At 57.5% G+C, this 225471-nt stretch carries 219 protein-coding genes, 3 tRNA genes, 1 other RNA gene, 2 pseudogenes and 1 riboswitch (2 of these 226 running past the window's edge); of the genes and pseudogenes, 104 read left to right on the top strand and 121 right to left on the bottom strand.

Annotated features, from left to right (window positions below; genetic code table 11):
- From ACZ5SR_RS11670 to ACZ5SR_RS11650, 5 genes are all read right to left on the bottom strand, one after another.
- A protein-coding gene (locus tag ACZ5SR_RS11670; protein WP_464448837.1) for an NUDIX hydrolase crosses the window boundary here: on the bottom strand, positions 1-4 show its beginning. Its footprint begins 545 nt before the window's first position; 4 of the gene's 549 nt are visible here — the first part of the coding sequence; its start codon is at positions 2-4; its stop codon lies beyond the left edge, outside the window.
- Positions 5-6: 2 nt separating this feature from the next.
- Complete coding sequence (locus ACZ5SR_RS11665) at positions 7-1323, bottom strand: TRAP transporter large permease (protein ID WP_464448836.1); 1317 nt, start codon at positions 1321-1323, stop codon at positions 7-9.
- Complete coding sequence (locus tag ACZ5SR_RS11660; protein ID WP_464448835.1) at positions 1320-1841, bottom strand: TRAP transporter small permease; 522 nt, start codon at positions 1839-1841, stop codon at positions 1320-1322. Before ACZ5SR_RS11660 ends, ACZ5SR_RS11665 begins: the two co-directional genes overlap by 4 nt.
- A 75-nt stretch (positions 1842-1916) precedes the next feature.
- Entirely contained in the window at positions 1917-2951 is a 1035-nt protein-coding gene (locus tag ACZ5SR_RS11655; protein WP_464448834.1) for a TRAP transporter substrate-binding protein, read from the bottom strand.
- 256 nt (positions 2952-3207) lie between these two features.
- On the bottom strand, positions 3208-3903 hold the full coding sequence (locus ACZ5SR_RS11650) for a fumarylacetoacetate hydrolase family protein (RefSeq protein WP_464448833.1): 696 nt from the start codon (positions 3901-3903) through the stop codon (positions 3208-3210).
- Between the two features lie 131 nt (positions 3904-4034).
- Here ACZ5SR_RS11650 and ACZ5SR_RS11645 point away from each other — a divergent pair, with 131 nt between their 5' ends.
- The gene (locus ACZ5SR_RS11645; protein WP_464448832.1) at positions 4035-4472 is read left to right on the top strand and encodes a MarR family winged helix-turn-helix transcriptional regulator; all 438 of its coding nucleotides are present in this window, start codon (positions 4035-4037) and stop codon (positions 4470-4472) included.
- A gap of 28 nt (positions 4473-4500) precedes the next feature.
- Here ACZ5SR_RS11645 and ACZ5SR_RS11640 read toward each other — a convergent pair whose 3' ends face one another.
- The 6 genes from ACZ5SR_RS11640 to trxA form a co-directional block, all read right to left on the bottom strand.
- Positions 4501-4803, bottom strand: coding sequence for an antibiotic biosynthesis monooxygenase family protein (locus tag ACZ5SR_RS11640; protein ID WP_464448831.1), 303 nt, complete (start codon positions 4801-4803; stop codon positions 4501-4503).
- 36 nt (positions 4804-4839) lie between these two features.
- Positions 4840-6201, bottom strand: coding sequence for an MATE family efflux transporter (locus ACZ5SR_RS11635; protein ID WP_464448830.1), 1362 nt, complete (start codon positions 6199-6201; stop codon positions 4840-4842).
- 3 nt (positions 6202-6204) lie between these two features.
- The gene (locus ACZ5SR_RS11630; RefSeq protein ID WP_464448829.1) at positions 6205-7938 is read right to left on the bottom strand and encodes a hypothetical protein; all 1734 of its coding nucleotides are present in this window, start codon (positions 7936-7938) and stop codon (positions 6205-6207) included.
- A 117-nt stretch (positions 7939-8055) separates the two neighbouring features.
- Positions 8056-8319: a type B 50S ribosomal protein L31 gene (locus ACZ5SR_RS11625; RefSeq protein ID WP_062405888.1), complete on the bottom strand. Its 264-nt coding sequence runs from the start codon at positions 8317-8319 to the stop codon at positions 8056-8058.
- Between the two features lie 85 nt (positions 8320-8404).
- Positions 8405-9667, bottom strand: coding sequence for a transcription termination factor Rho (gene rho / locus ACZ5SR_RS11620; RefSeq protein ID WP_062405887.1), 1263 nt, complete (start codon positions 9665-9667; stop codon positions 8405-8407).
- Between the two features lie 246 nt (positions 9668-9913).
- Positions 9914-10246, bottom strand: coding sequence for a thioredoxin TrxA (gene trxA / locus ACZ5SR_RS11615; RefSeq protein WP_464448828.1), 333 nt, complete (start codon positions 10244-10246; stop codon positions 9914-9916).
- A gap of 104 nt (positions 10247-10350) precedes the next feature.
- On the opposite strand from trxA, the gene ACZ5SR_RS11610 reads away from it, so the two are divergent.
- Both ACZ5SR_RS11610 and ACZ5SR_RS11605 read left to right on the top strand, forming a co-directional pair.
- The gene (locus ACZ5SR_RS11610) at positions 10351-11667 is read left to right on the top strand and encodes a BaiN/RdsA family NAD(P)/FAD-dependent oxidoreductase (protein ID WP_464448827.1); all 1317 of its coding nucleotides are present in this window, start codon (positions 10351-10353) and stop codon (positions 11665-11667) included.
- Positions 11668-11750: 83 nt separating this feature from the next.
- Positions 11751-12044, top strand: coding sequence for a hypothetical protein (locus ACZ5SR_RS11605; RefSeq protein ID WP_464448826.1), 294 nt, complete (start codon positions 11751-11753; stop codon positions 12042-12044).
- A 96-nt stretch (positions 12045-12140) separates the two neighbouring features.
- Here ACZ5SR_RS11605 and ACZ5SR_RS11600 read toward each other — a convergent pair whose 3' ends face one another.
- Positions 12141-13838 carry an AMP-binding protein gene (locus ACZ5SR_RS11600; protein ID WP_464448825.1) on the bottom strand — a complete coding sequence of 566 codons (1698 nt, stop codon included), beginning with the start codon at positions 13836-13838 and terminating at the stop codon, positions 12141-12143.
- A gap of 362 nt (positions 13839-14200) precedes the next feature.
- Positions 14201-14297, bottom strand: an RNA gene (gene ffs, locus ACZ5SR_RS11595) — signal recognition particle sRNA small type.
- A 105-nt stretch (positions 14298-14402) separates the two neighbouring features.
- Between ffs and dnaX the strand changes: the two genes are divergently transcribed.
- From dnaX to ACZ5SR_RS11575, 4 genes are all read left to right on the top strand, one after another.
- The gene (gene dnaX / locus ACZ5SR_RS11590) at positions 14403-16412 is read left to right on the top strand and encodes a DNA polymerase III subunit gamma/tau (RefSeq protein WP_464448824.1); all 2010 of its coding nucleotides are present in this window, start codon (positions 14403-14405) and stop codon (positions 16410-16412) included.
- 40 nt (positions 16413-16452) lie between these two features.
- On the top strand, positions 16453-16776 hold the full coding sequence (locus ACZ5SR_RS11585) for a YbaB/EbfC family nucleoid-associated protein (RefSeq protein ID WP_100117600.1): 324 nt from the start codon (positions 16453-16455) through the stop codon (positions 16774-16776).
- A gap of 10 nt (positions 16777-16786) precedes the next feature.
- Complete coding sequence (recR, locus tag ACZ5SR_RS11580) at positions 16787-17377, top strand: recombination mediator RecR (protein ID WP_464448823.1); 591 nt, start codon at positions 16787-16789, stop codon at positions 17375-17377.
- Between the two features lie 186 nt (positions 17378-17563).
- On the top strand, positions 17564-18595 hold the full coding sequence (locus ACZ5SR_RS11575; RefSeq protein ID WP_464448822.1) for an ABC transporter substrate-binding protein: 1032 nt from the start codon (positions 17564-17566) through the stop codon (positions 18593-18595).
- Positions 18596-18636: 41 nt separating this feature from the next.
- Here the strand turns inward: ACZ5SR_RS11575 and ACZ5SR_RS11570 are convergent, their stop codons facing one another.
- Together ACZ5SR_RS11570 and gloB are read right to left on the bottom strand one after the other, a co-directional pair.
- Positions 18637-19968, bottom strand: coding sequence for a transglycosylase SLT domain-containing protein (locus ACZ5SR_RS11570; protein ID WP_464448821.1), 1332 nt, complete (start codon positions 19966-19968; stop codon positions 18637-18639).
- Between the two features lie 239 nt (positions 19969-20207).
- Positions 20208-20978, bottom strand: a complete 771-nt coding sequence (gene gloB, locus ACZ5SR_RS11565; RefSeq protein ID WP_464448820.1) for a hydroxyacylglutathione hydrolase — start codon at positions 20976-20978, stop codon at positions 20208-20210.
- Here gloB and ACZ5SR_RS11560 point away from each other — a divergent pair.
- From ACZ5SR_RS11560 to ACZ5SR_RS11545, 4 genes are all read left to right on the top strand, one after another.
- Positions 20977-21807: a class I SAM-dependent methyltransferase gene (locus tag ACZ5SR_RS11560; RefSeq protein ID WP_464448819.1), complete on the top strand. Its 831-nt coding sequence runs from the start codon at positions 20977-20979 to the stop codon at positions 21805-21807. The genes gloB and ACZ5SR_RS11560 overlap by 2 nt on opposite strands.
- On the top strand, positions 21794-22240 hold the full coding sequence (gene rnhA / locus ACZ5SR_RS11555) for a ribonuclease HI (protein WP_464448818.1): 447 nt from the start codon (positions 21794-21796) through the stop codon (positions 22238-22240). Before ACZ5SR_RS11560 ends, rnhA begins: the two co-directional genes overlap by 14 nt.
- Positions 22241-22379: 139 nt before the next feature.
- Positions 22380-23726, top strand: coding sequence for an efflux RND transporter periplasmic adaptor subunit (locus tag ACZ5SR_RS11550; RefSeq protein ID WP_464448817.1), 1347 nt, complete (start codon positions 22380-22382; stop codon positions 23724-23726).
- Positions 23713-26805 carry an efflux RND transporter permease subunit gene (locus ACZ5SR_RS11545; RefSeq protein ID WP_464448816.1) on the top strand — a complete coding sequence of 1031 codons (3093 nt, stop codon included), beginning with the start codon at positions 23713-23715 and terminating at the stop codon, positions 26803-26805. Before ACZ5SR_RS11550 ends, ACZ5SR_RS11545 begins: the two co-directional genes overlap by 14 nt.
- Before the next feature lie 136 nt (positions 26806-26941).
- Here ACZ5SR_RS11545 and moeA read toward each other — a convergent pair whose 3' ends face one another.
- The 3 genes from moeA to moaA are packed head-to-tail and all read right to left on the bottom strand — an operon-like array spanning position 26942 to position 30043.
- Positions 26942-28231, bottom strand: coding sequence for a molybdopterin molybdotransferase MoeA (gene moeA, locus ACZ5SR_RS11540; RefSeq protein WP_464448815.1), 1290 nt, complete (start codon positions 28229-28231; stop codon positions 26942-26944).
- Positions 28232-28271: 40 nt separating this feature from the next.
- Positions 28272-28895 carry a molybdenum cofactor guanylyltransferase MobA gene (gene mobA, locus ACZ5SR_RS11535; RefSeq protein WP_464448814.1) on the bottom strand — a complete coding sequence of 208 codons (624 nt, stop codon included), beginning with the start codon at positions 28893-28895 and terminating at the stop codon, positions 28272-28274.
- 5 nt (positions 28896-28900) lie between these two features.
- Positions 28901-30043, bottom strand: coding sequence for a GTP 3',8-cyclase MoaA (moaA, locus tag ACZ5SR_RS11530; protein WP_464448813.1), 1143 nt, complete (start codon positions 30041-30043; stop codon positions 28901-28903).
- 158 nt (positions 30044-30201) lie between these two features.
- Here moaA and ppa point away from each other — a divergent pair, with 158 nt between their 5' ends.
- Complete coding sequence (ppa, locus tag ACZ5SR_RS11525) at positions 30202-30732, top strand: inorganic diphosphatase (RefSeq protein ID WP_322991823.1); 531 nt, start codon at positions 30202-30204, stop codon at positions 30730-30732.
- A gap of 76 nt (positions 30733-30808) precedes the next feature.
- Here the strand turns inward: ppa and ACZ5SR_RS11520 are convergent.
- Positions 30809-31997: pseudogene (locus tag ACZ5SR_RS11520) on the bottom strand (GNAT family N-acetyltransferase).
- A gap of 4 nt (positions 31998-32001) precedes the next feature.
- Here ACZ5SR_RS11520 and ACZ5SR_RS11515 point away from each other — a divergent pair.
- Complete coding sequence (locus ACZ5SR_RS11515) at positions 32002-33675, top strand: NAD+ synthase (protein ID WP_464448811.1); 1674 nt, start codon at positions 32002-32004, stop codon at positions 33673-33675.
- A 35-nt stretch (positions 33676-33710) separates the two neighbouring features.
- The gene (locus ACZ5SR_RS11510; protein ID WP_464448810.1) at positions 33711-34049 is read left to right on the top strand and encodes a P-II family nitrogen regulator; all 339 of its coding nucleotides are present in this window, start codon (positions 33711-33713) and stop codon (positions 34047-34049) included.
- Between the two features lie 114 nt (positions 34050-34163).
- On the opposite strand, the gene ACZ5SR_RS11505 is transcribed toward ACZ5SR_RS11510, so the two are convergent.
- From ACZ5SR_RS11505 to ACZ5SR_RS11480, 6 genes are all read right to left on the bottom strand, one after another.
- Positions 34164-34763 carry an LOG family protein gene (locus ACZ5SR_RS11505; RefSeq protein WP_464448809.1) on the bottom strand — a complete coding sequence of 200 codons (600 nt, stop codon included), beginning with the start codon at positions 34761-34763 and terminating at the stop codon, positions 34164-34166.
- A 13-nt stretch (positions 34764-34776) separates the two neighbouring features.
- Positions 34777-35178, bottom strand: coding sequence for a diacylglycerol kinase (locus tag ACZ5SR_RS11500; RefSeq protein ID WP_464448808.1), 402 nt, complete (start codon positions 35176-35178; stop codon positions 34777-34779).
- Between the two features lie 14 nt (positions 35179-35192).
- Entirely contained in the window at positions 35193-35669 is a 477-nt protein-coding gene (locus ACZ5SR_RS11495; protein ID WP_464448807.1) for an RDD family protein, read from the bottom strand.
- Positions 35670-35731: 62 nt separating this feature from the next.
- Complete coding sequence (locus ACZ5SR_RS11490) at positions 35732-36460, bottom strand: DUF3106 domain-containing protein (protein WP_464448806.1); 729 nt, start codon at positions 36458-36460, stop codon at positions 35732-35734.
- A complete protein-coding gene (locus tag ACZ5SR_RS11485; RefSeq protein ID WP_464448805.1) occupies positions 36453-36899 on the bottom strand; it encodes a DUF3619 family protein in 447 nt (148 codons plus the stop codon). Before ACZ5SR_RS11485 ends, ACZ5SR_RS11490 begins: the two co-directional genes overlap by 8 nt.
- The gene (locus tag ACZ5SR_RS11480; protein ID WP_464448804.1) at positions 36896-37462 is read right to left on the bottom strand and encodes an RNA polymerase sigma factor; all 567 of its coding nucleotides are present in this window, start codon (positions 37460-37462) and stop codon (positions 36896-36898) included. Before ACZ5SR_RS11480 ends, ACZ5SR_RS11485 begins: the two co-directional genes overlap by 4 nt.
- A 313-nt stretch (positions 37463-37775) precedes the next feature.
- Between ACZ5SR_RS11480 and ACZ5SR_RS11475 the strand changes: the two genes are divergently transcribed.
- From ACZ5SR_RS11475 to ACZ5SR_RS11450, 6 genes are all read left to right on the top strand, one after another.
- A complete protein-coding gene (locus tag ACZ5SR_RS11475) occupies positions 37776-39539 on the top strand; it encodes an acetolactate synthase 3 catalytic subunit (protein WP_464448803.1) in 1764 nt (587 codons plus the stop codon).
- A gap of 2 nt (positions 39540-39541) precedes the next feature.
- On the top strand, positions 39542-40033 hold the full coding sequence (gene ilvN, locus ACZ5SR_RS11470) for an acetolactate synthase small subunit (RefSeq protein ID WP_089953931.1): 492 nt from the start codon (positions 39542-39544) through the stop codon (positions 40031-40033).
- 40 nt (positions 40034-40073) lie between these two features.
- A complete protein-coding gene (gene ilvC / locus ACZ5SR_RS11465; protein WP_100117581.1) occupies positions 40074-41090 on the top strand; it encodes a ketol-acid reductoisomerase in 1017 nt (338 codons plus the stop codon).
- A 116-nt stretch (positions 41091-41206) separates the two neighbouring features.
- The gene (pssA, locus tag ACZ5SR_RS11460) at positions 41207-42022 is read left to right on the top strand and encodes a CDP-diacylglycerol--serine O-phosphatidyltransferase (protein WP_464448802.1); all 816 of its coding nucleotides are present in this window, start codon (positions 41207-41209) and stop codon (positions 42020-42022) included.
- A gap of 196 nt (positions 42023-42218) precedes the next feature.
- Positions 42219-43757 (top strand): 2-isopropylmalate synthase, encoded by a 1539-nt coding sequence (locus ACZ5SR_RS11455; RefSeq protein ID WP_464448801.1) that lies wholly within the window; start codon positions 42219-42221, stop codon positions 43755-43757.
- Between the two features lie 125 nt (positions 43758-43882).
- Positions 43883-44968 carry a serine hydrolase gene (locus ACZ5SR_RS11450; protein ID WP_464448800.1) on the top strand — a complete coding sequence of 362 codons (1086 nt, stop codon included), beginning with the start codon at positions 43883-43885 and terminating at the stop codon, positions 44966-44968.
- A 58-nt stretch (positions 44969-45026) separates the two neighbouring features.
- Here the strand turns inward: ACZ5SR_RS11450 and ACZ5SR_RS11445 are convergent, their stop codons facing one another.
- The 3 genes from ACZ5SR_RS11445 to aat are packed head-to-tail and all read right to left on the bottom strand — an operon-like array spanning position 45027 to position 47356.
- Positions 45027-45806 (bottom strand): IclR family transcriptional regulator, encoded by a 780-nt coding sequence (locus ACZ5SR_RS11445; RefSeq protein WP_464448799.1) that lies wholly within the window; start codon positions 45804-45806, stop codon positions 45027-45029.
- A 48-nt stretch (positions 45807-45854) separates the two neighbouring features.
- Positions 45855-46592 carry an arginyltransferase gene (locus tag ACZ5SR_RS11440; protein ID WP_464448798.1) on the bottom strand — a complete coding sequence of 246 codons (738 nt, stop codon included), beginning with the start codon at positions 46590-46592 and terminating at the stop codon, positions 45855-45857.
- Positions 46589-47356, bottom strand: a complete 768-nt coding sequence (gene aat / locus ACZ5SR_RS11435; RefSeq protein ID WP_464448797.1) for a leucyl/phenylalanyl-tRNA--protein transferase — start codon at positions 47354-47356, stop codon at positions 46589-46591. The genes ACZ5SR_RS11440 and aat overlap by 4 nt, the downstream gene beginning before the upstream one ends.
- Before the next feature lie 122 nt (positions 47357-47478).
- On the opposite strand from aat, the gene pgeF reads away from it, so the two are divergent.
- The 4 genes from pgeF to phbB all read left to right on the top strand — a co-directional run bounded on the left by pgeF (position 47479) and on the right by phbB (position 52287).
- On the top strand, positions 47479-48267 hold the full coding sequence (pgeF, locus tag ACZ5SR_RS11430) for a peptidoglycan editing factor PgeF (RefSeq protein WP_464448796.1): 789 nt from the start codon (positions 47479-47481) through the stop codon (positions 48265-48267).
- A 312-nt stretch (positions 48268-48579) separates the two neighbouring features.
- On the top strand, positions 48580-50298 hold the full coding sequence (locus ACZ5SR_RS11425; RefSeq protein WP_464448795.1) for a PHA/PHB synthase family protein: 1719 nt from the start codon (positions 48580-48582) through the stop codon (positions 50296-50298).
- A 22-nt stretch (positions 50299-50320) separates the two neighbouring features.
- Complete coding sequence (locus tag ACZ5SR_RS11420; protein ID WP_464448794.1) at positions 50321-51502, top strand: acetyl-CoA C-acetyltransferase; 1182 nt, start codon at positions 50321-50323, stop codon at positions 51500-51502.
- A 47-nt stretch (positions 51503-51549) separates the two neighbouring features.
- A complete protein-coding gene (gene phbB / locus ACZ5SR_RS11415) occupies positions 51550-52287 on the top strand; it encodes an acetoacetyl-CoA reductase (protein WP_464448793.1) in 738 nt (245 codons plus the stop codon).
- Between the two features lie 108 nt (positions 52288-52395).
- Here phbB and ACZ5SR_RS11410 read toward each other — a convergent pair whose 3' ends face one another.
- Together ACZ5SR_RS11410 and ACZ5SR_RS11405 are read right to left on the bottom strand one after the other, a co-directional pair.
- Positions 52396-53313 (bottom strand): SPFH domain-containing protein, encoded by a 918-nt coding sequence (locus ACZ5SR_RS11410; protein WP_464448792.1) that lies wholly within the window; start codon positions 53311-53313, stop codon positions 52396-52398.
- Between the two features lie 36 nt (positions 53314-53349).
- A complete protein-coding gene (locus ACZ5SR_RS11405) occupies positions 53350-53769 on the bottom strand; it encodes an NfeD family protein (protein ID WP_464448791.1) in 420 nt (139 codons plus the stop codon).
- A gap of 124 nt (positions 53770-53893) precedes the next feature.
- Here ACZ5SR_RS11405 and dusA point away from each other — a divergent pair, with 124 nt between their 5' ends.
- Positions 53894-54895 carry a tRNA dihydrouridine(20/20a) synthase DusA gene (dusA, locus tag ACZ5SR_RS11400; protein WP_464448790.1) on the top strand — a complete coding sequence of 334 codons (1002 nt, stop codon included), beginning with the start codon at positions 53894-53896 and terminating at the stop codon, positions 54893-54895.
- Between the two features lie 57 nt (positions 54896-54952).
- Here dusA and ACZ5SR_RS11395 read toward each other — a convergent pair whose 3' ends face one another.
- Together ACZ5SR_RS11395 and ACZ5SR_RS11390 are read right to left on the bottom strand one after the other, a co-directional pair.
- Positions 54953-55441 (bottom strand): hypothetical protein, encoded by a 489-nt coding sequence (locus tag ACZ5SR_RS11395; RefSeq protein WP_464448789.1) that lies wholly within the window; start codon positions 55439-55441, stop codon positions 54953-54955.
- Positions 55442-55451: 10 nt separating this feature from the next.
- Positions 55452-56249 carry an SDR family NAD(P)-dependent oxidoreductase gene (locus tag ACZ5SR_RS11390; protein WP_464448788.1) on the bottom strand — a complete coding sequence of 266 codons (798 nt, stop codon included), beginning with the start codon at positions 56247-56249 and terminating at the stop codon, positions 55452-55454.
- A 139-nt stretch (positions 56250-56388) separates the two neighbouring features.
- On the opposite strand from ACZ5SR_RS11390, the gene ACZ5SR_RS11385 reads away from it, so the two are divergent.
- The gene (locus tag ACZ5SR_RS11385; RefSeq protein ID WP_464448787.1) at positions 56389-56853 is read left to right on the top strand and encodes a MerR family transcriptional regulator; all 465 of its coding nucleotides are present in this window, start codon (positions 56389-56391) and stop codon (positions 56851-56853) included.
- A 13-nt stretch (positions 56854-56866) separates the two neighbouring features.
- Here the strand turns inward: ACZ5SR_RS11385 and ACZ5SR_RS11380 are convergent, their stop codons facing one another.
- Positions 56867-57502 (bottom strand): GntR family transcriptional regulator, encoded by a 636-nt coding sequence (locus tag ACZ5SR_RS11380; protein WP_464448786.1) that lies wholly within the window; start codon positions 57500-57502, stop codon positions 56867-56869.
- Between the two features lie 184 nt (positions 57503-57686).
- On the opposite strand from ACZ5SR_RS11380, the gene scpA reads away from it, so the two are divergent.
- The 5 genes from scpA to ACZ5SR_RS11355 are packed head-to-tail and all read left to right on the top strand — an operon-like array spanning position 57687 to position 65001.
- On the top strand, positions 57687-59864 hold the full coding sequence (gene scpA / locus ACZ5SR_RS11375; protein WP_464448785.1) for a methylmalonyl-CoA mutase: 2178 nt from the start codon (positions 57687-57689) through the stop codon (positions 59862-59864).
- On the top strand, positions 59861-60892 hold the full coding sequence (meaB, locus tag ACZ5SR_RS11370) for a methylmalonyl Co-A mutase-associated GTPase MeaB (RefSeq protein WP_464448784.1): 1032 nt from the start codon (positions 59861-59863) through the stop codon (positions 60890-60892). The genes scpA and meaB overlap by 4 nt, the downstream gene beginning before the upstream one ends.
- Before the next feature lie 27 nt (positions 60893-60919).
- Complete coding sequence (locus ACZ5SR_RS11365; protein ID WP_464448783.1) at positions 60920-62452, top strand: acyl-CoA carboxylase subunit beta; 1533 nt, start codon at positions 60920-60922, stop codon at positions 62450-62452.
- 20 nt (positions 62453-62472) lie between these two features.
- Positions 62473-64521 (top strand): acetyl-CoA carboxylase biotin carboxylase subunit, encoded by a 2049-nt coding sequence (locus ACZ5SR_RS11360; protein WP_464448782.1) that lies wholly within the window; start codon positions 62473-62475, stop codon positions 64519-64521.
- Positions 64522-65001 carry a VOC family protein gene (locus tag ACZ5SR_RS11355; protein WP_464448781.1) on the top strand — a complete coding sequence of 160 codons (480 nt, stop codon included), beginning with the start codon at positions 64522-64524 and terminating at the stop codon, positions 64999-65001. It abuts the gene before it with no gap.
- Between the two features lie 25 nt (positions 65002-65026).
- Here ACZ5SR_RS11355 and rsxB read toward each other — a convergent pair whose 3' ends face one another.
- From rsxB to ACZ5SR_RS11340, 3 genes are all read right to left on the bottom strand, one after another.
- Positions 65027-65716 carry an electron transport complex subunit RsxB gene (gene rsxB / locus ACZ5SR_RS11350; RefSeq protein ID WP_464448780.1) on the bottom strand — a complete coding sequence of 230 codons (690 nt, stop codon included), beginning with the start codon at positions 65714-65716 and terminating at the stop codon, positions 65027-65029.
- 5 nt (positions 65717-65721) lie between these two features.
- The gene (locus ACZ5SR_RS11345; RefSeq protein ID WP_464448779.1) at positions 65722-67188 is read right to left on the bottom strand and encodes a polyhydroxyalkanoate depolymerase; all 1467 of its coding nucleotides are present in this window, start codon (positions 67186-67188) and stop codon (positions 65722-65724) included.
- A 158-nt stretch (positions 67189-67346) separates the two neighbouring features.
- The gene (locus tag ACZ5SR_RS11340) at positions 67347-68543 is read right to left on the bottom strand and encodes an amino acid aminotransferase (RefSeq protein WP_464448778.1); all 1197 of its coding nucleotides are present in this window, start codon (positions 68541-68543) and stop codon (positions 67347-67349) included.
- A 119-nt stretch (positions 68544-68662) separates the two neighbouring features.
- On the opposite strand from ACZ5SR_RS11340, the gene uvrB reads away from it, so the two are divergent.
- The 11 genes from uvrB to ACZ5SR_RS11285 all read left to right on the top strand — a co-directional run bounded on the left by uvrB (position 68663) and on the right by ACZ5SR_RS11285 (position 78296).
- Positions 68663-70789, top strand: coding sequence for an excinuclease ABC subunit UvrB (uvrB, locus tag ACZ5SR_RS11335; protein WP_464451044.1), 2127 nt, complete (start codon positions 68663-68665; stop codon positions 70787-70789).
- A 114-nt stretch (positions 70790-70903) separates the two neighbouring features.
- The gene (iscR, locus tag ACZ5SR_RS11330) at positions 70904-71440 is read left to right on the top strand and encodes a Fe-S cluster assembly transcriptional regulator IscR (protein ID WP_464448777.1); all 537 of its coding nucleotides are present in this window, start codon (positions 70904-70906) and stop codon (positions 71438-71440) included.
- Between the two features lie 19 nt (positions 71441-71459).
- Positions 71460-72677, top strand: coding sequence for an IscS subfamily cysteine desulfurase (locus ACZ5SR_RS11325; RefSeq protein ID WP_464448776.1), 1218 nt, complete (start codon positions 71460-71462; stop codon positions 72675-72677).
- 122 nt (positions 72678-72799) lie between these two features.
- Positions 72800-73186, top strand: coding sequence for a Fe-S cluster assembly scaffold IscU (iscU, locus tag ACZ5SR_RS11320; RefSeq protein WP_300707671.1), 387 nt, complete (start codon positions 72800-72802; stop codon positions 73184-73186).
- 1 nt (position 73187) lies between these two features.
- The gene (iscA, locus tag ACZ5SR_RS11315) at positions 73188-73511 is read left to right on the top strand and encodes an iron-sulfur cluster assembly protein IscA (RefSeq protein ID WP_019425275.1); all 324 of its coding nucleotides are present in this window, start codon (positions 73188-73190) and stop codon (positions 73509-73511) included.
- 14 nt (positions 73512-73525) lie between these two features.
- Positions 73526-74041, top strand: coding sequence for a Fe-S protein assembly co-chaperone HscB (gene hscB, locus ACZ5SR_RS11310; RefSeq protein WP_464451043.1), 516 nt, complete (start codon positions 73526-73528; stop codon positions 74039-74041).
- Positions 74042-74057: 16 nt separating this feature from the next.
- A complete protein-coding gene (gene hscA, locus ACZ5SR_RS11305; protein WP_464448775.1) occupies positions 74058-75923 on the top strand; it encodes a Fe-S protein assembly chaperone HscA in 1866 nt (621 codons plus the stop codon).
- Positions 75924-75954: 31 nt separating this feature from the next.
- A complete protein-coding gene (fdx, locus tag ACZ5SR_RS11300; RefSeq protein WP_464448774.1) occupies positions 75955-76293 on the top strand; it encodes an ISC system 2Fe-2S type ferredoxin in 339 nt (112 codons plus the stop codon).
- Between the two features lie 20 nt (positions 76294-76313).
- Entirely contained in the window at positions 76314-77027 is a 714-nt protein-coding gene (dnaQ, locus tag ACZ5SR_RS11295) for a DNA polymerase III subunit epsilon (RefSeq protein WP_464448773.1), read from the top strand.
- Between the two features lie 105 nt (positions 77028-77132).
- Positions 77133-77207 (top strand) — tRNA-Val (locus tag ACZ5SR_RS11290).
- Positions 77208-77297: 90 nt separating this feature from the next.
- Entirely contained in the window at positions 77298-78296 is a 999-nt protein-coding gene (locus ACZ5SR_RS11285) for a tyrosine-type recombinase/integrase (protein ID WP_464448772.1), read from the top strand.
- Positions 78297-78497: 201 nt separating this feature from the next.
- On the opposite strand, the gene merR is transcribed toward ACZ5SR_RS11285, so the two are convergent.
- Positions 78498-78905: an Hg(II)-responsive transcriptional regulator gene (merR, locus tag ACZ5SR_RS11280; RefSeq protein WP_464448771.1), complete on the bottom strand. Its 408-nt coding sequence runs from the start codon at positions 78903-78905 to the stop codon at positions 78498-78500.
- A gap of 42 nt (positions 78906-78947) precedes the next feature.
- Between merR and merT the strand changes: the two genes are divergently transcribed.
- The 3 genes from merT to ACZ5SR_RS11265 are packed head-to-tail and all read left to right on the top strand — an operon-like array spanning position 78948 to position 79843.
- Positions 78948-79328, top strand: coding sequence for a mercuric ion transporter MerT (merT, locus tag ACZ5SR_RS11275; RefSeq protein WP_464448770.1), 381 nt, complete (start codon positions 78948-78950; stop codon positions 79326-79328).
- A 12-nt stretch (positions 79329-79340) separates the two neighbouring features.
- Positions 79341-79625: a mercury resistance system periplasmic binding protein MerP gene (gene merP, locus ACZ5SR_RS11270; protein WP_464448769.1), complete on the top strand. Its 285-nt coding sequence runs from the start codon at positions 79341-79343 to the stop codon at positions 79623-79625.
- Positions 79622-79843, top strand: a complete 222-nt coding sequence (locus ACZ5SR_RS11265; protein ID WP_464448768.1) for a GDCCVxC domain-containing (seleno)protein — start codon at positions 79622-79624, stop codon at positions 79841-79843. Before merP ends, ACZ5SR_RS11265 begins: the two co-directional genes overlap by 4 nt.
- Before the next feature lie 27 nt (positions 79844-79870).
- Here ACZ5SR_RS11265 and ACZ5SR_RS11260 read toward each other — a convergent pair whose 3' ends face one another.
- Positions 79871-79999, bottom strand: coding sequence for a hypothetical protein (locus ACZ5SR_RS11260; protein WP_464448767.1), 129 nt, complete (start codon positions 79997-79999; stop codon positions 79871-79873).
- A 1363-nt stretch (positions 80000-81362) separates the two neighbouring features.
- On the opposite strand from ACZ5SR_RS11260, the gene ACZ5SR_RS11255 reads away from it, so the two are divergent.
- The 4 genes from ACZ5SR_RS11255 (at position 81363) to ACZ5SR_RS11240 (ending at position 83329) form a co-directional block, all read left to right on the top strand.
- Entirely contained in the window at positions 81363-81812 is a 450-nt protein-coding gene (locus tag ACZ5SR_RS11255; protein ID WP_464448766.1) for a MerR family transcriptional regulator, read from the top strand.
- 33 nt (positions 81813-81845) lie between these two features.
- A tRNA-Pro gene (locus ACZ5SR_RS11250) sits at positions 81846-81922 on the top strand.
- A gap of 538 nt (positions 81923-82460) precedes the next feature.
- Positions 82461-83090 carry a response regulator transcription factor gene (locus tag ACZ5SR_RS11245; protein ID WP_464448765.1) on the top strand — a complete coding sequence of 210 codons (630 nt, stop codon included), beginning with the start codon at positions 82461-82463 and terminating at the stop codon, positions 83088-83090.
- Positions 83087-83329 carry a hypothetical protein gene (locus tag ACZ5SR_RS11240; protein WP_464448764.1) on the top strand — a complete coding sequence of 81 codons (243 nt, stop codon included), beginning with the start codon at positions 83087-83089 and terminating at the stop codon, positions 83327-83329. The genes ACZ5SR_RS11245 and ACZ5SR_RS11240 overlap by 4 nt, the downstream gene beginning before the upstream one ends.
- A gap of 459 nt (positions 83330-83788) precedes the next feature.
- Here the strand turns inward: ACZ5SR_RS11240 and ACZ5SR_RS11235 are convergent, their stop codons facing one another.
- Positions 83789-84817: a tyrosine-type recombinase/integrase gene (locus tag ACZ5SR_RS11235; RefSeq protein WP_464448763.1), complete on the bottom strand. Its 1029-nt coding sequence runs from the start codon at positions 84815-84817 to the stop codon at positions 83789-83791.
- Between the two features lie 161 nt (positions 84818-84978).
- Here ACZ5SR_RS11235 and ACZ5SR_RS11230 point away from each other — a divergent pair, with 161 nt between their 5' ends.
- The 34 genes from ACZ5SR_RS11230 to ACZ5SR_RS11065 all read left to right on the top strand — a co-directional run bounded on the left by ACZ5SR_RS11230 (position 84979) and on the right by ACZ5SR_RS11065 (position 120402).
- A complete protein-coding gene (locus ACZ5SR_RS11230) occupies positions 84979-85344 on the top strand; it encodes a DUF6876 family protein (protein WP_464448762.1) in 366 nt (121 codons plus the stop codon).
- Between the two features lie 200 nt (positions 85345-85544).
- Positions 85545-86495, top strand: a complete 951-nt coding sequence (locus ACZ5SR_RS11225) for an IS30 family transposase (RefSeq protein WP_464448415.1) — start codon at positions 85545-85547, stop codon at positions 86493-86495.
- Between the two features lie 140 nt (positions 86496-86635).
- The gene (locus ACZ5SR_RS11220) at positions 86636-87001 is read left to right on the top strand and encodes a MarR family EPS-associated transcriptional regulator (protein WP_464448761.1); all 366 of its coding nucleotides are present in this window, start codon (positions 86636-86638) and stop codon (positions 86999-87001) included.
- Entirely contained in the window at positions 86998-87990 is a 993-nt protein-coding gene (locus ACZ5SR_RS11215; protein ID WP_464448760.1) for an NAD-dependent 4,6-dehydratase LegB, read from the top strand. The genes ACZ5SR_RS11220 and ACZ5SR_RS11215 overlap by 4 nt, the downstream gene beginning before the upstream one ends.
- Positions 87991-87997: 7 nt before the next feature.
- Positions 87998-89152: a LegC family aminotransferase gene (locus ACZ5SR_RS11210; RefSeq protein ID WP_464448759.1), complete on the top strand. Its 1155-nt coding sequence runs from the start codon at positions 87998-88000 to the stop codon at positions 89150-89152.
- Complete coding sequence (locus ACZ5SR_RS11205; RefSeq protein WP_464448758.1) at positions 89149-89784, top strand: PglD-related sugar-binding protein; 636 nt, start codon at positions 89149-89151, stop codon at positions 89782-89784. The genes ACZ5SR_RS11210 and ACZ5SR_RS11205 overlap by 4 nt, the downstream gene beginning before the upstream one ends.
- Positions 89781-90785, top strand: coding sequence for an N-acetylneuraminate synthase (neuB, locus tag ACZ5SR_RS11200; RefSeq protein WP_464448757.1), 1005 nt, complete (start codon positions 89781-89783; stop codon positions 90783-90785). The genes ACZ5SR_RS11205 and neuB overlap by 4 nt, the downstream gene beginning before the upstream one ends.
- Complete coding sequence (gene neuC, locus ACZ5SR_RS11195) at positions 90782-91948, top strand: UDP-N-acetylglucosamine 2-epimerase (protein ID WP_464448756.1); 1167 nt, start codon at positions 90782-90784, stop codon at positions 91946-91948. Before neuB ends, neuC begins: the two co-directional genes overlap by 4 nt.
- A 73-nt stretch (positions 91949-92021) precedes the next feature.
- A complete protein-coding gene (locus tag ACZ5SR_RS11190) occupies positions 92022-93317 on the top strand; it encodes a nucleotide sugar dehydrogenase (protein WP_464448755.1) in 1296 nt (431 codons plus the stop codon).
- A gap of 1 nt (position 93318) precedes the next feature.
- Entirely contained in the window at positions 93319-94368 is a 1050-nt protein-coding gene (locus ACZ5SR_RS11185) for a nucleotidyltransferase family protein (RefSeq protein WP_464448754.1), read from the top strand.
- Entirely contained in the window at positions 94365-95096 is a 732-nt protein-coding gene (locus ACZ5SR_RS11180; protein WP_464448753.1) for an acylneuraminate cytidylyltransferase family protein, read from the top strand. Before ACZ5SR_RS11185 ends, ACZ5SR_RS11180 begins: the two co-directional genes overlap by 4 nt.
- Before the next feature lie 10 nt (positions 95097-95106).
- Positions 95107-96276, top strand: a complete 1170-nt coding sequence (locus ACZ5SR_RS11175) for an N-acetyl sugar amidotransferase (protein ID WP_464448752.1) — start codon at positions 95107-95109, stop codon at positions 96274-96276.
- A gap of 4 nt (positions 96277-96280) precedes the next feature.
- Positions 96281-97042 (top strand): imidazole glycerol phosphate synthase subunit HisF, encoded by a 762-nt coding sequence (hisF, locus tag ACZ5SR_RS11170; RefSeq protein ID WP_464448751.1) that lies wholly within the window; start codon positions 96281-96283, stop codon positions 97040-97042.
- A complete protein-coding gene (gene hisH / locus ACZ5SR_RS11165) occupies positions 97039-97683 on the top strand; it encodes an imidazole glycerol phosphate synthase subunit HisH (protein WP_464448750.1) in 645 nt (214 codons plus the stop codon). Before hisF ends, hisH (ACZ5SR_RS11165) begins: the two co-directional genes overlap by 4 nt.
- Positions 97684-97718: 35 nt before the next feature.
- Positions 97719-99761, top strand: coding sequence for an acyltransferase family protein (locus ACZ5SR_RS11160; RefSeq protein WP_464448749.1), 2043 nt, complete (start codon positions 97719-97721; stop codon positions 99759-99761).
- Positions 99758-101071, top strand: coding sequence for a lipopolysaccharide biosynthesis protein (locus tag ACZ5SR_RS11155; RefSeq protein WP_464448748.1), 1314 nt, complete (start codon positions 99758-99760; stop codon positions 101069-101071). Before ACZ5SR_RS11160 ends, ACZ5SR_RS11155 begins: the two co-directional genes overlap by 4 nt.
- An 11-nt stretch (positions 101072-101082) precedes the next feature.
- On the top strand, positions 101083-102132 hold the full coding sequence (locus tag ACZ5SR_RS11150; protein ID WP_464448747.1) for a Gfo/Idh/MocA family protein: 1050 nt from the start codon (positions 101083-101085) through the stop codon (positions 102130-102132).
- Between the two features lie 27 nt (positions 102133-102159).
- Positions 102160-103104, top strand: coding sequence for a Gfo/Idh/MocA family protein (locus tag ACZ5SR_RS11145; RefSeq protein ID WP_464448746.1), 945 nt, complete (start codon positions 102160-102162; stop codon positions 103102-103104).
- A 97-nt stretch (positions 103105-103201) separates the two neighbouring features.
- Positions 103202-104041, top strand: coding sequence for a class I SAM-dependent methyltransferase (locus ACZ5SR_RS11140; protein WP_464448745.1), 840 nt, complete (start codon positions 103202-103204; stop codon positions 104039-104041).
- Positions 104042-104461: 420 nt separating this feature from the next.
- Entirely contained in the window at positions 104462-105730 is a 1269-nt protein-coding gene (locus tag ACZ5SR_RS11135) for a hypothetical protein (protein WP_464448744.1), read from the top strand.
- A 26-nt stretch (positions 105731-105756) separates the two neighbouring features.
- Positions 105757-106413 carry an acyltransferase gene (locus ACZ5SR_RS11130; RefSeq protein ID WP_464448743.1) on the top strand — a complete coding sequence of 219 codons (657 nt, stop codon included), beginning with the start codon at positions 105757-105759 and terminating at the stop codon, positions 106411-106413.
- Entirely contained in the window at positions 106410-107690 is a 1281-nt protein-coding gene (locus ACZ5SR_RS11125; protein WP_464448742.1) for an O-antigen ligase family protein, read from the top strand. The genes ACZ5SR_RS11130 and ACZ5SR_RS11125 overlap by 4 nt, the downstream gene beginning before the upstream one ends.
- Positions 107691-108914, top strand: coding sequence for a glycosyltransferase family 4 protein (locus ACZ5SR_RS11120; RefSeq protein WP_464448741.1), 1224 nt, complete (start codon positions 107691-107693; stop codon positions 108912-108914).
- A 24-nt stretch (positions 108915-108938) separates the two neighbouring features.
- A complete protein-coding gene (locus ACZ5SR_RS11115) occupies positions 108939-110099 on the top strand; it encodes an N-acetyl sugar amidotransferase (protein WP_464448740.1) in 1161 nt (386 codons plus the stop codon).
- Positions 110096-110713: an imidazole glycerol phosphate synthase subunit HisH gene (gene hisH, locus ACZ5SR_RS11110; RefSeq protein ID WP_464448739.1), complete on the top strand. Its 618-nt coding sequence runs from the start codon at positions 110096-110098 to the stop codon at positions 110711-110713. Before ACZ5SR_RS11115 ends, hisH (ACZ5SR_RS11110) begins: the two co-directional genes overlap by 4 nt.
- A 3-nt stretch (positions 110714-110716) precedes the next feature.
- Positions 110717-111505, top strand: a complete 789-nt coding sequence (locus ACZ5SR_RS11105; RefSeq protein WP_464448738.1) for an AglZ/HisF2 family acetamidino modification protein — start codon at positions 110717-110719, stop codon at positions 111503-111505.
- 7 nt (positions 111506-111512) lie between these two features.
- Positions 111513-112556, top strand: a complete 1044-nt coding sequence (locus ACZ5SR_RS11100; RefSeq protein WP_464448737.1) for a polysaccharide biosynthesis protein — start codon at positions 111513-111515, stop codon at positions 112554-112556.
- A 4-nt stretch (positions 112557-112560) separates the two neighbouring features.
- Complete coding sequence (gene wbjC / locus ACZ5SR_RS11095; RefSeq protein ID WP_464448736.1) at positions 112561-113688, top strand: UDP-2-acetamido-2,6-beta-L-arabino-hexul-4-ose reductase; 1128 nt, start codon at positions 112561-112563, stop codon at positions 113686-113688.
- Positions 113689-113696: 8 nt separating this feature from the next.
- On the top strand, positions 113697-114860 hold the full coding sequence (wecB, locus tag ACZ5SR_RS11090; protein WP_464448735.1) for a non-hydrolyzing UDP-N-acetylglucosamine 2-epimerase: 1164 nt from the start codon (positions 113697-113699) through the stop codon (positions 114858-114860).
- 28 nt (positions 114861-114888) lie between these two features.
- On the top strand, positions 114889-116076 hold the full coding sequence (locus ACZ5SR_RS11085; protein WP_464448734.1) for a glycosyltransferase family 4 protein: 1188 nt from the start codon (positions 114889-114891) through the stop codon (positions 116074-116076).
- Positions 116077-116087: 11 nt separating this feature from the next.
- Positions 116088-117038: a UDP-glucose 4-epimerase family protein gene (locus ACZ5SR_RS11080; protein WP_464448733.1), complete on the top strand. Its 951-nt coding sequence runs from the start codon at positions 116088-116090 to the stop codon at positions 117036-117038.
- Entirely contained in the window at positions 117035-117595 is a 561-nt protein-coding gene (locus tag ACZ5SR_RS11075) for a sugar transferase (RefSeq protein ID WP_464448732.1), read from the top strand. Before ACZ5SR_RS11080 ends, ACZ5SR_RS11075 begins: the two co-directional genes overlap by 4 nt.
- Positions 117595-118197, top strand: coding sequence for an acetyltransferase (locus tag ACZ5SR_RS11070; RefSeq protein ID WP_464448731.1), 603 nt, complete (start codon positions 117595-117597; stop codon positions 118195-118197). The genes ACZ5SR_RS11075 and ACZ5SR_RS11070 overlap by 1 nt, the downstream gene beginning before the upstream one ends.
- 141 nt (positions 118198-118338) lie before the next feature.
- On the top strand, positions 118339-120402 hold the full coding sequence (locus ACZ5SR_RS11065) for a polysaccharide biosynthesis protein (RefSeq protein ID WP_464448730.1): 2064 nt from the start codon (positions 118339-118341) through the stop codon (positions 120400-120402).
- A gap of 24 nt (positions 120403-120426) precedes the next feature.
- Here the strand turns inward: ACZ5SR_RS11065 and ACZ5SR_RS11060 are convergent, their stop codons facing one another.
- On the bottom strand, positions 120427-120999 hold the full coding sequence (locus tag ACZ5SR_RS11060) for a tyrosine-type recombinase/integrase (protein ID WP_464448729.1): 573 nt from the start codon (positions 120997-120999) through the stop codon (positions 120427-120429).
- A gap of 245 nt (positions 121000-121244) precedes the next feature.
- On the bottom strand, positions 121245-121694 hold the full coding sequence (locus ACZ5SR_RS11055) for a hypothetical protein (protein WP_464448728.1): 450 nt from the start codon (positions 121692-121694) through the stop codon (positions 121245-121247).
- Positions 121695-121714: 20 nt separating this feature from the next.
- On the opposite strand from ACZ5SR_RS11055, the gene ACZ5SR_RS11050 reads away from it, so the two are divergent.
- Complete coding sequence (locus ACZ5SR_RS11050; protein WP_464448727.1) at positions 121715-123298, top strand: hypothetical protein; 1584 nt, start codon at positions 121715-121717, stop codon at positions 123296-123298.
- Here the strand turns inward: ACZ5SR_RS11050 and ACZ5SR_RS11045 are convergent.
- Together ACZ5SR_RS11045 and ACZ5SR_RS11040 are read right to left on the bottom strand one after the other, a co-directional pair.
- On the bottom strand, positions 123271-123447 hold the full coding sequence (locus ACZ5SR_RS11045) for a hypothetical protein (protein ID WP_464448726.1): 177 nt from the start codon (positions 123445-123447) through the stop codon (positions 123271-123273). The genes ACZ5SR_RS11050 and ACZ5SR_RS11045 overlap by 28 nt on opposite strands.
- Before the next feature lie 186 nt (positions 123448-123633).
- On the bottom strand, positions 123634-124620 hold the full coding sequence (locus tag ACZ5SR_RS11040) for a hypothetical protein (protein ID WP_464448725.1): 987 nt from the start codon (positions 124618-124620) through the stop codon (positions 123634-123636).
- 136 nt (positions 124621-124756) lie between these two features.
- On the opposite strand from ACZ5SR_RS11040, the gene ACZ5SR_RS11035 reads away from it, so the two are divergent.
- Complete coding sequence (locus ACZ5SR_RS11035; RefSeq protein WP_464448724.1) at positions 124757-125791, top strand: hypothetical protein; 1035 nt, start codon at positions 124757-124759, stop codon at positions 125789-125791.
- Between the two features lie 83 nt (positions 125792-125874).
- The gene (locus tag ACZ5SR_RS11030) at positions 125875-126366 is read left to right on the top strand and encodes a hypothetical protein (RefSeq protein WP_464448723.1); all 492 of its coding nucleotides are present in this window, start codon (positions 125875-125877) and stop codon (positions 126364-126366) included.
- A gap of 13 nt (positions 126367-126379) precedes the next feature.
- Here the strand turns inward: ACZ5SR_RS11030 and ACZ5SR_RS11025 are convergent, their stop codons facing one another.
- The 3 genes from ACZ5SR_RS11025 to ACZ5SR_RS11015 all read right to left on the bottom strand — a co-directional run bounded on the left by ACZ5SR_RS11025 (position 126380) and on the right by ACZ5SR_RS11015 (position 128505).
- Positions 126380-126859: a hypothetical protein gene (locus ACZ5SR_RS11025; RefSeq protein ID WP_464448722.1), complete on the bottom strand. Its 480-nt coding sequence runs from the start codon at positions 126857-126859 to the stop codon at positions 126380-126382.
- Positions 126860-126919: 60 nt separating this feature from the next.
- Positions 126920-128302 (bottom strand): tyrosine-type recombinase/integrase, encoded by a 1383-nt coding sequence (locus tag ACZ5SR_RS11020; RefSeq protein ID WP_464448721.1) that lies wholly within the window; start codon positions 128300-128302, stop codon positions 126920-126922.
- 127 nt (positions 128303-128429) lie between these two features.
- Positions 128430-128505, bottom strand: a tRNA-Asn gene (locus tag ACZ5SR_RS11015).
- Positions 128506-129103: 598 nt separating this feature from the next.
- On the opposite strand from ACZ5SR_RS11015, the gene ACZ5SR_RS11010 reads away from it, so the two are divergent.
- Positions 129104-129970 carry a Wzz/FepE/Etk N-terminal domain-containing protein gene (locus ACZ5SR_RS11010; protein WP_464448720.1) on the top strand — a complete coding sequence of 289 codons (867 nt, stop codon included), beginning with the start codon at positions 129104-129106 and terminating at the stop codon, positions 129968-129970.
- Between the two features lie 52 nt (positions 129971-130022).
- Positions 130023-130796 carry a YdcF family protein gene (locus ACZ5SR_RS11005; RefSeq protein ID WP_464448719.1) on the top strand — a complete coding sequence of 258 codons (774 nt, stop codon included), beginning with the start codon at positions 130023-130025 and terminating at the stop codon, positions 130794-130796.
- 31 nt (positions 130797-130827) lie between these two features.
- Here the strand turns inward: ACZ5SR_RS11005 and ACZ5SR_RS11000 are convergent, their stop codons facing one another.
- The 13 genes from ACZ5SR_RS11000 to ACZ5SR_RS10940 form a co-directional block, all read right to left on the bottom strand.
- Complete coding sequence (locus tag ACZ5SR_RS11000; protein WP_464448718.1) at positions 130828-131877, bottom strand: plasmid partitioning protein RepB C-terminal domain-containing protein; 1050 nt, start codon at positions 131875-131877, stop codon at positions 130828-130830.
- Positions 131874-132803 carry a ParB/RepB/Spo0J family partition protein gene (locus tag ACZ5SR_RS10995; RefSeq protein ID WP_464448717.1) on the bottom strand — a complete coding sequence of 310 codons (930 nt, stop codon included), beginning with the start codon at positions 132801-132803 and terminating at the stop codon, positions 131874-131876. Before ACZ5SR_RS10995 ends, ACZ5SR_RS11000 begins: the two co-directional genes overlap by 4 nt.
- A 113-nt stretch (positions 132804-132916) precedes the next feature.
- The gene (locus ACZ5SR_RS10990) at positions 132917-134500 is read right to left on the bottom strand and encodes a recombinase family protein (protein ID WP_464448716.1); all 1584 of its coding nucleotides are present in this window, start codon (positions 134498-134500) and stop codon (positions 132917-132919) included.
- A complete protein-coding gene (gene rfaH / locus ACZ5SR_RS10985) occupies positions 134497-135471 on the bottom strand; it encodes a transcription/translation regulatory transformer protein RfaH (RefSeq protein WP_464448715.1) in 975 nt (324 codons plus the stop codon). Before rfaH ends, ACZ5SR_RS10990 begins: the two co-directional genes overlap by 4 nt.
- Before the next feature lie 1367 nt (positions 135472-136838).
- Positions 136839-139094 carry a TonB-dependent siderophore receptor gene (locus tag ACZ5SR_RS10980; protein ID WP_464448714.1) on the bottom strand — a complete coding sequence of 752 codons (2256 nt, stop codon included), beginning with the start codon at positions 139092-139094 and terminating at the stop codon, positions 136839-136841.
- Between the two features lie 67 nt (positions 139095-139161).
- Positions 139162-139264, bottom strand: a riboswitch (TPP riboswitch).
- A 27-nt stretch (positions 139265-139291) separates the two neighbouring features.
- A complete protein-coding gene (locus tag ACZ5SR_RS10975; protein ID WP_464448713.1) occupies positions 139292-140329 on the bottom strand; it encodes an NAD(P)/FAD-dependent oxidoreductase in 1038 nt (345 codons plus the stop codon).
- A gap of 49 nt (positions 140330-140378) precedes the next feature.
- Positions 140379-140708, bottom strand: a complete 330-nt coding sequence (fdxA, locus tag ACZ5SR_RS10970) for a ferredoxin FdxA (protein ID WP_464448712.1) — start codon at positions 140706-140708, stop codon at positions 140379-140381.
- 159 nt (positions 140709-140867) lie between these two features.
- A complete protein-coding gene (locus ACZ5SR_RS10965; RefSeq protein WP_464448711.1) occupies positions 140868-142265 on the bottom strand; it encodes a sulfate adenylyltransferase subunit 1 in 1398 nt (465 codons plus the stop codon).
- A 20-nt stretch (positions 142266-142285) separates the two neighbouring features.
- Entirely contained in the window at positions 142286-143215 is a 930-nt protein-coding gene (cysD, locus tag ACZ5SR_RS10960; protein ID WP_464448710.1) for a sulfate adenylyltransferase subunit CysD, read from the bottom strand.
- A 145-nt stretch (positions 143216-143360) separates the two neighbouring features.
- Positions 143361-144116: a phosphoadenylyl-sulfate reductase gene (locus ACZ5SR_RS10955; RefSeq protein ID WP_464448709.1), complete on the bottom strand. Its 756-nt coding sequence runs from the start codon at positions 144114-144116 to the stop codon at positions 143361-143363.
- A 133-nt stretch (positions 144117-144249) separates the two neighbouring features.
- On the bottom strand, positions 144250-144627 hold the full coding sequence (locus ACZ5SR_RS10950) for a DUF934 domain-containing protein (RefSeq protein WP_464448708.1): 378 nt from the start codon (positions 144625-144627) through the stop codon (positions 144250-144252).
- 52 nt (positions 144628-144679) lie between these two features.
- A complete protein-coding gene (locus ACZ5SR_RS10945; RefSeq protein WP_464448707.1) occupies positions 144680-146485 on the bottom strand; it encodes a nitrite/sulfite reductase in 1806 nt (601 codons plus the stop codon).
- Between the two features lie 9 nt (positions 146486-146494).
- The gene (locus tag ACZ5SR_RS10940) at positions 146495-147286 is read right to left on the bottom strand and encodes a sulfite exporter TauE/SafE family protein (RefSeq protein WP_464448706.1); all 792 of its coding nucleotides are present in this window, start codon (positions 147284-147286) and stop codon (positions 146495-146497) included.
- A 235-nt stretch (positions 147287-147521) separates the two neighbouring features.
- On the opposite strand from ACZ5SR_RS10940, the gene ACZ5SR_RS10935 reads away from it, so the two are divergent.
- Together ACZ5SR_RS10935 and ACZ5SR_RS10930 are read left to right on the top strand one after the other, a co-directional pair.
- Positions 147522-148721 (top strand): ABC transporter substrate-binding protein, encoded by a 1200-nt coding sequence (locus tag ACZ5SR_RS10935; protein ID WP_464448705.1) that lies wholly within the window; start codon positions 147522-147524, stop codon positions 148719-148721.
- 62 nt (positions 148722-148783) lie between these two features.
- A complete protein-coding gene (locus ACZ5SR_RS10930; RefSeq protein WP_464448704.1) occupies positions 148784-149764 on the top strand; it encodes an HD-GYP domain-containing protein in 981 nt (326 codons plus the stop codon).
- Here the strand turns inward: ACZ5SR_RS10930 and ACZ5SR_RS10925 are convergent, their stop codons facing one another.
- The 3 genes from ACZ5SR_RS10925 to ACZ5SR_RS10915 all read right to left on the bottom strand — a co-directional run bounded on the left by ACZ5SR_RS10925 (position 149765) and on the right by ACZ5SR_RS10915 (position 152914).
- Positions 149765-151360, bottom strand: coding sequence for an FMN-binding glutamate synthase family protein (locus ACZ5SR_RS10925; RefSeq protein ID WP_464448703.1), 1596 nt, complete (start codon positions 151358-151360; stop codon positions 149765-149767). It lies immediately after the preceding gene.
- Between the two features lie 90 nt (positions 151361-151450).
- A complete protein-coding gene (gene mnmC1, locus ACZ5SR_RS10920) occupies positions 151451-152602 on the bottom strand; it encodes an FAD-dependent 5-carboxymethylaminomethyl-2-thiouridine(34) oxidoreductase MnmC1 (protein ID WP_464448702.1) in 1152 nt (383 codons plus the stop codon).
- A gap of 36 nt (positions 152603-152638) precedes the next feature.
- On the bottom strand, positions 152639-152914 hold the full coding sequence (locus tag ACZ5SR_RS10915; protein WP_062405287.1) for an oxidative damage protection protein: 276 nt from the start codon (positions 152912-152914) through the stop codon (positions 152639-152641).
- A gap of 199 nt (positions 152915-153113) precedes the next feature.
- Between ACZ5SR_RS10915 and ACZ5SR_RS10910 the strand changes: the two genes are divergently transcribed.
- Both ACZ5SR_RS10910 and ACZ5SR_RS10905 read left to right on the top strand, forming a co-directional pair.
- Entirely contained in the window at positions 153114-153890 is a 777-nt protein-coding gene (locus tag ACZ5SR_RS10910) for a ferredoxin--NADP reductase (protein ID WP_464448701.1), read from the top strand.
- A gap of 84 nt (positions 153891-153974) precedes the next feature.
- Positions 153975-154487 (top strand): disulfide bond formation protein B, encoded by a 513-nt coding sequence (locus ACZ5SR_RS10905; protein ID WP_464448700.1) that lies wholly within the window; start codon positions 153975-153977, stop codon positions 154485-154487.
- Here ACZ5SR_RS10905 and argA read toward each other — a convergent pair.
- Complete coding sequence (argA, locus tag ACZ5SR_RS10900; protein WP_464448699.1) at positions 154474-155820, bottom strand: amino-acid N-acetyltransferase; 1347 nt, start codon at positions 155818-155820, stop codon at positions 154474-154476. The genes ACZ5SR_RS10905 and argA overlap by 14 nt on opposite strands.
- A gap of 91 nt (positions 155821-155911) precedes the next feature.
- Here argA and hrpA point away from each other — a divergent pair, with 91 nt between their 5' ends.
- Both hrpA and ACZ5SR_RS10890 read left to right on the top strand, forming a co-directional pair.
- On the top strand, positions 155912-159793 hold the full coding sequence (hrpA, locus tag ACZ5SR_RS10895) for an ATP-dependent RNA helicase HrpA (RefSeq protein WP_464448698.1): 3882 nt from the start codon (positions 155912-155914) through the stop codon (positions 159791-159793).
- 450 nt (positions 159794-160243) lie between these two features.
- A pseudogene (locus tag ACZ5SR_RS10890) lies at positions 160244-160453 on the top strand (DUF3418 domain-containing protein); the annotation flags it as partial.
- Here ACZ5SR_RS10890 and ACZ5SR_RS10885 read toward each other — a convergent pair.
- Positions 160419-161354 carry a substrate binding domain-containing protein gene (locus tag ACZ5SR_RS10885; protein WP_464448697.1) on the bottom strand — a complete coding sequence of 312 codons (936 nt, stop codon included), beginning with the start codon at positions 161352-161354 and terminating at the stop codon, positions 160419-160421. The pseudogene ACZ5SR_RS10890 and the gene ACZ5SR_RS10885 overlap by 35 nt on opposite strands.
- A 115-nt stretch (positions 161355-161469) precedes the next feature.
- Between ACZ5SR_RS10885 and ACZ5SR_RS10880 the strand changes: the two genes are divergently transcribed.
- Entirely contained in the window at positions 161470-161862 is a 393-nt protein-coding gene (locus ACZ5SR_RS10880; RefSeq protein ID WP_464448696.1) for a tautomerase family protein, read from the top strand.
- Positions 161863-162239: 377 nt separating this feature from the next.
- Positions 162240-164450, top strand: coding sequence for an OsmC domain/YcaO domain-containing protein (locus tag ACZ5SR_RS10875; protein WP_464448695.1), 2211 nt, complete (start codon positions 162240-162242; stop codon positions 164448-164450).
- Positions 164451-164528: 78 nt separating this feature from the next.
- Here ACZ5SR_RS10875 and ACZ5SR_RS10870 read toward each other — a convergent pair whose 3' ends face one another.
- From ACZ5SR_RS10870 to pobA, 3 genes are all read right to left on the bottom strand, one after another.
- Positions 164529-165080 carry a hypothetical protein gene (locus tag ACZ5SR_RS10870; protein ID WP_464448694.1) on the bottom strand — a complete coding sequence of 184 codons (552 nt, stop codon included), beginning with the start codon at positions 165078-165080 and terminating at the stop codon, positions 164529-164531.
- Between the two features lie 231 nt (positions 165081-165311).
- The gene (locus tag ACZ5SR_RS10865; RefSeq protein WP_464448693.1) at positions 165312-166181 is read right to left on the bottom strand and encodes a CoA transferase; all 870 of its coding nucleotides are present in this window, start codon (positions 166179-166181) and stop codon (positions 165312-165314) included.
- Between the two features lie 34 nt (positions 166182-166215).
- The gene (gene pobA / locus ACZ5SR_RS10860; RefSeq protein WP_464448692.1) at positions 166216-167409 is read right to left on the bottom strand and encodes a 4-hydroxybenzoate 3-monooxygenase; all 1194 of its coding nucleotides are present in this window, start codon (positions 167407-167409) and stop codon (positions 166216-166218) included.
- Between the two features lie 181 nt (positions 167410-167590).
- On the opposite strand from pobA, the gene ACZ5SR_RS10855 reads away from it, so the two are divergent.
- Positions 167591-168361 (top strand): IclR family transcriptional regulator domain-containing protein, encoded by a 771-nt coding sequence (locus ACZ5SR_RS10855; RefSeq protein ID WP_464448691.1) that lies wholly within the window; start codon positions 167591-167593, stop codon positions 168359-168361.
- Between the two features lie 5 nt (positions 168362-168366).
- Here ACZ5SR_RS10855 and ACZ5SR_RS10850 read toward each other — a convergent pair whose 3' ends face one another.
- From ACZ5SR_RS10850 to ACZ5SR_RS10735, 24 genes are all read right to left on the bottom strand, one after another.
- Positions 168367-169080: an ABC transporter ATP-binding protein gene (locus ACZ5SR_RS10850; RefSeq protein ID WP_464448690.1), complete on the bottom strand. Its 714-nt coding sequence runs from the start codon at positions 169078-169080 to the stop codon at positions 168367-168369.
- 1 nt (position 169081) lies between these two features.
- Positions 169082-169861 (bottom strand): ABC transporter ATP-binding protein, encoded by a 780-nt coding sequence (locus tag ACZ5SR_RS10845; RefSeq protein WP_464448689.1) that lies wholly within the window; start codon positions 169859-169861, stop codon positions 169082-169084.
- Positions 169854-170861 (bottom strand): branched-chain amino acid ABC transporter permease, encoded by a 1008-nt coding sequence (locus tag ACZ5SR_RS10840; RefSeq protein WP_464448688.1) that lies wholly within the window; start codon positions 170859-170861, stop codon positions 169854-169856. The genes ACZ5SR_RS10845 and ACZ5SR_RS10840 overlap by 8 nt, the downstream gene beginning before the upstream one ends.
- Before the next feature lie 16 nt (positions 170862-170877).
- A complete protein-coding gene (locus ACZ5SR_RS10835) occupies positions 170878-171741 on the bottom strand; it encodes a branched-chain amino acid ABC transporter permease (protein ID WP_464448687.1) in 864 nt (287 codons plus the stop codon).
- A gap of 139 nt (positions 171742-171880) precedes the next feature.
- Positions 171881-173065, bottom strand: coding sequence for an ABC transporter substrate-binding protein (locus tag ACZ5SR_RS10830; RefSeq protein WP_464448686.1), 1185 nt, complete (start codon positions 173063-173065; stop codon positions 171881-171883).
- A gap of 155 nt (positions 173066-173220) precedes the next feature.
- On the bottom strand, positions 173221-173670 hold the full coding sequence (locus ACZ5SR_RS10825) for a flagellar export protein FliJ (RefSeq protein ID WP_422169749.1): 450 nt from the start codon (positions 173668-173670) through the stop codon (positions 173221-173223).
- Between the two features lie 16 nt (positions 173671-173686).
- A complete protein-coding gene (locus ACZ5SR_RS10820) occupies positions 173687-175009 on the bottom strand; it encodes a FliI/YscN family ATPase (RefSeq protein ID WP_291924062.1) in 1323 nt (440 codons plus the stop codon).
- Complete coding sequence (locus ACZ5SR_RS10815; RefSeq protein ID WP_464448685.1) at positions 175006-175926, bottom strand: FliH/SctL family protein; 921 nt, start codon at positions 175924-175926, stop codon at positions 175006-175008. Before ACZ5SR_RS10815 ends, ACZ5SR_RS10820 begins: the two co-directional genes overlap by 4 nt.
- Positions 175913-177031, bottom strand: a complete 1119-nt coding sequence (fliG, locus tag ACZ5SR_RS10810) for a flagellar motor switch protein FliG (protein WP_291924065.1) — start codon at positions 177029-177031, stop codon at positions 175913-175915. Before fliG ends, ACZ5SR_RS10815 begins: the two co-directional genes overlap by 14 nt.
- A gap of 21 nt (positions 177032-177052) precedes the next feature.
- Complete coding sequence (gene fliF, locus ACZ5SR_RS10805; protein WP_291924068.1) at positions 177053-178924, bottom strand: flagellar basal-body MS-ring/collar protein FliF; 1872 nt, start codon at positions 178922-178924, stop codon at positions 177053-177055.
- A 25-nt stretch (positions 178925-178949) separates the two neighbouring features.
- Positions 178950-179309 (bottom strand): flagellar hook-basal body complex protein FliE, encoded by a 360-nt coding sequence (gene fliE, locus ACZ5SR_RS10800; RefSeq protein WP_464448684.1) that lies wholly within the window; start codon positions 179307-179309, stop codon positions 178950-178952.
- A gap of 11 nt (positions 179310-179320) precedes the next feature.
- Positions 179321-180820, bottom strand: coding sequence for a sigma-54 interaction domain-containing protein (locus ACZ5SR_RS10795; RefSeq protein WP_464448683.1), 1500 nt, complete (start codon positions 180818-180820; stop codon positions 179321-179323).
- 169 nt (positions 180821-180989) lie between these two features.
- Positions 180990-181190 carry a hypothetical protein gene (locus ACZ5SR_RS10790; RefSeq protein ID WP_464448682.1) on the bottom strand — a complete coding sequence of 67 codons (201 nt, stop codon included), beginning with the start codon at positions 181188-181190 and terminating at the stop codon, positions 180990-180992.
- A gap of 36 nt (positions 181191-181226) precedes the next feature.
- On the bottom strand, positions 181227-181400 hold the full coding sequence (locus tag ACZ5SR_RS10785; protein WP_464448681.1) for a hypothetical protein: 174 nt from the start codon (positions 181398-181400) through the stop codon (positions 181227-181229).
- 169 nt (positions 181401-181569) lie between these two features.
- Positions 181570-182718 carry a flagellin N-terminal helical domain-containing protein gene (locus ACZ5SR_RS10780; RefSeq protein WP_464448680.1) on the bottom strand — a complete coding sequence of 383 codons (1149 nt, stop codon included), beginning with the start codon at positions 182716-182718 and terminating at the stop codon, positions 181570-181572.
- 61 nt (positions 182719-182779) lie between these two features.
- A complete protein-coding gene (locus ACZ5SR_RS10775) occupies positions 182780-183256 on the bottom strand; it encodes a tetratricopeptide repeat protein (protein WP_464448679.1) in 477 nt (158 codons plus the stop codon).
- 430 nt (positions 183257-183686) lie between these two features.
- Positions 183687-184145: a hypothetical protein gene (locus tag ACZ5SR_RS10770; RefSeq protein ID WP_464448678.1), complete on the bottom strand. Its 459-nt coding sequence runs from the start codon at positions 184143-184145 to the stop codon at positions 183687-183689.
- 217 nt (positions 184146-184362) lie between these two features.
- Entirely contained in the window at positions 184363-185703 is a 1341-nt protein-coding gene (locus tag ACZ5SR_RS10765; RefSeq protein WP_464448677.1) for a methyltransferase, read from the bottom strand.
- A gap of 15 nt (positions 185704-185718) precedes the next feature.
- A complete protein-coding gene (locus ACZ5SR_RS10760; protein ID WP_464448676.1) occupies positions 185719-187188 on the bottom strand; it encodes a methyltransferase domain-containing protein in 1470 nt (489 codons plus the stop codon).
- Between the two features lie 44 nt (positions 187189-187232).
- Positions 187233-189641, bottom strand: coding sequence for a tetratricopeptide repeat protein (locus ACZ5SR_RS10755; RefSeq protein WP_464448675.1), 2409 nt, complete (start codon positions 189639-189641; stop codon positions 187233-187235).
- Between the two features lie 52 nt (positions 189642-189693).
- A complete protein-coding gene (locus ACZ5SR_RS10750) occupies positions 189694-190509 on the bottom strand; it encodes a flagellin N-terminal helical domain-containing protein (protein ID WP_464448674.1) in 816 nt (271 codons plus the stop codon).
- Between the two features lie 149 nt (positions 190510-190658).
- A complete protein-coding gene (locus tag ACZ5SR_RS10745; RefSeq protein ID WP_464448673.1) occupies positions 190659-191486 on the bottom strand; it encodes a flagellin N-terminal helical domain-containing protein in 828 nt (275 codons plus the stop codon).
- 122 nt (positions 191487-191608) lie between these two features.
- Positions 191609-192436, bottom strand: a complete 828-nt coding sequence (locus ACZ5SR_RS10740; protein ID WP_464448672.1) for a flagellin N-terminal helical domain-containing protein — start codon at positions 192434-192436, stop codon at positions 191609-191611.
- Positions 192437-192592: 156 nt separating this feature from the next.
- On the bottom strand, positions 192593-192961 hold the full coding sequence (locus tag ACZ5SR_RS10735; protein WP_464448671.1) for a flagellar protein FlaG: 369 nt from the start codon (positions 192959-192961) through the stop codon (positions 192593-192595).
- A 212-nt stretch (positions 192962-193173) separates the two neighbouring features.
- Between ACZ5SR_RS10735 and ACZ5SR_RS10730 the strand changes: the two genes are divergently transcribed.
- Entirely contained in the window at positions 193174-193455 is a 282-nt protein-coding gene (locus tag ACZ5SR_RS10730) for a hypothetical protein (RefSeq protein WP_464448670.1), read from the top strand.
- Here the strand turns inward: ACZ5SR_RS10730 and ACZ5SR_RS10725 are convergent, their stop codons facing one another.
- The 13 genes from ACZ5SR_RS10725 to flgB all read right to left on the bottom strand — a co-directional run bounded on the left by ACZ5SR_RS10725 (position 193456) and on the right by flgB (position 207521).
- The gene (locus ACZ5SR_RS10725) at positions 193456-194517 is read right to left on the bottom strand and encodes an STAS-like domain-containing protein (protein ID WP_464448669.1); all 1062 of its coding nucleotides are present in this window, start codon (positions 194515-194517) and stop codon (positions 193456-193458) included. It lies immediately after the preceding gene.
- Positions 194518-194707: 190 nt separating this feature from the next.
- Positions 194708-196132, bottom strand: coding sequence for a flagellar filament capping protein FliD (fliD, locus tag ACZ5SR_RS10720; RefSeq protein WP_464448668.1), 1425 nt, complete (start codon positions 196130-196132; stop codon positions 194708-194710).
- 89 nt (positions 196133-196221) lie between these two features.
- Positions 196222-197136 carry a flagellar hook-associated protein FlgL gene (gene flgL / locus ACZ5SR_RS10715; protein WP_464448667.1) on the bottom strand — a complete coding sequence of 305 codons (915 nt, stop codon included), beginning with the start codon at positions 197134-197136 and terminating at the stop codon, positions 196222-196224.
- Positions 197137-197147: 11 nt separating this feature from the next.
- Entirely contained in the window at positions 197148-199631 is a 2484-nt protein-coding gene (gene flgK / locus ACZ5SR_RS10710) for a flagellar hook-associated protein FlgK (protein ID WP_464448666.1), read from the bottom strand.
- Positions 199628-200107 carry a rod-binding protein gene (locus ACZ5SR_RS10705; protein WP_291924107.1) on the bottom strand — a complete coding sequence of 160 codons (480 nt, stop codon included), beginning with the start codon at positions 200105-200107 and terminating at the stop codon, positions 199628-199630. Before ACZ5SR_RS10705 ends, flgK begins: the two co-directional genes overlap by 4 nt.
- An 11-nt stretch (positions 200108-200118) precedes the next feature.
- Complete coding sequence (locus tag ACZ5SR_RS10700; RefSeq protein WP_464448665.1) at positions 200119-201243, bottom strand: flagellar basal body P-ring protein FlgI; 1125 nt, start codon at positions 201241-201243, stop codon at positions 200119-200121.
- A gap of 23 nt (positions 201244-201266) precedes the next feature.
- Positions 201267-202007, bottom strand: coding sequence for a flagellar basal body L-ring protein FlgH (locus tag ACZ5SR_RS10695; protein WP_108426071.1), 741 nt, complete (start codon positions 202005-202007; stop codon positions 201267-201269).
- Positions 202008-202017: 10 nt separating this feature from the next.
- Positions 202018-202803: a flagellar basal-body rod protein FlgG gene (gene flgG / locus ACZ5SR_RS10690; RefSeq protein WP_291924114.1), complete on the bottom strand. Its 786-nt coding sequence runs from the start codon at positions 202801-202803 to the stop codon at positions 202018-202020.
- A 19-nt stretch (positions 202804-202822) separates the two neighbouring features.
- Positions 202823-203584 (bottom strand): flagellar basal body rod protein FlgF, encoded by a 762-nt coding sequence (locus tag ACZ5SR_RS10685; protein ID WP_464448664.1) that lies wholly within the window; start codon positions 203582-203584, stop codon positions 202823-202825.
- A gap of 41 nt (positions 203585-203625) precedes the next feature.
- A complete protein-coding gene (locus tag ACZ5SR_RS10680) occupies positions 203626-205956 on the bottom strand; it encodes a flagellar hook-basal body complex protein (protein ID WP_464448663.1) in 2331 nt (776 codons plus the stop codon).
- A 40-nt stretch (positions 205957-205996) separates the two neighbouring features.
- Positions 205997-206689, bottom strand: coding sequence for a flagellar hook assembly protein FlgD (locus ACZ5SR_RS10675; protein ID WP_464448661.1), 693 nt, complete (start codon positions 206687-206689; stop codon positions 205997-205999).
- Between the two features lie 14 nt (positions 206690-206703).
- Positions 206704-207129, bottom strand: coding sequence for a flagellar basal body rod protein FlgC (gene flgC / locus ACZ5SR_RS10670; RefSeq protein WP_464448660.1), 426 nt, complete (start codon positions 207127-207129; stop codon positions 206704-206706).
- A 2-nt stretch (positions 207130-207131) separates the two neighbouring features.
- Complete coding sequence (gene flgB / locus ACZ5SR_RS10665; protein ID WP_464448659.1) at positions 207132-207521, bottom strand: flagellar basal body rod protein FlgB; 390 nt, start codon at positions 207519-207521, stop codon at positions 207132-207134.
- 296 nt (positions 207522-207817) lie between these two features.
- Here flgB and flgA point away from each other — a divergent pair, with 296 nt between their 5' ends.
- From flgA to ACZ5SR_RS10650, 3 genes are all read left to right on the top strand, one after another.
- Entirely contained in the window at positions 207818-208615 is a 798-nt protein-coding gene (gene flgA / locus ACZ5SR_RS10660; protein ID WP_464448658.1) for a flagellar basal body P-ring formation chaperone FlgA, read from the top strand.
- A 136-nt stretch (positions 208616-208751) separates the two neighbouring features.
- Complete coding sequence (gene flgM / locus ACZ5SR_RS10655) at positions 208752-209054, top strand: flagellar biosynthesis anti-sigma factor FlgM (protein WP_464448657.1); 303 nt, start codon at positions 208752-208754, stop codon at positions 209052-209054.
- A 7-nt stretch (positions 209055-209061) separates the two neighbouring features.
- Positions 209062-209493 carry a flagellar protein FlgN gene (locus tag ACZ5SR_RS10650; protein WP_464448656.1) on the top strand — a complete coding sequence of 144 codons (432 nt, stop codon included), beginning with the start codon at positions 209062-209064 and terminating at the stop codon, positions 209491-209493.
- 86 nt (positions 209494-209579) lie between these two features.
- Here the strand turns inward: ACZ5SR_RS10650 and ACZ5SR_RS10645 are convergent, their stop codons facing one another.
- Genes ACZ5SR_RS10645 through ACZ5SR_RS10625 form a run of 5 tightly spaced genes read right to left on the bottom strand, consistent with a single transcriptional unit; the run spans position 209580 to position 213366 of the window.
- Entirely contained in the window at positions 209580-209861 is a 282-nt protein-coding gene (locus ACZ5SR_RS10645; protein ID WP_464448655.1) for an EscU/YscU/HrcU family type III secretion system export apparatus switch protein, read from the bottom strand.
- The gene (gene fliK, locus ACZ5SR_RS10640; protein WP_464448654.1) at positions 209858-210976 is read right to left on the bottom strand and encodes a flagellar hook-length control protein FliK; all 1119 of its coding nucleotides are present in this window, start codon (positions 210974-210976) and stop codon (positions 209858-209860) included. The genes ACZ5SR_RS10645 and fliK overlap by 4 nt, the downstream gene beginning before the upstream one ends.
- A gap of 21 nt (positions 210977-210997) precedes the next feature.
- On the bottom strand, positions 210998-211561 hold the full coding sequence (locus ACZ5SR_RS10635) for a hypothetical protein (protein ID WP_464448653.1): 564 nt from the start codon (positions 211559-211561) through the stop codon (positions 210998-211000).
- Positions 211562-211598: 37 nt separating this feature from the next.
- Positions 211599-212843, bottom strand: a complete 1245-nt coding sequence (locus tag ACZ5SR_RS10630) for a hypothetical protein (protein ID WP_464448652.1) — start codon at positions 212841-212843, stop codon at positions 211599-211601.
- A gap of 34 nt (positions 212844-212877) precedes the next feature.
- Positions 212878-213366, bottom strand: coding sequence for an LPP20 family lipoprotein (locus ACZ5SR_RS10625; protein ID WP_464448651.1), 489 nt, complete (start codon positions 213364-213366; stop codon positions 212878-212880).
- 332 nt (positions 213367-213698) lie between these two features.
- Between ACZ5SR_RS10625 and ACZ5SR_RS10620 the strand changes: the two genes are divergently transcribed.
- Positions 213699-214940 carry a sigma-54 interaction domain-containing protein gene (locus ACZ5SR_RS10620; protein WP_464448650.1) on the top strand — a complete coding sequence of 414 codons (1242 nt, stop codon included), beginning with the start codon at positions 213699-213701 and terminating at the stop codon, positions 214938-214940.
- A gap of 53 nt (positions 214941-214993) precedes the next feature.
- Here ACZ5SR_RS10620 and ACZ5SR_RS10615 read toward each other — a convergent pair whose 3' ends face one another.
- The 3 genes from ACZ5SR_RS10615 to motA all read right to left on the bottom strand — a co-directional run bounded on the left by ACZ5SR_RS10615 (position 214994) and on the right by motA (position 217421).
- Positions 214994-215491: a hypothetical protein gene (locus tag ACZ5SR_RS10615; RefSeq protein ID WP_464448649.1), complete on the bottom strand. Its 498-nt coding sequence runs from the start codon at positions 215489-215491 to the stop codon at positions 214994-214996.
- A gap of 83 nt (positions 215492-215574) precedes the next feature.
- Positions 215575-216558, bottom strand: coding sequence for a flagellar motor protein MotB (locus ACZ5SR_RS10610; protein WP_464448648.1), 984 nt, complete (start codon positions 216556-216558; stop codon positions 215575-215577).
- Positions 216558-217421: a flagellar motor stator protein MotA gene (gene motA, locus ACZ5SR_RS10605; protein ID WP_464448647.1), complete on the bottom strand. Its 864-nt coding sequence runs from the start codon at positions 217419-217421 to the stop codon at positions 216558-216560. The genes ACZ5SR_RS10610 and motA overlap by 1 nt, the downstream gene beginning before the upstream one ends.
- A 290-nt stretch (positions 217422-217711) precedes the next feature.
- Between motA and ACZ5SR_RS10600 the strand changes: the two genes are divergently transcribed.
- A complete protein-coding gene (locus ACZ5SR_RS10600) occupies positions 217712-218632 on the top strand; it encodes a lipid II:glycine glycyltransferase FemX (protein WP_464448646.1) in 921 nt (306 codons plus the stop codon).
- A gap of 29 nt (positions 218633-218661) precedes the next feature.
- The gene (locus ACZ5SR_RS10595) at positions 218662-219051 is read left to right on the top strand and encodes a surface-adhesin E family protein (protein ID WP_464448645.1); all 390 of its coding nucleotides are present in this window, start codon (positions 218662-218664) and stop codon (positions 219049-219051) included.
- Positions 219052-219085: 34 nt separating this feature from the next.
- Here ACZ5SR_RS10595 and ACZ5SR_RS10590 read toward each other — a convergent pair whose 3' ends face one another.
- The 9 genes in view from ACZ5SR_RS10590 to fliN are tightly spaced (at most 17 nt apart) and all read right to left on the bottom strand, a layout consistent with a single transcriptional unit that may run on beyond the window.
- Complete coding sequence (locus ACZ5SR_RS10590) at positions 219086-220087, bottom strand: hypothetical protein (protein WP_464448644.1); 1002 nt, start codon at positions 220085-220087, stop codon at positions 219086-219088.
- On the bottom strand, positions 220084-220536 hold the full coding sequence (locus tag ACZ5SR_RS10585) for a hypothetical protein (RefSeq protein WP_464448643.1): 453 nt from the start codon (positions 220534-220536) through the stop codon (positions 220084-220086). The genes ACZ5SR_RS10590 and ACZ5SR_RS10585 overlap by 4 nt, the downstream gene beginning before the upstream one ends.
- Before the next feature lie 17 nt (positions 220537-220553).
- On the bottom strand, positions 220554-221894 hold the full coding sequence (locus ACZ5SR_RS10580; RefSeq protein ID WP_464448642.1) for a hypothetical protein: 1341 nt from the start codon (positions 221892-221894) through the stop codon (positions 220554-220556).
- Positions 221891-223054, bottom strand: a complete 1164-nt coding sequence (flhB, locus tag ACZ5SR_RS10575; RefSeq protein WP_464448641.1) for a flagellar biosynthesis protein FlhB — start codon at positions 223052-223054, stop codon at positions 221891-221893. Before flhB ends, ACZ5SR_RS10580 begins: the two co-directional genes overlap by 4 nt.
- Complete coding sequence (gene fliR, locus ACZ5SR_RS10570; RefSeq protein ID WP_464448640.1) at positions 223047-223823, bottom strand: flagellar biosynthetic protein FliR; 777 nt, start codon at positions 223821-223823, stop codon at positions 223047-223049. The genes flhB and fliR overlap by 8 nt, the downstream gene beginning before the upstream one ends.
- A gap of 17 nt (positions 223824-223840) precedes the next feature.
- Positions 223841-224110, bottom strand: a complete 270-nt coding sequence (gene fliQ / locus ACZ5SR_RS10565; protein WP_464448639.1) for a flagellar biosynthesis protein FliQ — start codon at positions 224108-224110, stop codon at positions 223841-223843.
- An 11-nt stretch (positions 224111-224121) separates the two neighbouring features.
- Complete coding sequence (fliP, locus tag ACZ5SR_RS10560) at positions 224122-224874, bottom strand: flagellar type III secretion system pore protein FliP (protein WP_464448638.1); 753 nt, start codon at positions 224872-224874, stop codon at positions 224122-224124.
- Positions 224871-225182: a flagellar biosynthetic protein FliO gene (gene fliO, locus ACZ5SR_RS10555; protein ID WP_464448637.1), complete on the bottom strand. Its 312-nt coding sequence runs from the start codon at positions 225180-225182 to the stop codon at positions 224871-224873. Before fliO ends, fliP begins: the two co-directional genes overlap by 4 nt.
- 16 nt (positions 225183-225198) lie before the next feature.
- Positions 225199-225471, bottom strand: the 3' portion of a protein-coding gene (gene fliN / locus ACZ5SR_RS10550; protein ID WP_464448636.1) for a flagellar motor switch protein FliN. Its footprint extends 39 nt past the window's final position; the window shows 273 of its 312 coding nt (coding positions 40-312); its start codon lies beyond the right edge, outside the window; it ends in the stop codon at positions 225199-225201.

Below are 225471 nucleotides of genomic sequence, written 5' to 3'. Positions count from 1 at the left end.
ACATGGTCAGAGTTTCAGGACAAATAAGACGACGGATGGGACAAACACGATCAGCAAGATTCGCAGCAAGTCCGAGGCCAAAAAGGGCATGACGTAGCGGAAGATGTCCTTCATAGGCACATCTTTCGTCATGCTGCTGATGATAAACACGTTCATGCCCACCGGTGGCGTGATCAGGCCAATCTCCACGACCATCAGTGCCAATATGCCAAACCAAATGGCCTTGGACTCGGGGTCCATGCCCCACAGGTCAATGCCCATGATGATGGGAAAGAAAATCGGGATGGTCAGCAGCAGCATGGACAGGCTGTCCATCACGCAGCCCAGCACCAGGTAAATGGCGATGATGGTGAACAACACGGCCAGTGGTGACAGGTCCATGCCGACCACCCATTTCGCCAGTTCGGTGTTGACCTGAGTCAGCGCCAAAAACACGTTCAGCACGTCAGCGCCCAGCAAGATCAAAAAGATCATGCCAGTGCCCACGGCCGCACCGTACAAGCATTGCAGCAGGCCTTCACCCCGCAAACCGCCCGATTTCCAGGCTACAAACCCAGTGGCTACAGTACCCACCGAAGCTGCTTCGGTGGGGGTGAAAAAGCCGCCATAAATGCCGCCAATGACCACTGTGAAAATCAGCAATACTGGCCATGTTTCCGCCAGAGCTTGCAAGCGTTGGGGCCAAGTGAAGCGATCACCTCGGGGCGCATCTTGCGGGCTGACGCGTGCGATGATGCCAATCACCACCATGTAGCCAATGGCCGCGATGATCCCCGGCACGAAGGCGGCCATGAACAATTTGGCGATGTTTTGCTCGGTGATGATGGCGTAAATGACCAGGGGCACCGAAGGTGGGATCAGGATGCCCAGCGTGCCGCCCGCCGCGATCACGGCCGCCGACAGTCGCTCAGAGTAGTTGTGCGCCTTGAGTTCAGGCAAAGCCACTTGGCCCATGGTCGCTGCTGTGGCCAGTGATGAGCCGCAAATGGCCCCAAACCCGGCGCACGAGGTGACGGCGGCCATGGCCATGCCGCCACGCCAGTGGCCAATCATGGCGTTGCCGGCTTTGAACAAGGCCTTGGACAAGCCGCCGTTGGTGGCGAACTGACCCATCAACAAGAACAGCGGCACGACCGACAAGTCATAGGTCGAGTAGCGTGCAAAGGCGACGTTCTTGTAATAGTTCATCAACGGGTCCCAGCCCGACATGAAGATATAGCCCACGCTACCCGTCAGCAGCATGGCAACGCCAATGTGGATCCTGAGTGCCAACAGCAGCAGCAGGACCGCGAACATCAAGGAACCCCATTCAATGCCGGTCATGGTGTGATTTCTTTCAATTTTTCAAGGGCGCGGTACAGGGCTGTGGCGGTCAACAATGCAAATGCGGGCACCAGCGGGACATAGGCCCACCAAGTGGGGATTTCCAGCAGCATCGAGGCGTCGAAGTTGCCTTGCAAGTCGCGTAAGCCCACCCAAATGCGCCAAGTGAGAAGGGCTGAAAACATAGCCAAAATCAGATGCGCCAGCATGTCGAGCAAGGCATTGAGTCGTGCAGGTGCCTTTGCTGTGAAAAAGTCCACGATCACATGGCCAGAAATCCAGTGGGTGTAAGGCAGTGACATGGCCACAGCACCAGCGCACAAAAACTGCACCAGCTCGTAGTCACCCAGCAAAGGCGAGTTAAAAAAAGCACGCCCCACGATGCTGCGCAAGGACATGAAGGCCATGGCCAACAAGGTCAGACCAGACAATATGGCCAACAACTTGCATAAACGGTCCAGCACCCAGCCTAGGCCTTGGTATTGGCGTGTTGAAACGACATGGACGGCTTCAGCCACAGGACAACTCCTTGAAAATAAAAAAATGGGGTGGGCCGGAGCTCACCCCATGGTGCAACCAGAAAAGAACAGGCTTTACTTGGTGTATTGCTTGATCAGGTCCTGCGCATCTTTGAGCAAGGCTGCGCCGTTTTGGCCGCGCTTGTTCATGGCATCGACCCACTCGTTGTCTTGCTCGTCTGTGGCTGCTTTCCAGCGGGCCAGTTCAGCTGGGGGGATCACCGAGATGGTCTGGGTTTTGGTGTCGGCAAACACCTTGCGACCAGGGACGTCGTTGCCGGCTTGGGTGGCACCCATGAAAGCCGAGAACTCACGACCTGAGTTCTTGTCGATGACCGCTTTCAGGTCAGCTGGCAGCGACTCGTACTTGGCCTTGTTCATGGGCACCACGAACACGGTGGTGTAGAGAGCCGGGTAGCTCTTGTCGGTCTCGGCGCTGAACTTGGTCAGCTCGTGCACCTTCAGGCCTGGTGCCACTTCGTAGGGGATCACCGCGCCATCGATCACGCCTTTGGACAAAGCCTCGGAGACAGCAGGAACAGGCATGCCCACGGGCGTAGCGCCCATTTTGGCCAGCATCTTGGTGACGTTGGCAGTGGGCGCGCGCATCTTCATGCCCTTGAAGTCTTCCATCTTGGTGATGGGCTTGTCACGCGTGAAGATCACGCCTGGGCCGTGCACGTGCACCGCCAGCAGTTTCACGTCTTTGTGTTCGTCCATGGCGTGCTTTTGCACGAAGTCCCAAGCGGCACGGCTGGTGGCCGCAGCGTTGGTCATGGTGAAGGGCAGCTCAAACACTTGGGTTTTGGCAAAGCGACCAGCCGAGTAACCGGCCACTGTCCAGACCACATCGGCCACGCCGTCTTTGGCTTGGTCATAAAGCTGGGGTGGGGTGCCACCCAGTTGCATGGCGGGGTAGATCTCGCACTTCAGGCGGTCTTTGGAGTCGCGTGCAATGTTCTTGCACCAGTCGCCGAGCATGGTGGTGTGCTGAATGGACTGTGGGCCCAAAAAGTGGTGCACCTTCAGGGTGATGGTCTGGGCGTGAGCGCCAAAACCAACGGCCATCAGACCTGCGGCCAAGGCCGTTTGTTGTAAGAACTTCTTCATCGACTTGTCTCCATCTTGGGTTGAAAAACGAAATGATAAACCAACCGAGCGGTCGGTTAATGAAAAGAAAAGCTTCAATGGCACTCAGCTTGGGGCACCATCAAATCCCTTGAATTGCAATGTATATGAATTATGTTGCAACTCGGGTGGCTATTTTTAGGGGTTAACCCTTCGTTTTGCGGGGTGTGTGCACTTTTGTTCAATGAACAAAAGTGCTTTTATGGCGGGGCAAATTGCGTTCTGATCCACCTGCGGGTCAGGAAATTTTAATTTGCAAGCTGCCCAACCCAGCCACTTGGCCCACCAAGGTGTCACCCGCCACCACGGCGGCCACGCCTTCAGGGGTGCCGGTATAGATCAGGTCGCCGGGCTGAAGTTCCCAGGCGGCGGACAGGTGTTCGATGGTTTCGGCCACGCTCCAGATGAGTTTGGCCACGTTGCTGCGTTGACGGTCTGCACCGTTGACTTGCAAGCTGATCTCGGCCTGATTCACGTCACCCGCTTGCGCGATGGGCGTGATCGGGCCGATAGGAGCTGAGTGGTCGAAGCCCTTGCCGATGCACCAAGGGCGGCCTTGTTTTTTCATCTCGTTTTGCAGGTCGCGTCGTGTCATGTCCAGACCCACGGCGTAGCCGTAGATGTGCTTGGCCGCATCGGCCGCTTGGATGTTGCGGCCGCCTTGGCCAATGGCCACCACGAGCTCGATCTCATGGTGCAGGTTTTTCGTCAGGCTCGGATAAGGCATGGTGCCGGTTTGGCCAGCTTCGACCACCACCAGGCTGTCTGCGGGTTTGAGGAAAAAGAAAGGCGGCTCACGCCCAGTGAAGCCCATTTCTTTGGCGTGTTCTTCGTAGTTGCGGCCCACGCAGTAAATGCGGTGCACCGGAAAGCGGCTGGCGTGGCCAAGGACAGGCACAGAAACGGTGGGGGTTGGGGGGAACAGAAAACTCATGCGTGACTTTCAAAAGTGAGATGTGGCGGTGCCACTGCAAAGGCAGAAAAGTTGCTAAGCGCGCTTACTATAGGAGTCTGAGCCAGGTCAGTGACTGGTGATAACCCTGCTTTTAATGGAGAGACCCGCAAATGACCCACAGCTTTGATTTGGCCGCCGCTCCGGGGCACTTGATCAGGCGGGCACACCAAATTTCCGTGGCGGTTTTCAATGAACACCTGAGCGCGGCCGATGTCACCCCGGTTCAGTTCGCAATCTTGAATGCCTTGCTCGACACACCGGGCGTGGATCAAATCACCTTGGCCAAGCATGTTGCTTTTGATCCGGCCACGTCGGGCTCGGTGATTGGCCGTCTGGAAAGCAAGGGTTGGGTCGTGCGACGGGCCGACGAGGTCGATCGTCGGCGCAAGTTGCTGGTGCTGACCCCTGAGGGGTTGGATGCCTTGGCAGGCATGCGGTCGGCGGTCGCGGCTGTCCAGTCGGCCATTTTGCTGCCGCTCACACCGCCAGAGCAGGCTCAGTTCATGCACTTGCTCAGCCGCTTGGTCGCAGGGCATGAGGCCTCTTGAGAGCAGAGGATGTCCTGGCCGTTTGGCTTCAGGCCGATTTGACCGTCAACTCGAAGTGTTCCACGTGCGGAGGTGCCGCAAAAAACGGACCCACGATGGCACGCCATTCCGTGAAAAGGGGTGATTGACGGAAGCCCACGGTGTGGTCTTCCAAGGTGTCCCAGAAAATTTGCAGCACATAGCGTTCCGGGCTTTCGATGCCGCGGTTGACCTTGGCGCCTTGAAAGCCCTTGGCTTTGCAAGCCACGGTGTTCAAGCCGAGATCAATGGCTTTTTCAAATGCAGCTTGCTGGCCGGGATGGATGCGGATGTCGGCGAGTTCGAGGATCATGGTGCGGTGGTGTTCAGAGTCTGCGAGGCCTCTACCTTAATGCATCTGGCCACCTTGGGGTGTCAACCTTGAGGCACGCCAGACCATGGCCGTGAAGAGGACCGATACCAAAGCCAGGGCGGCGGTGCTCGTCATCCAGAAGGTGTCCACGCTGGCACGCATGGGCCAAGCAGCCCCATCCATGCCTTGGTAAGCCAGCACATAGCCACCATACAAACCCACGCCCCACAGCAGGGCGGTGTAAATGAGCAATGGCATCAGGGTGATGCGGTAGCAGCGCAGCAGGTAAGCGCAGACCGCTTGCACCGCATCGGCCAGGTGATAGAGCGCGACCCAGCCCAACCAAACCGTGGCCGCTTGCACCACGCTGGGGTCGGTGCTGAACGCCTTGGCCACCACTTCGCGGCCCAAAAACAAGACGCCCGCCCCCAGCAAGGCGGCGCCGATGGCCAGGCCAATGCCCAGACCTGCCGCACGTCGGGCCTGGCGTGCTTGCCCGGCACCGAGCCAGTAGCCTGTGCGTGCGCTGCTCGCAATGCCAATGGCCAGCGGCACCATGTACAAGACGGCAGCCAGACTGGCCGCAATCTGGTGGCTGGCCAAGGCCACGGCACCCAGCCGCGCAATGAACAGGGCCATCAAAGTGAACGAAGTCACCTCCACCATGATGGATAAACCAGCAGGGACACCCAAGGCCAGAAAGCGACCGATCACAGGCCAATCGGGTTTTTCGGGACGACGCCACAAGTGGTAAGGCCGGTAGATGTCCTGGGTGCGCAAGAGCCACAGGCCCGCCAGCAACATCAGTGTGTTGACCACCAAGGTGGCCCAGGCGCATCCCACCACGCCCATGCCGGACAAACCTGCGATGCCAAAAGTTAGGGCATACGACAGCGGCACTTTGACCAGCAAGGCCCCCGCCTGCAACCAAGTCACCAAGCGGGGATGTCCCAAACTCTGGTTGAGCGTGCTGAACATGCGAAACAGCAAAGATGGGAACAAAGCCAGCGCCAGAATGCGCAAATAAGCACGCACATCGGGCCAGAGTTCTTCGGGCACCTCGGTGGCCGACAGCCACAGATCCGGAAACCACAAACCGCAGATGCCCAGCACGGCGGCTGCACCAGCGATGTAGAGCGCTTGCCTGACCGACTGACCTATTTCAGTTTGACGCCCGCCGCCATGCAGCTCGGCCCAAACCGGCAGCAAGGCCTGCAGCAAACCATTGAGCGCCACATAAATGCTGATGTAAATGGAGGAGGCCAAAGCCAAAACGGCCAGCGCCTGTGGGCTGTAACGGCCCGCAATCAATGTGTCCGCAATCCCGAAGGACATGACGGCCAGCTGCCCCACCAGCACAGTGCCTGCATGGCGGGCGATGGTGCGCAACTCTGACATGCTTCAGCGCTGTGGCAAGCCGACGGGGGCAGCGATGGCTCTGGCGGGGCGGAAAATGACCAAGGTCTCGTCTTTGTCAGTGGGCCGTTTGATGGCTGTTTCTTGCGCCCAACCCAAGGACTGGATTTTGGCTGACAGCAAGGAGCTGTTGACGTTGTCCATGATCAGCCAGGGGCAGTCGCTTTGCGGGGACTGCATGGGAATGAGTCTGGCTTGCGCGTGGTGCATCAAGGCTGCGCCTTGTGCCTTGCTGATGCCGGCGTATTGCAGGCATCCGCCAGTGCCTGTGATGCGACTGACCTTTTGTATCAATGGGGCATAGCTTCGGGCGTAGTCGAGCAGGGGTAACCACAGGCTGGTCAGCAGCAGCCAGCAAAGCGCGGCACCGCTGGCGGGCAGCACCAGACTCTTCCAGATGGCGGCGCGGTGGTAACCGGTGCGCCAGCGCACCAGTGCGGCCCAAGCCACGGTGGCGACCAATGCCAAGGCGAATGCCCCGATGGAAAATTCGGGCACGAATTCTGGGGCCAGGCGCGCCACGTTGGCCGCCGGTTTGGCCGGTGTGCCGGTTTGCATGGCCACCCAAACCACCCAGATGATGAGTGCACAGACACTGAAAAACAGCAGCGTGAACCAGTCGATCAGGGCGCCCAGACTGCGGCGCAGCGTGGGCAGCGCTAACGCGGCCAAGGTGGCAATGGCAGGCAGGGAGGTCAAAAGTGCGCGGTCGGATAAGCCCGTGAACCAAGTGGCCCCAACCGTCACGATCACAAACCACAGTGGCAAACCCAGATGCGGGTAGCGCCAGCCGTGCGCGAGTTGTCCTCGCCAGCGCCACAGCGCCCACAGGGCCAGAGGCCATGCAGGCCAAGTGAACCAGACCATCAATTTGGCCAGCACATGGACGTCGACCATGGTGTGAGGCACCACGCGCCAGCGCCACAGATCGAGGGCACCCGCAGTGGTTATGCACAGAAGGGTAATGAGCGCCATCAGGCCTACATCGAGCATGGTCAAGCGGCGTTGCGCTGGATCGGTCTGCGCGGTGGCGCAAATGACCGAGCCACCGATGCCCAGCCACAAGGCGAGGCTGGGAGCCCCCGACAGCGTCAAGCCCAGCATTCCGGCAGCGACCGCCGCAGCGCTTTGAATCCGATGGCGGGTCCAGGTAGACAGGCCAAAAAACAGCAAGGCCGCAAAACACAGCTGACTCAGGGCGGGCGTGGTTTCGTGCGACAGCCGAGCCAAGCCCAGGCATGCCAGCAGCGCCAGCAAGCCACCGTCGGCCATGGCTCTGGCGTAGTCCGCTGGTTTGGCTTCGCCACCAAAGGCAAAGGCCACAGGTTGTGCAGCGGGGTGACGGGTCAGCGCGTAAACCGCATACCAGGTGGACGCCAAAGTGACGCTCAACATCCCGATGAAGGGCAAACGGGCGAATGCGGCTTCAAGTCCTGCGGGCGCCCATTGGATCAAAACAGCGCCCAGCCAATAAGGCAGCAAGGCCAGTTGGGCATCGGGGCTGCCCAATAAAGTGGGTTGAAGCCATGACACGGCGCTGCCGGCACCTGTTTGAGCCAACTGCAGCATGTAGCCAAAGGCTTCGATGTCTTGGGCTTTCCAGTGCGTGCGTCCCCAAAAACCAGGCAAAACATAAGCCGCGCACAACAAAAGCAAGGCCAGACGCGGCAGTCTGCGCACGGCGTTTTGAGCAACGATGGCGGGCGTGGGGTGGTTCACAGAATCAGAAGATAACAGTTCGGGGCGTGGGAGGGTGTCGCCGAGCAAGGCCTACCACCATGGAAAAAGGGCAGGCCGGTTGCCCGGGCTGCCCTTTGGGGTTCACCGATTCGCGAATTACTTGGCGATGGTGGTGGTCTTGCCGAAACGGTTGCGGAATTTCTCCACGCGGCCGCCCATGTTGTCGACCGACTTTTGTGTGCCGGTGTAGAAGGGGTGCGACTCGCTGGTCGTGTCCAGCTTGTACCAAGGCAGCTCGCGGCCGTCTTCCATGGTGATCATCTCTTTGGTGTTAGCGCATGAACGGGTCACGAACTTGAAACCATTGGACATGTCTTGGAAGCAAACTTCACGGTAGTTGGGGTGAATGCCGTCTTTCATGGGAAAATCCTTTTACTTTCGCTACGGTAGCCACTCCTCAGCCTATCTGAGAGCACTTTCCGCAAAACTTGTCGATTATAGGGTATCAGCCGCCGCGACGCATCATGTCGAAGAACTCGGAGTTGTTCTTGGTGGCTTTCATGCTCTTCAAGACCATCTCCATCGCCTCGATTTCGTCCATGTTGTACATGAATTGACGCAGGATGCGGGTTTTTTGCAGCACTTCGGGCTGGAGCAGCAACTCTTCGCGGCGGGTGCCGCTGCGGTTCAAGTTGATGGCGGGGAACACGCGCTTTTCGTAAAGGCGACGCTCCAGGTGAATCTCGCAGTTGCCCGTGCCCTTGAATTCTTCAAAGATCACCTCGTCCATGCGGCTACCGGTGTCGACCAAGGCCGTGGCGATGATGGTGAGCGAGCCGCCTTCTTCCACATTGCGCGCCGCACCAAAGAAACGCTTGGGGCGCTGCAGGGCGTTGGCGTCCACACCACCCGACAGCACTTTGCCAGAGGACGGCACCACGTTGTTGTAAGCACGGGCCAGGCGGGTGATCGAGTCCAGCAAGATGACCACGTCTTTTTTCAGCTCGACCAAGCGCTTGGCACGTTCAATCACCATCTCGGCCACGTGCACGTGGCGCGAGGCGGGTTCGTCGAAAGTGGAGGAGATCACTTCGCCGCGCACGCTGCGCTGCATTTCGGTCACTTCTTCGGGACGCTCGTCGACCAGCAACACCATCAGGTGCACATCGGGGTAGTTGGCGGTGATGGCGTGGGCGATCTGCTGCATCATCACCGTCTTGCCCGACTTGGGCTGCGCCACGATCAGGGCACGCTGGCCGCGGCCAAGCGGGGCAATGATGTCGATCACACGGGCGGTGATGTTTTCTTCGCCCTTGATGTCGCGCTCCAGACGCATCTGCTCTTTGGGGAACAGGGGCGTCAAGTTCTCGAACATGACTTTGTGTTTGTTGTTCTCTGGCAGGTCGTCGTTGACCTTGTCGAGCTTGGTCAGGGCAAAGTAGCGCTCACCGTCTTTGGGGATGCGCACTTCACCTTCGATCATGTCGCCGGTGTGCAGGTTAAAGCGGCGCACCTGGCTGGGGCTGATGTAGATGTCGTCGGTGCTGGCCGTGTAGCTCGAGTCGGGGCTGCGCAAAAAGCCAAAGCCGTCCGGCAAGATTTCAAGCACGCCGTCGGCAAACACCTGTTCGCCCGCTTTGGCGCGCTTTTTGATGATGGCAAACATCAGCTCTTGTTTGCGCATGCGGCCGGTGTTCTCGATTTCAAGCGTGTCGGCTTGCTTCAGGAGTTCGGACACATGAAGTGCCTTGAGTTCGTTCAAATGCATGGGAATGGGCCTGTGTCGAAGCGGACCGCTGTGTGTCCGTTGTCAGATAACCGGGTGGAAATGTTCAGAACCGGATGCCGCCCGGGGTTGGGGGCAGGTGCTTCCGGCAATCAAGGCGTTGGTCCCTGTTCGGGTTGCCTTGTGGAAATTATGACAGGTTTTGAAGAGGGGCTGAAAACAAAAAAACCGGGCCATTCCTGCCCGGTTTCGAATGAGGTGACCGAAGCCTTCGGTCGCCCGTTGGCATCACGCCAGTTGTTGGTCGATGAAAGCCGTCAGTTGTGACTTGCTCATGGCGCCCACTTTGGTGGCAGCGAGCTGGCCGCCTTTGAAAATCATCAAAGTGGGGATGCCGCGGATACCGAACTTGGCGGGGATGTCGCGGTTGTCATCGACGTTCATCTTGGTGATTTGCAGCTTGCCCTCGTAGGCGCTGGCCACTTCGTCGAGGATGGGGGCGATCATTTTGCAAGGACCGCACCATTCAGCCCAGAAGTCCACCACCACGGGTTGACTGGACTGGAGCACGTCGGCTTCGAAAGTGGCGTCGGTAATGTGTTTGATCAGATCGCTGGCCATGGCCTATTCCTTATAAACATTGAAGATGCGGCTAAAGTTATGTCTATTTTGACAGAATCCCAAGGCGCTCACCTGTCGCACAGGCGTTGCCAACACATCATTTCATGACTTATTTCCCCGCATCTGCTGTTTCATCTTCGGGTTCTGCGTTGGCGGTCGATGTGGCGATTGTCGGCGGGGGCCCTGCTGGCTTGATGGCAGCGGAGGTGTTGTCGCAAGCGGGGGTATCGGTTCATTTGTTTGATGCCATGCCCTCCGTGGGGCGCAAATTTTTGCTCGCGGGCAAAGGCGGTTTGAACCTAACCCATGCAGAGCCTTTGGCCCAATTTCGCAGCCGATATGGCCCCCATCAAACGCAAGTGGGGCGCTGGCTGGACCTGATGAATGCCCAATCGGTCAGGGATTGGGCCAAGGGCCTCGGTGTGGAGACTTTCGTGGGCAGTTCGGGGCGGGTATTTCCTCTTGAAATGAAGGCGGCGCCCTTGCTGCGCGCTTGGTTGCATCGATTGAGGCATCCAGCTTCTGGTGTGCCTGTGCAGTTTCACATGCGCCATCGCTGGCGGGGCTGGGACGGGGAGAACTTGGTTTTTCAGCCCACCGGCACATCGGGCGTGAGCCGCGTGCAGGCCCGTGCCACTTTGTTGGCTTTGGGTGGGGCCAGTTGGCCTCGCTTGGGATCAGATGGCGCATGGGTGCCCTTGTTGACCGATCAGGGGGTGGCGGTCGCACCGCTTCAACCTGCCAATTGCGGCTTTGACGTCTTGGGGCGCGAGGGCATGGGTTGGACGGACCATTTCCGACACCGCTTCGCGGGCCACCCACTCAAGTCGGTGGTGCTCCGGGTGGAAGCCGCTTCAAGCATGGGACACGGGGCGAACGCAACCCCCAGGTTCGAGCGCCAAGGTGAATTTGTGATCACCGACACGGGTCTGGAAGGCAGTCTGATTTATGCCGCATCGGCCCTGTTGCGCGACGATCTGGCGCGGGGTGCCTCCCAATTGACGCTGGATTTGTTGCCCGATAAAAGCTTGGATCAGGTGCGTGCCGAGGTGCGTTGGCCGCGTGGCAGTCGCAGTCTGTCCAGCCACCTCAAAAGTCGTTTGGGCATCGATGGCGTCAAGATGGGATTGCTTTTCGAGCTGTGCACCCCGGCCTGTTTGGCGCAGCCCGATGCGTTGGCGCTCAGCCTGAAAAGTTTGTCTGTGCCCCTCAAAAACCCCAGACCCGTGGAGGAAGCGATCAGCACTGCTGGTGGCGTGGCATGGTCGGGTATGTCCTCGGGGGGCATGCTGACGCGCCGACCAGGGGTGTATTGCGCAGGAGAAATGATCGATTGGGAAGCGCCCACAGGGGGGTATTTGCTCACGGCGTGTTTGGCCAGTGGATGGTGTGCGGGGCACACTATTTTGACGAATTTGTAACAAATCTACACAAGTTGTGTATGCCCGCAGGCCATATGCTGCGTTGTTAGCTGGTGAATAACTTCATCAACAACGAGGTAGACATGACGCCAGAAGCTTCCCAGGAATACCAACGTGCCGTAGAAGAGGCCGCCAACGCTTTCATGAAAGTGATGGCCTTGCGTGGTTTCAATGTCCGTGACTACCCACAAAACTTTGTGGCTCAGATGTCTCAGCAAACCAGGTTGGCTTTTGAAACCAACCGAGCCGGTGCCCATCAAAATGCCGACAGATTGGTTTCTGAATTGCTCCGCGCAGCCCCCGCTGCCCCCCAACTGGTGAGCACTTCCAAGGTCAAAACCATGCGATTTTCAGCGTTGCGCCATCGCATGGCCTGAGTGTTTCTAAGACGCATTGGCCTGCCACTTTCCTGAGTGCGCAGGGGCTACTGGAGGCCCAAGAGCCTCAACCCAAGGTGTCGCATCCACCCTTCCTTAAGGGTTTTCTTCCCTGAATTCGCCTGCGTAACGGCTGCTTTGGGATGCACGCGCATTTTCCTGGGCGCGTAAATCCACTCGGCGGATCTTGCCCGAAATAGTCTTGGGCAGGTCGCTGAACTCGATGCGGCGCACCAATTTGTAGCCCGAAACCCGCTCCCGCATGAACGTGAAAATCGCGCCCGCCGTGGCCGCATCGGGGGCATGGCCCGGAGCCAGAATCACATAGGCCTTGGGCACCAAGCCGCGCACGGGGTCGGGCGCGGGCACCACCGCCGCTTCGGCCACCGCCGGGTGTTCGATCAGCGCGCTTTCCAGTTCGAAAGGGCTGATTCGGTAGCCCGAGGACTTGAACACATCGTCGGCCCGGCCCACATAGGTGATGTAACCCTGCTCGTCGCGCTGACCCACGTCGCCCGTGTGGTAGTGGCCATCGCGCATGGCCTCGGCGGTTTTGTCCGTGTCGTCGGCATAACCGTTCATCAACGCGGTGGGGCGGTGCGCCAGGTCAATGCAAATTTCACCCTCGTCGGCGGGTTCTCCATCGGCGTTCAGCAGCACCATCCTGTAACCCGGCAAAGGCCGCCCCATCGAGCCTGCCTTGAGCGGTGCACCCGGCGGGTTGCCAATTTGAGCCGTGGTCTCGGTCTGGCCATAACCGTCGCGGATGGTGATTTGCCAAGCGGCCCGCACCTGATCGATGACCTCGGGGTTGAGCGGCTCGCCCGCTGAAATCAGCTCACGCAACTGCACGGGCCAGGCTTTCAGGTCCTCTTGAATAAGCATGCGCCACACCGTGGGCGGTGCGCACAGGGTGTTGACCTGGTGCTGCACCAGCGTGCCCAGAATGTCTGGCCCGTTGAAGCGTGCGTAGTTGTAAATGAACACGCAGGCCTGCGCGTTGAGCGGCGCAAAAAAGCAGCTCCAGGCGTGCTTGGCCCAGCCCGGCGAGCTGATGGTCCAATGCACATCGCCTTTTTGCAGGCCCAGCCAATACAAGGTGGACAAATGCCCCACCGGGTAGCTTTGCTGGGTGTGTTGCACCAGCTTGGGTTTGGCCGTGGTGCCCGAGGTGAAGTACTCGAGCAAAGGATCGGTCACACGGGTCGGCTCGGGTTGGGTGAAGGCGGTGCTGGCTTGGTGCGACAGCGCGTAATCTTGCCAACCCGCAGGCAAGCCCGCGCCGCCTGACACGCTCACCAAAGTCAGCCCCTTCGTCACGGCGCTGGGCAAATCCAGCACCTTGGCCATGCCCCCCGCGTTGGTGATGATGCACTTGACCCGCCCACGCTCCAGGCGGTCTTGCAAATCGTCGCCCGAGAGCAGGGTGGTGGCGGGAATCAACACCACGCCCAGCTTGATCGCGGCCAGCATGGTCTCCCACAGCGGCACTTCGTTGCCCATCATCAGCAAAATCCGGTCGCCTTTGCGCGCACCCAGAGCCACCAGCCAGTTGGCCACTTGGTTGGAGCGCTGCGACAACTCGGCATAGCTCAGACGAAACTGATCGCCCGATGCCTCCACGATGTGCAAAGCCGGGGCAGGGTTGTCCCGCGCGATGCTGTCAAAGTAGTCCAGCCCCCAATTGAAATGCGTCAAAACAGGCCAGCGAAACGCCGCCACGGCGGCTTCGTAATCGGTGCGATGGGTCAGCAAAGCGTCGCGGCTGGCTAAAAATTGTGCAAGTTCGCTCATGGGCTCCTCGGCGGGCGTTGGGTGCAGGTCAGGATCGTTAAAACAGTTTAGCGCCTGCACATGGGCCTGTGCATGGGGACTTGCCTAGGGAGATCAAGGGTAATACAGGCCTCCGGAGGCCACAGACTCGGCAAGCCAGCCCGCGGCAGTTCAACCGCGCCAAACGACGCTGGGTATGGAATCGGGCAGGGAGATGGTTCAGACATCGGTCAATGAACAGCCCACCGGTCGACAAGATGTTCGGCCTTATCAAAGGCGTAGAGCATCGGGGATGGGGGGCTCAAGGGCCTGGGCAGGGGCACCGACTGAAACCAGGTCTTTAGGCCAACTTGCTTGGCCCAATGGCGCAACTGCCCGAAAAAGGTGACGAGCCTTGACCCCGGCACTGGATTCACAGTTAGGGCTGCTTGGTTCCCCACCTGACCCGGTTGGCCGCTTCACCATGCGGGAAGGCCCGTCGGTGTCCATTGTAGGCGAGCGGGCGGCAGCTTTGTCCGGGGTGCTGTAATTTTGTCGGAACCCTCTGCTCAGAACCACCCCCCTGGCCCGATAGAATCGACCTCCATGTCTTACCTTGTCCTCGCGCGCAAATACCGCCCCCGCAATTTCACCGAAATGGTGGGGCAAGAGCACGTGGTGCAAGCCCTGACCAATGCGCTGGTGCAGCAACGCTTGCATCACGCCTATTTGTTCACCGGCACCCGGGGCGTGGGCAAAACGACGGTCTCGCGCATTTTGGCCAAGTCGCTCAACTGCCAGGGCGCAGACGGGCAGGGCGGCATCACCGCCGAGCCCTGTGGCGTGTGCCAAGCGTGCCGTGACATCGACGCCGGGCGCTTTGTGGACTACACCGAACTCGATGCCGCCTCGAACCGTGGCGTGGACGAGGTGCAAAGCTTGCTGGAGCAGGCGGTTTACAAACCGGTGCAGGGGCGTTTCAAGGTCTTCATGATCGACGAGGTGCACATGCTGACCAACACCGCGTTCAACGCGATGTTGAAGACCCTGGAAGAGCCGCCAGAATATTTGAAGTTCGTGCTGGCCACGACCGACCCGCAAAAAGTGCCCGTGACGGTGCTCTCGCGCTGCCTGCAGTTCAACCTGCGCCCCATGGCCCCCGAGACGGTTTTTGAGCACCTGACCCAGGTGCTGGCGGCCGAGCAGCTGAGCGCCGAGCCCCTGGCACTGCGCCTGCTGGCCCGCGCCGCACGCGGCTCGATGCGCGATGCGCTCAGCCTGACCGACCAGGCCATTGCTTTTGGCAACGGCCAGCTGCAAGAAGCCGGCGTGCGTCAGATGCTGGGCAGCGTGGACCGCAGCCATGTCATGCACATGATCCGCGCCCTGACCGAGGGCGATGGCGCAGCGGTGGTGAACCAGGTCAACGCTTTGCGCCTGCAAGGCGTGTCGGCTGCGGCCACGCTTGAAGACATGGCCATGCTGCTGCAGCGCATGGCCGTGATGCAGATGGTGCCCAGCATGGCGCATGACGGCGAAGACCCCGACACGCAGGGTTTGGCTGATCTGGCCCAGACCATGCCTGCCGAAGAAACCCAATTGCTTTACAGCCTGTGCCTGCATGGGCGCACCGAGTTGGGCTTGGCCCCGGACGAATACGCAGCGCTGACCATGGTCTTGCTGCGCTTGCTGGCCTTCAAGCCCCAAGCGGGATCAGCGGAAAAAAAAAGCCCGCTGACCAGCCCTAAAGCCACTCCTCAGGCCATTCCTCAGGCCTCTCTTGAGCCCGCCCAAGCTGTAGCCCCAGCAGTTCCCGCTCCATCGATCGCCGCTGTCGCGCCCGTCGTGGCACCTGCCGCTCCTGACGAACCTGCTGTGCCAGTCGCCGCCGACCCTCAGCCCAAGCCAGCCCCGCAAGCCGCCCGGCCCAGTGAGGTGCCGCCACCCATGGCTTCACAGATGGCCAAACCGCAGGCTTCAGCGCCCCCCGCCGAGCCAGTCATCAGCCATGCGCAAGCCGAGCCAACCTTGTCTGAGCCGCCCCCTTGGGAGGACTGGCCCGACACCACCGACTACGCCGATGTCCAGTCCATCCACACGCCCGTGGAACACGCGGCCATGCCCGAGCAGCTTCAGGCTGCCCCTGCTTTGCGGTCTTTGCCGGTGCGTGAGGCCACCTCAGGGCGCGCTGATCTGCCTACGCTGTCCGCACCGCCGGCCGTGCAGGCCACACCCGAAGGCGATGTCTGGCTGGAGGTGGTGCAAGGCCTGATGGCGCAAGATGCCATCACAGCTCTGGTGCGCGAGTTGGCTCTGCAGTCGCAGCTGTTGGCCCGCGACGCGAACCAGTGGCAGCTGCGCGTGGAGCGCGAAACGCTCAACCACCTGGCCAGCCGCGAACGCTTACAAACGGCTTTGCAGGCCGCAGGCCATGGCGATGTCAAGCTCGCCATCGAATTGGGCCCTGTGACCGACAGCCCTGCAAGGCGTCTGGCCGTGAAGGCCGCTGAAAAGATGGTGGCCGCACAAGAACTCATTCAAAACGACCCGCTGGTGCAGGCCATGGTGCGCGATTTCGGGGCCAAAATTGTGCCCGGCAGCATCCAGGTCATCTGATTTTTATTCCTCCATACCCACTCTCAATCAAGGAAACCCCATGTTCAACAAAGGACAACTCGCTGGCCTGATGAAACAAGCCCAGGCCATGCAAGACAACCTGAAAAAAGCCCAAGACGAATTGGCATTTGTGGAGGTCGAAGGCCAAGCTGGCTCCGGCATGGTCAAGGTGCTGATGACCTGCAAACACAGCGTGCGCCGCGTGACCATCGACCCCAGCTTGCTGGCGGACGACAAGGACATGCTGGAAGACTTGGTGGCCGCCGCCTTCAACGATGCCGTGCGCATGGCCGAAGAAGTCTCGCAGCAAAAAATGGGCAAGCTCACCGCCGGTTTGCCACCGGGCATGAAGTTGCCTTTCTGATCGCTTGAGCATGGCCGACACCCACGCCCTTGCCACACTGGTGCAGGCCCTCAAGGGCTTGCCGGGGGTGGGCATCAAGTCGGCCCAGCGCATGGCTTTTCAGCTGCTGCAAAACGACCGGGCCACGGCCCGGCAATTGGCGGCAGCCCTAGACAATGCCGTGCAAAAAATCCGCCACTGCGCCTGTTGCCACACCTTCACCGAGGCCGAGCTGTGCGACACCTGCCTGGACGACACCCGTGACCGCACGGTCTTGTGCGTGATCGAAACCCCGGCTGACCAGTCGGCCATTGAGCGCACAGGCACTTACCGGGGGTTGTATTTCGTGTTGATGGGCAAGCTCAGCCCGCTCGACGGCATCGGCCCGCACGACATTGGTCTGGCCAAGCTCAAACAACGCGTGGGCGATGGCGTGCTGACCGAAGTGATCTTGGCCACCAACTTCACCGCCGAGGGCGAAGCCACCGCCCATGTGATCTCTGAAATGATCCGACAGCAAGGCCTGCGCGTGACCCGCTTGGCCCGGGGTGTGCCCGCAGGCAGCGAGCTGGAATACGTGGACCTGGGCACCATCGCCCACGCACTGGTCGACCGGCGCTGATCCTGCACCAGCCGTTGCCAAGAGGTCATTCAATCGCCTCAGTGCCGCAATCCGGTGGTGCGTTTGCTTGTCAACTACCCGAAATCCATTACGTGAAAACCCGCTCGGGAACAATCCCGATGCGCCGCCCAGCACTTGTCCCTATCCTTGGGTCATCGAATGTTCGATGTTCACAGGAGTCGGTTTGTGTCTGGCCTCAATGGGCAACGGCGACAACTTTTGCTGTCAGCGATGGGCGCTTGGGCAGGCACTTCCCTGTCCCCAGCGTCTGCGGAGCCGCTGCGCAAGGTCTCCATCGCGTTGCCAGCCCGGCTAAGCCTCTACCATTTACCGCTCACCTTGGCCGATCAGCTGGGGTATTTCCGTCACGCGGGGGTTGCGGTCGAGTGGTTGGCTCATGAATCCGGCGCTAAGGCGCTGAACAGTGCTTTGCAGGGTCAAGCCGATGTGGTGGCTGGAGCCTTTGACCATGTGTTTGGTTTGCAGGTCAAAGGCTTGAATTACCAGGCCTTTGTGCAGATCGGGCGAACGCCCCAGGTCAGTCTGGGTGTGACTTCAAGGCTGGAGCTGCGTTCGATGATGGCGCTCAAAGGTGCCCGTTTTGGCGTGACTTCACTGGACTCCAGCACCTATTGGATGACTTGTCAGTGGCTCTTGCAAAACGGCTTGTTGCCAGAAGACGTGGTTTTTGTCGAAGTGGGTTCGTCTGCAGGCGCAGCCGATGCCTTGCGCGGTGGTGTCATCGACGCCTTGTGTAACCCCGATCCACTCATGTACGGACTGGAGCAAAAAAACGACATCCGTTTGCTGGCCGAAGCGCGTACCTTGATGTCCACGCGCAAACTGATGGGCGGCCCAGTTCCAGGTGCATGTTTGTTTGCAAAGACTGACTTTTTACAGCGCCAGCCCGAGCTGGCCCAAGCCTTGAGCGACGCGGTGGTGCATGCCCTCAAATGGCTGCAAACAGCAGGTTTGACCGATATCCTGAAGACGGTCCCACCCTGGCACTGGGCAGGAGATCGGGCCATTTATCTGGGTGCTTTCGAAAAATTACGCGAGTCCTACGCGTTGGACGGCTTGTTTGCTGCGGACGCTGTGGCCAATGCATGGCGTGTGCACTCCCGTTTGCCCGGGCGTTTGAACAGCGCCCGGCTGCCTTTGGCGTCAAGCTACACCAATGGTTTTGCGCAGAAGTCCAAAAATCGTTTCGCAGCCTGAGCGGTATCTCAGGCGTGGGCCATTTTCAGCCTATGCCCCCATCAGCGTTTGGGCTTGGTGGATTTCTTCTGGCGTGTCGCAGATACCTTGGGCTTGGTGGCGTTGCCCGGGTTGTTGCGGGCGACGCGCCTAGACGCTTGTGAAGGCACAAGAATGGTCAGGTTTTGGCCTGCGCTCAACCGTGCATTGACCTTCAGTTTGTTCCAGGCGGCCATGTTCGCTTCAGAAACACCATGCCGTGCGGCCAGACTGGCCAGAGAGTCGCCTTGACGTGCCTTGACGGCAATCCTTTTGAGTACCACTTCGGGGGCCAGACCCAGCTGGCCGTTGTCAGCCAGGTGTTCCGTGACATCGTTGTCCAGTCGACCTTTGCGGTGGACCAACAAAGTGGAGCCCGCGGTGACCATCATCCGGGGGGGGATGCCGTTGACCGATCGCAGTTGCTCCACAGGCATATCCAGCTGCTGGGCCACGTCTTCGGGTTTCATGGTGCGAGGGGCTTGCCAAGCTGTCCAGGTGGCCAGGGGCCGGTTGGCATGGGCTTGCAGGTTGCGCTCAAAAACCGTGGCGTTGTCCCAAGGCAGCAAGATCTGGGGGGTACCTGCCGCCAAAATGACCGGACGGTTCATTGAGGGGTTGAGTGCTTTGAAGTCCTCCATGCTCACGGCTGCGAGCTTGACGGCAATGGCCACGTCAATGTCCCGCTCAATGGGGACACTCTTGAAGTAAGGGTGGTTCTGAATCAGGGGCAGCTGGGTGTTGAATACCTCGGGTTGGGCGATGATGTTTTTGACCGCCTGCAGCTTGGGCACGTAGTAACGGGTTTCGTTGGGCATGCTCAAGTCGCTGTAGGTCAGCGGTTTGCCTTGTGCTTTGTTGCGAGCGAGCGCACGGCCCACACTGCCTTCGCCCCAGTTGTAGGCCGCCAATGCCAAATGCCAATCGCCGAACATGTTGTAGAGCTTTTGCAGGTAATCCAGCGCAGCGCGTGTCGATTCCAGCACATCCCTGCGGTCGTCCCTGAACAGGTTTTGCTTCAGGTCGAAGTACTTGCCCGTAGCCGGCATGAACTGCCACATGCCCGCTGCTTTGGCGCTGGACACCGCCTGTGGGTTGAAGGCCGACTCGATGAAGGGCAGAAGGGCCAGCTCAGTGGGCATTTTGCGGCGCTCGAGCTCTTCCACCACATGGAACAGGTAGGGGCGCGAGCGCTCAGTCATGCGCAGCATATAGTCGGGTCGGCTGGAATACCACTGCTCCCGGTTGCGGACCAGGTCGTTTTCCAGATCGGGCATGGCAAAGCCGCGCCGAATGCGTTCCCACACATCGGTTGGCGGGGTCAGCCCCAAAACCCCTTGGGGCTTGAGCGCCACTGAAGTTTCGACAGTGAGGGGCGAGACTTTTTCGGAGGCGGATACAGCTTTCCCCTGAGGTTGGGGACCGGCAGGCACCGGTGTCGAGGCAGGAGGGGGCAGTCCCGATGTGGACGTTGGTGCGGTGGCACAAGCGCCCAACAGCAGACTCAGGCCCAAGCAGACAACAGGGAGCAAGCGCTGGGCTGCAGCCCTTTGAACATGTGCCGCTATCGGGCCGTGGCAGGCAAGTGAGGTCGTCAAAATTCGTTCTTCCATGAGCGCAGTGAGGCAAAGGTCGTGACATCGTCCCGTGCGTGGGCATCGCGCTGACGCACGGCGCTGGCGACAGCACTGCTGCGGCTGCGTAAAAAAGGATTGATCGCGCGCTCGATTGACAGCGGCACGGGCAGGGTGGCCAGGTTTTGCTGGCGCAGGGCGTTGCAAGTTTGGGCGTATTCGCGCAGAACCTGGTTGTCCGGGTCGACCACCAAGGCAAATTTCAGGTTGGACAGGGTGTACTCGTGGGCACAGCAAACGCGTGTGTTGCCAGGCAGGGCGGCCAGACGGTCGAGCGAATCGAGCATTTGGGCGGGCGTGCCTTCAAACAGACGACCGCAGCCGCCCGAAAACAGGGTGTCGCCACAAAAAAGGAGCGGGGCTTGATCGGCAGGCTGCGCCCAAAAAGCGATGTGTCCCAAGGTGTGCCCAGGAACCTCGTGGATATCAAAACTCAAGCCGTGCCAGTCGATGCGTTCGCCCTGTTGCAGCCCGCGAGCTTCAACGGGCATTTTTTCCAGGGCCGGACCGACCACTTGCGCCCCCGTGCGTTCCACCAGATCGGCGAGTCCCCCTGTGTGGTCTGCATGGTGGTGGGTGACTAGAATCAGGTCCAGCCGCACGCCCGGGTGTTGCTCCAACCAGGCCAGCACAGGCGCACTGTCCCCGGGGTCCACCACCAAAGCGTGGTGGTCATCGTGCAACAACCAGATGTAGTTGTCTGAGAATGCGGGCAGTGCAATGAGTTTCATGGAGAGTCAGATTATAGAAAGCCAGTATGCAGCTGACGCATGGTTGGCCCGTTTGGGTCAGCCGGTGGCGTCGCGCCTGCTCGATTGGGAGCAGCAGCAGGCCGATGCCTTGCTGGCCGATGTGTTCGGTTACCACGCGTTGCAACTGGGCTGGCCCCAGCTACAGGCCCTGCGCAGCAACCGCATGCCCCACCGCTGGATGGCCCGGGCGGAATTTGAGCCTGTCTTGACGCTGCCAGCCGAAGCGTCGCCAGACGCGCCACATGTCTGTCTGGACAGTCGGGCTTGGCCCTGGCCGCCCGACAGCCTGGACCTGGTGGTCTTGCCCCATGCGTTAGAGCGCTCGGCTGATCCGCATGCTTGTCTGCGTGAAGTCGAGCGTGTCTTGATCCCCGAGGGGCAGGTCTTGATCACTGGGCTCAATCCTTGGAGCTTGTGGGGTTGGCAGCAAGCACGCGGGAGCCGGGGCGAGGGGCTGTGCGGTGCACATTCGGGCGATTTGATCGGTTACCGGCGTTTGCGGGACTGGTTGCGTTTGTTGGGTTTTGAGGTTCAGATCAGCCGGTTTGGCGGATGGTCCCCCGCCTTGGGCAGCGAACGCTGGATGCAGCGCTTGCAATGGATGGACAAGGTGGGCGAACGCTGGTGGCCGATTTTGGGCGGTGTTTACCTGATCATGGCCACCAAGAGGGTGCCCGGTGGTCGCTTGATCGAGGGCCGCCGCTGGCGCACGGTACGATCGCCCGCTTCGGCAACCGCTCCTGTGGCCCGTTCAGACACCACCATGGGCCAAGCCACGGCCCCGAAAGACTTTGTTGACTCACGTTGAAATTCACACCGATGGCGCCTGCAAAGGCAATCCCGGACCCGGCGGGTGGGGTGTTCGCCTGCAGTCGGGCCAACATGTTCAAGAGCTGTTTGGCGGTGAGCTGAACACGACCAACAACCGCATGGAGATGACCGCCGTCATCGAAGGCCTGCTGGCACTCAAGCGACCCTGCCAAGTCACGCTTTACCTAGACAGCGAATACGTGCGCAAAGGCATTACCGAGTGGATCCATGGCTGGAAAGCACGGGGCTGGCGTACTGCCGCCAAGCAGCCCGTCAAAAACGCCGATTTGTGGCAAAAACTGGACGCGGTGGTGTCCACTTCGGGACACCAGATCGACTGGCGCTGGGTCAAGGGTCACAACGGGGATCCGGGCAACGAGCGGGCCGATGCGCTGGCCAATCAAGGCGTGGACAAAGCTTTGGGCCGCTGAACGCGCTGGTTTTACCAAGGTGACCCGATCAAGCCCGCCATCGCTCGGGTCCAAACGGCCGAGCTGAGCCCATTGGGTAAATGGGTTGGCGCTGTTACATTCTGTCAGTCTTGGTGAATTCAACCTGAGAGAGATCTGAATGGCTTACAAGAAGAAATACGCCGTGCTGGCGTTGGTGGGTGTGGGTGTGGCGTCCGGTGCGGCCTGGTGGCTTCAAAACAAAGGCAGTGCCTCGGACGAGGCGGCCAAACCTGCCACCACGGCAGCCGCTCCAGCAGGCCCCGCTCGAGCCCCCGCAGTGGAGGTGGCCAAGGTGGACACCATCACCTTGGTCGACGAAACTCAAGCGGTGGGCAGTTTGCGCTCTCGCCAAGGGGTGATGCTGCGTCCTGAGGTGGGTGGGCGAGTCAAGCAGATTTTCTTCAACGATGGCCAGCGGGTGCGCAAAGGCCAATTGCTGGTTCAATTTGAAGACCAGCTGCAGCAGGCCCAGTTGTCACAGGCCAAGGCCGAGCTGTCGATTGCCGAGGCCAACCACAAGCGCAACCAGGAACTGGTGACGCAAAATTTCATCAGCAAGCGATCCCTTGATGAAAGCGGTGCCGCGTTGGAAGTCTCACGGGCCAAGCTGGCCTTGGCCGATGCCACTTTGCAGCGCCTTAAAGTGCTGGCACCATTTGACGGTATCACCGGTCTCAAGCAAATCAACGTGGGTGATTACCTCAAGGACGGCGCTGACATGGTCAACATCGAAGACATCGATGCTGTGTTGGTTGACTTCCGTCTGCCTGAGCGCTTTCAGGCCAAGATCCGTGCAGGTCAAAAGGCCCAGCTGACAGTGGACGCCCTGCCAGGTCGCCCCTTCTCGGCCATTGTGCAGGCGGTGGACCCCTTGATCGAGGTCAATGGCCGCTCGGTGGGTGTTCGTGGGTGCATCGACAACCGCCAGCAGCAATTGCGTCCAGGCATGTTTGCCCGGGTCAATGCGGTGTTCGGTGTGCGTGACAACGCGCTGGTGATCCCCGAGGAGGCCATCATTCCGCAGGGCGGCCGCACCTTTGTGGTCAAGGTCGTGGCCGGAGACAAGCCCGAAGTCCTGATTTCTGAACGTGTGTCGGTCAAGGTGGGTCTGCGCCAGCCCGGTAAGGTCGAGATTCTGGAAGGCTTGGCCGCAGGCGACACCGTGGTGACCGCAGGTCACCAACGCTTGCAAAAAGATGGCACCGCAGTGCGCGTGGTCGATTTGTCCCAGCCTGGCGGCGGTCGACCTGCCGGGGCAGCCGGACCAGCTGGCGCTCCTGCGGCTGGTGCATCCGCTGCGCCCGCCGCATCGGCCTCAGCCGCGGCTGGCCCCGCCTCCGGTGGCCCAGCGACTGCGGGTGCTGGCGCACCCGGTGCGACGGCCAAGCCAGCACAGCCGCCAGCCAAGCCTGTGGCCCTGTCGGGCCCCAACCCTTGCCTGAGGGGCGCCGATGCAGCTCGCTGAAGTTTCCATCCGACGGCCTGTCCTGGCCGTGGTCATGTCCTTGCTGATCTTGCTGATCGGTGCGGTCAGTTTCAAAAGCCTCTCGCTGCGCGAGTACCCCAAGATCGACGAGCCCACCGTCACGGTCACCACCCGCTATGTGGGCGCATCGGCCGAGGTGGTGGAGTCGCAGGTCACCAAACCGCTGGAGGACTCGATTGCGGGCATCGACGCGGTGGACGTCATCACCTCCATCAGCCGAGCTGAGCAGTCGCAGATCACCGTGCGTTTCCGTTTGGAAAAAGACGCCGACACGGCGGCTGCTGAAGTGCGTGACCGCACGTCTCGGGTGCGCAACCGCTTACCGCAAACCATCGAAGAACCGGTGATCGCCAAGGTCGAAGCCGATGCCTTCCCTGTGATTTGGCTGGCTTTTTCCAGCGACACACTGAACCCTTTGCAAATCAACGATCTGGTCAACCGGGTTGTCAAGCCGCGTCTGCAAACCGTGACGGGTGTGGCCGATGTGCGCATCTTTGGTGAGCGCAAATACGCCATGCTGGTGTCGCTGGACCATGCACGCTTGTCGTCCTACAAGCTCACGCCGCAAGACGTGGAAGACGCCATCCGCCGCAGCAATCTGGAGTTGCCAGCGGGGCGGATCGAGTCGACCACCCGCGAGTTTAGCGTGTCCTCACAGACCGACCTGAACCGACCCGGACAGTTTGGCGAGATCGTGATCCGCAGCGTCAACGGCTTTCCCGTCAAGTTGCGTGATGTGGCACAAATCCGCGAAGGCGCAGCCAATGATCGCAGCCTGGTGCGCCTGAATGGCCAATCGGCTATTTCAGCCGGAGTGATCCGCCAAGCCACGGCCAACCCGCTGGACTTGTCTGCAGGGGTGCGCGAGATGATTCCCCGTCTGAAGGCCGATTTGCCTGAGGACATCACTATCGACATCGCCAACGACAACTCCGTGTTCATTGACCGCTCCATCAAGAACGTGTTCAGTACGATTGTTGAAGCTGTGGTGTTGGTGGCCTTGGTGATCTTTGTCTTTTTGCGCACCGTGCGTGCTTCCATCATCCCGATTATCACCATCCCGGTTAGCCTGATTGGCGCGTTTGCCATGATGGCTTTGGCGGGTTTCACCATCAACACCCTGACCTTGCTGGCGCTGGTGCTGGCCATTGGCCTGGTGGTGGACGATGCGATCGTGGTGCTGGAAAACATTTACCGGCACATCGAAGAAGGGCTGGACCCGTTTTCAGCCGCCATCAAAGGCGTGCGTGAGATCAGCTTTGCTGTGATCGCCATGACGCTCACGCTGGCGGCGGTGTTTGCGCCTTTGGCCTTCACACCTGGGCGAACGGGCAAGCTCTTTGGCGAATTTGCGCTGGCACTGGCCGGAGCGGTGATCATCTCGGGTTTTGTGGCGCTCACTTTGGCGCCCATGCTCAGCTCAAAATTGTTGCGCCATAACCCCAACCCCGGCTGGTTTGACCGCAGCATGGAGCGCTGGCTCACGGCACTGTCAACGGGCTATGAAAACCTCTTGCGCCTGATCCTGACCCGTGCCCGATGGGCTGTGGTGTTGGTCATGATCGGCTCGGGTGTAGGCATCGCTTGGATATACCCCACCATGAAGCAAGAACTCGCTCCCCTGGAGGACCGGGGCACGATTTTGGCCACCATCAACGCACCCGATGGTTCGACCTTGGAGTTCACCGACCGCTATGCACGTGCGCTGGAAAAAATTGGTCAAAGCTATCCTGAATTTGACCGTATTTTTGCCAGCATGGGCAACCCCACGGTGGGCCAGGGCTCAGTGATTTACCGGGCCAAGGACTGGGACGAGCGCGAACGCAGCACGCTGCAAATTGCCCGAGAAATGGGGCCAAAATTCGGCGGATTGTCCGGTGTCAATGCCTTCCCGATCACCCCACCATCGCTGGGGCAGGGTTTCCGTGAGCGGCCGTTGAACTTCGTCATCCAGACTTCGGACAGCTACCAAAACCTGAGCGCGGTGGCCAGGCAAATGATGGACGAAGTGGCCAAAAAACCGGGCATTTTGCAGCCCGATGTGGACCTGCGCCTGAACAAGCCCGAACTGCGCGTGGAGGTGGACCGCGTCAAGGCCGCTGAGTTGGGTGTGAGCATCGAAGTGGTGGCCAAAACCATTGAGACCATGTTGGGTGGCCGCGTAGTGACGCGTTACAAGCGCGATGCCGAGCAGTACGACGTGATCGTGCAAACCTTGGCTTCAGCTCGCAACACGCCCGACGACATCGACGTGATCCAGGTGCGGGGCCGCAACGACACCATGATTCCCTTGTCGAGTCTGGTGAAGGTGCGCGAAAGCGTCTCGCCCCGCGAGTTGAACCATTTTGGGCAGCGCCGTTCTGTGTCGATCACGGCCAACCTCGCACCTGACTACTCGCTGGGTGAAGCCTTGAAGTTCATGGACGAAACCGCTGCCAAGGTGCTCAAACCTGGCTACACCACGGAACTCAACGGCACTTCTCGCGAATTCAAGAACTCACAAGGCGCTTTGGTGATCGTGTTTGTGCTGGCGCTGTTCTTCATCTTTTTGGTGTTGGCGGCGCAGTTCGAAAGCTTCATCGACCCCTTTGTGATCATGTTGTCGGTGCCGCTGTCGATGATCGGTGCGCTGTTGGCGCTCAAGTTCACGGGCGGTTCGCTCAACGTCTATTCGCAGATTGGTCTGATCACGCTGGTGGGCCTGATCACCAAGCATGGCATTTTGATCGTGGAGTTCACCAACCAGCTGCGCGAGCAAGGCTTGGCCACGCAAGAGGCGTTGATCAAGGCTTCGGCCCAGCGCCTTCGCCCCATTTTGATGACCACAGGGGCCATGGTGCTGGGCGCGGTGCCGCTGGCGCTGGCCACAGGTGCAGGCGCTGAGAGCCGCACGCAAATCGGCTGGGTCATTGTGGGCGGCATGAGCTTGGGCACCTTGTTGGCCATCTTTGTGGTGCCGACCATGTACTCGCTTCTGGCTCGCAAAGCCGTGCCGGGGCCCAATAAGTCGGTGGCGCATGACGAGCCTGCAGCGCAGGGCTATTCCGCCGGACATTGACCATCGGTGGGGCGAGCCTTCGCGAGCAGGGGCTCGCTCCCACCAGGGGCTGGTGCAATGGCTTTTCTTGTGGGAGGCTGCCCCTGCAGCCGAATGCTTGAAGTGCCTCAGCCCACATTCGTGAGCCGGGGCTGGTTCAAAGGTGCCCGTCAAACATCATCACATCGACCGCATCGCCCACCGCCACGTTGCCTTGGGCATGGCCCAGCACAATCAGGCCGTTGGCTTGCACCATGGAGCTGAGCACGCCCGAGCCCTGGTTGCCGGTGATGCTGACTTGCAATTCGCCCGCCGCGTTGGTGCTGACGATGCCGCGCTGGTATTCGGTGCGGCCAGGTTTTTTGCGCAGCGCCTCGGTGCTTTTGGCTTTGAGCAGGGGCAAAGCGGGCGCTTGCCACCCCATCAGCTGCTGCAGGGCAGGGCGCACAAAAGCAGCAAAGGTCACCATCACCGCCACCGGGTTGCCGGGCAGGCCAAACAGCACAGCCGAGCGCTCACCCTGCGTGATACGGCCCACTGCCATGGGGCGGCCAGGTCGCATGGCGATGCGCCAAAACGCCACATCGCCCAGCTTCTTCATCATCGCCTTGGTGTGGTCGGCTTCGCCCACGCTCACACCACCGCTGGTGATGATGGCGTCGGCTTGCTTGGCGGCATCCAAAAAGGCTTGCTCCAAGGCAGCTGGGTCGTCGCGCACCACGCCCATGTCGATCAGCTCGCAGCCCAGCGCCTGCACCAGGCCCGCTACGGTGTAGCGGTTGCTGTCGTACACCGCGCCTTCGCGGGGCGCTTCGCCCAAGCTCAGGATTTCGTCGCCGGTTGAAAAGTAAGCCACCTTGGGCCTGCGCCAAACGGTGGCGGTGGGCAGCCCCAGGCTGGCCAGCAGGCCGCAGGCGGCGGGTGTCAGTCGCGCACCCGCTGACAAGGCGGCTTGGCCTGCCATCAGGTCTTCGCCCAGCAAACGGCGGTTGTCACCGGCTTGCAGCAGTCCAGAGGGGATCTGCACCATGTCGCCCTCGGCTTTCACCAGTTCTTGCGGCGCCACGGTGTCCAGCCCGGCGGGCATGATGGCCCCGGTCATGATGCGCACGCATTCCCCGGCACTCACGGTGCCTTGCCAAGCCGCACCAGCGAAGGCGGTGCCTACCACTTTGACGTGCGTGACTTGTCCGGCTTGCAGTTCAGCCCCGCGCAGGGCGAAGCCGTCCATGGCCGAGTTGTCGTGAGGCGGCACACTGATGGGCGAGACCACGTCTTGCGCCAGGATGCGGCCGTGTGCCTGCATCAGAGGCACGGTTTCTTGTTCGCGCACCGGCTGCACCAGTTGGGCCAAAAACGCGTTCACCTGACTGGCCGACAAGGCCTGCGGGTCGTAGCCTTGCAGGCGTTCGGCGATCTGATCAAGGGACAGGGCAGGGGTGGTCATGGCAATGGCGATGGGGCACGGCGCTGCCGTGCCGCGCGGTTCAAAGTGATTCGAGTTCTTGCAATTCGGCCAGCGTGTTGGCGTTGGCAAAAGCGTGGGCGCTGTCGCCGCTCTGGTCAAACGGCACGATGATGCAGCGGTGCTGGCCCGTCCACGCGTCAATCTTGCGTCCACCGCTTTGCGTGAACTTGACCAAGCTTTCGAGCAGATCGGTTTTGAGCAGGCAAAACACCGGTTGCGAGCGCACCGTGCCATCCGCCTCGGGCGCGGCGGCCATGGCCAGGTCGGCGTCTTGCTCATCAAGGGCTTTGTAAAGGCGCTCCACGAGATCCAGCGGCAAGAGCGGCGAGTCGCAAGGCACGGTGAGCAAGAGCGGCGTTTCGCAGCGCTCCAGACCCGTGAGAAAGCCCGCCAAAGGTCCGGCAAAACCGTCGATGCTGTCTGGCCAAACCGGCACGCCCAGTGATTCGTAAGCGGCCAGGTTGCGGTTGGCGTTGATGAGGACTTCCTGGGGCGGCAGACTTTGCAGCTGCAGACGCATCAGGGTTTGCAGGGCCAGCGGCAGGCCGCGAAAGTTCTGCATGCCCTTGTCGACGCCGCCCATGCGCGAGCCGCGTCCGCCTGCGAGGATGAGGCCGGTGATGCCCGGTGCAATGTGGTTCATGGCGTTCAGCCTCCGATGTAGCTCATTTCCACCCGGCGGCCTGGGCCGCTGGTGGTGTCGGGGCCGCGCAGGCTGCGCAGCACCGAATATTGGTCAGTCCGTCCACGCCAGATGGCGTCCACCGTGGTGGCCAAGGTGGTGTCGCTTTGCGCCGGGTCGCGCAAAAGCTGGCGCAGGTCATAGCCCTGGCTGGCAAACAGGCACAGGTACAAACGGCCTTCGGTGGACAAGCGGGCGCGGTTGCAGTCGCCGCAAAAGGCCTGCGTCACGCTGCTGATCACACCGATCTCGCCCAAACTTGGGTCGTGTTCGCCCTGGGCGTTGGCATAACCCCAGCGCTCGGCGGTCTCGCCCGGGGCGGCTGGGTCCAGCTGCACCAGCGGCAGCTCAGCATGCAGGCGGCGCACCACCTCGGCGCTGGGCAGCACCTCGTCCATGCACCAGCCGTTGGTGGCACCCACGTCCATGTATTCGATGAAGCGCAGCACGATGCCCGTGCCCCGGAAATGCCGGGCCATGGGCAAGATTTCGTGTTCGTTGGTGCCGCGCTTGACCACCATGTTGACCTTGATTGGCCCCAGGCCTGCGGCCCGCGCTGCTTCGATCCCGGCCAGCACATCGGCCACCGGAAAGTCCACATCGTTCATTTGCCGAAAGACGGCATCGTCCAGCCCGTCCAGGCTCACGGTGACGCGTTGCAGGCCAGCGTCTTTCAGGCTTTGGGCCTTGCGGGCCAAGAGCGATCCGTTGGTGGTCAGCGTCAAATCCAGCGGCTGGCCGTCGGGCGTGCGCAGGGCGGCCAATTGTTCGATCAGGATCTCGATGTTTTTGCGCAGCAAAGGCTCACCGCCCGTGAGGCGGATTTTGCGCACACCCCGGCCCACAAACACGGTGGCGATGCGGGTGATTTCTTCAAAGCTCAAAAGGTGGCTGTGCGGCAGGTAGGCATAGTCTTTGTCAAAGACTTCTTTGGGCATGCAGTAACTGCAGCGGAAGTTGCAACGGTCGGTCACGCTGATGCGCAAATCGGTCAGGGGACGACGCAGACTGTCCAAGGGCAGCTCGCGCAAATCTTGCCCTGCCATCAACGTGGGCAAAGGCAAGCTGGGATGGCGCTGGTCAACCAGCGGAATGACGCGTTCAGACATAGGGGCTCGATTGTGCCCGAGTGGGCGAGTCCCGGGCGGCTGCCAAGCGGGCAGGCGCACGCCCTTTGGGGAGATCCGTGTCGCAAGCCCGGTGAAAGTAAAATCGGGGTTAATCCCTAGGATTTTTCGTTTCTTCTTAACTTTCAAAAGCAGACACCATGTCCCTGAACAAAGTCACCCCCGGCAGCAAAGTACCCGATGCATTCAACGTCATCATCGAAATCCCGATGAACTCCGACCCTGTGAAGTACGAAGTGGATAAAGAGTCCGGCGCTTTGTTTGTGGACCGCTTCATGGGCACCGCCATGCACTACCCCACCAACTACGGCTATGTGCCCCAAACCATCGCCGGTGACGGTGACCCGGTTGACGTGTTGGTGATGACCCCCTTCCCACTGCCCCCAGGCGTGGTGGTGTCCTGCCGCGCCATTGGCATCTTGCTGATGGAAGACGAAGGCGGCATGGACGGCAAGATCTTGGCCGTACCTACCGAAAAAATCCTGCCGATCTACGCCAACATCAAGGCGCTGGCCGATGTGCACGAGCTGCAGCTCAAGCAAATCGCCCACTTCTTTGAGCACTACAAAGACCTCGAAAAAGGCAAGTGGGTCAAGGTCAAGGGCTGGGAAGGCGTCGAATCTGCTGCCAAAGAACTGATGGACGGCATCGCCAATTACAACAAGGCCTGAGAGCCTTGCTCAATGGCTTTTGACGGAAGCCCTTGAACCCAAAACGCCTGCCCGGTTTTCGCCGAGCAGGCGTTTTTTATGGGCCCTTCTTCAAGGGCGAGTGCTGGTTGAGCGCTTCGAGGTAGTTCTCCACCCCCGCTTTTTCCCGTTCCAAAAACCGGGCCACCGCCTCAGAAAACGCCGGGTGCGTCAGCCAGTGGGCGCTGTGCGTAGGGGTGGGCAGCAGGGCGCGGGCCATTTTGTGTTCACCTTGTGCGCCGCCTTCAAAGCGCTTGAGACCGTGCTGGATGCACCAGTCGATGGGCTGGTAGTAGCAGGCTTCAAAGTGCAGGCAGTCCACCCGAGCCAGCGCCCCCCAATAGCGGCCATAGGCTACTTCGGGCTGGCCTTGGGTGTCCAGGTGCAGGCCGATCAGGCTGATGCCAATGGGTTGCGCCTCGTGTTCGGCCACAAACAGCAGCCAGTTGGCGGCCATGTCGGTGCGCATGGACTCAAAAAACGCCGGGGTTAGATAGGGCGGGTTGCCGTGTTCCCAATAGGTTTGCTGGTAGCAGCGCAGCAGCAGGGCCCAGTCGCCTTCCGTCATGTCGGGGCCGCGCACGGCGCGAAAGGTCACGCCCGCCTCCTGCACTTTGCGGCGTTCTTGCCGGATTTTTTTTGCGCTTTTCTTGCGTCAGGCTGGCCAAAAAGTCATCGAAGTCGCGCCAGCCCTGGTTTTGCCAATGAAACTGCACTTGGTCGCGCTGCAGCAGCCCGGCTTGTTCGCAGGCCTGCAGGTCACGCGGGCTGCCAAACAAAATGTGCAGGGAGGGGATGTTGTTGGTTTGGCAAATGTCCAGCAAGGCGGCCAGCAGGGCTTGTCGGGCGTCGTCAGATTCGGCCAGCAAGCGGCTGCCGGGCACGGGGGTGAAGGGTGGGGCGACCAAGGCTTTGGGGTAGTAGTCGAGGCCGTGGCGCTGGTAGGCGTCGGCCCAGGCGTGATCGAACACGTATTCGCCGCGTGAATGGGTCTTGATGTAGAGCGGGCATGCGGCGGCCAACACATCGCCTTGCGGGGTGCTGCGCCACAGGCTGATGACTTGTAACGTCCAGCCGGTTTCGGGCGCGGCCGATTGGCTGGTCTGCATGGCCGACAAATAGGCATGCTGCATGAAGGGGGATGGGGCGTCTTGCCGGGCGAGCAAATCGTTCCAGGCTTCAGGCGCGATGGCGCTCAGGTCATCCTGCACCCGGGTGACATAATTCAAGCTCACATTTTCCAGCACCTGTATGACTCTCCAAATTCGTGTGGCCCAGCTCAACTTTGTCGTCGGTGACATGCCGGGCAATGCCCGCAAGATCATCGACTTCGCCACCCAGGCGCATGCCGAGGGTGCGCGCCTGGTGCTGACGCCCGAGCTGTCGATTTGCGGTTATGCAGCCGAAGACTTGCTGCTGCGCCCCGCCTTCATTGACGCCTGTGATGATGCCCTGAAAACAGTGGCCCGCGAACTGGCTGGGTTAAAAGGTTTGCATGTGGTGGTGGGTCACCCCGAAGGCGGCGGCCTGCGCACCCGCAGCGTGGCGGTGACGCGCCGCCACAACCGCGCGAGCGTCTTGTGCGAGGGGCAGGTGGTCTGCGCCTACGACAAGCGCGAGTTGCCCAACTACCAGGTGTTTGACGAGCGCCGTTACTTCACGCCCGGCAACGGGGTGGGGGTGTTCGAAGTCGAAGGCGTGCGCGTGGGCTTGCTCATTTGCGAAGACGCCTGGTTTGACGAGCCTGCCCGGTTGGCCCGTGACGCGGGAGCGCAAATGCTGGCGGTGCTGAACGCCTCGCCTTTCCATGCTGGCAAGGGCCCTGAGCGTGAGCAGCGCATGCGCGAGCGCGTGGCCGACAGCGGTTTGCCCTTGATTTACGCGCATTTGGTGGGTGGCCAAGACGAGGTGATTTTTGAAGGGCGCTCGTTTGCGCTCAATGCCCAAGGCGAAACCGTGGCGCGAGCCGAGGGCTTTCGCGAGGCCGATTTGGCGGTGCAGGCTGCGGTGGGGCCAAATGGCGTGGTACTGAACGCAGCAGCCGATGCTCTGTTGCCTTTGGCCAGCGCTGATGCCGAGTTGTGGGATGCCTTGGTGCTGGGCGTGCGCGACTACCTGGGCAAAAACGGTTTCAAGGGCGCGATTTTGGGCCTGTCGGGCGGCATCGATTCGGCGCTGGTGCTGGCGATTGCAGTGGACGCGATTGGGGCCGACAAGATCCACGCGGTGATGATGCCCTCGCCTTACACGGCCGACATCAGCTGGATCGATTCGCGTGACATGGTCAAGCGCTTGAATGTGCGTTACGACGAAATTTCGATTGCGCCGCTGTTTGACGGCTTCAAACACGCGCTGTCGGCCCAGTTTGAAGGCCTGAAAGAAGACACGACCGAAGAGAACATCCAGGCCCGCATTCGCGGCACCTTACTCATGGCCTTGTCCAACAAGACTGGGGCGATTGTGCTGACCACGGGTAACAAGAGCGAGATGGCCACGGGTTACTGCACGCTGTATGGTGACATGGCGGGCGGTTTTGCGGTCATCAAGGACGTGGTCAAGACCCGCGTGTTTGACTTGGCGCGCTGGCGCAACCTGAACGACCCTTACGGCACGGGCAGCCAGCCCATCCCCGAGCGCATCATCACCCGCCCGCCGAGCGCCGAGCTGCGCCCCGACCAAAAAGACCAGGACAGCTTGCCCGCTTACGAGGTGCTGGACGCGATCATTCAGCGTTACATGGAAAACGACGAGGGCGTCGAGGCGCTGATAGCCGATGGCTTTGAGCGCGCCGATGTGGAGAAAGTCACGCGGCTCATCAAGCTCAACGAGTACAAGCGCCGCCAGTCGCCGGTGGGCATTCGCGTGACGCACCGCAGTTTTGGCAAGGATTGGCGTTATCCTATGACCAACCAATTTCGCGCCTGATGGTGCGGTTTGAACATCTTTAAAGGACTTTCCCCATGAAACAGATCACCGCCGTCATCAAACCTTTCAAACTCGAAGAAGTGCGTGAGGCCTTGGCCGAATGTGGCGTGACAGGCCTGACAGTGACCGAAGTCAAGGGTTTTGGCCGTCAAAAAGGCCATACCGAGTTGTACCGTGGTGCCGAGTACGTGGTCGACTTTTTGCCCAAGGTCAAGGTCGAGGTGGTGGTCAAGGACCAAGACGTGGACAGCTGTGTAGACGCCATCATCAAGGCAGCACGCACCGGCAAGATCGGTGACGGCAAGATTTTTGTGACCTCGGTTGAGCGCGTGGTGCGCATCCGCACCGGCGAACAAGACGAAACCGCGATTTAAGATGATGTTGCGCAGCGCCGCCTTGCCGGGTGGGGGCTGCGCTGAAGTGTGAAGGCGGGGCAGCGCCAACCCGCCAGCCAAGTTGGTTAGAGCATCACGATCAAATCAGTTCGATCAGATCAGCTCAACTTTGGCGCGGGGAGAAAACCCCGCTTTTTGCACCAAGCTTTGCAGCAGCGCTTCGGGCTCGGTGCCCAGTTTCACCAGTTCAGTTTGCCATTGGCCCATGAAGCCTTGTTCTACTACCTGGCCAATGAAGGCCATCAGGTTGTCGTAATAGCCCAAGCTGTTCAAGATGCCCACGGGTTTGTCGTGGTAGCCCAGCTGGCGCCAGGTCCAGACCTCAAACAATTCTTCAAATGTGCCGATGCCACCGGGCAGTGCCAAAAAGGCGTCGGCTTTCTCGGCCATCAGGCGTTTGCGTTCGTGCATGGTGTCGACCACATGCAGTTCGGTGCAGCCGTGGTGTGCCCATTCTTTTTCGACCAAAGCAGTGGGGATGATGCCGATCACGGTGCCGCCCGCCGCCATGGTGGCTTCGGCCACCAAGCCCATCAGGCCGTTGCGTCCGCCGCCGTAGACCAACTGACCGCCATGCGCGCCGATCCAGGTGCCCACTTGCACGGCAATCTGGGCAAATTCAGGGGAGTTGCCGGGTTTGGAGCCGCAGTAGACGCAGACCGAAAAGGCGGGTGTGGTTTTAGACGTGTTCATGGCGGGACAGATGTCAAGTCAACCGATGCCAAACTGCGGCCAGCCAAACACCGGCGCACAGCAGCAAGCTCAGCAACACCGCAGCGCTGCCCATGTCTTTGGCGCGTTTGGACAGGTCATGCCACTCCGGCCCGATGCGGTCGATGGCTGATTCCACGCAGGTGTTGAGCAATTCCACGATCAAAACCAACACGACCGATCCGGTGAGCAAGGCAGTCTCGATCCAGCTTTGACCCAGCCAGAAAGCCAGCGGCACCATGACCATGGCCAGAATGGCTTCTTGGCGAAATGCGGTTTCTCCCCAGCCCGCAAGAAGGCCTTGAAGGGAGTAACCGCCCGCATGAAGAATGCGGTTGAGACCTTGGCGGGTTTTTTGAGGGTTAACTTCTGAGTGGGGGAGGGATGGGTCTTGCATGGTGCCACTCGGGCTCAGGTTGGGCGTGCGGTGATCAGACGCGTTCCCGCGAGCGCATCATGCCAGAACTGGCGCTGCGGATGAAAGCGGCTGAGGATGGCCCAGATGGCCACCCAACCCAGTGTCAAAACCGTTATTTCGATGACGGACAGATGAAAGGGTGAAGCCGCAGCCAAGGGCGGAATGAACCAGAGCCAGCTGGCCACATAGCGTTTCAAGGCCAATTTACGGCTCACCCGGCGGCCCTGCAGATCGACCATTTCAATCCGCCAGGTTTTCATGGCCAAGGTTTGGCCCCGGTGCCACATCCAAATGAAATACACGCCCAGCACAAGGAAGCTCATGGCTTGAAGACCGGATTTCAGTTGAGGGTGCAGGTTCATGTCGCCAGGGGCCAATCCGGTTAGCCAATAGGCGGCGATGAAATAAACAAGACCAGAAGACACCATGACACCAAAAAGCAGCATGCCTTCGTAGAGCCAGCAGGCCATACGGCGCGTGATGGAGGGTGGTGAGAGATCAGTGGCCTGCGGGAGCGGGGAGCCGTTTTGCGTCATGAGGGAGCTGTTTCTGTGGCTTGCCGAACGCCGTCTGGCGTTTCGGTCGAGGCTGGCGACGGCACATTCGGCGTGGGCACGGCCATGGCCGCTGGCCGCGGCAGCAGTGTTTTGCGATCGATGGCAATGTTGGAGGCAGGCGGGTTGCCTGCAGCTGATTTCACGGGCGTTTGAACCTGGCGGTGGGGTTCCAGCGGTTTGGCCGTGGGGGCGGCATTCTTGGGCAAGGCCTTGGCGCCTGCAGCAAGCAGGCGTTTTTCTTCTGCAGAAAGCGCTTGGTAGGCCTCCCATTTGGCTTTTTTGTCTTCTTTGGGCAGATTTTGAAGCTTGTTGAAGTTCAGGCGGGCCAAATTGCGTTGCTGTGGGCTCAGCGCCACCCAGTCGGCCATTCGCTCGTGCATGGTGACCTGATCAGCCACGGACAGTTGCGTGAAATTGATCGATAGGACCAGCCATTTATTTTGCTGTTGTGCAGTCAACGCTCCCCATTGCGCGCCCAAAGGCGCCAAGGCTTGCTTTTGCTTGGGGGTGAGTTGTTGCCATGCTTTTGAGGCAGAGGGCTGTGTCATTTGAGGCGTGCTGGTTGCGCCCGGAACAGCAACCGACGTCTGAAGCTCTGGGGATTGAGCCGCCACGGTGCTCAAACAAGCCGACAAAAGCCAAGCCCCGCCCAGTTTCATGGCGATACGCAGGTCCATTGGTCGGCAGGCAAACAGATCAGTCATGGGTCTTGATGGTGCCAAGGCCTTGCTTCAAAAACTGGGCAAAACCGGCGTCTGTATAGGCATCAGGTGGCAATTCGTCGGTGAGCAAGGCCGCGTCGGTTGCCGCGATTTCCGATGTGATGTGGTCCTGTTGAATCGATTGGAAGGCCATCAAACCGATCACCAAAGCCAGCAGGGGCACGGCAGAAGCCAAGATGCTCCAGACGTTCAGGCCTTCATCGGAAGGGGCGGTCAATGAGCCGTTGTTGTTGATGTGCGCGCTTGTCGCTGTCCGTGACAGCACCAGCGGCTTGCGCTTTGCCAAGGCCAAGTTTCGGGCGATGCGCAGCCGTTCGCTGATGTCATGGGGCAAGTCCGGGGTGGCCAAGGTCAGTTGGCTTGAAAAATACTGTCCCCAGCGGTCCATGGTCTCTTCGTTCGGTGTGTTGGGGTGTTTCATGGTCTGATTCCTTGATTTCCCAATGTTTTGCTCAGGGCTTGGATGGCCCGAGAACAATGGGTTTTGACGCTGCCTTCTGAGCAGCCCATCACAGCGGCTGTCTCTGCAACATCGAGCTCCTCCCAGTAACGCAGCAAGAAGGCTTCTCGTTGACGTGCCGGAAGGGCCATGACGGCTGTTTCAATGTGCTCAAGGGTCTGAATACGGCCGACCCACGCCTCAGCGCTTTCGTGAGCAGCATTGCCTGAGCTGTCAGTGGTCACTTCCAGCAGGTCGAAGTCGCCCTCTGGATCAGCTCCGCTGAAATCCCCTATGTTGGTGAAAACGGCGTTGCGGGTCTTTTGCCTGCGAAACCAGTCCAGCATGGTGTTGGACAGGATGCGCTGAAACAGCAAGGGCAACTCGTTGACGGGTTTGTCCGCGTAGTTGGTGCACAGCTTGATCATGCTGTCTTGCAGGATATCCAGTGCTGCATCTTCGTTCCGAACGTGGTAGCAGGCGCGTTTGAACGCCTTCTTTTCCATGTTTTTCAGAAATTCTGAGAGTTCGGAGTCGGAAGCCAACTTTTTTCAGTACCCATGTCAGCGGTACTTTTGCCAGTTTGTGGGAAAGGATGTAGACCGGGTGCCCGAAATGGGCCGCAGTCTGAAGGTTTGAATTATGGCATTCGATGACGGCACATCCCGAAATTTGGGATGTGCGTTCGACAAATGCGATAATGCGCGATTGCAATTGAAAAAAAGCAAACGGATCACCGTCCGGCACTTTTACAGTTTGGTGCCCATGTCTGTGGTCTTAAGTCCTAAAGCCACTTCACAAGAGTCGAGCCCAGGGGCACCCAAGGTTTTTCGTTAGAGAAATTCACAAAGGTTGAATATGGAAATGAACAAGGCCGATACGGCCAACATCCCTGCGGGCGCTCAAGAGTTGCGCGGTGCAGAAATCCTCGTCAAAGCGCTTCAAGCTGAAAATGTGCAGTACGTCTGGGGCTACCCCGGCGGCGCCGTTCTTCACATCTACGACGCTTTCTACAAGCAAGACACCATTCAGCATGTTCTGGTGCGTCACGAGCAAGCCGCTGTGCACGCGGCAGACGGCTTTGCCCGTGCCACGGGCGAGGTCGGCGTAGCGCTGGTCACTTCGGGCCCTGGCCTGACCAATGCCGTCACCGGCATCGCGACCGCCTACATGGACAGCATTCCCATGGTCATCATCAGCGGGCAGGTGCCCACTGCGGCCATTGGTCTGGATGCTTTCCAAGAGTGCGACACCGTGGGCATCACCCGCCCGATCGTCAAGCACAACTTCTTGGTCAAAGACGCCAAGGACATGGCCGAGGTCATGAAAAAGGCCTTCCACATTGCGCGCAGCGGCCGTCCTGGCCCTGTGGTGGTGGACGTGCCCAAAGACGTCTCTTTCAACAAAACGATGTACGCCGGCTATCCCGAGACGGTGGAAATGCGTTCTTACAACCCGGTGCGTAAGGGCCACGGCGGCCAGATTCGCAAGGCTTTGCAGCTGCTGATGTCGGCCAAGCGCCCTTACATCTACACAGGCGGCGGCGTCTTGCTGAGCAACGCCAGCGCAGAGTTGCGTGCACTGGTGGACATGCTCAATGTGCCAGTGACCAACACCTTGATGGGTTTGGGCGCTTTCCCTGCTACCGATCGCCGGTTCTTGGGCATGCTGGGCATGCACGGCACGCTCGAAGCGAACAACGCCATGCAAAACTGCGACGTCTTGTTGGCTGTGGGTGCCCGTTTCGACGACCGCGTCATCGGTAACCCCAAGCACTTTGCTTCGGTGGACCGCAAGATCATCCACATCGACATCGATCCGTCCAGCATTTCCAAGCGCGTCAAGGTGGATGTGCCGATCGTGGGCGACGTGAAAGACGTGTTGACCGAGCTGATGGGCATGATCCGCGAATCTGGCCTCAAGCCCGACCCACAGGCTTTGGCCCAGTGGTGGGAAACCGTCGAAGGCTGGCGCAAACGCGATTGCATGAAGTATGACAACAGCAACACCCAAGTCATCAAACCTCAAAAGGTCATCGAGACCTTGTGGGACATGACCAAGGATGCTGATGCGTACATCACATCCGACGTGGGTCAGCACCAGATGTGGGCCGCCCAGTACTACAAGTTCAACGAGCCACGCCGCTGGATCAACTCCGGCGGTCTGGGCACCATGGGCGTCGGCATTCCATACGCCATGGGCATCAAACTGGCCAAACCAGACAGCGAAGTGTTTTGTGTGACGGGCGAAGGTTCGGTGCAGATGTGCATCCAAGAACTCTCGACCTGCCTTCAGTACAACACGCCCATCAAAGTGGTGGCTCTGAATAACGGTTTCTTGGGCATGGTGCGCCAGTGGCAGGAGATTGATTACTCCGGTCGTTACAGCCACAGCTACATGGATGCTTTGCCCAACTTCGTGAAGTTGGCGGAGGCCTATGGCCATGTCGGCATCTTGGTGGAAAAACCTGAGGATGTGGAGCCCGCCTTGCGCGAGGCCCGCAGGCTCAAGGACCGCACGGTTTTCCTGGACATCCGCACGGACCCGACTGAAAACGTGTTCCCGATGGTTCAGGCTGGCAAGGGTATCACCGAGATGCTCATGGGTGTGGAGGACCTGTAATCATGAAACACATCATTGCTGTACTGATTGAAAACGAAGCGGGCGCTTTGTCCCGCGTGGTGGGACTGTTTTCGGCCCGTGGCTACAACATCGAGTCCTTGACCGTGGCCCCGACCGAAGACCCCAGCCTCTCGCGCATGACCATCCAGACCACCGGTTCGGATGACGTGATTGAGCAGATCACCAAACACTTGAACCGCCTGATCGAGGTGGTCAAGGTGGTGGACCTGACCGAAGGTGCTTACACCGAACGCGAGCTGATGCTGGTGAAGGTGCGCGCCGTGGGCAAGGAACGCGAAGAAATGAAACGCATGGCCGACATCTTCCGTGGCCGTGTGATTGATGTCACCGACAAGAGCTACACGATTGAGCTCACCGGTGACCAATCGAAGAACGACGCCTTTTTGGAGGCGATCGACCGCAGTGCCATCTTGGAGACCGTGCGCACCGGTGCATGCGGTATCGGGCGCGGCGAGCGCATCCTGCGCGTCTAAACTCAACCCTTGAACCTGTTTTATTCCTAAGGAGAACCCTGTGAAAGTTTTTTACGACAAAGATTGTGATCTGAGCGTTATCAAGGGCAAGACCGTTGCCATTCTTGGTTATGGCTCGCAAGGCCACGCACACGCCCAGAACCTGAACGACAGCGGCGTCAAAGTGGTCGTCGGTCTGCGCAAAGGCGGCGCATCGTGGGACAAAGTCGGCAAAGCCGGTTTGACCGTGATGGAAGTCAACGACGCTGTCAAAGCCGCTGACGTGGTCATGATCTTGTTGCCCGACGAAATGATCGCCGAGGTCTACAACAACAACGTGGCCCCCCACATCAAGCAAGGCGCTTCTTTGGCCTTCGCCCACGGTTTCAACGTGCACTACAACCAAGTCGTTCCTCGCGAAGACCTGGACGTGTGGATGGTCGCCCCTAAGGCCCCAGGCCACACTGTGCGCAACACCTACACCCAAGGTGGCGGCGTTCCCCACTTGGTGGCGATTCACCAGGACAAGAGCGGCAAGGCCCGCGCTTTGGCCCTGAGCTACGCCATGGCCAATGGTGGCGGCAAAGCCGGCATCATCGAAACCAACTTCAAAGAAGAGACCGAAACCGACTTGTTCGGCGAGCAGGCTGTTCTGTGCGGTGGCGCGGTTGAGCTGATCAAGATGGGTTACGAGACCTTAGTGGAAGCCGGTTACGCCCCTGAAATGGCTTACTTCGAGTGCTTGCACGAATTGAAGCTGATCGTGGACTTGATCTACGAAGGCGGCATCGGCAACATGAACTACTCGATCTCGAACAACGCCGAGTACGGCGAGTACGTGACAGGTCCTGAAGTCATCAACGAAGAGTCTCGCGTTGCCATGCGCAATGCCTTGAAGCGCATCCAGACGGGTGAGTACGCCAAGATGTTCATCTTGGAAGGCAAGACCAACTACCCAAGCATGACGGCCCGCCGTCGCTTGACTTCTGAGCACTCCATCGAAGTCGTGGGCGCACAATTGCGCGCCATGATGCCTTGGATCGCCAAGAACAAGTTGGTTGACAAGTCCCGCAACTGATCGCTTGTCTGCGATTGAAAAAGGCCACTTCGGTGGCCTTTTTCTTGGGCGCTCTGACTGCCTTAAACTTCGCTGACGCGGGATGGATTGAGAAAAAGCCCCAACAGGAACGGACGATGAACAAAACCAACGACAAAGTCGAAGACGCCGAGGCCGCTGCACCGGTGCGCAAACCCTCCAAGGGCATCTACATGCTGCCCAACATGATCACCTTGGCCGCATTGTTTGCTGGTTTTTATGCCATCGTCATGGCCATCAATGGCCGCTTTGACCTGGCCACGGTGGGCATTTTCAGTGCCATGGTGCTCGACAGCTTGGACGGCCGGGTGGCCCGCATGACGAACACCCAAAGCGCCTTTGGTGAACAAATGGACTCGCTCTCCGACATGGTGTCCTTTGGCGCAGCGCCTGCTTTGATCGCCTATGTCTGGACTCTCAAAGAGCTGGGCCGCTGGGGCTGGATTGCTGCTTTTGTGTATTGCGCCTGTGCGGCGCTGCGTCTGGCGCGCTTCAACGTCAACACGGGCGTGGTCGACAAACGTTATTTCCAAGGATTGCCCTCGCCAGCTGCAGCAGCTTTGGTGATGGGTTTTGTCTGGATCATGTTTGAAAACGCCGTGCCCGCCAAAGCCGTTTCCTGGGGCATGTTTGCTGTGTGCCTGTTCGCTGGCTTGACCATGGTGACCAATGTGCCGTTTTACAGTTTCAAGGACATGCACATGAAAAAGAGCGTGCCTTTTGCCACACTCGTGCTGGTTGCTCTGGGCATTGCGGTGGTCAACATCGATCCCCCCACCGTGTTGTTTGGCGTTTTTGTGGCGTATGGCTTGAGCGGGTATGTGATTTATGTTTGGCGCAAGGCCAAAGGTCAACCGACCAGCATGATCAGCACCTCGACCGATGAGCCAGAAGAGCGCGGCTTGCACCAGTGAGTCATGTGCACGACAAAGCCCTTTTTGAACTGTGCTACAGTATTTGTATGAAATTTTCTTTGTTTGCTCTACTGCTAGCGCCCCTCGGGCGGGATGTGTAGCGCACGCAAACATTTTCCCAAAAGGCCCGAATGCCATCCGCATCGGGCCTTTTGCATTTTTGCTTGGATTTGCGGGTTTTTGACCAGGAGTGAACATGACTGACAAATTGATTATTTTCGACACCACCTTGCGTGACGGCGAGCAATCGCCCGGCGCCTCTATGACCCGCGACGAGAAGCTGCGCATTGCCCGTCAGCTGGAGCGTCTGCGCGTGGACGTGATCGAAGCCGGTTTTGCCGCCAGCTCCAATGGCGATTTTGAGGCGGTCAAAAGCATCGCTGACGCCATCAAGGATTCCACCATTTGTTCTTTGTCCCGTGCCAATGACCGCGACATCGCGCGTGCGGCTGAGGCCCTCAAAGGCGCCAACAGCGGGCGCATCCACACCTTCATTGCCACTTCGCCTTTGCACATGGAGAAGAAGCTGCGCATGACACCCGACCAGGTGTTCGAGCAAGCTAAGCAATCGGTGCGCTTTGCGCGCAATTTGGTGGGCGATGTCGAGTTCAGCCCCGAAGACGGCTACCGCAGCGACATGGACTTCTTGTGCCGTGTGCTCGAAGCCGTGATTGCCGAGGGCGCCACCACCATCAACGTGCCCGATACCGTGGGCTATGCCGTGCCCGAGCTGTACGGCGAGTTCATCCGCACCTTGCGCGAGCGCATTCCCAACTCCGACAAAGCGATTTGGTCTGTGCATTGCCACAACGACCTGGGCATGGCGGTGGCCAACTCCTTGGCGGGTGTGAAGATCGGCGGCGCACGTCAGGTCGAATGCACCATCAACGGCTTGGGCGAGCGTGCGGGCAATTGCTCGCTCGAAGAGGTGGTCATGGCCGTCAAGACGCGCCGTGATTATTTCGGTCTCGATATCGGTATCGATACCAGCCACATCGTGGCCGCCAGCCGCATGGTCAGCCAGACCACCGGTTTTGTGGTGCAGCCCAACAAGGCCGTGGTCGGCGCCAACGCCTTTGCCCATGCCTCAGGCATTCACCAAGATGGCGTGCTCAAGGCGCGTGACACTTACGAAATCATGCGTGCCGAAGACGTGGGTTGGACCACCAATAAGATCGTGTTGGGCAAGCTCAGCGGGCGCAATGCGTTCAAACAGCGCTTGCAGGACCTGGGCGTGACGCTCGACAGCGAGACCGAAATCAACAGCGCCTTTGCCAAGTTCAAGGAGCTGGCCGATCGCAAAAGCGAAATTTTTGACGAAGACATCTTGGCCTTGGTGGGCGACGAGAGCGTGACCGCCGAAAAAGAGCAATATGGCTTTGTCTCGATGTCACAGCACAGCGAAACCGGTGAGCGACCTCATGCGGCCGTGGTTTTCACGGTCGAGGGCAAGGAAGTGCGCACCGAATCGGATGGCAATGGTCCGGTCGATGCGTCTTTGAAGGCCATCGAGTCCCACATCAAGAGCGGTGCCGAAATGGTGCTCTATTCGGTCAATGCCATCAGCGGTTCGACCGAGAGTCAGGGCGAAGTGACGGTGCGTTTGCAAAACAGTGGTCGTGTGGTCAATGGCGTGGGTTCAGACCCAGACATCGTCGTCGCTTCTGCCAAGGCCTATCTGAGCGCACTCAATAAATTGCAAAGCAAGGCGGACAGGGTGGCTGCTCAAGGCTGATAATTAAGCTTTTTGGAGTACTCTCTGGCTTCAATAAAGTCACGCAAGTCATTGTTCTTGCGTGACTTTTTTTATTTGGGTACACTTGCGTGAATTAATCAAACAACGTCATGATGAAGCCCTCGATGCGATTCTTTGCCCTTTTCAGCCCGTTGGCGTCTGGTCGGTGGTCTCAAAGCCTGCTTGCCGCTTTGACCGCAGGGGCGCTGCTGGCCGTATCCGCATGGCCCACCACGGTGCTGGCGCAAAACAAAACAGCCAACGCTAAAAAACGCCCGGTTGCAACTGCTCCCAAAACCGTTCAGAAAAAAAAGCAGACGGTTGCCAAAAAAACCAAGGGCCAGCGCCCTGTGGCAGCCAATCGCAAAGCAGTGCCCATGCGTGCGTCTTACGGGCAAATGGCGGGTCTTCACAATGCCAACGATCCCCTGGATTTGCGCTCGAGCGTGGCATTGGTCATTGACCAAGACACCCGGGAAGTTTTGTTCCGCAAAAATGACCATGCCGTTTTGCCCATTGCCTCTTTGACCAAGTTGATGACCGGCTTGGTCATTTCAGAGGCCCAACTGCCCATGTCCGATATGATCACGATCACCCAGGCCGATGTGGACACTGAAAAAGGCAGCTCTTCACGTTTGGCTGTTGGCACAGTGCTCAGCCGAGGGGACTTGTTGCATCTGGCTTTGATGTCCAGCGAGAACCGTGCGGCACACGCTTTGGGCAGAAGTTTCCCGGGCGGGCTGGATGTTTTTGTTTCGCGCATGAATGCACGCGCACAAAATTTGGGCATGTCCGATACCCGCTACGTGGAGCCTACGGGCTTGTCCAGCAAAAACCAGTCCAGTGCCAGCGATTTGGCTGTTTTGGTCGGGGCAGCTTACAAGGAGCCTGTATTGCGTGAACTGTCCACTTCACATGGGCGCGAGATCGAGGTGGGACGCCGTACCCTGCAGTACAACAACACCAATCGCTTGGTCAAAAGTGCTGAATGGGACATCGGCTTGCAAAAAACAGGTTACATCTCTGAGGCGGGGCAGTGCTTGGTGATGCAGGCGCAAGTAGCGGGTCGCAAACTGATCATGGTTTTCCTGGACTCCGCAGGCAAACTCAGCCGTACCGCTGATGCTGAGCGCGTGCGCCGCTGGTTGGAAAAGTCATCGAGCCCCTCTGGGGTCAGGCACTCGGCTTTGGCCGAGCAGCAGCCCGGTTAACCCGTCAGTCCCATGAAAAAAGGCCTCTTAGAGGTCTTTTTTCATGGGGGCAAGCGCCTCAATCGTCACCGTGATAACCCAGTGTTCTGCTGATTTCATGGGACGTGGCTTGCAGCTTGGGCAACCATCCTTCGTCCAGCCGATCAGCTGGCGCAGAAATTGACAAGCCTGCCAGCAGTTTGCCTTGGTCGTCGTAGATGCCCGCTGCAATGCAGCGAACTCCTAACTCCAGCTCTTCGTTGTCACGTGCAATTCCGTGCTGCTTGACACGTGTCAGCTCTCGTTCAAGAACTTGCAGTTGCGTGATGCTGTTGCGTGTTTGGCCCAGCAGGCCCGTGCGCGTGGCGTAAGAGCGAACCCGCAGAGGGTCATCTGCTGCCAGGAAAAGTTTGCCCACTGAGGTCAGGTGTAAAGGGGCACGCCCACCAATGGCCCGAACCACCTGCATGCCAGAGCGTTCGCTGTAGGCCCGTTCGATGTAAACGATTTCATCACCTTGGCGCATGCTGAGGTTCACAGGCTGTTGAATGAGTTTGTGCAATTCACGCATGGGTGCCAGCGCCGCATCGCGCACATTCAGTCGTCCTTTGACCAAATTACCCAGCTCCAGAAGGCGCATGCCCAGGCGGTAGTTGCCTGCTTCTGGGCGATCGACAAATCGGCCGGTGGCCAAGTCGTTCAAGATGCGGTGTGCAGTGGAGGGGTGCAAGCCTGTTTTTTCGCTGATCTCTTTCAGTGAAATGGCTTCTTCCCGAGAGGCGAGAACGTCAATCAGCGAAAACATCCGCTCAATGACTTGGATGGTCGGAGATGGCGTGAAGGCAGGATCTTTTTTCATGGTGTCGTCGGGCGGTGCTTAAATTTTACACTGTGAAAACTCGACCGATCATGTCTGCGCTAACCATTCACCCTGCACACGTATTTCGCAGGGTTCAAAGCGCGATTTGTAATTCATTTTTTCGCTGTCTTGGATCCAATAGCCTAGATACACGTAGGGCAGCTGCAGTTGCGCTGCCTGCTGAATTTGCCAAAGCACACCGAAGGTCCCATAGCTGGCTGGCTCTTCGGGCTCATAGAAGGTGTAAACCGCTGACAGTCCGTGATTGAGCACATCCACAATGCTGACCATTTTGAGATCCCCTAGGCCTCCTTCGCTTGCTGGCTCGCGAAATTCCACAATGCGCGAATTGACCCGACTTTGCAGCAAAAATTGGTTGTATTGGTCCACGCTGTCCTGGTCCATGCCCCCACCCGGGTGCCGGCTGGTCTGGTAGCGCAAATACAAGGCGTAGTGGTCAGGATCAAATTGCAGGTCGAGCACCCGAACCTGCATGTGTTGGTGTTTGCGCCATGCACGCCGCTGGCTGCGGTCCGGCTTGAAAGCTTCGACCTTGACTCGCAAGGGTTGGCAGGCTTGGCAGCCGTCGCAGTAGGGGCGGTAAGTGAACATCCCGCTGCGGCGAAAGCCTTGCTCCACCAAGTCAGAGTAAACCTCGTTCTGGATCAAGTGGCTGGGCGTTGCAACCTGTGAGCGCGCCAAGCGTTCGGGCAAGTAGCTGCACGCATAAGGCGCTGTGGCATAAAACTGCAAGGCCTGAATGGGGAGATCTTTGAGATGGGTCACAACGGGATGTCCAAAGCCGTCAACGTGGTCCAGTATAAAGTTTGCTGTTCCCAATCGATGGGGGGCCTCTGGCGGCCTTGTTGGACTGCAGCCACAAAATCGGTGCGGGGTATTTCTTGGGCCCCCAGGGATGCCAGATGCCGGGTGTTTTGTTGGCAGTCGATGACGGGGACGCCATGCGCCAAGCACACACTGACCAGAGTGGCCAAAGCCATTTTGGAGCCATCGCTGATGGTCGTGAACATCGATTCACCAAAGACGGCATGGCCCAGCGCCACAAAATACAACCCAGCCACCAGCTCGCCATCCAGCCAGACTTCGGCGCTGTGGGCATAGCCTGCACGGTGCAAGTCTTCGTAGGCCTGCACCATGGTCGGAACAATCCATGTACCGTTTTGACCGGGTCGGGCTGTGGCGCTGCAACGGCGGATGACTTGACCAAAATCGCGGTCAAATGTGAGCATAAATCCTGGTTGGCGCAGCCAGCGCTTGAGTGACTGGCGCAGTGAACGGTGAAAGCGAAAATCGACCGGACGCAAGACCATTCGGGGATCGGGGCTCCACCACAGAACGGGCTGGCCTTCACTGAACCAAGGAAATACGCCTTGGCTGTAGGACTCTAGCAACCGTGCTGCCGACAGGTCCTGACCGGCTGCCAGCAAGCCCGGAGCGGGCGACTGCAGTCCCCAAGCCAGGTGAACGGGAGGGAGAGCTTGGTCCGCTTCAATCCAGCTCAGTTCGGGCATGAGGATATTGCTTGGCATGGGTGCATTACACCTGAAGGGTACGTGTTTCTTGTCCCTTTTTCATGTGCGCGTGATTTTTTTGGGTTTATCCTCAACACACAAGCGCTGCCACTGTTGTATTTTTTATTTTTGGAAGTGTGATGACACCTTTACCAGCCCATTGGTTACGGCCCGACTGGCCAGCGCCAGACCGTGTTCAGGCTTTGATGACCGATCGGCACGGAGGCGTCTCCCGGCCTCCTTGGGACAGCATGAATCTGGGTGATCACGTGGGGGATCTGCCGCAGGACATTCAACTCAATCGCCAGCGCCTGCAAGAGGTTACCGGTCATCGTCCAGTTTTCCTCAAACAGGTGCATGGCCATCGCTCAGTGGTGCTCGATGCCAACACCCTGGACGGCACCGAGGCGGATGCTTGCCTTGCAGTGAATTCGGGGGTGGCTTGCACCATCATGGTGGCCGATTGTTTGCCTGTGTTGATGTGTGACACGTCGGGTCATTGGGTCGCTGCCGCGCATGCGGGCTGGAGAGGCCTGGCGGGTGAGGGCGGTACGGGTGTGCTGGAGTCGTTGCTCGATCAGCCCGCTTTGCGTAACACGCCTCCTGACAACATTCTGGTCTGGCTGGGTCCTTGTATCGGTCCTCAAGCATTTGAAGTCGGCGAAGAGGTTCGAGAGGCGTTTTGCATCAACAACCCCGATGCCGCAGCCTATTTCAAACCTGGGGGGGCGGGCAAATGGTTGGCCGATTTGGCAGGCCTTGCCCGGCGGCGATTGCGACGCCGAGGCCTGAGCCGAGTCTTTGGCAACGACAGCCAATCCGCTTGGTGCACCGTGACCCAGGCCTCAAGGTTCTTTTCTCACCGGCGTGACAGCCGTGTCCTCGGACACACTGGGCGCATGGCGGCCTGCATCTGGCTCTCCCGTTGACTGGGGTGGCTCGGTCTCAAGCTGTACGCGCTCCCTTTCCTCCATCTGCTTTCGAGCTTTGCGGCGCAAAGGCGTGCCCATCAGGTAGACCACCAATGACATTGGGAAAACCCCGTACAGAAGGAAAGTGATGATGGCCCCCAATACAGTGCCTTGGGTACTAAATGCTTCAGCCAACCCCATCAGCAAAGTCACGTAGAGCCAGGCGATAACGATCAAATACATTTTTTTGCGCTTTGTAATTTAGGTGACAACAAATTGACAGATACTGAAGGTGGCCGATATCAAAAAAACCATTTACCGGAGGCAAGCATGAGCGCATCCACGCCAGATTACTGGTCCAGCATGAGCGAAGGTTTTCAGCAAAACCTGTCCAAAAGCTGGGGTCAGGCGATGCAGCATTTCCAGACCATCGACCTCGGTGGGCTGAAAGCCGGTGCAGAAGCAGCCTCGCCGCAAATCAAATTCTCGCCTGAAAAGCTCCAGGCCTTGCAAGGGCAGTATTTCAAAGACGCTTCTGATTTGTGGAATCAGAGCTTGAGCAACAGTTTGCAAGTCAAAGACCGTCGTTTTTCGGGAGATGCATGGGCCTCCAACCCGATGGCGGCTTTTAATGCTGCCACTTACTTGCTCAACGCTCGCATTTTGATGGGTTTGGCCGATGCCGTGGAGTCGGATGAAAAAACCCGTACCCGCATCCGTTTTGCTGTCGAGCAATGGGTGGCGGCTGCAGCGCCCAGTAATTTCCTGGCCTTCAATGCCGAGGCGCAAAAGAAAGCCATCGAAACCCAAGGCGAGAGCATCGCCAAAGGCGTCCAGAATTTGATGCACGACATGCAGCAAGGCCACGTCTCGATGACGGACGAGAGCCTGTTTGAAGTCGGCAAGAACGTGGCCACCACCGAGGGTGCGGTGGTTTTTGAGAACGAATTTTTCCAGCTGATCGAATACAAGCCTCTCACAGCCAAGGTCTATGAAAAGCCATTTTTGCTGGTGCCTCCGTGCATCAACAAGTTCTACATCCTCGACCTGCAGCCTGAAAACTCCCTGATCCGTTATGCCGTCAGCCAAGGCCACCGCACCTTTGTCGTGAGCTGGCGCAACCCCGATGAGTCCATGGCGCAAAAGAGCTGGGACGACTACATCGAGCACGCTGCGATCGAGGCCATCCACACGGTGCAGGCCATCACTGGCGCCCCCAAGATCAATGCGCTCGGCTTTTGTGTGGGCGGCACCATTTTGTCGACCGCCCTGGCCGTGCTGGCTGCGCGGGGCGAAAAGCCAGTGGCCAGCGCCACCTTCCTCACCACGCTGATCAACTTCACCGACACCGGCATCCTGGATGTGTTCATTGACGAGAACTTCGTCAAATTCCGCGAGCAGCAAATGGGCCAAGGCGGTTTGCTCAAAGGCCAGGACCTGGCCTCCACCTTCAGCTTTTTGCGCCCCAACGACCTGGTCTGGAACTATGTGGTCGGCAACTACCTCAAGGGCGAGACACCACCGCCGTTTGACTTGCTCTATTGGAACAGCGATTCGACCAACCTGCCGGGACCCTTCTACGCTTGGTACTTGCGCAATACCTATTTGGAAAACAACCTGGTCAAACCCCGCAAGGTCAAGGTGTGTGGCGAAGCGATTGACCTGGGCAAGGTCGACATGCCGGTCTACATCTACGGCTCGCGTGAAGACCACATCGTGCCGATCGGCGGGGCCTATGCCAGCACCCAAGTGCTGCCCGGCAAAAAACGTTTTGTGATGGGCGCCTCGGGCCACATTGCGGGCGTGATCAACCCGCCAGCGGCCAAAAAGCGCAGCCATTGGCTCAGTGAAGGCACGAAATTCCCGGCTGATGTGAACGATTGGATCGCCAGCGCCAAAGAGGTGCCTGGCAGCTGGTGGACCGATTGGTCGGACTGGCTCAAGGGCCATGCGGGCAAGCAGATTGCCGCACCCAAGACCTACGGCAAAGCCGCGAAATACAAGGCTATCGAAGCGGCCCCAGGCCGCTACGTCAAAGCCAAAGCCTGATTGATTTTTACTGGAGACAAAAATGGAAGACATCGTCATCGTTGCAGCCGCCCGCACCGCCGTGGGCAAATTTGGCGGCTCGCTCGCCAAAATCCCCGCCACCGAGCTGGGCAGCATCGTCATCAAGGGCTTGCTCGAGCGCAGCGGCCTGCCCGTTGACGCTATTGGTGAAGTCATCATGGGCCAGGTGCTGGCCGCAGGCGTGGGTCAAAACCCCGCCCGCCAAGCCATGATGAAAGCCGGTGTGGCCAAGGAAACCCCGGCCCTGACCATCAACGCCGTGTGCGGCTCGGGCCTGAAGGCCGTGATGCTGGCTGCGCAAGCCGTGGCTTGGGGTGACAGCGAAATCGTCATCGCCGGTGGCCAAGAAAACATGAGCGCCAGCCCGCACGTTTTGAATGGCAGCCGCGACGGCCAGCGCATGGGCGACTGGAAGATGACCGACACCATGATCGTGGACGGCCTGTGGGACGTGTACAACCAGTACCACATGGGCATCACTGCCGAGAACGTGGCCAAGGCCCACAGCATCACCCGCGAGATGCAAGACGCTTTGGCTGCTGGCAGCCAGCGCAAGGCGGCAGCTGCCCAAGAAGCAGGCAAGTTCAAAGACGAAATCGTCGACGTGCTGATCCCTCAGCGCAAGGGCGATGCCCTGGTGTTCAACACCGACGAATTCATCAACAAGAAAACCAGCGAAGAAGTGCTCGCCGGTCTGCGCCCCGCCTTTGACAAGGCCGGCAGCGTGACCGCTGGCAACGCCTCTGGCATCAACGACGGCGCAGCCGCTGTGATGGTCATGTCGGCCAAGAAGGCCGCTGCCTTGGGTCTCAAGCCACTGGCCCGCATTGCGGCTTTTGGCACCAGCGGTCTGGACCCGGCCACCATGGGCATGGGCCCGGTGCCTGCTTCGCAAAAAGCGCTGGCCCGTGCAGGCTGGAAAGCCCAAGACGTGGACCTGTTTGAGCTGAACGAAGCCTTTGCCGCGCAAGCTTGCGCCGTGAACCAGGCGCTCGACATCGATCCTGCCAAGGTCAACGTCAACGGTGGTGCGATCGCCATCGGTCACCCCATCGGTGCGTCCGGTTGCCGCATTTTGGTGACCTTGCTGCACGAAATGCAGCGTACCCAAGCCCAAAAAGGTCTGGCCGCTTTGTGCATCGGTGGCGGCATGGGTGTGTCGCTGGCCATCGAGCGCGTCTGATTTCAGGTTCCCCGTCATTTCAACCACTCATAAAAATGGAGACAAACATGAGTCAAAAAGTAGCTTACGTCACAGGTGGCATGGGCGGCATCGGTACCGCGATTTGCCAGCGCCTGCACCAAGAAGGCTTCAAGGTCATCGCCGGTTGCGGCCCCACCCGTGACTTCACCAAATGGCTGGACGAGCAAAAAGCCTTGGGCTTCACTTTCTATGCATCGGTCGGCAATGTCGGTGACTGGGATTCCACCGTCGAAGCTTTTAGCAAGGCCAAGGCCGAGCACGGCAGCATCGATGTGCTGGTCAACAACGCCGGCATCACCAAGGACCGCATGTTCCTGAAGATGACCCGTGAAGACTGGCAAGCCGTGATGAACACCAACCTGGACTCCATGTTCAACGTGACCAAACAAGTGGTGGCCGACATGGTGGAAAAAGGCTGGGGCCGGATCATCAACATCAGCTCGGTGAACGGCGAAAAAGGCCAAGCCGGTCAAACCAACTACTCGGCAGCCAAAGCCGGTATGCACGGTTTCTCCATGGCCTTGGCGCAAGAGCTTGCCACCAAGGGCGTGACCGTGAACACCGTCAGCCCTGGCTACATCGGCACCGACATGGTCAACGCCATCCGTCCTGACGTGTTGGAAAAGATCGTGGCCACCGTGCCCGTCAAGCGCTTGGGCAAGCCCAGCGAGATCGCCTCCATCATCGCCTGGATGGCCAGCGAAGACGGCGGTTACACCACCGGTGCTGACTTCGCCGTCAATGGCGGTTTGCACATGGGCTGATGTTGTTGTTTCTTACTTAGCTTGGCAACGCCCGGCTGCGCAAGACCAGCAAGTAGCATCTACAAAAAAACCCGCTTCGGCGGGTTTTTTTGTGTCTACAAGTCAGCTTCAGCCCGCTTGCTTGCCTGTGCTCACCATCTGCATGGCCGAGGCGATCAGGCCAGACACTTCGCTCATGTTGCCCGGCACGATCAGCGTGGTCTTGGCGTCCTGCGCCACCTTGCCGTAAGCCTGAACCGCTTGCTCGGCCACCTTCAGTTGCACCGCTTGTTCGCCCCCGGGCTGGCGGATGGCGGTGGCAATCCGCTCAATCGCCTGCGCCGTGGCATTGGCCATTTCGGTGATGGCGGCCGCATCGCCTTGCGCTTTGTTGATGGCGGCTTGTTTTTCGCCTTCAGAACGGGCAATGAAGGCCTCGCGCTCGCCGGTGGCGATGTTGATTTGCTCCTGACGACGGCCTTCGGAGGCGGCAATCAGCGCACGCTTTTCACGCTCGGCGGTGATTTGTGACTGCATGGCCAGCAAGATTTCTTTGGGCGGTGTCAGGTCCTTGATCTCGTAGCGCAAGACCTTCACACCCCAGTTGAGCGCCGCTTCGTCGATGGCAGCCACCACTTGGGCGTTGATGATGTCGCGCTCTTCAAAGGTCTTGTCCAGCTCCAGCTTGCCGATCACGCTGCGCAAGCTGGTTTGGGCCAATTGCGTCACCGCCACGATGTAGTTGGACGAGCCGTAACTGGCCAGTTTGGGGTCGGTCACCTGGAAGTACAAGATGCCATCTACTTGCAGCTGCGTGTTGTCACGCGTGATGCAAATCTGGCTGGGCACGTCCAGTGGGATTTCTTTCAGGCTGTGTTTCTGGATCACGTTGTCCACAAACGGGACCACAAAGTTCAGACCCGGGGCCAGGCTGGCGTGGAATTTGCCCAGCCTTTCGACCACCCAGGCCTCTTGTTGTGGCACAACCTTGACGGTCTTGACGATGAACAGGATCGCGATGATCACGAGGACGGCAGCGACTTCCATGGCTTTTCTCCCTTTTCTATGTTGTGAGCGGTGTGCTCAGATTTTCTCGAGGACCAAGCGGTTGCCCGCCATGGCCTGAATGCGGTACACACCCGGCGTAGCCGTCTGGCCCGGGGCCAACACCGCGGTCCAGAGTGCGCCCCGGTGTTTGACTTGCGCGGTGCCTTGGGCATCCCACGCATCGACCTGAACAATGGCGCCCAGGTCCAGGTGTTGGTCTTGGGCTTCTTGTGGCGTGGTGGTTTGGCGCTTGCGCCATTGGCCCAGCAGCACAGCTCCCAGGCCACCCACAATGGCAGCGGCAACCAATTGTGAGTTCAGGCCATGCCCCGCTACGGCCACCAAGGCTGCAGCCACGGCTCCCAGGCTCAGCATCAACAGATAAAAAGTACCGGTCAACAACTCCAGAGCCACCAAGACACCGGCCAAAACCCACCACATCGTTGCACCATCCATCCTATTTCTCCTTGCTCAAATTGCCATTGTCAGGCTCATGAAGTGCGTTCATACAATACCTTGCCAAAATCAGGCGTAATTGTTTGTTCTCAAGGCCGCAGCCAGCCAAGGATAATCAGCTCCCATGCATTTCCCCGAACCCCAACGCTGGCGTCTTTCTGTAGCCCCCATGATGGACTGGACCGACCGGCACTGCCGGTTTTTCCACCGCCTGCTGACCCACCACACCTTGCTCTACACCGAGATGGTCACCACCGGTGCGCTGCGCCACGGCAGTGTGCAGCGGCACCTGCGCTTCAACGCCGAAGAACACCCTGTGGCCCTGCAACTGGGCGGCAGCGATGCCGCTGATTTGGCCCACGCCGCCAAGCTGGGCCAAGAGTGGGGTTACGACGAGATCAACCTCAACTGCGGCTGCCCCTCAGACCGGGTGCAGCGCGGCGCGTTTGGTGCCTGCTTGATGAATGAGCCACGCACCGTGGCCGACGGCGTGAAAGCCATGCTCGATGTGGTGGATGTGCCGGTGACGGTGAAGCACCGCATTGGCATTGACCGCATTGAAAGCTACGACTTTGTGCGCGACTTTGTAGGCAACGTGAGCGAGGCCGGTTGCCGGGTGTTCATCGTGCATGCTCGCAATGCCTGGCTCGATGGCCTGTCGCCGAAAGAAAACCGCGAAATCCCGCCGCTGCGTTACGAGCTGGCCTACCAGCTCAAAAAAGACTTTCCGGGGCTGTTGATCGCGGTGAACGGCGGCATCAAAACCAACGAAGAGATCGCGCAGCATCTGCAGCATGCCGACGGCGTGATGGTCGGGCGAGAGGCCTATTACAACCCTTGGTTGTTGGGCAGTTGGGATGCTGCTTTTTTGGGCGATGCCCATGAAGTGCCCAGCCGAGAAGCGGTCGAAGAGGCCATGGTGGCCTACATGGAACGCGCCTTTGCCGAAGACGGCTGCCCTTGGTACGCGATTGCGCGGCACATGCTGGGCCTGTACCACGGGCAGCGCGGTGGGCGTTTGTGGCGACAGGTCTGGAGCGACCACAAGCTCAAGCCCTTGCCCCCGCGTGAAGTGTGGAAGTTGGCCCGTGCGGCGCTGGCGCGGGGTGCGGTGGTCACCGACTGAACGCGCAAAACGGATCGCAGGGCCATGCCCCATGCCCCTTGCCCTAAACCTGATGCATCAGCCGGGCATGGCGTGCAGGGCAAACAAATAAATGGATCCTCGCGTCTCTGCAAAGATATCCAGCGTCAGTGTCAAAGCGGCCTGCAAGACCAAGCCGATACCGATCCCGGCTGCCAGGTCGTGGCGCTGCCAAAAGGCAAGCATGCCCAGCCCGAGGATCAGCAGCACCATTTCGACCGCCTTGTAGATCGAAAAGTTTTTCATGACCGTCTGCATGCGTGGAATTTCCTGGGCCTTCAGCGCCGCAGGTTCCTGCTGCAGTTGCGCGCTCAGGGTGGCGACCTGGTGGTCGGTGCGCAGGTAAATCGACACGCCCACCACCATTTGCATCAGCGCAATGACGACCAGCGGGTAGGCCATGGATTTGAGCCGATGACCGTTTATCCAAAGCCAGGCGCTCACGCCAACGGCCACCAGGCCCACGGTGATGAAGATCACGCTTTCTTGCTTTTCTGCGCTGAAGTAGTTGTTCAGTTGGTTGATCATGGGGTCGTTCTCAAGCGAGGGGGCGGGTCAAAACTTTCACCACTTTGGTGGCCAGATTGCGAGGTGTGAAGCGCATGCTTTGCGCCATGGCCCAGTTCATGAAGCCCGGTATATAGACCCGCTGGCCGCGCTGCATGGCGCGGTAACCCAAGGCGGCCACCTCTTTGGATGTGGGTAGTTTCTTGCCTTTGATCAGGGCTGAGTTGCCCAGTTGGGCCTTGTCCTGAAAGCCCGAGGCGGTGGGGCCAGGGCACAGCGCGGTCACCGTCACGCCGGTGTCTTCCAGCTCACACGCCAGGGCCTCCGAGAAACTCAAGACAAATGCTTTGGTGGCGTAATACACCGCCATGTAGGGCCCGGGCTGAAAAGCCGCCGTGGACGCCGTGTTCAAAATCTTGCCGCGCGTTGCGAGCAAATCCGTCAGAAACAACTTGCTCAGCACCACCACCGTGTTCATGTTGAGTTGCATCATGGCCAGCTCAGACCCGAGCGCCGTGTCCTTGAACTCGCCAAATGCACCGTAGCCTGCGTTATTGACCAAGGCGCTCAAAACGATGCCACGTGCCTGAATGTCGGCGTGCAACTGCACGGCACCCGCGTCGGTTTCCAGGTCTGCACCGATGACAATGACCTGAACCTTGAATTGCTGCTTCAAATCGTCGGCCAGGACCTGCATCTTGGCCACGCTGCGGGCGGCCAGCACCAGCTGGTAGCCGTCTTGGGCAAAGTGATGGGCCAAGGCTTGACCGATGCCTGAAGAGGCTCCGGTGATGAGGGCTGTTTTGTGGGGTGTTGGGTGTTTGTGCATGGCGAACGTCCTTGTTTCGTGTGTCAAAAATCCATTGGAAACCCGGTACCTTGGTGCCATGTCAAGCGATTTTTTGTCCAAGGCGATTGAAAACCCCTTGACCCGGTCCCTAGGTGCCAGGTTTAGGATGGGTGCCAACATGATCAAAACACTGACCAACGCCCATGATTTCAAGGCCTTGCAGACCACCAGCGTCTTGTGCAAATCCGCTGGCGTGAGCCGCGGCCAATTGCGCTTGTATGAGGATGCGGGCTTGATTGCGCCCCAAAGCCGAACCGAAGCCGGTTATCGCCAATACGGCAGCGACACGCTGGATCGGCTCAAGGCCATTCGACATCTGAAGGATCTGGGCTTTACCCTGGCCGAGATCGCGCTGTTGCTCAGCGAACGCGACCACGGCACGCTGGATGCACCCGCACTTGAGCGTCTGGCGGCTGCAGTGGTGGTCAAAATCGATGAACGTGTTGCTGCACTGCAGGTCATTCGGGCTTACGTGGCCCCAGTTGCCTTGGGCGACATGCGCGTGCTGCAGGATGACGATTGCAGCTTCGTGTTGACATTCTTGAGTGCTTTGTCGGGCGGTCCTGCCCAAAAGCGCGCCTGAGTCTTGAGAACGCTTATTGGGCGGCCTGCAGGCCGTTCGTGAAGTGCGCCGACATGCGCTCGGCCGCAAGTTCGGGCTGGCGCAGGGTCAGGGCCTGCACGATGGCGCGGTGCTCGGCCAGGGATTGTTCAATCCGGCCCTCTTTGAACAGCGAGCTGTGCCGGTTGAGCTTCATCACCTTGCGCAGGTCGGCCACCATCTGGTCACGCCAGCGGTTGTCTGCCAATTCCAGCAGCAACATGTGAAAAGCTTCATTGATCTCGAAGAAACGGTCCCGGTTTCCCACGGCCCCTTCCAAGTTCTGGTGCAAGGCTTCGATTTGCGCCATTTGTTCGGCGCTGGCGTTTTGAGCCACCACGCGGGCCGCGTCCGATTCCAGCAAGGCCAACAGGTGGTACACATCGCGCAGGTCTTTTTCGCTGACCTCGGTCACATAAGCGCCTCGCCGCACCTTCATGGTCACCAAACCCTCGGCGGCCAGCACTTTCAGGGCTTCGCGCAAGGGGGTACGGCTGATGCCCAGCGCCTCGGCGATGCGCAACTCGTCGATCCAGCTGCCCGGCTCCAATTCGCGCGCAAAAATCCGCTGCCGCAGCAGTTCGGCCACTTCTTCGTACAGGGCTCGGGGGGCAAGGGACAGGGCTGACATGGAGCGTGGCGTACCGGGGAAACCGGTTTTAGGGGCGTTAAAAGAATCTTTTTCAGATGCGAGATTGTAAGCCGGTTAAAATATTCTGCATCAATAATTATGAATCACGGTACTTGTAAGCCGGTAGGCAGCCCCAGGCTGCCAAAATCCGTCTCAGCCATTTTTGTCCCGAAAGCACAGCGCCATGACGTCCAAATCCTTTGAATTCAACGCTTCCAACCTGGAAGCCTGGCAAAAAGCAGCGGTCAAGTCCGCCCCCGGTGGTGATGTGAACGCGCTGAACTGGAAGACGCCCGACGGCATCGTCGTCAAGCCTTTGTACACAGCGGCTGACACGGCCAACTTGCCTTACGCCAACACGCTGCCTGGATTTGAGCCGTTTTTGCGCGGCCCGCAGGCCACCATGTATGCGGTGCGCCCTTGGACCATCCGCCAATACGCTGGTTTCTCCACCGCTGAAGAATCCAACGCCTTCTACCGCAAGGCCTTGGCCGCAGGCGGGCAGGGCGTGTCGGTCGCGTTTGACTTGGCCACCCACCGGGGTTACGACTCCGACCACCCCCGCGTGACGGGCGACGTGGGCAAAGCCGGTGTGGCGATTGACTCGGTCGAGGACATGAAGATCCTGTTCGACCAGATCCCGCTCGATAAAGTCAGCGTGTCCATGACCATGAACGGTGCGGTGTTGCCGGTGCTGGCGGGCTACGTGGTGGCGGCTGAAGAGCAGGGCGTGAGCCAAGACAAATTGAGCGGAACCATTCAGAACGACATTCTGAAAGAGTTCATGGTGCGCAACACCTACATCTACCCGCCCGAGCCGTCGATGAAGATCATCGGCGACATCATCGAGTACACGAGCAAGAACATGCCCAAGTTCAACTCGATCTCGATCTCGGGTTACCACATGCAAGAAGCCGGGGCCAACCAAGCGCTCGAGATGGCCTTCACCTTGGCCGACGGCAAGGAATACGTGAAGACCGCCATTGCCAAGGGCATGGACGTGGACGACTTCGCCGGCCGCCTGTCCTTCTTCTGGGCGGTGGGCATGAACTTCTATTTGGAGATCGCCAAGATGCGCGCAGCCCGCTTGCTGTGGTGCCGCATCATGAAGGGCTTTGACGCCAAGAACCCCAAGAGCCTCATGCTGCGCACGCACAGCCAAACTTCGGGCTGGTCGCTCACCGAGCAAGACCCCTACAACAATGTGGTGCGCACCACCATCGAAGCCATGGCGGCTGTGTTTGGTGGCACCCAGTCGCTGCACACCAACTCGTTTGACGAAGCGATTGCTTTGCCCACCGAGTTCAGCTCGCGCATCGCCCGCAACACCCAGCTCATCATCCAAGAAGAAACCCACATCACCAACGTGATCGACCCATGGGCCGGTTCTTACATGATGGAGAGCCTGACGCAAGAGATGGCCGACAAGGCTTGGGCCATCATCGAAGAAGTCGAAGCCATGGGCGGCATGACCAAAGCCGTGGGCAGTGGCTGGGCCAAGCTCAAGATCGAGGCCGCAGCGGCCGAGAAGCAAGCCCGCATCGATTCCGGCAAAGACGTCATCGTGGGCGTGAACAAATACAAGCTGGCCAAAGAAGACCTGATCGAAACTTTGTCGATTGACAACGTGCGTGTGCGCGATGGCCAGATTGAGCGCCTCGCCAAAATCCGCTCTACCCGCGACAGCGCCAAGGTGCAAGCCGCGTTGGACGCTTTGAGCGCTTCGGCCGAATCGGGCCAGGGCAACTTGCTCGACTTGTCCATCCAAGCGGTGCGCCTGCGGGCCACGGTGGGTGAGATTTCGGATGCGCTGGAAAAATCCTTCGGCCGCCACCGCGCCGACACCCAAAAAGTCACCGGCGTCTACGCCGAGGCTTATGACGACGGCGAAAACGTGGGAGACACCATGGAATACTGGAACGCCCTCAAAGCCGACATCGCCGCTTTTGCCGATTCCCAAGGCCGTCGCCCCCGCGTGATGATTTCCAAACTGGGCCAAGACGGCCACGACCGTGGGGCCAAAGTGGTCGCCACCGCGTTCGCCGATTTGGGCTACGACGTGGACATGGGCCCGCTGTTCCAGACGCCCGAAGAGTGCGCCCGCCAAGCGATTGAAAACGATGTGCACGCCGTGGGCGTGAGCACGCTCGCTGCAGGCCACAAAACTTTGGTCCCCGCCATCATTGCCGAGCTGAAGAAGCAAGGCGCAGACGACATCATTGTGTTCGTGGGCGGCGTGATTCCGCGGCAGGACTACGACATGTTGTACGAAGCAGGCGTCAAAGGCATTTACGGCCCAGGCACTCCGATCCCGGTCAGTGCCAAAGACGTGCTGGAGCAGATCAAGAAGGCTCTCGGGTGAGTCCTGCGCAGTTGCTCGACGGTCTGTTGCACGGCAACGCTGCTGGGCAACGTCGCGCCATGGCCAAAGCCATCACGCTGCTCGAATCCACGCGTGTGGACCACCGCTTCCAAGCCGACGAGTTGCTCACGGCCATGCTGCCGCACACGGGCCAGTCTTTCCGCTTGGGTATCAGTGGTGTGCCGGGCGTGGGCAAGTCCACCTTCATCGAGGCGCTGGGCCTGTATTTGATCGGCCAAGGTCACCGCGTGGCGGTGCTGGCGGTGGACCCGTCCAGCACGGTGTCGGGCGGCTCCATCTTGGGCGATAAGACCCGCATGGAATTACTCAGCGTGCACGAGCGAGCCTACATCCGCCCCAGCCCCAGCAGTGGCACTTTGGGCGGCGTGGCCGAAAAAACCCGTGAGTCCATGTTGGTCTGTGAAGCCGCAGGCTACGACGTGGTGATCGTCGAGACGGTGGGCGTGGGCCAAAGCGAAACTGCCGTGGCCAACATGACCGACATGTTTGTGCTGATGCAACTGCCCAACGCGGGCGACGATTTGCAGGCCATCAAAAAAGGCGTGATGGAGATTGCCGATTTGGTCGTCATCAACAAGGCCGACATCGATGCGATTGCCGCCACCCGCGCTGAGTTGCAGATCACCAGCGCCTTGCAGCTTTTGGGCATGCACGGCGGCTCGGGCCACGCGCACGCCGACACCACCCAGTGGCATCCCAAAGTGGTGCAACTGAGCGCCTTGCTGGGCCAAGGTGTGGACAGTTTTTGGGTGGCGGTCAGCGAGTTCCGAAGCTTGCAAACTGCCAATGGCCGTTTGGGTCTGCGCCGCCAACAACAAGCCCTGTCCTGGATGTGGGAACGCATCGACGCAGGACTGAAACAAAACTTCCGGGCGCAGCCCAGTGTGCAAACGCTGCTGCCCCAACTCAGCCAACAAGTCGCAGCAGGCCAGCTGGCCGCGTCGACGGCTGCCCGTCAACTGCTCGGCGCTTACGAAACGAAAAGTCAAAGCGCTGGGTTCATTTGAAATCTTTCTGGAAAAAAGAGAGCCACCATGCAAGACATCATCGAACAACTGGAAAAAAAGCGCGCTGCGGCCCGCTTAGGCGGCGGGCAAAAGCGCATTGACGCGCAGCACGCCAAAGGCAAACTCACAGCGCGTGAGCGCATCGAAGTGCTGCTCGACGAGGGCACCTTCGAAGAGTGGGACATGTTCGTGGAGCACCGCTGCACCGACTTCGGCATGCAAGACAACAAAATTCCTGGCGATGGCGTGGTCACCGGCTACGGCATGATCAATGGCCGTTTGGTGTTCGTGTTCAGCCAGGACTTCACCGTCTACGGCGGTGCGTTGTCCGAGACACACGCCGAGAAGATTTGCAAGATCATGGACCAGGCGATGAAAGTCGGTGCGCCCGTGATTGGTTTGAACGATTCGGGCGGCGCCCGCATCCAGGAAGGCGTGGCGTCCCTGGGCGGTTATGCCGACGTGTTCCAGCGCAACGTGATGGCCAGCGGTGTGGTGCCTCAGATCAGCATGATCATGGGCCCATCGGCCGGTGGTGCGGTGTATTCGCCAGCCCTGACCGACTTCATCTTCATGGTCAAGGACACGTCCTACATGTTCGTGACGGGCCCCGAAGTGGTCAAGACCGTGACGCACGAAGAAGTCACGGCCGAGGAGCTGGGCGGTGCCCTCACGCACACCACCAAGAGTGGCGTCGCCGACATGGCGTTCGAGAACGACGTGGAAGCGCTGCTGATGCTGCGACGTCTGTACAACTACCTGCCGCTCAACAACCGCGAAAAAGCGCCTGTGCGCGCGAGCGGTGACCCCGCGGGTCGTCTGGACATGAGCTTGGACACCCTGGTGCCAGAGAACCCCAACAAAGCCTACGACATGAAGGAACTCATTGTCAAAACAGTGGACGATGGCGACTTCTTTGAGCTGCAACCTGACTACGCCAAAAACATCCTGATCGGTTTTGCCCGCATGGAAGGGCAAACCGTGGGCATTGTGGCCAACCAGCCTTTGGTTTTGGCCGGATGTCTTGACATCAAGAGTTCCATCAAGGCGGCCCGCTTTGTGCGTTTTTGCGATGCGTTCAACATCCCCGTGATCACCTTTGTCGATGTACCCGGCTTCATGCCTGGGACCAGTCAGGAATACGGCGGCATCATCAAACACGGCGCCAAGCTGCTGTACGCGTACGCCGAGTGCACCGTGCCGAAAATCACCGTCATCACCCGCAAAGCCTATGGGGGCGCTTACGACGTGATGGCCTCCAAGCACTTGCGCGGCGACGTGAATTTTGCTTGGCCCAATGCCGAAATCGCGGTGATGGGTGCCAAGGGTGCGGTCGAAATCATCTTCCGTGAAGACAAAGGCGACCCCGAGAAACTGGCCGCCAAAGAAGCCGAATACAAAGCCCGCTTTGCCAACCCCTTTGTTGCAGGTGCTCGCGGCTTCATCGACGACGTCATTCAGCCGCATGAAACGCGCAAGCGCATTTGCCGTTCGCTGGTCATGCTCAAAGACAAAAAAATTGAAAACCCATGGCGCAAGCACGGGAACATTCCAATGTGATTGCCAAGGAGAAGAACAAGATGTTTACCAAAATCCTGATTGCCAACCGCGGCGAAATCGCCTGCCGTGTCATCGCCACCGCCCAAAAAATGGGCATTCAAACTGTGGCCGTTTACTCCGAAGCCGACAAAGAGGCCCGCCATGTCATGCTGGCCGACGAGGCGGTGTTGATTGGCCCAGCGGCTTCGCGTGAGTCGTACTTGGTGGCCGACAAAATCATTGCGGCAGCCAAGGCCACGGGCGCACAAGCCATTCACCCTGGCTACGGCTTCCTGAGCGAGAATGCCGAGTTCTCCAAGCGCTGCGAAGACGAGGGCATTGCCTTCATCGGCCCACGCCACTTCTCGATTGCTGCCATGGGCGACAAGATCGAGTCCAAGAAGCTGGCAGGCGCTGCGGGCGTGAACTGCATCCCTGGCGTGAACGACGCGATTGAAACCGCAGAAAAAGCGGTCGAAATCGCCAAGGGCATCGGTTACCCCGTGATGATCAAAGCGTCTGCGGGCGGCGGCGGCAAAGGCCTGCGTGTGGCCTTCAATGACAAGGAAGCCTTTGAAGGTTTCACCTCGTGCCGCAACGAAGCGCGCAACAGTTTTGGTGATGACCGCGTGTTCATCGAGAAGTTTGTCGAAGAGCCTCGCCACATCGAAATCCAGGTGCTGGGCGACAGCCACGGCAACGTGATTTATTTGAACGAGCGCGAGTGCTCCATCCAGCGCCGCCACCAGAAAGTGATTGAAGAGGCGCCATCGCCTTTCATCTCTGAAGCCACCCGCAAAGCCATGGGCGAACAAGCCGTGCAACTGGCCAAGGCGGTGAAATACCAGTCTGCTGGTACGGTCGAATTCGTGGTCGGCAAAGACCAGAGCTTCTACTTCCTGGAGATGAACACCCGTTTGCAGGTGGAGCACCCCGTGACGGAAGCCATCACCGGTCTCGACTTGGTCGAGATGATGATCCGCGTGGCCGCTGGCGAAAAACTGCCGATTGGACAAAAAGACGTGCAGCGCAATGGCTGGGCCATCGAGTGCCGCATCAATGCCGAGGACCCCTTCCGCAACTTCTTGCCGTCCACAGGCCGTTTGGTCCGTTTCCAGACGCCGCACCAAACCATGTTCCAGGCCAACACGGCTGACCTGTATGGCGTGCGCGTGGACACCGGCGTGCAAGACGGCGGCGAGATTCCGATGTTCTACGACTCGATGATCGCCAAGCTCATCGTGCACGGCAAAGACCGCAACGACGCGATCGCCAAAATGCGCGAAGCCCTGAATGGTTTTGTCATTCGTGGCATCAGCTCCAACATTCCCTTCCAAGCCGCGTTGTTGGCCCACCCGCGCTTTGTGTCGGGTGACTTCAACACCGGCTTCATTGCCGAGCAATACAGCAAAGGCTTCCGCGCCGAAGACGTGCCGCACGACGACCACGACTTTTTGGCAGCCTTGGCCGCATTCGTGCGCCGCAAGTCGCGTCAACGCGCAGCCAACCTCAGTGGTCAGTTGCCCGGTTACGACGTCAAGATTGGCCAAGACTATGCCGTGGTCGAGCTGGGGCAGGGCGGCAACAACCGCTATGTGTCTGTGCATGTGGACGAATTCACCGGCAGGCCTGGTGTGGCACAAATCACAGTGGAAGGCAAAACCTACGCCATCGAGAGCAACTCGCGCTTGAACGACATCCGCATCGAAGGCACTTGCAATGGCAAGCCGTTCACGGCGCAAATCGAACGCGGCACTCTGAAGAATCCGCTGGCCCTGCAAGTGCAGCACAACGGCACCCGCATCGAAGCGTTGGTGATGTCGCCGCGCATGGCTGAGTTGCACAAGCTGATGCCTTACAAAGCACCACCTGACCTGAGCCGTTTTGTGCTGTCACCCATGCCAGGCCTTTTGGTCGATGTGGCGGTGCAGCCAGGCCAGAAGGTTCAAGCCGGTGAGCGCGTGGCCGTGATCGAAGCCATGAAGATGGAAAACGTGCTCTTTGCGGCGCAAGACGGCGTTGTGAAGAAAGTGGTCGCTGCAAAAGGCGAATCGCTGACGGTGGACCAAATGATTGTGGAGTTCGAATAAATGACACGCCCCTTCAAAGTGCTGGGCGTCCAGCAAATCGCCATCGGTGGACCTGATAAATCACGCCTGCAAAAGCTCTGGGTCGATATGTTTGGCCTGGAGGTCACCGGCACCTTCAAAAGCGAACGCGAGAACGTGGACGAAGACATCTGCGCCATCGGCACTGGCCCCTTCAAGGTCGAGGTCGATCTGATGCAACCGCTGGACCCCGACAAAAAGCCTGCCGTGCACACCACGCCCCTCAACCACATTGGTCTGTGGATCGACGACCTGCCTGTGGCCGTGGAGTGGCTCACGGCGCAAGGCGTGCGCTTTGCGCCCGGCGGCATCCGCAAGGGCGCGGCCGGTTTTGACATCACGTTTTTGCACCCCAAGGCGAACGAAGAGTTCCCGATTGGCGGCGAGGGGGTGTTGATCGAGTTGGTGCAGGCGCCACCCGAGGTGGTCAAGGCGTTTGCAGCTTTGGCTGCGTCGCACTAAGGCATGCTGTTCTGAAAAAAGCCCGTCAGGCTCCAGCTTGGCGGGCTTTTGCTTTGGCCAGTGCCGCTTCGATGATGGCGCGCTTGCGGTCCACTTCGGGCGCATTCTCGGTGCCTTTGGTGTGTTCGGCCAAATCGGCCAGTTTGTGTTCGGCTTTGGTTTGTAAGTGCTTTTGGTGCTCGGCTTGCTCGCGTACCAAACGCTGTTGACGAGAAGCATAGCGCCCGCGTGCGGTATCGGCTTGCTGCGCGGACCAAGCGGCCCAGCCGGTTTGTTCGCCAGTCATGTTTTCGAGTTGGATACAGTCCACCGGGCAGACTGGAATGCACAGCTCACACCCCGTGCACCAAGGCTCGATCACGGTGTGCATCATCTTGTTGGCCCCCAAAATCGCATCGGTCGGACAAGCCTTGATGCACAGCGTGCAGCCGATGCACCAAGCCTCGTCAATGATGGCCACATGGCGTGGCCCCTCTTGGCCGTGTTCGGGGTTCAGTGGGATCACCGGCTGGCCCGTCAATGCAGCCAGACGTTCAATGCCCGCTTGTCCACCCGGCGGGCATTGGTTGATCGGCGTTTGCTCTTGGGCCATGGCGCGGGCATAGCTGGCGCAATCGGGGAAGCCGCAACGTGTGCACTGGGTTTGGGGCAGGGCGTCGTTGAGCAATAGAAAAAGCGCCTGGGTCTCAGGCGCTGTTCTGGGAGAAGCGGGCATGGGCCTCAGGCTTTTTTCTTGGGCTCAACCCAAGCGGTTTTGACAGTGGCCTTGGGCTTGGTGACTGCAGCGGTTTTGCTGGAGGCTTTGGCCACGGGCTTGCTGGCTGTCTTCACCACCACTTGCTGGGGTTTGGACTTCACCGCTTTTTTGGCTGCCGGGTTGGTCAACTTGGGCTGGGCAGTTGCAGAACCTTTGGCAGCCGCTTTGGGTGCGTGGCTCTGGATGAACTTGACCAGCTGCGGGTACACGATGTCGCGCCAGCGGCGGCCACTGAAGATGCCGTAATGGCCTGCGCCGGGCACTTCCAGGTGCTGGCGCTCGCTGGCGGGCACGCCGCTGCAGAGGTCTTGTGCCGCGCGGGTCTGGCCCGAGCCAGAAATGTCGTCCAGCTCGCCTTCGACCGTCATGAGCGCGGTGCCCTTGATGTCTTGAGGGCGCACGCGCTCGACTTTGCCATCGACGCCTTTGACGTCCCAAGTCCCGTTGACCAGTTTGAAGTCCTGGAACACGGTGGCGATGGTCTCAAGGTAGTAATCGGCGTCCATGTCCAGCACCGCGTTGTACTCGTCATAGAACTTGCGGTGAGCTTCGGCGCTGGCGTCGTCACCCTTGATCAGGTCTTTGAAAAAGTCGTAATGGCTGGTGGCATGGCGGTCAGGGTTCATGGCCACGAAGCCGGTGTACTGCAAAAAGCCGGGGTAGACACGACGGCCTGCGCCTGGGAAGTTTGGCGGGACGCGGTAAATCACGTTGTTCTCGAACCACTCAAAGCTCTTGTTGGTGGCCAGGTTGTTCACCGAAGTGGGCGACTTGCGCGCATCGATAGGGCCGCCCATCATGGTCATGGTCAGCGGGGTCTTTTCACCACGGCTGGCCATGAGCGACACCGCAGCCAAAACTGGCACGGTCGGCTGGCACACGCTCACCACATGGCAGTGGCCATAGATGGACTGGATGTGGCGGATGAATTCCTGCACATAGTTGATGTAGTCGTCCAGGTGGAACTCGCCATCCGTCAACGGCACCAGCCGGGCATTTTTCCAGTCGGTGATGTAGACCTTGTGGTCTTTCAGCATGGTCTTGACGGTGTCGCGCAGCAAGGTGGCGTAGTGACCCGACAAAGGGGCCACGATCAACACTGCAGGCTGTGCCTTGAGCTGGGTCAGCGTCGCGGTGTCGTCCGAGAAACGCTTGAAACGGCGCAGTTCGCAAAAAGGCTTGTCGATCTCGATGCGTTCGTGGATGGCCACATCGGTCTTGTTGACCTTCACGGTCTGGATGCCGAACGCTGGTTTCTCGTAGTCTTTGCCCAAACGGTGCATCAAGGCGTAGCCTGCCGACACACGTTGTGCCAGCGGCGTTTGAGCCATGGGGTTCAGGGGGTTGCTGTAAAGCTTGGCTGCTGCTTGGGCCAGATCGGAAAAAGGCTCCATGATCGAGCGTTGAGTTTCAAAAATCTGATAAAGCATGTGACAGTTTCCCTTGCAACAAAATGGTGCGCTGCAGCAATACTACAGGAGACCAAGCGGTATTTTTTGAGTTTGCCCCCTAATTGACAGTCACCTTCCGGACCGCCCAAAAAGAAACCGCCCCGTCAGGGGCGGTTGCAAGCCGGATGTCAGTCAAGTCAGACGACTTTGGCGATCGAGGCGCAGACGTAGTCGATGTTTTTGCTGTTGAGCGCAGCCACGCACATGCGGCCGGTGTCGGTGCCATACACACCAAACTCGCTGCGCAGGCGCACCATTTGGTCCTTGGTGAGGCCCGAATAGCTGAACATGCCGATCTGGGTGGTGATGAAGCTCATGTCTTGCTTCACGCCAGCGGCCTTGAGGCTGTCCACCAGTTTTTGGCGCATGGCCTTGATGCGCACGCGCATTTCGGCCAATTCGCTTTCCCATTGGGCACGCAGTTCGGGGTTGTTCAGCACGGCCGCGACCACCGCGCCGCCGTGGATGGGCGGGTTGGAGTAGTTGGTGCGGATCGCGATTTTGAGCTGCGACAACACGCGCGAGGCTTCTTCTTTGTCAGAAGCCACCACAGACAGGGCGCCCACGCGTTCGCCATACAGGCTGAAGCTCTTGGAGAAAGAGGTCGAAACAAAGATGTTCAGGCCCGCAGCCACAAATTTGCCGATCACCGCGCCGTCTTCGGTGATGCCATGGCCAAAGCCTTGGTAGGCCATGTCCAGGAAGGCTGTCAGGCCCTTGGCCTTGACAACAGCGATGACCTGGTCCCACTGGGCATCGGTGATGTCGTAGCCGGTGGGGTTGTGGCAGCAAGCGTGCAGCACCACGATGGTCCCCGCGGCCGCAGCGTTCAGGCTGGCCAGCATGCCGTCGAAGTTCACGCCACGCTTTTCGGCGTCGTAATACGCGTACGAACCCACTTCAAAACCAGCGTTCACGAAGATGGCGCGGTGGTTTTCCCAGCTGGGGTCAGAAATCAACACTTTGGCGTTGGGGCTGACTTTCTTCAAGAAGTCGGCACCGATCTTCAGGCCGCCCGTGCCGCCAATGGCCTGCACGGTGGACACACGGCCCGACTTGACCACGTCAGACTCAGCGCCAAAGACCAGCGCCTTGACGGCGTTGTCATAGGCCACGATGCCGTCGATGGGCAGGTAGCCACGCGCAGTGGGGGTGGCCATCATGGTTTTTTCGGCCGCTTGCACGCACTGCAGCAGGGGCAGTTTGCCGTTGTCGTCGAAGTAAACGCCCACGCCCAGGTTCACCTTGTTGGGGTTGGTGTCGGCGTTGTATTGCTCGTTCAGACCCAGAATCGGGTCGCGGGGGGCCATTTCGACGGCGGAAAACAGAGACATGGAAAGTCCTTGGATTGTGTTCAGTGGTGGCAGGAAACCCGTTCCTCGGTTAGGCTTTCGGGTTGTCCCTGATTTTAACGGCCCCCGCCGCCTGGTTTGACCCGGCGGTCATCAGAAAAATGTCCACCGTGCCTGAAGTCCCTGTTGTTGAAGTTGTGTCTGATGCAGACAAGTACGCTGAGGGGAAGTTCATCAGCTACCCCGGCTCACCTTTTGAACTGTATCAGCCTTACCCGCCTGCGGGTGACCAACCCGTGGCGATTGAGCAGTTGGTCGAGGGGGTGCACGACGGCGAGGTGTTCCAAACCCTGCTGGGCGTGACCGGCTCGGGCAAGACCTTCACCATGGCCAACGTCATCGCCCAGCTGGGGCGGCCCGCCATTGTGTTTGCGCCCAACAAGACGCTGGCGGCCCAGCTGTACAGCGAGTTCCGCGAGTTTTTCCCCAAGAACGCAGTCGAGTACTTCGTCAGCTACTACGACTATTACCAGCCCGAAGCCTATGTGCCTCAGCGCGATCTGTTCATCGAAAAAGACTCGGCGATCAACGAACACATCGAGCAGATGCGGCTGTCTTGCACTAAAAGCATCATGGAGCGGCGCGATGTGGTGATCGTGGCTACGGTGTCGGCCATTTATGGCATTGGCGAGCCCGAGAGCTACCACCGCATGATCATGACGCTGCGCACCGGGGACAAGTTGGGTCAGCGCGACGTGATCGCCCAGCTGATACGCATGCAGTACCAGCGCAACGACATGGAGTTCAGTCGAGGCAAGTTCCGGGTGCGCGGCGACACCATCGACGTGTTTCCGGCCGAACACTCGGAGTTGGCGATCCGCATTGAGCTGTTTGACGACGAAATCGAGAGCCTGCAGCTGTTTGACCCGCTCACCGGGCGCATTCGGCAAAAAATACCGCGCTTCACGGTCTACCCGTCCAGCCACTATGTGACGCCGCGCGACAAAGTGTTAGCGGCGGTGGAAACCATCAAGGTGGAACTGGCCCAGCGCCTGAAGGAGCTGGTGGGTATGGGCAAGCTGGTCGAGGCGCAGCGCTTGGAGCAGCGCACCCGGTTTGACCTGGAAATGCTGTCCGAAGTGGGGCACTGCAAAGGCATTGAAAACTACACACGCCATTTGTCGGGCGCAGCCCCGGGTGATCCGCCCAGCACCTTGACCGACTACATGCCGCCCGACGCCATCATGTTTTTGGACGAGAGCCACCAGATGATTGGCCAGCTCAACGCCATGTACAACGGCGACAAAGCGCGCAAAACCACGCTGGTGGAATACGGCTTTCGCCTGCCCAGTGCGCTGGACAACCGCCCGCTCAAGTTTGAAGAGTTTGAAAAACGCATGCGCCAGTGCATTTTTGTTTCGGCCACCCCCGCCGACTATGAAAAAACGCATTCGGGCAAAGTGGTCGAGCAGGTGGTGCGCCCCACGGGTTTGGTCGACCCGCAGGTCGAGGTGCGCCCCGCCACGCATCAGGTGGACGACGTGCTGCAGGAGATCCGTATTCGGGTCGACAAGCACGAGCGGGTGCTGATCACCACGCTCACCAAACGCATGGCCGAACAGCTGACCGACTACCTGAGCGACAACGGCGTGAAAGTGCGCTACCTGCACAGCGACGTGGACACCGTGGAGCGGGTGGAAATTTTGCGTGACCTGCGCTTAGGCGCTTTTGATGTGCTGGTGGGCATCAACTTGCTGCGCGAGGGCCTGGACATTCCCGAGGTGTCGCTGGTCGCCATTTTGGATGCCGACAAAGAAGGCTTCTTGCGTGCCGAGCGCAGCCTGATCCAGACCATTGGCCGAGCGGCGCGCAACCTGAATGGGCGCGCCATTTTGTACGCCGACCGCATCACCGAGTCCATGAAAAAAGCCATGGGCGAGACCGAACGGCGGCGCATCAAACAACTGGCCCACAACGAGGCCATGGGCATCACGCCCAAGAGCATTGTCAAAAAGGTCAAGGACCTGATCGACGGCGTGTACAGCGAAAAGTCGGGCAAAGAAGCCGAGCGACTGGAACAAGCGGCCATGCAAAAGGCCAAGGTCGAGGACATGAGCGAAAAAGACATCGCCCGGGCCATCAAGCAGCTCGAAAAGCAAATGATGGAACATGCCCGCAACCTGGAGTTCGAAAAAGCCGCTCAGGTGCGAGACCAGCTGAGCATCCTCAAAGAGCAGGCGTTTGGGGCCACTGGCGGCGACAACATCGTGCCGCTGATCCGAGCTTGAATAACCCTATAACCCGAGTGATTTGATCGGGATTGGTTTATACTTGACTCGTTTAGTCGGGAACCCACTTTGGGGGGTCTCTGACCAAGCCCCCACACACTTCAGGAGTCTGCCATGCGTTTAACCACCAAAGGCCGTTTTGCCGTCACCGCCATGATCGATCTGGCCTTGCGCCAAGACGCCGGCCCAGTGACCTTGGCCGCCATCAGCCAGCGCCAACAGATTTCTCTGTCCTATCTGGAACAGCTGTTCGGCAAACTGCGCCGCCATAACCTGGTCGAGTCCACCCGTGGCCCCGGCGGCGGATACACCCTGGGGCGCAAATCCACCGACATCACCGTGGCTGACATCATTTTGTCGGTCGACGAGCCCATCGACGCCACCCATTGCGGCGGTAAAGAAAATTGCAACGGCGGCGATGGCCGATGCATGACGCACGACCTGTGGGCCTCCTTGAACTCCAAAATGGTGGAGTTTCTGGATTCCGTCTCTTTACAAAAGTTGGTGGATGACCAATTGGCCAAGGGCCTGATCGTTGAAAACAAACCCAGCCTCAAGCGCGCCATTGCCCCCATGCCGATCAGCCAACCGATCCGCGTGAATGTGCCCAACTCGGTGTTCGACTTGGGCAATATGTTTGCCAAATCCTGATTCAAAAAGAAAAACCACCATGACCACGCCTCACTTCCCCATTTACCTCGACTACGGCGCGACCAACCCCTGCGACCCCCGCGTGGTGGACGCCATCATTCCTTGGTTGCGTGAGCACTTTGGCAACCCCGCATCACGCACCCACGCCTGGGGCTGGGAAGCCGAAGCCGCCGTTGAAAAAGCCCGTGAGCAAGTGGGTGATCTGATCGGTGCCGACCCGCGCGAAATCGTCTGGACCAGCGGTGCCACCGAATCGAACAACCTGGCCATCAAAGGCGCAGCGCACTTTTACAAGTCACGCGGCAAGCACCTGATCACGGTCAAGACCGAACACAAGGCCGTGCTCGACACCATGCGCGAGCTGGAGCGTCAAGGCTTTGAAGTGACTTACCTCGATGTGCAAGACGATGGTTTGCTGAGCATGGACGCGCTCAAAGCCGCGATTCGCCCTGACACCATTTTGATCAGTGTGATGTTCGTGAACAACGAAATCGGTGTGATCCAGGACGTGACCGCCATTGGTAACCTGTGCCGCGAAAAAGGCATCATCTTCCACGTTGATGCGGCCCAAGCCACTGGCAAGGTCGAGATCGACATGACCCAGTTGCCCATCGATTTGATGAGCCTGGCCTCGCACAAAACCTATGGCCCCAAAGGCATTGGCGCTTTGTATGTGCGCCGCAAGCCCCGCATTCGCCTGGAAGCGCAAATGCACGGCGGCGGTCACGAGCGCGGCATGCGTTCGGGCACCTTGCCCACCCACCAGTGCGTGGGCATGGGCGAGGCGTTCCGCATTGCCAAGCTCGAGATGGCGCAAGACAACGCCAAGGCGCGTGCCTTGCACGACCGCTTGATTGCAGGCCTCAGTGATATGGAGCAGGTGTTTTTGAACGGCCACGCCACCCAGCGCGTGCCGCACAACATCAACATGAGCTTCAACTTCGTCGAAGGCGAATCGCTGATCATGGGCATCAAGGGCCTGGCGGTCTCGTCCGGTTCGGCCTGCACCTCGGCCAGTTTGGAGCCCAGCTATGTGTTGCGCGCTTTGGGCCGCAGCGACGAGTTGGCCCACAGCAGCTTGCGCATGACGATTGGCCGCTGGACCACCGAAGAAGACATCGACTACGCGATCAAAACCATCCGCGAGAACGTGGCCAAGCTGCGCGACTTGAGCCCCTTGTGGGAAATGCACCAAGACGGCATCGACTTGAGCACGATCCAGTGGGCTGCCCACTGAGCCGCGTCGCCCAAACGGCCCAGGGCTTTGTCGCGTTGTCTTGCCGTGTAAAGCACTGTTTTCGACAACGCTTCGCGCCCTGAACCCTTTGGGCTCAGCGACCTAAATTAAGGAGAATTGAAATGGCTTATTCTGAAAAAGTGGTTGACCACTACGAAAACCCCCGCAATGTCGGCTCGTTCGACAAGGGCGACGAAGACGTGGGTACCGGCATGGTCGGTGCACCGGCTTGCGGCGACGTGATGAAGCTGCAAATCAAGGTCAACCCGACCACCGGCGTGATCGAAGACGCACGTTTTAAGACCTACGGCTGCGGCTCGGCCATCGCATCCAGCTCACTCGTGACCGAGTGGGTGAAGGGCAAGACGCTGGACGAGGCAGCGGCCCTGAAGAACAGCGAAATTGCCGAAGAGCTGGCGTTGCCGCCCGTGAAGATCCACTGCTCCATCCTGGCCGAAGACGCCATCAAGGCCGCTGTGGACGACTACAAAAAGAAACACCTGAACTGACATGGCCATCTCACTGTCTGCTGCCGCAGCTCGGCATGTGACCCGGTATCTTGCCAAACGCGGCTCGGGTGTCGGTGTGCGTCTGGGGGTCAAGACCACAGGTTGCTCGGGCTTGGCCTACAAGCTGGAATACGTGGACGAGATTGCGCCGGAAGACGTGGTCTTTGAAGGCCACGGCGTCAAGGTGTTGGTGGACCCGAAAAGCTTGGCCTACATCGACGGCACCGAGCTCGACTTTGTGCGCGAAGGCCTGAACGAAGGTTTCCGCTTCAATAACCCCAACGAGCGTGACCGCTGCGGTTGCGGTGAGTCCTTCCGCGTCTGAGTTCCTAGCGTGTGATCTCGCTCCAAGCCAACGACTTTGAGTTGTTTGATGTGCCCGTGCAGTACGCACAGGACCGCGCTCAACTCGACGCCCGCTGGAAAGCCTTGCAGCGCGAAGCCCACCCCGACCGCTTTGCGGCAGAAGGCGCCGCAGCACAGCGCATCGCCATGCAGTGGTCGGTGCGCATCAACGAGGCGTATCAGCGCCTGAAAGATCCGCTCAAACGCGCGGCCTATTTGTGCGAACTGCAAGGCGCGCCCGTGCAGGCCGAAAACAACACGGCCATGCCTCCAGCGTTCTTGATGCAGCAAATGGAATGGCGTGAAAGCCTGGAAGACACGGGCAGTGCCCAAGGCCTTGAAGCTCTGGCCGACGAGGTGGCTGCCGAGCAGCGCCGTGTGCAGCAAACGCTGGGCGATTTGCTGGATGTAGCCAAAGACCCCGCGCAAGCCGTGGGGCAGGTGAGGGCGCTCATGTTCATTGAGCGCTTCACGCAAGAAGTGAACGCTAAACTCGACCGATTGACCTGACCTCCCCTGATTGACCATGGCGTTACTGCAGATTTCTGAACCGGGCCAGTCGCCCGACCCCCACCAACGCCGCATTGCCGTGGGCATCGACTTGGGCACCACGCACTCGCTGGTGGCTTCGGTGCGCAACGGCGTGTCCGAATGTTTGCCTGACGACGATGGTCGTGTGATCCTGCCGTCGGTAGTGCGTTTCATGCCTGGCCAAGGCCGCCAGATAGGTTTTGACGCGGTGCAGTCCGCCGCCAGCGACCCGGTCAACACCATCGCCTCGGTCAAGCGCTTCATGGGGCGTGGCCTGAACGACATTGCCGACCGAAGCAAACTGCCTTACGAATTCACCGCGAGCGAGCAAGGCATGCTCAGCATCCAAACCGTGCAAGGCCCCAAGTCGCCCGTTGAGGTCAGCGCCGAAATTTTGGCCACGCTGCGCTACCGAGCCGAAGACACCTTCAACGACGACCTGTATGGTGCAGTGATCACCGTGCCCGCTTACTTTGACGACGCCCAGCGCCAAGCCACCAAAGACGCCGCGCAACTGGCGGGCCTGAACGTGCTGCGCCTGATCAACGAACCCACCGCAGCGGCCATTGCCTATGGCCTCGACAACGCCAGCGAAGGCGTTTACGCTGTGTTCGATTTAGGCGGTGGCACCTTTGACATTTCCATCTTGCGCCTGACACAGGGCGTGTTCGAAGTTTTGTCCACCGGCGGCGACTCCGCATTGGGCGGTGACGATTACGACCAAGCCTTGGCCGATGCCGCCATGGCCCGCCAGCCTGGCCTACAAGCGGTCACGGCCGAAGACAAAACCGTGCTCAAGGCGGCGGCCCGCGCCGCCAAAGAAGCACTCACCACCGCCGATGCGGTCACCCTGAATGCCGCCTTGTCCACAGGCAGCCTGTCGGCATCCATCGGCCGCGCAGATTTTGAGCAAGCCACCCAAGCCCTGACGGCTCGCTGCATCACCGCCGTGCGCAAAGCCTTGCGCGATGCCCAGCTGAGCAAGGACGATGTGCAAGGCGTGGTCATGGTGGGCGGCTCCACCCGCATGCCGCAAATCCAGCAGGCCGTGGCCGACTTTTTTGGCCAGGCTCCGCTCAACAACCTCAACCCCGACGAAGTCGTGGCTCTGGGGGCGGCCATCCAGGCCAACCAACTGGCAGGCAACAACGCCGCTGGCGAGTTGCTGCTGCTCGATGTGATCCCGCTGTCGCTGGGCATCGAGACCATGGGCGGTTTGGTCGAGCGCATCATCCCGCGCAACCAGACCATCCCCACCGCCATGGCGCAAGACTTCACCACTTACCAAGATGGCCAGACGGCCCTTGCGCTGCATGTGGTGCAGGGTGAGCGTGACTTGGTCCAAGACTGCCGCAGCCTGGCCCGCTTTGAGTTGCGTGGCATCCCGCCCATGGCCGCAGGCGCGGCCCGCATCCGAGTGACCTTCACAGTGGATGCCGATGGTTTGCTGAGCGTGGGGGCCAAAGAACAAATCAGTGGTGTGGAGGCGCGCATTGACGTCAAGCCTTCGTATGGCCTGAGCGACGACCAGATCGCCACCATGCTGCAAGAGAGCTTTACCACTGCCCAGGCCGACATGAAAGCCCGTGCGCTGGTGGAAGCCCGCGTGGATGCCGACCGCATGCTGCTGGCCACGCGCAGCGCCTTGGCCGCCGACGGTCAATTGCTGCGCGATACCGAGCGTGCCAGCATCGACGCTCTGATGGCCACCTTGCAGGCGGCCATCCAAACCGAACAAGATGCCAAGGCATTGGAAGACTGCACTCAAGCCCTGGCCAAGGGCACCGAAGCCTTTGCCGCCGAGCGCATGAACCACAGCATCCAAAAGGCGCTGTCTGGCCAAAATATCCAGTCCTTGTAAAGTCTGCCCTGTACCGAATTCAAAGACCCCTATGCCCGTCATCAAAATCCTGCCCCACGCCGAATACTGCCCCAACGGTGCAGAAATCACCGCGCCTGCGGGCACCAGCATCTGCGAAGCCCTGCTCGACAACCACATCAACATCGAACACGCTTGCGACATGAGCGCCGCTTGCACCACCTGCCACGTGGTGGTGCGTGAAGGCTTCAAGAGCCTCAATGAGATGGAAGAAACCGAGGAAGACCTGCTCGACCGCGCCTGGGGTCTGGAGCCCAACTCGCGCTTGAGCTGCCAGGCCTTTGTGGCCAAAAGCGATCTGGTGATCGAGATCCCCCGCTACACGGTCAATCACGCCAAAGAAAACCACTGAACAGACGGAAGCGAAAAGACATGCGCCAAATCGTTCTGGACACCGAAACCACAGGCCTCTCAGCCGAAGGCGGCGACCGCATCATCGAGCTGGGTTGTGTGGAGCTGTATGCCCGCAAGCTCACCGGCAAGAACCTGCATTTCTATTTCAACCCTGAGCGCGACAGCCACGAAGACGCGCTCAAAGTCCACGGCATCAGCAACGAGTTTCTGCGTGACAAGCCCAAGTTTGCCCAGCTGGCCGACGACATCCTCGACTACCTGAGTGATGCGGAACTGATCATCCACAACGCCGCGTTCGACGTCGGCTTTTTGAACAAAGAGCTCGAGCGCGTGGGCAAAAAACCGCTCAAGGCTTACGTCAGCAACGTCATCGACACCTTGGCCATGGCCAAGGAAATGTTCCCTGGCAAGCGCAACAGCCTTGACTCGCTGTGTGACCGCCTTGAAGTCGACAACTCCGGACGCACCTTGCACGGCGCTTTGCTCGACGCCGAGTTGCTGGCCGATGTTTATATCAACATGACGCGCGGCCAAGAGGCTTTGTCGATCGATGCGGGGGATGCCGCAACCAACGGTGCGCAGCAAATGGTGGTGCAAGTGGACTTGAGCACCTTTGTCTTGCCCGTGTTGCCTGCCAATGCCCAAGAGTTGGCCGCACATGACGATGTGTTGGCTCAGTTGGACAAGTCCAGTGGTGGCAAAACCGTCTGGCGTGCGCACCAAGCCGCTTGATTGGTATCGTCAAGACGGGCCAGATACCCCCTTGATTTTTTAGAAAACGCGGGTCAACGGCTGTATTTTTTATGCCATAATTGCGATCTTCGCTGTAAGGCGTAAGGGCGGTTAGCTCAGGGGTAGAGCACTGCATTCACACTGCAGGGGTCGCAAGTTCGAAACTTGCATCGCCCACCACTTTTGGAATTTCCTCTTCCAAATCAACGGCTGTTAGGGTTTTCTTCACACTTGTTTTAGGTTTTCTAAGGCAGTGTTCTAGGAAACCTCATGCGCAAATTCAAACACCCCATCGATCTGAAAGCTGCAGCTGATGCGGCTTCATTTTTCGTTCCTGTTGACGTCACGTTGGCTGAACTGGTCCAAGCGCATTCGCTTGCAAAACCCCGTCTTGAACTGGAGCTGCGGCTCAGAAAATGGTGCGATCCAGTCCATGGTTTCGGCCACGAATCGGCATGGTCCATTTCCAGTGAACGGCTGCAAAAGGCAGCAGAGGCGTTGGTCGAATCAGGCTATGCAACTTCCACAGTCAACAGAGACATTGGTGCCTTGGGACAAGTCTATAGATGGGCTGTTGTGAATCGTCGGATGGCTCCCAGAGGATTTATCTCTCCCACACTTGCCGTCAAGCGCTTCGAGGAAAAAATTCGGTATGTGGCATCGTCAGAGCAGGATATTTTGTCTTTGCGCTTGGCTGCAAAAATGGGCAGAGACCGCTTGTTCACGCTGTTCGTTTGGATGCTGGTGGACTCTGGCGCACGCAAGAGTGAGGTGCTTGAAAGGTCATGGGAAGAGCTTGATATCGCAGGCGGAAAACTCATCGTGCCAAGGACCAAAAACGGTGATTCGCGAACACTGTTTTTTACGCCCGAAACTATGGCATTGGCCAAACGTTTGAAGCCTGCACTGACTGCGGGTTCTGGGGATCGATTGATCTTTGCGGGGAAGAACGGAATCACGCCGATTTGCTATCGAAAGAAGTGGAGCAGCATGACCGGCATGTTGCAACGTCCAGATTTGCGCGTGCATGACATCCGACATTGGGTCGCTGCATCGCTGTTGAGAAATGGCGTGGGTGTTGGAGTTGCCTCGCAAATTCTCGGGCATCGGGATCAGACAATGTTGATGCGTAGGTATGGTCACTTGGACCACATGTCACTTCAAGATGCGCAGCGAGCACGGTGGCAATCGGTCAGTGCTTCAACAGCGAAGCTCAACCCTACATGGTCCTTCGGTGAATATTGCGTCGCAAGTGCAGACCAGGATTGAAAATAAAGCGCGATCAGGTGTCCTCTTCAGGCTGGTGGCCGTCGTTCATGGCAGGTCGAAGACCGGCAGAAACCGACCCAAAGCGGAAATCCATGCCTCCAGATTCTTTAACCTATAGCAGTCATAGATGAACTCACCCGGTCGGACGGGACATCTGTTGAGGAAAATGTTACTGAGTGCTGGCCGTCCTGCGGTGATTCGTCAAGACACTTGCAGCGTTGCAATGAGTGGGCACTTCACCCCCCCTCGCGTAGCGCAGCAACGCTCTACGAGCCCCTGCAGCGCACCTTCGATCCGTTGCAGATCGGCAAGCCGGGCGCGCACGTCGGCCAACTTGTGCTCGGCCTGCTCACGGGCCTCAGTGCAGTGCGCCCCATCCTCCAGTTTGAGCAAATCCGCAACCTCGTCGAGACTGAACCCCAGCCGCTGAGCCGACTTGATGAAGCGCACGCGAGCCTGGTCCGCTTCCCCGTAACGGCGGATGCCGCCCAAAGGCCGGTCGGGCTTCTGCATCAGACCCTTGCGCTGATAGAAGCGGATCGTCTCGACGTTCACCCCGGCGGTCTCGGCCAGGACTCCGATGGTCAGGGTTTCGGCAGATGGATTCATGGCGCTTGACTCCGTACTTAAGTACAGAAGTAAGATTAACCTATGAAACCAGATTCCCCAAGTGATTCTGACGTGAAGGACCGCAGCAGCGGACGCGGTGCTCTACTGATCGGCGGTCTTTCTGCCACCCTGGCCTCCACCTGCTGCCTCGGCCCCCTGGTGCTGGTCACGCTCGGTGTTTCCGGCGCTTGGATCAGCAACCTGACGCTGCTCGAACCCTATCAGCCTCTGTTTATCGGGGCGGCGATGGTGGCGCTTTTCTTCGCCTGCCGCCGCATCTGGCGACCGGCCACCGATTGCGCACCGGGGCAGGTCTGCGCAGTGCCATCGGTCAACCGCAGTTACAAGCTGTTGTTTTGGGTCGTGGTGGCACTGGTCGTTCTCGCACTCGGGTTCCCGCTGATCGCGCCCTGGTTCTATTGAAAGGAAACTGCCATGAAGAAGCTCATTGCGCTGTCCACGCTGGCGGCCCTGTCCTCACCCTTGTGGGCTACCACCCAGACCGTCACACTGTCCGTACCCGGCATGAACTGCGCCACCTGCCCGATCACCGTCAAGAAGGCGTTGACCCAGGTGTCCGGTGTCAGCAAGATCGAGGTGAGCCTGGACAGGCGCGAGGCCAACGTGACCTTCGATGACATTAAGACCAGCGTCGAAGCGCTGACGCGCGCGACCAAGGAGTCGGGTTATCCATCGACCGTGGTGGGTGCGGTCAAATGAACGCCGTGATCCTGGAGTCGAAGCTGACCTGTCCCGAATGCGGTCACACCAAGCTTGAAACCATGCCCACCGATGCCTGCCAGTGGTTCTACGAATGCGAGCAGTGCCACGCTGTGCTCAAGCCGAAGCCAGGTGACTGCTGCGTGTACTGCTCCTACGGCACGGTGCCGTGCCCGCCCATCCAGGAGCGAGGCAAAGGCAGTTGCTGTAGCGGATGATCGCTATTGATCACTCCAGCCGTTGATTCAGGCGCGGCGCATCACTTTCTCAAGCACTACGCTGGACGAATCCGCCAGCCGTGCCACGACCTCCGGTGCCAAGTGAGTCAGTCGCAGCAAGTGGCGCAACTGCGCTAGGTATATGTCTTCGGCCACGGCGATTTCGGCTACCGATGCAGCTCGGTGCTTATAAATTTAAGTTTGGAGAACGGTCATTCGTGAATGGCAGATCATGGCCGACAGGAGACTGCCAGCTGACCTGAGCTGATGACTGCTCTCGCTGCATTCCAGTCATCCCCAAAATCTGATCTCACGAGTACGAGCGATAGAGTCACAATGGGTTATAAAACTTTCTAGAGGTTTGGGGCAGTGCCAAGGACGAAACGGCTTGGCGGCAGGGGTGGTTTGAAGTGCCGCCTTGTAGGGTAATATTTATAGACAAAATTTTTAGACAAAGCCATGCAGAAGTCTTGCCAGTCATGCAGTAATTTATTGATCTCTGACTCAGCTACCACTGGCTTCAGGTGCGGAGTCACCTATTTCAGTCAGCCGCCTGCTGAACGCAAGATGAAAAGAATGGAGACCTATCTTGAAGTTAATGAGATGGACAGCTGTGACCAATACCGATCTCGTGTTGAGCAGCTAAGGACAGACCTTTCAACTCAGTCTCGATTGGCCTGAACTATATTTTCGTTACAAAAACTACAATTTCCATAACACCATTTTTACAGCACATCACGCTTTTGCTCCAGCGTAAAGAGCGAGGTTTAAATCCCAAATTTCATGCACTTTGAGCGACGGCTCTACCTGTGACTCGCTTGAAAGTTGTGGCTCGAAAAGTCTCAGCGTAAAAAGAAATGACACTTGATCAAAGCTGTGGAATTGTTTCGACGATTTAACTGTAATCAAATTCCGCACACTGACTTTGGATCGGGCGCGCACAAATCAATCGACATCTTGCGGTGCCCAACTCATAGAAAGAGGGTGCTCAATGGTCGCCATCAAAACTTTATATACATTGGCCAGTGCGGACCAAAACTCTATGCACATTGCCGGTCTGCTGCGCGAAACTTTATATACATTGGCCGCTCGCCACAAAAAATCTATATACATTGAGCCATCTCTGAGCCACAATGACTATGTGAGAGGTGCTTAAAAAAGCAGCACCGTAAAAAGAAATGACACTGGTTTACAGCTGGCGTCACAGAAGTGAAATTCTAATATCACTTTATAATTACATGGGTATACTACAAGTATACTACTTTGACCCTGTTGAAAACAGCTAAGTTGTTGTTTTTAAAGGGGAAAAGGGTGAAATGTTGGCGTTTTCACACTGCAGGGGTCACAAGTTCGAAACTTGTACTGCCCACCAAAATTCCCGGTTCAAAAAGCACTTGAGAGAAATCTCAAGTGCTTTTTTGTTTTGTTTTGCCACTTTTCTGATGGATGCAATTCGTGTGGACTTAACTGGGTCAGTTGCAGTAAGCTACAAGGTTTTCCACGTAACTTGTTGTCGTTCATGGACAGTCCGCTTCCTTCCATCCCTGCCAAACGCTATTTCACGATCGGTGAAGTGGGTGAGTTGTGCGGTGTCAAACCGCATGTGTTGCGCTATTGGGAGCAGGAATTTACACAGCTTCGACCGGTCAAGCGTCGCGGCAATCGCCGTTATTACCAGCACCACGAAGTCCTGATGATTCGGCGCATACGTGACTTGCTGTATGACCAAGGTTTCACCATCAGTGGTGCACGCAACAGATTGCAAGAACTGGTGCAAACGGACCGCCAAGTGCAAAACGGTTCATCCAACGCCATCGAATCAGGCTATGCAGCTTCCATGACAGGCGCATTGAATGGCGTTTCAGCCGAAACATTCTCTGCTGCAGACATTGAATTTGCCGAAGCAGGCGCACACAGCGCAACGCTGCACAACGAGTTGGTTGCAATTCGTGCCTTGCTGACCCTTTGAGGGTGATTTATCTGGTTATAATTCGAAGCTTGTCGGCGTGTAGCGCAGCCTGGTAGCGCACTTGCATGGGGTGCAAGGGGTCGCGAGTTCGAATCCCGCCACGCCGACCAATTGATCGTACAAAGGCCACCAACTGGGAACAGTTGGTGGCCTTTTGCTTTGGTGCGTGCAACTTTGCATCAACGGCTCACGCGCCTTATGCCCAACCCCTCTGGTGAGTCATCCAGGCAAGCCGCAATAACTGGCTTGCCCCATCAACGTGCTCAGGGCTTGAGCTCTCTGATCACCACTGCCAGGGCATGCCGCAGGTATTGCCCCGCCAGTGAATGCGCGTCCATTGACAGCATGCCGCGTTGTATTGATATGGGTAATTTGATTGATTTATTAATAAATTGATTTTTTATAAATATTTTGTTTTTATTCAGTGTGAAGTATGTGAAACCATAATTTTCCATCTGCTGTTTTTTTGCTTCTCACCAAAAGCGATCAGACCCATGATTGCCAACAAATTTCCTCAAATTTTTTCGGAAAATTCCCTTCGGTTTTGAGGTGTTGTGGGTCCACAATGGTGGGATATCCCTAAAAGGGGATAGGCAGTGCTTGCTTCCCTGCTTAGTATTGGCGAGTCTGATATTTTTATAAGTTCGAATGAGCACCTCAAGCTGCGGTCATGTCTATGTTGTCGATGACAACCCAGACATCCGTTTTTATTTGACCGATCTGCTTCGGCAGATGGGCTATACCGTTGAGGGTTATGACAGTGCGCAAGCTTTTTGGGCTCACTCACTGGACATCTCTCCGGCCGTCTTGGTGCTGGATGTGCGTATGCCCCATATGTCTGGCGTGGATCTGCAAGACAAGATGAGGGCACTGGGAAGACAGACCCCCATCATCTTCATCAGTGGTGAAAGCCAATCTGAAGAAATCATTCAGGCCATGAAGGGGCAACCCATCGAGTTTTTATGGAAGCCGTTTCAAATTCAGGCGCTCATCAACGCGATTGAGCGAGGTTTGGCGCAGGACACCTTGAATCGTCAAGCATTCATCCAAAAAAATGAGATCCGTCGCAAATGGCTGTCTTTGAGTGCGCGAGAGCGTGATGTGTTTGCCTTGATGCTGGAAGGTCACACGAACAAAGGGATTTCCGAGCATCTGGATATCCTTCCTGACACGGCCAAGAAACACCGTGCCAACGTCTTGCAAAAAATGCAGGCACCACAGTTGTCCGATTTGCTGTCCTTGTGCAAAGGACTTGATCCCAGAGTGTTGGAGACATGAACACATCTTGGGAGCCATGGTCCGATGAAGAAGCCGCTGAGCTGCAAAAGCTCAGGGAGGAAGCTCATCTGGACTCCTCTCGCTTTGCCATCGAAAACGCGATCTCTCATGCACAGTTGCTGCAACTGGAGAGCGGTGGGGATTCCTTGTTCTACTCCCCGGCCATCAAGGCGCATTTGGGGCGAAAACTGATCAAGAAATTGCAGATGCGAAACAATGTGTCAGATCCTCACAAGTGATTTTGAATCCGTGAGCCCGTGCGCCCCAAGGGTGTGAGCGTTGAATTTTTAGGTCAAAGAAAAAGCCCCTGCAATCACTTGCAGGGGCTTGTCTTTTTGGCTCCTCAACCTGGGCTCGAACCAGGGACCTACGGATTAACAGAAAACTCGGACGTAGAAAAACCGTTAAAAATCAATGACTTATATCTTAAAAATCAGTTTGTGTAATATTTCGTGTAATTGACTAAAAGTTTCATTATGAAACAATCTCGAAAAACAGTCAAGATTTTGTGTTTTCGAGAGCACTTGATCGTTGAGTTAACAAGCCTGAAGGGCTTATGAAATCAACATTTCGTTGCAACAAGAATTGTTTTGACTATGTACGCTTTCGTGAGCGTAACGATCGGTCAAAGTCAGCAGCTAAAAGACTAAAACTGTGGAATATGTGTGCAATTCATAACGGCTGAATTGCAATGAGACTCAAATCAAAATACGCTCAATCACCGCCTTTTTCTGCTCCAGCGTATAGCCCACAGACCCGTAGTGGGCAAAGTCAGAGGTGTTTCTTCCATGCCCGGTAATGGCCTCGGCGATGGGCACGGGTATATCGCCGCAGGCCTTGAGTCGATCAATAAACGCATGTCTAAACATGTGCGTTCTGAAGCCCAAGTGGCGCATGTACTTGTTTAGCGTGGCAGCACAAGACGTGTTGCCAATCTCGGTTGCGTATTGCGGAATCAGCCACTCACTCTTTTGCTTTGTGGAACGGCGGTAAAGCTCTTTAGCCGCATCAAGCGATGCACCTAGCAAAGGCACGCAGCGAATACTGGCTTGTGTTTTCCGCTTTGTCAGTTGGTTAGGCCTTACCCACAAATGAGGGATGTCGTGGTCCAGCACCAAGTCTTCAAGCCGTGCTAGCACAGGTTCTGAAATACGCATGCCCGTGTTGAGCTGAATGAGTGCCGCAAGCCTTGACTCAATGGGGTGGTCAAGCAAATGGGCCTTGACCTTGCGCAGGTGATCAAGGCTTATCGGCGCAATAGTTCTGGATAGCTCTCCTTCACCACGAATGTATAAGCCGCGAAATGGGCTGAGCCGATCAATGTCCAAATGTTTAAAAGCCATGTTTATCATGGCGTTGAGCATGTTGATATGCCGCCTCACGCTGTTAGGGTGTAGGCCACGTGCCAGCTGACAGTCCCTAAATTGGGTAATGTGTGCATGGCGCAGGTCGTCTAGGGTTACATCGCCAAACTGGCTCACAAAAAGCGAATACGCATGCTGAGCAACAATGCGAAACTTGCGCCGATGTGCAGACGGGTTTTCTCGCATGTAAATATCGTAGGCGTCTGAAAACCTGGGCTTTGTTTGCCACCGCTTTTTGGTCAGATGTTTAGCTACAAGTGCCGACAAAAAATCTTCGTCGAATTCAATGCCGTGGAGACGTACTCTCCGCTGGGAAAGAATCAATAGCTCATCTGTGGACTCTACGGCTACTAGCTCTTTCATGAATCGTCAAACAAACAGACGTAATTGAGCTACACGCTAGCGTCAGCCTCTCAAAAGAGCAACCTGAAACCCGCCACTTGCTCGGGTTTCACCACCATTCTGGTTGCCCAAACCCCTGGTCCGAAAACACACTGTGTGCATACACATAGGAAAACGGTTTTATGGACGCACCCACACAATTTGATGCCAGCCAGCTGAGCTACTTTACTGGCACCACAGCTTACTACCGCATTACCCGAAAACACCTGCTCACCGATGGTACCAAATACCTGGCTGAAGCTGCGGGCGCCTATTGGCTTATGGACGCTGCTGCCAGCCATCTAGATGAAATTGGCACCCAAGACTGGTTCGTGCTCATCAAGCTACAAGTTCAGCAAAGCAGGGCGGTGATGATCTATGAAGATGGCAACGGCCACGAACACGCCCGACAAGAGATTGCCTATACCGACTTCCCGCTCAGCAGCATTGAGCTTTACGCGTGCTGGGACGGACAACACTGGGTGATCATGCTGCCCAGCGAATACTAAATGTCAGATTTCGTCAGCCCCTCGTCAGAAGCCTATCTTTTTGGCTAATATTTTTGCGTCGCAGTACAAAACCCTTCGAATAAACCCTTATGTGAAATGGCGGATTCAAGTACGAGGTGCAACAAAGATGAACCCGGTGATGGGTGGCTGAGGATGTCAAGGCATCATGGCCACTCAAACCGCCAAGTCCAAGTTGCCAGATGTACAAGCACCTCAGCCGAGAAGAACGATACCAAATTCACAGCCTTTTGAAAGCCAAACAGACCATTAGCGAGATTGCCCGATCCCTGGGCAGGAACCGCAGCACCATCAGCCGCGAACTCAGCCGTGGTCGTGGCCAGCGTGGCTACCGCGCCGAACAAGCCTGCGCCAAGGCGTCTGAGCGAGCACAGCGCAGCCGTAATGCCCGCCGTGTAGATTCCAAGGTCTGGTCCGATGTGGATTTCTACCTGGGCATTCAATGGAGCCCCGAGCAGATTGCAGGCAAGGTGGCGGTCAGCCATGAGAGCGTCTATTTGCATGTCTATGCGAACAAGGCTGCCGGTGGTGATTTACACACGCACCTGCGCAGCCAAAAGCCCCGGCGCAAACGCCACCTGTGCGGGCGTGACAGGCGTGGCCAGATCCCGAACCGCCGCCCGATCAGCGAGAGACCAAGTCACATTGAAGATCGCAAGCAAGTGGGCCACTGGGAGGGAGATACCGTCATTGGCGCGGCTCACAAACAAGCCATCGTGACACTGGTAGAACGCAAGAGTGGCTTTGCTGTGCTGGCCAAAGTGCCCAACAAGTCTGCCGATTTGGTGGGCCGGGCCATTGAAGCCAAGCTCAAGCCCGTGAACTCACGGGTGAAGACCTTGACGGTGGACAACGGCAAGGAGTTTGCCGATCACCAGGCCATCGATCAGGCCCTTGGCATCCAGACTTACTTTGCCGATCCGTATTGCAGCTGGCAGCGCGGCAGCAACGAGAACTTCAATGGTTTGCTGCGCCAATACATTCCCAAAAAGCGGCGCATGGAAACTGTCACCGATGAGGAGTTGACTATGATCGAAAACAGATTGAATCACCGGCCCAGAAAGCGGCTCGGATTCAAGACGCCATACGAGGTGTTTCACGCCTCGTTGAACCGTGTTGCACTTCGTCCTTGAATCCACCAATATAATAATAAATTAAAATTCGCACAAAACGTTTGCCCCGCGCAAACATGCCCACCGCGCTTGCTGACCGTGACACAGCATGGCGGTAGCGTGCCAAAAGCCTGCTAACCAGCACGCAAACCCAAAAAAACATGACCACCCGCCGCGCCCAGCTGCAAGAATACACCGACTTTAGGGTGTTGCGCATGTTGCAGGCCAACCCCGACCTCACCCAGCGCGAAATCGCCCAGCAGTTGGGCATTAGCACCAGCGGGCTCAACTACTGCCTTAAGGCGCTTATCGACAAAGGCCTGGTCAAGGTGCAAAACTTTAGCCAAAGCAAAAACAAATTTGGCTACATCTATGTGCTCACCCCACAAGGTATTGCCGAAAAGATGGCTCTGACCAGTCGCTTCTTGAGACGCAAGATGGCAGAGTACGAAGCGCTGAAGATGGAAATTGAGGCACTAAAGTTGGAGGCGGGTGGTGATGACAAAAAAGGAATTCATCAAGCATGACTAAAAAGCAAGAATCAGTTTTGGTAACAGGTGCTGATGGTTTTATCGGCTCCCATTTAACCGAACTTCTCGTTCGAGAGGGCTACAAAGTCAAAGCCCTGTCGCAGTACAACTCATTTAACCACTGGGGCTGGCTAGAAGATATTGAATGTCGCGACCAGATTGACGTCCTGAATGGTGATGTGCGCGACCCACATTACTGCAAACACATCACCAAAGATGTAGACATTGTTTTTCATCTGGCTGCACTGATCGCGATTCCTTACTCTTATATTGCACCCGATAGTTACGTTGACACCAATATCAAGGGCACGCTCAATATCTGCCAAGCGGCAATGGAAAATGGCGTTAAACGCGTGATCCACACTTCCACCAGCGAGGTTTATGGCACTGCACAGTACGTACCAATCGACGAAAAACATCCGTTGCAACCACAGTCGCCCTACAGCGCATCCAAGATCGGCGCTGACGCGATGGCAATGAGTTTCTTCAATGCTTTCAATCTGCCGGTTACTATCGCGCGTCCGTTCAATACCTACGGACCACGTCAGTCGGCGCGCGCAGTGATCCCTACCATCATCACGCAGATCGCTAACGGCAAGAAGCAGATCAAGCTAGGCGACGTCTCGCCAACACGCGACTTCAACTACGTGCTGGACACCTGTCGCGGTTTTCTAGAACTGGCTCGTTTTGACGCGGCCATCGGCGAGACCGTCAACATTGGCTCTAATTACGAAATTTCCGTCGGCGACACCTTGGCGCTGATCCGTGAGCTGATGGGCAGCGATGTCGAATTCCTTGCCGACGAGCAGCGTATCCGCCCAGAGAAGTCGGAGGTCTTCCGCCTGTGGTGCGATAACACTAAGATACAAGCCATGACTGGCTTTAAGCCGAGTTTCGATATCCGCGCCGGGCTGCAGGCCACAGTCGATTGGTTTACCAATCCGGACAATCTCCGGAAGTACAAAGCCGACATCTACAACGTTTGAGGCAGGCATGTTCGACTCTCTCATCCGTTTCGTCCGCGACCAGTACCGCACCGACGAGTTCATCCCGCTGCATGCGCCGGTATTTCGGGGCCGTGAGCGCGAGCTGGTGCTGGAAAGCATTGATTCGACGTTCGTCTCCAGCGTCGGCGCCTACGTCGATCGCTTTGAAAAGAAAATGGCCGCGTTCACGACCAGCCCGCGCGCCGTGGCGGTGATGAACGGCACGGCTGCCCTACACATCGCGCTGAAACTGGCCGACGTGGTACCGGGCGACTTGGTGGTCACGCAGTCGCTGACGTTCGTGGCTACCTGTAACGCGATAGCATATTGCAGTGCGGAGCCGCTCTTCGTGGACGTTGATCGCCACACGCTAGGCCTGTCGCCAACAGCGCTGGATGCCTGGCTGTCAGAACATGCTCTGATCGACGACCATGGTGATTGCCGCACTCGCATTGGGCACCGCCGAATCCGTGCTTGCCTGCCGATGCATACCTTCGGCCATCCGGTCGAGCTGGATGCGCTGATTGCTGTCTGTGAGCGTTGGCAACTGATTCTTATCGAAGATGCGGCCGAATCTCTTGGTAGTTATTACAAGGGCCGCCACACTGGTAACTTCGGCAAGATCGGCGTGCTGAGCTTCAACGGCAACAAGATCATGACCACTGGCGGTGGCGGCATGCTGCTGACCGACGAGGATATCGGCAAGCGCGCCAAGCACCTGACCACCACCGCGAAGATTCCGCATCCCTACGAGTTCGTGCACGACGAGATAGGTTACAACTATCGACTCCCAAATCTGAACGCAGCACTTGGATGTGCTCAGCTAGAGCAGCTGCCTGCCTTTCTCGCTTCCAAGCGAGCCCTGGCTGCACGCTATATTGAGTTCTTCAAAGACAGTGATCTTCAGCCTATCATCGAGCCCAAAGATTGCGGCTCTAACTACTGGCTGAACGGCGTCATCTGCCAAGATGCAGCGCAGCGCGACGCGCTGCTTAAGTCGACTAATGACGCGGGCGTCATGACACGCCCGATTTGGGCTCTAATGACGAGTCTGCCCATCTATGCGAATGCCATACGCGGACCGCTGGACAATGCCGAGTGGCTCGAGGCCCGTGTCGTCAACCTGCCAAGCAGCGTACTGCCAGAGGCAACCACCCAATGAGTCAAATTGGCATTTTTGGCACATCGGGCATGGCAAGAGAAGCAGGTGATATCGCTTGGGAACTTGATTTGGAACCGGTTTATGTTGCGCGCGATCAGGCAGAGCTGGATGCGTGCGAGTTTCCGGGCCATGTCATTCTCGAAAGTGATGTAGATCGAAATCAGGAAATGGGCTATGTGATTGGCATCGGCGACAACAGTATTCGTCAGCGCATTGCGCAGCGCTATGTCGGGCGTCTGCGTTTTGCCAATCTGATTCATCCAAGCGCATCCTTTGGCAAAGGGCAGCGCGAGCTGCTTGAAGTCAAGCAAGGCCTTATCGTCTGTGCCGGTGTGCGCTTCACAAACAATATTCAGGTTGGAGACTTTTGTATCTTCAACCTGAATTCAACCATCAGTCACGACGTTGTGATCGATGAATGCGTCTATGTAGCGCCAGGCGCCCACATCACTGGCAATGTTCACATCGAATCCCGTGCCTGGATTGGAACCGGAGTTGCTATTAATCAGGGCACTGAAAGTTTAAAGCGCCGCATTGGTGCAGACACAACGATTGGCTCTGGCGCAGTTGTCGTGAAGGACTGTGAACCAAATGGGATTTATGCTGGCATCCCCGCCAGGAGAATCAAATGAGGACATTAATCATTGCCGAGGCTGGTGTTAATCACAACGGGGACATCGGCCTTGCCAAAAAATTAATCGCTGCTGCGGCGGCGGCTGGAGCTGATCTGGTTAAGTTTCAGACCTTCTCCGCAAAAAATCTTGTTTCTTCGTCTGCGCCAAAAGCTGAATACCAGAAAAAAACAACAGAGAGCAGTGAAAGCCAGCTTGAGATGATTCAAAAGCTTGAGCTCTCGCGGGGGGACCATGTTGTACTGATGGAGGAGTGCCGCGCGCACGGAATCGGTTTTTTCTCCACCGCATTTGATTCCCAGAGTTTTGATTTGCTCATGGAATTGGGCTGTCTTGAACAAGTCAAGATACCCTCAGGTGAGTTGACCAACTTGCCGCTACTGCGCTACATGACTAGCTTCGGCAAGCCTTTATTACTTTCGACGGGTATGGCCAACCTTGGTGAGATCGAAGCTGCCATAGAAGCTGTTGAAGCAGCAGGTACCCCCCGCCACTTGATTACCGTCTTGCATTGCACGACGGAGTACCCGACGCCAATGGAAGATGTGAATCTCCGCGCGATGGTCGCGATGAGGCAGGCTTTCGGTGTGAATACGGGTTACTCGGATCATACCCCTGGCATAGAAATTCCAATCGCAGCGGTCGCGTTGGGCGCAACCGTCATCGAAAAGCATTTCACGCTGGATCGTAATTTACCTGGTCCAGACCACAAAGCCAGCTTAGAACCGCACGAGCTCAAAGCAATGGTCGAAGGTATTCGCAATGTAGAGCGAGCGCTCGGCGATGGAGTCAAGCGTCCAAGCCCCAGTGAGCTGAAGAACAAGTCGATCGCGCGAAAGTCGTTGGTAGCCATTCGCCCGATTCGTGCTGGCGAGACTTTCAGCTCAGAAAATATCGCCGCTAAACGTCCAGGTACGGGCTTGTCTCCAATGCGTTGGGACGAAGTGATCGGCCGCACCGCAATCAAGGACTTCGCTGTTGACGAGTTGATTACGCTATGAGTCGGAAGATCTGCATCATTACAGGTACGCGAGCAGAATTCGGTCTGCTGCGCTGGCTTATGCAAGAAATCCAGACCGAACCGAGCCTGGAGCTGCAGGTAATTGCTACTGGCATGCATCTATCACCGGAATTTGGCCTGACTTATCTTGAGGTGGAGCAAGCAGGTTTCGCAATTGATGCCAAAGTGGAGATGCTTGTAAGTGCTGATACTGCCACTGCAGTGACCAAATCCATGGGCCTGGGCTTGATAGGCTTCTCTGATGCCTATTCGCGGCTTTCACCGGACTTGATCGTTGTTCTGGGCGACCGTTTTGAAATCCTAGCCGCAGCTTCTGCTGCCCTGATCGCAGGAATTCCTATTGCCCATCTGCATGGTGGCGAAATAACCGAAGGGGCCTTTGATGAGGCAATTCGACACTCCATCACGAAGATGTCCCACCTTCATTTTGTCGCAGCAGAAGATTATCGACGGCGCGTGATTCAGCTCGGTGAACATCCTGATCGTGTGTTTTTGGTCGGTGGATTGGGCATCGATGCGATTAAGCGAGTCACTTTGCTTGACCGCGCAGCCTTAGAAACATCGCTGGACTTCAAACTAGGCCAGAAAAACCTCCTTATTACCTTCCACCCAGTCACCCTCGATGGTGCAAGTTCGCAGCGACAGATGTCAGAACTTCTAGCAGCCTTGGAGGAGTTAACAGACACGAATTTGATTTTTACTATGCCTAACGCCGATACCGGCGGACGTGAGCTGGCAAAGATGCTGGATGCCTTCGTCGCATCTCATGGTAATGCGCGTGTGTATGCATCGCTGGGCCAGTTGCGTTATCTGTCGTGCATGCGATATGTGGATGGCGTGGTTGGCAACTCTTCAAGCGGGATCGCCGAAGCGCCAAGCTTGGGGGTCGCAACAATAAATATCGGCGATCGGCAAAAAGGAAGGCTGCTTGCCAGTAGTGTTATTAATTGCCAACCCACAGTCGACAGCATACGCAAGGCGTTGAATAAGATATTTGATCCAGTGTTCCGATCAACGTTGGACCAAACCATTAATCCGTATGGGAGTGGTGGGGCAAGCAAGAGAATCGTCGAGGTCTTGAGGACGCACTCCATCGACAATTTGTTAAAAAAATCGTTCTATGATATTCGAATTGATATTTAGTTAAATCGCATTATTTTACAAAGTCATTTAATTCAAAAAACGGTTTGCAACTAAATTGAAAAAGTAAGTATCTATGAATTCTGGTAATAAAATTGCAGTGATTGGCCTTGGATATGTGGGGTTACCACTTGCTGTTGAATTTGGAAAGACACGTCCAGTTCTAGGCTTTGATATCAACGATGCACGCATTGCTGAATTGCGAGCCGGTAAGGACAGTACCCTTGAAGTTGATTCAAAAGATTTGCTTGCAGCTGCTCAACTGGAATTCAGCAGTTCCCGCAGCAAGCTCGCAGATTGCAGTGTTTTCATTATTACAGTACCGACCCCAATCGATACTGCCAACCGCCCTGACTTGACACCCATCATCAAGGCCAGCGAAACTGTGGGAAAGGCCATGAAGGCAGGCGCAATTGTCATTTACGAATCGACGGTTTACCCTGGTTGCACCGAGGAAGTTTGTGTGCCCATCCTGGAAAAGGAGTCGGGCCTGATGTTCAACGAGGGTTTCTTCTGTGGCTACAGTCCTGAGCGTATCAACCCAGGTGACAAGGTCAATACGCTGACCACCATCAAAAAGATCACCAGCGGCAGTACTCCCGCAGTTGCCGAGGCTGTTGATGCGCTCTATCGCGGAATTATCAAAGCTGGGACATGGAAGGCAAGCAGTCTCAAGGTCGCTGAAGCCGCAAAAGTTATCGAGAATAGTCAGCGCGATTTAAACATAGCCTTCGTCAATGAGTTGTCTGTTATTTTTGATCGACTCGGTATCGACACAACAGAAGTACTGGAGGCTGCTGGCAGCAAGTGGAATTTCCTTCCATTCAGACCTGGGATGGTAGGAGGGCACTGCATTGGAGTTGACCCTTATTACTTGACCCACAAGGCCGAGCAGGTTGGATATCACCCTCAAGTCATTCTGGCTGGAAGACGCATCAATGACAATATGGCACGGTATGCTGCCAGAAATATTGTCAGACTGATGTTGAAAAACGGGATTGACGTTGCCCGCAGCACAGTTGGTGTGATGGGCATTACTTTCAAAGAGAACTGTCCTGATATTCGCAACAGCAAAGTTGCTGATTTGGTCAAGGAATTAAAGCATTGGGGTGTCAACGTCGTCGTTACCGATCCGTGGGCTAATGCTGAAGAAGTAGAGCATGAGTACGGAATCAAGGTGGGCACAATTGATGAAAATAATCCTGTGGATTCATTGATCGTGGCCGTGGGGCACGCAGAGTTTCGAGCCATGAAGCCCATTGAATTAAAGGCCTTTTGCAAGGCAGAGAGACAGCCGGTCTTAGGAGATCTAAAGAGTCTGTTTGATCGGCATGCCTGCTTAGAGGTGGGCTTTAAAGTTTTTCGTTTATAAAATGAAGAGTTGGGAAAATACACTGATAGCGCCCACGCTTGCGTTGCGTGCAGCTCTTCAGACGATTAATGACGTCGGCTGCCAAATGGCCTTGGTAGTGGATCAGAATCGTCGTTTGTTAGGTACGCTAAGCGATGGTGATATCCGTCGAGCTTTGCTGCGAGGGTTGACGCTCGATATGCCAGTATCTGAGGCCATGCACACAACTCCGACAGTTGTGCATGACCGAGATGATCGGAAAACGCGTTTAGGACTGATTAAGCGTCTTGGCCTTCACCAGTTACCTATAGTTGATAACCAAGGGCATGTTGTTGGACTTGAGATCGTTGATGACTATTTGCAAGTCCACATCCGTGAGGAAACTGTAGTCATCATGGCGGGTGGTCTAGGCAGTCGCCTGAAGGAATTGACCCGGGATACCCCTAAACCCATGCTGAACGTGGGTTCTCGTCCAATTCTAGAAACCATCGTCCTATCTTTCTCTGAGCAAGGTTTCCGTCATTTTTATTTTGCAGTTAATTACAAAGCTGATCAGATTGAAAGTCACTTCGGCGACGGGTCCCGGTTCGGCATTGAATTGAAATATTTGCGTGAACAGCAACGCATGGGCACAGCCGGTGCACTCAGCTTGCTGCCCGCAGAGCTTGAGCACCCTATCGTCGTGACGAATGCTGATCTGCTGACCAGGGTAGACTATGTTTCGATGGTTGATAATCATCTGTCAGCTGGCGCTGACGCGACAATGGGTGTTCGCAAATACGAGATGCAAGTGCCATTTGGCGTGATTCAGGAGCAAGACGGCCGGATTTCCAGTATTTTTGAGAAACCCGTGCATCAGTTTATGGTGAGCGCAGGGGTGTACGTGTTGTCACCATCAGTCCTCAAGCTAGTTCCGCGCGATCAGTTTTTCGATATGCCGACGCTCTTCGAGTCCATTTCGGAGCAGGGTCTCTACGCCCGTTCTCACCATATAGATGGGTATTGGCTCGATATTGGCCAGCCATCGGACTTTGAACGAGCCAATCATGATTTTCACGAGATATTCAGATGATCGGTACGCTCAAAGTGCTCGCGCTGATCCCTGCCCGGGGAGGATCGAAGGGCCTGCCCGGCAAGAATATTTTGCCAATTTGCGGCAAACCACTGATCCAGTGGACGATCGATGAGGCGCGAGCGTCTCGTTATATCGACCGCCTAATCCTGTCCTCGGATGACGATGAGATCATGGCGGTTGCAGCCGCCGGCGGGTGTGAGACGCCTTTCAGGCGTGACACAAATCTCGGCGGTGATACTGCCTCGTCCATCGATGTTGTTGCTGACGCGCTGGAGCGTGTTCCTGGCTACGATATTGTTGTATTGCTACAACCAACCTCGCCGTTGCGTAAAGTTAGCGACATTGACGGCGCTATAGAACGCCTCGAATCAAGCAGCGCGCCAGCTTGTGTGACTGTTCGTGCAGCCGAGGAGCATCCCTACTGGACGTTTTATGCCGATGAGCAAGGATGTCTCGTGCATTATGTCAAGCCGCCAGCCGGCATACCAATACGGCGTCAAGACCTTCCCGAGGCTTGGTGCCTAAACGGCGCAGTTTATGCAGTGCGTACGGAATGGTTTCTCAGAAATCGCAGCTTTCTTACAGCTGATACCGTTTTTTACCCAATGCCAGCTGAACGTTCTATTGACATAGATACCCAAACTGATGTCGAACGCCTTATTGATATCGTGCAACGAATGACGCAACCTTCCTCAAATAGCCAGCCCAACATTGGACAAACCTGAAAGTGACCCCATGAAAAAACGAGACGTCGTCAATCAATATAACCTGCCCAATGAAGTGAAATATTGCAAACTTTGCACAATGTCAAACCAACGTCCACGCATTACGTTTGATGAGCATGGTGTCTGTTCTGCATGTAATTTTGCTCATTTCAAAAGAACCAAGATCAATTGGGAAGAGCGTGAGCGAGAGCTCATTGAACTATGCAACCGCTTTAGAAAGAGCAACGGTGAATATGATGTGATTGTTCCTTGTAGCGGCGGCAAGGATGGCAGCTTTGTCGCTCACCAGCTGAAGTTCAAGTATGGCATGAATCCGTTGACCGTTACGTGGGCACCGCTCAAAGCGACCGAGATAGGCCGCCGCAATCTCGATGCATTCATTCAATCGGGCTTCGATAATGTGCTAGGAACGCCTAATGGTCAGATTACCCGTAAGCTCACCCGCCTAGCAACTCAACACTTGGGTGATCCGTTTCAGCCGTTCATTTACGGCCAGACAAACTACCCGATGCACATGGCCATTAAACACAATGTGCAGTTGATCATGTATGGAGAGAACGGGGAGGTCGAATACGGCGGCGACATGAAGAATGCTTTCAGTCCGACACGCGAAATCAAGGATCATGATAAGCATTATTTCTCCGGCCTGCCACCAGAGTTTTGGGTTGAACATGGGGTGAGCCAGGCCGACCTGAAGCCATTCATGGCACCTAGCTACGATTCGATTATGGAAAACAAGACCGAGATTCATTTTTTCGGCTACTACAAATTTTGGGATCCACAAGAAAATTTCTACTACTGTCGCGAGCATACCGGGTTCCAACCGAATAGCGAACGTTCGGAAGGCACCTACTCGAAGTACGCAAGCCTCGATGACCGTATCGACGGTTACCACTACTACCTCGGTTTCATCAAGTTCGGCATAGGGCGCACGACTTCGGATGCGGCACACGAAATCCGCGACGGCAAGATCACGCGTGAGGAAGGCATTGCACTAGTGCGTCGCTACGACGGTGAGTTTCCGCAGCGTTACTACAAGGAATTCCTAGATTACTGTGGCATCACGGACGAGGAGTTCCAGGCCGTCGTTGATAGCTGGCGCTCGGATCACTTGTGGAGCAAGACCGACGAAGGCTGGGAGCTGAAGCACGCCGTCTGGCACGACGACATGACGAGCTGAACGCATGAAGAAGATTCGCCTGATCCCGCGCCTTGACATCAAAGGACCCAATCTCATCAAGGGCATCCATCTCGAGGGCCTTCGAGTAATGGGTGACCCGCAGGAATTCGCACGCCGCTACTACGAGCAGGGCGCCGATGAGCTGTTGTACGTCGATGTCGTGGCGAGCCTGTATGGACGCAACAGCCTGCACGACATTATCGAGCGCGCTGCACGCGATGTGTTCGTGCCGCTGACGGTGACGGGTGGGATCAGGTCGGTCGACGATGTGCGACGCATCCTCCGCGCGGGCGCCGACAAGATTGGCATCAACACCGCCGCGACCAAGCGCCCGGAGTTGATCCGCGAGGTAGCGCGCAAATTCGGCTCCCAGTGCATGGTACTGTCCATCGAGGCCAAACGCATCTCCGAGGGCCGATGGGAGGTTTACACAGACAACGGTCGCGAGAAGACTGGCTTGGACGTCGTCGAATGGGCTCAGCTTGGTACCGAGCTCGGCGCGGGCGAGATCCTGCTGACATCCGTAGACCAGGAAGGCACTCGCGAGGGCTTCGACATTGCGCTGCTCGCGGCCGTCTCCAAAGTTGTACCGGTCCCCGTGATCGCCAGCGGAGGCATGGGAAAGCTGGACGACGTGGTCACAGCTGTTCAGGAAGGCGCGGCTGATGCCGTCGCCATGGCCGACATGTTGCACTATGGCCGAGCGACCGTGAGCGATATCCGCGACGCCGCGCGTGAAGCAGGCCTGAATGTGAGAACAGTATGAGCGAGAGCATAGTCACCATCGTCGACTACGGCAGCGGCAATCTGCTGAGCGTCGCTCGCGCCCTCGAGCATGTTGGCGCCACAGCGCGGCTGTCCCACGACCCCGCTGAGATCGAGAGCGCCGAGCTCCTGCTGCTTCCAGGCGTGGGCGCCTTCGCGGACGGCATGCAGGGCCTGCGCGAGTATGGCCTGATTGAGCCCATTCGTCGCTATGCCGCCTCGGGCCGGGCGCTGCTGGGCATCTGCCTTGGCATGCAGATGCTGGCCAGCCTAAGTGAGGAGTTCGGTGAGCATGAAGGCCTGGACCTGATCCCTGGGCGCGTAGTGTCGGTGCCGTCGCAGGACGTCGACGGTTCGACGCAAAAGATCCCCCACATCGGTTGGGCCGACCTGAGCCCGGCTATGCCGGGCGGCTGGGCCGGCACGATGTTCGAAGGCGTGCGCGAGGGCACCTCAGTTTATCTGGTGCATTCCTTCCATTTCGAGCCGAGCGACGCCGCGCATCGCCTGGCCGACTGTTTTTATGGCGGCCACCGCATCACGGCGGCTGTCCGCTCGGGCCGCATCATCGGCTGCCAGTTCCATCCCGAGAAGAGTGGCGAGGCCGGGCTGCGTCTACTTAAAGGCTTCCTCGCAATATGAACTTGTTGGGGGCACTCCAAGTCACTGAGTCAAAGTTGAAATTCGCTGAGGGCAGCGAAAAGTTGAGTTACCGCCCTGACATAGATGGTCTGCGAGCTGTTGCCATCACAAGTGTGATCCTGTTTCATTTTGGTCTAGGCGCACCCGGTGGATATGTTGGGGTGGATATATTTTTCGTAATTTCTGGGTACCTGATTACAAAAAGTCTGCTGCTTAGCAGCTCAGCCGGGGTGAGCGGCTTGGCTAGGTTCGCGGCTCGCCGCGCGAGGCGTTTATTGCCGGTCCTGATCTTGGTGTGTTGTGTCACCGTCGGCATGGCGCTAATGCTGTTGATGCCAGACGAGTTGGTGGCTTTTGGCAAGAGCCTTAGGGCATCTTTGCTGTTCTACTCCAACCAGCATTTCTATGCCCAAGCTGGCTATTTCGATGCCCCTTCTCTTACCAAACCTCTGCTACACACATGGTCGTTGGGGGTCGAAGGGCAGTTTTACCTGACCTTCTCGATGGTGATAATGCTACTGCGGCGAAATCTTTTGGGGCCGCATCAAGCTGTCGGCGCAACGATAGTGGCCGTATTGCTGACTCTGTCGCTAGTCTACAGTATCTTCCTAGTAGGAAGTGATCCAGGACAGGCGTACTACTCATTGTCGTCGCGTGCCTGGGAATTTCTGGCCGGCGCGATGTTGGCGACTAATGTGCTCCCGCGTCCGCAGCGGCCGACGATCGTACTAGGGATGCAGCTGACTGGGCTTGCCATGATCGTCGGAGCTGTTTTCTTTTACTCCAGTGGCACACCGTTTCCAGGCTGGAGCGCACTGCTGCCAGTCAGCGGGGCTTGCCTGCTGATCTATTCTCACTCCATCGGCGCTGCAGCACCGATTTCGCGCCTGCTTGCGGCGCCGCCTTTTGTCTGGATCGGCAAGATGTCGTACTCGATATATCTATGGCACTGGCCTTTACTTGTACTTATGCCTTTTGCGCTGGGGCGCAACGGTGGGCTATTGCACACGGTGGTGATGATACTGTTGACTGTGGGTTTGGCGACGATAAGCTACTACTACGTTGAGCGGCCTATTAATAGATGGAGTTTTTCACCGCCAGCCCAGCGTTTTCTCGGAACTGGTCTGATCATAGTCTTCTTCGTGTTACTAATCAGTGCCATTTCTTTTGAGCGTAGTGACGGTTGGCCTACCCGCCTCCCGCAACAGGCGCTTTCCTACGCCGCCGCTAAGCATGATATAGCCCCTAAGGCTGATAGCTGCCACACCGTAGCATTGGAAAGGGTGCTTAGCGGTGACGTCTGTATCCTTGGTGCAGCAAGCGTAACCCCCGAGTTTATGATCTGGGGTGATTCGCATGCTCATGCTATGTACGGTGCCTTCGACCGATTGGCACGCGAGCGCGGCTTGGGCGGGCGTCATGCTAGTTACGCTGCCTGTCCGCCGGTTTTAAATGCGCGTATCGCAGGTAAGTCTTTTGACAACTGTGTCCGCTTCAATAATGCAATGCTTGACAATATCAATGCCAGCGGCGTCCGTCACGTATTCCTGCTGGCGCGCTGGGCAGTCTACGTACATGGTTTCACCCCAAATGGCGTCGAGCATGGCACTGAACCGCTTCTGGCCGACGATTCAGGCTCCACTCCTGAGCAATTATTCGAGCGCGGCCTAGAGCATACACTGCAGCGCCTAGCCGCACCCGGTCGCACCATTTACTTAGTAGGGCAGATTCCCGAGGCACAATATGATCTTCCATTTGCGCTGGCTCGCTCGACACTACCGCTCGGTCTGGATGCCGATGCACTTCGGCCGCGCCGCTCGGATATAGAGGCTCGTCAAGTATTCGTCAATCAGAAAATGGGGCTTCTAGCCTCGCGTTACGGCGCGAAAGTTGTTAACACTCTTGATCAGATGTGTGACGCACAAGCGTGCAGCATCGTGAATTCTGGGCGTTCTCTCTACAGAGACGGTGATCACCTGTCTAACTTTGGCGCCCAATACTTTTCTAAAGCTTTGGGGCATATTTTCGATGAAATAAAGCGCGAAAAATCCCTAAGTGTAGTGGGGGAGACGCGATGAATTTCCTGCGGACAGGATCCATCTATGCCGCCGCCAACGTGGTGTCGGCGGCGGTACCGTTCCTGCTGCTGCCACTGCTGACCCGCGTGCTGTCGCCGGACGAGTACGGCCACGTCGTGGTCTTCTCGTTGCTCGTGACCTTGTGCATGACTCTGGCCGGCCTCAACGCTCATGCAGCGCTCGGCGTACTCTGGTTCAAAAAGCCGCGCGAGGAGATGCCGCCCTTCACCGCCACGGCGCTGGCGCTGGCTATCATCAGCACAGGGGTTGTCGCCGGTCTGGTCGCCGCCGTGCTCGAGCACTTGCCGGGCCTGGCTGCCGGCATCACACCGATCTGGGGCGCCGTGGCCGCGCTGACGGCTGGTGCCGGCGTGGTGCTGCAATGCCGCCTGGTGCTATGGCAGAGCCAACAGCAGCCAGTGCGCAATGCCTTGCTGCAGGTCTCGTCCAGCACCGTCAACGTGGGCCTGTCGCTTCTGGCCGTGTTGGGCCTGGGCCTGGGCAGCGCCGGCCGCAACGGTGGCATTGCTGCAGCTGCATTACTAATGGCCCTGGTGGCTCTGGTGCTGTTCGTGCGCGCCCGCGAGGTTCGCTGGGCGCCCTCGTCCAGTCAACTGCGGGAACTCGTCAACTTCGGCCTGCCGCTGATCCTGCACACACTGGCCGGTGTGCTACTCGGCAGCGCCGACCGCTGGACCGTCTCCGTCCACCTCGGCAGCCATGCCCTGGGCGTGTATGGTGCTGGCGCCCAGCTCGGCATGGTCATGGGCATTCTGGCCGACGCCTTCGTCAAGGCCTATGGCCCCTGGCTCTATGTTAAGCTGGCCTCAAAGGACGCCGCCGACCGCCATGTCGCTGTCGGTGCGGTATATGTGGCCATGCCGGCCTTCTTCGTGCTGGCCGCCTTGGTCGGAGTGGCCCTGCAATGGGCCAGCCCCCTGCTGCTTGGCGCCAAATACCATGAAGCCGCCACAGTACTGCCCTGGTTCATGCTGGGCGGCGCCTTCAGCGGCGTCTACCTAAGCACCTCGGTGCTGTTCTTCTTCTCGGCACGCACAGGCCTGCTGTCGCTCACCACGACGAGCGCCGCCGTCTGTGGCGCCCTGTGTACTTGGCTGCTGGTGTCACGGCTGGGCGTGGACGGAGCCGCCATGGGCTTTGCCACGACGCAGGGCCTGCTGGCCCTGTTCACGACCCTCGTCGCGATGAAGTCCTTCAACCTGCCATGGGGCCAGCCTGTCCAGGCCCTACGTGTCTTGCGCCAGCGCGCCTTCCCGACCCCGCGTCCTGGCCCTGGCACCTCCATCTAAGAGATCTGCCCATGACCTCCACTTCTTCGCCCCAAACCGCCGGCCTGCGCGTCGCCGTCATTGGCCTTGGCCGCATGGGCCTGCGCCATGTCGAAGCCTTGCGCCGCCTCGGTATGGACATTTGCGGTGCTGCCGACGTGAGCCCGGCGGCCCTGCAGGCCGTCCAGGATCAACATGGCGTGGGCGCCGCAGCCTGCTTTATCGATGCCTTCGACATGCTCGCCAAGGTCAGGCCAGAAGCTCTCGTCATCGGGACGACGGCTCCGACGCATGCGCCCTTCGTGCTGGCCGCCGTCGAGTTCGGCGTTCGCTATGTGCTGTGCGAGAAGCCGCTGGCCACCTCTCTCGCAGAGGCCGACGCCATGCTGGCGGCCTGTGAGCGCGCCGGCATCCGCCTGGCCGTCAACCACCAGATGCGCTACATGGCCCAGTACACCCAGGTCAAGGCGCTGATCGGTAGCGAGGAGCTCGGCCCCCTAGCCAGCATCCTGGTCGCCGGTTCCAACTTCGGCCTGGCCATGAACGCCAGCCACTACTTCGAAATGTTCCGCTACATCAGCGGCGAATCGGTGCACAACGTGCAGGCCTGGCTCGAGGACGGCCAGTTGGCCAATCCACGCGGCGCACAGTTCGAGGACCGCTCGGGCCGCCTGCTCGCCCGCAGCGAAACAGGGCCATCGATGTTCATCGACTTCTCGGCCCAGGCCGGCTGGGGCCTGCAGGTGGTCTATATCTGCCGTCACGGCCAAATCGTCGTCGATGAACTGAATGGAGAGATGCGCATCGCCGCCCGCCAGGCTCAGTACCGCGAGCTACCGACGACGCGCTATGGCATGCCCGTCGACATCCGAAATGAGCAGATCGAGCCGGCCGACACCGTCGTGCCGACAATGGCCGTCTGGAACGCGCTGCTGGCCGGCGAAGGCTATCCCGACGGCGCCGCCGGCGCCCATGCGTTGGCTTGCCTGGTGGCCGCCCATGCCTCGCACGAGGGCGGCGGCCGCGTCTTGCGACTGGACGACTCTACCCTGCCGCGCGAGCGCATGTTCAAGTGGGCCTGAGACTGCCAACGATTTGAGGAAAACAGCATGAAGAAATGGAAGATCGCCATCGTCGGCTCCGGCTACATGGCCCAAGAACATGCAAAGGCCTTCGCCTCACTGCCCAACGTAGAGATCGTCGGCGTCTGCGGACGCTCGCGCGCACATGCCGAAGCCCTCGCCGCCACCTATGGCGTGTCGGTCTATGACAGCCTGGCCGCCCTGCACGCGGGCACCCAGGCCGATGCAGTCGTCGTGGCGGTCAACGAGCTGTCGGCCCGCGATGTCTGTCTGGCTGCCTTCGCTCATCCCTGGCTGTGCTTCTTTGAAAAGCCGGTCGGCGTCGACCTGCCCCAGGCCGAGGAGATCACGACCGCTGCCAAGCGCGCGGGCACGCGCGCCTATGTCGCGCTGAACCGCCGCAGCTATGCATCGACCCGCCAGGCTTTGCAAGAGTTAGCCAGCGACGACGGTGTTCGCCTCATATCGGTGCTCGACCAGCAGGACATGGTGTCAGCGCGCGAAGGTGGCCAGCCCGATGAGGTGGTACGCAACTACATGTACGCCAACTCCATTCACTTGATCGACTACCTAAACCTATTCGGGCGCGGCGAAATCGTGGCCGTCCAGCCGACCCAACGCTGGAATGCCGAGAACCCCGGCCATGTCGTCGCAACGATTCACTACGCCAGCGGTGACGTCGGCGTCTACCAAGCCGTCTGGAACGGCCCGGGGCCTTGGGGCGTGACGGTGACCAACCCGCAGGTGCGGCTTGAAATGCGCCCCCTTGAGAAGCTGGGCATTCAGCGTCGCGGCGAGCGCCGACTGATTGAGGCGCCGGCGGACGCCATCGACACTGAGTTTAAGCCGGGGCTTCGACACCAAGCCATTCAAATCATTGAGGTTCTGGAAGGCCGCATGACGAATCTTGCCACGCTTGACGACGCAACACGGTCGATGGCCCTCTGCGCTGACATATATGGACAAAGATAAAGGTGAGGAACCCCAGGATTTGCAACCGGCGGTCGGCTAAGAACTCGATTGCAATTTTATATTTGAATAACCATTGAAAAATACCAAAGGAGTTAATATGACAGTTTTGTTTGACAATGGAGGAAATTTCCCTGACATGGAAAGTGCCAAGGCATATGTACAAGGGAGTAGCTCGTCCAATACAAGCGCTGCTTATCATCAGGATCGTATGCGAGCGCTTAAGATCCTCGCTGAAAAGATTGTTTACTTAAAGCCGATGCGGGTCCATAATTTTGGATGCGGCGATAGCATGGAAATCAAGGAATTATTCTATCCGGCCCAAATGGAAAGTATAGTGGGGTTTGATATTTCATCTTCCATGATTGAGCTCTCGAAAGAAAATCTAAAGGGATACAAATTCCAAGGATATTGTTGCGGTGTTGAGGGCATGGCTACATTGGCGAATAATTCCATAGATTTGTTTCTTGCAATCGACGTACTTGGCTATTTATCAACAACCGAAAGAGATATTTATTTCTCATCATTAAAAAGAGTTGCTGCCGAAAATGCATACCTTTTAGTAATGACTGGCAATGAGTTATTTGACATGTATGCACTAAATGCTGGCACCGCACAGTTTTTCGATCGTCACTTTGAAGTGGACGTATCAAACTTACTCACAGAGGCTTCAGCTTCACAATACAAACCATCAGCGCGTCGCAATCCTCTAAGTTCTAGTGCCGAGTTAATGGGTTATGGATTTAAAGAAATTGATATTGCATACTCTCAATGGCATCTTACCCCCCCTGGGCTTGGTAACAAGATTGGTAGTAATGTTGCTGAAGCACGGATGCTAATGCGCGATCACGGATATAACCCCAACAATTTGGCTCCAAATGAGCGATGGAAAGCTATGTTTCGAAGCAGTATCTTTGCATCTCTCAGTCAAATAATATGACGAAAATTTTCTTCCAGAATTATACATTGCAAATATTCGATCTACGAGCAGATACTATCAAAGCAAAATACCGAAGGGTGAAAATAATAGAATAAATGAGGGCTGCCTATTTGCAGCAAGTAAAATATTGTTAAAATAATCAAGTATATTAATCTCATAAAATTTCTAAAAATATGCGCCGACTATTCAAAACAATTTAGTTTAATTTACATATAAAACATTAAATCTAAATTTATTATAATATTTTGCTTTTTGTAAATATTATTTACAATAATAAAATCAAACGCCGCCGTGTAAAAAATGCCTCCAAAATTTATTGATGAATTGAAAAATTTCGAAAAGAGGCATTGTCTTTTTGATGAAACGTACGATGGTTGGTCAGTTTGGCGAGTGATGAGAAACTCCGTTTTCAGGGAGTCCATGAAAAAGTATTGGCCAATAGCAACACCACCGAGATCCAACGTCAAGCGTGTTATAGACGCGTTGTTTTCAACAATAAGACTGGTCTTTATACTCATTTTTTCAGAGCAGAGAAAATTGATGATAAAGACTGCGAGATCCGGACTGCGGATGTCTCAAGGTGATAAATTTCGAGATGTCTACTTTGATGGAATTTTGGAAACTGAAAAATCCTACTTTAAAATCGAAGAAGTCAATAGCAATGATTTCGACTATCAAGCTGTACGGGCACTTTTTCCACCAGATGTAGAAGCCGTTGTATTTACTTTTTGGGGGCGTTTTCTTGGACTTATCTTTCCAGCTCCTGTGATGCCCTTTTGTGAAAGAACTTCTCGCCTGCTTAGAGATGAGATAGGTGTGATCGTTAGTCCGAATTTTTTGCGAATGCGCGTATCAACGGTAAAATGGCAATCGCAACTTTACAAACTATTATTAAAACGTATTAGGCCAGGGGTAGTATTAGTCAGCGACACTGGCGAATACGGTTTAAGAATTGCTGCTGCGGGGCATGGTATCCGATTCATTGAACTGCAGCATGGAGATTTTGACTCTATTCACCCTGATGCAATCCCAGAATGGGTTAATGGAGATCATAAAAGACTTGTATTGCCTGACATACTCGCATGTCGAGGCACTTATTGGATGGAGCAACTCGCAAGCACGCGCCAGGGGCGCGATCATGCTGTTGCGATAGGTAATGAGCTAATTGATCTGGCACGCGAGCGCCGTAAAATGCGTAAACGTAGTTCCAGCTTCCGACTTGTGTTGAGCTCACAAGGGCTCGATTCAGAACGACTTGCTCAGTGGGTTGATGCGCTCTTGGCCTCTGCACCCAACAATATTGAGTGGAATCTCGTGATAAAGCTGCACCCGGTTTATGACGCCAAAAACTGCTTTTTCGACGAAGTTAAAGATGGACGTATTAATATAGTCGGCGGATCCGATCTGCCTAACATTTTCGATCTTCTATCAGAGGCAGATCTACACTTGAGCATTGCATCTGCATGCCACTTTGATGCTGCTGCACTTGGCGTACCTAGCATAGTCATTCCCTTGGCCGGACATGAAGCCATGCTCAAGGCAATCGACAATCGACTTATTCATCTTGCAACTCATCCCAGCTATGTTTGGGTTTTCTTACAGCAGGATTCAAGAATTGACTGTAATGCCAATCGCTACTCGGAACCAGGATTCATTTCGAACTTAACAGACATACTCTCGCGAGAGTAAAAAGTTACTTTTCTAGGAAATTTATTATGATTCAGATCCACCCCACCGCCACCGTCGATCAGGGTGCAGAAATTGGGGACTATACATCCATATGGCATTACAGCCATGTTGAGGCCAAGGCGGTCGTGGGTGAGAACTGCAACCTTGGCCAGAACGTTTATGTGGGCAATAATGCGGTCGTTGGCAATGGATGTCGACTCGGTAATTCCGTCGCAATCTTTTCTCATGTAGAACTTGGTGACTTCGTATTTTGCGCTCCATTCATGGTATTTACCCATATAGCATTCCCACGCGCAGCAGTGAACCGACGGGCCAGTTTTGAGAAGACTATTGTTAAGAACGGTGTCACGCTCGGCGCGAACTCGACCGTTGTACCGGGCATTACAATAGGTGAAGGTACTTTTCTTGCCGCAGGCTCGACCCTAACTAAAGACTGCAAAGATTGGGCCTTGATGATTGGCACGCCGGCAAGACAGGTAGGCTGGGTCAGTGCATACGGCGAAAAAATCCCACTACCTATCGAAGGCAAGGGGGAATGGAAGTGCATTCATACTGGGGATGTATATACGCTTGAACTCTCAATATTAAAACGAACTCCGGGATCGCACGATATTCTTCACTACCTACCAGGCGTAAAGCTGGAAAGAATGACATCTCGTCTTGCCCTTGAAGATCCCTCATGATTGGAATGAAAACGTTTGATGGCGCGTTGCTTGTTCCCACGATCGCTGCTTCAAAGCACCGGCGGAATTTTGCGATGTTCCTTTACATTGTCCTCTCGCTTTGCGTCTCCATGTCGATTTCTCAGGAAGAGACCCCTGAAATTGGCTCACTTCGGTACTGGTTGCTGATCGCGCCTACGCTTTTGCTACCACTTACTGATATTAATGCCATTTTTCGCGCTTTGTTAGAACAAGCACGACCAATACTAATTTTTGGACTAATTGCTGGTGCCTGGCAATTGCTTCGGGGTGACATAAAGGCCCTGTTGCAACTTGTATTGATCGTTTGGGTGCTGGGCTGGTTCAGCTCACATAGGGCACGCCTCGAGTTACGAGATTTGATAGCTCTTTATCTTGCACTGATTCTGATTGGCGCCTACATTTGGATTTTTTCTGATGGAAATAAATGGGGTTTACTGCCAAACATGACTGTCTACGATGGGCTTGACTGGCGAATATCATTTTTCCCAAACATTGCGAATTCCGCCGTGCTGTCTTTGGCGATGTTCTTGATTCTGACGCAAAATGCTGCCCTGGCACGTAAGTATCTGGTGGTTTTACTAATAGTCGCGTATTTCTTGTTCTTTTCTTTCGTACGAACCGCCACGATCGGTGTGATGTTATACCTGTCGATGCGCTGGTGGCTGGGTAGAAAACCTCGAAGCCCACGGGCTATGTTCTGGGTGGCTTTGTTACTAGGGGTTGGGATCAACCTAATGGTTGCTGGCTCCGCAGCTATATTCTCTACTTTAGGGGAATTTGAGTTAATTTCGCGACTCTTTTTGCGCAGTGAGTCCAATCTAACTAGTGAAGAAGTCTTCGCGCAGTTATATCGACCATGGCTCTGGATGCAGCATCTTTTGCTATTTTGGGATAGCCCATGGAAAATGGGTCTCGGGGCCTTCGATTTTTTCGAAATGCAAATCGAGGAGCTCAATGTTGGAACTACGCCTGCTGGTAACGAAGCGCAGTTGACGCGTTTGCTGGCCACATATGGTTTTCCCGGTCTGCTTTATAGTTGGTATCTAATTAGTAGACTGCGTGAAGTTGCTAAAAATCGTGATGTTTGGGCAGTAGCTTGCTTTCCAACAATTTTTCTGTTGATGATGCAGTGGGGTAGCGTTTTCCACCCTACTGATGCCAATGGTGCAATTTTTTTGCTGATTGCAATTCATGGGAGTCAGGCTTTCGTCATCAAGAGGGCTAAGAATTATGACAACTTTGGGAAGCAGGGTTGAATGAATATGAATGTACTTTATTTGGACGGTGTGGGCCCCTTTGGAGGAGCTTCTCGCAGCCTATTTGAGGCTGTGCGCGTATTGAAACTCGAAGGTGTAATGCCGTACTTTTTAGCGGTAAACGGAACAGCATTGAATTTTTATGGTCAGGTCGCTGAAGACCTGATAGCAACTCGCGGGTTGACTCGTTTTGATAATACTCATTACAGCCACTACCGTGGTGTACGTTGGTTAGTCCTACTCAGGGAAATTTTTCATCTTCCATATACGATATTGGCGATTCGAAAGGCTCATGGAAAGTGGAAAGGGAAAATTGACGTTATTCACGTCAATGAAGTGACAGAAATCATTCCTGGGTTACTTGCCAAAAAACTATTCCAGGTTCCAATGGTGGTACACGTTCGATCTCCGCAGTGGGCGAATCAGCACTCCTTGCGATCGCGCTGGCTGAATGGAGTACTGAAAAGATCGGCCAATGCCATCATTGCAATCAATGAAACAACTCGGTCCACTATGCCAGCTGAGTTGAATGTCGATGTTATTCAAAACTCGTTTACACCGAAACGGTCGCCGGATCCGGATTCAAATATGCTGCACAAGCTGGAGAAGCTCCGAGCCAGCTCGCTGAAAATTGGTTTTGTAGGTAATGTCCAAGTTTCAAAAGGAATACTTGAATTGGTGGAGGCCGCTAGACTGCTGAAGGCGCAGGGTGACGATGTTGAATTTCTGATTGTCGGTGGCCACACCCGGGTTGATAAGGGTCTCAAGGGCTGGGTGCTTAGCAAAGCAGGGCTCGTACAGGATGTGGTGGAAGAACTTCAGCAACGCATCAAGCAATATGGATTGGAACGATCTTTCCACCTGCTTGGTGCTACCAGCGATATTCAATGCGTCTACGAACGCGTGGATGTCATCACTTTCCCCTCTCACTTTGATGCGCCTGGACGTCCCGTCTTCGAGGCCGCATTCTCAGCAGTGCCGAGTATTGTTTGTCTAAGTAATCCGCTATCCGATACGTTGATCCATAACGTAACTGGTCTAGCCATACCAGAACGAGATCCAGTCGCGTTGTCTGAGGCAATCCGGTACTTTGAAAAAAATAGGGAAGAGCTCAAACGCATGGGGCGCGAAGCGCAAAAACTTGCCATCGATAACTTTGAGCCGACACGCAATGCCTCTCGTTTATTTGATCTTTATAAGCGTGTTCGCAATTCGATTCAATAAATAAATCCATCGGAATTTCTTGATATGGTTTTAGTCAGCGCAAGCTCCAGTCGAAAAAAAATCTGCAACAGATGCATTATGGATACTTCGGACCCAAGCATCTTGTTCGACGAGCAAGGGCATTGTGATTTTTGCAGTAACTACGACGCCACCATTCAGCCCAAATGGGACTTTGGCTCTGAAGGCGGACGCAAGCTCGCGCTGATGGCCGACGCAATACGTGAGGCCGGTAAAGGCAAAGACTTTGATTGCATCATTGGCTTGAGTGGCGGCCTGGACAGTTCTTACGTTACTTACGTGGCTAAAGAGAAAATGGGTCTGCGACCTTTGCTCTTCCATGTGGATGCCGGATGGAACACCGATCAGGCCGTAGGCAACATCGAGAAACTGGTGGATGGCTTGGGTCTTGACCTCTACACCGACGTGGTTAACTGGGAGGCCGTCAAGCGGATGCAAGTGGCTTTTTTGCGGGCGGGCATTCCAGACCAGGATCTGGTGCAAGATGCTGCGTTCTTTTCAGGCCTGTACAGGTTTGCACGAAAGTACAAGATCAAGCATATCATTACAGGCTCCAACTTTTCAACTGAGTGCTGCCGTGAACCCGAAGAATGGGGGGGCTACCTGGGCATAGACAAAACTTTGTTTGGTGATATTTGGGCAAAGTGCGGCGACGGCCAGCCTAACGGTGACTTTCCATTGGTTGACATTCTGGTTTATAAGCTTTGGTACCAGAAGGTGCTGGGCATGAAGGTGCACCACCCGCTCAATTTGGTGCCTTACGTGAAGAAAGACGCGGAGGACGAACTCGAGCGCCGCTTTGGCTGGCAGCGCTTCCAGCACAAGCACCACGAGTCGCGCTTCACACGCTTTTACGAAGATTACTGGCTGCCGCGCCGCTTTGGGTTTGAGAAGCGGAGAGCTCACTTTTCCAGCCTGATCATGACCGGTCAAATGACCCGAGAGCAAGCGCTGGACCGTATTTCACGCCCCGAGATGGACGAACACTTTTTGAAACAGGAGTTTGAGTACGTGGCGCACAAGTTGGGGTTGACGGTGGCCGAGTTGCAAGCTTTGTTTGATAGCCCCAAAAAAACCTACCGCGACTACAAGAACAAGCGTGACTTGATTGGTTTGGGCTCCATTATCCTGCGCAAGTTGGGTTTGGAGAAGAGGTATTTCCGATGATCTGCATCGTGGATTACGGTGTAGGCAACATTCAGGCTTTCTTGAACCTGTTCAAACGCATTGGGGTTAAGGCACGCCGGGCCAGTACCAGTGAAGAGTTGTTGGGCGCACAGCGTTTGGTGTTGCCAGGAGTGGGGCACTTCGACCATGCCATGCAGCGCTTGAACGACTCGGGCCTGCGCCCCAAGCTGGAACAGTTGGTCTTGGGTGCGCAAACACCTATCGTTGGTATATGCGTGGGCATGCAGATGCTCGCGCACGGGTCAGACGAAGGCACCATCCCGGGTTTGGGTTGGGTGCCCGGGCGCGTGCGAGCATTTGCCAACCATGCCAAAAGTGCGCAACTGCCCATGCCGCACATGGGTTGGAACGAGTTGGAAGCACGACCCGGCAGCAAATTGCTTTCAAGGGGTTTTGAAGGCGGCACACAGTTTTATTTTCTTCACTCGTTTTTTTACGACGCCGAAGACAAGAACGACGTGGCCGCCACCGCACACTATGGCTTGGATTTTGACGCCGTGGTGTCAAGGGGGCACATCCACGGGGTGCAATGCCACCCAGAAAAAAGCCACCACTGGGGTGAGCAACTCCTGAAGAACTTTGTGGAGTTGTGAACCATGTTGCGCCCCAGGATTATTCCCTGCCTGCTGGTCCACAAGGGCGGGCTGGTGAAAACCCAGAATTTCAAAGACCTAAAGTACGTGGGGGACCCGATCAACGCCGTCCGCATCTTCAACGAGAAAGAAGCCGATGAGTTGATGGTGCTGGACATTGACGCCACCCGCAACGGCGTACCGCCAGACTTTGCCTTGATTGCCAAGCTGGCGGCGGAGTGCCGCATGCCCTTGTGCTATGGCGGTGGGGTGACCACAGCCCAACAGGCCATGCGCTTGGTGGACATGGGGGTTGAAAAAGTGGCAGTGAGTGCCGCCGCCATTGCCAACCCGGGCCTGCTAACCCAGATGGCGGCCTCGGTGGGCCGGCAGTCCGTGGTAGCGGTGCTGGATGTGCGCAAGCGCGCTGGTTTGTTTAGCAAAGGCTCTGAGGTGTGTACCCACAATGCCACCGTGACCCACAAGGTGGATCCGGTGGCATTGGCCAGGCAGTTTCAGGAGGCAGGTGCGGGTGAGGTGGTGATCAATGCCGTGGACCGGGACGGCACCATGCAAGGTTACGACCTCGACTTGGCGGCGCAAGTGAAGGCGGTATTGAGTGTACCAACAACGTTTCTGGGTGGTGCTGGCACGTTGGAACATTTGAGCGATTTGGTGAGCAAGTTGGGTGTGGTGGGGGCAGCGGCTGGCAGTTTGTTTGTGTTCAAGGGTAAGTACCGGGCGGTTTTGATCAACTACCCCAACCCCGAGCTGAAAATTCAGATGTGCAAGGCTGCATTAGCCAAGGTGTAAATGTTCTATGTTTGACTCAAAGACTTTGTTGATTACCGGGGGGACGGGCTCGTTTGGTAACGCCGTGCTCAAGCGCTTCTTGGACACAGATATCCGCGAGATTCGGATATTCAGCCGTGACGAGAAAAAGCAGGACGACATGCGCAAGCGCTACAGCAGCGCCAAGCTCAAGTTCTACATTGGTGACGTTCGCGATTCGCGGAGTGTGGAGCAGGCCATGCGCGGTGTGGATTTTGTGTTCCACGCCGCCGCACTCAAGCAGGTGCCATCGTGCGAATTCCACCCCATGCAGGCAGTGCGCACCAATGTGCTGGGCACCGAGAACGTGCTGGAAGCCGCCATTGGTGCAGGCGTGAAGCGCGTGGTGTGCCTGAGCACGGATAAAGCGGTGTACCCCATCAACGCCATGGGCATTTCCAAGGCCATGATGGAGAAGGTGATGGTGGCCGCCAGCCGCAACCTGGAATGCACCCAAACCGTGATCTGCGGCACCCGTTACGGCAACGTGATGGCATCGCGCGGTTCGGTGATTCCCTTGTTTGTGGACCAGGTGTTCAGCTGCAAACCCATCACCATCACCGACCCATCGATGACCCGCTTCATGATGACGCTGGCCGATGCGGTGGACTTGGTGCTGTACGCCTTTGAGCATGGCAGCAACGGCGACATTTTTGTGCAGAAGGCCCCTGCCTCCACCGTGGAGGTGCTGGCCAAAGCCATTCTGGAACTGATGAGCAAGCCCAACCACCCCGTGAATGTGATGGGCACCCGCCACGGCGAAAAGCTCTACGAAGCGCTGCTGAGTCGGGAAGAAATGGCCACCGCCCAGGACATGGGCGACTATTACCGCGTACCTGCCGATGGCCGCGACCTGAATTACGCCAAGTTCGTCGACCAAGGCGAGCAAAAACTCACCCAGACCGCCCATGGCGAAGACTACAACTCCCACAACACCCAGAGGCTGGATGTGGAGGGCATGAAGAAATTGCTGCTCAAGCTGGACTTTATGCAGAAAATTGCTCGCGGCGAGCACGCCGTGACCGAGGAGTGAAAGCGTGAAAGTGCTCATCACCGGTGCCAATGGTTTTGTGGGTAAAAACCTGAAACTGCATTTGGCTGAGCGCAAAGACGTGGAGGTAGTCTGCTTCACACGCGAACATTCGGTTGATCAACTGCCCGAGCTGCTGGATGGCGTGGGTTTTGTGTTCCACCTGGCAGGCATCAACCGCCCGCAAGACCCGGCGGAGTTTGCCACCGGTAATACGGATTTGACGGTGGCGCTGTGCAAGGCAGTGGCTGGCGTGGCCGAAGCCACTGGCCGCAAGGTGCCAGCGGTGTTTACATCGTCAATCCAGGCGGCGTTGGACAACCTTTACGGTGCCAGCAAGCGCGCTGCCGAAGACGCCCTGTTTGCCCTGCAGCGCCAACATGGTGTGCCAGTGCACGTGTTCCGCCTGCCCAATGTGTTTGGCAAATGGTGCAAGCCCAACTACAACTCTGCCGTGGCCACGTTCTGCCACAACGTGGCTCGCGATCTGACCATCAAAGTCAACGACCCCGGTGCACCGTTGACCCTGGTGTACGTGGACGATGTGTTGCAGCGTTTCATCCAGTTGATGGACAGCGCGGATACAGCAGCCGATGCCAACGGCTTTGCAGTGGTGGCCCCACAGTACACCACCACGGTGGGTGAAGTGGCCAACCTCATTCAAGCCTTCAAAGACAGCCGCCAGACCTTGCTGACCGAACGGGTGGGCACTGGCCTGGTTCGCGCCTTGTATGCCACCTACGTGAGCTACCTGCCACCCGATGCCTTCACTTACACCGTACCCATGTACGGCGACCCGCGCGGCGTGTTCGCTGAAATGCTCAAAACCCCTGACTGTGGCCAGTTCAGCTACTTCACCGCGCACCCGGGGGTCACGCGCGGCGGGCACTACCACCACAGCAAAACCGAGAAGTTTCTGGTCATCAAAGGGCAGGCGCGCTTCAAATTCCGCCACATGCACACTGGCGAATCGTACGAACTCACCACCAGCGGCGAAAAAGCCGAAATCGTAGAAACCGCGCCGGGCTGGACGCACGACATCACCAACATCGGCACAGACGAAATGATCGTGATGCTATGGGCCAACGAGGTGTTCGACCGCCAGCGCCCCGATACCTTTGCCTGCCCACTGTGAGATTTAATATGAAAAAACTCAAAATCATGTCGGTCGTGGGCACACGGCCCGAGATCATCCGCCTGTCGCGCGTGCTCGCGGCACTGGACGTGCATTGCGACCATGTGCTGGTGCACACCGGCCAAAACTACGACTACGAACTGAACCAGGTGTTTTTTGACGACCTGGGCGTGCGCAAGCCCGACTATTTCTTGAACAGCGCCGAGGGCAGCACGGGTGCCGCCAACACCATAGGCAACCTCATCACCGCCGTGGACGGCGTGCTGGCCCAGGTGGAGCCCGAAGCCATGTTGGTGCTGGGCGACACCAACAGTTGCCTTTCTGTGATTCCGGCCAAGCGGCGCAGAGTGCCTATCTTTCACATGGAAGCCGGCAACCGCTGCTTTGACCAGCGGGTGCCTGAAGAGACGAACCGCCGCATCGTCGACCACACGGCCGACATCAACCTCACCTACAGCACCATTGCCCGCGATTACCTGCTGCGCGAGGGCTTGCCGCCCGACCAGGTCATCAAGACCGGCAGCCCGATGTATGAGGTGTTGCACCACTACCTGCCGCAAATTCAGGCGTCCAACGCCCTGAGCCGCCTGGGGTTGAAGCCCGAGCAGTATTTTGTGGTCAGCGCTCACCGCGAAGAAAACATCGAATCGGACAAGTCATTCACCAAACTGGTGGCGGTGCTGAATGCGCTGGCCGAAGACCATGGCTTGCCGGTGGTGGTGTCCACCCACCCCCGCACCCAGAAGCGGGTAGATGCCACGGGTGCTCAGTTCCACCCCCTGGTGCGCCTGATGAAGCCCTTGGGCTTTCACGACTACGTGAACCTGCAAATGCAGGCCAAGGCGGTGCTTTCCGACAGTGGCACCATCAACGAGGAATCGTCCATTCTCAACTTTCCGGCGCTGAACCTGCGCGAAGCCCACGAGCGCCCCGAAGGCATGGAAGAAGCCGCCGTGATGATGGTGGGCTTGGAAGTAGAACGCGTGCGCCAGGGGCTGGCCGTTCTGGCCACACAGCCGCGAGGCGCCGACCGAAGCCTGCGCCTGGTGGCTGACTACAGCATGCCCAACGTGAGCGACAAGGTGGTGCGAATCGTCCACAGTTACACCGATTACGTGAACCGCGTGGTGTGGAAGAAGTACAGAGGCGGCTTTGCGGATTTTGGTTGTTAGCCAGTACTTCTGGCCGGAAAACTTTCGCGTGAATGACCTGGTGAAAGAGTGGGTGCAGCGTGGCCACCAGGTGACGGTGCTCACCGGCATTCCCAATTACCCGGCGGGCAAGGTGTTCGATGCCTACCAGAATCAGCCCAGCGCTTTCGCTACATACGAAGGTGCCGAAGTGGTGCGTGTGCCCATGTTGCCTCGCGGTAGCGGCGGCTTGCGCCTGATGTTGAATTACCTGAGCTTTGTGGTGGGCGGTGGCGTTTTTGGACCCTGGCGCTTGCGGGGCAAACCAGCCGATGTGATTTTTGTGTTCGAACCTTCGCCCGTGACAGTAGGGCTGCCGGCAGTCTGGCTGGGCAAAATCAAGAATGTGCCGGTGGTGTTCTGGGCGCTGGACTTGTGGCCAGAAACCTTGGCCGCCATAGGCGTGGTGCGTTCGCCCCGGGTGTTGTGTTGGGTAGGGCACTTGGTGCGCTACATCTACAACCGCTGCACTTTGGTGTTGGGGCAGTCGAGGGGCTTCCTGGGCAGCATTGCCCGCTATTGCGATGACAAAGCCAAGATCCGTTACTTCCCGAGTTGGGCGGAGAACGTGTTCATGGACGACAGCGTCAAGCCAGCCCCGGAGGTGCCCGAATGGAAGGATGGCTTCACCGTGGTGTTTGCCGGCAATATAGGCGAGGCACAAGACATGCCGGCGGTGCTGGATGCCGCCGAACGATTGAAAGGCGACACCAGGATCCGGTGGGTGATTGTGGGTGATGGGCGCAAGTCCGACTGGCTGCAATCCGAGGTGGTGAGGCGTGGGCTGGATAAACAGGTGCTGCTGCCAGGTCGTTTCCCCGTGGAGCGCATGCCGTCGTTTTACGCCCATGCCGATGCGCTGCTGGTCTCGTTGAAGCGCGACCCGGTGTTCACCATGACGATACCCGGCAAGGTGCAGTCGTACCTGATGGCCGGTATCCCCTTACTGGGTATGCTGGATGGTGAGGGTGCGGCTGTGATCCGTGATGCCCAGGCCGGCCTGACTTGCGAGGCGGGCGATGGCGCTGGCCTGGCCCAAGCGGTGCTGGCTTTGGCCGCCATGCCAACGGCCGAGAGAAAACAGATGGGGTTGCATGGGCGGAATTACGCCCAGCGAGAGTTTGGTCGCACCCAATTGATGGACCGCCTGGAGGCGCTGTTGGCTGAGGCTGTAGCCACAAGCAAAGCCACTGCTTGAAAGAAAGAATAATGATTTTGGTGACGGGATCCACAGGGTTTGTGGGCGGCGCATTGGTGAGGCGATTGGCTGCAGAACCCGCCTGCAAAGGTGTGGTGGCAGCGGTTCGCCACAATGCAGACTCGGGGTACGAAGGGGGGCGGCAATTCCAGGTGGGTGATTTGCTGCCCACCACAGACTGGGGCTTGGCCCTGCAAGGCATTGATGCGGTGGTGCATTGCGCAGCGCGTGTGCATGTGATGCAGGACGATGCGACGGACCCCTTGCAGGCCTACCGTGAAGTGAATGTGAATGGAACGCTTAACCTGGCCCGCCAGGCGGCCCAGGCAGGGGTGCGTCGGTTTGTGTTCGTCAGCTCTATCAAGGTGAATGGAGAGACCACTCAGCCCGGCCATCCGTTTACGGCTGATGATGCACCATCTCCATTGGACCCTTACGGTGTGTCCAAGCTGGAAGCCGAGCACGGCTTGCGCGAGATTGAAGCGCAAAGCGGTATGCAGGTGGTGATTGTACGGCCACCTTTGGTGTACGGCCCTGGCGTGAAGGCCAACTTCGCGTCCATGATCTGCTGGGTGGCGCGCGGCATTCCCTTGCCTTTGGGCACCATTCACAACGCCCGCAGCATGGTGGCACTCGACAACCTAGTGGACTTGCTGGTGACCTGCTTGACTCACCCCGCTGCAGCCGGGCAGACCTTTTTGGTGTCAGACGGGGAAGACGTATCCACAACCGAACTTTTGCGCCGTACAGCACAGGCCATGGATAAAAAGGCGTTGCTGTTGCCTGTGCCTGCGTCTGTACTGGAATTGTGTGCATCCCTGCTGGATAAGCGCGCAGTGGCGCAGCGCCTGTGTGGTTCTTTGCAGGTGGATATTGAGAAAACCCGCCGGCTGCTGGGCTGGTCCCCGCCCCTGACGCTGGACCAAGGGTTGAAGAAAGCGGTGGAGGGCATGAAACCGTGAAAAGGTTGTTCGATTTGGTGCTGGGCTTGATGGCTGCAGCCGTTCTGTTGGTTCCCCTGGTGGTGGTGGCTGTGCTGGTGCGGTTGACGTCCCCTGGGCCGGCCCTGTATTGGTCTGACCGGGTGGGCCGGTACAACAAGATCTTCAAAATGCCCAAGTTCCGCAGCATGCGGGTGGGCACGCCAGCTGTGGCCACGCACTTGTTGGCCGACCCCAAGGTGTACCTCACGCCCATAGGCTCTTTCCTTCGCAAAAGCAGCCTCGACGAATTGCCTCAACTCTGGAGCATTCTGGTTGGGGACATGAGCTTCGTTGGCCCCCGGCCGGCCTTGTTCAACCAGCACGACCTTATCGAGCTGCGTACGCAGAAAAACGTGCACGCCCTGGTGCCAGGACTCACCGGCTGGGCCCAGGTGAACGGGCGCGATGAACTGCCCATTACCCAGAAAGTGGCATTGGATGCCGAATACCTTCAGCGCCAAGACTTTTGGTTCGACGTCAAGATTTTGTGGCTAACCTTTTTGAAGGTTGTGCAACGCGATGGGGTGTCACACTGATGGCCAAGATTCGATTGCTTGTCGTGGGCGCAGGTGGGCATGGCCGCTCGGTAGCAGAGGCGGCTGAATTGTCTGGCCAGTTTGAGGTAGTGGGATTTCTGGATGATGCACTCCCGGCCGGTAAATTGTTGCTCAATGTGGCTGTGCTGGGACCTATGGTCGGCATCGGCCATCACAGGGCTGCGGCTGATCAAACTATTGTGGCCATTGGCAACAACGCCATTCGCGAGAAGCTGATGCAGCAATTGGCCGCAACGGGTTTCGCTTTAGCGACAGTCGTTCACCCTCGGGCCATCGTGTCGTCCAGTGCGGTGTTGAGTGAGGGCTCTGCTGTAATGGCCGGTGCCATTGTGGGTACTGAAGCCCGCCTGGGCATGGGTTCTATAGTGAACTGCGGCGCCGTGGTAGACCACCACGCCATCGTCGAAGACTTCGGCCACTTGGGCGTGAACGCCAGCATGGCTGGCGGCACGGTACTGGGTCACGGTGCCTGGATGCAGGCCGGGGCGGCCCTGGGGTATGGGGTAAGGGTGCCGGCCGGGGTTACGCTGGCTCCGGGTGTAGCAGTGGATAACAAGACCACAAAATACAAGAATGACTAACGAATCAAATTCAAATCTCGGGACTCGGGACTCGGGACTCGGGACTCGGGACTCGGGACTCGGGACTCGGGACTCGGGACTCGGGACTCGGGACTCGGGACTCGGGACTCGGGACTCGGGACTCTTGCGGGATTTCACATCATGGGTGATGCCATGATGCGCACTTTGAGTCGTTGGGCCGCCCCTGCGCTGGCATTGCCACGCCCGGTCAAACGCGGAATCGTACTTGCTTTGGACGCCGCACTGTGTGTGCTGACCGTCTGGCTGGCTTTTTATTTGCGCTTGGGCAGTTTTGTACCCCTGTCTGGTCCTGCCATCTGGCCCGCGTTGGCATCGGTGGTGTCGGCCCTGCCCATCTTCATCACCTCGGGCCTGTACCGGGCCATTTTCCGCTACAGTGGTATGTCGGCCATGGTGGCGGTGGCGCGTGCAGTGATGTTGTATGGCGTGGCTTTTGCCGCGCTGTTCACCTTCATTGGCGTGCCGGGGGTGCCGCGCACCGTGGGCATCATCCAGCCCATTTTGCTGCTAGTGCTAGTGGGCGCTTCGCGCGCGGCCGCCCGGGTGTGGCTGGGGGGGCTGTACCACCAGCACCTGCGCAAAGCCGCTTTGCCACAAGCCCTGATTTACGGCGCAGGCAGCGCCGGCCGGCAACTGGCATCGGCCATGGCCAACAGCCCCGAAATTCGTGTGGTGGGCTTTTTAGACGACGACGACCGCCTGCACGGCCATGTGCTTAACGGCCTGCTCATACACAACCCGGCTGACTTGGCAGAGCTGCTCACTGACTCAGCCATCACCGATGTGCTGCTGGCTCTGCCCAGCGTGTCGCGTCAGCGGCGCAACGAAATCATCAACACCCTCAAGCCCAACAAGGTGGCCGTGCGCACCCTGCCAGGCTTAAGCGACATTGCCACCGGCAAAGTGAGTCTGAGCGATGTGCGCGAGCTGGATATTGACGACCTGCTGGGCCGCGAGCCGGTGAAGCCCAACGGCCTGCTGCTCAACCTCAACACCCACAACAAAACCGTGTTGGTGACTGGGGCGGGCGGCAGCATTGGTAGCGAGCTGTGTCGCCAAATCCTGAGCACCCACCCCAAGCAGCTGCTGCTGGTGGAGATGAGCGAGTTTGCTCTCTACCAAGTGCACCAAGAGCTGGTGGAGTTGCTGGCCGAAGGCTTGGCAAATGTGAAGTCCATTCAATCAGCGGCCAAAGGCGAGCCTATTTTTGAGCCCGACAGAGCATTAAAAATTGCTGGGGTGGAGGTGGTGCCGCTGCTGGCCTCGGTCTGCGACGAGGTGCGCATGCACGAGATCATGGACACCTGGAAGCCGCACACGGTGTACCACGCGGCGGCCTACAAGCACGTGCCCCTGGTGGAGCACAACCCTGCCGAAGGCGTGCGCAACAATGTGTGGGGCACGCGCGTGTGTGCCGAAGCCGCGGTGCGCAACGGCGTGCGCAACTTTGTGCTCATCAGCACCGACAAGGCTGTGCGGCCCACCAACATCATGGGCGCCACCAAGCGCCTGGCCGAAATGGTGCTGCAGTCTCTGGCCGAGCAAAACCCTGCCGTGACCAGCCAAGGCGGCAAAGTGCCCAGCACCCGCACCACGTTTTCGATGGTGCGCTTTGGCAATGTGTTGGGGTCCAGCGGCTCCGTGGTGCCGCTCTTTCGCGAGCAGATTAAAAACGGTGGCCCCATCACCCTCACGCACGCCGATATCACCCGCTACTTTATGACTATCCCCGAGGCGGCGCAGCTGGTGATTCAGGCTGGTGCCATGGGGCAGGGCGGCGATGTGTTTGTGCTGGACATGGGCCAGCCCGTCAAAATCATCGACCTGGCCCGCCGCATGGTGGAGCTGTCGGGCCTGACGGTGCGCGACGAGCTGCACCCTGATGGCGACATCGAGCTCACCGTTACCGGCCTGCGCCCCGGCGAAAAGCTCTACGAAGAACTGCTGATAGGCGATAACCCCAAGCCCACCCAGCACCCGCGCATCATGAAGGCGCACGAGCAGTTTTTGCCCTGGCCCGCCCTAGAGCAAAAGCTCAACGCCCTGAGTATTGCCATGAGCGTGAACGACGTACCGGTGATCCGCGCCCTACTCAAAGACCTGGTCAGTGGCTACCAACCCACCGGCGAGGTGGTGGACTGGGTGCATTTGGCCATGCAGCGGGATGCGGTGGCTAACGAATAGCGCTTACGCGCTCATCTGGTCTTATCAAGCCAACTCCACCGCAGCCTTCAGCAAGTTAGGGCTGCTGTACAAATAAGCCGCAGTGGTTTGGATGCTGCGGTGCCCAGCCAAGGTTTTGAGCAAATGGATGGCAATGCCTTGGTTGGCCAAGTTGGTTAAAAACGTGCGGCGCCCACTGTGGCTGCTGGCACCATCAAGCCCAGCACCCGCATACAGCTGGGCAAAGGTTTGCGCCAGGCTATTGGCGCTAAAGCCCACGCAAACACTCTTTTGACTGGCAAACAGCGGGTATTGCCGGTCCACGCAACGGGCCTGCGCCACGTAGGCCTCCAGCTCACCTTTGAGCCGGGCGTTGATGAACACGGTGCGCGGCTGGCGCCCCTTGGTCATCTCGGGCAGCAGACGAATCTCGTCTCTGACCTTGCCCTCGTTGGTGGTGACATCGCACCAGCGCAAACACGCCACTTCCCCCACCCTTAAACCCGCCCAATGCGTGAGCAGTAGCATGGCACGGTTGCGTGCTGAGTATTTGCGCGTGTCAACGTAATCTAGCAATTGCTGCATGTCTGCTGCCGACAGTGTTTTTGCTTGTGCCATGGTGTTTTGCCCTTATAAACCTTGTGTTCCCGTTGCTTTTATTGTGTTTTCATAGGTTTATTTGGGCAACCGAAACCGTTCAATCGCCCGCCAAAGTGGCGGGTTTCTGGTGGATTTTTAGTGGGCTGTGGATAACTTTTTGGGTGGTTTTTTTCGTCAATGATTTCAACGGCTTAACCCCAGAATCTATGAAAATGCTGCTTTTCATAGGTTTTTGGTGCCGAGGATGCTTTTGGCAGCCAGCTTTACCCAACTTTTGAAGCGCTTTTAAGCCCTACAAGCGCTGATTTGGATGCCCAGCACCCAGACTCGCTGAATGGAGTTTTGACGCAGTACAGGGCTTTTTTGAGGTGTTTTTTAGCTGGTTTTGGCACGGTATCTGCAGCGCTGATAGCTGTCAGCTGCCCCCAAAAGGGTTCTGCAGGGTCAAAATTTGCCCGCGCAAAAAATTGGGGTGGAGTACTTGTCATTTCAAGGTGGTGATTTTTGACCCCAGCACCACCAATTTTCGGCATTTCCGTGGCAAAAAAAGAGGACTTGACTGGCTTCGCCACCAAGCAAGGCACCCCAATACCAGGCAATACCAGGCAATATTGGGTATTGGGGTGGTTGTTTTGACTAGAAATTACTATAAGCGTGTGACTTTTTGACGGATATTGGATAGGCTGTGGGTGTTGGCTAAATAGTTTGGCCACACAACACAAGTCATGCGCCCATGATCAAAATCACCGTCAACCCTGCTGTGTACCTCGCGCTCAGGCAGGCGTTTCCCAAACCGCCCAACGCAGCGGACAAGGCTTTGCGCAAGTATGTGCAAAAGCTCGAAGAAATGCTGTTTGCGAGCCTGCAGCGCCAAGCCACCCCCATGCAGCGCAAGCTGGAGCTGTTTTCAATCTCGCTGCAAAAGCTGGCCAACGAAGGCGGGCAAATCGGCAGGCAACGCATACGGCTGCATGCCTGGCTGCGCCAAAACAAATGGAATTTGGTGGAGCCGGTGGTCTTAGGCAACAGCCGCTCGGGCCTCGTGAGCGACTGCAAGCTGACCCAGTGGGTGACCATGGTGGATACCTTGGCCATAGAGGAAGACATTTTGATTCACAGCACCACTAACCGAGAAATTGACCAGTACCTAGGAGGTGACCCTGACAGCAACTTAGCTCTCATGCACTTGCTGTTCCCAGAATTTAAAAAGTACCAAAGAAATTTGGCCGCGTTGGATGCGTTTGACCTGGTGGAGGTGGATGTCGAGTCCCTCAAAAGCTACATCTACTGGCTGGCAGTGGAGGCCCAGTACATCAGCCGTGAACTCAAAGACCAAGCGCTGCGCCAGGCGCGCATTGTTTTGGCCATCTCTAGCTTGCTGGAAGGACATTTTCCGCAGCGCAGAAAGCCTAGTGACTTTGGCCGCACCTATTACGATGGCGTGAGCATTCAAAACGTCAACAAAGAGCTGCGCCGCGCCATTTTGGGTAACTGCTGGGAGTACGACATTCGCAGCAGCGTGATCACTTGGAAAATGGGTTGGGCTAAAGAGTACATCCAAACCCAAGCACCTGGGCAAGACGTGCGCAAAGTCTTCCAAGCCACCACGCTTTACTTGGAGGACAAAAAAGACTTTATGGGCACGGTGCAGTACTTCACCTTTGGCGCTGATAGCCCTGTGCCCAAAGACTTGCAGCCCAAGTTGATCAAAACCGCGTTGACCGCTATCAGCTTTAGCGCACGGGCGACTGGTACGGGCTGGAAAAGCGAAACGGGCGAGTGGACCAACCCAGCGATTGTTGACATCTTTAAAAACACCGAAGACAGGCAGCGGTTTTTGGCGGACAAAACCGTGCAAGCCTTTATCGAGGAGCAAGGCCTGCTCGACGATTACCTTTTTGCCAAGGTCAAGCAAGAGCGCCAAGATTTGCTGCGGCTGCCGGTGCTGCAAACCAAATCCGGCAGGCCCAGTAAAGCCAAGGTGTTGGCTTACTTGTACCAGCACGATGAAACCGAGATCATGGATGTGGTGCGTGCAGAGGCCGCAAAACGCGGGCGCGTGCCTTTGGCCAACATTCACGACGCCATCGTGTTTCGCAAAAAACTGGGGGTGGAGCTCAAGACCGAAATTGAGCATTGCATGCAAGAGCATTCGGGCAACCCCTACTGGCACCTCACACCCAAGGAGCTAGAGCGATACACGCCCCGCCTGCTAGACGTGGAGCAGGAGGAGCGAGACCACCATGCCCGCATACAAGCCGAGGAGGCCGTGGCTAAGCTGGTGTACCCTCATTTGGCGCTGCTGCTGGAAGACTGAATGGTGCGGATGGTTTGTTGAGCCTTTTGCAGCTTTTGACGATCCCGCTCGCGTTTGACCGCATCACTGGCGCGCTTGCTGGCTGAGCGCAGGCTGTCGAGCCGCTGTTGCTCGGGGGTTTTGGGTTGGACAACTTCACAAATTCTCATGCAAGTATTTAGCGCTGCCGCTGCAGCCGCTTAAAGTGCTGATGACACATCGCCTTCAGCTCCTTCGTCACTCTCATCAGGACCCCAAAAACCCCTCAATCGACGCAAAAGACGACGGTTTTGGCTGGCAAAGAGCCTAATGCGCAGGCCCCGCTGCGGGGTGACGACAGGCATAGTAAAAATACTCTAGCCCTTTTTTCGGGGTCGCACGGGTTTGAGAAAAGGCAGCTCAATGCCCTGCAAGTCGGCCAAGATGGCCAGCTGGGTTTGGGTGGTTTCTTCGGGGTGGTGTGGCAGAGCCATGCTGTGTTGCGGCAGCATAAAGTGGTGCTCATGCTCAAGCCAGTGTTGGGGTTGCCATGCGCCAGACGCCATGGCTTGATTTAATCCTTGCTGCTGTTGAGCTGTCCAGCGTGGTCGCGTTTTGACGACTTGGCGGCTGGGAAATCGCCCCACCTCCACATTGGCAATCAGTGCTTTGGCCGCTTGGATGACTTGGCTGTGTTTGCTGCGGGTGCTGTTTTGTTTGCGCTTTTGGGTGTTGAGTGTGTCTGTGGGTTTGGGCTGGTTGTGTGGGCTGAGCGCCAGCTGCTGCGCCATGCGGTAGCCACCCCAGCGGTGGATAGGGCTGGCAGCATCGCTTTGTGCCACGCAAATTTTGAGGGCGTGGGTCAAGTAAGCTTGGACCACTGTGGGCAGGCCTTTTTTGCCCATGGTCTCGAGACGATATTTGGCCCCCACGGTGTAATGCTCGCCACGCACCCGCGCGGTTTTGAATACGCGAGCAATGTGGATGTTGAGCAGTGCGCTGTCCATGGTCAGCGGAATGGCCACATACAGCATGCCAGGCTTAAAGGTGGTGAGGTCTTGCTGGCCCAAGACTTCCAGCCCTGCCAACATATCGCGGGATATTGGCAATTCCAAGTCGATTTCCGCCTGCGGCGAGTCGAACAGTGCCGGCCCTTTGTCATGCCACCAGGTGTTGAGGCTGTCGTAATCAAACAAGTTACCAAAGTCTTCCCACACCTTGACCAACCGCTCGTCTTGGCACTCGCCGTTTTGCTGGCAAATCCACCAGTAGTCGGGGCTGCAGCGCAAAAACGCAATCCACCAAAAGTGCAAGCTCGACGCCAGCAGCTGGCTGGTTTGCAGGGCATGGTTGGGCATGTCCATGGGCTGATCCTTTGCAGCACAAAGAACCCACTTTAAAAACTATTGCAGATTTGGTTATTGACAAATCTTTAACGACCTTCCGTTTTAGTCTGCGTTGACAGCGATTTGCTGTGTAACCCTTTGAAAGGAAGACGACATGCAATTGAGCAACGGAGCCATTAAACACACCGCCCAGCCCACTATGATGCCCACCACCGTGGTGGACGAGATGGATGGTGTGGACCTGGAAACCTTTGACCTCAGCGCCTTTGTGGTGCCCATGGTCAAAAAAGAAACCCCTGAAAAGCAGGCTGCTAAAGACGCTAAAACCAAGGCGGTTGAGAAGTTCTTGAACGAAAGCTCGGAGCTGTACAAAGCGGGCGAGCGCTATGAAGTGGAGGTGGTGCAGCGCGGCCACCGCGCCTTGTACGAGTTGTTGGCCTCGATCTACGACTTGGCGCTGCGCATTGAAGAGAACGAATACAAGGACAAAATCCTGGAGGCCGTTCGCAAAGAGCTCAAGGACAACCACAACATCACCATGAAGGCCAGCTCCACGCCCATTGCGGTGATGGTCAAGTACGTGGTGCGCGCCGACAAGGTCACCGCCAGCCGATACAACAAGGTGTTGAGCGTGGCCCTGCAAGAAAACCTCACTCCCGCAGAGCTGCCCGACTACATCACCCGCCGTGGTGGCGTGAGCCAGATTCAAGACATTGAGTCGGTCGAATTGGCCAAGAAAAGCGGTGACAAAACCAGCAAAGAGCGCACGGCCTTGATTCGTGAATTTTTTACGCTGGTGGGGCTGTCATCCAAAAGCGAGGTGAGCTTTAGTGGCGATGTGATTCCGCACACCGAGCCCAAAGAAGGTGAAACCGAAGCAGAAGAGGGCACGTTTTGCGTGTTTGTGGCCCACCACGTGACCGGTGACAAGTACAAGATCGTCTCAGCCAACGATTTGGGCAAGTCCTTCGAGGATTCGCTGATCAAATTTTTGGGCAAAGCCATGCCCAGCAACTTGAGCGTGTTGGAACACGGCATTCGCAACTACAAAAAGCGACTGGCCAATGACCCCACGCAATCCGACAACCTGCGCCAAGAAATGCAGCGCCAATTGGCAGTACCACTCAAGTACCAAACCACCGAAGTCATTGAAGTGGATGCCACCCAGGTGAGCGACGACGCGTCGTGAAATCAAACCACCAGCTAGAGGACGTGGCGGTCATGCAGCAACGCCGCCTACACCTCTAGCGCCATTGCATATGGAGCACGCAGATGAAAAAGTATTTTGTATTCAGGCATGACAAGCCGCTTCAAACGCCATATCCTCATGGTAGCTATGAAGCCGTGGCTTGCGAAATCGCTCGATTGACTTCAAACGATATGTGTCCAATTCGGCACTACTCGGCCTGCGAGCTTGGCAGCCAAGAAGCCACGTTTTATGGCTTGCAATCGGAGCTGTTATGCACGCTGTACCTGGACAAAAAGCGGCTTGATTTGTGGGAAAACGAAATTAGCCTTGTTGAGGAACACCTCAGTCGGGTACAGCAGGCCCTTGAGCAATCGAGGTACACGATTTCGGATACTTTGGATGAGCTTCTCAATATTTGCGAAAACAGTGAATCGGTTAAAGACCTCGATTTAGGCAAAGACATTGATGTCGACAGTGGGTTTTCAACCATGGAGCCAATGCCTTTGACGGATTTTTATGCTCGAGTGGGCTATCTATTTGATGTCCGTTTCCCCGAAAGTGCAGAGCAGGATTGAAGCAGGGCTTTCATCAAGTCGTTAGAGCGATAAAGGTGAGGTTTTTCTCAAGCTCTGTGATCGCCAGTTTGGCAGCCATGGGGTTTTTGGGAGTGATGATATTCAACCGGAAGTTTTCACCTGCTGAGGCGATGTGTATAGCCACATTGCCCGCACTGCTGGCAAAGAGGTAGGTCAAATCCGCTCTGGGCAGATGCTCTCGCTCATTCACAACCAGTTTGCAGGTGCATTTGCCGATGTCCAGTAGGCGAGGGTTCATGTCCCATGCTTGATCGCGCTGTTGCTTGTAATCGGCAATGGCTTGTTCAACCACTTTAAGGGTGCCTTTGGCACCCACTTTTTTGATAAGTGGCATTTCACCACTCAAGTCTTCACCGTTTTTGAGCCGTGCCCTAATGCGCTCGTAAAAGCTGATAGCCAAAATCGCCGACTTCATCCGCTGAATGGCGTTCTCAGCGAAGTGGTTGAAGTACTGGGTCAGTTGATCGCTCATGGTGCAGGCTTTTAAAGTCGTGGCTGTAGGCGGTGGTGTGGAGTTTGTTAAAAGATGGGGTTAAGCGGCTTGGGGTGCCGCGTTTTTAAGACGGTTTTCGAAGTCGTCTTTGAGGTCGGAGTTTTGAAGGGTCAGTGCCAGCGTCATACCTGTGCCCATTTGCACCAGGCTCAAGATGTTGTTGTTGGCCATTTGAGCTGACATGATGGCGCGAATTTGCTCAGCGTCCCCTTTGCCCTCGGGGTCCACCACACCCGCAAACTGTTTGGCTTTCATGAGCGGCGTGAGGTGGCTGTAGTGCTTGGTGATCATCAGCACCGAGGTGCCCATTTGCTCGGCCAAGTCATGAATGGGAATGCCCTCCAGCAAGCGCTGGGTGGCGTAGTAATGGCGAAGGCTGTACAAGCTGCGCTCCTTGCCTGTGACGGGGCAATTGAGCAACTGCGTGTCTTCTAGCCACTGTCTGAAGGGCTTGTTCCAGTTGTCGGGTATGGAGCCGTCGCGCAAGCGGAACAAGCGTTTGGCCACACGTTTTTTGAGCACTTGCTCCAGCGTCATGTCTTGCAGATCAGGGCTGAGCTGGCGCAGTTTTTCTAGCAAGAGCCAGCAGCTGTTGTGGGCCACAAAGTTGCGAGCCCCCCGCTTGCCACGCTGCAGCCTGAAATGCAAGATGGGTTGCTTGTCACGAATTTCCACATCGATGTGGCGCCACTCCAAGTATTCCGCCTCGGTGCCAGCACGCATCCCTGTAGCTGCCATAAAAGGCACGTAGATGGTGAGCAGCTCGCGGATCATGCGGGTGCGAACGGTACGGCCATCTTCAATGAACTTGGGCGTGGAGGAGAGTAGGGCTTCTAGCTCTTCATGACTGAACTCGGCGCGACGGTCGTTTTCAGTGCCCGTGTTTTTGGGTACGGGTCGCTCGTAAGCCGCCAGGTAGCCGCGCTCAATGGCCTCGTCGATGACTTTGTTGAAGGCAGCGTTGTGGTTGTTTTGTGCGCTGCTGGTGAGCTCTCTGCCAACCTTTTCGCGGCGCCAGAGGTGAAAGTCGGAAATGACGGCGGGCTTGAGGCTATCAACGTTGTAGTTGCCGTAAAAGGGGATGAGGTACAGCTTGATGGCCGACACATAGTCCCGCGCACTGGCTTTGGCTGCACCAGCTTTGATCTCTTCTTCAAGCTTGCGCAACACGATTTCGGCCACAGGCTTGAACTTTTTGCTGATGACGGGGCGGCCTTCTTCGTGATCAAAAGTGGCCTTCATCCACATGCGCTCTGCAATGCGGGTGGCTTCCTTGACATCGCTGCAATCGGTGCTGCGGCGAAACCAAGTTTTGATCCCATCCAGCTTGTAGTGCACTTGCCATTTTTTGCTGTCAGCACGTCGCACCAGCCGTATTAACTCAGGCTTGATGACGACGGTTTCTGTTGCTGGCACTCGCATTCAGCTAGTGTATGCGCAGACCGTGGAAAAAAACAAGCAGTGGCAGCCTAATTATTCGTGTAATAACCGTGTAATTAAAGTAAAAAATAAAAACAACGTTGTAAGGCGTTGTTTTTATTAGGGTTTTTGGCTCCTCGACCTGGGCTCGAACCAGGGACCTACGGATTAACAGTCCGGCGCTCTACCGACTGAGCTATCGAGGAATATATTCGGTTTTTTGAGCCACTGTCCTACAAAAATAGGACTCGGTTGGTTAACCAACGCATTGTGCTCTGTAGCCTTCTATTGTAGCAAAGAAATAAGGCTCTTTGCAAGCCACTTCAAAAATTTTTGCACCCCGCTCAAACCCGCATGCACACAGGCTTTTGACTTCATGTGAGGTTCAAAAACAGGCGCTTGAACTCATACAAGTAACTGCCTGTTTGGTGACCTTCGAGCATGCAACACACGTGATTTTGGCAACCCAACGGAGTTGCATGAAGCCAGTCATTTGGCGCTGAGCCGGGCAACTTTTCGCAAAATCCTGAGAAAGTTACATAATGTAACTTTTGCACCCCCTGACAACTTCCCAAAACCCAGCAAACATGGGGCTTGGCAGCGCTAAAACCCAAGGCCCTCTGTGTCCATGCAGAGGGCCTTTTTTTATCAAGATCCCTTGCCAAAAGTCAAAGAACGCTGAAGCAGCAAATAACAAAAGACGACCTTTAAATGTTGTCCTTTGTCATTGGGTCGGCCTTAGCCCTGACGTAGGGGGCAGGCCCTTTACAATGGACGTTGCTTTTCTAAAAAAACAAATTTCTCATGAACGAAACGCCTGTGTCCGCCATGGACGACGAAATTGATCTGCTCGACCTCTTGGTAACTGTTGCCGAGTCTTGGAAGCTCTTGGTCATTGCCCCTGTGTTGATTGCTATCGCCGCCTTTGCGGGTGCGACCTTTCTAAAGCCCAATTTGTATCAATCCTCGGCCATTTTGCGTCTTGCTGAGGAGGATGCTGCTCTATTGCATTCCGCTGCGATATTGGACCCTCTCGCTGAATCATTTGGATACTTAAGCGAAGCTGAGGGGGTCCGGGAGGACGCCAGAGAATCACTTAAAAAGGATCTCGTCAGCTCGGTCGACAAACGAACAAAGCTGGTCACCATCACAGCGAAGTCCAATTCTGCAGAGCAGGCTCAAAAGCTCAACGAGCAAGCCATTTCTCGATTACTGGCTGAGCTCACGCCCAAAGGTCAAGACAAAGCCAATATCCTTCAGCAAATAGAGATCAGAAAACAAGCCATTTCTGTAGCTGAAACGGCTTTTGAACAGCTTGTTCAAGCTTTTCCCAAAGGCAGTGTGGGAGCTTCAAATGCTGAGGAAGCGGTGAGCAGCATTGCTTCATTGGTCACACTTGTGCTGGATAACAAAAAAGCTATCCAAGAGATGGAGCGGCAGCTGCTCGTCAAAGGCCCAGAGGTGTTTGTTCAAACCCCAACGCTCGCGCAAAAGCCCATGCCGCGCAAGCGTGCCATGGTTGCCGTGATTGCGGCCTTGGCCAGTGGCTTTGCATTGCTGCTGTTTGTGTTCATTCGCAAAGCGTTGATCAATGCGGGAGCAAATCCAGAGTCTGCCAAGAAGATTGCTCAGATCAAACAATCGTTTGGCATTGCTTCCAAGACGAATTGAGGTCTTGACCCACACCGTCAACGGCAGTGTTCATTGATATCTGCTGATCGACATGTTGTTTATCGCCTCCAAACTCTTGCAAGCCATCACCCAGCCTTTGTTTTGGTTGGTGCTGTGGTGGGTACTGGCTTTGCTGATCTTGAGTTTCACCCAGCGTTGGCGCAGAACGGCTCTGGCCATGATGTGGGCTGGCTTGGCGGCGCTGGGTTTGTTGGGTTTTAGAGCCCTGCCTGATGCCTTGCTGCGCCCATTAGAAAACCAGTACCCTGTACCCACCGCCCAAGAGGTCAGCCGCCATGTGGGCATGATCGTGTTGGGTGGTGCCATACAGCACCCCAGCGTGTTTACGGCTCGGGGAGAAGTGCCTTTGGGTGAGTCAGCCGAGCGCATGAGCACACCCGTGGGCTTGATGCAGCAGCACCCGCATTTGCAATTGATTTTTTCGGGTGGAGAAGGGCGCTTGCTGACCACGGGCACCACAGAGGCTGAGCTCGCACAACACTTCTATGTATCGCAAGGTGTGGACATGAGCCGCGTCACGCTCGAAGGCGGATCACGCACCACACGAGAAAACGCCCAGCAAGTGGCCAAGCTCTTGGGTGATCGCTGCCAAGAGCCTTGGCTGCTGGTGACCTCGGCTTGGCACATGCCGCGCAGCATGGCCGAGTTTGAGGCAGTAGGCTGCAAGATCACGGCCTATCCGGTGGACTATCGGACTGGGCACACCACGCCGCCGACCGAATATTCACTGGCGCACAGCCTGGTGCGCTGGCAAACAGCGCTGCATGAGTGGCTCGGGATATGGGTTTACCGGCTCACCCGTTAACGTCCCCCGAACCCAATCCATTCATCACGGTTTAACTGTTGAGCTCACTCCACTCTGGCTCATTGTCATCGAGTTGCTGCTCTTGCTGCAGTGCTTCTTCCATGCTCACGGTGTTGACCACCAGTTCAAACTGCTCAAGGATATGGGGCTCCGCACGCTCGATGTAGGTTTTGACGACCTCGTTGGCCAGCAGCTTGGTCAAGTAGCCTTTAGCCACCACCAGGTTCAGGAGATCTGAGCCATAGTTCTGTTCGGCATCTTTGTACTGAGTCTGTACCTGGCTCATCTCTTTTTCTAGCTTGACCAGTTGCTCGATGGAGGAGGACTTGTCGCGCGGCGTGGGTCTGAGATCGGTGCGAAGCTCTGCGGGGGTAGCTTTGAGCAAGGCTTCAGCATGGGCCAAAGTGATGGTGTTGCTCGAGACCATGAGCTCGACCGCCTCGACCTGGCGAGCAGGCTTCATGTTGCGCAAGATGCGGGTGACATCGGGCGTGAATTGCTTGTCTTGCAGCCACTCAATCGCTTCGGGGCAAATGCCCTCCAATAGATTGATGCGTCGATTGATGGCGCTGAGGTTGACGTTAAACGCCCGAGCCAAGCGCTCGCGGCTCACACCCCGGTCAATGGCCCTGCGCAGCATGTAGTGCTCTTGGACGGTGGACAAGCGATTGATGCGGTGGTTGTAGCTAAAGGTCTCATCGTCTTTGGCCAGCAAACACGGCGCGCTTTCAATACCTAACTCTTTGAGTGCCAAGGTGCGCAGGTGCCCATCCAGCACCAAGTACTCCGATTGGTCTTGATCGGTCTGTATGACCGACAGCGGCTCAATAAGACCAATCTCTCGTATGGAGGAGACCACCTGTTTGTACTTGCGGGTGCTCATGGTGCCGTTGACCACTTTTTTGCTCGGCAGCAGTGCATCCAGTGGGATTTGGCAGGTTTGCATGTCAAACCCGAGTAACGTTCCCAAGAGCAACTCGCCCGATCCAGACGGGTCGTTGACCAGCGACTGCGGGCCTGCCACATCCGATGTGTACAACAAGGGGCTGTCTTGCAGTGTGTCAATGTCGCGTGCGTTCATGCGGTGGCTCCCTCAAAGTGATCAATTCTCTCGGCCAGGTATTTGGGCAAGGTCTCCAGTTGCTCGGCTCGCAGGAGCGTGACAAAGTGCTCATCGGCAAAGAGCTTTTTGAGGCCCTGGACCACCAGCAATAAGCGCTGATGGGCGTGCTCGGCTTTGAGCACCATTTTTCTTTGTCGATCCACCTCCTTTTGATAAGCCCTGACCAAGCTGTAGCTGGAGGTTGGGGGCTTGATCTGCCCGGCGTTTGGGGAACCTGGGCCAAGCTCTTGGCGTTTTTCGATCAAGCGCTTGGCTTCGATGATTTGTCGCCCCTTGAGTTGACCGCTTTCATAAGCCTCTTGCAGCAGGGTGCCCAGGTTGGAGGCGCTGTTGTCGCCGTCTTCCCCGCTGCTGTTGTTGGCGCTGGCGCGCGCGATCTCAAGGGCGGTGGTCAGCGGTATCGTGCCGCGCTGCACGCCCTCAATCAAGCGCTGCTCGCCTTGCTCCAGAAGAAAAACGATGTCGCGCACGTATTTGGGCGAGAGTCCAGTCTTTTGGATGATGAGGTCGGCCGAGTAACCCCGTTCTCGCAGCAGCTCAATATCGGCCAAGATTTCCAAGGGTCGATAGCCTCGGCGGGCAATGTTTTCTGCCAAGCTCATGATGAAGGCGTCTTCATCGCTGACCTCTACCACCAAGGCGGGGATGTGGGTCTCGCCCAGAATCCTAAAAGCGTTAAGTCGTCCCTCTCCGCAGACCAGCATGTAGGTCGGCTCACCGTCTTCGCCTGGGCGTTGGGTGACGGTGATGGGTTTTTTCAGGCCAATGAGTCGAATACTCTCGACGATCTCCTCAAAGACCTTGATGTTTCGATCCCTGGAGTTAAGAACTTCGATGCGCTCAATGGGCACCAGGGTGACGTTGTCTGGGGTGTTGGGGTGCATAAGCAGGCTCCTTGGTCATGGGTGTTGAAGTGGTGGGAATTGCAGCGTGTGAAGCTGAGGTTGAAGAAAAACAAGCGGTTAAAAAATGGAATACAGGCATACGGTTGTGCGTTTCATCGTGATCGATCCATGTGCTTCAATGGCTTAGTTCTTGTGAGCCTTTGCAGTCGCTCGCGCTGGCTCATTCCATAAAAGAAATTCAAGTCATCAAAGCGAAAGCACTCGAAGTCGCTGCTGTTGCGGTTGTGCAATCGGATCTCGTGATGGGGCAAGTCCAAGCGGGGGATGAGGTAGTAGTCCAGCTCGCTGGCGTTGTTGGCATCTAGGCGAATGGCCAGCGTGAGGTCAGACTTCAGGTCTTTGGGGTCAAGGCGAATACGCCAGCGCAGTAGCCCACTGTCGGTGGTTTGGCAGCGGGCCAGCACCAAGCTGATGACAAGCTCATCGTTGAGCGTGAGCAGGTCTGTTTTGCCGTCTCTTTGCACATGCCCGCCCAGCTCAGAGATGGTTTGCTCGGTGCGCGTGACGATTTCGGGGTGCAGCTGGCGCAGTCTGCGGTTGACCTCCAGCGACCCGTGTTGGTGCATGGAGTGAAACCCCACCATCTCGTAGGCTCTGCTGAGGCTGCCAAAGCGCTGAATGTAGGTGTTGGCCCCAGGCATGTCTGGTGCCTCATCAATGATGAAGCCCGATAGGGTGCCGCAATCGGCATAGAGGCGTCGCAGGTGATCCAAAAGCTCGTCATCGGTAAAGCGTCGGTTGCGCTCAGCCAGGGTTTCTTGAGCGCTCAGAAACGTCTCTAGCGGCACGATGCCCTCAAAAGCGCCTTCCTTTCTGATCCACATCTTGGGTGGATTCTTGACATGGTGCTTCTTGAGCTTGAAGGAGCGCTTGTTGTAGACGTTGTTGCCGATGTACTTCTCATTGGTGATGACTTGCCGAACCGTCTGGTACGTCCAGGGTCGATCCCAATCGGTCCAAATCCCCATGCTGTTGAGTCGCTTGGCAATTTCGGTTAAACCCAAATCATCCTCAATGACCCAGCGAAACATCTGGTTGACGGTTTGTACCTCTGAGTCTGGCCCTGGCATGAGCACGACGCGGTCGGTTTGCAAGCTCTTTTGCTCGCCGCGTTTGAGCTCGCCTTTGATCACACCTGTCTGATCAATCAACACCCGGCGCAGACCATAGCCTGCGGGCCCCCCTTGTCGGTAGCCCAGATCGATCAATCGGCATTGCCCGGCAAAGACTTTGGCCGAGAGCTCTCGGCTGTACTCACCTGCCATGGCACGTTTGACGCCTTTGACAATGGTGGAGACGGGCGAGCCATCGTTTTCGAACTGCTCAGCCACATAGGCTACAGAGATGCCTTTTCGCTTGCAGATGTACTCGTAATAAGCCGACTCATCAGCATCCTGAAACCGACCCCAGCGGCTGACGTCGTAGACCAAGATGAGGCTAAAGTCGGCTGCGCCAGACTCGACATCGGCAATGAGTTTTTGCAGTGCTGCACGTCCGTCAATGGAGAGCCCACTTTTGCCGTCGTCGGCGTAGGTTCGAACAATCTCGATGCCCCTTCGGTCGGCGTACTCTTTGATTTTGTCGGCTTGGTTGTGCGTCGAGTACTGCTGATGCTCCGTGGACATGCGCACGTATTGCGCTGCCTTGAATGTGGGTGTGGGATCAATTGAATTCATGCGACTTTGGTCAGCTGCGCGGTGGGGACTTGCAACTTGATCGTTCTGTTGAGAAGATTGAGCAAAATCATCGAGCGCTCCTCACCCGTAGCTGCTTGGTAGATGCTCTGCAGGCCCGCCAGTGGTCCATCGATTAGCGCCACCTTGTCTCCCCCCTCAAAGGCAGCAGTGGGGTTTTGATGTTGGGTTTGCTGGCGCTCAAAGATGGCTTGGAGCAGATCTAGGCTGATCACGGCTGGGCGGGAGCCAAAGTGCACCATTTCATGCACCCCGATGGTTGAGCGTATGGGTGAGGCCCCTTTCTGTTCAAAGTGCTTGTCACACGCCACAAACACGTAGCGGGCAAACATCGGCTCTGAGACGCATTTGATTTGCGCGCGATGAACTTTTTGCGCAAGCAGGGTCGGCATGTAGCAGCAGTAGCCTTGGCGCTGCAAGTTCTCGATGGCTGTTGCTTCTTGCCTAGGCTTGGTATGCACCACGTGCCACAGTGCGACTGAGGCCAGTGTTTGAGTTGCATCCAGTACGTCTTGCTGAACAACCGGCTGCGCACGACCCTTGCTCATGTCATGGGTCAAGACTTCTGACTTGACTGAGCTTGGCGCTCTTTTGGGTTCTGGTGCTGGAGTTGGTGTCGCCCCAGCCGCTGCCGCAGCAGCAGCCGTCACGACTGGGGTGTTGACTGGGATGAGTTGACCTGCAATACAGAGTTTGCTCAGCCCACTGACTTGGGCCATGCGCTTGAGTGTGGCCAATGGTGTTGGGCTGTGGAGCACGCACTCCATGACTTGAAGGGCCTCGGCGCGTTCATATGCTTGAACCGCCTGCATGCGATAGAACAATTTGAGCCCGTCTTGCTCAATGGGCAGGGCATCGGTTTTGAGGCGCAGCTCAGAGAGCTCAGAGGTGGAGATGCCCAAACGACTAGCGACTTCACGGGTGTTGAGTTGCTCGTCCGCTGGGGTCTGCATGTTACGTGCCCCGTTGGCCCTGCCAGCTGTCTTGCTGGGTGTTCTCTGGTCTGTGGATGTTCAAAGTCTGTGCTCCTGTAGTGCGCACAGTTTGTTTTCTGAGTAACCAAGAGGGCAACCTGGATGTATCAAGTCCCGATGACCTGACGGTTTATTGGTTGTCCAGCGTGCTCAAAGACGCTAGTGCCAAAGCACAAGGCAAACGGCAATACAACAATTGGCGTTTCCCAAGGTCACTGGCGTACAAACTTCAACTCAGTTGTATGCACCTGAGCACTGAGTTTTGCCGCTAGTAGCTCGATGCCTAAACTAGAGAAAAGTTACATAATGAAACTTTCTGTCAGCACCAGCGGCAGCCTAATTATTCGTGTAATAACCGTGTAATTGATAATAAGACACCAAAAAATCGCTAAGTTGTTGATTTTAAAGGGAATTTGGAAACAAAAAAGCCCCAAAAAGGGGCTTGTTAAGGATTAACAGTCCGGCGCTCTACCGACTGAGCTATCGGGGAAAATATTCGGTTGTGCTAGCAAGAAACTTGCCACTGGGGTGTCACCTCTATGGGCTCACTCCGTGTAGTTTGGGAAGGATTTATAAAGCTGTAAATCCTAACTCGCTAGCCCTCTATTGTAGCAAAGAAATGGGGTTATTTGCAAGTGCTCTAAAAAAATTTACACACCCCGCAAACCCGCATGAAATCAAGCTTGTGGACACAGTGTAGGGATTCAGTGGTGTGGGCTAGGGTGGTGTTGGGTATGAGGTGATAAGCCTATGAATGAGCACAATAAATCAGCCCCAACAGAGCCCATCAACATAGTGTTCAAACCCACTCAACAAAGTAGGGTGGCTGACGGCACGAGATGGAATCAGAACCAACCCCCATTTCAAAACTTCAAGCACGTGGCTTTGGGCAATTGAACCCATTGGCTTGGGGCAGAGCATTCAGTGCCAGACCCTGCAACAGAGTTTCATAAATCAACTACCAAGTACTTGGGGTCATGCAACCCAGTTGCATGGCTGCTGGCTTGTTGGCGAAGGGCAGAGCAACTTTTGGCTTCAGCGCAAGCCGCAGGATTTGGGCGGTGCAACTGAGCTGCGTGGGGCTGAGCCGCTGGCAAAACCACTCAGCGGCAGCGTATTTAAACGTGTAATTACCGTGTAATTGACATTGGTTCGAGAAAAGCGCTGTAGGTGTTTGATTTTAAAGGAGTTTTTGAAACAAAAAAGCCCCAAAAAGGGGCTAATTAAGGATTAACAGTCCGGCGCTCTACCGACTGAGCTATTGAGGAATAGCTTTGAATTATAGAGTGATTTTTGGGCTGTTTTGAGAGGAGAGGCAAGATTTCTGAAAATTCTTGCCGCCTTGTTTAAAAGCTCGCCTTGACACCCACTCGCACAGTCCGTGGTGCACCGGCATACAGGTAATAGTGGCCAAACTGTTTGGGTGATTCGCGCCAGTAGTGGCGGTTTGCCAGGTTGTCGATGGCCACGGTCCATTGAGTTCGCGTCCCTTGAATGCGGGTGTCGTAATGCGTGGCAAAGTCCAGCGTCGTCCAGCTGGGCAGGTTGAGGTGACCGTCTTCGGTCACGCGGCGTGAGCCTTCGTGGTTCAGGCGCAAGCTGCTGCGCAGACCAGGGATGTTTGTGAAGCGGTACTGGGCCATGGCACGCAGGGTCATGTCAGGGACGTTGACAGGCGTTTGACCGTTCAAAGCTGTAATGATGGTTGCATCAGAGATGCGTGCGTGGAGCCATTGTCCTTGAGCCTGGAGTGACCACGTCGCTGAGCGCCACTGAACACCCACATCAAACCCTTGATGGGTTTGCTGACCGTTGCTTACTCTTTTGAGTAAAACACCATCTGCTACGTCATAGGCCAATGGTCGTTCGATCTGGAATACGCTTGCATTCCAACTCCACGGCGTAGCGCGGGCAGCCGAGGACACGCTGCGGATGCCGACTTCGGTTTGCTTGCTGCGAGCCACGGCAAGCAACTGGCCAGCGTTGGAGTAGCTGGGTGTGTTCGGGACTGCTTGCAGTTCTATGCCATGCCCATGCGACACGAACACCATGTGTTGTCCCATTTGCTGTGCCATGCCGACCCATGGGGTGGTGATGTGACCGTTGCTGTTGATGGCGTTTGTTTGAGCGGCAGGTGAGCACAAGTAGGTGTCTGGATCACATTTTGCGTTTTGCTCGCTGCTTCGGCTATGGGACGAATAGCGCAGTCCCACCCAGACAGCTGTTTGAGCCGTCAGTTGCATGCGATCTTTGACAGCAATTTCTGTGCTGTATTCGCTTTTGTTGGTGTTGGGGTAACCGGGAATGGGGGAAGCTTGATTGATGCCGCCTCCGTAGATGCTGCCCTCGCCAGCAGAATTCCAAGCTTGCATGGCAGGCAGCCTGTCAAGTTGCCGCTGCCGGGTCAGTGATAGGGCTAGGTGGTGTGTTGTACTCCCCCAGCGGGTTTCTCCAGCCACTTCGGTTTGAAAGGCATCAACCAATCGTCGCTCATCGTTGCTGCGGTAATCGGCCAGCTCAAATCGTCCATCCGATGTAAAACGGTCACACAGTTTGGTGGCTCCGTTCGCAGGATCGAGTACCCCATAGCAGTTGTGGCCCAAGGCAAAACTCAACCGGTCGTCGGTTTTCAGGCGCTGTCCCCCATATTGCATGGTCCACAGCCAGCCGTCAGACAGGTTTTGCTTGAAGCGCACACTGCCCGTTTGGCTGGCAAACACACCCGGCAAAGACCAGGGCTGGCGTGTGATATTTCGTTTACCGTCCACGGTGGAAGGCAAAGACGGGGCACCATAAGGATCGTTGGGGTTTGCCAGCAGGCTATAGCCATTCACACCCAACTGCTGCCGTTCGCTGTGCTCGATTTCCCACTCCAGCTTGCTGTCGGGCGTGATGCGCCAGTCCATGGCCAGGGCAAAGAGTTTGCGGTGACCTTCGGTGTTTTGGATGTAGGGATTCAGGTCTTCATAGGCCACGTTGAATCGGTAGCCCAAGGTTTGGTCTTGGCCAAAGCGGCCACCCAGGTCGAGGCCGGTGCTGCTGCTTTGGCCTGGGCCGTAGCTGACGCTGACCGAGCGGATGGTTTCGTCTTTGGCCGATGGGGGGCGCTTGACCACGTAATTGACCAAGCCACCGGGGGCGCTGGTACCCGCCTGGATGCCGCTGGTGCCTTTGAACAGCTCAATGCGTTCCTTGTTGTCCATCGGGATCATGGTTTCAGCAGAAATTGGCAATCCCTCGCGGCGGTAGTTGTAGCGGTTGTCCAGCGTGTAGCCGCGCACACTCAGGCTGTCCCAGTAGGCAGGAGAGTTGTAGCTGTCTGCCACGCTGGCATCCAGGCGCAAGGCGTCGGAGACACGTTGGGCACCAATGTCCTGCAAGGTTTGCTGGTCGATGTTGATCGCGCTGAAAGGCGCTTTGCTGAGCGGCACATCACCAAAACCACTGACCTGAGACGGCGCAGTGTCGGTGATGGTGATTTCAGTCAGGCTTTGGGCCTGTGCTGCCCCCAGTGTGAGCAGCGCCACTGCGCTGGCGATTCGGCTGGTACAAAAGCGCGAATGGTTGCGGGACCGGCAAGAAAATGGCGAAAAAAATGCCATGACGTTTTTCCTTCAACGTTATGGCAGGTCGGCTGGCTGGGAACGTCATGCGGCCGAAATCGGTCGCCGTTCTTTTGACAAGCTTCCCTGCGCGAGGATTACCTCAATCAGGTTCAAAGGGACTTTCTCAGTCGATGGCCTTGCAGCCACCAACACCCCTAGCGAATGCGCCGCAAGATTTCGGCGCAGGGTGGATTCTAGGCGATGCCCAAACGCTGGTGCAGCAGCGTGGACGTTGTCGTGTACTGCAGCAGGGTCTTTTCTTCGGGCCGCAGCAGGGCCACGGCACCAAAAGCGGCCAGCGTGGCTTCGTGGAAGCCGCACAAGATCAACTTCTTTTTGCCGGGGTAGGTGTTGATGTCACCCACAGCAAAAACGCCAGGCTCTGAGGTGCCGAAGTTTTCGGTGTTGACCACCAGTTGCTTGCGCTCCAAGGCCAGGCCCCATTGCGCCACGGGGCCCAATTTGGGCGACAGGCCCAGGCAGGTTTGCAGCACGTCCAGGTTCAGCCATTCGGATTCGCCTTGGGGGTTGAGCAGCTCCAGTGCTTGTAATCGGCCAGCTTCGGTGCGCAGGCCGGTGGGCTGACCGGCCACAAAGCGCATGCGGCCGTCGGCGCAGGCCTGGCGCATCTGGTCGATCAACTCAGGTGCGGCGCTGAATTGGTCGCGGCGGTGCAGCAGCGTGACGCTGGCCGCCGCTTGGGTGCCATGGCCCGCATCCAGACAGGTTTGCAAAGCGGCGTCGCCGTCGCCGGCCACCACCAGGTGTTGGCCTGCCCAGTGTTCAGGCTTGGGGTGTTCGGCAAAAACTTGCTTGCCTTCAAACGCAGCCAAGCCATCGAGCGCCATGCGGCGCGGCACAAATGCACCCACGCCCGCAGCGATGAACAAAGTGGGGGTGCGAAAGGTTTGGCCTGCGCTGGTGATCACTTGCAGGCGCTGGTCGGGCAGTCGCTCGACGCTGCCCACTTGCTGGCCCAGGTGCAGTGTGGGTTTGAAGGGGGCGATTTGTTGCTGCAGGCGCTCGATCAGTTCGAGGCCGGTGCAAAACGGGATGCCCGGAATGTCGTAAATGGGTTTTTGGCCATACAGCTCGGCGCATTGGCCGCCGACATGGGGCAGGGCGTCGACCACATGGCAGTGCACGCCTTGCAGACCCAGTTGGAAGATCTGAAACAGGCCCACTGGGCCTGCGCCAATGACCAGCGCTTCGGTGTCGATGGAGGTGGTCATGAGGAGGGCTCGCGAGAAAAAGGCCGAAACATTCGGCCCTTCAGAAACTTCAGCGGATCAGCTCAGCCAGCTTGCCGGTCTTGTCTTTCCACTCGTCAGCGCTGGCCAGTGGGGTTTTGCGCTTGGTGATGCTCTTCCAGCCGGGCAACAAAGCCAACTCGGCGTTGAGCTTTGTCATGTGCTGCTGGTCGGCGGGCAGGTCTTCTTCCGCAAAGATGGCGTTGACCGGGCACTCGGGAATGCACACGGCGCAGTCGATGCACTCATCGGGATCGATGGTCAGGAAGTTGGGGCCTTCGCGAAAGCAATCCACGGGGCAAACGTCCACACAGTCGGTGTATTTGCACTGGATACAGGATTCGGAAACAACGTGGGTCATGATGGACTCGGAGTGAAGAGGAGCGCAACCGGGTTCGCGCAAGTGGGCATTTTAAGGGAGATCGGACGAGGTCTGTAGGAGCGAGCCCCTGCTCGCGAATGGGTTTGAGGATGAATCAACCATTCGTCCACGGGGTGGACTCCCACAAGGGACAGGTCTTCAGTTGACCAACACCGCTCCTGAGGTCTTGTGGCTGGCCGTGTCCACCAGCACCAGCGCGCCCAAAATGCGCGACTGGGCATAGGGCAGGGTAGCCAGAGGCTCTTGCAGTGCCAGCGTGACATGGCCGATGGCGTTGGGGGCCAGCTCGGTGGCAACATCCTCGGCCAAGGTGTTCACGTTCAGGCGGTGTACCACGCGCTGCACCTTGACTTTGACCCAGCGGTGGCCGTGCAGTGCCCAGTACAGGCGGCCCGCCACCAAGGGCTCGTCGTCCATCCAGGCGATGGTGGTGCTCAGCTGGCGCTGGCCTTCGGGGGCTCCTTCGCTGGCGAGCAGCCAATCGCCGCGCGAGACATCGACCTCGCGGTCGAGCACGAGGCCCGCGCTGTGGCCTGCGGCTTTGTTTTGCGGCTGGCGGGTGGCCGACAGCACTTGCGAGACCACAGCGGTCTGGCCGCTGGGGAAGACTTTGATGGTTTGGCCTGGCTCAATGCTGCCCGTGGCCACGCGGCCCCAGAACACGCGGCGGCCCTGGGTGGTCACGCCGGAGTCGTGGTGCTGCGCCGCCGGGCCGCCCCAAGGCGCAGCAGCGGCCCCCTCGGGGGGCTGCGCAGTACGCGAAGCGACAAGCGTGGGGGCAATAGGTTTCTCGACCCACTGCACCGGGAAGCTGAAGGCCACGTCGGTCTCCGCCGGGGTGACAGGCAGGTCTTCGAGGATGCTGAGCAGGCTGGGGCCGGTGTAGCCGCACCAGTCGGCTTGGTCGTTGTTCTCGGTGGTCACCACGTTCCAGCCCTTCAGGGCCGACACAGGCACCATGGCTGCAACCTGGATGCCCGCTTCTTGGGCGAACTTGTTTAAAGCGCCTGCAATGTTTTTGTACGCGACGGTGGCATCGGCCACGGCGTCGAGTTTGTTGATGGCAAACACGATGGACGGTACGCGCAGCAGGTTGACCAGCAGCGAGTGGCGGCGGGTTTGCGGCAGCAGCTGCAAGTCGGGGCTGGCCCAGTCGAGCTTGATGGCGTCGACCAGCACCACGGCGGCGTCGGCGCTCGATGCGGCCGTGACCATGTTGCGCGTGTACTGCTCGTGGCCGGGCGCGTCGCCGATGATGAACTTGCGCGCTTCGGTGTTGAAGTAGCGGTAGGCCACGTCGATGGTGATGCCTTGCTCGCGCTCGGCGCTGAGCCCGTCGGTCAGCAAGGCCAAGTCGGTCTCACCCGAGCGCTGCACGCCCACCAAGTGGTCTTGCAGCACGGCCTTGGTGTCCACCAGCAGGCGGCCAATCAGTGTGCTTTTGCCGTCATCGACCGAGCCGCAGGTGATGAATCGCAACGCGGTTTGCGTGTTGCTTTCTGAGTTTTTGGCAGAGAAATTTTTGTCGTTGCTCATGAATGTGTGCTCTCGCGTGATCAGAAATAGCCGTCTTTTTTGCGCTTCTCCATCGAAGCCTCGGACGTCTTGTCGTCCATGCGGGTCGCGCCGCGTTCGCTCACATCGGCGGCCAGCGTCTCGATCACGATCTGCTCAGGTGTTGATGCCGTGCTTTCCACCGGGCACGTGCAGGTGATGTCGCCCACGGTGCGGAAACGCACGTCGCGCACAACGACTTCTTCGCCGTCTTTGGGGGGTGTTAGCTCGGTCACCGGCACCAAGAGGCCTCGGCGGTCCACCACCTCGCGCTTATGCGTGTAGTAAATCGAGGGCAAGGCAATCTGTTCGCGGGCGATGTACTGCCACACGTCCAGCTCGGTCCAGTTGCTGATCGGGAACACGCGAAAGTGTTCGCCGGGCTGAAGCTTGTGGTTGAACAGGGTCCACAGCTCAGGGCGCTGCGCCTTGGGCTGCCACTGGCCAAAACTGTCGCGGTGGCTGAAGATGCGCTCTTTGGCGCGGGCTTTTTCTTCGTCGCGGCGAGCGCCGCCGATCAGCGCGTCAAAGCGGAACTCTTCAATGGCTTCGAGCAGCGTCACCGACTGGTGCACATTGCGGCTCTCGCCGGGGTGGGCCAGGCGCACAGTGCCTTTTTTCATGGAATCTTCGACGCTGCGCACGATCAGCTCAGCGCCCAGTTCCTTCGCACGCGAGTCGCGGAACTCGGTCACTTCCTGGAAGTTGTGCCCGGTGTCGATCATCAAGAGCGGGTAGGGGATGCGTCCCGCACCAAAGGCTTTTTCGGCGCATTTGAGCATGACCAGCGAATCCTTGCCGCCCGAAAACAGCAGGGTGGGGCGCTCGAAGGCGGCGGCCACTTCGCGCAGGATGAAGATGGTTTCCTCTTCCAGCGCATCGAGGTGGCTGTTGCTCAGGGTGTGCAACTCGGTTTGTGTCATGGCGTTCATGTTCATTACTCTTCAAATTCGGTCAAGGCGAGTCAAAAATATCCAAGGGCGATCGACTTGATGTGTGGGGCGCGGGAGGCGACGATGTGTGGCGCGAAGCGACTTCTGAGGAGCCTGCCGCGCCCCACACATCACCCCCCAAAAATCATTTCTTGACGTGCAAGCCACACTCCTTGGCCGCTTCGTCTTCCCACCACCAGCGACCGGCGCGGAACTCCTCACCCAGGCTGATGGCGCGGGTGCAAGGGGCGCAGCCGATGCTCGGGAAGAACTGGTCGTGCAGCGGGTTGTAGTCCACCTGGTTCTCGGCGATGTAGTGCCACACGTCACCCCAAGTCCATCGGGCCAAGGGGTTGAACTTGGTCAGGTTTTTGGTGACTTCTTCGCTGGTGTCAAGCAGCGGCACCTCGGCTCGGGCGGTGGATTGCTCCTGACGCAAACCCGTGATCCAGGCGCGTTGGCCTTTCAAGGCGCGGGCCAGGGGCTCCATCTTGCGAATGCCGCAGCAGGCCTTGCGCAAGTCGATGCTTTGGTACATCGCGTCTTGGCCTTTGTCGCGTACGAACTGGATGACGGATTCGGCTACCGGGCGGAACACTTGGATGGGCGCATGCGAATGCGCCTGTGTGCGCTCCAGCAGGGCCAGGGTTTCGGTGTGCAGCGCGCCTGTTTCGAGCACGAACACCGGGATGTCGAGTTGCAGACGGTTGATGATGTGGGTGATCACCACGTCTTCGGCGCCCAGACTGGAGGCTTGGGTGACGGGGGTGAACTCGGCGGCTGCGCGTTGCAGCAAAGCCTGAGTCTCGGCCAGCTTGGCGACAAAGTCAGGGCTCGCCTTGGCGTTTTGCTCGGTGGCTTTGGCCGGGGCGTTGCGGGAAAAAATCAGGCTGGAAGTCATGCAGTGTGTTGTGTTTTTCTGTGGGATGTCGCCCCTGTGGCCGCATGCGTGCAGTGGCTCCGGCTGGTATTCGCGAGCAGGGGCTCGCTCCCACAAGTGGCTAGCTCAGAAGGAGGCAATACGCAGGCGCTTTTCAGGAAGCTTTCGCAAACAGGGGTTGTGTGCCGATGGCCGAGCCTTGGTAGAAACCTGCAAAGCGCTCAAATTGGCGTTGCGCTGCCGAGGCGTCCACACCTTCGCGCAACACGGCCACGTCAAAACCGGTGCGCTCCATTTGCACCAGCTGGTCGATCAGCACATCGCCGGTGGCGCGCAATTCGCCCGCAAAGCCCAAGCGGCGGCGCAGCAAAAAAGCTTGGCTGTAAGCGCGGCCGTCGGTGAATTTGGGGAACTGCAGATCAATGCGTGTCACGCCGCTCAGGTCGAGCGTGCGGGGATCGGCGTCGTTGGCTAATGTGATGACCGTTGGCGATTCAACGGCCTGGTGGTCTTGGGCGGTGATGATTTTCATGGGTTCTGCTGTGTAGGGTGGTGTTCTGTGGAGGCTGCCCCTGCAGGGATATTCAGGCAGTTTGTTCCTCAGCCGGGTGGCGTGCTGCATTGGCAGCTGCCTTGAACGGATCCTGGCCCACACGGTGCAAGGTTTCGATGAAGTATTCGTGTCGGTCCAGCAGAGGCTGGCGCACGGCTTTGTAGGTGTCCAAAATTGCCTCGATCACGTCCGGCACTTCGACCGACGAGAACGAAGGGCCGACCACTTTGCCGGGGGTGGTGGGGCCTGAGAGGTCTTTGCCGTCCGAGCCGCCCAGCGTGACCTGATACCACTCCTTGCCGTCTTTATCCACACCCAGAATGCCGATGTGGCCCGAGTGGTGATGACCGCAGGAGTTGATGCAGCCGCTGATGTGAAAGTCGATGTGGCCCAGGTCGTTCAGCTCGTCCAGGTCCTGGTAGCGCTCGGTGATGGCGGCGGCCAAAGGCAGCGAACGGGCATTGGCCAGTGCGCAATAGTCGCCGCCGGGGCAGGCGATCATGTCGGTCAGCAAACCGATGTTGGGCTGGGCCAGGCCCAGGGCTTTGGCTTCGAGCCACAGCGCGTGCAGCTGGTCTAGGCGTACCCAAGGCAGCACCAGGTTTTGGGTGTGCGTCACGCGCGCTTCACTTGCAGAGTGTTGTGCGACCAGCGCAGCGGCGGCGTCCAGCTGGTCGGCGGTGGCGTCACCGGGGGCTTGGCCCACTCGCTTGAACGACAGGCTCACAGCGCGCAGTGCAGGGTTTTGGTGCGGTTTGACGTTTTGCGCGATCCATCGGGCAAAGGCGGGCGTTTTGGCTGCTTCGATGCTGACATCGGCTTCGGCCTTGGCCACCCATTCACCCAGGTCTGCAGGCAAGTTCAGCGCAGGCGCGGCAAAGCAAGCGGCCACGCGGTCGAACTCGGCTTGCGGGATGGTGTGCAGGCCGCCGTCCTTGACCAGAATATCCTGGTATTCGGATTCGACTTCGTCAAAGTAACGCTGGCCTTCGGCCTTGACCAAAATCTTGATGCGGGCTTTGTAGATGTTGTCGCGTCGGCCCCAGCGGTTGTACACGCGGATCACGGCTTCGAGGTAATTCATGATCTGGTTCCATGGCAGGAACTCGCGGATGACCGAACCCACCGTGGGTGTGCGGCCCATGCCGCCGCCCACCAGCACCTTGAAGCCGACTTCTCCAGACGTGTTTTTGACCATTTGCAGGCCCACGTCGTGCCAGCCAATCGCGGCGCGGTCTTCAAGAGCGCCGGTGATCGCGATCTTGAACTTGCGGGGCAAGAAAGCGAATTCGGGATGCAGTGTGCTCCACTGGCGGATCAGCTCGGCATAGGGCCGAGGATCGACCACTTCGTCCACCGCCACACCAGCCAACTCGTCGGTGGTGGTGTTGCGGATGCAGTTGCCACTGGTCTGGATGCCGTGCAGGTTCACGCTGGCCAGCAGGTCCATCACGTCGGCCGACTGGGACATGGGAATCCAGTTGAACTGCACGTTTTGACGGGTGGTGAAGTGACCGTAATTGGTGGTCAGCTTGGGTGCTGGACCGGCAATTTTGTCTTGTGTGGCCTGTGCCTCGGCTAACAGGGCTGGATCGGGCGTGTCGTAGTCGCGGGCGATTTGGGCGAGCACTTTGAGCTGGGGCGCCGAGATTTCGCCATAGGGCACAGCCACGCGCAGCATGGGCGCGTAGCGCTGCACGTACCAGCCGTTTTGCAGGCGCAGAGGTTTGAACTCATCGCCTGACAGTTGGCCTGCTTGAAATCGCTCAAGTTGGTCGCGGTGCTGTGCAGCGCGGGCGCGCACGAACTGTTTGTCAAATTCGGTGTATTGGTACATGGGGAAAACTCAGATCAAAACCAGTTTGGCGCCGGCCCAGGCCAGCAAGACGGAAAGCAATGAACGGATCACGCGGTCAGGCGTGTGGTGGGTCAGGTACGAGCCCAGCCAGATGCCAGGTAAAGAGCCGACCAGCAGTTTGGCCAGCAATGGCCAATCGACCGAGCCCAAGGACGCATGACCCAGGCCTGCCACCAAGGTCAGAGGCACGGCATAGGCTATGTCTGCCGCAACGATGCGCGGCAGGGGCAAAAGTGGGTAGAGCAAAAGCAGCACGGTCACGCCAATGGCACCCGCACCGACCGAGGTGAGGGTGACAAAAGTGCCAATCAACGCACCCAAGAGCACAGGCAGGCCCCAGTGTCGAGGGGTGCTGGCACGGACCTCGTCGGCGGCGGCCAAGTCCCGAGGGACTTGTTGGCCGCGCACCGCCTTGTAAAGCATGGCCGCAGCGGTGAGCAGCAGAGTCACGCCCAGCGTGGTCGTCATCAGCGACTGCACTTGGGCAGAGGCCGGGCCAACCCAGCGCAAAAAGCCCAAAGTCACCAGACAAGCTGGGATGCTGCCCACACTGAGTAAACCCACCACGCGCCAAGGCACGACACGTTGGCGGTCAAAACTCACGGTGCCGCCCATCTTGGTGAAGGCCGCAAACAGCAGGTCTGTGCCCACGGCCATGTAGGGTTTGACGCCGAAGAAAAAGATCAGGATCGGCGTCATCAAGGACCCGCCGCCCACCCCCGTCAGGCCCACCACAACGCCGACGAAAAAACCTGCAAAGACATAAGCTAAATCAACCATGCCGGCGACTGTAAGGTGGCTTTATTCCAAAACAAACGATTTTTTAGTTGGGTATATATTCCTAATGCTTATAAAAGGTGCCGCCGTGAATTCTGGTTGATCGAAGGTGTGCGTTTTCTTTGGACTGGACACAAGGTCAATCTCGGTAAGACGCCTCTTTTTGTGTCCTCTTTGCGACAGGGAAAAAGTCGGCTGGTACAGTCACGCCTTCAGACCTTAAGCCTAGGACCCGACGATGAAACGCCTGATTGCCACCGGCCTGCTGACTGCGGTCGCCATGTCCCCTGTTTTCGCCCAGACCCCGATCAAGATCGGGGAGATCAACAGCTATTCAGCGATTCCCCAATTCACCCAGCCCTACAAACAAGGCTGGCAGCTGGCGGTCGACGAGATCAATGCCCAAGGCGGCCTGCTGGGGCGCAAGGTCGAAGTGATTGCCAGAGACGATGCGGGCAAGCCCGACGAGGCGCTGCGCCACGCGATCGAGTTGACGTCCAAAGAAAAAGTGGATGTGCTGGCGGGAGGCTTTCTGTCCAATGTGGGCTTGGCCTTGGCCGACCATGCCGCCAAAAGCAAGCGCCTGTTTGTGGCCAGTGAGCCTTTGACCGACGCCATCGTTTGGGACAAGGGCAACCGCTACACCTTCCGCTTGCGACCCAGCACCTACATGCAGTCAGCCATGTTGGTCGAAGAAGCGGCCAAGTTGCCCGCCAAGCGTTGGGCGACCATTGCCCCCAACTACGAATACGGCCAAAGCGCCGTGGCCAGCTTCAAAGAATTGCTCAAAGCCAAGCGCCCCGATGTGGAATTTGTGAGCGAGCAGTGGCCCGCCCAGGGCAAGATCGACGCGGGAAGCACTCTGACCGCCACCATGGCCAGCAAACCCGATGCGATTTTCAACGTGACCTTTGGTGCCGACTTGGCCAAGCTGGTGCGCGAAGGCAACCAGCGCAACGTCTTCCCCAAGACGCCTGTGGTGTCTCTGCTTTCGGGCGAGCCTGAATATTTGGAAGTGCTGAAAGACGAAACCCCCAAGGGCTGGATCGTGACCGGCTACCCCTGGGACCAGCTCGACAACAAAGAGCACGCCAGCTTTGCCGCCAATTACTACAAGAAGTTCAATGAGAACCCCAAGGTCGGCTCTGTTGTCGGCTACGCCACCATGCAGGCGATCTTTGCGGCGATCAAAAAAGCCAACTCCACCGACAACGAAAAACTGGTCATCGCTTTGCGTGGCCTCAAATTCAGCACGCCCTTTGGCCCCGCCGAATTTCGCGCCATTGACCAGCAGTCCACCATGGGCGCTTATGTGGGCAAACTTGACCAGCGCGGCGGCAAAGGCACCATGGTGCAGTGGCGCTATGCCGATGGCAAGAATTACCAGCCGAGCGACGCGTATGTGAAGGCGCGCCGCCCCGCTGAAGCGATGAGGTGAGTCCTGCCTTGGCCAGATGAGATGCCCTATGCTGTGAGTCTTCCCCCCATCCAGTTCAGGTCATGCCCATGAAGGAAGACAAGTTCCACGATCCAGACCAACTCATGTTGGCCCAAGCCGATGCGGGTCTGGTTTTGGTGGATCCGATCAGTGGTCGCATTGAAGGCCTGAACCCGGCTTGGCCCGATTGGTTAGGGCGGTCTAAAGCGTCTTTGCAGGGAGCTGTTTTTTGGGATAAGGGGGGCTGGCAGCAACCGGAAGTGGTGCGCACACTGGTTTCATTGACCAGTCTGCCTTTGGCCATGCCGCCCATGGCCGTGACGGCTTTGAACGAGGACCGGGACAGCTTGTCGATGGTCATCAGCGCCCGGCCTGTCAATCTGTCTGACAGACGGCTGGTGTTGTGCACCTTGGTGCGCAGCAGTTTGGCCCAAGCCATGGCGTTGTCCTCGTCTGTGGCCGAAACAGCCCTCATGGGCGTGGTTCAGTCGCTGATCACTGTGCTGGAGGTGCACGATCCAGACTCGATCGGTCACCAAAGGCGCGTGGCCGATTTGGCCGGTACCTTGGCCCGAAGGCTTCAGTACAGCGCCGAAGAGGTGGAGGCGGTGATCTTGGCCGCCTTGATTCATGACCTGGGTATGGTCACGGTGCCGTCCCGAATTTTGGGCAAAACCGAGCTCTTGTCTCAGGGTGAGGTCAAGCAAATCCAGAAGCATGTGATGACAGCGCTGGACATGCTCAAACACATCGAGTTCGCAGGGCCGGTCAAAGCCTACATTGCGCAGCACCATGAACGCATCGACGGCAGTGGTTACCCCTTGGGCCTCAAAGGCGCGGATGTCTTACGGGGCGCCCAGATCATTGGCATGGCTGACATGCTGGACGCCATGACACGCGATCGCCCTTATCAAAGCGCACAAACCATGGACCAAGCTTTACAGGTCTTGCTGGTGTCATCGGGCGTCTTGTTTGATGCCGATTTGGTCCAGGTCTGCGTGGGTTTGTTCGTTCAAGAGGCCTATCGCTTTCCAGGGGTTTGATCAGGACACGCCCCAATGACTGGCCTCGCTGTCACGCCAGAATTCTGCAAAGGGGCTGGGCAGTGGGCTGGTGGCTGTAGGGCTCAAAAGCTGGCCGGACACCAGGGTGTCGATGTTGGAGGCCAATGTGCGGGCCTGACCGTCACCATTGCGCACCATCAGATGGTGCGGCTTGATGTCGCCGGGTTGGTTCAGGCCTGCTGCACCCACCAAATCGGCCAATGCGTGCAGCGTGTTGGCATGGAAGTAATACACCCGCTCGGCCTTGTCAGTGACCACGATGGCGCGTTGGCGTACCGGGTCCTGTGTGGCCACGCCTGTGGGACAGTGGTCGGTGTGGCAACTGCGCGATTGGATGCAGCCCAGCGCAAACATGAAGCCGCGTCCTGAATTGCACCAGTCGGCCCCCAAGGCCAGGCACCGTGCGATGTCAAAAGCCGAAATCACCTTGCCCGAAGCGCCAATCTTGATGCGCTCGCGCAAGCCTGCGCCCACCAAGCTGTTGTGCACCAAGCGCAGCCCGTCGCGCAGGGGCATGCCCACATGGTCGGCAAATTCGATGGGGGCAGCGCCCGTGCCGCCTTCTGCACCGTCGACCACCACGAAGTCGGGTGTTTGGCCTGTGGCCAACATGGCTTTGACAATGGAAAACCATTCCGCTGCTTGACCCACACACAGTTTGATGCCGACTGGCTTGCCCCCCGACAACTGCCGCAGTCGGGTGACAAAGTCCAACAGTTCGATGGGGTTCGAGAAGGCCGAATGCCGGGCAGGCGAGACGCAATCCTGGCCCATGGGCACACCCCGGGCTTCGGCGATCTCTGGGCTCACTTTCGCTTTCGGCAGCACGCCCCCGTGGCCAGGCTTGGCCCCTTGGGAAAGTTTGACCTCTATCATCTTGACCTGCGGCGACTGGGCTTGCAGCGCAAATCTTTCGGCGTCAAAGTGCCCATCGGGGGTTCGGCAACCAAAGTAACCGGAGGCAATCTGCCAGATCAGGTCGCCGCCGTGTTCGCGGTGGTGTGTCGAAATGCTGCCTTCGCCCGTGTCGTGGGCAAAGCCGCCCAAAGCCGCGCCCCGGTTGAGCGCCTTGATGGCATTGGGCGACAGGGCCCCAAAACTCATGCCCGAGACATTGAGCAGCGACAGGCTGTAGGGTTGCGCGCATTGGCCTGCACCCACCTGCACCCTGAAAGTCGTCGGGTCGGGCTGCACGGGCTGCAAAGAGTGGGCGATCCATTCGGTGCCAGTGCTGTACATGTCCTTGATGCTGCCAAACCCTCGTTTGTCGTTTTCGACCTTGGAGCGCGCATAGACCAAGGCCCGCTGGTTGCGAGAAAAAGGGAGTTTTTCCTCGTCATCTTCCAAAAAGTATTGGCGAATTTCTGGCCGGATGTATTCCAAGCCATAACGCAACCGACCCGTCAGGGGGTAGTTGCGCCGTACCGCTTGTTTGGTTTGCATGAAGTCCAACCAGCCCAGCACAAACAGGGCCGCAAAGCCGGCACTTGCCCAAGCCGAGAATGGCCAAGTGATGAGAGCGGCCGGGGCCGTGACCAGCCAAGGCAGGTAACGCGAGAAGGATTGACGGGCCATGGGCTGCTCTCCAAAAGAAACGGCGACAAAGGCCAACACGCGCAAGAATGGCTCACATCCTAGTTGACTTTGATATTTTTTCTAAATTTATCACCCGGCAAAGCGATCGGCCGCGAGGTGCTTGGCCAAGGCAGCAGGCAATGGCAGTGGCTCGTCGTTCAGCCACGCGGCGGTCAATTCTCCGCACAAAACGGACAGGCTGATGCCGCGCGCACCCATGCCGGTACTCAAACAAAGGCCCGGCAAACCTTGCCGATCGATAGGCCCAACCGCCGGCAAGCGGTTGGGCAAGGTGCAGCGCAAACCCGCCCACCCACGCACTTGATCCGGCCCGAATTGCCCGGCCATGGCCTGGCCTAAAGCGGGCAGCAGCGTGGCCAGGCGCTCTTGGTTGGCCGCATGGTCTTCTTCGCGCACGGGGGCTTGCTGGCAGTTGCGCTCAAAGGTGGAGCCAATGAACCAGCTTGGCGGCCCGTCGGGCGAGGGCACGCCGCTGATGAAACTGCCGTGGCCGTTGACCGGAAACGGCGGCAGCAACTGGCGCTGGTCCTGGTTCAGGTCAGCCATGTGCCCAAAACTGACCTGCCCGCGCAAAGGGTTCAGTGGCACGGCAAAGCCGGGCAGAGGCTGCAGCAAAGCCAAGCTGTCAAAGGCGCTGGCCACCACCAGCCAGGGGGCTTGACCCAGCGTTTGGCCTTGGGCATCGGTCACGGCCCATTCATCGCCGCGCCGCTCGATGCCCTGCACCTGTTGGCCCCAGCGCACCTGCACGCCCGGGGTTTGGAGCTGTGCGGCCACCAGCTGCCGGGGCCGAATCCAGCCTGCCTGTGCGTGCCAGAGGGCGGGCGAGTCGGGCGGCAGGCCTGCAGCGGCAATTTGCGCCGCGCTGGCCGGGGCACTGTGGTGATCGGTGGTGTCCGCGGGCAGGCGTCGTTTGCCCGCCAAGTTGTGTTCCAGAACACCCGTGAGGGCCCAATCGGTGCCGCTTTGCATCAGCATCTGGGCGCGTTGCAGCGTGGCCTGCACCCCTGCACGCGTGATGCGCGAGAGCACGTTGTCGTCGGGTGAAACGTGGGGTGCGGCCAAACCTGCGGGCAGGCCAGACGCTCCAGCCCCAACGCCAGGAGCCTGGTCGAGCACCGTGACCGACCAGCCCCGAACGGCCAGGCTGTGCGCCACGGCCGAACCTGACAAGCCCGCACCGATCACCAGCGCTTGGCGGGTGAAGGGTGGCGAGCTCAAGGGATCAAAAAGCAGGGGGGCAAGCGCAATGGGGCATCAGCCCGCTGCAGGCGGCACGTAGCCCTGGGCCGCGTCTGCGCCGTCGCCAAAGAAATGGTTTTCCATCTGGCGGGCCAGGTACTGGCGTGCGCGCAAATCGGCCAAGTTCAGGCGGTTTTCATTGACCAGCATGGTTTGGTGCTTGAGCCAGTCGGCCCAAGCTTGCTTGCTCACACCCTCCCAGATGCGCTTGCCCAGTTCTCCGGGGTAGGGCGGAAAATCCAGACCCTCAGCTTCTTTGCCGAGTTTGATGCATTGAACGGTGCGTGCCATGGTGGTGTCTTGCCTTGATGTATCTTAAGAAGCGCTGGTTATACGGATATAAAATTTCCGTATTTCCAGTTGTGAGCGGTTCACACGACAATGCGGGTTGACCCGATTTCGAGTGGCCTGACAGGCCGTAACTGTAGCAAGCTTTCAGCATCCCCCCAGGGCTTTGGGTCTCTTGTCTCCCCACACACAGCAATACCAAATGAGTGCATTTCTAGAAGAACGTGTTTTGAGCGTCCACCACTGGACCGACCGCCTGTTCAGCTTCACAACCACCCGTGACCAGGCTTTGCGCTTTTCCAACGGCCATTTCACCATGATTGGCCTGCGCGGCGACAACGGCAAACCTTTGTTGCGCGCCTATTCCATTGCCAGCGCCAACTACGAAGAGCACCTCGAGTTCTTGAGCATCAAGGTGCCCGACGGCCCGTTGACCTCCAAGCTGCAGCACATTCAGGTGGGCGACACCATCGTGGTGGGCCGCAAACCCACAGGCACCTTGTTGTGCGACTATTTGTTGCCCGGCAAACACCTGTACCTCATGGCCACCGGCACGGGCTTGGCCCCGTTCATGAGCATCATCCGCGACCCTGAAACCTACGAGCGCTTTGAAAAAGTGATTCTTGTGCACGGCGTGCGTCAGGTGAACGAGCTGGCCTATCACGACTACATCACCCAAGAGTTGCCGGCCAACGAGTTTTTGGGCGAGATGGTGAGTAAACAGTTGCTGTACTACCCCACTGTGACCCGCGAGCCCTACAAAAACCAGGGTCGCCTTACCGATTTGATTGAAAACGGCAAACTGTTTGCTGATCTTGGTTTGCCCACGCTGGACCCGGAAAATGACCGCATCATGATCTGTGGCTCTCCGGGCATGCTCAAAGACCTCAAACGCATCTGTGAGGAGCGTGGACTGGTTGAAGGCAACACCAGCACCCCTGGGGCCTTTGTCATTGAGCGTGCATTTGCCGAGTCCTGATTCGGCAGGGGCTTTGTGATGAGCCCCACCAATGATTGTTGAACACTGGCGCAAAATGCGCCCGTTGGCTTTTAAGAACCGAGCATGAACCTGACTTCCATCACCCCCCATCGCCTCTTGGCCTTGATCGCCTTGTCGGGCATAGGCATGCTGGCTTTTGGCCTTTTTTTGCAGCATGTGGTGGGCTTGAACCCTTGTCCCATGTGCATCGTGCAGCGCTATGCGCTGATTGGCGTGTTGGTGTTCGGGGCGCTGGGTTGGCGTTTGCGTGGCTGGGGCTTGGCCGTATCGGCCCTGTTGCTGGCGCTGATGGCGGGTTTCGGCGCGTTCACGGCGGCTCGCCAAAGCTGGCTGCAGTGGTACCCGCCCGAAATCGTCACCTGTGGCCGTGACTTCTACGGCATGGTCGAGAACTTCCCCATCAACCGCGCCATCCCCATGATCTTCAAGGGTAGCGGCGATTGCACCAAGATCGACTGGACCTTTTTAGGCGGCTCCATTGCCAATTGGTCGTTCTTGGCATTCGTGTTTTTTACCCTGGCGGGTTTGTGGGTCGCCTACAAGGCGCTGCGCAGCCGCTCCATCACAGCTTTTTGACCAACACCTGGCTCTTGCGGTCCCAGTTGTATTTGCGTTTGCGTGCCTCGGGCAGCCAGTCGGGGTCCTGTTGAACAAAGCCGCGCTTGATGAACCAGTGCATGGTGCGGGTGGTCAGCACGAAGATGCTTTTGAGACCCATGGCACGGGCGCGTTGCTCGATGCGTTTGAGCACTTTTTCGCCGTCGCCTTGGCCTTGTGACTGGGGCGATACAGTCAGCGCTGCCATTTCAGCCGTCTTGGCTTCGGGGTAGGGGTAGAGCGCCGCGCAGGCAAAAATCACACCGTCGTGGTCGATGATGGTGTAGTGGTCAATGTCGCGCTCGATCTCGGTGCGGTCGCGCTTGACCAAGGTGCCGTCTTTCTCGAAAGGCTCGATCAACTGCAAGATGCCACCCACATCGTCCGAGGTGGCTTCGCGCAGTTCTTCGAGTTTTTCATCGATGACCATGGTGCCGATGCCGTCGTGCACATACACCTCCAGCAACAAAGCGCCGTCCACCGCAAAGGGCAGGATGTGCGAGCGTTCCACACCTTCTTCGCAGGCTTTGACGCAGTGCTGCAAATAAAAGCCAATGTCGGTCGGCTCGGTCGGCGTGGGCAGCGAGGCCAGCAGTTGCTTGGCAGCGGCCAGCGGCAGTTCGGTGTCAATCGGGTTGTCTTCACTCGCCGGGGCGTGTGGCTCGATGCGGATGCCCGGCACTTCGGTCACAAAAATCAATTTGTCGGCCTGCAACTCGGCGGCCACGCTGGTGGCCACTTCTTCCATGGCCAGGTTGAAGGCCTCGCCCGTGGGCGAGAAACCAAAGGGCGAGAGCAGCACCATCGCGCCCATGTCCAGCGTGCGCATGATGCCGTCCACGTCCACCTTGCGCACCAGACCGGAGTGGATGAAATCCACGCCGTCCACAATGCCCACAGGCCGTGCGGTGATGAAGTTGCCCGAAATCACCCGCACGGTAGAGCCCGCCATCGGTGTGTTGGGCAGCCCCTGGCTGAAGGCGGCTTCGATCTCGTAGCGCAGTTGGCCCGCAGCCTCTTGGGCGCAGTCCAAGGCCACGCTGTCGGTGATGCGGATGCCCTGTGAATACTTGGGGGTGTGGCCTTTGGCGGCCAGTTGTTCGTTCACCTGCGGTCTAAAGCCGTGCACCAGCACGATCTTCACGCCCATGCTCTGGATCAGCGCCAGGTCTTGCGCCAGGTTTTGCAGCTTGCCCGCCGCAATCGCCTCGCCCGCGATGCCCACCACAAAGGTCTTGCCCCGATGCATGTGGATGTAAGGCGCCACCGACCGGAACCAGGGCACGAAGGTGAAATTGAAAACTGTGGACATGGGCGGTCAATCGGCGGCGAAAGTGGCAGGGTGCGCGGGACTGGGATAATCCCCCGCTGTTCTTGCCTTGATTTTCACAGAAGTTTCCGCCTTGTCCGACACCCCCCTCCAAATCGATTTCCCCGAAGGCCTGCCCGTCTCGGCCCGCCGTGACGAAATCATGGCCGCCATGGACCAGCACCAGGTCATCATCGTCTGCGGCGAGACCGGTTCGGGCAAAACCACGCAGCTGCCGAAAATCGCGCTGATGCTGGGGCGTGGCAAGCTCAACGCCAAACCGGGCGAGCGCGCCCGCATGATTGGCCACACCCAGCCCCGGCGCATTGCGGCCAGCTCGGTGGCCAAGCGCATTGCCGAGGAACTCAAAACGCCGCTGGGCGAGGTGGTGGGTTTCAAGGTGCGGTTTCAAGACCGTTTGAGCAAAAACGCCTCCGTCAAACTCATGACCGACGGCATCTTGTTGGCCGAAACCCAGACCGACCCGCTGCTGCAGGCCTACGACACCATCATCATCGACGAGGCGCACGAACGCAGTCTGAACATCGACTTCTTGCTGGGCTACCTGCGCCAAATTTTGCCGCGCAGGCCAGACCTCAAGATCGTTGTCACCTCGGCCACCATCGACGCCGACCGATTTGCCAAGCACTTTGCCTCGCGCAACGGCCCTGCGCCGGTGATCATGGTTTCGGGCCGCACCTTCCCGGTGGAGCAACGCTACAGGCCATTTGAGGAGACGCGTGACTACGGCCTGAACGAGGCCATGGCCGACGGCGTAGACGAACTCTGGCAAGGCGGGGCAGGGGGCGATATCCTGATCTTTTTGCCCGGCGAGCGCGAGATCCGCGAAGCTGCCGACCACCTGCGCAAACACCTGGCCCACCAGCCGCTGACCCGCAACGCCGAGGTGCTGCCCCTGTTTGCCCGTCTGTCGCAGGCCGAGCAGGACCGGATTTTTGAAGCGTCCAACGGCCGCCGCATCGTGCTGGCCACCAACGTGGCCGAAACGTCGTTGACGGTGCCTGGCATTCGGTACGTGATCGACGCGGGCACGGCGCGGGTTAAGCGCTACAGCCTGCGCAGCAAAGTCGAGCAGCTGATGGTCGAGCCCATCAGCCAAGCTGCGGCCAACCAGCGTGCGGGCCGCTGCGGCCGCGTGGCCAACGGCATCTGCATCAGGCTTTACGACGACAAAGACTTTGCGGGCCGCCCGCGGTTCACCGACCCTGAAATCTTGCGTTCGTCTTTGGCGGGCGTGATCTTGCGCATGAAGTCGTTGCACCTGGGTGTGGTGGAAGACTTCCCGTTCATCGAAGCGCCATCCAAACGGGCGATTACCGACGGCTACCAACTGCTGGCCGAGCTGGGCGCGGTGGATGACGACAACGAGCTGACGCCGATTGGCAAAGAGCTGGCCCGCCTGCCGCTGGACCCGCGTGTGGGCCGCATGATTTTGGAAGCCCGTGGCCGCGAAGCACTGGACGAAGTGCTGGTGATCGCCAGCGCCATGAGCGTGCAAGACGTGCGCGACCGTCCCATGGACGCGCAAGCCCAAGCCGACCAGCAACACGCCAAGTTCGACGACGACAAAAGCGAATTCACCGGCTACCTGAAACTGTGGAAATGGATTCACGACGCCCGAGGCGGGCACGGCACCGACCACAAGCTGAGCAACCGCCAATACGAGCAACTGCTGCGCCAGAACTTCATCAACATCCGGCGCGTGCGCGAGTGGCGCGACACGCACACCCAGCTGCTCACGGTGGTGGCTGAGCACAAGTGGCGCATCAACACGCAGCCTGCGAGCTACGAGCAGCTGCACCTGTCCATGTTGGCGGGTCTGCTGGGCAACGTGGGCTACAAGCTCGAAGACGAAGAAGCCTATTTGGGCGCACGCGGCATCAAGTTCCACAAACACCCCGGCGCGCACCTGAGCAAAAAGCCGGGCCGCTGGATCGTGGTGGCCGAGCTGGTGGAAACCACGCGCCTCTTTGGCCGGGGCATTGCGGCCATTGAGCCGCAGTGGCTCGAGCAAGTCGGCGCGCACTTGCTCAAAAAACAACTGCTCGATCCGCATTGGGAAAAGAAATCCGCCGAAGTGGTGGCGCTGGAGCGGGCCACGCTCTATGGCTTGGTGGTCTACAGCGGCCGCCGCACGCCCTACAGCCGGGTGGACCTGCACGGCGCGCGCGAGATTTTCATCCGCGAAGCCCTGGTGGGTGACCAGTGGGAGACCAAGCTGCCTTTCTTGGCCGCCAACCACAAGATGATCGCCAAGGTCGAAGAGCTGGAACACAAGTCGCGCCGCCAAGACGTGTTGGTGGACGACGAACTGATCTACGCTTTTTATGACCAGCAATTGCCCGCCGACGTGTGCAGCGGCCGCCTGCTGGAAAACTGGTACCGGACCGAAAGCGTCAAGCAACCGCGTCTGTTGATGCTGACCCGCGAAGAGCTGATGCGCCACGAAGCGGCAGGCATCACCACGCAGGCCTTCCCCAAACACATTCGCTTGGGCGGCACCGACTGCCAGGCCACGTATCTGCACGAGCCGGGCGATGCCCGCGATGGCGTCACGGTGACGGTGCCTTTGTTTGTGCTGAACCAAGTCAGCGAAGACCGCTGCGAATGGCTGGTGCCCGGTTTGCTCAAAGACAAGATCCAGGCCCTGCTCAAAAGCCTGCCGCAGCGCCCGCGTAGCCGATTTGTGCCGCTGCCCGAATCGGCCACGCGCTTGGCCGCTGAGCTGTCGGCGCCCGAGCTGTTTGGTGCCGGGTCGTTGACGGATGTGTTGCTCAAAAAAGCCCGCGACGAAACCAGCTTGGACATCAAACGCACCGACTTCAAACACGAAATGCTCAGCCCGCACCTGTTCATGAACCTGTGTGTGGTCGACGAACATGGCCGCCAACTGGGCATGGGCCGCAACCTGGGCGCGCTCAAAGGCGAGCTGGGTGCCAAGGCCCGTGGCGCGTTTCAGGCGCTGGCGCAGCTCAAAGTCAATGCGCCTGCGGCGGCGCCGGTGGCTAACCCTGCAAACAATGCTTCGTCTAAAGAGCCTGGCAATGCAGCAAGCGCCAACCGCGCCAGCGCAGCCCCAGCCAAAGCAGCGCCCAAGCCATTGGCCCCGCAGCGCTACACCGCATGGACCTTCGGCGAGTTGCCCGAACTGATGGAAATCAGCAAGGGCGGCCAGACCTTGATCGGCTTCCCCGCGCTGGTGGACGTGCAAGACGCGGTGACCATCGAGGTGTTTGACGAGCCCGACGTGGCCGCCGCCAAAAACCGCGCGGGCCTGCGCCGCCTGTTTGCGCTGCAAATCAAAGACGCGCTCAAGTACCTTGAGAAAAACATCCCCGACCTGCAAAAAATGGCCGTGGCCTACATGCCGCTGGGCACGGCGGACGAGCTGAAAACCCAGATCATTGACGTGGCGCTGGACCGCGCCTTTTTGCTCGACCCGCTGCCTAATGACGACATCACTTTCAAGCGCCGCATCGAAGAAGGCCGGGGACGCCTGACGCTGATTGCCAACGAAGTGGCCCGGCTGGCGGGCACCATCTTGCTGGAGTTTGGCGCAGCCACCCGCAAGATCAAGGACACCAAAAACGCCCCCGACGCGACGGCAGACTGCACAGCGCAACTGCAACGCCTGATGCCCAAAAACTTCATGGCCGCCACCCCGTGGCCGCAGTTGCAGCACTGCGCCCGCTACCTCAAGGCCATCACCTTGCGCCTGGAAAAATACCGCGCCGACCCCGCCCGCGACGCCCAGCGCTTGGCCGAACTCAAACCCCAAGAACAACGCTACTGGCGTCTGGTGGCCGAACGCAAAGGCGCGCAAGACGCCCGCATGCTGGAGTTCCGCTGGCTACTGGAAGAATTGCGCGTGAGTTTCTTCGCGCAAGAGTTGCGCACCCCGCAGCCGGTCAGCATCAAGCGGCTGGAGAAGGCTTGGGGGCATTTGAATCATTGAGTGCGGCAGTCTTTGCTTGGTTCTTCGACGAGGAGTGTTGTTTATAAACAGCATGGGTATGACGTTGAAATTGTGAACCACCACTGAGCAGTGATAAAGATGACAGCCAAAAATCCTGTGGATCGTCTGCCTACTATCCGCGCGGGTGAGTTCTTGCGTGAGACGCTGGAAGAACTTGCCGCGACCCAAGCTGCATTTGCCGAAGCCATTGGGGTATCTGCCCCTGCTTCTATCGCACTTACTCAAAGGTGATCGCCCGGTTACAGCCAAGTTGGCTCTGCGCCTTCGCCGTGCCTTGGGTCAAATGCCGCATATTGGCGCAACCTGCAATCTGCTTATGACCTGATAGTGGCGCAAATTCAAATGTAAGAAGGGGTGAAAGATTTGCGCCTGTTGGCGAGTGCATCAAAGATTGTTTGATCTGATAGATGCGCCCTCACCGCCCTCACCGCCCGCGTCGCCCAGCGAATGTCGGAGCCAAAACCCCAAGAACAATGCGACTTGCGCTTGGTGGCAAAACGCAAAGGCAATCAAGACACCTGCATGCTGGAGCTCCGCTGGTTATTGGAAGAACTGTGTATCAGCTTATTTGCACAAGAATTGCGTACCCCGCAACCGGTCAGCATCAAGCGACGGGTGAAGTCCCAATTGAATTATTGATACTGGCGTTTGGCTTGGTGTCACTCAGATATCCCGCCCAATAGTCCACACAAGCCCTGATTTTGGGCAGCCGATGCCGCTCGGGCAGCATCACGGCATAGACAGGGATGTCGTTCACATCAAAGCTATGACGCAGCAGGGGCACCAGCTCGCCCGTATGCACCCAAGGGCTGGCCACGATGTCGAACAGGCGGGCAATGCCCACGCCGTGGCGCACCAGTGTGAGCATGACGGCCGAGTTGTCGGTGAGACTTTGGCCTTTCACTGCCCAAGGCGTTGGACTGTCTTGCCTTTGCCATTGGTTCATGCTCGGGGCTTTGCTGTTGCCAATCAGGTGGTGGGCAGCCAGTTCGTCGGGTGTTTGTGGCGTGCCGTGCTGCACCAGATAGGCCGGGCTGGCATACAGGGTGCGGCTGGCCGTGCCCAGTGGGCGGGCGACCACGGTGTCGCTGTGCACATCGCCTGTGCGGACGGCGATGTCGATGCCGTCGCGCGCCATGTCGGCCAGTCGGTCGTCCACCACGATGTCGATGTGCAGCAGGGGGTAGAGGGCGTACAGGCCGGGCAGACTGGGGGCAATGATGGCTTCGGCCACCGAGGCGCTGACGCCCACGCGCACCCAGCCACTGGGCTGACCTTTGCGCACTTGTAGTTCCGACCCGAGCACATCGGCGGTCTGGAGCATGTCTTTCCCGTGTGCGAGCAGGGTGTCGCCTTCGTCGGTCAGGCTCAGGCCGTGGGTGGTGCGGTGCATAAGGCGTGCGCCGCAAGCTGTTTCAAGCCGGTTGAGCGAGCGCGTGACCTGGCTGACCGGGATGTCGCGCTCACGCGCTGCCGCCGACAGTGAACCCAGCGCCGCGATGAGGCAAAAAAGTGCGAGGTCGTCCAAGTGAAAAGGCATGGGCTCATTTTAGGTTTGTTTTGCAAATACCGATTAACCGATTTGCTTTTTATGTCATTTCCGAGGTTTGCTTGAGCTCTTAAAGTTGCAACCTTCATTCACAGGAGGAAAAATCATGCCTATTTTGAACGTCTTGCTCAGCGGTCCTGCCAATGCTCAGACCACCCGCGAAGTCGCAACGCTGTTGTCAGATTTGACGACCCGCTTACTTCACAAAAAGCCGGAGTTGACGTCGATTGCCGTGCGCTATGTCGAGCCTGAGCATTGGGTGGTGGGCGGGCGCACCTTGGCCGAGCAAGGCCGATCCAGCGCTTATGTCGAAATCAAGATCACCGACGAGACCAACACGCGGGCCGAAAAAGCGGCCTACATCCGGGCGGTGTTTGACGGTTTATCAGTCCTGATACCGAACTTGCACCACGAAAGCTACATCCATGTTCATGATGTGCGGGCCGGGGCTTATGGGTATGGCGGTTTGACGCAGGAATATCGGGCGCAGCATATATGAACGTGTGAACAGCTCAAGCCTGCATCGGCTGCGCCACGTACCACTTCGGTCATGCCGCGTGCGCGGGCGATGGTGCCCAGCGCGTGGGTCAGCTCGGCGGGGTTGTTTTCTTCTAGACCAGCGTCAGGTAGTTGGCCACGTCCTCTTGGGTCTTGAGGTAGTCGGCCATGTTGAAGTTGCTAAACCTCACGGTGTTGGCTTTTCAGGCGCTGATGAGTCGATCGGGATCAAATTTTAGAGGGATGGGTCATCATGAAATCCGCCGCGAACCGCTGGGCTCGTCCGTTCAGGCAAACTACGCGCCTTCGTTCACTTTCCCAACCGCTGATCGACCGATGGTCAACCGCTCGGACGCCTCAATTGCCTGGAACCACAGCATGGAAATCAAAGTCAACTTTCTCGACAAACTGCGCCTGGAGGCCAAGTTTGACGACTTCACTGTGCTGGCCGATCAGCCCATCCGCTACAAAGGCGACGGCTCGGCACCTGGGCCGTTTGATTATTTTTTGGCCTCTTCGGCTTTGTGCGCGGCGTATTTTGTGAAGCTGTATTGCGAGACGCGCGGTATCTCCACCGAGCACATCCGCCTGTCGCAAAACAACATCGTGGACCCCGACAACCGCTATTTGCAGACCATCAAGATTCAGGTGGAGTTGCCGGCCGACATGTCCGACAAAGACCGCCAGGGCATCCTGCGGTCCATCGACCGCTGCACGGTCAAAAAGGCGATCCAAGCGGGCCCGACCTTCATCGTTGAGGCGGTGGACAACCTGGACGCCGACGCGCAGGCCTTGCTCTCACTCAGCCCCGACGCGCAAGCGCAGACCTTTATCGCGGGCAAGGACTTGCCGCTGGAGCAGACCATCGCCAACATGACGCGGGTCTTGGCCGACTTGGGCATCAAGATCGAGATCGCGTCGTGGCGCAACCTGGTGCCCAATGTGTGGTCGTTGCACATCCGCGACGCGCATTCGCCCATGTGTTTCACCAACGGCAAGGGCTCCACTAAAGAGAGCGCCTTGGCCTCGGCGCTGGGTGAATACATCGAGCGGCTGAACAACAACCACTTTTACGCGGGCGTGTTTTTTGGCGAAGACATCGCGCAGGCAGAGTTTGTGCACGACCCGAAGGAGCGCTGGTTCCAGCCGGGCAAGCGCGACGCGCTGCCCAAAGGCTTGTTGGACGCGCATTGTTTGCCCATCTACAACCCCGATGGCGAGCTCAAGGCCTCGCACTTGTTCGACACCAACTCGGGCAACCCCTCGCGCGGCATTTGTGCGCTGCCCTATGTGCGCCAGTCCGACGGTGAGGTGGTGTACTTCCCCTCCAACCTGGTGGAAAACTTGTTTGTGAGCAACGGCATGAGCGCGGGCAACACGCTGGTGGAAGCTCAGGTGCAATGCCTGTCGGAGATTTTTGAGCGGGCCGTCAAGCGTGAGATTCTGGAAGGCGAAATGGCCTTGCCCGACGTGCCGCAGGCGGTGCTCGCGAAGTACCCCGGCATCGTGGCGGGCATCGAGGCTTTGGAAGCGCAAGGCTTTCCGGTGCTGGTCAAAGACGCGTCGCTGGGCGGGGTGTACCCGGTGATGTGCGTGACATTGATGAACCCGCGCACGGGCGGTGTGTTCGCGTCCTTTGGCGCACACCCGCGTATGGAGGTGGCGCTGGAGCGCAGCCTGACCGAGCTGCTGCAGGGCCGCAGTTTTGAGGGCCTGAACGACCTGCCCGCGCCCACGTTCATCAGCAACGCGGTGACCGAGCCAAACAACTTTGTGGAGCACTTCATCGACTCCAGCGGCGTGGTGTCGTGGCGGTTTTTCAGCGCGCAATCGGATTACGAATTTGTGGCGTGGGACTTTGCCGGGGAGGGCGAAAACGCCACCGCCCAAGAGGCCGCCACACTGTTTGGCATCTTGCAGGCCATGGGCAAAGAAGCTTATGTGGCGGTGCACGACCAATTGGGTGCCACAGCCTGCCGCATCTTGGTGCCGGGCTATTCCGAGGTGTACCCGGTCGATGACTTGATTTGGGACAACACCAACAAAGCGCTCTTGTTCCGCGCCGATGTGCTCAACCTGCACCGCCTGGACGACCAGGCTTTGGAGGCCTTGTTGGACCGCTTGGAGAACAACGAGCTGGACGATTACCTCGACATCGCCACCCTGATCGGCATCGAGTTTGACGACAACACGGTGTGGGGCCAGCTGACGGTGATGGAGCTCAAGCTCTTGATTCACCTGGCTTTGCAGCAGCTGGAAGAGGCCCACGAGCTGGTGGGTGCTTTCTTGCAGTACAACGACAACACGGTGGAGCGCCGCTTGTTTTACCAAGCCTTGAACGTGGTGCTGGAGGTGACGCTGGACGAGGACTTGGCCTTGGAAAACTACGCGCTGAACTTCCGGCGCATGTTTGGCGATGAGCGCATGAACGCGGCCATCGGCTCAGTCGACGGCAGCGTGCGCTTTCATGGCCTCACGCCCACCAGCTTGCAGCTCGAAACCCTGGACCGGCACCAGCGCTTGTTGGACAGCTACAAAAAACTGCACGCGGCGCGGGCAAGGGTGGCAGCAAAGCAAACCTTGGCTTAGGCCCCGCTACGCGGACCGCTCTGAGGCGTGCTACAGCGCGACACGGCTCGACACCGTGTTGCTCCAAGCTTGAGATCGTCAGTTCTTGCCAAATTTGGCTTTGGCCGTCGAAATACAGCTTGCTTTGGCATCGCCTGCAAGCGCGTCACATTTTTCGATGGCCACTTTGTAGTCGGCATCGACTTTTTCGGTGGCAGCCCCCTTTTTGGCGTCGCCGATTTCCTTGGTCATCTTGGCATTGGCCAAGGCTTTTTTCTCGACCGCTTTGCCTTCTTGGCGACACACGTCTTTGGCGTTACCCGCCAGGTCGTCACAGCGCTCCTTGGCAACTTCGTAAGTGGCCTTGGCCTTGGCAACCAGCACATTGGTGCGATCGGCGGCCTTGCCGGTATAGCTGTACTCCAGCTCCGCCCGTGCAATTTTTTCCTTGGCCTTGGCTTCTTCGATGCAGATGTCTTTCGCGTTGCCAGCTTGCGAATTGCAAGCGGCTTTGTCTGACTTGTAGTCGGCGCTGAGTCGTGTTTTGCTGGTCTTGTAGTCGCCTTTGCTGATGGTCTGGGCATAGGAGGCTGAGATGGGCAGCAGGCTGACGAACAAGATCGTGGCGGTGAAAACTTTGAATTTTTGCATGATGGGTTAACTTGAGGTGATGAAGAAAACCCATTAGCACACGCCTGACCCCTTGTGCTCAGTGCGTCAGCGAACTCAGCGAATTCATTCACCGCACTCACCAGCGCCCAGAACCATCACCGCCGCCCAGCTGAGAGCACTGTGCGCTTTCCCCCGCACAGTGAAGGTCAGAGCCTGCTGCGCAGGCCATCGTGCCTGCGAAGTCCTCAGAACACGCGCTGAGGCAGGTGATCAGCGCGGCAGCGTCATCAGCGGGATGTCTTTGGCCACGGCCAACTTGTCGAGCTGGACCCGCGTTTGGCCAGCGAGGAAGGTCTCAATGGCTTTGCGGGTGGCAGGTTTGAACAGGTCTTTCACCGGGTGCTCGAGCTGGATGCCAGCGGCCTCACACAGGCTGATGGCAAAGTGTGGCTCCAGTGCTGCCACGGCGACCCGACCGTTCTTGCAGGCATAGATGCGGTAGCCCGCGTGCGCACCGCCCACAGCTCCTTCTGGCGTGGTCATGCGAAGTTGCCGGGGAAGGGCCAGCCAGGCTGCGGCATCGGACAGGGCCACCTCATGGCGACTGCCTTTGCCGGTGGACTTGAGGCTGATCAGGGCTTTGAGCGCGGCTTCGCTCGCCATCAGTGCGCCCCCCATGTCTGCAAACAAACTGGGCGGCAAGTCCATCCCGTTGACCAAACCGACTTCGGCTTGGTAAGTCAAATCGTGGCCAGGGATCTCTGCCAAGGGGCCGGGAGCACCCACCACCTCGATCAGGCTAAGCGCTGGGTATTGCTTATGCAGTGTCTTCCAGCCCAGTCCGAGCTTGGTCAGGGCCGATGGACGAAACGAGGTCAGCAGCACATCGGTTTTGGGCAAGACTTTGTGCAGTGCGGCTTGGCCCGCTGGTGTTTTGAGGTCGAGCGTCAGGTGCTTGACCCCTTTGTGCATCAGGTCGTAGCCGCTGGGCGTGTAGTGCTGCATTGGGTCACCCGCAGGTGGGTTGACTTTGGTGCAAGTTGCGCCCATTTGGGCCAGCCGCATCAGTGCGGCAGGGCCGGGCAGGTTGAGGGCAAGACTCAAGACGCGCGTACCGCGCAGGGGTTTGGTGGTGCTCATAGTGCCCCGTATTGTAGAAGCCCCCAAAGAGGGCTTACTCCCCAAAATTCAGCGGCAAACCCACGTAGTTTTCGGCCATGGTGCGTGAACCGGCTTCGCTGTGGATCAGGTAATCCAGCTCTGCATCTTGGAATTTTTGGCCGATGTCGCCGTTTTCCGGGAAGTGGTGCATCAAGCTGGTGAACCACCAGCTGAAACGCTCTGCACGCCAAACGCGGCGCAAGCAGCGCTCGGAATACGCGTCAATGCCCGCATCGGTTTTGTCGGCATAAAACTCGATGAATGCGGTGGACAAATACTTCACATCGGTGGCGGCCAAGTTCAAGCCCTTGGCGCCCGTGGGCGGCACGATGTGCGCGGCGTCGCCCGCCAGGAACATGCGGCCAAAGCGCATGGGCTCGGTGACAAAGCTGCGCAGCGGCGCGATGCTTTTTTCGATGCTGGGGCCAGTCACCAGGTGCTCGCGGGCTTCGGGGTCGAGGCGATTGCGCAACTCGGCCCAAAAGGCGTCGTCAGACCATTGCTCGACTTTGTCCGTGGTGGGCACTTGCAAGTAGTAGCGGCTGCGCGTGGCGCTGCGCTGCGAGCACAGGGCAAAGCCGCGTGTGCTGTTGGCGTAAATCAGTTCGTGGTGCACGGGTGGTGTGTCAGACAGCACGCCCAACCAGCCAAACGGATAGACCTTCTCGTATTCCTTGATCGCGCTTTTGGGCGCACTGGCGCGGCACACGCCGTGAAAACCGTCACACCCGGCGATGAAGTCGCATTCGATGGTGTGCAGCTGGCCATTTTTTTCGTAAGTCACGCGGGGCTTTTGGCTGTCGAACTCGTGTACTTGCACGTTCTCGGCCTCGTACACCGTGGGCAAGCCCTCGGCTTTGCGCGTGTCCATGAGGTCGCGGGTCACTTCGGTTTGGCCGTAGACGATGACTTTTTTACCGCCCGTGAGGTGGTCCATGTCGATGCGGTGGCGTGCGCCCTTGAACAAAAGGTCAAAGCCCGTGTGCACCAAACCCTCTTTGTGCATGCGCTGGCCCACGCCTGCTTCGTCCAGCAGGTCCATGGTCACTTGCTCCAAGACACCAGCACGGATGCGCGAGAGCACGTAGTCGGGGCTTTGGCGTTCAACGATGACGGCGTCGATGCCCGCCTTGAACAGCAGTTGGCCCAGCAACAAGCCCGAAGGGCCTGCGCCGACGATGGCGACTTGGGTGCGGGTGGTGCTCATGCGGGTCTCCTGGACGCTGTCAAAGTAATGCCGTCGAGCATAGAGTGCGGGCCTTGTCCATGTGGGAAATGGTGTTGGAGTTTGTGCGATTGTGAGATGATTTGTGCGATGATCGCGCAATACCATTCGGCCGCAGGGGCGACCTCCCACAGGGGATCGCTCCTACTTCATCAAGTTGAACATGACGATCGCCAAAGCAGATTACATCGAGGGCCTGGCCAAGGGTCTGGCCGTGCTGGAGGCGTTTGACACCGAGCGCCAGCGCCTGAACGCCACACTGTGCGCGCAGCGCACAGGCATCACGCGGGCGGCAGCGCGGCGGCATTTGCTCACCTTGGCCGAGCTGGGCTATCTGGAAACCGATGGTAGCCACTACTGGTTGTCGGCGCGGGTGTTGCGCTTGGCGGGCAGTTACATGGCCACTTCGCGCTTGCCGCGCACCCTGCAACCCACGCTCAACCGCTTGGCTGCCCAAACGCAGGCGGCTTTCAGTGCGGTGGTGTTGGATGGCGATGAGTGTGTGATCGTCGCCCGCAGTGCAGGTGTGGCCGAGCCGGTCCGGCACCTGGCCTATGGTCTGCATCTTGGGGCACGTTTGCCCGCGCACGCCACGTCCACCGGGCGGGTGTTGTTGGCCAGCTTGCCCAAAGCCGATTTCACTGCTTGGCTCAAGGGTCGCGAGTTGGCGCGCATCACGCCTCAGACTGAAGTGGCTGGCCCAAAGTTCAAGGCCCTGATTGAGCAGGTCCGCCAAACTGACCACTGCTTGGCACGCGACGGCCACGAGCTGGGCATCCACGCGCTGGCCGTGCCGCTGCGCAACATGCAGGGGCAGACGCTGGCGGCGCTGAATGTGGTGGGCACTTCAGAGCAGTTGACAGATGTGGCAGTCCAGCGCCATTGGCTGCCGCTGTTGCTCGAAGCTGCGCGGGAGTTACGCCCCTTGTTGTGAGAGGCTCAAACGCCGAGGTGCTGCTCCAGCACGCTGGGGTCGGCCAGCAAGATTTGCGACGAGCCTTCAAACACCACCTGACCTTTGACCAAGATGATGTTGCGGTCGGTGATCTGGGTGACGTGTTTCCAGTTCTTGTCGACGATGATCGAGCTGATGCCGCTTTGTTTGATCAGGCTGCAAATGCGCCAGATCTCGCGCGCGATCAGCGGGGCCAGGCCTTCGGTGGCTTCGTCGAGGATGAGCACGTCGGGATTGGTCATGAGCGCCCGGCCGATGGTCAGCATTTGTTGCTCGCCGCCCGAAAGTTGCTGGCCGCCGTGGCCCAAGCGCTCTTTCAGGCGCGGGAAAGTTTCCAGCACGCGCTCGTAAGTCCACTCCCGTTGGCCTTGAGTTCCAGACCGTGCCGCCATTTGCAGGTTTTCCACCACGCTCAGGTTCCCAAAGATGCCCCGGCCCTCAGGCACGTAGGCAATGCCCAGCTGCGCCACTTCGAAGGTGGGGCGGCCGTTCATGCGCTGGCCCTTGATTTCGACCGTTCCTGTGCGTGGCGGCACGATGCCCATGAGGGTTTTGAGCAGGGTGCTTTTGCCCATGCCGTTGCGCCCCATGAGGCCAATCGTCTCGCCCCGGCCGACAGAAAAGTTCACGCCGCGCAGGATGTGGCTCGCGCCGTAATAGGTGTTCAGGTCTTGGGCCTGGATCAACAGTTCGCTCATCTCAATGTTCCTCGCCCACTTCTTCGCCCAAGTAGGCGGCCTGCACCCCCGCATCGGCCCGCACGGCTGCAGGCGTGTCGCTCGCAATCACCTGGCCGTTGACCATCACCGTGAGGTGGTCCGCCAGGGTGAACACGGCGTCCATGTCGTGCTCCACCAGCAAAATCGCGTGCTCATTTTTGAGGCGCAGCAACAACTGCACCATGCGCTCGGCCTCGGCCTGGCCCATGCCCGCCAAGGGTTCGTCGAGCAGCAGCACGCGGGGCTCGGTGGCCAAGGTCATGGCAATTTCGAGCTGTCGTTGCTCGCCGTGACTGGTGGCCCCGGCTTGTGCTTGGCGGCGGTCTTGAAGGCCAGCGAGTTCAATCGCGCGTTCAGCCCTTTGGTTCACGGCCTGCATGCGGGCGGCAGTCCGCACCCAACCCAGCGGGTTGAAGGGCGAGGGCTGCACACGCGATTGCGCGGCCAGGCGCACGTTGTCCCACACCGTGAAGGTGCTGAAAATGTTGGTCTTTTGATAGCTGCGGCCCAAGCCGTGGCGCGAGATTTTTTCGGGGGTCCAGCCGGTGATGGGGTGCTCGCCCAAAGTGATGCTGCCGCTGGTGGGCGGAAGGTCACCCGAGAGCAGGTTGGTCAGTGTGGACTTGCCCGCACCGTTGGGACCGATGACGGCGTGAATGTGGCCAAGCCACAAATCCAGTGAGACCTCATTCACAGCCGCCAAGCCGCCAAAGCGCTTGGTCAAGCCACGGGCGGACATCAAGATTTGGCGCTCAGTCATGGCCCGCCTCCTGCGTCGGCTTTTTACCCAAGAAGCGGGTGATCAACCCCAAAATGCCTTTGGGTGCAAAGATGATCAAGGCCACGATGAACAGGCCCATCCACATTTGCCAGTGTTTGCCGGTTTTGAAGCCGCCCACATCGGGCAAGTCCTTGAAGACGTGCAGCAAATACTCAAAGCTGAAAGCGCCCACAATGGCCCCCGCAAAATTGCCCATGCCGCCCAAAATCACCATCATGATGGCGTGCGCACTGAGGTGAAAGCCCATGAGTTCGGGATTCACAAAACCGGTTTGTGCCGCGAACAAATAACCCGCCAAACCGGCCAGCGCCCCGGCCAGCGTGAAGGCCGCCAGTTTGTGGCTGAAAGTGTTGAAACCCAGGGCCCGCATGCGGTGCTCGTTCACGCGGATGCCCGACAGCGCCCGGCCAAAGGGGCTCCAGAGCAGGCGACGCAAGAACACATACACCGCCAGCAAACAGCCCAGTGTGAAGTAATAAAACACCCGCTTGTTTTCCAGGTCGATGACGCCAGCATCAGGGCGGAAGTTCAGGAACAAGCCGTCCGAGCCACCCAGTGCCTTGTTGTCAAAGAAGATGTAAAAAATCATCTGCGCAAAGGCCATGGTCACCATGATGAAGTAGATGCCGTGGGTGCGCACCACCAAAAAGCCAATGACCAGCGCCGCCAGCGCGGACCCACCCACGGCGAGCGGCAAGCTGGTGTACAAACTGATTGGCTCGTTTTGCGGTGTGATGAAGGCCAGCACATAACCGGCCAGACCAAAGTAAGCAGCGTGGCCAAGCGACACGAGGCCCGTGACGCCTTGCAGCAAATCCAGGCTCATGGCCAAGATGGCCAGGATCATCATGCGCACGACCATGGCCGTGTAAAAGTCAGACCCAACAAAAGGGAAGGCGGCGAGGGCCACAAAACCCAGCACCATCACCAGTTGGATGCTGCGCGGCAGGGTTTCGAGGTGAATTTGGGGCGCGCTCATGTTCTTGTTCTCTTCGTCATTGCTTGAACAGGCCTTCGGGTTTGTACAGCAGCACCAAGGCCATCAGCACATACACCAGCATGCCCGAGGCTTGGGGCAGCAGCACCTTGCCAAAGGTATCGACCAAGCCCACCAGCAAGGCGGCGATCAAAGCACCGCGCACCGAGCCGATGCCACCAATCACCACCACCACAAAGCACATGATCAAGACCTGTGAGCCCATATTGGGGTAGACGCTCGACACGGGTGCCGCGATCATGCCGGCGATCGAGGCCAGGCCAATGCCCAAAGCGAACACCACCGAGTGGATGAGTTTGATGTTCACACCCAGCGATTCGGTCATCTCGCGGTTGAAAGCCCCTGCACGGATCTTCATGCCCAATCGGGTTTTGGAGATCAGCAAATACAAGCCCAGCGCCAACACCAGGCACACGCCCGACATGAACAATCTGTAGACCGGGTAAGACAGGTTCTCGGTCAGGGGAATGGACGCGGCCAGCAGCTCGGGCACGGGCAGGCCGTGCACATCGTCACCCCAGATCATGGAGCGCAGTTCTTCAAACACGTAAATCAGGCCAAACGTGAGCAGCACCTGGTCCAAGTGGTCGCGGTGGTAGAAGTGGCGAAACAGCAAGCGTTCAATCAATAAGCCAAAAGCCACCGACAAAGCCGTGCCCACCACGATGGCCAGCGCAAAGCTGCCCAGCTGCGCGGCCAAGGACCAGGCCAGGTAAGCACCCAGCATGTAAAAGCTGCCATGTGCCAGGTTGACCACACCCATGATGCCGAAGATCAGCGTCAGGCCAGCGGCCAGCATGAACAGCAGCAGCCCGTACTGGACGCTGTTGAGCAGCTGGATCAAGAAATTCACAAAGTCCATCGGGGATCACACTTTGAATGGAGGAGGGTGGCCGAAGCCTGGAGGATGCGCACCATTGAAAACGGCGGACCGAAATCCGCCGTGGCACGGCTGGCAAGCACAGGTGTTGGGGCAAGCCCCAGCGCCCGTTGCCTGCAGTTTACATGCGGCAACCTGCGCCAGAGTCGGCCAACGCCTTGGCAGCGATGCCGATGACCTTGTTCTCTTTGTTAGACACTTCACGCAGGTAAATGTCTTGCACCGGGTTGTGTGACTTGCTCATGGTCCACTTGCCACGCGGGCTGTCGATCACGGCGGCCTCCATGGCTTTGATCATGGTGGCCTTCTGGCTCACATCGCCCTTGACCGCGTTGGCCCCTTGCACCAGCAGCAAGCCTGTGTCGTAGCCTTGCACGGCGTACACGTCGGGCTGCATCTTGAAGGTCTTGGCGTAGTTCAGGCGGAATTCCTTGTTGCGCTTGGTTTCGATGCCGTCGCCGTAGTGCAGGGCTGTCAAAACGCCGTCGGCCGCCGGACCTGCGGCGTCCAGCACGCCTTCGGTCAGGAAGCCAGAGCCGTACAAGGGAATCTTGCCTTTGAGGCCCGCAGCGGCATAGTCCTTGAGGAACTTGGCCGCGCCGCCACCGGCAAAGAAGCAGGCCACGGCGTCGGGCTTGAGTGCGGCGATTTCGGTCAGCAGCGCCTGGAACTCGACGTTGGGGAAGGGCAGACCCAGCTCCTTGACGATGGTGCCGCCCGCTTTGGTATAGCTCTCTTTGAAGCCCTCAAAGGCTTCGTCGCCTGCGGCGTATTTCCAGGTGATCCACACCGCCTTTTTGTGGCCGCGCTTGACCATGGCTTCACCCAGCGCCATGGTGGGCTGGCTGTTGGAAAAGCTGGTGCGGAACACGTTGGGGGCGCACTGAGCGCGGGTGGCGACGTGCACACCCGCGTTGGGAATCAGGCTGATCACGCCGCTCTCACGGGCCACGCGGTGGATGCCCATTTGCACGCCCGAGTGCACGGTGCCGATCAGCACATCAACCTTGTCGCGTTGCACCAGTTTGTTGGCGTTTTCAATCGCTTTGGAAGGCTCGGACTCGTCGTCCACCTTGAACCATTCGATCTCGCGGCCACCGAGCTTGCCGCCTTGCTCGTTGATGGCCATGCGCACGCCGTTTTCAATGGCCACGCCCAGCTGGGCAAATGTGCCGGTGTAGGGCAACATGAAACCGACGCGGATCTTGCCGGACTGGGCGAGTGCGCTTTGGGGGATCAAAAGGCCGGAAGAGGTGGCGCCCAACAGGGCTGCGCCTTGGGTCAAAACGGAACGTCGGGATGTCATGTGTGTCTCCAATGATGCAAACCGGCTGGCTGCACTGTGCGGTCAACCGATCAAACCATTATGTGGCACCCCGACAGGGCATTTCCTAGGGGAAAGTCCTGAGCCCCAACCGCCGTTCAGCAGCTGCGTGAGTTTCGTTGGGGGCGGCTAGCCGTTCAGCCTTGCATGCGCAAGTTGAATTGCCTGACGCCCAGTTCGTCCATTTGACGTTGCTCGTGTTTTTCCTGGTCGCGTCGCACGGCCTGCAGGTCTTGCTCTTCCAGTGCCCGCATTTTTTGAAGTTCCATCTCGGCCAGCAGGCGTTTTTTGCGCAAGCTGGTCACCAGGGCCTCGGCTTTGCTGATGTCGAGCACCACACGGTGCTGCAGGTTCAGCAGTTGGGCCATGAACTGGCGCTGGTTCATGCTCGCTTGCATGCCCATGACTTCGGTTTGAGTCTGTTGCTCCTTGATCCGGTATTCGTCATACAGGCGGCACAGGCGTTGGTGGCTGGCCTGGAGCTGGTCGACGCGAGCGACTGCCGCCGCCAGCTCGGTTTGGATTTGGGTGACGTCGTCACTGGCTTTTTTGACCAGGGCGGGCCAGCAATTTCGGGCTTGACGCACAGGATGCTCCTTTCGTTCAGCCAGCCATCAGGGACTGGAGTTCGTGACGGGTGGAGGCCACATCCATGTTGGTGTGCATGTCTTGTTGCAGAAACTTTTCCATGCTTTGCCGCAAACGGATGGCCTGGTCGAGTTCGGCGTTGCTGCCGGCCTCGTAGGCGCCGACCTGGATCAGGTCCTGGTTCTGTTGGTACAGCGACCACAGGCGTCTGAAGCGGTTCGATTGCTTGAGGTCTTCGGGGCTGAGCAGGTTTTGCATGACCCGCGAGATGGACCCATTCAGGTCAATCGCCGGGTAGTGGGCGGCATCGGCCAGTTTGCGCGAGAGCATGACTTGCCCATCGAGCGAGGCGCGGGCGATGTCCACGATCGGGTCGTTGGCGTCGTCGCCCTCGGCCAGCACGGTGTAGATGGCGGTGATCGAGCCAAAGCCATGGCGGCCGACTCCTGCGCGTTCGATCAGGTTGGGCAGCAGTGCAAACACCGAAGGCGGGTAACCCTTGGCAGTCGGCGGTTCGCCCACGGCCAGGCCGATTTCGCGCTGGGCATGGGCCACGCGGGTCAGGCTGTCGACCAGCATCAGGACGTTTTTGCCCTGGTCACGGAAGTATTCGGCGATCACATGCGTCATGTGGGTGGCTTTGAGGCGCAGCACGGGTGACACGTTGGCGGGTGCGGCCACCAGCACCGATTTGGCCAGACCTTCCGGGCCCAGGGTTTCTTCGATGAAGGCCTGCACTTCGCGGCCCCGCTCGCCGATCAGGCCGATCACGACCACGTCGGCTTCGGTGAATCGGGTCATCATGCCCAGCAGCACGCTTTTGCCCACACCTGAGCCGGCCACCAGGCCCAGACGCTGGCCGCGCCCGATGGTCAGCACGCCGTTGATGGCCTTGACGCCGACATCGAGGATTTGGTGGATGGGGCCGCGCTCCATCGGGTTGAGCGGGCGGCCCAGCAGGCTCAGCACATCGGGGCAGTCGGGTGCGGGTTTGCCGTCCAGCGGCTGGCCACGCCCGTCGATGATGCGGCCCAGCAAGTCGGGGCCGAGCTGGACGTTGGACGAATGGTTGAGCACCGTGACCCGTGCGCCCGGGCCGATGCCGTTGGGCTCGGTGAAGGGCATGAGGTAGAGGGTGTCGTCGTTGAAGCCCACGACTTCGGCCTCCACCCGGTGGCCAAATTGGCCCACGACTTCGCAGCAGGCGCCCAGCGGTGCCATCAGTCCCCGGGTTTCCAGCCGCATGCCCACCAGCCGCACCAGGGTGCCGTTGCGCTGTGGCTCGGGGGCGTGCAGTTCACCGATCAGCTGGCTGACCTCGGCGTCAAAATCCATCATGGTGTGTCGTCGTCCGGGTTGGCTGCGGGTTTGATTTCGGTGTCTTCGACATCGACCACCTGGCGTTGCCAGTCACGCACCGGGGTGTCGGCAGGCAAGGCTTCGGCCCGGTCCTTGACCAAGGAAGATTGCTGCATCCAGGCCTCGGGCTGGGCCAGCAAGCGACGAGCCAAGGGCTCCAGACGTGTTTCGATCAGGTCTTGCACCACGCTGTCTTGCACGCGCACCCGCACGCTGCCCGGGCGCAGCAAGGCGTCGGCTTCGAGCTGCATGTGCTTGGTGACCGATTCACCCATGGCGGTCAGGCGCTGCAGGTCTTCGGGGTTGACGCTGACGTGGACAGGCTCGACCGCGTGGTCGAGCTGCTGAATGCATTGCTGAATCAGGTTGTGGATGGCTTGGCCAGAGAGTTGAAGCTCGGCCCGCACCAGTTGTTCGGCCAAGTGCAAAGACAGCCGCTTGAGGGGTTCAAAAAACCGTTGCGGGTCCTGGCTGATGCTGCGCAGCTCGATGCCCAAGTGCCGCATCAGCTCTCGCTCTTTGCTGCGTTCATTTTCAAATTCGGTGCGCACCAGCGCTTGCCCTTCCAGCAGGCCGCGCTGATACGCTTCGTCGCGCAACTGGGCCAAAGCCGCTTCGGTCCAAGGCGATTCCGGCTCGGCCGTGGGCGCAGCCTCTTGCGCTGCTGCCGCATCGGCGGGTACTTCTGTGGCCGCTTCGCTGGCGTCGGGTTCGGCAGCTTCGGTCAGCAAGCCTTCGGTGGGTTCGGCTTTGTCGGCCACGCGCCATGGACCAAACGAACGGGCCGTGGCCTCGTCCCATTGGGTGCGCAGAAAACGGGGGGCCTCGGCCTTGCTGTTGAGCAAGGGGTTGGGGCTCCAGGGGGCAGGCTTTTCGTTCAGGTCAGACAAAGCCATCGCCGCCTCCTGCCAACACCAGCTCGCCCGCATCGGACAGCTTGCGTGCCAGGCGCATGACGTTCTTCTGCGCTTCTTCCACTTCGGTGATGCGCAGCGGGCCTTTGCTTTCCATGTCGTCCACGAACATGACGCGGGCACGGGCCGACATGTTGTCGAGGAACTTGTCCTTGACGAAGTCGGGTGCGCCTTTCAGGGCGACCATCAGCAAATCGGGCTCGGCCGTGCGCATGATGGCCTGGATGCCGCGGTTGTCCACGCCCACCAGGTTTTCGAAGGTGAACATGTTGTCCTGGATCTTCTGCATCAACTCGCCGTCGATTTGCGACAGGCCGGCCATGATGGAGGATTCGAGCTCGACCTTGACCGAGTTCATGATCTGGGCCGCCGCCTTGACGCCGCCGAAGCTGGACGATTTGGACGAAGAGTTCGTGGCGAACTGCTTCATCATGATCTGCTCCAGCTCTTCCATGGCGGAGGGCTGCACCGTCTCCAGGCTGGCAATGCGCTGGATGATCTCGGGGCGCGACTCACCCGGCAGGAAGTTCAGCACGTCGGCGGCCACGGTGTATTCGAGCACCGACAAGATGATGGCCACCACCTGGGGGTGTTCGCCACGGATCATCTCGGCAATCGAGCGGGCGTCCATCCATTTCAGGATTTCCAGGCCCTTGCTGCCCTGGCCGGGCATGATGCGGCTGAGCACCGAGGCGGCCTTGTCTTCGCCCAAGGCGCGTTTGAGCACTTTTTCGACATAGTCGCCCGTGCCCAGGCCCAGGCTGGTTTGCTTTTTGAGCATGGTGACAAACTCGTCCAGGACGATGTTCACCGCCTCTTGTGACAAATCCGACACCGAGACCATGGCAGCACCCAGCGACTGCACTTCCTTGGGGTTCATGAAGCGGATGATCTCGGAGGCTTGTTGCTCGCCCAGCAGCAGCATCAGCACCGCCGCACGTTGTGTGCTGGTCAACTCGGCCAATTCCTTGGCCAGTTCTTCGGTCATCGGGATGGAGCCATCGCCCAGCAGGGCGGGCGGAGCGTCCTTGCCGTCTTTGGGCTTGTCGGCTTTGGCGTCTTTGTCGTCAGGTTTCTTGGTGGCCATGGTGTTTTTTCCTCAATAGCTTCAGCTGGACTTGATCATGCCCTTGAGCACGTTGGCCACGCGACCGGAGTCTTCGGCCACCAGCATGCGGATGAGCGCCACTTTATCGTCATAGGTATTGGCGGTGTCCAGCATGTCCATGGAGATGCTCGATTTCTTGGGCTTGAGCTTGGCCTTGATTTCTTCCAGGCTCTCGCCTTCGCCGATCTGGATCATGCGCATGTCGTCTTCGCTCAACTCGCCATCGCTCAGAGCGGCCTTGGCCTGATCGGCATCGGTGGCAGCGTCGCTGGCGTACATGTTGCGCATGATGGGGCGCACCACGATCAGCATGAACACGATGAAGCTGATGGCCAGCAAGCCGCCTTTGATGCCGGTTTGCACCGCATCTTCCAGGTACCATGGGATGGTTTCCAGCGCTGTCGCAGGCTCGAACTTGGCGGGCACCACCGAGACGTTGTCGCCGCGCTGCTGGTCGTAACCCACCACGCCGCGCACCACTTGCAGCATTTGCTCCAGCTCTTGGGGGGTGTAGGCCACTGTGGTCGGCGCGTTGGGAGCCACTGGGGCGTCCTTGGCGGGTGGCGGTGCGGGGCGTTCGTTCACGACCACTGCCACGCTGACTTTCATGATGCCGCCTGTGGCGTTGCGCACATGGCGCACGGTGCGGTCCAGCTCGAAGTTGCGGGTGGAACGGCTGCTGAGTTTGCTGCCGGATTCACCCTGACCTTTGTTGGCGTCCACCTGGGTGGCGTTGGTGGTGGTGGGGTCTGCGGGGGGCGTGTTGGCCAATGCCCCGGGAATGCCTTCGGCGGCCCGGCTGGCAGCGCGGTCTTCGGCCAGCACTTCAGAGCGGGTGCGGGGGCCTTTGTCGCGGTTGTCAAAGTCTTCGGTCGTACTCTCGATCTGGGTGAAATCCAGCGTCAAATTCACTTGCGAGCGTACATTGGCTTCGCCCACCATGGGGGCCAGAATTTGCATGATGCGGTTGCGGTAGACCTCTTCAAGTTGCTGTTTGTGCTGCTCCTGTGCAGAGGTCAAGCCCAATTTTTGTTCGGTGGCCGACTCGGTCATGAGCTTGCCCACGTTGTCCACCACGGTCACATGGTCGGGTGCCAGATAAGGCACGCTGGAGGACACCAAGTGCACGATCGCCTGCACCTGCGAAGCGGACACGGCGCGGCCGGGGTAGGGGGCCAAAACCACAGAGGCTTTGGGTGGTGTGCGGTCCCGCACAAACACGCTTTGCTTGGGTGTGGCCAGGTGCACGCGCGCGCTTTGCACGCTGCCAATTTGCATGATGCTGCGGGCCAGCTCCTGCTCCATGGCCGCGTTCACTTTGACCTGCTCCATGAATTGGCTGGTGGTCATCGACGACTGTTCTTTCAAGCCGTCCAGACCGGTCGCACCGGCCTTGGGCAACCCTTGAGAGGCCAGAAAAATCCGCGCCTCATGGAAGCGCTGGCTGGGCACGGTGAGCTGGCCTGTGGCGGGGTCGATCTTGGGACTGAAGTCGGCGGCCTTGAGCGACTCAAAAGCTTTTTGCTGGTCGGCTTCCTGCAGCCCGGGCATCACGGGTCGGTAGGGGGTGGCCTGCATCCAGGCGTAAACCAGACCAAAGATGACCAACACGGCCAGCATGATGATCAGCGGCAGCACTTTGCGAACGGCCGGTTGGTTGATCACGGTCTTGAAGGTGTCGGCCATGCCCTGAGTGCGCCAGGGGCTGAGCATGCCGCCTGCGCCTGCGCCATTGGCTGCACCGTTGGCACCTTGGGCGGTGGTCAACGCCGTGCTGCCCGAAGCATTGGCGGGCGTGGTGGCAGGGGTGTTGTTGGACGCTGGGGGCGCGGTCATCACGCCAGTGTTCATCGAAGCGGTTGCTGTGGCCATGTTTGTTCTTCTTCAGTTGAGCGGGTCAGACCGGCATGTTCAGAATTTCTTCGTAGGCCTTGAGCACTTTGTTGCGCACTTGCAAGGTGGCCTCAAAGGCGAGCGAAGATTTCTGCATGCCCAGCACCACGTCGGTCAGTGCGACGTTTTCGCCACGGTCAAAGGCGGCACGCATTTCGGAGGATTGGACTTGCAAGTTGTTGACCTGTCCGAGCGCACCCGAGACCAGATCAGAAAAACCTGTTTTCTGGACACCGCCCGCGCTGCCGTTCAGCTCGGTCGCGCCGGGCATGCCCGCTGTTTTGCCGGAGGCTTCAGCCTGGTGGCTGCGCAGGGTTTGCAGCATCGACTGGATGCTGGCAGGAGAGATGGCTTTGTCGATCATACGTGTCTCCTTCAGTAAGCCGCGCTGGCCATGCCAAGACCGTGCTCACGCAGCTGGGCCAGTTTGTAGCGCAGGGTGCGTGGGCTGATGCCCAGGCGCTTGGCCGCTTCTGTTTTGCTGGGGGTGCTGGCCAGGGTGGCCATGATCACCTGATGCTCGTTCATGCGGGCGGCGCTGTGCAGGTCGGTGGGCAAACCAAGGGCCTCGTCGGCGATGACCGGCTCTTGCAGACCAAAGGTGTGCTTGGCTGCACTCATCAATTCATCAAAACAGGCCACAGGCCGGGCTGGGGCCGAGAGGACCGCAGGTTCAGCGGTCACCGACGCCTGCGCTGGTGCGCTTGTCGATGTTGTTGCGGGGGTGCTGGCGGTCAGCCAGTCGTCAAACATCAGGTGCGCGGGCGTGACCACGTGGTCGGTGCACAGCACCATGGCGCGGCGCATCACGTTTTCCAGTTCGCGCACATTGCCGGGCCAGGGGTATTGCAGCAGTTGCATCTGCGCCTGTGGGTGCAGTTGCCACGGCTTCTTGTCGTGCTGCAGCAGGCACTGCATGGCCAGGGGAATGATGTCGCCCGGGCGCTCGGCCAAGGGCAGCAAGCGCATGCGGAAGGTGGCGATGCGGTAGTACAGGTCTTCGCGGAACTCGCGTTCGGTGATGGCTTTTTTCAGGTCTTTGTTGGTGGCGGCCACGATGCGCACGTTCAAGGGGATCACGCTTTGGCCGCCCAGGCGGGTGAGTTGGCGCTCTTGCAGCACGCGCAGCAGCTTGCTTTGCAGGTGCATGGGCATCTCGCCAATTTCGTCCAAGAACAAGGTGCCACCCTGGGCTTGTTCGAACAAACCTTTTTGGTCGCGGTGGGCGCCGGTGAACGCGCCTTTTTCGTGACCAAACAGCATGTCTTCGATCAGGTTTTCCGGCATGGCCGCGCAGTTCAGCGCCACAAAGGGGCCATGTGCGCGGCCCGATGCCTCGTGCAGCACGCGGGCCAAGACTTCCTTGCCCGAGCCGGTGGGGCCCACCAGCAAAGCGGTCACATCGGCCTGGGCCACTTTTTGAGCCAAGGCCAGCAGGTGCTGGCTGGCGGGGTCCACAAACACCACGTTGCGCACAGGCTGTGGCGACAAGCGTGGGGTGTTGGGGTTGATTTGGGTGTGCAGCCGCTGCCATGAGGCCGTGCGCACGTCGTGTGCAGCCAGCACCGTCAATGCGCCGGCTTGGGTGGCTTCCACAGCCAGGTCCAATTCGTGGCGCTCAACGCGGCAAACCACGGGGGTGCTCAGCCCGGCATCTTGCAAAAGTTGTTGAACCGCTTTGAGCCGTGTCGCGTCCAGTGTCAGGTGCAAGACCACCATGGCCGCATCGGCGGCATGGGCCAGCAGGTTGTCCAACGTGGTGACGGGCATCACAGCCCAGCCGCTCACCTGCAAGGCATGGCTGTGCTCGGGGCTCAGGGCTGCTTCGGGGTCCAGCCAGAGGGCCAGAGGGGTGGAAACGGGTTGTGACTTCACGGTGTTGGTCTCATGTTCAGATGAAACCTACCAAGCAACCCTTGTGCCAGATTTAAATGGATTTAAAAAGCACTGAAAAATTAAAAAATGAACACTTAAATATTTTTAATTTTCGAGAGATTTTGACACTGCGCTTGACGAAAGATTGACAGCGCGGATAAGGCAAGTGTCAGGCCGCAGATTTGTCTTTGGCGTGAAAGAGCCTGCAGAACTGCCCGTCCACGCGCAGCACTTCCATAGCGGGCAATAGCCGCGACTGGAAGCCCATGGCCCGGCAGGCATAGGGTGCCGAAGGGATGTGGGTGATGGCGAAATGCCGGCATTGCCAGCAGTTGGGGCCGCGTTGCGGACCTTCGGCAGTTTGGGGCATGCGTTTTCTTTGGGTGTTGCTGGGCTCAGCAGGCACTCAATCTCGCAGCAAATCCAGCACGGTTTTCAAGTCCAGGTTGGCCTGCGCGAGGACGGCCAACTCCGGCTCCAGCGCCAAGCTTTGCGCGGCGAGTTGACGGTGGGCTTGTGCGCGCATGGCATCCAAAAAATGGCGGGTTCTTTCGGTGGTGTGGATGGCCAGTGTGCGCATGAAATCTCCGGTGCAATGGGCGGTGCCCTGTCAATGAATCGTCGCTCGGGTAGCGAGCCAATGGTCTGTTTCATGGTGTGCAAAAGCTGTGCCAGAACAAAGCCTGAAGGGCGAAAAAAAACCTGCAAACTCCGAAGGTTTGCAGGCCTGCGCCCAGCGTTGAAGCAGCTCAACCTTGCAGCAGCTTGAGCACCGATTGGGGCGATTGGTTGGCCTGTGCCAGCATGGCCGTAGCCGCCTGCGAGATGATCTGTGTGCGGGCCAATTCGCTGCTGGCCTTGGCATAGTCGGTGTCCAGAATGCGGCTGCGCGACTCGGAGGTGTTTTGCGAAATATTGGCCAGGTTGTCCACCGAATAGGTCACGCGGTTGATGATGGCACCAATGCCTGCACGCTCTTCGTTGATGCGGTTGATCGCGTTGTCCAACTCGGCAACAGCCGTGTTGGAGTTTGTGTTGGTGGTGATGTCGAGCGGTTTGACGTTGGTCAGTGCACCGTTTTCGTTGACAAAGGAAAGCGCGACACCTGCTTGATTGGTTGGGGCCGTTGTGAATGTGACCACGCCGTTGGCGGCGCTTATGCCGGCTTGACCCAAATCCAGCTTGAACTTGGCGGCCATGTTGTCGCCTATCGACTTGAGGATCTTGGTCGTGTCGCCGGTGAGCAAGTCATTGCCCGACACCTCATAAGTGGACGTTGCAGTGCCCACGGTGACGGATATTTTGTCGCCCACGGAATAGTTGCCAGCAAGCGTCAGTGTTTTGGCTGTGGTGTCCAAGGTGGCGGTACCCGTGGACTCTTTGAAACCCATGGGCGGAATCGTGTGTGTGATGACCTGGCCTTCGTTGGCGCCCACTTGAAAGCGGAAACGCCCCACGTCGCCCGCATCGTTTTTGAAGGTGCCGTTGAGCACATCCATGCCGTTCCATTGTGTGGCCCGTGTGACCCGGTTGACTTCGGTCTTGAGCTGCTGGAATTCCAGGTTCAGGTATTTGCGATCGTCAGTGGTGTAGGTGTCGTTGGCTGCCTGGATGGACAGCTCGCGCATGCGCTGGAGCATGTTGGTCATCTCGATCATGGCGCCTTCGGTGGTCTGCAGCATTGAAATCGAGTCGTTGCCGTTGCGGATCGCCTGGTCCAAGCCGCGGATCTGGGCGGTCATGCGCGAGGTGATGGCCAGGCCGGCCGCATCGTCCTTGGCCGAATTGATGCGTTTACCGGTCGACAGCTGCTGCATGGCATCTGACAGTTCGCGGTTATTCTTGACCATCGCGTTTTGCGAGACCAGTGACTTGATGTTGGTGTTGATAACGGACATGGCGTTGACTCTTTATAAATGGGGTGTCGATCAGTGAAGGCGCAGAACGCGGCAGGTCGGCTCAATGCATGCGGGCCGAGGCTTCCACGGGCACTTGTTCAGAAACCAGTTTTTGCAGCGCCAAAAACTCGTCATTCAATGCCGAATCGGTGGGGTGGGCGACCATGGCTTGTTTGGCCACTTGCAAGGCTTTGCCCGGTTCGCACTGGCAACGCAGCACGCGGATCAGATGCCGCCAGGTGAAGGGTGTGACTGCAGCGCCTTGTGTTTCGATCAATTTGCGCAACATGTCTTCGGCGGTGACCCAATCTTTTTGGATCTCGGCAAGCAAAGCGCTGATGGCCAAAATGTCTTCGCTTTTGGGGTACAGGCTTTGACCAGCCGCAGCCAAAGCATTGGCCAGGTCAACCCGGTCAGCTGCCACCAGATCGGCCAGAGTTTGGCGAATCTCGGGGGCGGAAAAGTTCGATACATCACGCGCATCGAGCAATTGGCCGGATACGGACTGCGACAACATGGCATTTAAAAGTGTGGACATCACGGTCTCCAGGGGTGTCAAAAAATCCGGTGACAGTTGGCCGTCACCGATGGTGAACCCTGTTAAGCAAACCGCATGCCAGCAAAACTTTAGCCTTGAGGGGACTTTTTTTACGAAGAAATTTGAAAAAATCAAAATGAATTCGATGTTTTCAATTATTTGACCGCCAAAACCACAGCGTGGTGTCGACGTTCAGGTGTCGGAGCGTCGGCAGTGCGGCAAGGGCTTGCCGCTGGGCAAAGCTTGGAATCCTTTGGCCGTAACTTTCAAGCGGTTTTGGGGGAAGAGGCCGAGGTCTTTGGTGATTTGCACCAAGCACACGCCGTTTGTATGCGCTTATAAAAATTGCTCATTGCGTTGAGCAAAAGCAGAGGGGTTTAACCGCCCCCTCTTTGGCGTTGGCTGCAGCGCTGATGAGCGCTGCATGCCATCAAGCCACTTTGAGTGCTGGCGCAATGCCTGTTCGCTGCAAAGCGTTGAACTCTTCCTGCAGTTGAGCATCTTTGGGGTGAGTGGCCAAGCCTTGAGCGGCCACAGACATGGCGCGGGCATCGTCGCCCATGCAGCGCAGCACGCGCACCCACTGGCCCCAGCTCACGGCTTGCGCAGCGTGGCCTTGCAAACCGATCAGCCTCTCCAGCGCAGCACTGGCGGCGGGCCAATCTTGACGCACTTGGGTCACCAAAGCACGGATCACCAGAATGTCCTCGCTCTGTGGAAAACGTTGAAGTGCTTCGCATGACAAGGCATCTGCTTCGGCCAATCGATTTTTGCCAACCAGATCGGCGATGGATTGCCGAATTTTGGCCGGGCTGAGTTCTTGGGTGGCGCTGGCAAGAAGTGCCGAGTAGGACGTTTTGGCTATAAAGGCGGGGGCAGCATGCAACATGAATCACTCCTTCGATGATGGTGTGGCCATAAATAGCCGACGTAACAATAAAATTAAAAAAGCAATTAACATGCCATAAGGTCAACTGCTTTGGCCGTGAGAAGGGCTGTATCCCTTAGCATCATCTGTGATGAGACAGATAGCAATTGAATTACGCGAATTGCGTCTGTGGAGCTTGCAGAGGTGAAAAATGATGCAATTCAATTTTGAGTTTAAATTATATTTTTTTATTAAATTCCCCGCAAAGAGTATGAAGCGATTTTAACTGAGGGTATTTCAAAAATATTTGGTTTAAACTTTCGTAAAAATCATTGGGCAAGGTAAAATCATTCGTGGAATTGTGGAATAATGGTACATCAATTATTTTATTTTGATATTGATTAAATGCATTTTTAGATTGCATGCATAAATCTGTACCCCATAGATGCCAACCCATTTTAGGATCAATAACCACATCTGCTTCTTCATGCAAGGCAACTGCAAACTCATCAATTGAGCAAGCATGGTTGGTAGTAGAATGCTTGAACAATCTCTTTCGATCAATCACTAGACCAGATTTGTCAAAATTACCATCAAATGCTTCTTTTAATCCTGCAAATCCAATGGCATGGCGGGTAAATTTCTTTTCCGACAGTTTTCCCAAATGACGCCTGATAGCCAAGCCTGTGCAAGATGGAAAATAAACGTCTTGATGTACAAGTATTTTCCATTGATGTTTAGATTTTTCTGCACCAATTTGATACGCATCTGCCGCGCTTTTAGCATTGAATACAGGTACAATATCTGCATTAATTTCTTTGAGGCCGGGTGAACGGAGTATGTTTAATTCGTATTGCCAAGGTCGATTAACTGGTACAATAACACTAAATGGCTCTTCGGGGCCATTTTTTTCAAATATTGTTAATGGCCATTTTTCGCATTTTATTATCATCTGATAAAGACTAAGTTGATCAAGCGCGGTTGTTCTTGGTATTCCCAAAATTCCTGCTGAATTAAGGATTGATTCCGTAAATTTATCAACTCGTAAAGGTGTATCATATCGATTAACAATATCAGGTAGCCATCCTGAGTTAAGAAAAATTTTTATAGCTGATGATGCAGAGAAGAGGCGTGTGTGTGTTACGTCTAAAAGACCCATTTGATCATATGAAAAATCACCAGATAGCAGCCGCTCTACAATGCTGATATGTGCTGTATTTGGTATGCAGCAAACCAAAGAAGCATTTGGTAGGCTTAAGTCGTATAATTTATCTAGCAGATCTTCTGGATTTTTTAGATGCTCTAAAAGATCACCAATTACTATGGTGTCAAAATCTTTCCCAATATTTAATAAATCAGCTTTATCGATATCAATTTGGTATGCTTCATCAAGATATTTGGACGCTTCTTGAATTGCATTTTTATTGATATCTATACCAACCCAGAAAACGTGATTGTTTAGTTCTTTGTAGCGCCGCCCTAATTTACCATTTGCACAACCAAGTTCCAGTATTTTATTTGCATTTTTAGGAATCGTATTCAATAGTTTTTCGTTTAGTCCATCATAATAAGAGCTCATGATTTTCTTTCAATTTTATGCAGTGGTAATATCTTCTGGTAGCAAGCCAAAGTCCGATTGCATCGTCCTAGCCAGTGCGCGCTCATGCGGCGTGGTGCTGATTTTCTTTAGCTTGACTTTCATGAAGGCGGCTTGGTCTTCTTCGCAAGGAGTCAATTTGTTGTCAAGCCACTGAAATTGACTCATTTCAAAGCGGTACTCAAACCAGCCCAGATACCAGAACCAGTTGGTATAGTAAAGCCAAGAATTGAGGTTCATTGCACGCAGATGGGTCGGGTCTTGCCATGCGGTCATCGATTTTTCGTAGGGTACCTCGATTTCGATTTCGCCATCTTCTTTTAGTAGTGCCAAGAGGTTGGTCATCAGGCAAGGCAGATCTGGAACATGCTCGAGGACATTGTTGGCATAAATGGTATTCAGGCTGTTCTCTTCCAAAACGACAAGACCACCTCCCAGGGTCCGCTCACTTATTGGAAAAAGAATCTCTTTACCCAGATCGAGCACCAGATCGGGTTGAGCCCGTTCCAAGATGTCGACATTGAGCCAGCCTGGTTTGTAGTCTTTGCCTGAGCCCAGGTTCATTTGGGTTGTGCGCCAGATTTGACTGACTTTTTCTTCGCCGCCCATATTCCATAGGGCTTGGCAGTAAGCGTGGGCAATACTCCATGGCTGTAATACGTCGGTGTGTGCAAAGGCCTGAAGCTTTTCATGAGTTCGCTGGAGCCAGCGCGGTGTCATGAATTCATTCATGAAAAAGGACTCAAGTTCATCGTCTGTCACCCAGCTCACCGCATCCTCGAATGCTGCTGGCGGGCTGGTTCGCTCGGTTCTTTCTGAAATGAGTGGGGTGCCCAGCGAAAGCGTGTGAAAGGCACGGGCCTGCTCGAAGCGGCTGCTTTCATAAAAGTGGCAGTTGAAAACAGCTTTGGACTGGCGGATGAATTGGTCGCGTTCTTCGCTGAATAAGGGTTGGTCGAATCGCGAGACGCTCCAGCCGCATGCTTCGATACGATCAAACATCGTTTGACGACGTTCGTTGATACCGCCAAAAAATAGTAGATCAATCGGTCGTTCTTCTAGAGGCGTAATTGAAGTACTTGACAGGTAGGGAGCATAATGGAAGGAGACAATTGGGATGTCACCGTCCTTACAACCATATGCAGCCAAGTTACGCAAATCGTAATCAATAACTGCCGACGAGCTTAGCAGATCAATATAGGCTTGGCTGACGATAGCGCCATCTTCACCTAATTGCTCAAGATTGAAAAAAATACAGGTGTAACGTTCTTTGAGTTGTGCTTGAAAGCCCAAATGAGCCCCAAATACGATATTGATTGAGTCTTCTCTAAGCCTATTTTTGCCTAAGCTGACCGCCGCACCGAGTTTTCTGAACTGATAGCGCACGTAACGTGCTTGGTCTAGAAATCCCTGGGAGTGAATATATCCTGGGGGTTGGATAATACTTAAGTGTATACGTTTATTCATGATTTTTCGTCATTCAGTATATTTAAATTTTGATAAAATTTTTCTTAGTGATCTTGCGGAAAAATGTCTAGTTTTTGTGTATTGGCATGATATATATTGTGCGTTTCAATTAAAGCATTTTCGAAATTTCGTGTATATTTATTAATGTCATAAAGTGGTCCGGTATTTATGCCGGACCTAACTATTTTCTTTAGGTGATTTAAATATTCGGGGTTGCTATATATCTTAGTAGCCAAATTAAAATAATCTTCTTCATTTGTTACAATTAATTCGTTTGCATTTATAGTTGACAAAATACTGCCAGCGACTCTGCTTGCAAATGTTTTACCTGAACGTGTAAGCAGAGGAACACCAGCCCATAGTGCATCAGATGCTGTTGTATGAGCATTGCACGGAAAACTATCCAGAAATAAATCGGCATGACTCAAGCGTTCAAGGTGCGCTGCTTCCGGTAAGAAATTTGCAAAAATTATTCGCTTGGCATCGATTCCGGACTCGCTGGCGTGACGCAATAAATTATTTTGAGCTTTTTCTGTTGATTTCAATAACCACAGAACGCTATTAGGAGCTTCATGCAGAATTTTCATCCACAGATGAAATTGGGAGGGCGTGATTTTATAAGCATTATTGAAGCTGCAAAAAACAAACTTGTCTGCAGGGAGTTCAACAGGTCGAGACGATTGACCATGAGGTTTGGGACGGCCAGGATGATTTGGTTGATAGCAATCTGGCATAAAAATTATATTTTCAGAAAAAAATTCTCTATTTTCCTCGGTGATGGTGTATGGATCTGCAACCATATAATCTATAAAATCAGCGCCCATGCTGCCAGGGAATCCCAGAAAGTTGATTTGAATAGGTGCTGCTTTTTCCGCAAAAATAGCGGGTCTAGAGCCTTCCGTGTAACCCTTCAGATCGATGGCTATATCTATTTCAAGTTCTCTTGATAAGTTAGCGACGGCACGATCACTGTAGTGAAAAACTTCATGATAATGATCAAATAAATTTTTTATTCTGAGCGTGTATTCGTCTTCCTTGGTCAGGTCCAGGGAAAACGCATGCAATTCAAACAAATCCCGATCATGAGACTTCAAAAGGCCTTCGATCAGCATCGCTGTGGCATGCCCAAAAAAATCGCAAGTATAATAACCAATCTTTATTTTTTTGTGCCTTTTAGATGACTTCAATTGACCTAGTAAATTGGTTGATTTAACTTGACTTGCCCAATTTTTAGAGTAGGCTAAATGATTTTTCGGTTCGTTTGAAAATATAATCGGTGCAAATGGTCCTGACCATTCGAATTTACTGTCTTGTTCTAATTTTGCGAGAGTGGTTTCATAGTTTTCCCATTCGCAATGGAAGCACATGGTATAAAGATACGATCCAGCAACAGAAGGTGTTAAATTAAATGTTTTTTCTGCATATTTAAGTGCATTATTTAAATCTCTTTTAATAAGCATTAAGTTTGATATATTCCCAAAAGCTTTGCTATTTTTTGGATCAATTTCTATAACTTTGTTGAAAATTTTTATGGCCTCGTCAATCTGTTTGAGATGACCCAGTAAATTTCCGTAGTTGATCAGGGTAGGGATATGTTCTGGTTCAAGTTCTAAAGCTTCCTTGTATTTAATCAAAGATTCTTCAGTTTTTCGCATTTTCCTCAATAGTTCTGCATAAGTTGAAATATATTCAATTTTTTTAGGTTCATTTTTATTCAGTTTTACAAAAACATCCTCTGCCGATGCGTAAAGGCCCGCTTCAATCAATAGATTGCCTTTTGTATATAAAAGATCATGAGCGTGAGGATTTATTCTGAATCCAGTATCGAGTACTTCTATTGCTGCATTTTTATGTTGTAACTTAAAAAGTGTGGACGCTAACTGAATATATCCTGGTAATTTTTGTGGCTCTCGACTGATGACTTCGGAGTAGCTATTAACTGCTTCCGGATAATTTGCAGTCATTTCATGGCAAATGCCAATCATCAAATGAACATTGGTTAAATATTCTGAATCGATCAAACATTTTTTTAAAAAAGGCAATGCTTGTTGATGCTTTCCTTGATTAATATAGATTTTTCCGACGTTCAAATTTGCAACAAAATTAGTTGGATCAATTTTTAAGATCTCTAGATAACTTGCAGTACAGGCATCATCTTGCCCTGTCAGTAAATACGATAACGCACACAAATCTAAAATTTTTAAATTTTTGGGTTGTTTGCGCAGAATAGATTGGCACTCGGCAATACATTCGCTGTATTTTCCCAATTGATACAGACTATCTGCGTTTTCTGTTAATTTTTTTAGTTTTTTCTGTGAATTGGCTGCAAGCATACTTTGATCTCGGGTATTTGGCAGCGGTTGAGCTAAGCTGCCCCGTCGTTGTAAGAACGCGTTAGCCCAAAAGAAACGGCAATAGCTTGCCGCCCTTGAAGGCGCAAGCGAGTAAAGCAATATTTGTTCCAGTGATGACTGAAACCGAAAGCCAGTTTCTGGCTATGGATCTTCAGTAGAGCAGCTGAAGTACCGAGAATGGCTGTTGGTTGGCTTGTGAAAGCATGGCGGAACCCGCTTGTTGCAATATTTGTGCTCGGGCTAAGTTGGCCGTGGTTTTTGCGTAGTCAGCATCCATCAGTTGACTTTTGGAAGCGCTGAGATTCATGGATACATTGGCCGAGTTGTCGGCTGCGTAGGTCAACCGGTTCATGGCGGCACCCCAAACCGCGCGGTTTGAGTTCAGCGTGGTCAACGAACTGGCAATGGCCGTGATGGCCAAGCCCGCATTGGCGCTTGTGTCTACGCCGTTCGCACTGAGGACGGAGAGACTTGAAAGGCTGGTGAATGTAACCCCAATGGCATCTGAGCTTGCACTGCTGGCACCGACCTGATAGTTGTAAGTTGCAGTGGAATTGAGAAGGCTCATGCCGTTCCAGCTTGTGCCGTTGATGATGGCGGTCATCCCCGTTTTGAGCTGCGTAAATTCAGCATTTAATGCGGTTCTATCTGATGTTCCATTGGTGTCATTGGAGGCCTGGATGGCCAACTCGTTCATGCGAAACAGCGACTCTGAAAGCGACTGCACAGCACTGTCTGCTGTTTGGATCATGCTGATGCCATCGTTGGCATTGCGTATGGTTTGATTCAAACTCAGAACACGCGTTTGCATCTGATTGCCTATCGCCAAACTGGCGGCATCATCTGACGCTGAGTTGACACGTAAGCCAGTTGACAGCTGACTCATCGCTGAATTGAGTTGTCGGTTATTTACAGACAGCGCATTTTGTGCCTGCAATGCTTGTAAATTGGTATTGATGCTGGCCATAGGGCGACTCCGAAAGTGACACTTGCCGTTTGTAGAAATATCAAAGTGGCAAGAGTATTGGCAATGAAGGTTAGCCGTAGAAGCCAACCTTTCTTAACTTTCAAACAACAGCATCCCGGCTGTCACCGGGGATGCTGTGGAGTTCAGTTTTAGCGCAGCAATGACAGAACCGATTGCGGTGCTTGGTTTGCTTGAGCCAGCATCGCTGTGGCTGCCTGCTGGATGATTTGGCTCTTTGCCAAATCGGTTGTAGTTTGTGCGTAGTCGGTGTCTTCGATCTGACTGCGCGATGCCGAGGTGTTCAATGCCACGTTGGCCAGGTTGTCCGCAGCAGATGTCAAGCGGTTGACTCGGGCACCCAAACCAGAGCGGAAGGTGTCCACTGCAGTGATGGCGGTGTCCAACAGTTCAATCGAAGCTTGAGCTTGGACGCTTGTGCTGACAGACAAGGCGCTGATGGTCAAGGCGCCTGCGCTCATGGCCGAGAAGCCCACAGTGATGGCAGAAGTGGCGTCTCCTTCTGTACCGACCTGGAAGGTCATCGAGCTGTAGGCGGCAGCTCCGCTCAAGATGGCCATGCCGTTCCACTGTGTGTTGGTTGCGATACGTGTCACTTCGTTGGTGAGCTGAGTCATCTCGCCGGCGATGGCTGTGCGGTCACCCGCGCTGTAGCTGTCGTTGGCAGCCTGCACAGACAACTCACGCATGCGTTGCAGCATGTTGGTGATTTCTTTGGTGGCACCTTCAGCGGTTTGCAACATCGAGATGCCATCGTTGGCGTTGCGGACCGACTGGTCCAGTGCCTTGATTTGAGCGGTCATGCGGTTGCCGATCGCAAGGCCCGCGGCATCGTCGGCAGCAGAGTTGATGCGTTTGCCGGTGGACAGTTGCTCCATGGCTTTGCCCAGTGTGCGGTTGTTCACCGTCAACGCATTTTGGGCAATCATCGATTTGACGTTGGTGTTGATTACGGACATGGTCTACCCCTTAAAAATGGTTTGAAAATTTTTTCAGAATCACCAAGTCACATGACTTGGGTCTGATGGAAAACATATTTCACTCACCTGACCTGATAAGTGGTCAAGAAAGTACAGCTCAATTACTTGAGCAAAGAAAGAACCGATTGCGGTGCTTGGTTTGCTTGCGCCAACATCGCTGTGGCTGCCTGCTGGATGATTTGGCTCTTAGCCAGTTCGGTCGTAGTTTTGGCGTAGTCGGTGTCTTCAATCTGGCTGCGCGATGCCGAGGTGTTCAATGCCACGTTGGCCAGGTTGTCCGCAGCAGATGTCAAGCGGTTGACTCGGGCACCCAAACCAGAGCGGAAGGTGTCCACTGCAGTGATGGCGGTGTCCAACAGTTCAATCGAAGCTTGAGCTTGGACGCTTGTGCTGACAGACAAGGCGCTGATGGTCAAGGCGCCTGCGCTCATGGCCGAGAAGCCCACAGTGATGGCAGAAGTGGCGTCTCCTTCTGTACCGACCTGGAAGGTCATCGAGCTGTAGGCGGCAGCTCCGCTCAAGATGGCCATGCCGTTCCACTGTGTGTTGGTTGCGATACGTGTCACTTCGTTGGTGAGCTGAGTCATCTCGCCGGCGATGGCTGTGCGGTCACCCGCGCTGTAGCTGTCGTTGGCCGCTTGCACGGACAACTCACGCATGCGTTGCAGCATGTTGGTGATTTCTTTGGTGGCACCTTCAGCGGTTTGCAGCATCGAGATGCCATCGTTGGCGTTGCGGACCGACTGGTCCAGTGCCTTGATTTGAGCGGTCATGCGGTTGCCGATCGCAAGGCCCGCGGCATCGTCGGCAGCAGAGTTGATGCGTTTGCCGGTGGACAGTTGCTCCATGGCTTTGCCCAGTGTGCGGTTGTTCACCGTCAACGCATTTTGGGCAATCATCGATTTGACGTTGGTGTTGATTACGGACATGGTCTTACTCCTGAGAGATGGATTTCAAATGGTTGGCAGGAACCGAATGGAGTAGGACCTGCCTGGTTTTTACAGAAAATCCAACTTGAATCTCTGTTGTTTGATGAATCGGATGCTGTTGCAAAAGCTTTAGAAGCTGTCTAATTTTTTTTAATGTCAAGATTTTTCGTCTTGCATCAAGCCCTTCATGTTTTCAATGTTGTGGGCCACACGGAGTGCAACTTCTGAGGGGATCTGACGGACCACTTCGCCCTCTTGGTTTTTGACGGTCACCACAACTTTATCGACCACGTCGTCGACACTGAAGTTCAAATCCCGCTTGTTAAGACGCATTTGTTGGTTCAGCTGGTCGGTGGTTTCTTGCAGGGTGCGGCGCGCTTCCCTGGGGTCGGGTTTGGCTTCCGCGATTGGCTTGGGAGTTTCTGCCGCTTGCGGGCGAGCCGCCTCGACAGCACGCACGTTTTGGCTTGCAGCCGTTGGCACCGGCGCCGGGGCCTGTCGGGTGGGAGAGATGTCGTTGCTCATGATGTCGTCCTTTGGTCAAGGCACCCCCTCTGGCAGAACTGACACATGGCCAAACGCTGGAGCGGCTGGCCAATATGGGGGTATCGTGAGAAGGATTCGGCAGCAGAAGACGGGACTTGAGCGGTTTTTGAAAAAAAACGGCAAATATTTGCCGGTGGCGAGGTTTGAGTGATGCCTGCCCAGGTCAATGTTGACAGTCATCGCTTGAGGGCATGATCTTCGTGAGCGTCGCGTATGGCACCAGCCAGAAAACGGACCGGCTCTACAGCGGAGAATTTTGCATCGCCAAGTCAGAGCATGCTGCTGCCTTCAAATGCGCGGGCCTGAGCCATGACACCCAGTTCGATCTGAGCCAGGTCCTGGAGCTGCCGTTCAACGACGCCTATTTTTCGGTGCCACCCCATGCGCCGCATGGCCAAAGCCCGAAGCTGGGCACACTGCACCCGAGCATGGTCAGGATTGCAGCTGCCGCGCTTGCGCCGGCAAGCAAATAGTCATGCACGGTCACCGCCAAACAGGCTGACCAGCTTGGCCACTTCGGGGCTCATGCCCATGGTTTTGAGGCGGATGTGGGGGTGTGCGGTGGCAAACACGCGGAACACCTCGTCCACAAAGGCCTGCCCCACATGGACCACCCCTTCAAAATCGAGAATCACGGTTTTGAATTGGGTGGCGCGGTTCATCACCCATTTGGCTTGCGAACGCGACACCAGCTCGCTGCTCAGCTGCGCCAGGCGCACCGGAATTTCTGTGGTGTGAAAAGCCTCGCCGGGTTCGGCATCGCCAACATCGCTTGACTCAAAATATTTGAAGTAAACATCATTGCCCGTACGGGTACTTTCCAGCGCAATCGCCATGCGCACCACGGTTTGTGCCTGTGCGGGTTTGAACTGTGCGTTGGCATCGATCCAGTCAAAAACAGGCAAAGGGGCGCTGGCCTCTTTCGGATCGAAACGCAAGCCACACGACTCAATGGCAAAGCCATCCATCATGCGCGACGACACAAAAATACCCATGCCGGAGTGGCCTGCGGGCGCGGTGGTGTACTTGCCTTTGGCCAACTCCAAGATGGCCAGGCGGGGGTCAAACAAATCCGCCGCTTTGGCGATCTTGCGGAAAATCCCCTCGCCGTCATCGGCCACCAACATGTGCAGTTGTCCGCCTTGCAGATGCATGCCCATGACCACGCGTTGAGCGTTGGAGTGGTCAAGGGCGTTGTTGAGCATTTCGGTGAAGGCGGTGTAGACCAGATTTTTGACGTTGCCTGGCAAGTCCGCCAGCAAAGCCGCCAAATGCTGCTCCCACACCACCATCTCGCCACCGCGTCGCACGATCTGGTCAAGGGGTTCAACACGCAACCAAAAGCGCTTGTCGCCCAAGCTGTAGGTCTGTCGTGTGCCTGTACCGTGGCGCTGCAAATAGCCTGTGTCGGCCAGTTTTTTGATGCGTCGCGAAACTGCCACACGTGTCAAGCCCGTTTGGTCGGTCGCAGCGCTGGCCATGGTCCCAGCTTGGGTCGCACAGCTCAGGATGATTGCATCGTTGATGTCAAGCATTTGTATCTCGCTTGGATATTCAATAGGGTTATTATTGTATATCCTGAGATGTAATATTGTAATTTTTAACTTTTTCTATCGCGTGCCAGGTGTCGACGAGATCAGTGACTGAATGTTTCATCAAGCCTTTGAAGCCTGAACCAGCTTATTGGCTTGCGCCCTGTGGAGAGGTTTTCGCGAAGTGACTGGCTCAACTGCTGTAAGCCTTCGCCATACCTTCAAACGTGCCTTTGAGGCTGGTGCGCAGGCTGTTGCTGTTGCCTACGATGCTTTCCATGACGCTGAATTGGTTCATGTAGCGGGTCATGAGCTTTTCCATGCGGTCTTCCAGAGCGGTCAGCTCATCTTTGTATTTGACAATCTGCGTGCTGGCGTTTTTGCTTTGGGTCTCCACCAACCCTGTGGACAGCAGCATTTTTTCGATGCTGATGATGGCCTCGCCGGCCAAGCCCGCCGGGGCGGTACTGTAAATACTTTGGTTGTTGGTGCCGGCGCTGAACATGGTGGACACCTCGCTAAAGTTGTCCTGCAGTGCGGTGTCGAGTTTGGCCTCGTCGAGGGTGAGTTTGCCAAAGCGGTCAATGCTCAGGCCCACGTCGCGGGCGGCTTGGATGGTGGTGCCTGGCGTGCTGGAGGTGTTGGTGATGAAGCCCCGCACTTGGTTGCGCACCGATTGCAGCAGGCTCTCGCCCGCCAGAACGCCGCCAAATTCTTCCACCTCGCTTTTGCTGTCACCCAAAATTTTCAGAGTTTCTTCAAACTCGTTGTAAGCCGTTACCAGGCCCTGGATGTTCGCTTTGATACCTGCTGTATCGCGGTTGAGGTCTAGTCGGGCTGCAATGGGTGCGCCGACAGAATCTACGGCGGTTTTGGCAAAAAGCTCTAGCGTAACGCCATCGATCACGTCGTTCACAGTGTTGGTGCTTCGGGTGACGGGCAGGCCGTTGACCGTGAAGCTGGCGTCGGTAGCATCTTGCAGCGACTGTGAGAAGGTGATGGTGCTGACCGGGTCGGTGGGGTTGGTCCCCGAGGTGGTCATGCTGAAGGTGTTGGCCACACCCGTATCGCCCGTCAACACAATTTGGTGCCCGCTTCCGGTGTTGATCAATTGCGCTGTCACGCCCAGCTTCGCCCCGTTGATGGCGCTGACGATGCCTGCAGGGGTGGTCGTTGTGACATCGATAGGGTCTGTAGGCACTGCGCCAATGGTCAAGTTCAGTTGAAAAGCCACACCGCCGTTGAGGGTGGTGTCGCGCGCCGCAAAGCTGCTGCTGGCTGTGCGCTGGGCCAGCGCGGTTTGCAGCACTTCGATGCTGTAGCTGCCAGCCTCGGCGCTGGTGCTGGCCGTGACCCCAAAAGCGCTGGGCTGGGTGTTGGCGGGTTGAATGGAGCTGAAGTCGCTGGCGTCGTTGAGTTTGCCAAAGGCGGTTTTGAGCGTCGACAGCGCGTATTTGACGGCACCGTAGCCGGTGATCTTGGCTTCGGACTTGGCGATTTTGGCGTCGATGCGCTCTTTTTTTGGGGTCTTTTCCGCATCTACCAGACTTTGGGCCAGCGCTTTGACGTCGATGCCGGAGCCGGCGCCGAGGGTGTTGACAATGCTGCTGGTGGCCATGGGGTGGGTTCGCTGGTGTGGGGGTGGACGTTCTAAATCAGTTCATGGATTCGGCACGGGTGCGGAAAACTTGAGGAGGGGTGTGGCCATCAACCCCGGATGTAATCAAAAAGTGACAGCCCAGATATTTTGGAGAAGCTGCCCATGGCGGCTTCCAGGGCCATCATTTCCTTGTTCATGCGGGTCACGGCCTCGGCATAGTCCAGGTCTTCGATTTCGGAGAGCGTCGATTTGATGCGCAGGGTGGTTTCGTCCAGCACGTCAAGTTGCGATTGAACGACCGACTGGTCCGAGCCGTTTTGGGCTTGTGCCAGCGTCAGGTTGTTGTGCATCTGGGTCAGGTCGGCCACGCCTTGGTGGATTTTGCCGCTCTGGCTGTTGTTCACGCCTTCGATCATTTGGTCCAGGGCGTCAAAAAACACCACGGCCTGGCCGTCGTCGCGCACCACGCGGGTAAACACGTCGGTGCCTGCGCGGGTGAACTGCACGGTGCGTTCCACACCGGCGGGAATGCGGGTCTGCGTCTGGTCACCCTGATAGACAACCTGGCCGCTGGCGTCTTCGGCAAAGGCGGGGGTGTTCACCCGGGTGCCCGAAAACAAGTAATTGCCGCTGTCGTCGCGGGTGTTGCCCAGGCTCAGCAGCTGGTCGCGCAGGGCTTTCATTTCCATGCCGATGGCTTTGCGGTCGTCAGGGGCGAGCGTGTCGTTGGCGGCCTGGATGCCCAGCTCTTTCATCCGGATCAGGATGTCGTTGGACGAGGAGATGGCGGTTTCTTCGGCGGTGTAGCGGCGCATGGCCACTTCCAGAGTGCGCATGTGGCTGTCCTGGCGCTGCACTTCGCCCTTCAGGCGCTGGATGGCGGCGGCCTGGTCGGGCGCAGCGCTGGGCGAGAGAATTTGCTTGCCCACGGCCATTTGCGCTTGCGTGGTGGCCAGTTTGTTCTGGATGGTGCTCATGCGCTCGGTGGCGCGGTCAAACAGGAATGAGGTGGAGATTTTCATGTGGGCTCCGTTCAGCGCACTTGCAAGATGGTGTCGAACAAAGCCATGGCGGTTTGCATGACTTTGGCGTTGGCCTGGTAGGCCTGCTGAAAACGCACCAAGGCCGAAGCCTCTTCGTCGAGGCTCACGCCCGAGATGCCGTCGCGAGCCTCTTGGGCCTGTTGGTAAACGACGCTCAGGGCTTGCTCGGCAATGGCCGCTTGCCTGGCCACGCTGCCGACCTGGTTGACGCGCTCAATGTAGGCCTCGGTCATGGTCAAGCCGCCGGGCATGATGGCTTCGTCTTCCAGTGCCACCAGGCGCAGCATGGCTTCGTTGTTGCCGATGCCGTCGGCGTTGCCGTCGATCGTGAAGACATCGCCAGCCTTGGGTGCGGTCGAAAACTCGAGTTTCAAGCCCCGGTAAGTCAGGCTGGGCGTGGTGGAATTGGCATCGGCTTGCAAGCTGCGTTCAGCCACCACGGTGTCGGTGGTGGTATCCACAATCCTGTAAGCGGTGGCGGATGTGAAGCTCACTTGCAGGGTGGATGCCCGCAATGTTTGCTTCATATTGCCTTCGACGCCGGTGAATTGGCCACTCACCGTGGCGCTGCTGGCAGCGCCGCTGCGGTCGGTCACGAAAATCAGCAGGTCGTCTTTGGCAACACCCTGGATGGCGATGCGGGTGTCAAAACCCAGGCGAGCCAAATCGGCTGGCGTCCCGTTGCTGCCCATGCCCAGTCGGATGTCATCGGTCGTGTTGCTGCTGGCGCGTGACAGCACCAACCGACCACTGGATGCGCTGGCCGTGATGCCGGTGTTGGCGGTTTCGGTGTTGAGCCAGCTGACCACCGAGCTCAGGGTCAGCGGTCCTGCCAGTGCGGAGAGTGACCGTCCATTGAGGGTGAGGGCGCCTGCGGCAATGCCCGCAGAGGAGGGTACAAAGGTGTTGCCCGTCAGCACGGCCGGTGTCTTTTGGGGGGGCAGCAAATCACCCGTGGTGGTGTTGAACTGCTGGACCAGTCCCACCTCGGCTTTGGCCCCCATGAAGATGTCCATGTCCAGGTAGCTCGATGCACCGCTGGCGTTGAGGTTGGCTGCGCTGTAGGTGGCGCCCGCTTCCATGCCGTTGCCCGTTTTGATCAGCAAGGCCTGTTCGTCGGCGCTCAAGGTCTGACCCAAGATATGCCGACCGTCACGGGTCAGAACCTGAAACGATTGGTTGGCCGTGGGGTTCTGGAGGGTGAGCGACAGGTTTTGTGTGCCCGCAGTCACCACACCCAGGCTGGCGAAAGGCTGGCTGGTGCTGGTGGAGACGGTGACGGTGCCGATTTGCGGAATCTGCGCCAGCGCCAAGTCGCCTTGCAAGCCGGTGAGGCCTGCAAATGCGGGGGCTTCGTAGGCCACACGGGCCTGCGCGGTACCGCTGTTCAACGGGTCGTCAATCACCCGAAATTGACCTGCGGCTGCCACGCGGTTGGCGTCTTGCACAATCATTTTCATGCCCGCGGCCTGGAAGGGTTTGTCCGCGCTGAATCCGAACAAATCGCCACCCAGCAGGCCTTCGGCGTCCACACCTTCGCGGTGAACGGCATTGATTTCTTGGGCCATGACTTCGGCCAGGTCGTTCAAGGCGTTGAAGGCTGGATTCAAGACCTGGTCACGAAAACTCATGACGCCGCCGATTTTGCCGCTGCTGATGCCGGGCATCGTTTCGGGTTTGCCGTAAGCGTCGATCAGAAATTCGAGTTTGTTGCTGTCAATGTTCGATTGCGACACGCTGATGGCGCGCGAGGTCGAGTTCTGAACCAGAATGCCCTGGTCCAGGGTGTCGCCCACGCTGACCAGGACCGACCCGTTGGCTTCAAATCGGGTTTTGACCGCGACCAAGCTGGAGAGCTCACGCAGCAGGCGGTCGCGTTGGTCCAACAATTCAGAGGGCTGATTGGCTGCGCTGCTGTGCTTGACCATTTGCTTGTTCAGCAAGCCCAGTTGTTGCGTCAGGGAGTTGATCTGGCCCACATCGGTCTCAACCGATTGGCGGGTTTCGTTGTCGAGCAGGTCGAATTGCCCGGCCAGTTGTTGAAAGCGCGCCGCCAAACCATCGGCATCGCGCAAAAATGTGCTGCGCGAAACGACCGAGGCGGGATCGCTGGCCAGGTCCCTGGCGGATTCGAAGAACAGGTTCATCGCGGTCGTCAGGCCGATGCTTTCGTCGCCCATGACATCGATCAGCCGGTTCACATAGGACAACAGGGGCTTTTGGCTTTCCAGGTCGCTGTTGCTGTTGCGCAAGTTCGACTCGACAAAGGCGTCGTATTGCCTTTGAACCGCGTCAAAACGCGCACCGGTGCCCAAATAGCTGTTGCCCAGCTGCCGCGGCTGGTTGGAGCTGAGTGAAACGTCCTGGCGGGTGTAGCCGTCGGTGTTGACGTTGGCGATGTTGTTGGAGACGGTGGCCAGCGCACGTTGGTAAGCGTTGACGCCCGAGCTGCCAATGCTGAGCATGTCACTCATGGCTTAACCTCCGGGGTGATCCGGTCGAGTTTGTAGCCCGTCGTGCGATCGAGTTGGTAGGCCTTGATGGCTTCCGGTTTGAGCGGCATGGCTTCGCGCGGTGGGTTCAGCGGCATGGCCCGGGCTTCGGTTGGGCGCAGTTGCAGTGCGTCCTGTGTGCTGAGGCCCTGGGCTTGTGTCATTTGGCGTTCCATCATGTCGGCCAGGCCCATGCCGCCACGCTTGACCATTTGCAGCGAGACTTCCTTGTCCATCAGGTCCTGGTACATGTCCATGTTGCCGCCATCGACCAAGTCGCTTTTTTCGATCGACTCGCGCATGGTTTTCATCATCTGCTGGATGAAATAGGCCTCGAACTGCTCGGAGGTCTGACGGATGGCTTTGGACGGGTCTTGCGCCGCCTCACCCTTCAAACGCGTGAGGGCGTTGAAGTCCAGGTAGGTGCTGGAAGAGGTGTTGGTGGACAAGTCGCTCATGGGGAGGCTCTTTAGATCACGATCAGTTCGGCACGCAAGCTGCCCGAACTTTTGAGGGCTTCGAGGATGGCGATCAGTGCCGAGGGCGTAGCACCCACCTGGTTCACCGCATCGACCACCTGGCGCAAGTCCACACCGGGCTGGAACAGGAACATCGGGTTTTTGGGCTCGGACACGGCGATGTCGGCGTTTTGTACCGCTGCGGTCTGGCCACGCGAGAGTGCATTGGGCTGAGAGATTTCGTTGGTGGCGGCAATCGCCACCGAGATCGTGCCGTGCGCCACAGCAGCGGCTGTGACACGTACATTGCGGCTGATGACCACGGTGCCGGTGCGCGAGTTGATGACCACGCGGGCAGGCGGTTCGCCAGGCACCACGTCGAGGTTTTCCACCATGCTCATGAAGGCCACGCGCTGCGACATGTCGCTGGGGGCCTTGATGGCGAAAGACATGCCGTCCAGTGCCTGAGCGGTGCCTTGACCGAAGTTTTTGTTGATGGCGTTGACGATGGCGGTGGTGGTGGTGAAGTCCGATTCGCGCACGTTCATGACCACATGGTCGGCTCTGTCAAAAGGGGTGTCGACGATGCGCTCGACCGTGGCACCGCCTGGGATGCGGGCAGAGGTGGGCACGCCAATGCTGATCTTGGAGCCGGCTGCACTGGTTTCCACGCCAGTGGCTGTCAAGGCGCCTTGGGCCAGGCTGTAGATCTCGCCGTCAACACCGCGCAGGCTGGTGAGCAGCAAGTTGCCGCCGCGCAGGCTGGTGGCTTTGCCGATGGCGGACACGTTCACGTCGATTTTCTGGCCAGGCTTGGCAAAGCCCGGCAACTCGGCCGTGACCATCACGGCGGCCACGTTTTTGATGTCGATCTTGCCGCTGGTGGCGTTTTGTTCAAAGTCGGACAGCGGGCCATCGATGCCCACACCCAGGCGCGCCAGCATGGCCTTCATGCTTTGGGCGGTGAAGGAGACATCGGCACCGTCGCCTGTGCCTTGCAAGCCGACCACCAGGCCGTAGCCAATGAGTTGGTTGGTCCGACCGGCTGCGACCGAGGCCAGATCCTTGACGCGGTCTGCCCAGGCCGAGCCGGAGAGACCGAGCCACAAGATGAGGGCGAAGAGGGTGGATTTCATGGGTTTTCCCGCGTGCCTGTGATTTAGAAAGGCCAGAACTTCATCAGGGCGTTGGTGCCCCAGCCGGCTTTGGCGGCGTTGGCCATGTCACCCGTGCCTCGGTAGGCGATCTGGGCATTGGCCAGGCGGCGCGACTGCACAGTGTTGTTGGGCGAGATGTCTTCGGGGCGGATGATGCCGCTGACCTGGATGATCTCCGCGCCTTCGGTCAGGGCCAGTTGTTTTTCGCCACGCACCATCAGGTTGCCGTTGGCCAATACTTCGACCACGGTCACCGACACGTCGCCGATCAGGCTGGCTTGTTGGTCGGCTTCACCACCGCCTACGCTTTCGATGTTGGCTTTACTCAAGTCCACGCCGCCCATGATGCCGTCCAGGCGGGTGCCCAAAATTTTGGTAGGTAGACGCATACGCTGAGCCCGTGCGTTCAAACCATCGGGGGCACTGGCCACCGAGGGGATGATGTCGTTCTTGGCGGCACGTTTGACGCTGCCGCTTTGGGTGCGGCCAGCCTGGGTCGATTCATTGAGCAGCACGGTGATGACATCGCCCACGTTGTAGGCGCGTACGCGGCCAAACCAGTTGTCGCTTTGACGGCCGTTGTAGATGGCACCTGTGGCCATTTTGGGTTTTTCGACAGCGACCGGCAGCACTGGGGCGAATTGGGGGGAATGGGCCATGGGCGCATTGGGCGAAGCGCAACCGCTCAAACCCAGCACCAAAGCGAAGCCAGACAGGCAGGACAGTGACAGTGTTTTGTTCATGGTGCCCTGCTTACATGTTGTTGTTCAGGAAGCGCAGCATGCCGTCCACGGCCGAGATGGCTTTGGAGTTGATTTCATAAGCACGCTGGGTCTCGATCATGTTGACCATCTCTTCCACCACATTCACGTTGGACGCTTCCAGGGCTCCTTGCATGATTTGTCCGACACCGGCCACGCCGGGCTGACCCACCTGGGGTGCACCGCTGGCGGTGGTCTCTTTCATCAGGTTCTGACCAAGCGATTGCAGACCGGCTGGGTTGGCAAAGCGGGCGATCTGGATCTGGCCGATCACTTGGCTGCCGCCTCCAGCTGCGGTTTCGACCGAGACCGTACCGTCCTGGCCGACGGTGATGCTGGCCACGTTGGGGGGGATGGTGATGGCCGGTTGCAACGGTGCACCGTTGGCCGTGACCAATTGGCCGGTGGCCGAGAGTTTGAAGCCACCGTCACGGGTGTAGGCCGTGGTGCCATCGGACTGGGCAATCTGGAAAAAACCTTCACCTTGAACGGCCAGATCCAGTGCGTTTTTGGTGGTGACCAGGCTGCCTTGGCTGTGGGTTTTTTCGGTCGAGACAATGCGCACACCGGTGCCCAGCATCAGGCCCGTGGGGGCCTGCGCATCGGCGCCGACCTGAGCACCTGGTTGGCGCAGGTTTTGGTAGAGCATGTCTTCGAACGAGGCCCGGTCGCGCTTGAAGCCGGTGGTGTTGACGTTGGCCAGGTTGTTGGAGATGACCGACATGCGCGTTTGTTGTGCGTCCAGGCCGGTTTTGGCAATCCACATTGATGCATCCATGGGGGGCTCCTGTCAGTGGTTAGGCGGTTTTCATCATGGAAGCACCCGACTCGTCGAGCGATTTGGTTTCCTTGATGATGCGAATTTGGGTTTCGAAGCTGCGTGATTGGTCGATCAGCCGGGTCATGGCCTCAATGGCGCTGACGTTGCTGCCTTCCAGCGCCTCGGGAATCACGCGGGGCACGGTGTTTCCGGCAGGGATGTCGGCACCATCGGCTTGACCGTCCAGTTTGAACAAGCCGTCTTGGCGGCGTCCCAGCTTCACGTCGCTGGCATCACGCAGACGCAGCTGGTCGATGAAGACCGAAGGTGCAGCACCGGCTTGTGTTGGGTCTTTGGCGTAAACGGAGCCATCGGGGTTGATGGACACCATCATGCCCGGGGGCACGGCGATGGGGCCGCCCTCACCGAGCACCAGATGACCGGATCCGTTTTCCAGCTGCCCCTGTGCGTTGACTTTCAGGTCGCCCCGGCGCGTGAAGGCCAGATCGCCGTTGGGCGCTTGCACGGCCAATACGGCTTTGCCGGCCAGAGCCATGTCCATGGGGCGACCGGTGGCCATGACGGGGCCGGGGTCAAGACGGATCAAGTCGCGGGCTACGGCCTGTGCCTGAAAGCGTGAGTCAAAACCCGGGCCTTCCACCTTGACCGATTGCAGGGCCACGTCGTAGCTGTTTTTGAAGCCGATCGTGGACACGTTGGCCAGTTCATTGACCAGCACCTGGCGGGCTGTGGCCTGCTCCTTGATGGTGGCATTGGATGTGAAGACAAGGCGGTCCATGGTGTTTTTCTCAGAGGTTCAGGCGTGTTGTGATCAGTGCATCAAGAACGGATGTTGATGATGGCGCTGGTCATGGTGCTGCTGGTCTCGATCGCTTTGGCGTTGGCCTGGAAGTTCCGCTGGGCGGTGATCAGGTCCACCAGCTCTTGCGTCAAGTCCACGTTGGCACGTTCGGTGGCACCGGCACGGATCGAGCCGAAACCGGCCGAACCGGCTTCACCGATCTTGGCGACGCCAGAAGTGGCGGATGACAAATAGCTTGCATCACCCACCTGGCGCAGGCCGGAAGGACTGGAGAAATTGGCCAGCACAATCTTGCCCAGCGAGACTTGTGAGCCGTTCGAGTAAGTCGCATTGACCAGACCGTCCACGCCGATATTCAGACCCATCAATTCGCCCTCGGGCGCGCCGTCCTGGGACTGCGAGAGCACCGCGAAGGCACTGGAGTATTGGGTAGATTTGGTGAAGTCAATCGACATGGTCAAGGCACCTTTACCACCCGCCAGGAAGGCTGTTTCAAAGGGCATGTCGGTCAATGGCGAGATGGGTTTGCCCGTGAGGTCAAAGCTCAGCTCGCCGCGGTCGAGGTAAACAGGCCACCATTCGGTTTGGGTGGACAGCCCGGAGGCGTCTTCTGTTTGAATACCGTTCTTGACAAACTGCAATGCACCGTTTTCGGTGAATTGGGTCAATTTTTTCCATTCACTGGTGGAGCCGAATTGCATTTCGGTGTTGGCCAATCCCCAGTCGGCAGAGCCGGTGACCTGGATGGCTGAGTTTTCTCCGGTTGTACCTGTTGTGAAGACAAACTGTTTGGATTTGGCATCGAAGTTGACGGCGACACCCGAGACGATTCGGCCCGTGGATGGATCGACCTTGCCGTTGATGTTGTCTTGCAAGGCCTTGGCAAAACTGTCGATGTTGGTGTAAGTGGTGGGGAAAGAAAGCTCGACCTTGAAGGCATAACCGTCGACAGAGACAAAGAAGTCCTTGTTGGCCGATGTGGTGCTGATGCTCTTGGTGGTGTTGATGGTCATGCTCTCACCCCGCAAAACCGCTGGTTCACTCGGTTTGCCACGCAAAGCTTCGTTGGTTGATGCATCTACTTTGAGGCCTGCGCCGGTCAAGCCCATCACGCGGATGGCGTTGGCGTCTGTGGTGGTGACTTCAATGCTGGAGCCGTCGCCAGTGGTGCCCGAAGCGATGGAGAACCGGGCGGTATCAGGGTCAAAAGCAACGGAAATGCCGAAACGGGCATTTTTGATGGCGGGCGTGTTTGCTGTAGCCGGTGTTTCGGCCAGTGAGCCCAGAGCGTTATTGATGGCAATTTCAACGTTGCGGGCCAGTACCTCGGGATCCTGGTCGCCGGCTTTCATGGTGTATGTGATGGTTTGTGCAGTAGCAGCAGCATCCACTTTGATGTCAAAACTCAAGGTGCCGCTGACGGCGTTGACCAACGCGCCATTCGCGAAGCCGGACGATGTCAGGGCGGTACCAATAGCCGAAGCGGGAGAGGACCGACGAATGTCAGTCAATTGGTCCAGCGAATACATTTCGGTGGTGCCAGAACTGGGGACCACACGAGGGTCGCTCTTGGGCAGTACATCGCCGTATTTGTTGACAAACAATGCCCCACCCACTTTGTCAGTCGCTTGCTGCAGAGCTGGTTTGACCTGGGTGTCGCCCACAAAAAAGTAGGTTTGCCATTTGGAGCTGGGGGGCGTTTGATCCTGGCTGGCGTTTTGGGTTTTGGCGTAGTACACCGTGGCCAGGTAGCCGTTGCCACCGCTGTCGTACACCGTCAAAGCCGTGCTTTTGTTGTAGGTGCTGGGATTGCTTCGGTCAAAGTCGGCTGTGATCACGGCAGAGTCAGCGGGTAGGTTCAGACCCAGCTGGATTTTGGTGGTTTCAACTGCCTCCCCTGAGGTCTTTGGTGGAATAGTCAAAGCGTTGAGGTCGGTCAAGTCAGCCTTGCCGGAGGAGTCCACCGACGCTGCCATCAAACGCTGCCCTGTGGAGTTGACCACGTTGTTTTGGTCGTTCAGGGTGAAGGAGCCGTTACGGGTGTAGATGTCTTGCAGACCGTCTGGTGTCTTCAGCGGGAAAAAGCCATCACCCGTGATGGCCAGGTCCAGCGAGTTGCCAGATGTGGAGATGTTGCCCTGGCTGAATTCCTGGCTCACTTGCTTCAGGGAGACGCCCTGACCGATGTTGCTGGACGACTTTTGTAGAGGCGATGTGGAGAAGATGTCACCAAAGTCAGCTCGCGAGCGCTTGAAGCCCGAGGTGCCTACGTTGGCAATGTTGTTGGAAGTGACGGCCAGCTGCGCGGTGGCAGAGTTCAGTCCGGTGAGCGAGGTGTAGAACGACATGCTGGGTGGCTCCTGTGAATCTGGGGAAGATGGGTGCAGGTCAGAGACCCACGCGTTTGACGTCGGTCAGCAAAATGGTCTTGCCGCCATCGACTTCGACGCTGACGCTGCCGTCCGACGGATTGGTCACGATGGACTTGACGGTGGACAGTGCGTTGACCGCAACTTTGCTGGTGTTGCCGTTGATCACGGCTTGCGCTGTCAGGCGATACAAGCCCGCTGGGGCAGGGTTACCCATAGCGTCTTTGCCATCCCATTGCACAGGTGTGGTGCCCGGCATTTGAGGCCCGGCAATGAGCTCTTGGACCAAATTGCCTCTGGCGTCATGCACATTGATTTGTATGCCCGCTGCGCCTTCAGGCAGATCGATGCTGGCGTCGATGGTGCCGCCTTGCGTCAGCTGCGTCAGCGAATCGCTGATGGCCACTTTTTTGCCGATCAGTGAGGCGCTGTTGAGCATGCGTTCGCCTGACATAGCGGTCACGAAGGTGTCCAGCGAGCTTTGCATGTTGGTCAGAGCTTCAAGTTGCGAGAACTGGGCCAGCTGGGCCACGAAGGCTTCGTTCTTGACGGGCTCCAGGGGGTTCTGGTTTTGCAACTGGGCGGTGAACAGGGTCAGGAAGTCCTGTTTGCCCATTTCCTCTCTGGATTTGGATTTGCCCTGGTCTTTCACGTCTTCATAACGCGTGACGTTCTTGAGCAGGCTGGAAGAGCTGACGGTGTCGGTGGCCATGAGGTACTTTCGGATCAGGCTTTGGTGATGTCCAGCGTGCGCATCATGAGTTGACGCGCCGTGTTGATCACTTCCACGTTGTTTTGATAGGAGCGGGCAGCGGCCATCATCTCCACCATTTCGGTGACTTCGCTCACGTTGGACTGGTAGACATAGCCTTGCTCGTCAGCCAGCGGGTTCTTGGGGTCGGACACGCGCCTCGGTGGGGCCGCGTCATCTGCCATGCGGTCGATCTTCACGCCGCCCACATAAGCGGCACCGGCGTTGGTCATTTGCTCTTCCACCAGCGCTTTGAATACGGGGCGTTTGGCTCGGAAGGCGTCTTTTTCTGCACTGGCGACCGTGCCTGCGTTGGCCAAGTTGGAGGCGGTGGCGTTCATCCGGGTCAACTGCGCGTTCAACGCAGTGCCGGCGATGCCGAAAATGTTGTCCATGCTCATGTTCAATCTCCTCGCAGGGCTTTGCGCACGCTGCTGACCCGGTTTTCCAAAAATTGCAATGTGGCCTGGTAGTCGGCAGCGGCTTTGCCGTACTGGGCTTGTTCGACGCTCATTTCGACCGTGTTGCCGTCAAAAGAGGTGTTGAAGGGGGTGCGGTAGCGCATGCCGTCGTGGCCCATTTCTTCGCCGGCACCAAAATGCCCAGCGTTGGTGGCTGTCATGGCGGTGTCTTGTTGTTGGGCGGCACTCATCACGGCCTTGAAATCGATGTCGCGGGCCTTGTAGTGCGGGGTGTCGGCGTTGGCAATGTTTTGCGCCAACACTTCGAGGCGGCGGCTTTTGACTTGCAAAGCTTGTTCGTGCACGCCAAGTGCTTGGTTCAACAAATTCATTTCGACTCCTTTGCTACTGAGGGGTTGCGATGATCTCGGTCCGTCGGTCTTTTGACGTTGTCCACTCAAGTTGAGCGGGTTCGTGTCGAGTGCTGCAAAAGTTGTGCCAAGTTTTTCTGTCACCTTTTGAGGGGTCTGCTCCGTGCAAATACCGGTGTTTTTGGGTGCGGGCGGCAATCTTTGGTCTGGGGTGGCAAAGGTTTGCCGGTGGGCCGGTTTTGACCGCTTCCTCGAGTTGGTCCTGTTTTTGCTTAACTCAATGCAACTCACCCGACTGTCAAAACTTCTACACCGATATGAAACACGCTTTGCAAATGCTGTGCCGCCTGCTGGATCTCTTGATTGCTCGAGGTCTTTTGTTGGGTTTGGTGGTGTGGTTGTTCAGTGCCCCATCCTTTGCGGCCAGCCCCTCCAAACCTGCCGGCCCTTCGGGTTCGCCCCAGGAGGTGTTGCAGTCTTCGGTGAAGAATTGGGTGGCGCAATCTAGGAAGGTGACGACCGATCAGGTGTCCTTGGCCCCGTTGGATGCCCGCGTCAAGGTGCGTGCTTGCGACAAGCCGCTGGCCATGGATTTGCCTTTTTCCAGTGCCGAGACGGTTCGCGTTCGCTGTGCGCGCCCGGTTTGGCAGCAATTTGTACGTGTCAGCGTGAGCGGCAAAGCCCCCGAAATTCAGGCGCAAGCCAAACCCGAGACGCCGCCTGAGCCCGCCAAGCGCTGGGTTTTGGTGGCCAGCGTGCCCCTGCAGCGCGGCATGATGCTCAATGAGACTCATGTTCAGCGTGCTCAGGTCGATGCTTCAGTCATGCCGGTGAATGTGCTCGAACAGACCTCTGAGGTGCTGCATGCCGAGGTGGTGCGAGACGTGAGGCCGGGGGTGCCTTTGCGCAGCCACGACATTCGGCCCACGGTGCTGGTCAAAAGGGGCCAGATGGTCCTGATGTCGGTGGGCCAAGCGCAGGGTTTTCAGATCTCCGCCCGGGTGGAGGCCATGCAGGACGGACGTTTTGGCGATCAGATCAAGCTCAAAAACCGCGATTCCGGCCGTGAATTGAGTGGCCGCGTTCAGGGGCCCAACCAGGTGATGGGCTTGTGAAGTCGATTGCCCGGAAGTTTTGCAAGGTGAAATTCGAAAAATCTAATTTTCCGGCTCAAGTTCTAGAATCTCATGCCGATTCAGTATTCGAGCAGGGTCTCAGCTCCATGACCAGAGACCAGAAAAGAGAAACACCATGACCGATCCCATCTCTCATTTCGGCCGCAAGGCCCAAATAGATTCTGCCAGCCGCCAGACGGTTGCCAAGGGTGAGCCGCGCGCTTTTTCGCCAGCTTCTGAGGAAGTCGGGCGATCGGCTGCCCCCGCCACGGACGAATTGCGATTGAGTCAAGTCGCCCAACAAGCCATGCAAGAGCCCGAATTTGACCGCGCCAAGGTGGACGCCATCAAGACCGCCATTCAGCAGGGGCAGTACCCGCTGGATTCCCGACGTATCGCCGAGAACTTCCTCGCGATTGAAAAAATGATCAAAGGCTGATGGCCCCATGACCGAGATGACCCGACCCGATGACCCGCATGCCGCCACGCAGGCGGCTTTGTTGGCTGCGCCGCAGGATGCGGCTCGTCTGGCGGAGATTCTGGGTCTGGAGTTTGAAGCCCTGAAAATCCGCGATCTGGGGGCTTTTGAGGCGGTTCAAGACGACAAAACCCTGTTGTTGCAGCGCTTGGCTGCGCTGGCCGAATGGGCCTCAACTCAAGACCCCGTGCCTGCCCTGTGGCAACAGGTTCAAGAGAGTTTGCGGCAGAGCAAACAAGACCATCTGCGCAACATTCAGCTGTTGCAGCGACAGCTGCAGGCCGTCAAAGGCACTTTGCAGGCCTTGCAGGGCGAATCGGCAGCACCTGCTGTGGATTTGTACGACCGCATGGGTCAAATCGCCCGTCGCCCGGGTGCCTGGGGTTATCAACTGGCCTGAAGGCCCAGTCTGAGCGAGCGGGGCTTAAGCCGCAGCCCCAGCCCCAGCCCCAGCTGTCCCCATTGCGGTGTTTTGCGCCATATGCCTCATGGGCTCTTTTTCTCATCGCCGGGGCGCATGCCCTTGAGCCAATACACCCACGACAAAATGACAGCCACCGCCGTGTACATCTCGGGCGGAATTTCGGCGTCCAGGTCCACGCGGCTGAGCAAAGCCAGCAGCTGCGGGTCTTGCGCCACATAAACCCCGTGTTTCAAGGCCTCTTCGATGATTTTTTGGGCCAGATCGTCTTGACCTTTGGCACTGATGACGGGTGTTTTGCGCCGCCCGTATTCGAGGGCGATGGCTTCCTTGAGCTGGGTTTTCATGTTTGCACGTCCACCAAGCTGCCCGTGTCAGGGGGGGCATAGGTCATGGGCGCTTGCGGTCCCTGGCCATGGATGATCTGCAGTCGGGTCATGTTCAGCCCTGCGCTGTCGAGTTCTTGCGCCAGATTGGGGGCCAATGCCTGGGCCCTTTGCGCCACGTCTTCGCGTGCAGCCCACATGACCATGTCCACCTCGGTTTGCTCGCTGATGCGGGTTTGTAACCAGACTTCGCCCAGATCGCGGTTGCGGGTGTGCAGGTGGATGACCAAAGGCGGTTTGTCCTGACCGGGCTGACGCCTGCCGCGCACCAAGCGAAGCGCAACGGGTTCGGCATCTGCGAAAGGCAGCATCATCGAGAACACCCATTCGCGGCCGTTCAGGCTCTCACTGGCCAGCAGTTGCCGCGACTCGATGTCGTCCAGGCTGTCGCCGATCAGGCCGTCCTTGTCGGTGGCGGTGCCGCTGCGCAGCAGCTGACGCAACACGCTTTTGAGATCGACCAGCCCCCCGCCCATGCCTTGGGTGAGCATGTTTTCTGTCATGAAGCCGCTGCGCTGCATGGCTTGCTGCAGTTTTTCGGGGGTGAGTTGGGCCATGCCGGGACGCTGTTTGAGCCATTGCTGCAAAGCGCCCAGCTCGGGTGCCGATGCGCTAAGGCCTCGTAGCATGCTTTCGAGCACACCCGGGCGCAGCAACTGCGTCAAGGCTTGCATGTCTGGGGGTCTGAAGCCCAGTTGTTCGGTTCTTCCTGGCAAGGCGGCCGGGGCAGGGGGGGCGGGTATCGCCGTGGCGGGTGCAGCTTGCAGGGGGCGCAGCAGCAGGCTGCCGTTGGCCAGGACCTGAACGCGGAACAAGGCAGTATCTCCTGCGGCCAGGCGCAGGCCAGCTGGCAGGTCTTTGGGCAGGTCAATGTGGGCACCAGTTTGACCGGGTTGAGGGCCTTGCAAAATCAGGCGCAGGGCGTTGATTTTCGATTCGATGGTGCCTTGCACCACCTGGCCATCGCGCAAACCCAGTTCGGCTGCGGTTTTTTCGATGACCAGTGGCAGCTTGCCCTCCAGGTAAATGGTGGGCGTTTTGGGGGTGAGGTGGGCGGTTTCAGCCCCAGTGATCATGCGTAACCCGCTGTCAGGGGGTCAAGGAAAACGGACCCAGCGGCGCTTGTCGGGGCCCGCATGGGATGGCGTTGACTCGGCTTGCTCGTTGGCTACTTGAAAAAGAGCTGCCGTTTGTGGGTACTGCAACAGGATTTGCTGGCGCAGGGCCTCATGCGAGGGCAGCATCAACACGGTACCCGGCCGCACGGGGTAGGTTCGACCCTTCGGGAAGATCCGAGGATTGGCCCTGGCCAAGGCTTGGCGCATGAACTCTTCGTTGAGGATCAGGCCAGGCAGGCCACGGCGGATGGCGGCGTCGATGCTTTCGCCTTTTTGTACCGTGATGCTGGCAGCTGGGTGTTTGCCATCTGCGGGGGTCACGCCCGCAGTTGAAATGTTTGGATCGTTCAGCGGTGTGCTCAAAACCTTGAGCGCGGAGGCGGCAGCTGCCGATGTTTCTGCGGCTTGGGCCATGGGGGCGCTGAAGACGGCAACAGCGCTGAACAGCAGCCAGCTTGCCAGCTGAAGTGCAAGGAAAGTCCGATGGGCAGGAAGCTTGGACTGGTCGGTCATGGCAGGTGTTTGCATGGTGTGGAGGCGCATCGCGGCATGTCAACGGTTCAGGTCAAACAGACCCAGTTTAAAGGGGCAGAGCCATCCAGTGCCCTTGTACGGCCAAAGCCGGACCGGCCAGCTGCTGCAGCTCGGTGCGCTCGGGGCCCACCTTGACCACTTGAGCCAATGCCAAGTGCTGGGTAGCGCCAGGCTCCAACATTTGGCTGGGAATGTGGCTGGGGTTCACGAGCAGGACTCGGTCACCTGCGCGCAAGCCACTTTCGAAGCCGGCTTGCAGTTGCAGACCTTCTGGGCCGCTGCGGCGTACATGGAATTGAACGGGTTCGCACTCCGATCGTTTGTCCAGTTGTTTCACCCAGGCTTGCATGTGCAGCTGGACTTGTTCTTTGAGGCGGTGGACCCAAGCACTCGGGTTTTGGCTGGCGGCCTGAGGATCGATCGTGATGACCTGTTCGATTTGCCAACGAGGCTCGATGACCCCCTGACTGACGTGGCGCTCACCCAATGTGAAGCTCAAGGTCCAGCGCCAGTCGTTTTCGTTCTGGTTCAGGTCGTGCCAGGGATGGCGGATGCTCATGCCATCCGCAACCGCGTAAGGCTTGAGCACCAGCTCGGCAGTCCAGCCGGTCGGGCTTTCACTGGGGCCGGTCAGTGCCCGCATGTAAGCGTTCTCGGGTGGTGTTGCCTTGTGCTGTGCACGCCAGCGCTGTGAGGCCTGCATCTGCTGCGTCCACGATTGGCTGGCGATTTGGATCAAGGATTGGCTGGCAAATTGTTGTCGGCCTGCGAAGCCCTGCTCCACTCGGGTTTGGACCATCAAGGGCAAGCGCCAAGGGCGTGGCGGGGCTTTGCATTCGGAGGCCTGGGTCCGTGCTTCACGCCAGCCCCAGGGCAGTACCTCTGCGCTCACTTGGGGTGCCGCATCTTGCTCGTCTTGCAGATAGGACAGCACACGCACACCGCGCACCTGGGCTTCGGATTGGAAGTGGGCGCTTTCGTGGAGTGCGCCTTTGTCGTCTATCCAGGCGCTGCTGAGCACGCGCGTGGGGCGCTCGATGGTGGCTTGCAAAATCGCCTGGCGAATCGCCTCGAGCTGGGCTTCGTGTTGTTTGGCCGTGGGCGAGCGTGCTGCTCGACTGGCCATGGGAGTCTGTGGCTTTTCCAGCTGGCGCGGTTCGGACGGGTTGGCCGCGGCGCTTTGCGCTTGGACCCCAACAGCTGCCGCGCACAAAAGCCCCACGGCCAGAGCTTGGGCCAGGCGGGGTAGTCTGACAGCAGAGCGGCAGATGGGGTGGGTGGGCGAGCGCATGGGCTTTGAGGGGGCAAGCGAGGTGAGCACGGTTTCAGCGGCGGCGTGCGGTCAAGTGGCTCAGATACAAGCTGCGCAGGTCCCTGACCACGTGCTGGTCGAGCGACAGGGTGGTTTCATAGGTGTCTTCACCCACGGGGGCGATGCTGACCAGCACCGCACCGTAAATCACGCCTTCGACCTTGGCACGGAAGGTGTCGCTCATGACGGTCATGTCGGCCACGGTGGTGGTGGCATCGAGTTGCTGGCCGTAGACCTGCTCGGTGAGTGAGCGGTAGGCGTCGAGTTTGGACGCCCGAATGGCCAACAGGCGCTGCTGGGCAGAGTTTTTGTGATTTTGCACACTGATCACGGCATAGCCAGTGGCCACCAGAGTTTCGCGTTTTTCGACCATGGGCGTGATCATGGACGCTGCGGCAGGAGCAGCAGCCCCCGAGGTCTGGGCGTGAAGGGGTACCGTTTCACAGCCGGTCAAAGCCACCATGGTGAGCAGCGACAAGGCCAAGGGTCGGTTAAAGGTCATCTTAAAACTCCAGAGGCAAGCCTGGCGCGTCCCGAATTGGTTGGCCCGACTGATTTATCTTGAATGAAGTATCGGCAGCACACAGCAAATCTTGAGCGCGCCACCGACCTGACCCAACAGACAACTTGCGTGCTTGGCGTGTCAAAAAGCAGACAATAAAGTTAATATTTAATGTTTACTTCATAAAGCTATCATTTTTACTTGCTTAAAGTCTCATTAGTGATATATAAACTCATTATTAACATTTAAATCGTTTTTGGTTTTCCGTCTTTTCAGTTGGCTGAGGAGTCCGGACGACCCAATCGATACGACAAGCACCCGGTCCTTTGCGGATGAAACCCCACGGCAAACCCCTCATCATTGGCGAAAGTCAGGCCACGCTGTTTCTGCGTGAGTTGATCACGACCTTGTCGGCCTCGTCGTCTACGGCGCTCATCACGGGGGAGAGTGGCACCGGCAAGGAGTTGGTGGCGCAGGCCCTGCACATGCAAGGGCCACGTGCAGCCGGGCCTTTTGTGCCGATCAACTGCGGTGCGATTCCCCGCGAATTGATCGAAAGCGAGCTTTTCGGGCACCGCAAAGGCAGTTTCACTGGGGCATTTTCGGACCGCCTGGGGCGCTTTGAGTTGGCGCATGGCGGCACGCTGTTCCTGGACGAAATCGGTGACCTGCCCATGGACATGCAGGTCAAGTTGCTGCGCGTCTTGCAAGAGCGCTGCATCCTGCCTGTTGGCGCGTCCAAAGAGGTGCCCATCGATGTGCGTGTGGTGGCTGCCACTCACAAAAAGCTGGAGGCTGAGGTGGAAGCCGGGCGTTTCAGGGAAGATTTGTACTACCGCATCAATGTTTTGCCGGTTGTCACCACGCCTCTGCGCGAGCGCCCCGCCGATGTGGTCGCTTTGCTGAATTTTTATGCTGTTAAGCATGCTCTGCCCCAGGCCAAAGCAGTACGCTTTTCGCCCGAAATGATGCAGCTGTTGCAGGCCTACGCTTGGCCTGGCAATGTGCGTGAGTTGTCTAATCTGGTAGACCGTTTTTCCACCTTATATCCGGCCCAGTTGTTGCAAGTTCAGACTGTGCCCGCGTGCATGATGCCTCTGGGTTTGGCGGCTTTGCAGGCCGAATGGCTGGCCCAGAACGGCCTGAGCGCTGCGGCAGCCTTCGCGCCTTCGCTCAGCGCTTCGGCTGGTGTTTCTCAGGTGGTGTCCGCCGCGGCGCAGGTGCAGGCCAGTTCCCCATTCGATGACGAAGACGATCCGATGTCCCACCTGTTGTCGGGCCCTGTCAGCTCGTTCAATATGCCGGTCAAGGTCCTCAGTCCTGCGCCGCTGTCGGCATCGAACGATGAAATCAACGAAGTGGAGCAAGCCATCTTGCTGGCGCAAGGCATTCAGACGCTGCCACCCGAGGGCATGTCACTCAAGCAGCATTTGGTCGAGGTCGAGCGCAGCTTGATCGAGCAGGCGTTGGCTCGCACCCAAGGCAATGTCTCCCAAACTGCCAAATTGCTGCAGCTGCAAAGAACCACTTTGATCGAGAAGATCAACAAATACGAGTTGCGCGGCGTCGCTTGAGGTGGCTTGGCATGGGTCCTAGGTATTGGACCTGAGCGAACAGTGCTCTCCGTTCAGAAGGGCGGTTTGATGACTTTGGCGCAAGTGCCCTTGATCAGCTTGACGGTGCGGCCGTCTTGAAGGCTCAAGGACTGCACAAAACTGCCAGTTTTGCGGTCCACCACAAATTCTTCGCCTGTGATCATGACGCCAAAGCGCTGGAACATGGCGGGTCTGTATATTTTCAGCTTTGTGCCCATCAAGCTGAGCGTGCCCGCACGGCTCTCGGAGATGGCAATCTTGCCTTGGTACCAGCCGGAGTTTTTCTCGAAATCGACCTGGGCCATGGTGATTCTGGAGGGTTCGTTTTCCTTGATTCCAAGGGCCAGTTGACCGTCCAGGTCCAGCTCCAGTTCACAAATCAGATCGATCACGCCTTTGTTGCCACCCGGCATGCTCGTGCTGGCCATTTCTGGCGGCGTTTGCGTGTCTCCCATGAGGTGCACAAGCCCCCAAATGCCGCCCATCACCAAAAGGCCGATGGCGATGCCGATGGCAGTATTTTTCAACATGGATGAACCTCTTGAAGGGGGTAATACGGGCTATGGTGACCATTCATCATAGGTGAAGAGGTGCAGCGTCTGTTCAAACACGGTCACTGGTTGAGCACGGTGATGCTGACACGTCGGTTTCGCGGGTCAGCCGGGTTGCCGGGCACGTTCGGGTTGGTGTCTGCCACCCCCTCAATGCGCGTGAATCGGTTGGCACTGATGCCCTGCGATTGCATGAACTGGCGCGTGGCATCGGCCCGCTCGGTCGACAAGGACCAGTTGTTTCGCATGCTCTCGGGTGGGAAGCCCGTGCTGTCGGTGTGACCGCGAATGGCCAGTTTGTTGGGCAGCGGTTTGAGCGATTTGGTCACTTCGGCCATCAGGGCTGCAGCCTTGGCGCCCATTTCTGCGCCACCCGAGCCATACATGGCGAAGTCAGCCTTGTCGATCACCTCGATGCGCAGGCCTTCCTTGTCACGGGTGATGCTGACCTGGTCTTTGATCTTTTCAAACTGCTTGCTTTCGGACAGTTTTTGTTTGATGTCTTTTTCAAGCTTGTCAAAGTTTTCCTTGTCCTGCTTCTGGCTAGGCGTGCCGGTTCCGCTTTCCTTGCCGGGGTCCTGCTCGGAGGGACCGTCTTTGTTGTTTTCTTCTTTGGACGAGCCAAAACTCTCAGCCGGGCCGCCTTGGGCTTGAGGCGTCAAACGCTCGAGCATGGCCGATTGTTTGGCCGTAAATGGAAAGCCATCGGTGTCAATGATGGACTTGCCCCCGAACAAACCATTGGAGCCCGCCAACTCGCCAAACGCGATCTGGCTGTGGGACGCAGGCCGGAAGTAGTCGGCCACGCTTTTTCGCTTGTCTTCGTTGCTGGCACCCAAGAGCCACATCAACAAGAAGAAGGCCATCATGGCTGTCATCATGTCGGCCAGAGCGATCTTCCAGGCACCGCCGTGCGCACCCGCATGACCGTCGTCAGCAATGATTTTTTTGACGATGATGATGGGCCGCAAGGCCTCTGCCGCAGCGGCTTCGGCTGCTGCGATTTCTTCGGGTGTTCCCGCTGCGGCTTTGTCGGATTCAGCCATCAGGATCCTCGCATGCCGTCAAAGACTTCCGAGAAACTCGGTTGGTTGTGATGGGCAATACAGGCACGTGCCGACTCGATGACCAGAGGTTGTGGGTAGCCTTTGAGGTTGCCCACAATCATCTCGCGGATGACGTCGAAGGCTTGAGCGTCTTCGTTGATGATTTGGGTCAGTCGTCCTGAGAAGGGCTCGAACATGCCGTAGGCCAAAAACACGCCCATCAGCGTGCCCACCAGGGCCGAGCCGATCAGCGCACCCAGCACGGGCGGGGGCTGGTCAATCGAGCCCATGGTTTTCACCACACCCAGCACGCAGGCCACGATACCCAGTGCGGGCAAACCGCCAGCAATGCCAGCCAGGGCACCAGGGGCCAGCAAGGCTTCGTGATGGTGCACCTTGATGGCTTTTTTCATCAGATCGTCCAAGGCATCGGCATCCAAGTTGCCCTGCGAGATGACCATCAGGCGCAGCGGGTCACAAATCATCTGAACGATGGAATGGTCTTTGGCCAGTTTTGGGAATTCACCAAAAATCGGGCTGGAGTCCGGGTTTTCAACGTGCGATTCAAGGGCCACAACGCCTTCTTTTTTCATCACGGCTTGCAGCTTGCCCACCAGCAACATCAAAGCCAGGTAGTCGGCTTGGTGAAAACTGGGTCCTTTGATGCATTTGCCAATGCCGGCAAACGCCGCTTTGAAGACCGGGAAACTGTTGGCAACCAATGAGGCACCAATGGCAGAGCCACCGATGATCAGGAATTCGAAAGGCGCAGCCTTGATGATGGGCGCCATTTTGCCGCCGGCAATGACGTAGCCGCCAAACACCGCACCAAACACAACCGCTAAACCGATAAAGAAAAACATGCTGGCCCTTTAAAGCTAGACAATGCACCAAACGCCGATGCACCAACCCACTGTCCATTGAAAAAAGAAATCCATCAGATTGCCCAGCAAGATGATGGGTAAACCCAAATACAGTGCCCCCCAGGCCCAACCCGATAACGTGAGACGGGCTTTCGGGATGTTATGGCCCAGGATGGTGTGGTCTTTGGGCGATGACACGCTCATTTTTTCCATAGACACCTGTATTCATCGGACACAAATGGGGTATCTTGAGTGAATTTGAAAAATTTGCCTATTATGACGATATGGACGTGAGATGGGACCTTTTGCCCCATGCCGAATGGGAAGAATTTCATTCGTCGCATCAGGGGGCTTTGCAGCAAGCTTGGGCCTACGGTGAGGCCTTGACGGCTTTGGGGGTGACCATACGGCGTGCCATGGTCTGGGAAGAGGGCCGACTGCTGGCCATTGCCCAGTTCATGAGCAAGCGCGTGCTGGGTTACATCTCTTTGGCCTCTTGCACGCGGGGCCCCGTTTTTCTGCCCGATGTGCTTCCCGCTCAACGCGCCGAGATCTACAAACGTTTGCGGCAGTCGATGCCTTTGCCGCGTCTGAGGGTGAGCTTGTTCTCGCCTGACCGCACCGCCGAATTGTTGGACCCGGTTGAAACGCAGGGTATGTCGCGCGTGATGACCGGTTACGCCACTGTGCTGCTGGATTTGACACTGCCCCTGGCGACTTTGAAGGCCGAGCTGGAGGGCAAATGGCGCAACCGTTTGAACAAGGTGCTCGCCAATGAGAAGCTCCGGGTTCATGTACAGCCGAGTCTTAAGCGCTGCGAATGGCTGCTGGGTCAAGAGCAGGCGCAGCGGGAGGCTAAAAAATTCCATGGCCTGCCCACCGATTTTGTGCAGGCCTATATCGCTGCTTCGGCGGAGCCTCGTCAGGCCTTTGTGGTGGCCTATGCCGAGCTGGGTAAGAGCTCTGTAGCGGGCATGTTGTTTTTGATTCATGGCCGTGTGGCCAGTTACCATATGGGATGGGCCAGCGACGAGGGCCGGCAGCTCAATGCCCACAACTTCTTGTTGTGGCAAGCCATTGCGTATTTGCAGGGCCAAGGCATGGAGGTGCTCGATCTGGGCGGCGTGAACACCCACGATTTGCCCGGCATCTCGCGGTTCAAGTTGGGCACTGGCGGTCATGTCGTGACCCTTGCGGGAACTTATTTTTGAGAACAAACATGACTTTGCCAGGGTTTTCAATGCGTGCATTTTTTCGTTGTGGCTTGTGCTGTGTGGCTGTGTGGGGATGTTTGGCCCCGGTATCGTCTTGGGCCTGGACCCGCATCGGTGAAACCGCGGATGTGACGCTTTATGTGAACCGTAACTCCATTGAGCGAGACGACAACATTCGCCGGGTTTGGGAAATGCAGGACCTCAAGGCCCCTGACACCGATGGGGTGCGCTCCAGGCGCTACCTCAACGAGTACGACTGCACCTACAAAATGCACCGCATGGGGCAGATGACCAGTTTTGCAGGCCCCAAAATGACGGGCGAGAAAGTGGCCACCGTCAATGAGATGGGCTACTGGCGAAAAATTCCGCCCAATGGGGTTTTTGTGCTCACCTACATTGCCGTGTGCATTGAGTGAAGTCCATGCCTAAGCGCCATTTTCAAGGGGCGCTTTAGGGCTTTGCAGCCGGTGTGGCCGCGTTGCCGGGTGTGGCGTTGGGACTGCTTTCCCCCGGTTTGGGCGCCGCATAACGCGGGAACTGCACAGCCCGCTCGCGTGAGGCGGTGGCATTGTTCTTTTGTAAGGTTTCCAGATAACGCTCTTTTTGCAGCGTCACCAAGGCTTCGACATCGCGCTTGAGGCCATCGACATTGCCCACCGCCGATTTGAGCGACTTGACTTCGTTGCCCAAAGATTGCACCGCATTGGCTTGTGTCTGCAGCTTGGCATTGATCCCCTGGACCTGACGCATCACCGAGTCGCCGGTGGCGGCGACTTGCTTGGCGGTTTCGCTGGGTACTTTTTGGACCAGGCTTTCGGATTGCTTGAGCGAGGCGTCAATGCGGCCTTCGATCTGGCCTTGTGACTTGGTCAAGGCCAATTGCTGAGAGGCCAGCTCCTTCACGCTCTGGTTGACCCCTTCGAGCGACTCCATGCCCGTATTGAGTTCGACCACGCGTTTACCGACAGCGGTCAGCATGGCGTCCAGCTGGTTGATGCGGCTGACCAGCCGCACGCCCATGATCAGGAAGAAAATCAGACTGATGACCAAGACCCCGCCCGTGATGGCCAGCAGGATGCGGGCTTTTTTGTGTCCGTCTTCGGTGAGTTCCTTGAAGTCGGCCGTCGTTTGGCGCAGCTGGCTGCTGACGCTGGCGGCTGCCTCGGCCGATTGGGTGGCCAGATCCGCCGAATCGAGGACCACCTGCGCCAGTGACTGGTATTGCTGATAGGCGCGTTGGTCCACCGTCACGCCCGCATGCTGGGGTGGGGTAGGCAGGGTGGGTGCTGCGACCTTTGCAGGGGCCGAGGCAGGCCCGGGCTCAACCTTGGCGCTGGGGTGTTCGCTGGTGGTCAATGGTGAGGTGCTGACCGCAGCCGCTGAGGCTTCCATAGACTCAGATGAAGCTACGTCTTGCGGTTCGGCGGCGGGTGTGAAAGTGTTTTCGCTCATGGTTTTTTGCCTCGGGCTTGAAATGGGGGCTTCAGTCTTTGGATTTGCTCACCCAAAAGTGCGTTGCGTGCTCGCAGTTGTGCCAATCGTTTTTTCACCGGATTGTCTTGTTCCCATAATGCTGTTTCTTCCAGCACAGGGGGAGGAGGGGCAGCTGGAGGTGTTTGTGCCGGACGGGGTGCCGGGGGGGCTTCAGGGGTGACCTTAAGCACTGACGTTTTCAGCCGAGCTTTTGCACGAGGCTTGGGCGGGGGGCTTGGAGTTGATTTGGCCGGAGCGATGACAACCTTGGGCAGCGGTGGTCTGATCGCTGGGGCATCTACTTTGGCTTTGTCCTCAGGTTCTTTGGCGGTCGCTGTCTTGCGGGTCTTGCGCTCTGCCACATTGGAGCCTGCCTGCATCTTGACTGCGTGCGGAGATTCGTTACGCAGGACGGTATTTTTTTTCATAGGTTTGCTTCCTTGGCTTAGGTTGGGCTTTTGAGCAGCTCTTGCAAGCCACGCGTGGGGCGCACCCAGCTTCTGGGAATGCCGGAACGCTTGGAAGCCTCGTAGCCTTGGTTCAATTCACTGAAGGGGCCTGAGACGATCACGAAATGGGCCAGCTTTTCACCGGGGCGGTAGGCTGCGATGATCTGTGAGTCCTTCAGGGCTGGGTGTTTGCGCTGGATGTCCAGGATTTTTTCATAGCTGCTTGCCGTGCCGTGCTGGAGCAGAAAGCTGCTGGCGTCGAGCTGTTTGAGCCAAGCCTGTCCAGACAGGGTGCCTTCAGGGGCTTCGGTGACGGGTTCGGGCGGTGTGACGGCCATGGGGGCTTTGGGCCGTGGCGCATCTTGGGGCGTGGCCGCAGGGTCAGCTGCAGGCAAAGCTGCTGCCAATTGTGGGCTGGTGAGCGGGGCTGCTGTGACAGGTTTGGCCGATTTGATGCCAAAGGCTTCGGGTTGAATCCACAGCATTATCAAGACGGACATGATCAGCGCGAAGGCGATGCCCAACGCCAGCTTGCTGTTGTGGCGCAGCCAGTGGGGGATATCCCTCAGGCGCATGACTGTTTGCGGTAAGGCGCGGAGGGCCGAGGCGCCGATTTGCTGAAAAGCTTTGATCTTGTACTTGAGTGAGGGCGCTCTGTCCTTTGGCACATCGGCGCTGACCAAACCGACGCTCATGGCAGAGGCCTGAAAGGGCATGTCCAGTTCTGGCGGGCGCTGCTGGCGCTGGATGCGCTGGACCAATTGCTGTACGGCATTGAATTGACCCTCGTGGCGAGCCAAGTCCAGTGCGGCTTGGGCTTGGTCTTCTGTAGGAGCTTCGATGTCCCAGCGCAGAATTTTTCGGCCAAACGCTGACAGCGGTGATTTTTGTGCGTTGGGGTTGCCGGACATCAACAAAATGGCCCGGATGTTGGCCCCTGGGAAATTTTGGATCAGGCGAGCGAGCAGTTGGATTTCGCTCTCCGGCAGGGTGTGGGCATCGTGCACCAACCAGATTTGCGCTTGGTTGACGGTGGATGTGGCCTTGACTGCTTGGTTGAGTGACTGGCTGGCCAGGACCTCGTTGAAGCGGCCAAGTAAGGAGTCGGTATTGGCCGGAAAGTAGACCTCGATCCGGTGGTCCGGGGCTTGTTGGCTCAGACGGGCCAGCAGCAGGTTCACATAGTGGTCGAGCAAGGCTTCGAATGGGCAGTAGAGTGCCAGGCTCAGGCCTTCATGGGCCACGGCGTTGGCGCAACCGTCGATCCGCATGCGGTCGGCCGCGCGAAAGACGTAGTGGTTCAGGGCAGCGTTTTCGGGGTGGATCTGGATGTTCATGCGCGGGCTCCCGCTTTCTCAAGTCGGCTGCCGTCCGGATTGAACAGCATGCTCGGCGGGACTTTGACCCGGGGTTTGTCTTGCGGTGGGTTCATGGGCGATGCCGCTTCCAGACTGAAGACGTAGGCAATGACCTGGGCCACGGCGTGATACAGGTCTTCGGGCACTTGTTGTTCGACTTCGGTCGTGAAGTAAATGGCGCGGGCCAGGGGTGCCGCTTCAAACAGGTGCACGCCATGGGCCTTGGCTTCTTCGCGAATCAGGGCGGCCATGTGGTCGGATCCTTTGGCCACCATGATGGGCGCACCATCACCAGTGGGGTCGTATTCCAGCGCCACCGCAAAGTGCTCGGGGTTGGTGATCACCACATCGGCATCTTTGATGCGCTGCATCATCCGGGAATTGGCCATCTCGCGCTGACGCCTGCGGATCTGGGCCTTGACCTCGGGGCTGCCTTCCATTTGTTTGTATTCGTCCTTGACCTCTTGTTTGGTCATGCGCATGCGCTTGTTGAACGAATATTTCTGATACGGGACATCGATCAGGGCGATGACCGCCAGGCTCAAAGCGACCCACAGGGCCGATTGCATGATCATGAGGCCAGCAGCCGACAGGGCCGGCTCCAGTCCCATTTGGCCCATGCGGATCAGGTCGTCCATGTTGGACATGAGCGACCACCAGAGCACCGCCGAGACGAGGGCAAACTTGAGGACTGCTTTGCCCAATTCGACGGCTGCATGGGTGCCAAAAATGCGTTTGAGTCCGCTGATCAGGCTGAGCTTGGAGCCCTTGGGCGCGACCGCTTGTAGTGAAAACAAATAACCGCCCGTGACGCCCGAGGCCACGATGGCCGCAACAACCGTGAAGACCATGATGGGCATCACGGTGATGAAGGAGGCGAGCATCTGATCGCCGAAGTGCGCGGGCAGCAAAAGGGGTTTGTTGATGGTGGCGCGGTCAAACACAAAGCCATTGGCAAAAACCGTGGCCATGCGACTGACCAGCCAGCCACCGGTCATCAACAGCATCATGAGCGCGCCGATCACGATGACCGCAGCGGGCAACTCGCTGGAGCGGGCCACTTGGCCGTCTTCCCGCGCCTTGCTCAGTTTCCTGGCTGTGGGTTCTTCGGTTTTATCCTGTCCCGTGGCTTCAGACATTGGACACCCCCAGCACTTCGCGCACCACAGCAAAGCCCTGAACCCACAACCACTCGATGCGGGCCCCGATGCTTTCCATCGAGATGATCAGGATCAGAAAGCCCGCAATGATCATGGCGGGAAAGCCGACGGCAAAAATGTTCAGACTGGGCGCAGCCCGGGTGACCACGCCCAGCCCGATGTTGATGAACAGGAGCGAGACCATCACGGGCAAGGCCATCAGGACAGCCCCAAGAAACACCATGGAACTCCACTGCAGAACACGCCCATAGACGTTCTGGTTGAGGATAGAGGTACCAATGGGCAGGGAGTGGAAGGACTCGGAGATCAGGCCCAGCATGATGGCGTGGCCGCCGAAGCCGACGAAGATCAGGGTCGACATGATGATCATCAGCTGCGAGATGACCGGGACGCTGCCCATATTAGGGTCCAGCATGTTGGCCATGGACAGGCCCATGGCCGCCGCAATGCTTTGGCCGCCCACGACCATGGCGGCCACCACCACTTGCAAGATGAGGCCCATGACCGAGCCGATCATGATTTGGTTGAAGACTTCCAGGAGGCCGGGAGCGGTGGACGGATCGAGCACCGGCCAGGTGTGCAAAGGGTAGACCAACCAAGCCAGAACCAGGGCCATCAGGACGCGCAAACGCAGGTTGAAGGCGTTGACCGAAAAAATCGGGGCCGTGATCATCAAGGCCGAGATGCGCAGCATCGGCCACAGAAAGGTGTAGAACCTTTCGACGATGTCAGCGGCAAGAAAATTCATGGCGGGTCTGCCTGTACTCAGGAGAACAGGGTCGGAATGCGCTGGAAGATGCTGCGCGTGAAGTCGATCAGGGTCATGAGCTGCCAGCTGCCAAAAAGCAGCAAGGCCAGGCCCAGAGCGAATAGCTTGGGAATAAAGCTGAGTGTCGACTCGTTGATCGAGGTGGCGGCCTGAATGATGCCGATGATCAGGCCCACAGCCAATGCAACAACCAAGAGGGGTGCACAAACAAGCATCGACGTCCACAAGGCTTGTCTGGCCAGATCAATCACCATGGCGGTATCCATCTTCGTCTCCTTCAGGGCATGGCAAAGCTGGCGGCCAGTGAGCCCATGATCAGGCTCCAACCATCGACCAGCACGAACAGCATCAGTTTGAATGGCATCGAGATCATCATGGGCGATAGCATCATCATGCCCATGGACATCAAGACGCTGGCCACGATCAAATCGATGACCACAAACGGGATGTAAATCAGGAAACCGATGGTGAAAGCGCTTTTCAACTCCGAGGTCAGAAAGGCCGGTACCAAGGTCATGAAGGGCACGTCCTGCGAGCTGGCCACACCTTTGTTGCGGGCGATCTCCATGAACATGGCGATGTCGTCTTCACGGGTTTGCAAGAGCATGAAGGCCCGGATGGGTTTCTCGGCAGCGGCCAGAGCTTTGTCAAAGGACATGCCTTGGTTCATGTAGGGCAGCAGGGCGTTTTGGTAGACCTCGTTGAGCACCGGTGACATGACAAACAGGGTCAGGAACAAGGACAGGCCGACGATGACCATGTTGGGTGGCGTCTGGCCGGTACCCAAGGCTTGGCGAAGCAGCGACATGACGATCACGATGCGCACAAAAGCAGTCATCATGAGCAGCAAGGATGGCAACACCGACAGGGTGGTCATCAAGGCCAGCAATTGCAGCGTGATGCTGTACTGCGTGCCTTTGCCCGTGTTGGTGCTGGTGATGGCCGGCATGTCGGGGGCTGCCTGCGCCAAAATGGGCAGCAGCCCCAGTAAAACCGTGACGATCAGGCCGATGTGAAAAGAGCGCTTCATGGGGTATTGGTTTCAGGGCTGGTAGGGGCGGCCTGTTGGACTTCGGGCCATGGGCTCAGCACGGTCATTTGTTGGGCGGTGACGCCTACCAAAATTTCACGATCGTCGACTCGGATGAGCATGATTTTTTGACGTGTGCCGACCGACAGGGTTTCCAGGGTCTGCAGGCGTTGTGTGTTTTTGCGAAGCAGCGAAGAGCCGTTCTGCAGCTTGCGCAAGGTCCACAGCAGCGTCAACAGCAAACCGATGACAAAAACAAAGCTGAACAGGTATTGCAGCCAGTCTCCCAATGTCCATACCGAGTTCATGCCAAGACGTTCCGGGTCAGAGGTTTTCGAGTCGTTCGGAAGCCGGCACCACACGCGTCAGGCGGATGCCGTAGCGGTCATTCACCAGCACAACCTCGCCCTGCGCCACCACGGTGTTGTTCACCAGCAGGTTCAGGGGTTCGCCCGCGATGCGATCGAGCTCGACCACACTGCCTTGGGTCAGGCGCATCAGGTCGCGGATTTTGATCACGGCACGGCCCACTTCGATGGACAAGGTGACGGGGATGTTTTGCAACACATCCGAATGGATTTGGCCTTTTTCGGCAGC

The sequence above is a fragment of the Limnohabitans sp. TEGF002 genome (assembly GCF_055395845.1).
This window is presented reverse-complemented; position numbering and strand designations above follow the sequence as displayed.

Bases quoted from the DNA above. Each gene is read 5' to 3' on its own strand.
- ACZ5SR_RS10590 (WP_464448644.1), bottom strand. From the start codon at position 220,087: ATGAGCGAAAACACTTTCACACCCGCCGCCGAACCGCAAGACGTAGCT.
- ACZ5SR_RS11225 (WP_464448415.1), top strand. From the start codon at position 85,545: ATGTACAAGCACCTCAGCCGAGAAGAACGATACCAAATTCACAGCCTT.
- ACZ5SR_RS11010 (WP_464448720.1), top strand. From the start codon at position 129,104: ATGAACGAAACGCCTGTGTCCGCCATGGACGACGAAATTGATCTGCTC.
- fliR (WP_464448640.1), bottom strand. From the start codon at position 223,823: ATGAATTTTCTTGCCGCTGACATCGTCGAAAGGTTCTACACCTTTCTG.
- ACZ5SR_RS10775 (WP_464448679.1), bottom strand. From the start codon at position 183,256: ATGTCCACACTTTTAAATGCCATGTTGTCGCAGTCCGTATCCGGCCAA.
- ACZ5SR_RS10865 (WP_464448693.1), bottom strand. From the start codon at position 166,181: ATGAGCACCACCAAACCCCTGCGCGGTACGCGCGTCTTGAGTCTTGCC.
- ACZ5SR_RS11475 (WP_464448803.1), top strand. From the start codon at position 37,776: ATGGAAATGAACAAGGCCGATACGGCCAACATCCCTGCGGGCGCTCAA.
- ACZ5SR_RS10780 (WP_464448680.1), bottom strand. From the start codon at position 182,718: ATGTCCGTTATCAACACCAACATCAAGTCACTGGTCTCGCAAAACGCG.
- ACZ5SR_RS10965 (WP_464448711.1), bottom strand. From the start codon at position 142,265: ATGAGCAACGACAAAAATTTCTCTGCCAAAAACTCAGAAAGCAACACG.
- wecB (WP_464448735.1), top strand. From the start codon at position 113,697: ATGAAAAAACTCAAAATCATGTCGGTCGTGGGCACACGGCCCGAGATC.
- ACZ5SR_RS10855 (WP_464448691.1), top strand. From the start codon at position 167,591: ATGACGATCGCCAAAGCAGATTACATCGAGGGCCTGGCCAAGGGTCTG.
- ACZ5SR_RS10675 (WP_464448661.1), bottom strand. From the start codon at position 206,689: ATGGCCACCGACACCGTCAGCTCTTCCAGCCTGCTCAAGAACGTCACG.
- hisF (WP_464448751.1), top strand. From the start codon at position 96,281: ATGAAGAAGATTCGCCTGATCCCGCGCCTTGACATCAAAGGACCCAAT.
- ACZ5SR_RS11240 (WP_464448764.1), top strand. From the start codon at position 83,087: ATGAACACATCTTGGGAGCCATGGTCCGATGAAGAAGCCGCTGAGCTG.
- ACZ5SR_RS10835 (WP_464448687.1), bottom strand. From the start codon at position 171,741: ATGGACTTTGTGAATTTCTTGATCCAGCTGCTCAACAGCGTCCAGTAC.
- ACZ5SR_RS10610 (WP_464448648.1), bottom strand. From the start codon at position 216,558: ATGGCTGAATCCGACAAAGCCGCAGCGGGAACACCCGAAGAAATCGCA.
- ACZ5SR_RS11000 (WP_464448718.1), bottom strand. From the start codon at position 131,877: ATGAACGCACGCGACATTGACACACTGCAAGACAGCCCCTTGTTGTAC.
- rho (WP_062405887.1), bottom strand. From the start codon at position 9,667: ATGCATTTGAACGAACTCAAGGCACTTCATGTGTCCGAACTCCTGAAG.
- ppa (WP_322991823.1), top strand. From the start codon at position 30,202: ATGTCCCTGAACAAAGTCACCCCCGGCAGCAAAGTACCCGATGCATTC.
- ACZ5SR_RS10685 (WP_464448664.1), bottom strand. From the start codon at position 203,584: ATGGACCGCCTTGTCTTCACATCCAATGCCACCATCAAGGAGCAGGCC.
- ACZ5SR_RS11450 (WP_464448800.1), top strand. From the start codon at position 43,883: ATGCGATTCTTTGCCCTTTTCAGCCCGTTGGCGTCTGGTCGGTGGTCT.
- ACZ5SR_RS11245 (WP_464448765.1), top strand. From the start codon at position 82,461: ATGAGCACCTCAAGCTGCGGTCATGTCTATGTTGTCGATGACAACCCA.
- ACZ5SR_RS10945 (WP_464448707.1), bottom strand. From the start codon at position 146,485: ATGTACCAATACACCGAATTTGACAAACAGTTCGTGCGCGCCCGCGCT.
- ACZ5SR_RS11105 (WP_464448738.1), top strand. From the start codon at position 110,717: ATGTTGCGCCCCAGGATTATTCCCTGCCTGCTGGTCCACAAGGGCGGG.
- ACZ5SR_RS10785 (WP_464448681.1), bottom strand. From the start codon at position 181,400: ATGCGCACACTGGCCATCCACACCACCGAAAGAACCCGCCATTTTTTG.
- ACZ5SR_RS11585 (WP_100117600.1), top strand. From the start codon at position 16,453: ATGTTCAACAAAGGACAACTCGCTGGCCTGATGAAACAAGCCCAGGCC.
- ACZ5SR_RS10680 (WP_464448663.1), bottom strand. From the start codon at position 205,956: ATGTCGTTCTACACCTCGCTCACCGGACTGAACTCTGCCACCGCGCAG.
- ACZ5SR_RS11510 (WP_464448810.1), top strand. From the start codon at position 33,711: ATGAAACAGATCACCGCCGTCATCAAACCTTTCAAACTCGAAGAAGTG.
- dusA (WP_464448790.1), top strand. From the start codon at position 53,894: ATGCATTTCCCCGAACCCCAACGCTGGCGTCTTTCTGTAGCCCCCATG.
- ACZ5SR_RS11235 (WP_464448763.1), bottom strand. From the start codon at position 84,817: ATGAAAGAGCTAGTAGCCGTAGAGTCCACAGATGAGCTATTGATTCTT.
- flhB (WP_464448641.1), bottom strand. From the start codon at position 223,054: ATGTCTGAAGCCACGGGACAGGATAAAACCGAAGAACCCACAGCCAGG.
- ACZ5SR_RS10765 (WP_464448677.1), bottom strand. From the start codon at position 185,703: ATGAGCTCTTATTATGATGGACTAAACGAAAAACTATTGAATACGATT.
- ACZ5SR_RS11100 (WP_464448737.1), top strand. From the start codon at position 111,513: ATGTTTGACTCAAAGACTTTGTTGATTACCGGGGGGACGGGCTCGTTT.
- neuC (WP_464448756.1), top strand. From the start codon at position 90,782: ATGAGTCGGAAGATCTGCATCATTACAGGTACGCGAGCAGAATTCGGT.
- ACZ5SR_RS11115 (WP_464448740.1), top strand. From the start codon at position 108,939: ATGGTTTTAGTCAGCGCAAGCTCCAGTCGAAAAAAAATCTGCAACAGA.
- ACZ5SR_RS10975 (WP_464448713.1), bottom strand. From the start codon at position 140,329: ATGACCACCTCCATCGACACCGAAGCGCTGGTCATTGGCGCAGGCCCA.
- ACZ5SR_RS10730 (WP_464448670.1), top strand. From the start codon at position 193,174: ATGATCTTCGTGAGCGTCGCGTATGGCACCAGCCAGAAAACGGACCGG.
- ACZ5SR_RS11190 (WP_464448755.1), top strand. From the start codon at position 92,022: ATGAATTCTGGTAATAAAATTGCAGTGATTGGCCTTGGATATGTGGGG.
- fliQ (WP_464448639.1), bottom strand. From the start codon at position 224,110: ATGGATACCGCCATGGTGATTGATCTGGCCAGACAAGCCTTGTGGACG.
- fliD (WP_464448668.1), bottom strand. From the start codon at position 196,132: ATGGCCACCAGCAGCATTGTCAACACCCTCGGCGCCGGCTCCGGCATC.
- ACZ5SR_RS11495 (WP_464448807.1), bottom strand. From the start codon at position 35,669: ATGGCCTGCTGGCTCTACGAAGGCATGCTGCTTTTTGGTGTCATGGTG.
- ACZ5SR_RS11080 (WP_464448733.1), top strand. From the start codon at position 116,088: ATGATTTTGGTGACGGGATCCACAGGGTTTGTGGGCGGCGCATTGGTG.
- ACZ5SR_RS10940 (WP_464448706.1), bottom strand. From the start codon at position 147,286: ATGGTTGATTTAGCTTATGTCTTTGCAGGTTTTTTCGTCGGCGTTGTG.
- ACZ5SR_RS11390 (WP_464448788.1), bottom strand. From the start codon at position 56,249: ATGCACAAACACCCAACACCCCACAAAACAGCCCTCATCACCGGAGCC.
- ACZ5SR_RS11625 (WP_062405888.1), bottom strand. From the start codon at position 8,319: ATGAAAGACGGCATTCACCCCAACTACCGTGAAGTTTGCTTCCAAGAC.
- ACZ5SR_RS10625 (WP_464448651.1), bottom strand. From the start codon at position 213,366: ATGACCTTTAACCGACCCTTGGCCTTGTCGCTGCTCACCATGGTGGCT.
- ACZ5SR_RS11500 (WP_464448808.1), bottom strand. From the start codon at position 35,178: ATGCAAGACCCATCCCTCCCCCACTCAGAAGTTAACCCTCAAAAAACC.
- ACZ5SR_RS11395 (WP_464448789.1), bottom strand. From the start codon at position 55,441: ATGATCAACCAACTGAACAACTACTTCAGCGCAGAAAAGCAAGAAAGC.
- ACZ5SR_RS11640 (WP_464448831.1), bottom strand. From the start codon at position 4,803: ATGATCCTCGAACTCGCCGACATCCGCATCCATCCCGGCCAGCAAGCT.
- ACZ5SR_RS11120 (WP_464448741.1), top strand. From the start codon at position 107,691: ATGAATATGAATGTACTTTATTTGGACGGTGTGGGCCCCTTTGGAGGA.
- iscR (WP_464448777.1), top strand. From the start codon at position 70,904: ATGCGTTTAACCACCAAAGGCCGTTTTGCCGTCACCGCCATGATCGAT.
- ACZ5SR_RS11425 (WP_464448795.1), top strand. From the start codon at position 48,580: ATGAGCGCATCCACGCCAGATTACTGGTCCAGCATGAGCGAAGGTTTT.
- ACZ5SR_RS11130 (WP_464448743.1), top strand. From the start codon at position 105,757: ATGATTCAGATCCACCCCACCGCCACCGTCGATCAGGGTGCAGAAATT.
- ilvN (WP_089953931.1), top strand. From the start codon at position 39,542: ATGAAACACATCATTGCTGTACTGATTGAAAACGAAGCGGGCGCTTTG.
- ACZ5SR_RS10910 (WP_464448701.1), top strand. From the start codon at position 153,114: ATGAGTGCATTTCTAGAAGAACGTGTTTTGAGCGTCCACCACTGGACC.
- rfaH (WP_464448715.1), bottom strand. From the start codon at position 135,471: ATGCAGACCCCAGCGGACGAGCAACTCAACACCCGTGAAGTCGCTAGT.
- ACZ5SR_RS10790 (WP_464448682.1), bottom strand. From the start codon at position 181,190: ATGCCCCAAACTGCCGAAGGTCCGCAACGCGGCCCCAACTGCTGGCAA.
- ACZ5SR_RS11150 (WP_464448747.1), top strand. From the start codon at position 101,083: ATGACCTCCACTTCTTCGCCCCAAACCGCCGGCCTGCGCGTCGCCGTC.
- ACZ5SR_RS10585 (WP_464448643.1), bottom strand. From the start codon at position 220,536: ATGAAAAAAAATACCGTCCTGCGTAACGAATCTCCGCACGCAGTCAAG.
- fliG (WP_291924065.1), bottom strand. From the start codon at position 177,031: ATGGCCACCAAGAAACCTGACGACAAAGACGCCAAAGCCGACAAGCCC.
- ACZ5SR_RS10840 (WP_464448688.1), bottom strand. From the start codon at position 170,861: ATGAGCGCGCCCCAAATTCACCTCGAAACCCTGCCGCGCAGCATCCAA.
- ACZ5SR_RS11050 (WP_464448727.1), top strand. From the start codon at position 121,715: ATGATCAAAATCACCGTCAACCCTGCTGTGTACCTCGCGCTCAGGCAG.
- ACZ5SR_RS10740 (WP_464448672.1), bottom strand. From the start codon at position 192,436: ATGTCCGTAATCAACACCAACGTCAAATCGATGATTGCCCAAAATGCG.
- ACZ5SR_RS10915 (WP_062405287.1), bottom strand. From the start codon at position 152,914: ATGGCACGCACCGTTCAATGCATCAAACTCGGCAAAGAAGCTGAGGGT.
- ACZ5SR_RS10745 (WP_464448673.1), bottom strand. From the start codon at position 191,486: ATGTCCGTAATCAACACCAACGTCAAATCGATGATTGCCCAAAATGCG.
- ACZ5SR_RS11155 (WP_464448748.1), top strand. From the start codon at position 99,758: ATGAATTTCCTGCGGACAGGATCCATCTATGCCGCCGCCAACGTGGTG.
- mobA (WP_464448814.1), bottom strand. From the start codon at position 28,895: ATGAACCACATTGCACCGGGCATCACCGGCCTCATCCTCGCAGGCGGA.
- ACZ5SR_RS10750 (WP_464448674.1), bottom strand. From the start codon at position 190,509: ATGGCCAGCATCAATACCAATTTACAAGCATTGCAGGCACAAAATGCG.
- ACZ5SR_RS10580 (WP_464448642.1), bottom strand. From the start codon at position 221,894: ATGAACATCCAGATCCACCCCGAAAACGCTGCCCTGAACCACTACGTC.
- ACZ5SR_RS11645 (WP_464448832.1), top strand. From the start codon at position 4,035: ATGACCCACAGCTTTGATTTGGCCGCCGCTCCGGGGCACTTGATCAGG.
- fliP (WP_464448638.1), bottom strand. From the start codon at position 224,874: ATGAAGCGCTCTTTTCACATCGGCCTGATCGTCACGGTTTTACTGGGG.
- ACZ5SR_RS11285 (WP_464448772.1), top strand. From the start codon at position 77,298: ATGCGCAAATTCAAACACCCCATCGATCTGAAAGCTGCAGCTGATGCG.
- uvrB (WP_464451044.1), top strand. From the start codon at position 68,663: ATGTCCACCGTGCCTGAAGTCCCTGTTGTTGAAGTTGTGTCTGATGCA.
- ACZ5SR_RS11020 (WP_464448721.1), bottom strand. From the start codon at position 128,302: ATGCGAGTGCCAGCAACAGAAACCGTCGTCATCAAGCCTGAGTTAATA.
- ACZ5SR_RS11220 (WP_464448761.1), top strand. From the start codon at position 86,636: ATGACCACCCGCCGCGCCCAGCTGCAAGAATACACCGACTTTAGGGTG.
- ACZ5SR_RS11605 (WP_464448826.1), top strand. From the start codon at position 11,751: ATGACGCCAGAAGCTTCCCAGGAATACCAACGTGCCGTAGAAGAGGCC.
- merR (WP_464448771.1), bottom strand. From the start codon at position 78,905: ATGAATCCATCTGCCGAAACCCTGACCATCGGAGTCCTGGCCGAGACC.
- ACZ5SR_RS11445 (WP_464448799.1), bottom strand. From the start codon at position 45,806: ATGAAAAAAGATCCTGCCTTCACGCCATCTCCGACCATCCAAGTCATT.
- flgB (WP_464448659.1), bottom strand. From the start codon at position 207,521: ATGAATTTGTTGAACCAAGCACTTGGCGTGCACGAACAAGCTTTGCAA.
- ACZ5SR_RS11380 (WP_464448786.1), bottom strand. From the start codon at position 57,502: ATGTCAGCCCTGTCCCTTGCCCCCCGAGCCCTGTACGAAGAAGTGGCC.
- ACZ5SR_RS11325 (WP_464448776.1), top strand. From the start codon at position 71,460: ATGACCACGCCTCACTTCCCCATTTACCTCGACTACGGCGCGACCAAC.
- fliE (WP_464448684.1), bottom strand. From the start codon at position 179,309: ATGATCGACAAAGCCATCTCTCCTGCCAGCATCCAGTCGATGCTGCAA.
- fliO (WP_464448637.1), bottom strand. From the start codon at position 225,182: ATGAACTCGGTATGGACATTGGGAGACTGGCTGCAATACCTGTTCAGC.
- flgG (WP_291924114.1), bottom strand. From the start codon at position 202,803: ATGGATGCATCAATGTGGATTGCCAAAACCGGCCTGGACGCACAACAA.
- merP (WP_464448769.1), top strand. From the start codon at position 79,341: ATGAAGAAGCTCATTGCGCTGTCCACGCTGGCGGCCCTGTCCTCACCC.
- ACZ5SR_RS11215 (WP_464448760.1), top strand. From the start codon at position 86,998: ATGACTAAAAAGCAAGAATCAGTTTTGGTAACAGGTGCTGATGGTTTT.
- ACZ5SR_RS10870 (WP_464448694.1), bottom strand. From the start codon at position 165,080: ATGCAAAAATTCAAAGTTTTCACCGCCACGATCTTGTTCGTCAGCCTG.
- ACZ5SR_RS11210 (WP_464448759.1), top strand. From the start codon at position 87,998: ATGTTCGACTCTCTCATCCGTTTCGTCCGCGACCAGTACCGCACCGAC.
- ACZ5SR_RS10885 (WP_464448697.1), bottom strand. From the start codon at position 161,354: ATGCCTTTTCACTTGGACGACCTCGCACTTTTTTGCCTCATCGCGGCG.
- ACZ5SR_RS11610 (WP_464448827.1), top strand. From the start codon at position 10,351: ATGACTTATTTCCCCGCATCTGCTGTTTCATCTTCGGGTTCTGCGTTG.
- pgeF (WP_464448796.1), top strand. From the start codon at position 47,479: ATGACACCTTTACCAGCCCATTGGTTACGGCCCGACTGGCCAGCGCCA.
- ACZ5SR_RS11550 (WP_464448817.1), top strand. From the start codon at position 22,380: ATGGCTTACAAGAAGAAATACGCCGTGCTGGCGTTGGTGGGTGTGGGT.
- rsxB (WP_464448780.1), bottom strand. From the start codon at position 65,716: ATGCCCGCTTCTCCCAGAACAGCGCCTGAGACCCAGGCGCTTTTTCTA.
- ACZ5SR_RS10735 (WP_464448671.1), bottom strand. From the start codon at position 192,961: ATGAGCAACGACATCTCTCCCACCCGACAGGCCCCGGCGCCGGTGCCA.
- iscU (WP_300707671.1), top strand. From the start codon at position 72,800: ATGGCTTATTCTGAAAAAGTGGTTGACCACTACGAAAACCCCCGCAAT.
- ACZ5SR_RS10845 (WP_464448689.1), bottom strand. From the start codon at position 169,861: ATGACTGAGCGCCAAATCTTGATGTCCGCCCGTGGCTTGACCAAGCGC.
- hscA (WP_464448775.1), top strand. From the start codon at position 74,058: ATGGCGTTACTGCAGATTTCTGAACCGGGCCAGTCGCCCGACCCCCAC.
- ACZ5SR_RS11420 (WP_464448794.1), top strand. From the start codon at position 50,321: ATGGAAGACATCGTCATCGTTGCAGCCGCCCGCACCGCCGTGGGCAAA.
- hisH (WP_464448739.1), top strand. From the start codon at position 110,096: ATGATCTGCATCGTGGATTACGGTGTAGGCAACATTCAGGCTTTCTTG.
- ACZ5SR_RS10635 (WP_464448653.1), bottom strand. From the start codon at position 211,561: ATGCGCCTCCACACCATGCAAACACCTGCCATGACCGACCAGTCCAAG.
- hisH (WP_464448750.1), top strand. From the start codon at position 97,039: ATGAGCGAGAGCATAGTCACCATCGTCGACTACGGCAGCGGCAATCTG.
- gloB (WP_464448820.1), bottom strand. From the start codon at position 20,978: ATGAAACTCATTGCACTGCCCGCATTCTCAGACAACTACATCTGGTTG.
- ACZ5SR_RS10955 (WP_464448709.1), bottom strand. From the start codon at position 144,116: ATGACTTCCAGCCTGATTTTTTCCCGCAACGCCCCGGCCAAAGCCACC.
- ACZ5SR_RS10620 (WP_464448650.1), top strand. From the start codon at position 213,699: ATGAAACCCCACGGCAAACCCCTCATCATTGGCGAAAGTCAGGCCACG.
- phbB (WP_464448793.1), top strand. From the start codon at position 51,550: ATGAGTCAAAAAGTAGCTTACGTCACAGGTGGCATGGGCGGCATCGGT.
- ACZ5SR_RS11125 (WP_464448742.1), top strand. From the start codon at position 106,410: ATGATTGGAATGAAAACGTTTGATGGCGCGTTGCTTGTTCCCACGATC.
- ACZ5SR_RS11650 (WP_464448833.1), bottom strand. From the start codon at position 3,903: ATGAGTTTTCTGTTCCCCCCAACCCCCACCGTTTCTGTGCCTGTCCTT.
- flgM (WP_464448657.1), top strand. From the start codon at position 208,752: ATGACCGATCCCATCTCTCATTTCGGCCGCAAGGCCCAAATAGATTCT.
- ACZ5SR_RS10995 (WP_464448717.1), bottom strand. From the start codon at position 132,803: ATGCACCCCAACACCCCAGACAACGTCACCCTGGTGCCCATTGAGCGC.
- ACZ5SR_RS11035 (WP_464448724.1), top strand. From the start codon at position 124,757: ATGCAATTGAGCAACGGAGCCATTAAACACACCGCCCAGCCCACTATG.
- ACZ5SR_RS11265 (WP_464448768.1), top strand. From the start codon at position 79,622: ATGAACGCCGTGATCCTGGAGTCGAAGCTGACCTGTCCCGAATGCGGT.
- ACZ5SR_RS10925 (WP_464448703.1), bottom strand. From the start codon at position 151,360: ATGGCCCGTCAATCCTTCTCGCGTTACCTGCCTTGGCTGGTCACGGCC.
- ACZ5SR_RS10935 (WP_464448705.1), top strand. From the start codon at position 147,522: ATGAAACGCCTGATTGCCACCGGCCTGCTGACTGCGGTCGCCATGTCC.
- fdx (WP_464448774.1), top strand. From the start codon at position 75,955: ATGCCCGTCATCAAAATCCTGCCCCACGCCGAATACTGCCCCAACGGT.
- recR (WP_464448823.1), top strand. From the start codon at position 16,787: ATGGCCGACACCCACGCCCTTGCCACACTGGTGCAGGCCCTCAAGGGC.
- ACZ5SR_RS11135 (WP_464448744.1), top strand. From the start codon at position 104,462: ATGAAAAAGTATTGGCCAATAGCAACACCACCGAGATCCAACGTCAAG.
- ACZ5SR_RS11340 (WP_464448778.1), bottom strand. From the start codon at position 68,543: ATGTCTCTGTTTTCCGCCGTCGAAATGGCCCCCCGCGACCCGATTCTG.
- flgC (WP_464448660.1), bottom strand. From the start codon at position 207,129: ATGAGCATGGACAACATTTTCGGCATCGCCGGCACTGCGTTGAACGCG.
- ACZ5SR_RS10820 (WP_291924062.1), bottom strand. From the start codon at position 175,009: ATGATGGATTTTGACGCCGAGGTCAGCCAGCTGATCGGTGAACTGCAC.
- fdxA (WP_464448712.1), bottom strand. From the start codon at position 140,708: ATGACCCACGTTGTTTCCGAATCCTGTATCCAGTGCAAATACACCGAC.
- dnaX (WP_464448824.1), top strand. From the start codon at position 14,403: ATGTCTTACCTTGTCCTCGCGCGCAAATACCGCCCCCGCAATTTCACC.
- ACZ5SR_RS10695 (WP_108426071.1), bottom strand. From the start codon at position 202,007: ATGAACAAAACACTGTCACTGTCCTGCCTGTCTGGCTTCGCTTTGGTG.
- flgK (WP_464448666.1), bottom strand. From the start codon at position 199,631: ATGAGTGACATGCTCAGCATTGGCAGCTCGGGCGTCAACGCTTACCAA.
- fliK (WP_464448654.1), bottom strand. From the start codon at position 210,976: ATGATCACTGGGGCTGAAACCGCCCACCTCACCCCCAAAACGCCCACC.
- ACZ5SR_RS11145 (WP_464448746.1), top strand. From the start codon at position 102,160: ATGAAGAAATGGAAGATCGCCATCGTCGGCTCCGGCTACATGGCCCAA.
- ACZ5SR_RS11655 (WP_464448834.1), bottom strand. From the start codon at position 2,951: ATGAAGAAGTTCTTACAACAAACGGCCTTGGCCGCAGGTCTGATGGCC.
- ACZ5SR_RS10645 (WP_464448655.1), bottom strand. From the start codon at position 209,861: ATGAAAACCCAGCTCAAGGAAGCCATCGCCCTCGAATACGGGCGGCGC.
- ACZ5SR_RS10725 (WP_464448669.1), bottom strand. From the start codon at position 194,517: ATGCTTGACATCAACGATGCAATCATCCTGAGCTGTGCGACCCAAGCT.
- ACZ5SR_RS11385 (WP_464448787.1), top strand. From the start codon at position 56,389: ATGATCAAAACACTGACCAACGCCCATGATTTCAAGGCCTTGCAGACC.
- ACZ5SR_RS11560 (WP_464448819.1), top strand. From the start codon at position 20,977: ATGGAGAGTCAGATTATAGAAAGCCAGTATGCAGCTGACGCATGGTTG.
- ACZ5SR_RS10990 (WP_464448716.1), bottom strand. From the start codon at position 134,500: ATGAATTCAATTGATCCCACACCCACATTCAAGGCAGCGCAATACGTG.
- ACZ5SR_RS11665 (WP_464448836.1), bottom strand. From the start codon at position 1,323: ATGACCGGCATTGAATGGGGTTCCTTGATGTTCGCGGTCCTGCTGCTG.
- argA (WP_464448699.1), bottom strand. From the start codon at position 155,820: ATGTCCACAGTTTTCAATTTCACCTTCGTGCCCTGGTTCCGGTCGGTG.
- ACZ5SR_RS10875 (WP_464448695.1), top strand. From the start codon at position 162,240: ATGGAAATCAAAGTCAACTTTCTCGACAAACTGCGCCTGGAGGCCAAG.
- ACZ5SR_RS10615 (WP_464448649.1), bottom strand. From the start codon at position 215,491: ATGTTGAAAAATACTGCCATCGGCATCGCCATCGGCCTTTTGGTGATG.
- ACZ5SR_RS11600 (WP_464448825.1), bottom strand. From the start codon at position 13,838: ATGAGCGAACTTGCACAATTTTTAGCCAGCCGCGACGCTTTGCTGACC.
- ACZ5SR_RS11175 (WP_464448752.1), top strand. From the start codon at position 95,107: ATGAAAAAACGAGACGTCGTCAATCAATATAACCTGCCCAATGAAGTG.
- ACZ5SR_RS10905 (WP_464448700.1), top strand. From the start codon at position 153,975: ATGAACCTGACTTCCATCACCCCCCATCGCCTCTTGGCCTTGATCGCC.
- ACZ5SR_RS10705 (WP_291924107.1), bottom strand. From the start codon at position 200,107: ATGAGCGACTTGTCCACCAACACCTCTTCCAGCACCTACCTGGACTTC.
- ACZ5SR_RS11490 (WP_464448806.1), bottom strand. From the start codon at position 36,460: ATGACTGATCTGTTTGCCTGCCGACCAATGGACCTGCGTATCGCCATG.
- flgA (WP_464448658.1), top strand. From the start codon at position 207,818: ATGAAACACGCTTTGCAAATGCTGTGCCGCCTGCTGGATCTCTTGATT.
- ACZ5SR_RS10700 (WP_464448665.1), bottom strand. From the start codon at position 201,243: ATGAAATCCACCCTCTTCGCCCTCATCTTGTGGCTCGGTCTCTCCGGC.
- ACZ5SR_RS11455 (WP_464448801.1), top strand. From the start codon at position 42,219: ATGACTGACAAATTGATTATTTTCGACACCACCTTGCGTGACGGCGAG.
- dnaQ (WP_464448773.1), top strand. From the start codon at position 76,314: ATGCGCCAAATCGTTCTGGACACCGAAACCACAGGCCTCTCAGCCGAA.
- ACZ5SR_RS10595 (WP_464448645.1), top strand. From the start codon at position 218,662: ATGCGTGCATTTTTTCGTTGTGGCTTGTGCTGTGTGGCTGTGTGGGGA.
- ACZ5SR_RS11045 (WP_464448726.1), bottom strand. From the start codon at position 123,447: ATGAGAATTTGTGAAGTTGTCCAACCCAAAACCCCCGAGCAACAGCGG.
- ACZ5SR_RS11070 (WP_464448731.1), top strand. From the start codon at position 117,595: ATGGCCAAGATTCGATTGCTTGTCGTGGGCGCAGGTGGGCATGGCCGC.
- ACZ5SR_RS10980 (WP_464448714.1), bottom strand. From the start codon at position 139,094: ATGGCATTTTTTTCGCCATTTTCTTGCCGGTCCCGCAACCATTCGCGC.
- ACZ5SR_RS11185 (WP_464448754.1), top strand. From the start codon at position 93,319: ATGAAGAGTTGGGAAAATACACTGATAGCGCCCACGCTTGCGTTGCGT.
- cysD (WP_464448710.1), bottom strand. From the start codon at position 143,215: ATGAACGCCATGACACAAACCGAGTTGCACACCCTGAGCAACAGCCAC.
- ACZ5SR_RS10815 (WP_464448685.1), bottom strand. From the start codon at position 175,926: ATGGCTTTGTCTGACCTGAACGAAAAGCCTGCCCCCTGGAGCCCCAAC.
- ACZ5SR_RS11345 (WP_464448779.1), bottom strand. From the start codon at position 67,188: ATGCTTTATCAGATTTTTGAAACTCAACGCTCGATCATGGAGCCTTTT.
- ACZ5SR_RS11505 (WP_464448809.1), bottom strand. From the start codon at position 34,763: ATGAACACGTCTAAAACCACACCCGCCTTTTCGGTCTGCGTCTACTGC.
- ACZ5SR_RS11360 (WP_464448782.1), top strand. From the start codon at position 62,473: ATGTTTACCAAAATCCTGATTGCCAACCGCGGCGAAATCGCCTGCCGT.
- ACZ5SR_RS11140 (WP_464448745.1), top strand. From the start codon at position 103,202: ATGACAGTTTTGTTTGACAATGGAGGAAATTTCCCTGACATGGAAAGT.
- ACZ5SR_RS11545 (WP_464448816.1), top strand. From the start codon at position 23,713: ATGCAGCTCGCTGAAGTTTCCATCCGACGGCCTGTCCTGGCCGTGGTC.
- scpA (WP_464448785.1), top strand. From the start codon at position 57,687: ATGACGTCCAAATCCTTTGAATTCAACGCTTCCAACCTGGAAGCCTGG.
- ACZ5SR_RS10880 (WP_464448696.1), top strand. From the start codon at position 161,470: ATGCCTATTTTGAACGTCTTGCTCAGCGGTCCTGCCAATGCTCAGACC.
- ACZ5SR_RS10950 (WP_464448708.1), bottom strand. From the start codon at position 144,627: ATGAAAATCATCACCGCCCAAGACCACCAGGCCGTTGAATCGCCAACG.
- ACZ5SR_RS11040 (WP_464448725.1), bottom strand. From the start codon at position 124,620: ATGGACATGCCCAACCATGCCCTGCAAACCAGCCAGCTGCTGGCGTCG.
- fliF (WP_291924068.1), bottom strand. From the start codon at position 178,924: ATGGCCACAGCAACCGCTTCGATGAACACTGGCGTGATGACCGCGCCC.
- ACZ5SR_RS11025 (WP_464448722.1), bottom strand. From the start codon at position 126,859: ATGAGCGATCAACTGACCCAGTACTTCAACCACTTCGCTGAGAACGCC.
- ACZ5SR_RS11365 (WP_464448783.1), top strand. From the start codon at position 60,920: ATGCAAGACATCATCGAACAACTGGAAAAAAAGCGCGCTGCGGCCCGC.
- ACZ5SR_RS10650 (WP_464448656.1), top strand. From the start codon at position 209,062: ATGACCGAGATGACCCGACCCGATGACCCGCATGCCGCCACGCAGGCG.
- ACZ5SR_RS11030 (WP_464448723.1), top strand. From the start codon at position 125,875: ATGAAAAAGTATTTTGTATTCAGGCATGACAAGCCGCTTCAAACGCCA.
- ACZ5SR_RS11635 (WP_464448830.1), bottom strand. From the start codon at position 6,201: ATGTCAGAGTTGCGCACCATCGCCCGCCATGCAGGCACTGTGCTGGTG.
- merT (WP_464448770.1), top strand. From the start codon at position 78,948: ATGAAACCAGATTCCCCAAGTGATTCTGACGTGAAGGACCGCAGCAGC.
- ACZ5SR_RS11515 (WP_464448811.1), top strand. From the start codon at position 32,002: ATGACTCTCCAAATTCGTGTGGCCCAGCTCAACTTTGTCGTCGGTGAC.
- ACZ5SR_RS10830 (WP_464448686.1), bottom strand. From the start codon at position 173,065: ATGACATCCCGACGTTCCGTTTTGACCCAAGGCGCAGCCCTGTTGGGC.
- moeA (WP_464448815.1), bottom strand. From the start codon at position 28,231: ATGACCACCCCTGCCCTGTCCCTTGATCAGATCGCCGAACGCCTGCAA.
- ACZ5SR_RS10930 (WP_464448704.1), top strand. From the start codon at position 148,784: ATGCCCATGAAGGAAGACAAGTTCCACGATCCAGACCAACTCATGTTG.
- pobA (WP_464448692.1), bottom strand. From the start codon at position 167,409: ATGAGCACCACCCGCACCCAAGTCGCCATCGTCGGCGCAGGCCCTTCG.
- ACZ5SR_RS10770 (WP_464448678.1), bottom strand. From the start codon at position 184,145: ATGTTGCATGCTGCCCCCGCCTTTATAGCCAAAACGTCCTACTCGGCA.
- ACZ5SR_RS11205 (WP_464448758.1), top strand. From the start codon at position 89,149: ATGAGTCAAATTGGCATTTTTGGCACATCGGGCATGGCAAGAGAAGCA.
- flgL (WP_464448667.1), bottom strand. From the start codon at position 197,136: ATGAAAATCTCCACCTCATTCCTGTTTGACCGCGCCACCGAGCGCATG.
- motA (WP_464448647.1), bottom strand. From the start codon at position 217,421: ATGTTTTTCTTTATCGGTTTAGCGGTTGTGTTTGGTGCGGTGTTTGGC.
- iscA (WP_019425275.1), top strand. From the start codon at position 73,188: ATGGCCATCTCACTGTCTGCTGCCGCAGCTCGGCATGTGACCCGGTAT.
- ACZ5SR_RS11255 (WP_464448766.1), top strand. From the start codon at position 81,363: ATGGACAGTCCGCTTCCTTCCATCCCTGCCAAACGCTATTTCACGATC.
- ACZ5SR_RS11355 (WP_464448781.1), top strand. From the start codon at position 64,522: ATGACACGCCCCTTCAAAGTGCTGGGCGTCCAGCAAATCGCCATCGGT.
- ACZ5SR_RS10630 (WP_464448652.1), bottom strand. From the start codon at position 212,843: ATGCGCTCGCCCACCCACCCCATCTGCCGCTCTGCTGTCAGACTACCC.
- neuB (WP_464448757.1), top strand. From the start codon at position 89,781: ATGAGGACATTAATCATTGCCGAGGCTGGTGTTAATCACAACGGGGAC.
- ACZ5SR_RS11065 (WP_464448730.1), top strand. From the start codon at position 118,339: ATGGGTGATGCCATGATGCGCACTTTGAGTCGTTGGGCCGCCCCTGCG.
- trxA (WP_464448828.1), bottom strand. From the start codon at position 10,246: ATGGCCAGCGATCTGATCAAACACATTACCGACGCCACTTTCGAAGCC.
- ACZ5SR_RS11060 (WP_464448729.1), bottom strand. From the start codon at position 120,999: ATGGCACAAGCAAAAACACTGTCGGCAGCAGACATGCAGCAATTGCTA.
- ACZ5SR_RS11005 (WP_464448719.1), top strand. From the start codon at position 130,023: ATGTTGTTTATCGCCTCCAAACTCTTGCAAGCCATCACCCAGCCTTTG.
- moaA (WP_464448813.1), bottom strand. From the start codon at position 30,043: ATGTCTGAACGCGTCATTCCGCTGGTTGACCAGCGCCATCCCAGCTTG.
- ACZ5SR_RS11405 (WP_464448791.1), bottom strand. From the start codon at position 53,769: ATGGATGGTGCAACGATGTGGTGGGTTTTGGCCGGTGTCTTGGTGGCT.
- ACZ5SR_RS10760 (WP_464448676.1), bottom strand. From the start codon at position 187,188: ATGAATAAACGTATACACTTAAGTATTATCCAACCCCCAGGATATATT.
- ACZ5SR_RS11180 (WP_464448753.1), top strand. From the start codon at position 94,365: ATGATCGGTACGCTCAAAGTGCTCGCGCTGATCCCTGCCCGGGGAGGA.
- pssA (WP_464448802.1), top strand. From the start codon at position 41,207: ATGAACAAAACCAACGACAAAGTCGAAGACGCCGAGGCCGCTGCACCG.
- ACZ5SR_RS11485 (WP_464448805.1), bottom strand. From the start codon at position 36,899: ATGAAACACCCCAACACACCGAACGAAGAGACCATGGACCGCTGGGGA.
- ACZ5SR_RS10850 (WP_464448690.1), bottom strand. From the start codon at position 169,080: ATGAGCGAACTGTTGATCCAGGCCCAAGACCTGAACACCTATTACGGC.
- ACZ5SR_RS11410 (WP_464448792.1), bottom strand. From the start codon at position 53,313: ATGGAAGTCGCTGCCGTCCTCGTGATCATCGCGATCCTGTTCATCGTC.
- ACZ5SR_RS11230 (WP_464448762.1), top strand. From the start codon at position 84,979: ATGGACGCACCCACACAATTTGATGCCAGCCAGCTGAGCTACTTTACT.
- aat (WP_464448797.1), bottom strand. From the start codon at position 47,356: ATGCCAAGCAATATCCTCATGCCCGAACTGAGCTGGATTGAAGCGGAC.